We start from the raw sequence: 228056 nt of genomic DNA, 5'->3' as shown, positions 1-228056 counted from the left end.
GGCAGGAGGGCGACCGCGGCGACGGACCACGGGTTCTGGCGGACGCGGTTCATGCCCGCACCTCCTCGGGGGTCGTGTTCGGGTTGGCGCGGGACTCGTCCCCGGACGCCGCGCTGTCGGTGCCGTCGGCGCTGTCCGCCGCGGGCGACGGCGGTGCGTGGGCCTCGTCGTCGGGCGGCGGGGGCGGCACCTCGCCACCACCCAGGTGGACGGGTGCTCCCCAGCCGGCGCCCACGTCGAGCACGGGGCTGCCGTCGGGCAGCAGGTCGGTGACCGCGACGCCGGTGGAGCCGACCAGCAGGGTGACGCCGGCAGCGTGCGCCGCGGCGAACGCCTCGGCCAGGGCCTCCCGGTCGGTCCGGTCGGCGACGACGTCGGTGCGGTCGACGACGACGATCCGGGCGCCCTCGCGCACGGCGGTGGTCACGGCGTCGGCCGCGGGGTCGGTGACGGCGTCGACGACGGCGACCCGGGCCCGGACGGATCCGCCGCGTTCCGGCAGGACGTACCCGGCGACCTTCAGCGCGCCGGCGTCCGGGTGCACCCGTCCCGCCAGGGTCAGCAGCAGGGTGTTGACGGGCGCGGTGGCGTCGCCGTGCACGGCGAGGGATCCACCGTCGAGCACGCGCACCGAGAAGGGGCCGACGAGCGGCGGCTCCCCGAGGCCCGGGCCGCGCGGTCCGGCGACCTCGACCTCGTGGGCGACGACGGCGTCGGCGCGGCCGTCGGCGCGCTCACCGGGCCACGACGCGAGCCGCAGCTCCTTGGCGATGCCCTCGCCCTCGACGTCGAACGTCGGCAGGGCGCGGTCGAGCCAGCGCGGGATCCACCAGGCCCGGTCGCCGAGCAGGGCGAGCACCGCGGGCACCAGCACCATCCGCACCACGAAGGCGTCGACGGCCACGCCGACGGCGAGCCCCAGCGCGATGGGTTTGAGCGTCATGTCGCCCTCGGGCACGAACGCCACGAACACGGAGAACATGATGACGGCGGCGGCCGTGACGACCTTGGCGGCGCCCTGGAACCCGGTCAGCACCGCGCGGCGGGCGCGGCGGCCGTTGTGGACGAAGTCCTCCCGGATGCGGGAGACGAGGAAGACCTCGTAGTCCATGGCCAGGCCGAACAGCACGCCCATGAGGATGATGGGCATGAAGCTGATGACGGGGCCGAGCTTGGTCACGTGCAGCGCGTCGGCGAACAGCCCGTGCTCGAACACGAGCGTGACGGCACCGAACGCCGCCCCGACGCTCAGCAGGAACCCGACGGTGGCCTTGACGGGCACCCAGATGGAGCGGAACACCATCATGAGCAGCAGCAGCGACAGGCCGACGACGACGAACCCGAACGGGAGCAGCGCCTCGCCGAGCTTGTCGGACACGTCGATGCCGACGGCGGTGAAGCCGGTGACGGCGAGCTCGACGCCGTACTCGCTGAGCCAGTAGTCCTCCATGTCCCGGATCTCGGCCACGAGCGCCTTGGTCGCCTCGGAGTCCGGGGCGCCCTCGGGGATCACCTGAATGATGCCCGTGTCGGCGGTCTGGTTCGGGGTGGCCATGGGCACGTCCGCGACGCCGGGCAGGTCCTCGATCTCGGCGGCGAGGTCGTCCATGAGACCGAGCGGGTCGGTGGACTCGATGATGGACCCGGTGACGATCAGGGGGCCGTTGAACCCGTCGCCGAAGTACTCGCCGACCAGGTCGTACGTCTGGCGGGCCTCGTTGTCCTCCGGCAGGTAGCCGGCGTCGGGCAGCGCGAGGCGCAGGTTCGTCGCCGGGAACGCCAGGGCCCCGAGGGCGACCACGACCAGCACGATCGTCACGATCGGCTTCTTGGTGACGGCTTTGACCCACCCGGCGAAGAACCGGTTCTCGTGCCCGGTGGCGTCCGGCTCGGGCGCCTGCCCGGACCGCTTGCCGCGGCGGGCCTTCTTCGGCCGGGGCCGCAGCCGGTCCCCGGCCATGGCGAGCAGCGCGGGCAGCAGCGTCAGGGAGACGACGACGGCGAGGCCCACGGACACGGCGGCGGCGACACCCATGATCGACAGGAACGGGATGCCGGCGACGCTGAGGCCGACCAGGGCGATCATCACGGTCAGCCCGGCGAAGACGACGGCGGACCCGGCCGTCGCGGTGGCGCGGGCCACGGACTCGCGCACCTCGACACCCTCGCGCAGCAGCTCCTGGTGCCGCGAGACGATGAACAGCGCGTAGTCGATGCCGACGGCGAGGCCGAGCATCAGCCCGAGCATCGGGGTCGTGGAGTTGATGGGGCCGAACACGGTGGCGGCCAGGAGCAGCAGCATCGAGACGCCGACGCCGACCAGCGCGTTCACCAGCGGCAGCCCCGCGGCGACGAACGAACCGAGCGTGATCATCAGGACGATCAGCGCCACGACCACACCGATCGCCTCGACGATGCTCAGCGCGGGCAGCTCGGTGGAGAAGAGCTCACCGCCGAGCGAGGCCTGGCTGCCGTCGGGCAGGGCCGCGGCGAGCTCGTCGGTGATGCCGTGCAGCTCGTCCTTGGTGGCGTCGCTGATGGAGAAGGCGTCGCCGTCGAGCTGGACCTGCAGGATCGTGGCGCGGTCGTCGTCGCTGACCGAGGCGCTCAGCATCTCGTCGTAGGGGGTGGACACGACGCGCACCTCGTCGAGCGCCTCGATGTCCTCGGCGGCGTCCTCGACCGGGTCGCGCACGTCGTCGTCCTCGATGGTGCCGCCCTCGGGGGCGACCACGATGATCTGCGCGGAGGAGCCGCTGACCTCGGGGAACGTCGCCGAGAGCTGGTCGAGCGCCTGCTGGGACTCCGTCCCGGGGATGGTGATCGAGTTGTCGAAGCCCTGGTAGACGAGTGCTCCGGCACCACCGACCACCACGAGGACGCCGACCCAGGCGACGACCACGAGGCGGCGGGCGCCGGCGGCCCAGTGGCCGAGGGAGTAGAGGACGGAGGACACAGCGGGCTCCCGGTGTGCGTCGTGTGCGGAGCGGGCGGCCGGTGCCGACCCGCGACGGGCGATCCGATACGACACTGTATCCGATGCATGAATGTATCCGATACACCGGCGCATTGGCTACAGTGAAGGCACACCGGACCGACGACGAGCCACCGAGGAGGCCACCGTGACCGCTGCACTGCCGGTGCAGACCACCAGCGTGCGCTCGTCCCGGCGCGAGCGCACCCGCGAACGGCTGCTCGACGCCGCCTTCGAGGTGTTCGCCGAGCACGGCATCGCCGGCGGGTCGATCGAGGCCGTCTGCGATGCCGCAGGCTTCACCCGAGGCGCGTTCTACTCGAACTTCGCCTCCAAGGAGGAGCTCTTCCACGCGATCGTCGACCGCGAGGCCCGGCGCCACCTCGACGCGCTCGAGCGGGCCGCGGCGGAGATCGACACCTCGGCCGTCGCCACGGCCGAGGGCTTCCGCGAGGCCGTCACCGAGCTGGTCGCCGCCGTCGGACTCGACGAGGCGGGCCACCGGGCGTGGACACTGATGAACGCCGAGTTCGAGCTGCTCGCCCTGCGCGAGCCCGAGGTCGCGACCCGCTACGTGGCCGAGCAGCAGAGACTGCGCGCCGAGGTGATGCGGGCGATCGAGGCGCTGCTCGAACGGTTCGGCCTGACCTTCGCCGTCGACACGGCCACGGCCGTCGACCTGCTCATGGACTCCGCGGAGTCCAGCACCCGTGCCGCCATGCTGGGCGCCCCGGCGGAGCAGCATCCCGTCGCCCGGCTGCAGGCCGTCGTCGACCTGCTCGTCCAGCCCTGCTGACCTGCGGCAGGACGACGGGCCGCCCGTCCTACTTGATCGCCCCCATCGACAGCCCGCGGACCAGCTGCTTCTGCGCTATCCAACCCGCCAGGATCACCGGCAGGGAGGCCAGCAGCGCCGCGGCGCACAGCCGCGCCAGGAACAGGCCCTCGCTGGTCATCGTCGAGACGATGAACAGCGGGACCGTCGCCGCCCGCGACGCCGTGAGGTTCAGGGCGAAGAAGAACTCGTTCCACGCGAAGATCACGCAGATCAGCGCCGTCGCGGCGATGCCCGGCGCCACCATCGGCATGAGCACCGAACGCAGCGTCTTGAGCAGCCCCGCGCCATCCATCGCGGCCGCCTCAAGCACCTCGGCGGGGACCTCCTGGAAGAACGACCGCATCATCCACACGGCCAGCGGCAGGTTCATGGCGGTGTAGAGCACGACCAGGGTCCAGATGTTGTCCAGGGCGTGGATCTCGCCGGCGATCACGTAGATCGGCACGATCACCGCCACAACCGGCAGCATCTTGGTGGAGATGAAGAAGAACAGCACGTCGCTGACCTTCTCGACCGGACGGATCGACAGCGCATACGCCGCGGGGATACCGAGCAGCAGCACCAGGAGGGTCGACACCCCGGTGGCGATGACGGAGTTGAGCACGTAGGTGCCCGAACCGCCCTCCACGACGGCCCGGAACTGGTCCAGCGTCGGGGTGAAGAAGAACGTCGGCGGGTCGGACTGCGCCTCGGCCTCCTGCTTGAAGGCGGTCATCGCGAGCCAGGCCACCGGGAAGAAGAACCCGACGGCGAGGATCCAGGTCAGCGTGGTGAGCAGCATGCCCGTGGAGCGGCGACGCGTCGCGGGGTCGCGGCGTGGGGCGCGGGCCGCCGGCGCGCCGGCGTCACGGGGGGGTGCGGTGGCGGTCATGCTCACTCCTTGACGTCGAAGCTGCGGAAGATGAGGCGCAGCGCGGCGGAGGCGACGATGATCGTGGCGATGACGACGACCACGCCCATCGCGGCGGCCTGCCCCACGTCGAACCCGAGGAAGGCGCGCTGGTAGATGTAGAAGGGCAGGTTGGCGCTGGCCGTCCCGGGCCCGCCGGCGGTCATGAGGTAGATCTGGTCGAACGTGTTGACCACGTAGATGATCCCCAGCAGCAGGCCGAGCTCGATGTAGCGCCGCAGTTGCGGCAGCGTGATGGAGACGAAGGTCCGGCCCGGCCCGGCGCCGTCCATCTGCGCTGCCTCGAGCACGTCCTTGGGTTGCGCCTGCAGCCCGGCGAGGACCAGCAGCATCATGAACGGCGTCCATTGCCACACCAGCGCCATGACGATCGACAGCACGGGGAACGTCGACGTCCAGTCCACCGGGTCGATGCCCACCAGCCCGATCGTCCAGTTGAACAGCCCGAACGTCGGGTTGAGGATCGCCATCGACCAGAGCACCGACGACGCCACGGGCATCAGCAGGAACGGCGTGATGAGCAGCGTCCGTGCCACGCTGCGGCCGGGGAACGACCGGTCGAGCAGCAGCGCGAGCCCGATGCCGAGCGCCATCGCCACGACGACGCACCCGAGCGTGATGACCACCGAGTTCACGGCGGCCTGGCGGAACGTGGAGTCCAGGACGATGTCGCCGTAGTTCGCCAGGCCCACGAACTGGTCGCTGCCCGGGTTGAGGAGGTTCCGCGAGCGCAGCGAGTACCAGATCGTCACGAGGAACGGGATCTGGGTGACCACGATCGTGAAGATCAGGGCCGGAAGCAGGGGGCCACGACGGCGCCAGCGCTCGGCCCGGGGCAGCGTGTGTCGGTCCCTCGCGGCCCGGCTGCTCTGGGCGCGGCGCAGGCTCTGCGCGTGGCCCACGGTCGTCGTCGTCATCACGAACCTCCGTCGCGGTAGGTCTCGGCCACGGTCTCGGCGTAGCGCTGCGACTGCTCGAGCGCCTCGGCGACGCTCTGCTGCCCCGCGATGGCCGCCGACATCTGCTGACCGACGCGCGTGCCGAGGTCCTGGAACTCGGGGATGCCGACGAACTGGATCCCGGGGTACGGGACCGGCCGGACCATCGTGTTGTCCTGGGTCGCCTCCCCCATCGAGGCGAGCGTGGCCTCCGCGTAGGCCTCGGAGACCTCCGCGTACTCGGGGATCTCGTAGGTCGAGAGGCGGCTGCCCGGTGGGACGCGCTCCCAGGACAGTTCCTCGCCGACGAGGCGGATGTACTCGGGGTCCGTCATCCAGGAGACGAAGTCCCACGCCGCGTCCTTGTGCTCGCTCGTCGAGGGGATCGCGAGCGACCACGAGTACAGCCACCCCGCGGCGTCGGTCTCGGCCACCGGCGCCGGCGCGTACCCGACGTCACCGGCGACGGTGGACGAAGCAGGGTCCTCGACGCTGGAGACCATCGAGGTCGCGTCGTACCACATGGCCGCGTTGCCCTGGGAGAACCGGGTCAGGCAGTCCCCGAACCCCGAGGTCGCCGCGCCGGGCTGGCCGTACTCCCGGACGGTGTCGACGTAGGTCTCAACGGCCTGCCGGACCTCCGGGCTGTCGAGCGTCGCATTCCAGTCCTCGTCGAACCAGCTGCCGCCGTGGGTGTTGATGACCGTGTCCAACGGCGCCATGACCTCGCCCCAGCCGGCGAGGCCGCGCAGGCACACACCGGAGAAGTCGTCCGCGGGGTCGTCGAGCTGGGCGGCGAGCTCGCGCACTTCGCTCCACGTGGGCCGCTCCGGCATCTCGAGCCCCTCGGCCTCGAAGAGGTCCGCGCGGTAGGCGAGGAACGAGGACTCGCCGTAGAACGGCACCGAGTAGAGGTCCCCGTCCACCGACAGCGCCTCGCGGACCGACGGGACGAAGTCGTCGGGCGCGTAGCCGTCGGTGGCGTCCGCGTACGGCTGGAGGTTCTCGATCCAGCCGTTCTCCGCCCACATGGGCGTCTCGTAGTTGGAGATCATGACCACGTCGAACTCGCCACCGCCGGTGGCGACGGAGGCGGTGATCTTGGCGCGGGCCTCGTTCTCCGGGAGGCTGACGAACCGGACGTCGACGCCGGGGTGCTCGGCACGGAAGTGGTCCTGCAGGGCGATCGCGTCCTGCATCTGGGGGTTGGAGACGATGGCGACGACGATCTGCTCGCCGTCGCCGCCGATGGCCCCGGCCCCGGCACAGGCCCCGAGGCCCAGGGTCAGCGCGACGGTCCCGGCGGCGGCGCGGAACCGTCCACCACCGCTCCTCGGTCGCCGTCGCACGCGATGCGGCTCGAACATCGTTGTCCTTACGTCGAGAGGTATGCTCAGACGAGTGCTCTGTTGCGCTCATCTGATGCGAGAGTAGTCGGATATGCTCACCTGAGCAAGACGTCATGCTCATGCATGCGCCCGATCGCCCCCAGGGAGACGACGACCCCCGTGAACGACGCCGCGCACGCACGCCTCCTCGTCGAGGTGAGCACCGACTACTACCTGGACAACCTGTCCAAGGTCGAGATCGCCAAGAACCGCGAGATCTCCCGCTTCCAGGTAGCCCGCCTGCTCACCGAGGCCCGGGAGGCCGGCGTCGTCCGCATCGAGATCGCCGCCCCCGCGCACCTCGACGCCGGACGGGCCCGGGCGCTAGCCGAGGAGCTCGGCGTCGAGGAGGTCGTCATCGTGCCGCGCGGCACCGACCGCGACACCACCCGCGAGGGACTCGCCCGCGAGCTGGCGCGCGTCATCGCGGCCCGCGTGAGAGCCGGCTCGACCGTGGGCGTGTCGTGGTCCCGCACCATCGAGACGGCCGTCCGCTTCCTCGGCACCCTCCCCCCCTGCGACGTGGTCCAGCTCGTCGGCGCCCTGCCCGTCGACGGCAGCGGCAACTCGCTCGAGCTCATCCAGCGCTTCCGGGGCATCGACGGCGTCCGGACCTGGCCCGTGTGGTCGCCGTTGCTCGTGGGCGACCCGACCACCGCCGTCGGCATGCGCCAGCAGCCGGAGATCGCCGCCGCCCTGGACCGTGCCGACGCGCTCGACCTCGCCGTCGTCGCCGTCGGCGCCTGGAACGCGACAGGCTCGACGGTCTACCCCCAGGTCACGGCCGCCGAGCGAGAGGCCGCCGCTGCAGGCGGCACGGTGGCCGAGTGCTCGGGACGCCTCTTCGACGCCGACGGACACCCGGTGCGGACCCCGCTGGACGACCGCGTCGTGGGCGTCACGCTCGACCAGCTCGTCCGCACCCAGGACGTCGTCGCGATCGGCTACGGCGCGGAGGCAGCCGTCGGCCTCCGCGCCGCCGCGGTCGGCAGCATCGCGACCGTGCTCGTCATGGACGACAGCGCAGCGGTCGAGCTGGAACGGCTCACCGCCGCGCCGCGACCCGCCTGAGACCCGCGGCTCAGAGCACCTCTCCGGCCGCAAGGCGCTCGACGAGCCGGTGCGCGCCGGCGTCGTGCAACGCCGCCAGGGCCACGAGGTAGTGCTCGGTGAACCGCCGGTCGTCCACGAGGTCGCCGAACAGCTCGCGGTCGCGCAGGAACGCGAGGGGGTCGTCGTGCTGGGAGGCGGCGGCGGCGTGCAACCGTTCGGCCAGCCGGTCGACGATCTCGATCGCCGCGCCCTGCTCGTCCACCCCCTCGTCGTAGCGCGCCCACGCAGCAACGACGGCTGCCGCCCGGTGGACCTCGCCCCCGGCGGCCAGGTTCTGGCGCACCACCGGCAGGAGCCACTTCGGGATCCGGTCCGAGGACTCGGCGCACAGCCGGGCGAGCGTGTCGCGGACGGCGGGGTTGGCGAACCGCTCGACGAGCGTGCGGCGGTAGTCGTCGAGGTCGATGCCGGGGACCTCCTGCAGCGTCGGCGTCGCCTCGCGCTCCATGTAGTCGAGGAGGAACCGCACGAACACCTCGTCCTGGCAGACCTCGTGCGCATACCGGTACCCGCTGAGGTAGCCGAGGTAGCAGAGCGCCTGGTGACTGGCGTTGAGCAGGCGGAGCTTCATGAGCTCGTAGGGCTCGACGTCGTCGACGACCTGGACGCCGACCTGCTCGAACGGGGGCCGACCCGCGGCGAAGCGGTCCTCGAGGACCCACTGGCAGAACGGTTCGGCGACGACGGGCCAAGCGTCGTCGATCCCGAACCGTTCCGCGACCAGGGCGCGGTCCGCGTCCGTGGTGACCGGTGTGATGCGGTCGACCATGGAGTTCGGGAACGGGACGTACTCGGTGATCCAGGCGGCCAGCGCGGGGTCCTTCAGCCGAGCGAACGCGGTGAACATCCGGCGGGCGACGTCGCCGTTGCCCTGGATGTTGTCGCAGCTCATCACGGTGAGCGGACCCAAGCCCCGGTCGCGCCGGCGCCTCAGCGCCTCGGTGACCAGGCCGAACGACGTCGCAGGGACGGCGCCGTCGACGAGGTCGGCCTGCACGGCCTGGTCGGAGTCGTCGAACTCCCCGGTCACGGGGTGCACGTTGTAGCCGCCCTCGGTGACGGTCAGCGAGACGATGCGGATCTCGGGCGATGCGATCTTCTCGACGACCGCCTCCGGGTCCTCGGGGGCGAGCAGGAAGTCCACGACCGACCCGACGACGCGACCGTCGAGCGTCCCGTCCGGGTGCTTCAGGACCAGGGTGTACAACCCGTCCTGCGCCATGAGCGCGTCGCGCATCCGCGCGTCGTGCGGCAGCACGCCCACACCGCAGATCCCCCAGTCCAGGGCCTCACCCCGCGCCATGAGCGCGTCGAGGTACATCGCCTGGTGGGCGCGGTGGAACCCGCCCACCCCGAGGTGCACGATCCCCGCCCGCAACCGGCTGCGGTCATAGCCGGGGACGGTCAGCGTTTCGCCGGCGGCGCCCGGCAGGCGGCCCACGGTCTCGTCGGTGAGTGCGGTCATGGCGCGTCCTTGCTCCGTCGGGTCGGGAGCATGAGCGTAACAGATGAGCGGAGCGGCGCGCTCATCTGCACACCGCTCCGCCCGGAGCTCAGCCCAGCACGTCGGGCAGCACCCGGTCGCCCTCGCCGTCCGGCACCTCGAGGACGTGCTCGGCCAGGAACGCCAGCACCCCCGCGTACCAGACCTTGGCGTGCTGCGGGGTCAGGATCCAGTGGTTCTCGTCGGGGAAGTACAGGAACCGGTGCACCGTCGTGCCGTCGTCGGCGGCCGGCAGCCCCGAGTCGGCCAGCAGCTCGCGCCACAGCCGCAGGCCCTCGCCGATCGGCACCCGGTAGTCCTTGTCGCCGTGGATCACCAGCATCGGGGTGCGGATGTCGCCGACGAACCGGTGCGGGCTGTGCGCTTCGTTCATCTCCGGGGTCATCTCACGGCCCCAGTAGTAGGCGTGGTCCGTGGTGGGACCGAACCCGTCCAGCGCCCACAGCGACGCGTGCGTGACGATCGCGCGGAACCGGTCGGTGTGCCCGGCGACCCAGTTGGCCATGTACCCGCCGAACGAGCCGCCCATCGCGGCCGTCCGCGAGGCGTCGACGTCGTCGCGCGCCTCGGCGGCGTCCGTGATCGCCATGAGGTCGGTGAACGGCGCGTCGCCCCAGGCACCCCACCCGCGGCGGACGAACTCCTGCCCGTACCCGGTCGACAGCGCAGGGTCCGGCAGCAGCACGGCGTACCCGCGGGCCACCATCAGCCACGGGTTCCACCGCCACGACCAGGCGTTCCACGAGCCCAGCGGCCCGCCGTGGATCCACAGCAGCAGCGGCGCCGGGTCCGACGGCGAGGCACCGGCGGGCAGCGCCAGCCAGGCCCGCACACGGGCCCCGTCGGCGGCGACGGTCTCCACCTCCGTCAGGGAGCCCGGCAGCTCGGGTGCCGCGGCCGGCGACGGCAGCACGACGGCGGGTACCGGCTCGCGCTCCCCCGCAGGCCCGGACGCGACGAACGCCGCCAGGTCGACCCGCACGGGCTCGGCCGGCGCCGCGTAGGAGCTGCGCAGCGCGTACACCGCCGAGGCGTCGGGCGCCACGCAGACGTCCGTGAGCACGGCGTCGTCGGCGGTCACCCGCTCCACGGTCACCGGCCCCTCGCCGGGACCGCCGTCGAACGTGAGCAGGAAGACCGGGCCGCGACCGTCGTCGTCCGCCGTGACGAGCAGCCCGTCCGACGACGGCAGCCACGTCAGGGAGCCCGGCCAGCGGTCCCAGTCGTCGGCCAGCACCTCGGGGGCGCCCGACCCGTCGAGGGCCACGAGGCCCGCGCGCACCACGGGCGGGTCGGTCGGCGTGGTGATCGTCGAGGTGACGTAGGCGACCCACCGGCCGTCCGGGGAGACCTTCGGGGAGCCGATCTCGGCGTCCGGGTCGTCGACCAGCGTGCGGCGCTCGCCGGTGGCGGTGTCGATCGCCACGAGGATCTCGCGGCGCGCGGCACCCGGGTCCGCGACCGCCCACGTCGTGACCAGCGTGGCCCCGTCCGGGGACAGCGCCGCGCCGTGCTCCACGAGCTGCGGGCCGGGACCGGTGAGCTGGTGCAGGTCGGCCCGCTCGCCCTCGGCCACCTCGTCCGTGCCCAGCACGAACCGGCGCGGCGCGTCCGGGCCCAGGTCGTGGTCCCAGTGCCGCACCGGGTAGCCGGTGTGCCAGATGGCGTTCACCTTGCGGTCATCACGGGTCTCGCGCAGCGCGGCGTCCGCCTCCAGGCCGTCCGCGGACGGCAGCACCGACGCCGCGACCGAGACGGTGTCGGCGTCCCGGGCGGCGAGGATGCCGCCCAGTCCGCCGGGTGCCGTCGCCAGCACCCGGGCCTCCCCGCCGGCGGCCGGCAGCGACCACAGCGCCGCCTTCGGCTCGTCCTTGCCGGACGACTCCGGGTCCGGGCGTGCCGAGGTGAACAGCAGGTCTCCGCTCGCGGAGAACACGGCAGCGGCCTCGCCCTTCGCGCTGCGCGTGAGGCGACGGGCCGGGAGCTCGCCCGCCGGGTCCACCTCCCACAGCGCCGAGACGTAACCCGTCCGCTCGGCGTCGAGGGACTGCACGGTCGTCACGAGGCGGCGACCGTCACCGCTCAGCGCGAGGCCGCCGAGCCGGCCCAGCCCGATGTAGTCGTCGAGGTCGTCGAAGGGCGTGCGCGGGGTGGGCGCGGAGGAATCCTGGGTCATGGCTCGGGTCTACCACAAGGCACCCCTCCGAGGTCCGGTGCGACGCCCACGGAACGCTCCGCCGAACCCCAGGTGAACAGTGCCCGAACACCTCGTCGGTCGGCCATCTCCGCCTTGAACAGGCCTGCCGGGCTCAGGCAGATTCTGGTCGTGAACCGCGACACCGCTCTGCCGCCCCTGCCCGCCAAGGTCGATCTGGTGGTCGTGGGTGCCGGGGCGGTGGGGCTCGCGCACGCCGTCGAGGCGAACGCCCGCGGCCTGTCCGTGCTCGTCGTCGACGCCGACGCCCGGCCCGCCGGCGGCACCGCCCGCCGGGGCGGGCACATCGCCGTCACCACCCAGGACTCGACCGCCCTGGCCTGCGCGCTGGCCGCCCGCGAACGCTGGCTCAAGCTGGGCCGCGAGGCGGGGTTCGGGGTGCGCGAGTCCGGGGCCGTCGTCGTCGCGCGGCACGCCGACGAGCTCGCCGTCCTGGACGACCTGGTCGCGGCGCGCGCCGGCGACGCCGAGCTGCTCGACGCCCGCGGCGTGCGGGACCGCACCGGGACCACCGACACCGTCGGCGGGGCGCTGCTGCCGCTGGACCTGCGGCTGCACCCGGTGTCCGCGCTGGTCGGCGTCGCGGACTGGCTCGACGGCCGCCCCCAGGCGTCCGTGGCGTGGCAGGCGACCGCCCAGACCTTCGACGCCGGCAGCGGGTGCACCCTGGTGCGCACCACCCGGGGCGAGGTCGTGGCCAAGCGGGTGGTGGTCGCCGTCGGGCACCACGTCGGCCGCCTGTTCTGGGACGTCGGGTCACGGCTGGTGCCGGTGGACCGGCAGCTGCTGCGCGTCGCCGCCCCGGTGGACGACGGCGGGCACCACGGGCCCGACGGCCCGGTGCTCGTGGGACCGGGCACGCTGCTGCGCGACGACGCGTTCGCGCACTCGCGCTCCCTGGGTGACGTCCGCGAGCGCCTGCGCGGCACCCGACCGGACCTGCTCGCCGCCGACGTGCACGTGACCCTGGTGTCCCAGCCAGACGGCTCGCTGGTGCTGGGTGACGGTCGGGCGCCGGCGGACGAGCCGGGCCGGTCGGAGGCGGTGGACGGGCTCCTGCTGGAGGAGGCCGCGGGTCTGCTGGGTGCCGGCGACCTGGAGGTGCTGGGCCGCTGGACGGTCCCGGAGGTGGTGCGGACCCCGGGTCCGGGTCCGCGGGAGCCGTTCCTGGTGACGGACCCGCTGCCGGGGGTGCGGACGGTGACGGTGGCGGACGGCCTGGCCACGACGACGGCGCTCGGCCTGGCGCCGCGGGTGCTCGACGGGCTGTTCTGAGGGGTCCTCAGCCCGCCGGTGCGGGCCGGGTCGCGGCGCCGTCGAGCCACAGGGTGTCCGACGCGTCCCGGTGCGTGCCCGTGCTGCCGACGTGCTTGGCGTCGATCTGCGGGCCCTTGGTGATGACGTGCACCATCGCCATGCCGTGCCCGCGGCCGAGACCGTAGTCGGCCTGCAGCCACTCGAGGATCGGCGCCGCCCTGGTCCCCGGTCCGAAGCCGTGGGCCGTCGCCTCCTCGAGCAGCGCTCGCGGGGTCCTGCCCGTCTTCTTCTCGACGGCGTCGAGGTAGGCCTGGAACGACATCGCGTCACCTTTCCGGTCCGCGCCGCGTCCTGCCGAGCTGCTGGGCGGCGTCACCAGGTACGACGGCGGTGCCCGGCCGAACTCATCGCTGCGGGTCGCGGGGGTCCCGCCCGGGGCTCGACCCGTCGCGCTCAGCCATCTCGGCGAGCATCGCGTTGTACGCGCGCAGCTCGGCGTCGTCGTCCCGCTCGGCCTTGCGGTCGCGGCGGCGCGCCTCGCGCTCGTCGGACCGCGACCACTGCACACCGACGACGACGGCGAGCACCAGCGTGGGCAGCTCGCCGATGCCCCAGGCGATCGCGCCGCCGAGCTGCTGGTCGTCGATGGCGGACAACCCCCACGGCCGGCCCATGTTCCCGAACCAGTCCGCCACCAGCAGGGAGGTGCCCGTGGTGAGCACCACGCCGAAGAACGCGTGGAACACCATGGTCCCGAAGAGCAGCAGCAGGCGCTGCGGGTACGGGGGGCGCTGCGGGCCGGGGTCGATGCCGATGAGCGCGTTGGCGAACAGGTAGCCCGCCAGCGTGAAGTGCAGCGTCATCCACACGTGGCCGGCGTGGTTGCTCAGCGCCCACTCGAACACGGGCGTGAAGTAGAAGGCGATCATGCCGCCGGCGAAGATCACGGCGGCCACGACCGGCCGGGCCACGAACGACCCGACGCGCGAGTGCACCAGCGCGAGCACCCACTCGCGCGGTCCCCGCGACCCGTCCTTCCGGGTCGGCACGGCACGCAGGAGCATCGTCACCGGTGCCGCGAGGACCAGGAGCAGCGGGATCACCATGGCCAGGATCATGTGCTGGACCATGTGCCCCGAGAAGACCACGTGGCCGTACACGGCGGGCCCGCCGTTGGTCACCCACAGCATGACCAGCAGCCCGGCGACCCAGGAGATCGTGCGCCCCACCGGCCACCGGTCCCCCCGCCGGCGCAGCCGCAGCACCCAGGCCACGTAGACGCCGATGCCGGCCAGGCAGGCGACCGTGAACAGGGGGTCGAACGCCCACTCGGTGAAGTAGCGGTCCACGGTGTTCTCGGGCGGCAGCGGGTAGCCGGTGAGCTGGTAGGCGGGCGAGGCGTCCACCGGGACCTCGTCCGGGACGGGCGGCGCGGTCGAGCCGAGACCCACCGCGACGCCCGAGACCGCACCGATGACCAGCACCTCGACCGCGAGGAGCTGCCAGAACAGCCGCCGCACCGGCTCGGCATCGCGGGTCAGTCGGCCCACGATCCACCGGCGGTGCGCCCAGCCCAGCGCGCCGAGCACCAGCAGCAGCAGCATCTTGACCTGCAGCAGCACGCCGTACCGGGTGAACAGGTCGTCGAGGTGCGCCACCCGGACCAGCGCGCTGAGCACGCCGGAGATCCCCACCAGGGCGAAGCACCAGGCGGCCACCGGGGAGAAGCGGGCCACCGCCGTCGCCGCGACCTCCCGCCCGTCCGAGGCGGCTGCTCGCCCGCGCGCACCGCCGCTGCCCGCGCCCGTGCCGCCGTCGGACCGCGTGAGCACGACGACGAGCAGCGCTGCCAGCCCGCCGACCCACAGGGCGGCCGGGCCGATGTGCAGCAGCATCGCGCCGACGGCCAGGTCGTGGTTCACGGCACCGGCCGCGTGCCCGGTCGTGGACTGCAGGGCCAGTGCCGCGAACGGCAGCAGCGCCGTCCACAGGGCGCCCACCGGCCCGCGCACGCCCAGTGCCAACGCCGAGGTCACCGCCGCCAGGGCGATCGTCCACACGCTGATCTGCCCCAGCTCGACGTCCTGGACGAACTGCCACAGCCCCTGGCCGAAGTTGCTGGCGCTCGGCGCGATTGCGGAGACGTAGGAGTAGTTGAGGACGAGCTGGACCACCGTGGCGACCGCCCAGGCGCTCGACGCCCAGCCCGCCACGAACAGCACCCGGTCGCGCTGCCGACCCGGCGGGAGCCAGAAGGAGACCGCGAACAGCCCGCCGAACGTCACCGACAGGCTCACCTCCGCCAGCACGGTGCTGACCGGGAGCCCCCAGCGCACCAGCGCGCCCGGGTCGGAGAACGTGCCCAGCGGGGCGAACGCGTCGGAGTACATACCCGCCAGGAGCAGGGCCAGCACGGCGACGACGACGGCGCCCGGTCCGGCGGCGACCAGCCACCAGGGGCGACGTGCGGTCGCCGCGGCGCGGGAGGTCGTCGGACGGGCGGGCGCGGTCACGTCCACCAGGGTAGGCGGCGTGCGGCGCGGTCCCGTCCCGGCGGGGTGTGACACGCGCCGCCCCACTCGCCCCTGCCGCCGAGATCGACGTACCCGTACCGAGATCGACGTTCCGTACGTCGATCTCGGTACGGGTACGTCGATCTCGGCAGCGGGAGGGAAAGTAATCCGGCGGCTCAGCCCCAGACGAGCCCGTGCGCGGGGTCCTCCAGCACCTTGGCGACGTCGGCGAGGAACTGCGAGCCGAGCGCGCCGTCGACGAGACGGTGGTCGAAGCTCAGCGCGAGCTGGGTGACCCAGCGCGGCTTGATCTTGCCCCGGTGCACCCAGGGCTGCTGCCGGATCGCCCCGAACGCGAGGATGCCGGCCTCGCCCGGGTTGAGGATCGGGGTACCGGTGTCGATGCCGAACACGCCCACGTTGGTGATCGTGAACGTGCCGCCCGACATGGCGGCCGGCGTGGTCCGGCCGGCCCGCGCCGTCGCGGTGAGCTCCCCGAGGGCCTCGGCCAGGCCGAGCAGCTCGAGCCGGTGGGCGTCCTTGACGTTGGGGACGACGAGCCCGCGCGGCGTGGCGGCGGCGATCCCCAGGTTGACGTAGTGGTGGTAGACGATCTCCTGGGCGGCGTCGTCCCACGCGGCGTTGATCTCCGGGTGCCGCTTGATCGCCAGCAGCGCGGCCTTGGCGGCTATCAGCAGCGGCGTGACCCGCACGTCGGCGAAGTCCCGGTCGCCCTTGAGCCGTTCGACGAGCTTCATGGTCCGCGTGACGTCGACGGTGTGGAAGACGGTGACGTGCGGGGCGGTGAACGCGCTCGCCACCATCGCCTCGGCGGTGCGCTTGCGGACGCTCTTGACCGGTACGCGGGTGGTGCGGCCGTCGTCGGAGACGCTGCCCGACGCGAGCCACGGCTGGTCGTCGTCCGGGTAGGTGGCCAGGGCCCGTGGCTCGGCCGAGGCGGCGTGCGCGGTCACGTCCTCGCGGGTGACGATCCCGCCCGGTCCCGTGGGATGCACCGAGGCGAGGTCGACGCCGAGGTCCTTCGCGAGCTTGCGCACCGGAGGCTTGGCCAGCACCCGCACGCGGGACGACGACGGCGCGTCCTCCGGGGCGGACGCCGCGGGCACGCTGACCATCGCCCGGGCGATCCGCTCGGGCTCGGGCGCCGGAGCCGGCTGCGGCGTCGGGGCGGGTGCCGGAGGTTCGGGCGCTGCCGGGGCCTCCGGCGCCGCGGGCACCGCAGGTGCTGCAGCGCTCGGCGCCGCGGCACCGGCGTCGGCAGCTCCCCGGCGGCGTCGACGGCGACCGCTCGCCCCGGCGTCGGACGTGCCGTACCCGACCAGCACGGACCCGGACGACTCGCCGTCGGTCGCGGCCGGTTCCGACGCGGCCGCCCCCGACGCGGCGGACCCCGATCCGGTCGGCTCCGGCTCACCGGCCCCGGCGGCGCCGTCGCCGATCTCGAGGATCGGTGCGCCGACGTCGACGGTGGTGCCCTCCTCGGCGAGCAACGCCGTCACGGTGCCCGCCCACGGGGAGGGCAGCTCCACGAGGGACTTGGCCGTCTCGATCTCCACGATCACCTGGTTGACCGCGACGGTGTCGCCGACGGCGACCTTCCACTCGACGATCTCGGCCTCGGTCAGCCCCTCGCCGACGTCCGGCAGGGGGAAGCGCTGGGTGCTCATCTCAAGCCTCCGGGTCAGGACGGGTCAGTGGGCCAGGGCGCGGTCGACGGCGTCCAGGACGCGGTCGACGCTCGGCAGGTACTCGTGCTCGAGCTTCGCCACCGGGTAGGGGGCGTGGTACCCGCCGACCCGCAGCACGGGCGACTCGAGGGAGTAGAAGCAAACCTCGCTCAGGCGGGCCGCCAGCTCGGCGCCCGACCCGAGGAACGTGGGCGCCTCGTGCACGACGACGCAGCGTCCGGTGCGGCGCACCGAGTCGGCCACGGTGGGCACGTCCAGCGGGGACACCGACCGCAGGTCGACGACCTCGGCGCTGGTGCCCTCGGCGGCCAGCGCCTCGGCCGCGGACAGCACGGTGGCGACCGTCGGACCGTAGGCGACCAGGGTGACGTCCGTGCCCGGCCGCACCACCCGGGCCGTGCCGAGCGGGTCGCTGGTGCCGCCGTCGGACAGCGCCGGCACCGGGCTGTCGAGGTCGACCTCGCCCTTGGTCCAGTACCGGCCCTTGGGCTCGAGGAAGATGACCGGGTCCGGGGAGACGACGGCGGCCCGGATCATGTCGTAGGCGTCCTGCGGGGTGGCCGGGGAGACCACGCGCAGGCCGGCCGTGTGCGCGAACAGCGCCTCGGGCGACTCGGAGTGGTGCTCGACGGCGCCGATCCCGCCGCCGTATGGGATACGGATGACCACGGGCACCTGGACGCGCCCGCCGGAGCGGTAGTGCATCTTGGACAGCTGGGTGGTGATCTGGTCGTAGGCGGGGAAGACGAACCCGTCGAACTGGATCTCGCAGACGGGCCGGTAGCCGCGCATGGCCAGGCCGATCGCGGTGCCCACGATCCCCGACTCGGCCAGCGGGGTGTCGACGACGCGGTGCTCGCCGAAGTCCTTCTGCAGCCCGTCGGTGACCCGGAAGACACCGCCGAGCCGGCCGATGTCCTCGCCCATCAGCATCACCGAGTCGTCGGCGTCGAGGGCGGCGCGCAGCCCGGCGGTGATCGCCTTGGCCAGCGGCATCGTCTGCGTGCTCATCGGGCCGTCTCCTCGGTGTCGTGCTGCCCGGTCCCGGCCGTCTCGGCCTCGTAGTCGGTGAACCACCGACGTTCGGTGCCGACCTGCGCGTGCTCGGTGGCGTAGACGTTCTCGAACATCGAGGTGGTCGGCGGCGCATCGAGCGCCCGCACGCCGGCGCGCAGCGTCTCGCCGAGGGCGTCGGCCTCGGCGTCGACACCGGCGGCCCAGTCGGCGTCCCAGTGGCCCTCGGCCCGCAGCAGCGCGGCGAGCCGGTCGATCGGGTCGCGCTGGCGCCAGTACTCCTCCTCGGCGCGCTCGCGGTAGCGCGTCGGGTCGTCGGAGGTGGTGTGGGCGCCCATCCGGTAGGTGTACGCCTCGACGAACGTGGGGCCGTGCCCGGCGTGCGCGCGCTCGAGGGCCTCGGCCATCACGGCGTAGCAGGCCAGGGCGTCGTTGCCGTCCACCCGCAGGCTCGGCACCCCGAAGCCCTCCCCGCGGCGGTACAGCGGGACGCTGGACTGGCGGGTGGTGGGCTCGGAGATCGCCCACTGGTTGTTCTGGCACCAGAACACCACGGGCGCGTCGTTGACGGCGGCGAACACCAGCGCCTCGTTGACGTCGCCCTGGCTGGTGGCGCCGTCGCCGAAGCAGGCGACGACGGCGGTGTCCCGGTCGGGGTCGCCCGTGCCGACCGCGCCGTCGCGCTGGATCCCCATGGCGTATCCGGTGGCGTGCAGCACGTGGGAACCGATCACCAGCGTGTAGAGGTGCACGTTGTGCTCGGCCGGGTCCCAGCCGCCGTGGTCGACGCCGCGGTACAGCTTCAGCCGGTCCACGGGGTCGACGCCGCGCACGTGCAGGATGCCGTGCTCGCGGTAGGAGGGGAACACCATGTCCTGGGCGGCCAGCGCGTGGGCGGGACCCACCTGGGCGGCCTCCTGCCCGGCCGACTGCGCGTACAGGCCGAGCTCGCCCTGACGCTGCAGGGCGGTGGCCTCGTCGTCGAACCGCCGGGTGAGGACCATGTCGCGGTACATCGCGCGCAGGTCGTCGCCGGTCAGGTGAGCGACCCGGGCCGCGTACCGGTTGTCGGGTTCGTGGACGCGTTCCCCGGTGGGGGTGACGAGCTGGACGAGCGGGACGACGTCGGCAGGGGCGACGTCGGACCCGCCGGTGACCTGGTCGGACACGCGATCTCCTTCGCTGGCGGCCCCGGACGGGGCTGGGCTGCTCCGGCTGCGCGCTGGTCCCGAGCCGATCCCCCAGGACCGGTCGGGCAACCTACGCTGTCGTAGCCTACGCCAGCGTAGGTTGCGGACCCCGGGATCTGCCCCCCGGCGGGGCGTCCAACGTCTGAGACCACGCTTTGGAGGTTTCCTCCAAGCACTCGCTCAGCGCAGTGCGACCGACGGGGGCACAGGCAGCCCCTCGGACAGCGGGCTCGGCTCCGGCGGCCCCGTGGTCGTGGTCAGCGGGACGACGCCGGCCCACACACCGTGGTCCTCGCCGTCGTCCGGGGAGTCCCCCACGCCACCCGCTCGGACCTTGACGCTGACGGCGTCGAGCGGAACCTGGAGCACCTGGGTGGCAGCGACCTCCTTGGGTGTCATCTCGCGGACCTCGGTGCGCCGTCCGGGCATGAGGTGGTCACCCACGCACCAGAGCGCCCTGGCGCGGCGCTCGCGGGGCACCACGGAGGCACGTCCGGCGATCATCGCGGACCGGTAGTTCGCGGAGCTGTCGTTCAGCGACCGGGCGTAGACGAGTGCGTCCAGGTGGGTGATCGCGACGGACACGGGCACGCCCTCGTGCCCCGCGTCGAGGAACAGCCCGCCACCCGTGGAACCGTGCAGCAGCAGTCGGCGCCCCAGCCCGTCGCCGAGGTCACCGACGCCGTACAGGAACGGCAGCACGACCGGGTGCCCGTCGCGCACGAGGGCCACGTGGGCGAGACGCCCGTCGGCCAGGATGCGGTCGAGGACGGCGGGGTCGTCGGTCTGCCGGTCCGGCTTGCGGCGGACGGTCAGCGAAGGGCCGGGTGGAGAGGTCTCGGTCGTCACGCTCCGAGACTAGGGACCACACTGGATCAATGAATGGTCCACTGCTGCACTACTCGATCGGTCCAGTGCGACACTGACCTCGTGCCGACCAAGACCGCCCGGGTCGCCGACCTCGTGAGGAGCATGGTCCACGACGGCCGCCTCGGCGAGGGGGACCCCGTGCCCTCCACCCGGGCCCTGGCCGCGGAGCTCGGAGTGGCCCGCGGCACGGTGACCGCCGCCTACGAGCAGCTCGACGGCGAGGGATACCTGGTCCTGCGCCACGGCGCGGTGCCGCGCGTCGCCGCCACTCTCACCGGCGTCCCGGCCGCCGAGCCCACCTCCGTCCACGACGCACGACCGCACCCCACACTGCCCGCTCACCCGCACGCCGTCGTCGACCTGCAGCCCGGGGTCCCGAACGTCGCAGCGGTCTCGGACCGGGAGCGCCGCAGGGCGTGGCGGTACGCGACCGCCCTTCCCGTCGAGGCCCGCTACCCCGACCCGGTCGGCGAGCCGGAGCTCCGTCGCCAGGTCGCGAACCAGCTCGCGCTGAGCCGCGGGTTCGCGCCCGACCCACGCCGCGCCGTGGTCACCGCGGGCACCGCCGAGGCGGTCACACTGACCGTCGAGGCGCTGGCACGCAGCACCGCCCGAGCACCGCGGGTCGCCGTCGAGAACCCCGGCTACCGCGCCGGACGCCGGGCGGTGGCGGCGGCAGGCGGCGTCGTGGTGCCGGTACCGGTCACCGATCAGGGCATAGACCTCGACGCCCTGCGCGCCGCGCACGTGGACGCCCCGCTCGACGCCGTGATGGTCACGCCGAGCCACCAGTACCCCCTCGGCGGCGCGCTGCCCGTCGCGCGGCGCCTGGAGCTGCTGCGGTGGGCCGCCGCCGGCGGCGTCCTGGTGCTCGAGGACGACTACGACTCCGAGTTCCGCCATCGCGGTTCTCCGCTGCCGGCGCTGGCCGTCCTGGACGAGTGCGGCGTCGTGGTCCACGTCGGGTCGTTCTCCAAGGTTCTCGACCCGCAGCTGCGGTGCGGGTACCTGGTGCTGCCCGCGAGCGCCCCTGCCGACCGTCGCGACGGCGGCGTGCAGCACGACGGCGGGACCACGTCCGGGGAGGCGATCCTCGCCGCGCGGTCGGGGCGGGGCGCCACCGTGGCCTCGGTCGTCCAGCACGCGCTCGCGCAGCTGATGGCGTCCGGGGCGCTGCGGCGGCACGTCGCTCGGTGCCGACGAGACTACCGGGACCGGCGTCGTCTCGTGGCCGACGCGTTCACCGGCATCCCCGGCGTCCGGACCCGTGCCCTGGACGGCGGCCTGCACGCGGTCCTGGAGCTCGAACGACCGGCGGCCGGGCTCGTCGCCCGCCTCGCGGACCAGGGCGTGCTGGTCAGCGACCTGCAGGACTACGTCGTCGAGGGCTCGGGGCTGCGGTGCGACGGGATCGTGCTGGGCTACGCCCCGCCCTCGACCGCCGCCCTGCGGGTGGCCCTGGCGACGATCCGCACCGAGCTGACGCGTTGAGGCGCGTCACGGCGGGTCGAGCAGCGCTGCGATGCGGCGCCGCACCCCCGCGGCGTCCAGTCCGTGCGCGGCGGCGTGGTCGCGCGGGGTCCCGTACCGGCGCAGCTCGACGTCCCGTGGCACGCCGACGTGCTGCACACGTGCGGGCCGGTCGGCGAGCGCCGCCGCGACGGCCGCCGCGCTGGTGCCCTCCAGGTACGGCTCGACGACGGTGAGCACGGGCTGCGGCCCGGCCAGCGCCCGCAGGGTCTCGGCGTCGAGCGGGTGCGGTGTCGCGGTGTACGCGACGCGGACGGGCAGGTCGGCGCTGGCGGCGAGCACGGTGTCGAGCATCGGTCCGACGGCGAGCACCAGGGGTGCGTGCCCGGCCCCGTCGAGGCCGGAGGCGACGTCGCGCACGAGGTGGACCCGCCCGTCGGTGGGCTGCGGCTGCGCGTTGCGCTGTCGGGACAGCCGCAGGTAGACGCGCCGGTCGGTGGCGGCCTCGGCCTGCAGGAGGGCGGTGACCTCGTCGGCGTGGCCGGGCACGTGCACGGTCCAGCCGGGCAGCGCGGACACGAGGGCGACGTCGGCGGGTGCCTGGTGGGTGCGGCCCTCCGCGGACGCGTCGAACGAGCTGCCGATGCTGACGAGGACCGCGCCGACGTCCTGGTGTCCCAGGTCGAGCTTGAGCTGTTCGTAGGGCCGTTCGACGAGGAACGGGGCGTAGGTGTGCACGATCGGTCGCCGGCCCGCGAGCGCCAGTCCGCCGGCGACCCCGATCATCGCTTGTTCGCGGATGCCGACGTCGATCACGCGCCCGGGGTGCCGGGCGGTGACGGGGGCCATCTGGCCGGAGCCGATGACGGCGAGCACCACGTCCACGTCGGGGTGCGCGTCGAGCAGGGGCCCGAGATCGGCGTAGAACCGGGCCCGCATGTCGAGGACCGGCGTCGTGACGGCGCTCATGCGGTCATCTCCGCCGCGGGTCGGGCGCCGCGTCGCGTGGTGTCGACGACGACGGCAGTGGGCCGGTCGGGCTCGGTGCGGCGCAACGCCGTGGCGAGCCGGTCGTCGGAGCGGGTGTCGACGTCCGTCGTCGTCCATCCCTCCACGGCGAACCGGGCGGCGATGCCGCCGGGCCAGCCGTGGCTGTCGCTGTGGTTGTCGACGACGACGCAGGTCAGGTTGCCGAGGCCGAGGCGGGCGGCGATCTGGATCGCCTCGGCGTTGGAGCCCTCGTCGAGCTCGGCGTCGCCGACGAGCACGACGACACGTCCCGGAGATCGCCCGCGCAGGCCGAGGGCCGTGCCGACGGCGAGGGGCAGCCCGTGGCCGAGCGAGCCGCTGCCGATCTCGATCCCGGGGACGAGCACGCGGTCGGGGTGGTGGCCGAGGGGCGAGTCCCGGGCGGCGACGTCGTCCAGCCAGGCCGCGGGGAAGAACCCGTGGGCGGCGAGCACGGCGTAGGTGGACGCGGGTCCGTGCCCCTTGGACAGCAGGAACCGGTCCCGGTGCGGGTCGTCGGGGCGGTCCGGGTCGACGCGGAGCACCCGGTCGTAGAGCACGCGGACGACGTCGAGGGTGGAGTGGGCGCTCGCGTCGTGCTTCTCGTCGCCGGTGACGCGGGCGACGAGGTGCTCCAGGGTCTCGGGAGCCAGGGGTGTCGTGGTCATGGACCCAGGCTGTAAGTTGAAGTTCACTTGAGGTCAAGGGGTGGAGCACGAATGATCCTGGAGCGGTACCTGACCATCGGCGAGGTCGCGCGGCGCAGCGGGGTGGCGCCGTCGGCCCTGCGCTTCTACGAGCAGCGGGGCCTGATCGAGGCGCAGCGCACCGGCGGCAACCAGCGCCGCTACGAGCGCACGACGCTACGGCGGATCGCCTTCGTCCGGACGGCCTCCCGGCTCGGGCTGACGCTCGACCAGATCGCCGACGCCCTCGCCACCCTGCCCGACGGCCGCACCCCCACCGCCGAGGACTGGCGCCGGCTGTCCCGGAGGTGGCGGGGCCTCCTGGACGAGCGCATCGCCGTGCTCGAACGTCTCCGCGACGACCTCGACTCCTGTATCGGCTGCGGCTGCCTGTCCCTGGAGCGCTGCACGCTGCAGAACCCGGAGGACCGTGCCGCCGCCCTGGGTCCGGGACCGCGCTACCTCGAGGGGGACTCGCCGTCCGACGTCGGCGGCGGCACCTGAGTCACTCCGGGGTGTGCTGGTGGACCAGCAGCCGCCACCCGCCGACAGCCGTGACGTACGTGCTGGCCAGGGTGGCGACGTAGGTCTCCTCGCCGCGGCGGCCGGTGAACCGGTAGACGACGGTCGCCGTGTCCTCGCTGCGCACCAGCCGCGCCTCGCCGAGATCGACCTCGTCCCAGCCCGGCGAGGAGTCCATCGCGGCGATGCACCCCGCCTTGTCGAGCACGGCACCGGGGACGACGACGACGGCGTCCTCGTGCAGCACCTCGGCATAGTCCTCGCCCGTCCCGACCGCGAGGCGGTCCTCCGTCGCCATGAGCCCGTCGATGATCGCGTCCATCACCCGACCGTAGGCGCGACGGCCCGATGTCACAGCCGGACGCCGTCAGCGTTGGCAACCGCCGCCGGAGTAGGCCACGGTGGGGGGAGCATTTCCCGACGTCACGGAGGTCCGTCATGAAGGTCGTCGTCATCGGTGCGCTCGGCAGGGTCGCACAGCTCCTGGTCCCGCTCCTCGCGGACGGTGGCGCCGGCCCGGCCGTCGACGTCGTCGGCGTGGTCCGCAAGCCCGAACAGGTCGACCGGGTGGCCGACCTGGGCGGCGACCCCCTGCTCCTGGACGTCGAGTCCGCGGACACCGACCAGATCGCGACGGCGCTCGACGGCGCAGACGCCGTCGTCTGGGCCGCCGGCGCCGGGGGCGGCAACCCCGACCGCACCTACGCCGTCGACCGCGACGCCGCGATCCGCTCGATGGACGCCGCCGCGCGTGCCGGCGTCCGTCGGTACGTGATGGTCTCGTGGATCGGGTCCGTGCCCGACCACGGCATCCCGTCCGACTCCAGCTTCCACCCGTACGCCGACGCCAAGCTCGCCGCCGACGAGCACCTGCGCGGCACCGATCTCGCCTGGACGATCCTCGGCCCCGGCACGCTGACCGACGGACCGCCCACCGGCCACATCCGGGTGCTCGGCGCCGACGAACGCGTCGAGCGGGGCGGCCCCTCGGAGGTGCCCCGGGCCGACGTCGCCCAGGTCGCCGCCGCCGCGCTGCGGATCGACGAGTCGATCGGGCAGTTCGTGCGGTTCACCAGCGGGGACGAGACGATCCCGGCGGCGCTGCGCAACGTGGAGTAGACCTCGCGCGTTGATCAAGGTTCTTCAGAAACCTTGATTAAGCTACCGCGACGGCGACGCCCGTCCTGTCGTCGAGCGGTTCTCCGACGCCGCCCGCTTCGCTGCCTTCTCGGGATCCGGTCTCGTCGATGATCTGGCAGCCCAGGTCGACGCCGCCCGTGAACTTCTCCGTGGCCTCCGGCGACAAGCAGTCGCCTGGCGGGTGCTCCCCCACCTCGTCTCCCACCCGGTCGTCAACGCACGATTCCTCTCCGACCACCTGGGTATGGCAGGTCAGACCGCCCAGAACGCGTTGAACCAGCTCACCGAGGCGGGAGTGCTCACCGAGCGAACCGGCTTGCGGCGCAACCGTGTCTGGGAGCACCGGGGCATCCTGACCGTCCTCGATCAGTACGCCCAGAACCTGCTCAGACGCTGAGACCCGGGGCAGCGCCGCGTCGAGCAGCCGGGCCCGACCGACGTAGGCCGCCACGGCGTCGGAGCCGCTCACCACACCCGCGCGTCCCGCCACAGCCAGCGCAGCGCGTCGGGCAGCAGCACCCCGGCATGGTTCGGGTCGTGCCCGCCGTCGCCGAGCACCAGGCGAGCGTCGTAGCCGGCCTCGGCGAGCGCCGCGGCGGTGCGCAGGTTCTCGGCGAACCAGTTGTGCTCGGGCTCGTTCCAACCGAGGTCACGATGGCCGGCCTGGAGGAGCACGCGCAGCGGCTTGCGGGGCGTGTCGGCGATCAGCTCAGGGTACGGGTTGCCGCCGGGCATCTGCGCGAAGCTCGACAGGAACCCGGTCACCCGGCCGAACTGCTCCGGGCGGTGCCAGGCGACGGTGAAGGCGGCGTTGCCGCCGCTGCTGCCGCCGATCACCGCCCACCGGGCCGGGTCGTCGCTGAGCGCGTGCCGCCGTCGGACCTCGGGGACCACCTCGTCCAGCAGGAGGCGGGCGAGCCGGTCGTCCGCGGCGTCGTACTCGGCGTTGCGGTTCTTCCGCGCCTCCGGGTCACCCGCGTCGGGGAAGACCCCGGGATCGACGAACACCCCGATGATGGGCGGGATCTGTCCGGAGCGGACGAGGTTGTCGAGCACCACGCCGCCGCGGATCTCGCCGTCGGGGTCCAGGTACCACCATCCGTCGAGGAAGACGGCGACACCGACCTGGTGCGCCGCGTCGATGCCCGGCGGGGCGTGGATCCAGACCCGCCGGGTCGTGCCGGGAAAGACGGTGCTGGCCAGGTCGAACGACGCGGTACGGCCCGCCGGTGTGCCCGGGCGGGGTGACGAGTCCGGGCCGTGTGCGTACCGCACCGGGGCGTCGCCGAGCGGCAGGGCGCGGTACGGCACCTCGGCGACACGACCGGCGCTGTCGGCGACCACCTCGACCTTGAACCCGGCGGCGTTCTCCAGCCAGCCCGCGTAGTGGTCCGGTCCTCCGGCGTGCGGGTAGCGCTCCGCGTAGAGCGGGGCCCAGCCGTGCGCGGGGGCGGCCGCCATCAGGGCGTCCACGTCGGCGGGGGTGCCGCCGTCGAACGCCACGTGGTTCATCCCGGGACGACGGCGGTCGTGGCGGTCCGCGGTCAGGTTCGGCGGGGTGGTGAGCGTCAGGTAGGTGCCGCCGTCGGACCAGGTGCGCCCCTGCGGCCACTCCTGCGTGAGCCGGAAGCCGAGACGGGGCAACAACCAGCCCCAGGCCGCGGCGGCGGTCCCGTCCTCCGCGACCCAGATCTCGAGGTGGTGGATGCCCGGCATCCGCTCATCCCACCACACGGGCCCAGAACCTCTGTCTCGTTTTCAGGGGTGTCCGGACCGCGCGATCCACGCATGCCGAACGTGCACGAATCCTGCTGGGCGTGAATCTCACGCCCAGCAGGATTCCGGTGCGCTGCGGCGACGCCTTTCCCGGGGAGCGGGCACCCCTCGGCGAGACTTCGCCCGGCCCGGCGGCCGGCGAGACTTCGCCCGGCCCGGCGAACGCCGGCCGGCGAGCACGGGGCCCGCGCCGCGGCCGCGGCACATCCGCGCCGTGACGCGTCCCACCGCGCTCCCGCGCGCACACCGGGCCGGGCTGCGGCAGCATCGCAAGGGACCGACGTCCACACCTCAGGAGGTCCCCGTCATGGCTCGCACCGTCGCCGAACACCTGGTCGACCAGCTCGTCGCCGCCGGGGTGAGTCGCGTCTACGGCATCGTCGGGGACTCGTTGAACCCCGTCGTGGACGCCGTGCGCCGCACCGAGGGCATCGACTGGGTGCACGTGCGCCACGAGGAGGCCGCCGCGTTCGCCGCCGCCGCCGAGGCCGAGGTCACCGGGAAGCTGGCGGTGTGCGCCGGCTCCTGCGGGCCCGGCAACCTGCACCTCATCAACGGCCTGTACGACGCGAACCGCTCCGGCGTCCCGGTCCTGGCGATCGCCTCGCACATCCCGAGCGCGCAGATCGGCACCAAGTTCTTCCAGGAGACCCACCCGGACCGCCTCTTCAACGAGGCCTCGGTGTTCTCCGAGATGATCTCGACGGCCGCGCAGCTCCCCCGCGTGACCCGCTCGGCGATCCAGCACGCCCTCGCCGAGCCCGGCGTCGCCGTGCTCACCCTGCCGGGCGACGTCGCCGACCAGGAGGTGGCCGACGACGACGCCCCGATCCTCATCCCCGGCGCCTGCCCCGCCCGCGTGGTCCCGCACGACGCGGACGTCGCGGCGCTCGCCGAGGCGATCAACGCCGCCCGCAAGGTGACCCTGTTCGTCGGCGCGGGCGCCCGCGGGTCGCGGGACGAGGTGCTCGAGCTCGCCGACCTGGCCGCGGCCCCCGTCGGCCACTCGCTGCGCGGCAAGGAGATCATCCAGTACGACAACCCCCACGACGTCGGCATGTCCGGCCTGCTCGGCTACGGCTCCTGCCACGAGGCGGTGCACGACGCCGACCTGCTGATCCTGGTGGGCACCGACTTCCCGTACGACTCGTTCCTGCCCGACGACGTCCCCACCGCGCAGATCGACATCGACGCCTCCCACCTGGGCCGACGCACCCGCCTCGACCTGCCGGTGCACGGCGACGTCGGCGAGACGCTGCGGCTGCTCAACCCCCGCATCGAGCGCAAGACGGACCGCAAGTTCCTGACGTCCATGGTGGACAAGCACGCCCGCGTCATGACCAAGGTGGTGGGCGCCTACACCCGCAAGGTGGAGAAGCACACCCCGATCCACCCCGAGTACGCGGCCGTGCAGCTCGACGAGGCGGCGGCCGACGACGCCGTGTTCACCGTGGACACGGGCATGAACAACGTCTGGGCCGCCCGGTACGTCACGCCCAACGGCAAGCGACGCGTCATCGGCTCGTTCATCCACGGCTCCATGGCCAACGCGCTGCCGCACGCCATCGGGGTGTCCATGTCCCAGCCCGACCGTCAGGTCGTGGCGCTCGCCGGGGACGGCGGGCTGTCCATGCTGCTGGGCGAGCTGATCACCGTCCGGGCCTACGACCTGCCGGTGACGGTCGTCGTCTTCAACAACGCCTCGCTGGGCATGGTCAAGCTGGAGATGCTCGTCGAGGGTCTCCCCTCGCACGGCACCGACTCGCCCGAGGTGGACTACTCCGCGATCGGCACCGCCGTCGGCATCCCGTCGCAACGCGTCACCAAGCCCAAGGACCTGGCCAAGGCGTTCTCGACCGCGCTGGACAGCGACGGTCCCGCCCTGGTGGAGGTCATGACGGACCCGCGGGCGCTGTCCATCCCGCCGTCGATCACCTCCGGTCAGATCCGCGGGTTCACCACGGCGATGACGAAGGAGATCTTCGGCGGCGGCATGGGCGAGGTCATGTCGATGGCGCGCTCGAACCTGCGCAACCTGCCCCGCTGACGGCGCCGGCGGCGCCCGCAGCCGGCGGCGGCGCCCACAGCCGGCCGACGCCGTCAGCGCCAGCCGGCGGCCAGCTCCAGGAACGCGTCGTTGGCCGCGACCTCGCCGATGCTGACCCGCATGCCCTCGTCGGCGAACGGCCGCACGAGCACCCCGGCAGCGGCAGCCTGCGCGGCGAGCTCGCCGGTGCGCTCCCTCGTCGCCAGCCAGACGAAGTTGGCGTGCGTGGCAGGCACGTCCCAGCCCTGCGCGCGCAGCGCGTCGTGGACGCGGGTGCGCTCACCCACGAGCGCCTCGACGTGCTCGGCGAGCTCGGCCTGCACGGGCGCCTGCAGGGTGGCCAGGGCCGCGCGCTGGGCGAGGTGGTTGACGCCGAACGGCGTGGACGCCGACCGGATCCCCGCGGCGAGGCGCGGTGCGGCGACGGCGTACCCCACCCGCAGGCCGGCCAGCCCGGACGCCTTGGACAGCGTGCGCACGAGCACCACGTTCGCGTGCCGGCCCAGCACGTCCATGCCGTCAGGGGCCTCCGGGTCGCGCACAAACTCCAGGTAGGCCTCGTCGACGACGACGAGCACGTCGCCCGGGAGCGACGCCAGGAACTCCTCCAGCTCGCCCGCGTGCACCACCGGTCCGGTGGGGTTGTTGGGCGTGCACACCAGCACGGCGCGGGTGCGCGGGCCGACGGCGGCCGCCATCGCGGGCAGGTCGAGCCGGCCGTCCGCCGTGACCGGCACCGTGACGGGCGTCCCGCCGGCGACGGCGGTGACGATCGGGTACGCCTCGAAGGACCGCCACGGGAAGACGACCTTGTCACCCGGCTCGACGACGGCCTCGAGGACGTGCTGCAGCACCGAGACCGACCCGTTGCCGACGACGATCTGCTCCGGTGCGACGCCGACGTGCGTGGCGAGCGCCTCGACCAGCTCGGTGGCGAACATGTCCGGGTACCGGTTGACCTCGCCGGCGGCCTCCGTGATGGCGGAGACGACGGCGGCGGGCGGCGGGAAGGGGTTCTCGTTGGAGGACAGCTTCCAGGCCCGACCGCTGGGCCGGGCACCCGGCACGTAGGCGGGCAGGGCGGCGACGGCGGCGCGCAGGGGGACGGACACGTGGGGGCTCGACTGGTTCGGCACGGCCCCAGGATCTCACCCCGTCGGACGGACCGGCGCGGACCCTGTCCTGCGGGGCCGCGACGTGCCACGATGTCGGCCATGACCTTCATCCTGCGGCTCGTCGTGACCTCGTTGGCCCTGTGGATCTGCGACCTGATCTTCGACAGCTTCGAGATCTTCGGTGGTGACGACGTCCTCGGACGCCTCCTCGCCATCGTGGGTGTCGGCCTGATCTTCACGCTGGTGAGCTCGATCGTGAAGCCGATCGTCAGCTTCCTGTCGATCCCGCTGCTGATCCTCACCCTGGGACTGTTCTACCTGCTCATCAACGCGGCGATGCTGTGGCTCACCGAGTGGCTGACCAGCCAGAACTGGTTGGGCGACTGGGGCCTGACCATCGACGGCGGCTTCTGGTGGTACCTGTGGATCGCGCTGATCCTGGCGGTCCTGCAGACGGTGATCGGCTGGGTCGTGCCCGGGGACAAGGACTGACTCACCCGGCCTCGCCGCGGCGCACCCGGTAGTACCGGGTCTCGGCGCGCTCGCCGCCCAGCAGCGCGTCGAGGCGGGCGCTCACGTGCGTGACCGGCACGCTGCCGGCGTCCCGCGCGTGGCGCAGCGTGCGCAGGTGGGTGCCCACCGAGTGCGCCGCCGCGACGCTGCCGGACGCGGCCCGGTCGAGCGGGTCGCCGGAGTCGGCCAGCGCCCGCCCCACGGTCACCCGGTCGCGGGTGGCGGGGTTCTCCGTGGAGGATCGCCCGTCGAGCGGGGAGACGAGCTCCTCGTCGTTCTCGAGGTGCAGCACGGGCACGCCCGGCGGGGTGCGGAACGTCGCCGTCGGTGCCCCCGCGGTGACGACGCCCGCGACCCGCCCGCGCAGCTGCGGGGACGCCGCCAGCGAGACGGCGGCGATGCCGCCCAGCGAGTGCCCGACGAGCACCACCGGCTCGTCGGGCCCGGCACCGGCGTCGGCGAGCGCGGCGAGCACCCCGGCGGCGACGTCCGCGGACATCTCGGCCATGAGGTCGAGGTCGGTGGCGAGGTCGAAGGGGTTGCCGGTCGAGAGCAGCTCCTGCGTGCCGGGGATCAGCACCGTCCACGAGGTGCTGCCGTCGGCGCGGGTCACCTCCTGCACCGCGACGGTCCCGGGCGGCGTGCCGGGCAGCTCGCGCCCGGGGACGCCGTTGCCCGCGGGGTACAGGTCGGCGGTGGCGGCGAGCGCGTCGTCGACCCGCGCCAGGGGACGGTCGTGCCACGCCGGCAGCCCGACCCCGAAGGCCTCCGCGGGCGTCGCCAGGACGTGCACCTCGACCGTGCCGAGCACCTCCTCCACGGCCGTGGCGAGCACCCGCGCCCCGTCCGTGACGGACCGTCCCGTGTACTCGAGGGCGCCCAGCGCCACCCCGGTCGCGGCACCGCCGACCGCCTCGTCGACGAAGGGCGCCACCTCGCGCAGGAGCGCGCCGGTCACGCCCCCGTCCGACGGCGCTCCCTCCGGCGTCGCGAGCCCCTCCGGCGTCGCGGGCCCCTCCGGCGTCGTGGCGGGCACCGCGGGACGGTCCGGGTCGTCGGGGTCCGGCGCCGACTCCGCCGCCGTGCGGATCAGGAGGCTGCCCGCCGCCCGCAGGGGCGTCCCGACGACGGGGTCGGTGACGATCCGCGTCACCGCGAACCCGAGGGCGCCCGTGGCCGTGGCGACCATCCCGCCGACCAGCTGCTCGACGGCGCCCTCGGCGTGCTCGTACAGGCCCGCGGCGCGCAGCAGCCGGCCCGAGAGCACCGCGCATTGCTCGGCCCGGTCCGCGAGCGCCACGGCGGTGTCGTCGGCGAGCGCCCGGGCCCAGCGGACCCTGGCGGGCAGCGCGGGGTCGTCCCACCCGAGCCCGGCGGTCCACAGGACGCGGTCGAGAACGGCCCGGGCGAGGGCGGCGCCGGCGGTCGCGGACCGCAGGCGGTCGGTGGCCTCGGCGAGCCGCTGGGCGGCGGCGCGGACCTGTCCCACGTCGACGTGCGTGAGCGACGGGCCGCCGAGGACGAGCAGCGTGTCCTGCGGGTCGGTCACGACTCGCAGCCCGCGGTGACGAGTAGCGCCTGCGACACCGTCGCGGCGTCGGCGTCGAGCAGCCCGGTCAGCGCCGCGACCTCCGAGCGGCAGCGGTCGGCGGCCGGGGACCGCCAGTCGAGCAGCGCCGCGAGGCGCAGCCGGCCCAGGGCGTCGTCGAGCTCGGCGGCCGCGCGGCGCAGCTGCACGCCGGCCGCGGTGATGTCGGTGCTGGTCAGAGGCATGACCGGGACGCTAGACGCGACCGGTGCACCGCCGTCGGACCGCGCCCGCCGCCCTGTGGACCGCGGCGCCCTGGGGACGGCGGGCACCCGTGGGAGAATGCGGCACGTGACCTCCACCGCCCCGCAGCACCCGTCCGACCAGACCCGCGTGAACCTCGCCGACGTCACCCCGCCGATCGCGCTCGGCCCGCTCGACGGCCGCTACCGCGGTGCCGTCGCGCCCCTGGTGGACCACCTCAGCGAGGCGGCGCTGAACCGGGCCCGCATTCAGGTCGAGGTCGAGTGGCTGATCGTGCTGTGCAACGGCACCGTCGCCGGCGAGGCGGGCACCACCCCCGTCGCCGGCCCCGTGGTGCCCGGCGCACCCACCCTGTCGGACGCGGAGATCGCCTACCTGCGGCAGATCCCCGCCACGTTCGGCGCCGACGAGATCGCCGAGCTCGGCGCCATCGAGCGCGAGACCGTGCACGACGTCAAGGCCGTCGAGTACTTCATCAAGCGCCGCCTGGCCGCCGACGTCGCCGGGAAGTTCCTGGGCGAGACGTCGCTGCCCGCCGCGAGCGAGCTCGTGCACTTCGCCTGCACGTCCGAGGACGTCAACAACCTGTCCTACGCCCTCATGGTGCGCGGCGCCGTCCTCGACGTGTGGCTGCCCGCCGCCACGGCGCTCGCCGACCAGCTCGCCGACCTGGCCCGCGAGCACGCGGCCGTGCCGATGCTCAGCCGGACCCACGGCCAGCCCGCCACGCCCACCACGATGGGCAAGGAGCTCGCCGTCCTCGCCCACCGCCTGCGCCGACAGCTGCGCCGCATCGGCGCCGCGGAGTTCCTCGGCAAGATCAACGGCGCCACCGGCACCTACGGTGCCCACACCGTGGCGGTGCCGGGCGCGGACTGGCCCGCCGTGTCCCGCGCGTTCGTCGAGCACCTCGGGCTGACGTGGAACCCGCTGACCACGCAGATCGAGTCGCACGACTGGCAGGCCGAGGTCTACGCCGACGTCGCGCGCTTCAACCGCATCCTGCACAACCTCGCCACCGACGTGTGGACGTACATCTCGATGGGCTTTTTCACGCAGATCCCCGTCGCGGGCGCCACCGGGTCCTCGACCATGCCGCACAAGGTCAACCCGATCCGGTTCGAGAACGCCGAGGCCAACCTCGAGATCTCCTGCTCGCTGCTGGACACCCTCGCGGCCACGCTCGTGACGAGCCGCCTGCAGCGCGACCTCACCGACTCCACCACGCAGCGCAACATCGGCCCGGCGTTCGGCCACTCCCTGCTCGCGATCGACAACGTGCGCCGGGGGCTCACCGCGCTCGCGGTCAGCGCCGAGACCATGGCCGCCGACCTCGACGCCAACTGGGAGGTGCTCGGCGAGCCCGTCCAGTCGGCGATGCGCGCCGCGTCCGTCGCCGGCGTCGAGGGCATGGAGAACCCCTACGAGCGCCTCAAGGAGCTCACGCGCGGCCACCGCGTCGACGGACCGGCCATGCGCGAGTTCGTGGCCGGCCTCGGGCTGCCCGACGACGTCGCGGCACGGCTGGCGGCGCTCACCCCGGCGTCGTACGTGGGGCTCGCCGAACGGCTCGTGGCCGATCACCTGGACTGATCGCCCCGGTCAGCAGGACCGGGCGGTCGCGGGTTACGGTGATCGGACGTCACGTCAGCGATCCCCGAGGAGGCGCGCCATGACCGACGCACCGCAGGACCGCCCCACCCCGAACGACTTCGCCCGTCGCCTGCTGAAGGACTCCGAGCACGACGAGCAGCAGGCCGCCACCGACGAACACGAGCGTCCCGACCAGGCGGAGCACGACCACGAGCAGACCGAGGACGACGAGCGCTTCGACGCGGGCTGACCCGCCGCAGCGCCGCGCGGTCGTCCGGGCCGCACCCGGCCCGGACGACCGCACCCTCAGCGCCTCGAGCGCAGGTACACCGCCGAGACGTAGCCCGTCCGCCCGTCGTGGCGGACCTTGACCCACCCGTTGCTCACGCGCCCGAGCTGGCGCACGCGTTCGTCCCGCCGCAGCTTCAGGACCCGATCCGTCGACGCGGACCGGCCCTTGCGCATGTTGAGGGTCTTCGGGTCGACCCACGCGAAGGTCTTGCCGGTGCGGTCGGGCACGATCTGGGCGCCGTCACGGTCCAGCGCGATGTGGCGGGCCGAGACCCACCCGTTCTTGCTGCCGTACCGCACCCGCTGCCACACGCCGTTGCGGTAGCCGTCACGCAGCAGGGTCAGCCGTGCGTCGTGCGGCAGGCGCACCCGGACCTTGTTCGACGCCGAGGGCCCGGACCGCAGGTTGAGGGAGCTCGGCAGCACGTACCGCGTCCCGTGAGAGGTGTACGACGGCGACACGTAGTCGCGGTGGATCCACCCGGTGCGCCCCTTGCGCGTCACCTGGCGCCACTCCCCGCTGCCCGCGCCCGGTTCGGCGGTGAGCTTCAGGTTCGCCTGGATCGTGCGGATCTTGGAGTAGCCCGTCCCGGGGCCCGTCCGGAAGCTCACCTTGGCCGCCGTGTAGTACGTGCACGACGACGGCACGCTGCGCGGGTAGTTGCGGATCGACCGGGTCGTGAGGTCGACGCCGCGCTTGCGCAGGAACCTCAGCGGGTCCACGGCCTTGCCCGACCCGTAGCCGCCCCGCCAGATCTCGAGGTGCAGGTGAGGACTCGTGGACGTGCCCGTCGAGCCGACGTCGCCGATGTGCTGGCCCTTCTTGACCTTCTGACCCGCCTTCACCCGCCGGTCGCCGTCGATCAGGTGGGCGTACAGCGAGGAGAACTTCACGCCGTCGACGACGTGGTCGATGACGACCCACTGCCCGAAACCTCTGATCGCACCGGCGCGGGTCACCTTCCCCGCGGCGACCGCACGCACGTCGGTGCCGCTGGCAGCCCCGAAGTCCTGCCCGAGGTGGTACGTGGAGGAGCCGCGCACGGGCATGCAGCGCGGCCCGTAGTAGGAGCTGAGCACGTAGGTGTCGTTCTTCAGGGGCGCCGCGAGCCGGGTCGCGGCCTGCGCCGGCGGCGGCGCGGCCACCTGCACGAACGTCGGTGTGACGGCGACGGCCAACGCCGTCAGCAGCACCACCCACCGCCGTCCGGCACGCCTCGTCCTGCGAGCACTGTCGATGCGCTGTTCCATGCGATCCCCCCGGGTCGTCACCGCACGGACGCCGTCGCCCGTCTCCAGCACGGTAAGTCGCCTCGCGCAATCACGCGCGCTCAGGGCATCTCGACGCCCGCCTCGTCGAGGACGTCCCGGGCGTTCGCGAGCATCCGTACACTGATCTCCCGCCGGCTCTCGAAGTACTCCGGGTACTCGGCGATGTAGGCCAGCTGGACCGTGGCGTCCAGGTCCGCCAGCCGTTGGACCGTGCCCAGCGACTGCTTGCACCGCACGTCCACCTCGACGACGCGCCGCCGCTCGGCGGCGTCGCCGACCAGCAGCGGCCGCGGACGCGGCTCGTCGAGGAACGCCGTCTGCTCCGCGGTGTAGCCGAGCTCCGACGGCGGCCACTCGTCGATCTCGCGCCTCTGCTCCTGTTCCGACTCCCACCGGGCGAGCGCGGCCATGATCTCGCGCTGCTCGGCGCTGTAGGCACCCTCGAAGTCGAGCACTCCGGCGGGCACCATCGCCTGCGCCTCCATCGCCTCGAGGCCTTCTTCCGCGAGGCACTCCTCCCACTCGACGACGATCTCGCGGGCCTGGCGTGCGACGCGGCGCTCCTCCGGCTCGAGGTTCCGCAACGTCGCCTCGGACCGGAACGACGTGCCCAGGTACACGGCCAGGTCCGGGGAGCCCGACGTACCGCCCGCCCACGCGGACTCGGCGAACTCGTCCCCGGTGAGGCCGCTGATCGCCGCCTCGGCGTCCTCGTAGCACCCGTGCAACACATCATCCGGCACCGGCGTCACGCCGGAGTACGTGTGGTCGTTCAGGTGTCGCGGGTCGTCCTGGAAGTCGAACCAGAACGCCCCACGGTCGACGAGGACGTCGTAGTCGCGGTCCAGGTCCTCCGCCGTCCACAGACCCAGGCCGCGCTGGCGCTCGTCGTAGGGCGGGACCGGCCCGACGAACTCGACCTCGTCGCCCAGACCGACGTCGCTCAGGCACTCGATCTCCAGGTACTGCTGGGCAGTGTCCACCGCGGCCTGCTCCTCGGCGCTCAGGACCCAGTCGTCCTCCGGCAGCCCGATCGTCCCCCGCTCGTGATCGACGAGCGCATGCTCACCGTCGTCCGGCGACGGAGGGTACGTCGTCCACCCGTCGTCGGCGTCCGACGTCGAGTCCGGCGCGGGCACCCCCGTCGATGCCGCGGGGGCAGGCACCACGTCCGGCGCAGGTGTCGTGTCCGCCCAGGCCAAGGTCCCGACGACGAGTCCCACGCCGAGGAGACCACCGACGGCAACACCTCCGGCAGCCCGTCGTGCGCGCCGCCGGCGACCCGCCCGGAGCACCTCCTCCACGTCGACGCGGACCTGCGGCGTCCGTCCCGCCAGCACACGCATCGCGCGGATCAGCTCGTCGTCGTTCATCGGGCCCCTCCCGTCGCGATCTCGTGCACGCCGGTGCCGGCCAGCGCCGACCGCAGCTGAGCGAGTCCACGGGACGCCGCGGACTTCACGGCACCCCGGCTGATCCCGAGGTCCTCGGCGACCTCCTGCTCCCCGAGGTCGACCAGGTAGCGCAGCACGACCACCCGGCGTCGCTGCTGCGGCAGCTCGGCGAGCGCACGGACCAGCAGGTCACGGTCTGCTTGTCCCTCGTCCGCGCCCCCGTGACGACCGTGCGGCAGCTCGTCGGGTCCGACGAGGCGCTCGCGGCGGTGCTTGCGCCAGGCGTCGATGCGCGCGTTGGCCAGCACCCGGCGGGCGTACGCGAGCGGGTCCCGGCCCCGTGCCCGTGGCCAGGCGACATAGGTCTTCACGAGTGCCTGCTGGACGAGCTCCTCCGCGCGATGCCGGTCGCCGGTGAGCAGGTACGCCGTCCGTGCGAGCACGGGTTCCGCCTCCGCCATGAACGCGGCGAACTCCTGGTCCCGACCGGAACGGTCACCCGCGCCGGCGACCACCACCGGCGTCCACGCCTCTGGCACGGCCGCATCCTCTCGCACTCCCACAGCAGGTACACGGGCGGCGGCCCCCGCAGGTTGCTCGGTCCGCCGGGATGCCGGATCCGGCCCGCGCGCCTAGCGTCGTGCCATCCGGCACCGAGGAGGATGCTCCCATGATCGAGTCCTACCCGGTCCTGACGCTCGTGCCGCCGCTGCTGGCGATCACGCTGGTCATCGTCACCAAGAAGGTGCTGATCAGCCTCGGCGCGGGCGTCCTCGCGGCGGCGCTGCTCGTCGCGGACCTGAACCCCCTCGAGACGCTCCGGCTGGTGTGGGACTCGTTCGCCGTCATCTTCTGGACCGACGGCGCCGTCAACACCTGGTACGTCTACATCCTCGCGTTCACCCTCATGCTCGGTGTCATCGCGGCGTTCATCATGATGTCGGGCGGCACGCGGGCGTTCGCGGACTGGGCCGTGGAACGGATCCGCACCCGCCGGGGCGCGCAGGTCCTCCCGGCCGTCATGGGCATCGTCATCTTCATCGACGACTACTTCAACGCCCTGGCCGTGGGGCAGGTGTCCAAGCCGGTCACGGACCGGCACCGCGTCTCGCGCGCCAAGCTGGCGTACATCATCGACTCGACGTCGGCGCCGGTCGCCGTCCTGGCGCCCTTCTCGAGCTGGGGCGCCTACATCATGGGCATCCTCTCCCCCATCGTGGCGGCGTCGGCCCTCGGCATCTCCAGCGTGCAGGCGTTCCTCGGGGCCGCGGCGGCAAACTACTACGCGATCGCCGCCGCGCTCACGGTGTGGCTGGTCGTGCTGCTGCGGCTCGACGTCGGACCGATGCGTGCCGAGGAGTCCCGAGCGGTCCACGACGGGCAACCGCACGACCCGGACGCCGAGATCCCCGGCCGGCTCTCCGAGGACCTGCCGGTGCACCAGCCCGGGGCGATGCGCGCCCTCATCGTGCCGTTCGTGCTGCTCGTGGCGGGGGTCTTCGCGGGCATCGTGTGGACCGGCTACGCGGCGGCGGGGACGTGGGACGTGGTGGACATCCTGGCCGAGACCGACACCAGCGCCGCGCTGATGGTCGGCGGCGTCCTCGGGCTGGCCGCGGCCATCTTCTACTACGTGCGCTACACGGGCTCCAACCCCCGCTTCAGCGCCCGCCAGTTCGGGCAGGGCTGGGTCGAGGGGCTGCGTTCCATGTGGCCCGCGGTGAGCATCCTGGTGCTGGCGTGGATGCTGACCGGGCTCATCGACCAGCTCGGCACCGGCGCCTACCTCGGCGGGCTCGTGGAGGACGCGGACCTCAGCGCCGGGTGGCTGATCCCCGTGACGTTCGTGCTCGCCGCCGCCATGGCGTTCGCGACGGGCACGTCGTGGGGCTCGTTCGCGCTGCTGCTGCCCCTGGTGGGCGGGATCATGAACACCCTGGACGAGCCGGACCTGCTGCTGCCCGCCCTCGGCGCGGTCCTGGCCGGTGCGGTGCTCGGCGACCACAGCTCACCGATCTCGGACACCACCATCCTGTCGTCCACCGGGGCGGGGTCGAACGTCATCACCCACGTGCTCACCCAGCTCCCGTACGCCGGCATGGCGGCCGTGGCCGCCCTGGTCGGCTACGTCGTCGTGGCGCTCGGCGCCGGGACGGCCGTAGGCCTGCTGGTCACGGTCGCCGTGCTGGTCGGCGGCGTCCTGGCGGCGCGCGCGGCGAGCCGACCGGTGGAGGAGGCGGCGGCGCCGACCCGTCCGGAGTGATCCGTGCGCCGGACACCTCGGCCTGGCAAGATCGAGGTATGCACCCCCGCGCCGGCCAGGTGGCCCAGCCCGACGACCTCATCGACGTCGACCAGGTGGTCGGCGCCTACTACGACCGCACGCCCGACGTCGCCGACCCGGCCCAGCAGGTCGTGTTCGGCACGTCCGGGCACCGCGGGTCCTCGCTGGACGCCGCCTTCAACGAGGCGCACATCGCCGCGATCACCCAGGCGATCGTGGAGTACCGCGCGTCGCAGGGCACGGACGGTCCCCTCTACCTGGGGCGGGACACGCACGCCCTGTCCCTGCCGGCCTGGCAGACGGCGCTCGAGGTGCTGGCCGCCGCCGGGGTGACGGTGATGATCGACGCCCGCGACTCGTACACCCCGACGCCCGCGGTGTCGCAGTCGATCCTCGTGCACAACGGTGCCGCGTCGGACGAGGGCGTGCGCACCTCCGGTCCGGGCCTGGCCGACGGCATCGTGGTGACGCCGTCGCACAACCCGCCCCGCGACGGCGGCTTCAAGTACAACCCTCCGCACGGCGGCCCGGCCGGGTCCGAGGCGACCGGCTGGATCGCCGACCGCGCGAACCAGCTGCTGCGCGACGGCGGCCTGTCCGGCATCCGCCGTGTCTCCCTGGACAACGCCCTGGACGCGGCGACCACGCACAAGCACGACTTCCTGTCCACGTACGTCGACGACCTGGCCAACGTCCTCGACCTGGAGGCGATCCGCGGCGCGGGCGTGCGCATCGGCGCCGACCCGCTGGGCGGCGCGGCCGTGGAGTACTGGGGGGCGATCGGCGAGCGGTACGGCCTGGACCTGACGGTCGTGAACCCGCAGGTGGACCCGCGCTGGGCGTTCATGACCCTGGACTGGGACGGCAAGATCCGCATGGACTGCTCCTCGCCGCACGCGATGGCCTCCCTCGTGTCCCAGATGCGGCCCGACGGCGGGGGCGGCGCGCCGTACGACGTCGCCACCGGCAACGACGCCGACTCCGACCGCCACGGCATCGTCACGCCGGACGCGGGGCTGATGAACCCGAACCACTACCTCGCGGTCGCGATCCACTACCTGTTCGGCGGCGCCCGCCCGGGCTGGCCGGACACGGCCGCGATCGGCAAGACGCTGGTCTCCTCCGCCCTGATCGACCGGGTCGCCTCGGGTCTCGGGCGCCGGATGACGGAGGTTCCGGTGGGCTTCAAGTGGTTCGTCCCGGGCCTGCTGACCGGTGAGGTCGCGTTCGGCGGGGAGGAGTCCGCGGGGGCGTCGTTCCTGCGCACCGACGGCCGGGTGTGGTCCACCGACAAGGACGGCATCCTGCTGGCCCTGCTGGCCTCGGAGATCCTCGCGACCACGGGACGCTCGCCGTCGCAGCACCACGCCGACCTGGTCGCCGAGCACGGCGAGTCCTGGTACGCCCGCGTGGACGCCCCGGCCACCCGCGAGCAGAAGGCCACGCTGGCGGGCCTGTCGCCCGAGCAGGTGACCTCCACGTCGCTGGCCGGCCAGGACATCACCGCCAAGCTCACCGAGGCGCCCGGCAACGGGGCGAAGATCGGCGGCCTGAAGGTGACGACGTCGGACGCCTGGTTCGCGGCGCGACCCTCCGGCACGGAGGACGTCTACAAGATCTACGCCGAGTCGTTCGTCTCGGCCGAGCACCTGAGCCAGGTGCAGGACGCGGCCAAGCAGGTCGTCGGGGACGCCCTCGACGGGTCGTGACGCCGCGTCAGGCCGCGAGCAGGTCCTGGTGCTCCGGGTGCCGCTCGATGTAGGCGTGGACGAACGGGCACCGGGCCACGACCCGGTCGCCGTCGTCGCGCACCTGCTGCAGGGCGCCGGCGACGAGCCGTGACCCGATCCCCTGCCCCTCGAACTCGTCGGGCACCTCGGTGTGGGTGAAGGTCACGACGCCGTCGGCGCGGCGGTAGGCGGCGAACCCCGCCTCGGTCCCGTCGTCGAGCACGGCGACGAAGGCCTGGCGCTCGACGTCGTCGCGGACGTCGACGTTCGGTTGATCGGTCATCGACCCATCGTGGTGCCCGACGGCGGTCCCTGCCAACGCACGTCGGCGTACTCGGGGTGCTGGTCGAGCCACTCGACGACGTACCAGCAGCGCGGGTCGACCTGGACGCCCTGCTCCCGGGCGTCGTCGAGCATCCGGCGGACCAGCGCGGACGCGATCCCCTGGTGGCGGTGCGCCGGCATCACGACCGTGCTCGGCACCACCCTGACGTGCTCCTGGTCGACGTACCGCAGCACACCGGCGACCGCTGCCCCGTGGCCCGTGCGGACGTGCGCCTCGTAGCGGGACCCGGCGAGGTCCTGGACGATGTCGACGTCGGGCTGACCAGTCATCGCAGGGACCATACACCCCGACCCTGGTCGGGGTGTGATCACGCGAGCGAGGTGCCGAACGCCAGGCCGAGCAGGTAGGTGACGGCCGCGGCCCCGAAACCGATCGCGAGCTGGCGCAGCGCGCGCGTGACGGGCGAGGTGCCCGAGAGCAGGCCGGTGACCGCTCCGGTCACCGCCAGGCAGACGCCCACCGCCAGGCAGGCGACGACGACGGCGGCCAGGCCGTCCATGCCCAGCAGGTAGGGCAGCACGGGCACGATCGCGCCGGAGGCGAAGAAGCAGAAGCTCGAGGCGGCCGCGCCCCAGGCGGTGCCGTGCGACTCGTGCTCGTCCACGTCCTGCGCCGTGGGGTCGTCGTCCGCCGGACCGCGGGCGCCGAAGCCGTCGTCGGGGTCGTCGCCGAGATCTGCCGGCCGCCCGCCGGGTGGGCCGAACCGTGCGAGCACCTGGTCGGCACGGGACTGTGCCTCCTCGGGCTCGATGCCGCGGGCACGGTAGACCAGCGCCAGCTCGTTGGCGTCGACGTCCAGGTGCGGCAGGGCGCGGGTGGTCCCCGGGTCGGGGGTGGACGCCTCCAGCAGCTCGCGCTGGGACCGCACGGACACGAACTCCCCGGCCCCCATGGACAGCGCTCCGGCGAGCAGGCCGGCCAGCCCGGTGACGAGCACCGTGCCCGTGGCCACCCCGGACGCCCCGATGCCGAGCACCAGCGCCAGGTTGGAGACCAGTCCGTCGTTCGCCCCGAACACGGCGGCGCGGAAGGATCCCGACATCCGCTGCCGGCCACGGGTCGCGAGGCCCCGCACCACCTCCTCGTGGATCTGCTCGTCCGCGGCCATCCGGGCCGTGGCGTGCTCGTCGTCGGCGTAGTCGGAGCGGGACTCGGCACGCTGCACGAGCGCGAGGACGAAGACGCCGCCGAACCGCCGGGCGAGGAAGGCGAGGAACCGGGTGCGCAGGTCACCCTGGAGGGGCATGCCGACGTCGTCGCCCAGCAGGTCGAGCCAGTGCTGCTCGTGCCGCTTCTCGGCGGCGGCGAGCGCCAGGAGGATCTCTCGCTCCTGTCCGGTGCGTCGCGAGGCGAGGTCGCGGTAGACGGCCGCCTCCGCACGCTCGGCGGCGAGGTAGCGCCGCCAGCGGCGGATCTCGGCGGGCGTGCGCGCGGGTGGTGGCGTGTCCATGGCTCCCATGATGGCGTCCGACGGCGGACGGCGGGTTCCGGAGGACGACGTGCGGGGGTTGCGGTGCCCGGCACGCCGGGTTCCGGGTGACGGGAGACGAGGTTTCGCCGATCCGTAGGCAGCGGGTTCTCCCGGATGTCACCGGTAGGGGGCACAATGTCCCCGTCGCCCCCTGTGGCGAGGCGAGCATCCGCGGACTCCGAGGGACACCGGCGTGATCATTGTCAGCACCGACGGCTCCAGCCCGGCCGGCACCGGCGGGGCGATCGGCTGGGCGTGGGTCGCCCACGGCTCCGGTCGCTTCGACTCCGGTGGCGCCGCGGACGGCTCTGCCCAGGTGGCCGACCTGACGGCGTTGTGCCACGCCGTCGAGGCGCATCCGGGCGACGAGCCGTTGTTCGTCGAGTCGGGCTCGCAGTACGCGATCCGGTGCGCCGCCGAGTGGCTGCCCGACTGGAAGGCCCAGGGCTGGCGGACGGCCTCGGGGGCTGCGGTCCAGCACCTGGAGACCGTGCAGCGGCTGGACCGGGCCATCACGGCCCGCTCCGGCCCGGTGCGGTTCCGCTGGGCGCGCGGACACGTGGACAGCCCGTTCAGCGAACGGGCTCGGGAGCTCGCCGGGCTGGCGGCCGACGACTGGGCGGCCGGCCGTGGCGACCTGGACGGCGCGCTCCTGGACGAGTCGCTCCTGGACGTCGAGTCCGAGGAGGTCCGGCGCGAGCCGGAGCCGGTGGGGGCGCGTGCGGCACGCCGCGAGGAGTCCCGCACGACGCCGCCCACCTCGGGGCCCGACTGGGAACTGGGCACCCTGTTCGACTGAGGGTGCCCGGCCCCGTGAGCGTCAGTTCGAGCTGCCGTGGGTCACGGTCGTACCCGCCTCCTGCCGGTCGGTGAGTCCGGCGAGGAGCTGGTTGATGTCGATGCCGGTGAGCTCCTTGACGACGGCCTGACCCTCGCCGAGGACGTCGGAGACGTTCTTGGTGATGGCGGACGCCCCGTCGGTGGAGACCACGGTCATGCCCTGGATGGACGCGATGGGCTCGGCCGCGGCCCGGACGATCTCCGGCAGCCGTTCGATGAGCTCCTGGACCAGCGCGGCCTCGCCGTACTTCTTGAGCGCCTCGGCCTTGGCGTCCGTCGCGGCCGCCTCGGCGCGCCCCTCGGCCTCGGTCGCCGCGGCCCGGGCCTCACCCTCGGCCCGGATACCGGCGGCCATCGCGACCTGCTTGTCGCGGTCGGCCTCACCGGCGCGGCGCACGGCCTCCGCGGCCGCCTCGGCGTCCTGGATGGCGGCCTTCTTGTTGGCCTCGGCGATCGTGGTGCGCTTGAACGCCTCGGCCTCGGTCGCGGCGTTCTGCGAGTCGCGGCGGGCGGTGGCCTCCTGGACCTCGGCGTAGGCCTGGGCCTCGGCGGGCTTGCGCACCTCGATGTCGAGGCGCTCCTGCTCGACGCGCGCCTTCTCCGACAGCGCCTCACGCTCCTGCTGCGCCACGAGCCGGTCCTGCTCGGCGCGGGCGAGCTGACCCGAGGCCTCGGCCTCCGCCTGGGCCTTGTCGGTCTCGGCCTTGATCGAGGCCTTGCGCAGGTCGAGCGCCTTCTGCCGCTCGGCGATCTGCTCGGCGGCCTCGATGACCGCGAACTCCGAGGCCCGGCGCGCCTCGGCCTCGGAGACCTCCGCGACCTGGCGGGCCCGCGCCGACTCGGCACGGCCCAGGTTCTCCAGGTAGTCGGAGCCCGGCGTGGAGATGTCGGAGATGTTGAGGATGTCGACCTGCAGGCCCTGCTCGGCGAGGTCCTTCTTGGTCGACTCCACGACCCGGTCCGACAGGCCCTTGCGGTCGGAGATGATCTCCTCGATCGACATGTCGCCGACGATCGAGCGCAGCGAGCCCTCGAGGGACTCGGCGATGATGTCGGTCAGGGTCTCCTGCTGCGACATGAAGCGCTGGGCCGCCCGACGGACGCCCTCGTCGTCGCCGCGGACCTTGAAGTTGATCGACGCCTTGATGGCGATCTTGATGCGGTTCGAGTCGACGCCCTCGACCGTGATGCCGATCTGGCGCTGCTCGAGCGAGATGGGGTAGCCCTGCTGCAGGATCGGCCACACGAACGTGCGGCCCCCGATGACGACCTTCTGGCCGGCCATGTCCTTGCGGCCGGCGCCGCGGCCGACGATCACGAGGGCCTGGTTCGGCGGGACCCGTCGGATCCGCTGGGCGATGAAGACGCCGACCGCCAGGAAGGCGACGGCGAGGGCGACCACGGAGATCGTGGTCACGAGGCTGGCTGAGGAGAGCATGGTGCGCGCCGGAGCGCGACTCCTTCCGTCGGTGGGCGGTCGGGACCTGGCCGGGCCGCGCTCAGGCGTCCGGCCGGTACGGTCCCACCCGCACGCTGTTGGGCTGGTGCTCCAGCACGACGACGCGGGTCCCCACGGTGATCGGCTCGAGCGACCACGCGAGTCGCCGCTCGAGCTCGCTCACCGCGTCCAGGGACACCTCGCCGGACGACTGGGTGATGTCCGTCATCGCGGTGCCCTGCACGCCGACGAGGTCGACGCGGGCGTTGTCCTCGGTGGCGCTCAGGCGCCGGATCATCAGCTGGGCGACGACCACGGCGACCAGACCGACGAGCGCGGAGCCCGCGTAGGCGATCCAGGCGTCCATGCCGTTGACCGTGGTGATGGCGCCGACCGCTCCGAAGACGACGGCGCCGATGCCCAGCGACGTCCCGGACAGGGCGCCGTCACCGAGATCGAGGATCTCCCCGACCACGAGCGACAGCAGGAGCAGCACGAGACCGGCCGCGCCGATCAGGGCGAAGACGAGCACGGTGTCCTCCGAGTAGGGGCGAATCGTGATGAACACGTGAAGACTGCCATAAAACGCCATGACATGGCAGGGGCCGCCGGACTGCGGGACGATCGAGCCATGGAGCTGCCGGTCTCGGACTCGCCCCGACTCGTGCTGCTGCGCCACGGCGACACCGCCTGGGCGTCCGAGGGGCGCCACACGGGCCGCACCGACGTCCCCCTGACCCCGGCAGGCGAGGCGGAGGCCCGCCGGGCGGGCGACCGGCTCCACGGCCTCGATCCGGCGCTCGTGCTGTGCTCGCCGCTGCAGCGCGCCCGCCGGACGGCGGAGCTCGCCGGGTATCCCGACGCCGTCGTCGACGCCGACCTGGCCGAGTGGGACTACGGCCCCGTCGAGGGGCGCACCTCCGCCGAGGTCGGCGCGGTGCTCGGGCGGCCGTACGAGATCTTCCGCGACGGGGTCGCCGTCCCCGGGCTCTCCGTCCCCGGGCTCGCCGCCCCCGGGCTCTCCGTCCCCGGGCTCGCCGCCCCCGGGCTTTCCGCGCCGCCGTCGTCCGGCGAGAGCCTCGCCCAGGTGCGCGCCCGGGCCGAACGGGTGCTCCAGCGGGTGCGCCCCGTCCTGGCCGACGGCGGCACCGTGCTGGCCGTCGCCCACGGTCATCTGCTGCGCGTCCTCGCGACGGCCTGGCTCGAGGTCGACGCGACGTTCGGCGCTCACCTCGAGCTGGGGTGCGCCGCCGTCTGCGCGCTCGGGCGCTCGCACCACCTGCCGACCATCGAGGCCTGGAACCTCGTCGACGCCGGGTAGCGCCGGTGCCGCGGGTGCGCGCGTCGGTGCAAGGATGGGACCCATGGCCCTCCACGAGCGGAACCTGACGGGTGACGAGCACGTCGTCCTCGAGCTGCGCGAGCACCCCAAGGCCCTCGTCTGGCCGACGGTCGTGCTGGTCGGCGTCCTGGTCGCGGCGGTCGCGGTCGCCGTCCTCGTCCCGGCCGGCGCCGGCCGGTGGGTCGGCTGGGGAGTCCTCGCGCTGGTCGCCGTGGTGTGGGTCCTGGTCCCGTGGCTGCGGTGGCGCACGACGTCGTTCACCGTCACCAACCAGCGCATCGCCATGCGGACGGGCATCACGACTCGTGTCGGCCGCGACATCCCCCTCTACCGGATCAACGACGTCGGCATCGAGATCGGCCTCGTCGACCGGTTCTTCGGGTGCGGCACCCTGATCGTCTCGGACGCCACCGAGAAAGCGGGCATGCGGCTGCCGGACGTCCCCGACGTCGAGGCCGTGCACCGCGAGCTGCAGGAGCTGTTGTTCCGCGCCGACGACGGGTCCGACGACGGCGAGTGGCCGCCGGGCGAACCGCCGCGGCGTGGAGCGCGCCGACGACCCTAGGCAGCCGCCGGCCACAGGTCAGAACGGTGGCGGGCCCGTGTCCCGGGATGGCGTGGCATCCGGTGGACGGCCGGGCGCCGGACACGTCGGGTGCGCGGGGTGCGCCGGGTGCGCTGGGTGCGCCGGGTGCGGTGTGCGGACGTACCGGCCACCGCTCGGCGCGGACCACACCGTCACCCCGGAGACGGGGTCCCGTTCGACGCCCCATCCGCCGATGGTCTTGGCGCGGTGATGGGTGCGGCAGAGAGCGTGGAGGTTGTCGCCGTGCGTCTGCGGCCGGTCGGCGGCCGGGTCGAAGGGGTCGACGTGGTCCAGGTCGCCGCGGCGGGCGGGCACCTGGCACCCGGGGAAGGTGCAGGTGGCGTCACGGGCGGTGACGGCGGCGCGCAACCGCGCGGACGGGCGGTAGGCGCGCGAGGACCGGTCCGTCAGCACCCCGGTCTGCGGGTCGGTGAGCAGCCGCTGCCAGGTGGCCTCCGGGTCGGTGGCGAGGCAGCGCCCCATCTCCGCGGGGATCGGACCGTAGCCCGCGAGGATCGCCGGGAGGTCGTCCGTCCCGAGCAGCGTCGACGCGGCGACCGTGACCTGCACGGGCACGGGCACGGGCACGGGGCCGTGCCCGGGATCGGACGGCCGGGCCGCCGCCTCGCGACCGGCTGACACCTCGCCCGTCGCGGCCATCCGTCCGGTCAGCAGGGCGACGAGGGTGTCGGCGCGGCACTCGTCGAGGCGCCGCTCCTCGCCGGGAGCCCTGCGCTGCGCCAGTGCGGGCCCCTCGACGGCGGCGAAGGCACGGGCCGCGTCGTCGGCGGGGAGGTACGCGGTCAGATAGGCCATCGCGTCGTCGACCGGTTCCAGCGTCACCGAACGTTCCCGGCGAGCGCGACGCCGGCGATCCTCCGCACCGTCCGGATCCTCGGCGATCTCGGCGCGGCGCAGCCGGTCGCGGATCTGGCGCACCGTCAGCTGCTCGAGGTCGGGCCGCAGCCGCGCCACGACGTCCCGCCGCACCTCGTCCGGGAGCCTCCCCGTCGCCACGAGCGCCTCGGCCTTGCGCCGATCGACCTCGCCGGACGCCATCGCGTCGGCGACCTCCGGGAGCTGCCGCGCGCCGTGCGCCACCGTGACGTGCCGGGCGGCGGCCGGTCGGCTCAGTCCGAGGCGGGCGGCCACCTCGTCGACGACGAACTCGTGCCGGGCCGACCCCCGCGCCCGGTCCAGGAGCTCGGCGAGCATCCGCGCCGAGCCTGCCTGCGCCCACGCCGCCAGCCGCTCCCACGCCGCCAGGCACTCGACCAGGGCGAGGTCGTCGAGGTCCGCCGGGTCGAGATCGGCGAGCCCGGCGGCGACCTCGGGACCGGGTGCGTCCTCGAGCACGGGACCGAGGTCGCCCGGCCGGCTGAGCGCCACGGCCCCCGCACCGTCACGTCCCGCAGCTCCCGGGCCGGCCCGCAGGGTCCCCGGGATGCGTGGTCGTGAACCCTGCCCGGGCCACGACATGTCCAGGGAACCGGAGCGAACCGTGCGATGCCGGGCCCCGCGGTCGACGGCCGCACGACCGGCGCCGACGATCTCGGCACAGCCCGCGACGGAGCCGGCCACGAGGGCGACCAGAGCGCGTTCCAGGAGTCCGGCGTCACCGTTCGTGGTCGGGGCCGGTGCAGCCGGGGCACTGGCTGCACCGGCCCCCGAGGTCCGAGCACGACGAGGCCCGGCGGCGTCGTGCCCCGGGAGGGAAGCGTCGTTCTCGAACATGTGTTCGACCCTAGTGAGGAGCGCCGCCCCGCGCAAGAGGTGCCGTCACTCTGTGGACGAATGTGTGCACCGCGCGCACGGCCCCGTCGGGGCAGGTCTCAGCGCTGCGCGTCGAGCCCCAGCGCCCCCGCGAGCACCTGCCCGCCGGCGGTCCGCTCCGCGGCCGGCACCCCGACGACGTCGCGGAGCTGGCGGACCATCCACGGGCTGAACGCCCACCCGGTCGCCTCCACCGCGGCCCGGACCGCCGTCGCCGGCGCCCAGACGTGCTCGGCGACCTCGGCCGGGTTGGGCGCCACGTCGCCGACGACGCGGGCCACGTACACCGGGCAGATCTCGTTCTCCACGACCCCGGAGGCGTCGACGGCGCGGTAGCGGAACTCCGGCAGCACCACCTGGACGTCCGACACTTCGGCGCCGAGCTCGTGCTCGGCGTGCCGCACCAGGGAGTCCTCCGGGGACTCGGTCCAGCGCAGGTGGCCGCAGAACGAGTTGGTCCACACTCCCGGCCAGGTCCGCTTGACCAGCGCGCGCCGGGTGATCAGCAGGTTGTCCGCGGCGTCCAGGAGGTAGCAGGAGAAGGCCAGGTGCAGCGGGGTGTCGGTCGTGTGCACCTCGGCGCGCGGCACGGTGCCGAGGCGGTTGCCTGCCTCGTCACAGGTCACGACGTGGTCGGCGACGACGGGGGCGTGGAGGCTCATCGAGCCATCGTGTCATGCCCGCGCGACGGCCTTCGCCGTGCGCGACTCCATGTCCGGGCTCAGCCGGAGCTCGCCGTCGTCGGCCGCCGCCCGCAGCGCCGCGGCCATCCGCGCCGCCTCGGCGAACCCGGACGGTCCGGCGTTCCACGCCGCGAACCAGCCCGCCACGCTCACCCCGTGCCCCGGTGAGGACACCACCTCGACGGCGTCCCCCGCCCCGAGGTCACCCGGCTCGACCACCCGCAGGTAGGCGCCCGTCCGACCCGCCTCGGTGAACCGGCGCACCCAGCGCGGCGGCGAGCCCAGCCGCCGCGCGAACGTCGCGCACGGCGTGCGGGGCTGCGTCACCTCGAGCACGGCCGAGCCGATCCGCCACCGCTCCCCGACCAGCGCGCCCGACACGTCCAGACCGCCGGTCCGCAGGTTCTCCCCGAACAACCCCGGCGTGACCTCCCGGTCCAGCTCCGGCTCGAAGAACGCGGCGTCCTCGGCGGCGTAGGCGTACACCGCCTGGTCCTCGCCGCCGTGGTTCGCCCGGTCGGCCTGCACGTCGGCGTACAGGCCGTAGCGGCCGGCGCGGACCCGCCCGGCCACGGGACGCTTGTCGATCGCCGTGACGCCGACCGTGCCGGCGTCGGGCAGCAGCTGGTGGACACGGCACACCGCGAGGACCTCACCCATGACGCTCATGGTTCCACAGCGGGCCTCCGGGCCCCGGCGTCACCACCGTCACCGGGCCGTCACCCGGGTGCGGGCGCCGTGGCGCGACGCCGGAGCACCCGCGTCCGCACCGCGTAGACCGCCAGGACGAACAGCACCAGCCCGGCCGTGGCGGTGAGCTGGGCGCGGGCGGCGTCGTCGGACAGCATGAGCACCACCAGCGCCGCCAGGGCGACCAGGGTGGCCCACGTCAACCAGGGGTATCCCCACGCGCGCAGCGCCATGGGTTCGCCGCGCTCGCGGGCGGCCGCCTCCAGGCGGGGGCGCAGCACGAGCTGGGAGACGGCGACCAGCACCCAGACCACGAGCAGCGCGGAGCCGACGGCGTTGAGCAGGACGGCGAGGAGCGTCTCCGGCAGCAGCCAGTTCAGCAGCACCGCCACGACGCCGAACGCGACCGAGACGCAGACGGCGACCCAGGGCACGTCGCGACCCGAGACCTGGGCCGCGGCGGCCGGGGCGTCGCGGCGTTCGGCGAGCGAGAAGAGCATCCGCGAGGTGCCGTAGATGTTGGCGTTGAAGGCGCTGAGCAGCGCGATGACGACGACGACCTCCATGAGCCGGGCGGCGCCGTCGAAGCCGGCCATCTCCAGGACCGTGACGAACGGCGAGGTCAGGGAGCCGGCGTCGTCCCACGGGATGAGCGCCACCATGATCGCGACCGAACCGATGTAGAACGCGAGGATGCGCCACAGGATGGTGCGGGTGGCGCTGACGACGGCGGTGGCCGGGTCGCGCGCCTCGGCCGCGGCGATCGTCACGATCTCGATGCCGCCGAACGCGAAGACGACGGTGAGCAGCCCGGCGGCGATCCCCGCCCAGCCGGCGGGGGCGAACCCGCCGTGCGCGGCCCAGTCGCCGAGCACGGACCCGCTCACCGGGATCACCTCGACCACGATGAGCACGCCCACCACCAGGAACCCGACGATGGCAGCGACCTTGATCAGGGCGAACCAGAACTCGGCCTCGCCGAAGTGCCGCACGCCGACCAGGTTGACCGCGCCGAACACGGCGACCACGACGGCGGCCGCCGCCCACTGGGGCACGGCCGGCCACCAGCCGTGGACGATCTCGGCGACCCCGGTGACCTCCACGCCGAGCACCATGATCAGCATGAACCAGTACACCCAGCCGAGCAGGAAGCCCGCCCAGCGTCCGAGCGCGGTCTCGGCGTACACGGAGAACGACCCGCTGGCGGGCAGGGCCGCGGCCATCTCGGCGAGCATGCGCATGACGAGCACCACCAGCGCCCCGGCGATGGCGTAGCTGACGAGCACGGCGGGGCCGGCGGTCGCGATGCCGACGCCGGATCCCAGGAACAGGCCCGCGCCGATGGCGGACCCGAGGCCCATCATCGTCAGGTGCCGGGTGCGCAGGCCGTGCGCGAGCGGCTCGGCGGGGAGCTCGGGGGAGGTCGTCACCGCTCCACGCTAGCCCGCCGGGCGCGCGGGTCCCGGGCTCGGGGACAGCCCCCGCAGGCTGATCGTGAGCACTGTCACGAGCGCGCGGTCCGTCTCGTCGGGTTCGAGCAGATTGCCGAGGGCGAGCTGCACCACGCCGTGGACGGCGGCGAAGAGCGCGGTCGCGAGCTCGCCGGGGTCGCCGTCGACCACCCCGCCGGCGCGCTGGCCGTCGCGGACCGCATCGACGACCTGGCCGAGACCGCGCTCGGCCTCGGCCCGCAGGGCGTCCGACGCCTCGGGGTGGTGCTTGACGTCGTACATCACGGCCAGGAGGGCGGGGTTCGCGGCGGCGAAGTCGAGGTAGGTCCGCGCGATGCCGCGGAGCCGGTCCGACCAGTTGCCCGGGCACGCCGCGAGCGCCTCCTCGAGCCGCCGGAACCCGGCGAGCGCGAGGGCGTCGAGAAGCGCCTGCTTGTCGCGGAAGTGCCGGGCGGGGGCGCCGTGGCTGACGCCGAGGTCGCGGGCGAGCGCACGCAGGGACAGCCCGTCGACGCCGTCCGTGGCCAGCACCTGCTCGGCGCGGTCGAGCAGCGCGTCGCGCAGGTTGCCGTGGTGGTAGCCCATCGGACCAGCGTAGCGTCGATGTAGGCATTGACTACCTAAGTTGTCGATGCCTACATTGGAGTCCCGAGACGGAAGAGGCACACCATGACCATCACGTTCCGAGGATCCACCGCCGTCGTGACCGGGGCGAGCTCCGGCATCGGCGTTGTCGTCGCCGCACGGCTCGCCGCCCGCGGCGCCGACCTGCTCCTCGTCGCCCGTCGCGAGGACCGCCTCACCGAGCTCGCCCAGCGGCTGCGCGACGATCACGGGGTCCGCACCACCGTGGTCGCCGCCGACCTCGCCACGCCCGACGGCGTCACCGCCGTCGTCGAGGCCGCACGCGCCACCGGCAGCCCTGTCGGCACGCTGGTCAACAACGCCGGCTTCGGCACGTACGGCGACCTCGTCACCGAGGACCCGGACCGCCTCGGCACCGAGATCGACCTCAACGTCCGCGCACTGACCACGCTGACCCGCGTCCTGCTCCCCGACCTGCTCGCCCACGGCAGCGGCGCCGTCGTGAACGTCGCCTCCACGGCGGCGTTCCAGCCGGTGCCCCGCATGGCCGTCTACGGCGCCACCAAGGCCTACGTGCTCAGCCTCACCGAGGCCCTGTCGGTCGAGCTGCGCGGCAGCGGCGTGCACGCCATCACGCTGTGCCCCGGACCCACCCGCACCGAGTTCTTCGACGTCGTGGGCACCGAGGACGCCGCCGTCGGACGGTTCGAGACGCCGGACCAGGTCGCCGACACGCTGTTCCGAGCACTCGACCGGCGTCGTCCGCCGGCGACCGTCGTCTCCGGGCGCGCCAACGCCGCCGCCGCGGCCCTGGCCGGGATGCTGCCCCGCCGGATCGTGCTCGCCGTGAGCGCCCGGTTGACGTCCGGGCGCCCACGCGGCGCCGTGTCCGTCAGCCCGTGACCAGGTCGCGACGCCGGAACCCGACGAACCCCAGCACGCCGAGCACGACGGCGGCACCCCAGAGGACGGCGACGTCCCCGGCGGAGAACTCCCCGCTGAACGCGGCCGGCACCCAGTCGAACGGGGAGAGCCGGAACGCCCAGTCGGGCAGGTCGAAGAGACCGCCGAACATCCCGATGACGAACGTGTAGGCCAGCAGCGCCCAGGCGAGCCCGGTCAGGCGCGGCACCCAGCCGTAGAGCGCCACGACCAGCCCGAGGAACACCGCGAGCGCCGGCAGGTACGTCCACACGACGGTCGTGTAGTCGCCGAAGGTCTGGTCGTCCCACCCGACGGCCACGGCACCGAGCCAGGTGGCGTAGACGCTGACGGCGAGCAGCACGGCGGTGCCGAGCCCGGCGACGAGGACCTGCGCGCCGAGCCATCGGTACCGGGACACGGGGTGGGAGAACACGACCTCGGCGCGGCCGGAGGTCTCCTCGGCCTTGGGCCGCTGGGCCATGACGACGGCGTAGCCCGCGCAGCACAGGGCCGCGTACAGGATCATCAAGGCGACGAACGCGACGGACAGCTCGGTGCCGTCGGTGCCGAAGACCTGCGCGATCGCGGGGTTCTCGGCGACGAGGTCGCCGATCATCGAGCCGACCTCGGGCAGGAGGGTGCCGGAGGCGAACCACAGCAGCCCGAGTCCGAGGCAGCTCCACAGCAGGGCGCCGCGCTGCTGGAGCCAGGCGAGCGCGAACGGCGAGCGCAGCGACGCGCGCGCGTCGGCCCGGCCGGGCCGTCCGGCGACGAGCCCGCCGCCGAAGTCGCGCCGGGAGGCAAGGGCGGAGGCGACGACGACGAGCACGACGAGGGCGACGACGGAGAGCAGCGCGGGCCACCAGCGCAGGTCGACGAAGGCCCGCATCTGCTGGGCCCAGGCGATGGGCGAGAACCAGGACAGCGCTGAGCCGCCGGTCTCGCGCATGTCACCGGCGGCGCGCACGACGAACGCGGCCCCGAACACGGCGAGCGAGGCGCCGACGGCGGCCCGGCCCGCGGCGAAGACCTGGCACGCGACGAGCGCGACGGCGCCGAAGACCACCGCGCTCAACGCGGACCCGACCGTCATGGCCAACGAGTCGACGACGGCGAGGTCCCCGACGGCGACCATCGCGAACGCCGAGAGGACGGCAATGACGGCCTGGGCGACCACGAGGGTGGTCAGGGCGGCGACGGCGGGTGCGTGCCGTCCGACGACGGCGGCCCGCACGAGCTCGGAGCGTCCGGTCTCCTCCTCGGCCCGGGTGTGCCGGACCATGTGCAGGACGGAGAAGATCGCCAGGGCGAGGACGACCCAGGTGATGCCCTCGTTCGCCATGGCCACGCCGGTCGTGTAGTGGTCGAGGCCGTAGCCGGGTCCGCCCATGACGATGCCGGAGGGGGTCTCCATGATGGCGGCGCGGCCCTGCTGGGCGGCCTCGTCGGCGAAGACGGTGTCCAGCGCGAAGGTGAAGTAGGCGTAGAACGCCACCATGGATCCCGCCCACACGGCGAGGCGCACCCGGTCGCGACGGAGCACGAACCGGACCAGCGCACCCGTCCCGGTCAGCGTGGAACCTCCGCGGGGTGCGGCGCGGGTGCCCGACGGCGTGGCGACGGCGGCGCTCATCGGGCACCTGCCCCGCTGGCCTCGGCCGCGTGCCGGCCGCCGGGCCGACCGTCTCCGGCCGGCGTGCCGTCGTCGGACACGTCGTCGCCGTAGTGGCGCAGGAACAGCTCCTCGAGCGACGGCGGGGCGGCGCTGAACGAGTGCACCCCGAGCCGGGACAGCTCGGTCAGGGTGGCTCCCATCGCGGCGTTGTCGACGTCGAAGGTGAGCCGGGTGCCCTCGGGGTCGTCGGCGGTGACGAGGTCGTGGACGCCGTCGAGCCGTGCCACGGACGTCGGGTCGCCCTCGACGACGGCGGTCACGCTGGACCGCGTCAGGTGCCGCAGCTCGTCGAGAGTGCCGGACTCGACGGCGCGGCCGGACCGGATGATGGTGACGGTGTCGCAGACCTTCTCGACCTCGGACAGGATGTGGCTGCTCAGCAGCACCGAGGTCCCGTTCGCCGCGGCCTCGCGCACCCGCTCGGTGAAGACGGCCTCCATGAGGGGGTCGAGCCCGGAGGTGGGTTCGTCGAGGATCAGCAGGGGCACCTCGGTCGCGAACGCGGCGACGAGCGCGACCTTCTGCCGGTTGCCCTTGGAGTAGGTGCCGGCCTTCTTGGTGGGGTCGAGCTCGAAGGCCTCCAGCAGCTCGCGCTTGCGCCGGGCGTCGGGGGTGCCGCGCAGCCGGGTGAGGAAGTCGATGGCCTCGCCACCGGTGAGGTTGGGCCACAGGGTGACGTCGCCGGGCACGTAGGCGAGCCGGCGGTGCAGCGCGACGGCGTCGGTCCAGGGGTCGCCGCCGAGCAGGCGGGCGCTGCCGGAGGTGGGGCTCAGCAGGCCGAGCAGGACGCGGATCGCGGTGGACTTCCCGGCGCCGTTGGGGCCGAGGAAGCCGGCGACCTCGCCCTCGGCGACGGTCAGGTCGAGACCGTCCAGGGCGCGGGTGGAGCCAAAGCGCTTGTGCAGGTCGCGGGTCTCGATCGCGGGTGCGCCGGCTCCCGGCGTACCCGTCGCAGGGGTGGTGGTCATGGTTCCTCGCTCGTGGTCGCGGTGGCTGGTGCGTCGTCGGGTTCGCCGCCGGTCGGAGGGTCGGAGAGGTACAGGAGGTAGTCGTCGAGCATGCGACGACTCGTGAGGAACCCCTGGGCGAACATCTCGATCATCGGCAGGTACTGCTCGGCCAGGAAGGTCCGCAGCGTGGCGCTGAAGTTCTCGGGGTCGTCCGGAGGGTCGAGCGTCAACGACAGGGACAGGGTGCCCAGCGCCGAGAGCGTGAGGTAGCGGGCCCGCGCGTCCTCGTCCACCGACGGCTTGGCGATGCCGTCGGCGACGGCCTCGCGGACGTAGACCCGTGCGTCGTCGATCATGTGCTGCACGAACGCCCGGGCGACGTCGCCGCCGCTCTGCAGGGACCGCATCACGTAGCCGAGCAGCGGCGCGTACTCGTCGGACTCGGCGAGCACCTGCAGCAGCTGACCGCCGGTGGCCCGTCCCATGTTGTGCCGCTTGGACGCCACGATCCAGGCGAGCACGTGCTCGTCGCAGGCGCGGTGCAGGGCGTCCTTGGACCCGAAGTGGTGGATGACGAGCGCAGCGCTGACCCCGGCGTCCGCGGCGACGGCACGGACGGACGCGTCGAAGCCGGACCGCGCGAACCGCAGCACCGCGGCGTCGCGGATGCGGTCGCGGGTGCCGCCGTCCGATGGCGGCCGGGCGGCCGGCATCGTCGGCTCCGCACCCGCCTCGGCTGAACTCATGTTCAACAGACTAAACACGCGTTCAGTCGGTGCGCAAGAGGGTCGCGGGCTGGACGCTGCATCGAAGTTCTTCTATATTGAAGAAGTTCGATCTAGCGAGGAGACGACGTGTCGATCACCCCGACGGACGCCCCCGTCCGCGCCCGCCTGTCCACCCTCGACCGCTGGCTGCCGCTGTGGATCGGCCTGGCCATGGTCGGCGGGCTGCTGCTGGGCCGCTACGTCCCCGCACTCGGCCACACCCTCGAAGCCCTCGAGATCGCCGGGATCTCCCTGCCGATCGCGCTCGGCCTCCTCGTGATGATGTACCCGGTGCTCGCCGGGGTGCGCTACGACCGCATGGCCGCCGTCACCGGGGACACGAAGCTGCTCGTGAGCTCCCTGGTGCTGAACTGGCTCGTCGGTCCGGCACTGATGTTCACCCTGGCGTGGATCTTCCTGCCCGATCTGCCCGAGTACCGCACCGGCCTCATCATCGTCGGGCTCGCCCGCTGCATCGCCATGGTGGTCATCTGGAACGACCTCGCCTGCGGCGACCGGGAGGCCGCCGCCGTCCTCGTGGCGATCAACTCCGTGTTCCAGGTCGTCATGTTCTCCGTGCTCGGGTACTTCTACCTGACCGTGCTCCCCGGCTGGCTGGGACTCGACACCGCCGGACTCGACGTCTCGGTCGGGCAGATCGCCCTCAACGTCCTCGTCTTCCTCGGGATCCCGTTGGCCGCAGGGTTCGCCTCCCGCGCGATCGGCGAACGCACCCGCGGCCGCGACTGGTACGAGGACACCTTCCTGCCGCGCATCGGCCCCTGGGCGCTGTACGGGCTGCTGTTCACGATCGTGCTGCTCTTCGCCCTCCAGGGCGAGCAGGTCTCCGAGAACCCCGCCGACGTGGCGCGCATCGCCCTGCCCCTCCTGGCCTACTTCGGCCTGATGTGGGCGATCGGCATGGTCACCGGCAAGCTGCTCGGCCTCGGCTACGCCCGCACCGCGACACTGGCCTTCACCGCCGCCGGCAACAACTTCGAGCTCGCCATCGCCGTCGCCATCGCGACCTTCGGCGCCACGTCCGGCGAGGCCCTCGCCGGCGTCGTCGGGCCGCTCATCGAGGTCCCCGTCCTCGTGGGCCTCGTCTACGTCACCCTGTGGGCCGGCCGCCGGTGGTTCGGCGTCGACCCGCGCGTCACCCCGGGCCGCAACGTCGCACCCACCGGGGTCACGCCGTCGGACACGGAGGTCCGTCCATGACCACGCTCACCCCCGCCCCGGACGACGCCGCGTGCGCACCGCGGCACACCGCCGCGGACCACGCCATCGGTACCGACGCCGCCGACGCCGTCGCCACCGCGCTCAAGGCGCTCGCCGACCCGCTGCGGCTGCGCATGCTGTCCGCCGTCGTCACCTCCCCCGACGGCCAGGCCTGCGTCTGCGACCTTGCCGAGCTCACCGACGTCTCCCAGCCCACCGTCTCCCACCACCTCAAGGTGCTGCGCGACGTCGGCATCCTCACGTCGCAGCGACGCGGCACCTGGGTCTGGTACCGCGTCGCCCCCGCCTACCGGGGCGCCGTCACCACGCTGCTCGACCGGTTCGCCCCCGCGGCGCTCGCCGTCGACCCCGACGCCGGCTCACGCCCGACGCTCATGACCGGCCTCACCGACGTCGACCCCGCGCTGGACCGGCTCGCCGACTCCCTCGCCGCACGGCATCCCGACGTCCCGGCGGGCGAGGTCCGGCGCATCGTGCGCGAGTCCTACACCGGCCTGGCCCGCCGCGGAGGCATGCCGTTGCACCTGCTCGCGCTCACCGAGCACTTCGCGGGGCAGCGCCTCGCCGACGTCGAACGCGCCACCGGCGACCACGGTCCGCAGAGCGCCGCCGCGCGGCCGCCGCAGGTGCTGTTCGTGTGCGTCGGCAACGCCGGGCGCTCCCAGCTCGCCGCCGCGCTGCTGCACCGGTACGCCGGCACGCGGGTCGTGGTGCGCTCGGCCGGGTCGATGCCGGCCGCGGACGTCCACGACACCGTCCGCCCGCTGCTCGCCGAGCTCGCCGGTGCGAGCGACAGCGGCGACGACGGGACGGCGATCTTTCCCAAGCCGCTGACCGACGACGCCGTGCGCGCCGCCGACGTCGTGGTCACCATGGGGTGCGGCGACGCCTGCCCCGTGCTGCCCGGCAAGCGGTACGAGGACTGGGTGGTGGGTGACCCGGCTCTCGCCTCGGACCAGGGCGCGCGCGCCATCCGGGACGAGATCGACCGCCGCGTCCGCGCGCTGCTCGCCGACCTCCTGCCCGACCTCGACCTGCCGAACTGACCCGCCGCACCGGCCTGCCGCACCGGCCCGCCCACCGATCGGAGCACCATGCCCACCGTCCCGTCCGCCTTGTTCGTCTGCGTCCACAACGCCGGCCGCTCCCAGATGGCCGCCGGGTTCCTGCGGGCCCTCGGCGGCGACGCCGTCGAGGTGCGCTCCGCGGGTTCCGCCCCGAAGGACTCGATCAACCCCGTGGCCGTCGAGGCCATGGCCGAGCGCGGCGTCGACATCGCGTCCGAGCAGCCCAAGGTGCTCACCGACGACGCCGTCCAGGCGTCCGACGTCGTGATCACCATGGGGTGCGGCGACGCCTGCCCCGTCTACCCCGGCAAGCGGTACGAGGACTGGGAGCTCGAGGACCCCGCGGGTCAGGGCATCGAGGCCGTCCGGCCCATCCGGGACGAGATCGAGCGGCGCGTGCGCGCCCTGCTGGTCTCCCTCGACGTCGAGGCGGTGGCCTGATGACCGAGCGGCTCAAGATCGTCGTCGTCGGGTCGGTGGCCGCCGGCACCTCCGCCGCGGCCAAGGCCCGCCGCGGCTCGGAGGACGCCGAGATCGTCGTCTACGAGCGCGACACCGACATCTCCTACTCCGGCTGCGGCCTGCCGTACTACCTGGGCGGGCGGGTCGAGACCATCGACGTGCTCACCCCGCGCGACGCCGCCTGGTTCGCGAAGCGCTACGGCATCGACGTGCGCACGGGGCACGAGGTGACCGGGGTGGACACCGCGGCACGGACCGTCACCGTCCGCGACCTCGCCTCGGGCGAGACCTTCACCGACGACTACGACGAGCTCGTCCTCGCCACCGGGGTCTCCCCCGTGGTGCCCCCGCTGCCCGGTGTCGACGCCGACGGCGTGTTCACGCTGCGCAACCCCTCGGACGCGACCGCGATCCGGGAGTGGATCGAGAACCGTGGCGCCCGGCGGGCGGTCATCGTCGGCGCCGGGTACATCGGCCTGGAGACCGCCGAGCAGCTCACCGAGCGCGGCCTCGACGTCACCGTGGTGGAGATGGAGGCGCACTCCATGCCACGGATGGACGCCGACGTCGCTGACCGCGTCGACGACGAGCTGCGCAGCCGCGGCGTCGAGCTGCTCACCCGCGCCCGGGTCACGTCGATCGAGACGTCCGACGACGGCGCGGCGCGGGCCGTGCGCGTCGAGGCCGGCGCCGAGCCGGGGTCGGGGCCGGGGTCGGGATCGGGCGACGCTGAACGCACCGTGGAGACCGACCTCGTGGTCGTGGCCGTGGGGGTCCGCCCCAACCTGGACCTGGCCCGCGCGGCCGGCGTGCGCGTCGGCGAGTCCGGTGCGATCGCCGTCGACCCGGCGGGCCGCACCTCCGCCGACCACGTGTGGGCCGTCGGGGACGTCGCCGAGAGCTTCGACCTGATCACCGGCGATCCGGCCTGGGTGCCCCTCGGCTCGACCGCCAACAAGACGGGTCGCATCGCCGGGGACGCGCTGACCGGCGGGGACCTGGAGCACCGCGGGATCCTGGGCACGTCCATCGTGCGGGTCTTCGACCTGGCCGTCGCCCAGACCGGACTCACCGAGGACCGGGCCCGAGCGGCCGGGTTCGACCCCGTCGTCGTGCACAACATCAAGCCCGACCGCCCCGCCTACCTGGGCGGGCAGGAGATGCTGATCAAGGCGGTCGCCGACCGCCGCACCGGGCGCCTCCTCGGGGCGCAGGCCGTCGGACCGTCGGGCGTCGACAAGCGGATCGACGTCCTCGCCACCGCCATCACCTTCGGGGCGAAGGCCGAGGACCTGTTCCACCTCGACCTCGCCTACGCCCCCACCTACGCGACCACCAAGGACCCGGTGCACTACACGGGCATGGCGCTCGACGGCGCGATCAGCGGCCGCGCGGCGCTCGTCTCCGCCTCCGAGCTGGACCGCCGCCGCGACGGCGGGGAGCAGGTCCAGGTCGTCGACGTCCGGTCGGCGAAGGACCGCGCGAAGTCCGCCGTCGACGACTCCGTCCACATCCCCCTGGCCGAGCTGCGGGCCCGCGCCGACGAGCTCGACCCCGCCCTGCCCACGGTGACCTACTGCAACAAGGGAGTCACCGGCAACGCCGGGCAGAACGTGCTGCGGGGCCGCGGGTTCGCCGACGTCGCGAACCTCTCCGGCGGGAACAAGACCTACCAGCGTCACGTGCGGGGCCGCTCGGCGGAGGGTCGATGACGCAGCTCGCCCGCCGGCTCGGCACGCGGGACGCCGTCGCGATCGGGCTCGGCTCGATGGTGGGCGCCGGCGTCTTCGCCGCGTTCTCCCCCGCCGCCCGCGCCGTGCTGCCCACAGGGACGGGATGGGCGCTGCTCGGGGCGCTGGCGCTGGCCGCCCTGGTCGCCTACGCGAACGCGACGTCGTCGGCCCAGCTCGCCGCGCAGTACCCGGTGGCGGGCGGCACCTATGTCTACGGTCGCGAACGACTCGGGCCCTGGCGGGGGTACCTCGCCGGGTGGGGTTTCGTCATCGGCAAGACGGCGAGCTGCGCCGCGATGGCGCTGACCTTCGCCGCCTACGCCGCACCTCCCGGCTGGGAGCGCCCGGTCGCCGCCGTCGCGATCGTCGCGCTGGCCGCGGTCAACTATCGGGGCGTGACGCGGACCGCCCGGCTGACCCGGTGGATCGTGGCGCTGGTCCTGCTCGTGCTGGCGACGTGGACGGCGGTGGTGTGGTCCGGGGTGGCCGTGTCGGTCGGGGCGCCGCTGTCCGACGGCGGCGCCGCGTCCGGGTCGGGATGGGCCGCCGCGTACGGCGTGCTGCAGGCGGCCGGGCTGCTGTTCTTCGCGTTCGCCGGATACGCGCGCATCGCCACGATGGGTGAGGAGGTTCGCGACCCCCGGCGCACGATCCCCCGGGCGATCCTGCTCGCGCTGGCGGGAGCCGTCGTCGTGTACGCGGTCGTGGCCGTCACCCTGCTGGGGTCGCTCGGCCTCGAGGGCGTCGCGGGGACGACGGCGCCGCTCGCCGCGGCCGTCGAGAGCTCGCCCTGGGCCGGGGTCGTGGTACGCGTCGGGGCGGCGGCAGCGTCGCTCGGTGCGCTGCTGGCGCTGGTGGCCGGCATCGGGCGCACGTCGCTGGCGATGGCGCGCGAGGGCGACCTGCCGCGGAGGCTTGCGGCGGTGCACCCCCGGTTCGGCGTGCCGCACCGGGCCGAGGTGGCGCTGGCGGCGGTCGTCGTCGTGCTGGTGCTCACCGTCGACCTGCGAGGAGCGATCGGGTTCTCGAGCTTCGGGGTGCTCCTGTACTACGCGGTCGCCAACGCCGCGGCGTGGACGCAGACGGGGACGGACCGGCTGTACCCCCGGGCGCTGCAGGCGTTCGGGCTGGTCGCATGCCTGGTGCTGGTGGTGACGCTGCCGCTCGGGGCGGTGCTCACGGGGCTGGGGATGTTCGCCGTCGGGATCCTGGTGCGCACCGTGCGTCTGCGGCGGGACGCGTCCTGACCCGTTCTCTTGATACACGTTGCCGTGTACTGTTGAGGTCATGCCCTCCGTGCGCCTCGGCCCCCGCCCGCTCGACTCCGCGCGTCGGGCCGTGCTCGAACGCCGGGTCCGCTGGATCGTCGCGGCGACGATCGCCGACAACGTCGTCGAGGCGGCGGTCGCGCTGACCGCCGGGCACCTGGCCTCGTCGGCGGCGCTGGTCGGGTTCGGCCTCGACTCCCTCGTCGAGGTGCTGTCCGCCGCCGCGGTGGCCTGGCAGTTCGCCGCCCCCGACCCGCACCGGCGCGAACAGGTGGCGCTGCGCGTCATCGCGTTCTCGTTCTTCGGGCTCGCGACCTTCGTGACCGTCGACGCCGTGCGCACCCTGCTCGGGGCGGCCGAACCCGACCACTCGACGGTCGGGATCGTGCTCGCCGCCGTCAGTTTGGCGATCATGCCCCTGCTGTCCTGGTTCGAGCGGCGCACCGGCCGCGAGCTCGGCTCCGCCTCCGCCGTCGCCGACTCGAAGCAGACCCTGATCTGCACCTATCTCTCAGCCGTGCTCCTGGTGGGTCTCCTGCTCAACTCGGCGCTCGGCTGGACCTGGGCCGACCCTGTCGCGGCACTCGTCATCGCCGGCTTCGCGGTCCGCGAGGGACTCGAGGCGTGGCGCGGGGACGCCTGCTGCACGCCGGTCGCGGCGATGGTCTCCGGGGGCACCGGGGCCGAGAGCCCCGAGGGGCCCACGGACGGTGCCTGCGACTGCGGGGACGACTGCTGCGGTCCGGAGCGCTGAGCCCTACGACCAGAGCGAGTGGTAGGCGTTCAGCGCCGGCTGCCCGCCGAGGTGGGCGTAGAGCACCGTCGAGTCGCGCGGGATGTCGCCGCTGCCGACCAGGTCGACCAGCCCGGCCAGCGACTTCCCCTCGTAGACGGGGTCGGTGATCATCGCCTCGAGCTCGGCACCGAGCCGCATAGCGTTCTCCGTGGACTCGACCGGGATCCCGTACAGGTCGCCGGCCCAGCCGTCGAGCACCTGGATCTCGTCGTCGCGCAGGTCCCGGCCCACCTCGATGAGGTCGGCGGTGTGCCGGGCGATCCGCTCCACCTGGTCGCGGGTCCTGTCGAGGGTGGCCGAGGCGTCGATCCCGAGCACGCGGCGGCGTACGCCGGTGAGTTCCTCGAGGGCGGCGAACCCGGCGATCATGCCCGCGTGGGTGGACCCCGTGACGGTGCACACCACGATCGTGTCGAAGAAGACGCCGCGCTCCTTCTCCTGCTGAGCGACCTCGAACGCCCAGCTCGCGAACCCGAGACCGCCGAGGCGGTGCTCGGAGGCGCCCGCGGGGATCGGGTACGGCGTGCCGCCGGCCTCCTCGACCTCACGCAGCGCGGACTTCCAGGAGTCGCGGATGCCGATGTCGAACCCGGCGTCGTCCAGCCGGGAGTCCGCACCCATCATGCGGGACAGCAGGATGTTGCCGACCCTGTCGTTCGTCGGGTCGTCCCACGGGACCCACTTCTCCTGGACCAGCCGGGCCTTGAGGCCGAGATGGGCGGCGACGGCCGCGACCTGGCGCGTGTGGTTGGACTGGTACCCGCCGATGGACACCAGCGTGTCCGCCCCCGAGGCGAGCACGTCCGGGACGATGTACTCCAGCTTGCGGACCTTGTTGCCGCCGAACGCGAGACCGCTGTTGACATCCTCCCGCTTGGCCCAGACCTGGGCACCGCCGAGGTGCTGGGAGAGCCTCTTCAGATGCTGCAGGGGGCTCGGGCCGAAGGTGAGCGGGTAGCGGGGGAAGTCGTCGAGCGTCACGGGTCTCCTCAGGGACAGTCCTGCACGGAGCGCGCAATATACTGCATCTCACCTCAGCGCGGGGTGAGCGTCAGCCCCGCCGACTGCGGCCCCGGCTCCGCCGTCGTCCCGCAGCAGGCCGCGCCCTCGGCACCGTCCGCCGCGTCGACGTCCGTGGAACAGACACCCGTGGCCGGCAGGTCGAGCTGCACGGCATCCGCCGCAGCGCGATCGCCCGCCAGCGCCGCCGCGACCGAGCGCACCTGCTCGTACCCGGTCGCCAGCAGGAAGGTGGGCGCCCGACCGTAGGACTTCATGCCCACCAGGTAGAAATCCTCCTCGGGGTGCGCCAGGACGGACTCGCCGTGCGGTTCGACCGTCCCGCAGGAGTGCAGGTTCGGGTCGATGAGCGGCGCCAGCCGGGCCGGGGCCTCCACCACCGGGTCGAGGTCGAGGCGGATCTCGCGCAGGAGGTCGAGGTCCGGCCGGAAACCGGTCGCACCCACGACCTGGTGCACGGCGAGGTCGAGCGGCCCGTCCGTACCGTCCCGCCGACCCGTGCCGCGCACGACGACGGACCCGTCCGCCGGGGCGAGCTCGTCGATCGAGGCGCGCGTGACCAGCTCGAGACGGCCGGCGTCGACGGCGTCACGCAGCCGGTGGCCGAGGAGCCCGCGCGCCGGCAGCTCGTCGTCGGAACCGCCGCCGAACAGTCGGCGTGGGGACCCGCCCCGGATCGCCCAGGTGATGCGGGTGCCCGGCACCTCCTCGGCGAGGGCGGTCAGCGCGAGCAGGGTGTTCGCGGCGGAGTGCCCCATCCCCACGACCAGGGTGTGCCGGCCCGCGAACCGCGCGCGCTCCGCGCCGAGGACGTCCGGGAGCGGACCGGTGAGGTACCCGTGGGCCTCCGGTTCGCCCACGGCGGGGATGCCGTGGGCACCGACGGGGTTGGGGCGCGTCCACGTGCCCGACGCGTCGACGACCGCGCGGGCGAGCACGTCCCGCGTGCCGCCGTCGGCCCCGCGCGTGCGCACCCGGAACGGCCGGCGCTCGCGCCCGAGGGAACGGGTCCGGTCGGCACCGTCACGGACGACGGCGGTGACCCGCGTGCCGTAGCGGATGCGGTCCCGTAGCAACCCGGTGGCGGCGAGGGGCTCGAGGTACTCCCCGACCAGGTCCGCTCCGGTCGGCAGCGCCTCCGGGTCCGGGGCGGTCCAGGACCCGGTGGCGTCGAGGATCCGTCGCGACGCCGGGTCGAGGCAGTAGCGCCACGGCGAGAAGAGCCGGACGTGGCCCCACCGGGCGACGGCCGCTCCCGGACCGTCGCCGGCTTCGAGCACCAGCGGCTCCAGACCGCGCTCGAGCAGGTGCGCGGCTGCCGCGAGCCCTACCGGACCCGCGCCGATCACCACGACCGGCAGCTCCGACGTCGTGCCCATGTTGCGCCTCCATATCGAAGAATGTCGATGCGATGACGCCAACATATCCATGGATATCGATGCGTGGCAAGATGAGGGCATGACCGCGACCCCCGACGTCGACCGAGCGCTGGAGCTGGCCCCCGTGTTCAAGGCCCTCGGCGACCCGACCCGGGTCCGACTGCTGTCCGTCGTGGCCGCAGCCGACGGCGGCGAGGCCTGCGTCTGCGACCTCACCGCACCGGTCGGCCTCAGCCAGCCGACCGTCAGCCACCACCTCAAGCTGCTCGTGGAAGCCGGCCTGCTCACCCGCACCCAGCGCGGCCGGTGGGCCTACTACGCCGCCGTCCCCGGCGCCCTCGACCGCCTCGCCGAGAGCCTGCGCTCACTCTGAACCGTCGGTGACCCCGCCGCGGACACGGCGGAGCGTGGGCCCGGCACACTCCCCAGTGGCACCGGGCCCACGCAGTCTGTGATGCCCGCCGTCCGGCGCGGGCCCGGACCGTCCCCCTGCGACGTTCCGGGCCCACGCCGGACCGGCCGGAGGTCAGCCGACCCGAGCAGCCGCCGGAGCAGCGCGCAGCCGGCGTCGAGCGACGACCAGCGCCGCACCGAACGCCATCAGCAGCACGGCCAGCCCCAGCGGAGCAGACGCCGGACCCGTCGTCGGCAGCGCGGTCGCCCCCGCGCCCGACGCCGTCACCGGCGACGAACCCGTCAGGCTCCCGAAGCGCCCGAAGGTGCCGTCGGAAGCAGCACCGCCGGCCGACACCGTGCGGACGACGACGGTCCCGCCGTCGGTCGTGCTGCCGGAGCCGTCAGAACCGTCGGCCGAGCCGTCGGAGCCGTCGGTGCCGTCGGTGCCGTCGTTCCCGCCGTCGGTGCCGTCGGACCCATCGGTGCCGTCGGACCCGTCCGAGCCGTCGGACCCGTCGGTGCCGTCGGTGCCGTCGTTCCCGCCGTCGGTGCCGTCGGACCCGTCGGTGCCGTCGGACCCGTCCGAGCCGTCGGACCCGTCGGTGCCGTCGGACCCGTCGGTGCCGTCGGACCCGTCGGTGCCGTCGGACCCGTCGGTGCCGTCGTTCCCGTCAGACCCGTCGGAGCCGTCCCCGGAGCCGTTCTCGAGAACGTCGTCGACCAGGCCGTCCTCGGCGAGCACCGAGTCGACGACGCCGACAAGGTCACCCTCGAGCAGCTCCGTCACGGTCTCGTTCAGGTCGTTGCGCAGCTCGTCGAGCAGGCCGTCGGTGACGCCCTCCTCGGGCTCGTCCGGGCCGACGATGTCGTCGACCAGACCGTCCTCGCCGGCGATGCCGTCGACGGTGCCGCCGACCAGGTCACCGGTGCCGAGCAGGTCGTCGATCGTGCCCGTGGAGTCCACGACGTCGGCGACGACCGTGTCGACGCCACCGTCCTCCAGGACGTCATCCACGACACCGTCCTCGTCGAGGACCTCGCGGGCCACACCGTCGAGGTCACCCTCGAGCAGCTCGTCGAGGGTCCCGTCGACGTTGTCGAGCGTCTCCTCGACGACCTCGTCGGTCACGCCCTCCGAGGGCTCGTCGGCCCCCACGACGTCGTCGACGATCCCGTCCTCACCGAGCACGGCGTCGACCGTGCCCGACAGGCCGCCGTCGGCGCCGAGCGCACCGTCGACGTCCGTGACCACGGCGTCGACCTCGTCCAGCGCGGCATCGACCCCGCCGTCCTCGAGGACCTCGTCGACCACGCCGTCGTCGGCGACGACGTCGTCCACCACGGCATCGACGTCACCCTCCAGGGCGTCGTCCACCGTGGTCTCGACGTTGTCGAGCGTCTCCTCGACGACCTCGTCGGTCACGCCCTCCGAGGGCTCGTCGGCCCCCACGACGTCGTCGACGATCCCGTCCTCACCGAGCACGGCGTCGACCGTGCCCGACGGCTCGCCGCCGGACCCCGTGGCCTCGTCGGCCGACTCCGCGGCCTCCGTGACGGTCTCGGCGGTGTCCTCGACGGCCTCGGTGACCGTGTCGGCCGTGGTCTCGGCGGCGGAGTCGGACCCGCCGTCCTCGATCACGTCGTCGACGATCCCGTCGTCGCCGGCGACGTCCTCCACGACCGCCTCGACGTCACCCGCGGTGGCGTCCTCGACGGTCTGGCTGACGTCCTCCGCGACGTGGTCCACGACGTCGTCCGTCGTGGTCTCGGTGGGCTCGTCGGCGCCGACCACGTCGTCGACCGGGCCGTCCTCGCCGACCAGGTCGTCGACGACGTCCTCGACGGGCTCGGTGTCGACCTCGGGCAGGTCGATCGGGGTGTCGAGGGAGGCGTCGTTCGCCTCCTCGGTGACCTCGGACAAGTTCGCCTCGACCGAGGTGTTCTCGCCGATCTCGACGTCGACGACGTCGTCCTCGGCAGCGTGGGCCGACCAGGCCCCGGCGACCAGCAGGCCGCTCGTGACGAGTGCCGTCTGCAGCACTCGGCGCGCGTTCGTACGCATGGGTGTCTCTCCTGTTCCTGACGTGTGAGCGGTACGGCGGACGCCGCCCGCGGAATGCCGCGCTCAGAGGCGCGGCGCAGCCACGTCAGGCAGGAGAGACAGGGATCTCGAAGTGGGGAACCGGAAGGTGGACGAAGGTGTCCTCGGCGGGGACCAGCCAGTGCACGGCACCGGCGTCCGGCCCGCCCGCCAGCTCTGCGCCGGCGTCACCGGCGCCGGAAGCGCCTCGGGCCGACCCGGAGGACCCGCCGGAGGCGGCCACCTGGGCCGCGTCGGCGGCCGGCGCACCGCCGTCGTACGACGTCGCCGAGGACGTCGTGGACGACTCCGCGTCGGCTGCCGAGATCGACTCCGCCTCGGCCGTGTCCGCGACGGAGAGCTGCGGGCCGAGGACGACCGAGCCGTCGGTCGCGGAGGTCTCGAGCGCCGCTGCCGAGGCCGCCTGCTCGGCGGGGTCGTCGGCGAGGGGCGAGGACGGCGTCGGGTCCGTCGAGCTGCCGGACGTCGACCCGCCGGGCGCGGCGGGCTCGGCCGGGGCGTCAGCGCCGGGCTCGGCGGCTCCCCCGGGGACGCCGGGCGTGCTGCCGTCCGAGCCGCCCGTCGCGCCGGTCCCACCGCCGGGGACGGACCCGCCGTCCGCGTCGTCGCCGTCGCCGGCGTCAGGCGGACGGGCGACGTCGACCACCGGGTCGGCCGGGTCGAGCACCGGGTCCAACGGGTCGAGGACCGGGTCCAGCACGGGGTCGAGCGAACCCAGGACCGGGTCGGTCACCCCGCCGACGACGGGGCCGAGCGGCTCGAGGACCGGGCCCAGCACGCCGACCACGGGCCCGGCCGCTTCCGTGACGGGGGCGACGACAGCGCCGACGGCACCGGTCACCGGGGCGACCACCTCACCCACCGGCGCCACGACGGGCTCCAGGGGCCGGGTGACGGTGCCGACGGTCTCGCCCACGGTGTCCAGCGGCTCGGCCAGCGGGCCCATGAGCCCACCCACGAGCCCTCCGACCGTCTCCCCGACGGGCGTCGTGACCGCCCCGACGGGTGCGACGACCTGCTCGACGGCGGAACCCACCGCCGACGTCGTCGGCGCGACGGCCTCGGCGACCCCGGCGACCGGCTCGGCGGCCACGTCGGTAGGACGGTCGGCGTCGCGCTCCGGGTCCGCCTCGTCCGGGGCCTTCGCCGGCTGCTTCGCGGCCTTCTTCTCGGGCTGCTCGGCCTGCTCGACCTGCTCGACCTGCTCGACCTGCTCAGACTGCTTGGTCTGCTTGGTCTGCTCGGGCGCCGGCTTCGACGGCTTCGCGGGCCGGTCGGCCTTGTCGGCGGCCTTGGCAGGGACCTTCTCTGCCGCCTTCTCCGGGGCCGGCTTCGCTGGGGCGGGCTTCGCTGGGGCGGGCTTCTCGGGTCGAGGAGCGGGCTCGACGACCTTCTCGACGGCGTCCTGGGCCTTCTCGACGCGGTCTCGGCGCTGCTCGGCACGCGCCTCGCGGCGTTCCTGGACCCGGTCGGCGGCCTTCTCGACGGAGTCCGCGACCTGCTCGGTCACCTCGGTGACCGGCTTGGTGACGGCCTCGGTGGTCTTGCCGACGGTCTCGACCACGCCGCTGAGCAGACCGCCCGACTCCTCGCCGGAGCGGTCGTCGGCGGCGGCGGTGGACGCCAGGCAGAAGGTGGTCGTCACGGCGCCGAGCGTGACCCCGAGGGCGCGCAGGGACCAGCGCGGCAGGCGCCGTGCCTGCGTCGCGGCGCTGGTGCGCGTCATGCTTCCCCCTGCTGTCGCACATCAGTCCCGGTCAGGACCGTGACTCACGTCACTGTGCCGCAGGCAACCAGTCTCTGCAACCCGAACGCACCGGCGCGCCGGCGTGCGGCACGTTCAGCGCGTCATCACCGGGGTCCGCTCGGGGAGCCGTCGGAGCCGGTCGGAGGTGCGGACGGCACACCCCGCGAGCTCGCGGGCGATCTGCTGGCTCAGCCCCAGGTAGGCGGCCGGATCGATGAGCTCACGGAGCTCGGACTCGGTGAACGCGGCACCCACGACGGGGTCGGCCTGCAGCAGCTCCAGGAACGGCTTGCCGCTCTGCGGCGCGGCCTGGGCCACCTCGAAGACGATGTCGTGCGCCTTCTGCCGCCCGATCTCCTCCCCCAGCGCGAGCATGAGGGCCTCCGAGCCGATCATCCCCTCGGACAGGCGGATGTTGGCCCGCATCCGCGCCGGGTTGAGCTCGAGCCCCGACACGATCACCTCAAGCCGGGCGAGCATGTCGCCCGCGAGCACCGCCGCCGACGCCGAGACGTCCTCGAGCAGCGCCGTCATCGCGCCGTTCGCCTCCTGGTCGTGCAGCATCGACTCCAGCGCGGGCGCGGCCAGCGCCCGCAGCTCGGCGGACATGGTCAGCAGGTCCAGGGCGAGCTGCGGGTTGCGCTTGTGCGGCATCGTCGAGGACCCGACGGTGCCCTCCGGCACCGGCTCCGACGCCTCGCCGAACTCCGGCTGCATGAGCGCGTACACGTCCTTGCCGATCTTGCCGATCGTGCCGGCGAGCTGCGCCAGGACGAGCACGAGCTCGACGATGCCGTCGTTGACGGACCGCGACGGCACGCGCATCGGGTGCAGGCCGAGCCGGTGCGCCACCCCGGCCTCGATGACCCGGCCGGCGTCCCCGAACGACGCGAACGTCCCCGCGGCGCCGCCCATGAGCACGCAGAACAGCCGGTCGTCCAGTCGTTCGAGGCGTTCGGTGTGCGCCACGAGCTGGTCGATCCACACGGCCACCTTGAACCCGAAGGTCACGGGCACCGCGTGCTGGGAGTGGGTGCGCCCCGCCATCGGCAGGTCGGCCGAGTCGTCGGCGAGCACCGCCGCGGACCGCAGCACGCGGCCGAGCTGCTGCAGGATCGCACGGTGGGCGTCACGCAGCACCAGCACGTCCGCGGTCTGGGTGATGTTCTGCGTCGTGGCGCCCCAGTGGACCCAGCCGCCGTGCTTGGAGCCGACGGTGCGGGCGAACTCCTCGATGAGCGGCACCAGCGGGTGGCTCGCCGACGCCGTCGCCTCGAGGACTCGTTTGATGTCGAGCTTCTCGATCCGCGCCGTCAGGGCGATCGCCCGGGCCGACTCCTTCGGGATCACCCCCGCGTCGGCCTCCGCCAGGGCGAGCGCCGCCTCGACGTCGAGCCGGGCCTGCCACCGGTTCTCCCGCGTGAACAGCGCCGCGATCCCGGGGTCGGGGACCCGACCCTCGGTGAAGCGTCCGAACGGCGCGACGATCATTGGTGGCCTCCCTGGTGCCCGCGACCGGTGCCCTGTGCATTCTGCCGCAGCGATGTTGCGGGCGTGTGAGACGTCCGGGCCCCGACGGTCCGTGATGTCGGTGGCGCAGGTCACACTGGACCCGTCGAACCCCGGACGATTGGAGTCCCGATGGATGCGACCGCACCGGCCTCGGCCGGACCCGCGGGGACGGTCGACGCGCTCGTGCTCGACACCCCCGACCCGCAGGGGTCGGCGGCGTTCTGGCGCTACCTGACCGGCGGGATCGTGGAGCAGACCGACGACGACGGCTGGATCACGCTCGCGCTGCCCGGCGGCTGGTCGCTGGCCTTCCAGCCCGCCCCGGACCTCGTGGCACCGCGATGGCCCGGGCAGGAGCGTCCGCAGCAGCTCCACCTGGACCTGCTCGTGCCCGACGTCGCCGTGGCCGTGGCACGGGCGGAGGCGCTGGGGGCGACGGTGCTGCGCGAGAACGAGCGGTGGACGACGCTCGCCGACCCGTCCGGCCACCCCTTCGACCTCTGCCTCGCCGAGGACGTCGGCAGCCTCACCGTCATAGGGCTGACCTTCGACGTGCCGGACGCCTCCGCCGCGGCGGCGTTCTGGGCCCGTCTGGTCGGGGCGGAGGTGGTCCACGACGCCGACGGCATGGCGATGCTCTCGGGTCCTCGCGCGCTGCTGTTCCAGCAGGTTGCCGACTACGCGCCGCCGCGCTGGCCGGACCCGGCGGCGCCCCAGCAGGGACACCTGGACCTGTCGATCGGCCCGCTGAGCCAGGACGAGGCGCAGGAGCGCGCCCTGGCGGCGGGGGCCACCCGGCTGCCCGGCGAGGGCCGGGCGTTCCGCGTCTTCGCCGACCCCGCCGGCCATCCGTTCTGCCTGTGCCAGTTCTGAGGTCCCGCCGGAGCCGTCACTGCCGCAGCAGCGCCGGGCGGTCGGGATGGTCGAGGCGGACGACGACGTCGGCACGCCGCTCCGGAGCGGCCTCTCGCCGGTAGCGGCCGTACGCGGCGAGCTGCCAGGCGTCCGTCAGGTCGGTGCGGCGCGTCTCGGTCGCGGGGCTCAGGGCGAGGTGCACCACCAGGTCGACGTCGAGGCCCCGGCCGACGGCGAGCGATCCGTCGAGCAGGGCGACGGTGCCGGGCGGCGCGTCCCGGTAGGGCGCGCGGGTCGACCGCCCGGTGTCGGGGTCGCGCAGGCTCGGGAGCCAGCGGCCGCGGTCCACGACGGAGCGCAGCACCTCGCGGTTGAGGCCACCGACGTCGATCCAGGTGTCCAGCAGGGCGTCGGGGTCGCGTCGACCGGTCTCGAGGCGCAGCGACCGCGCCAGCAGGAAGTCGCGGACCGCGACCCGGGCGACCGGACGCCCGGCCACGCGCAGCGGGCCGGCGACCGCGTCGGCGAACCGTCCGGGTCCGGTGGAGGGGTGGCCGTCGACCAGCACCCGGACCGGGCCGGGGCCGCGGTCCAGGACGCGATCGACCACACGGGCCACCGCGGCGTCGTACGTGACCGGCTCCACCCGCATCCGCCCATGCTCACACGGCGCCATCGGATGTTCACCGAGGATTTCTTTCGGGGTACGGCGGTCTCGTAATTCGCGGACACCTGGGCGCGATGTGATTCCGGCATCGCCAGTCGCGATACCTCGTCCCGCCCTCGCGGCACCCGTTCGAAAGGACCCGCCATGCGCGCCCGCGCCCTGCCCGCCCTCGTCCTTCTCGGCCTCGGATCCCTGGTCCTGACCGCCTGCTCGGCCGACGCCGAGGCCGACGACGCCGTCGCGGCGTCGGACCCCGACGCGCCGATCACGTTCGCGACGACCCCGCTCGGGGACGACCCGGGCGCGGAGAACCCCATCGAGGCCTTCGCCGAGCTCGTCACCGCCGAGACCGGCCGCGAGGTCGAGATCGTCGACGTGCCCGACTACACCGCCGTCGTGGAGGCGCTGCGCAACCACCACGTCGACATCGGCTTCATGAGCGGCTTCCCGTCCGCGCTGGCGGTCAACACCGGCGAGGTCGACTCCCTGATCGCCTGGCCCGGCAACGACGACCCGGTCTCCACCTGCCTGGTGATGGACGACTCCGAGCTGCAGTCCCTGGAGGACGTCACCCCCGAGACGGTCGTCGCGTTCGCCGACCCGGCGTCGAGCTCCGGCTACTTCATGCCCACGGCCATGCTCCACGAGGCAGGCCTGGAGCAGGACGTCGACTACACGTCGATGTTCTCCGGCGGCCACGACATGTCGTTCATCGCGCTCGCCGAGGGCCAGGTGGACGTCGCCTGCACCTCGACGATCTTCCCGACGATGGCCGGGCAGGACAACCCGATGTTCCCGTTCGACGAGGGCGAGACCCGGTCCATCGGCGTCAGCGACTCGATGCCCGTCGCGGTCACCGTGCTCGCCGACCAGCAGCTCGCGGACGACAAGCGCGCCGACCTGCTCGAGGCGCTGCCGACCGTGTTCACCGAGGAGAACGCCGATCAGCTCGGCGCCATGCTCGAGGCGATGCAGGGCACCGAGCCGATCCTGGAGCCCGACGACGAGATCTTCCAGCCGTTCGTGGACATCGCCGCGATCGCCGACGTCGACATCTCGGACCTGGGCTGATGACCACGACGATCCACCGACCCGCGCGGACCACCGTGTCCGCGGGGCTCGCCGCTACCACCACGAGCGCGGCGTCGTCGGCCGACTCCCTCGTCACCGTCCGCGGGCTGCGCGTCGCCTACGGCGACGGACCCGTGGTGCTCGACGGCGTCGACCTCGACCTCGCCCCCGGCGAGACGGTCGCGCTGCTCGGCTCCTCGGGCTCCGGCAAGTCGACGCTCATGCGGGCGCTGACGGGCTTCGCGCCGGTCGTCGCGGGCAGCGTCGACGTCGCCGGCCACGACCTGACGCGGCTGCGCCGGGGCGAGCTGCGGCGCGTGCGTGCCGACGTCGGGCAGGTGTTCCAGCAGTTCAACCTGGTCGGGCGGCTGTCCGTGCTCACCAACGTGCTCACCGGCGCCCTGCACGACGCCGGTCCCCTGAACTGGGTGGGCGGGTTCGGCTCGGCGCACCGCCGGCGGGCGATGGCCCTGCTCGACCGCGTCGGCATCGCGCACAAGGCGAACGACCAGGCCCGCACCCTCTCCGGCGGGCAGCAGCAGCGCGTCGCGATCGCCCGCGCGCTGATGCAGCAGCCGCGGGTCGTCCTCGCCGACGAACCGGTCGCGTCCCTCGACCCCAGGATGTCGCACTCGGTACTCGAGCTGCTGCAGGAGATCGCCCGCGAGGACGGCATCCCCGTGCTGGTGAGCCTGCACGTGCTGCCGCTCGCGCTGGAGCACTCCGACCGCGTCGTCGGGCTGCGCCACGGCGAGGTCCTCGTCTCCGCCCCGACGGCGTCCCTGGACGCCGAGGCGCTCGCCGTCGTCTACGAGGGCGTCGAGGAGGAGACCGATGACCAGCACTGACACCCGCCCGCGCCCCGGTGGCGGGCACCGCGAGCACGCCGCCGAACCGTTGTCGACGGCGGAGCGGGACCGGCTGGAGCGGGCGTTCACCGTCCCCCGCGCCCGGTTCCTGCTGGGCGTGCCGGTCGCCCTGGCGATCCTGTACTGGTCCGCCGTGGGCGCCCAGTTCGACTTCGCGAAGCTCGGCGAGGGTGCAGCCAACATGGCCGAGTTCCTCACCCGCATGTTCCCGCCCACGTGGGACGAGCTCGACGTCATCGTCGACCAGCTCGTCGAGACGCTGCAGATGGCGATCGTCGGCACGGCCCTCGGCGCCGGGCTGTCGTTGTTCATGGCGTTCGGCGCCGCGTCGAACATCGCCCCGCGCTGGGTGTACTACCCGTGCCGCTGGACCATGAACGTCATCCGGTCCCTGCCGGACCTGGTGTTCGCCCTCATGTTCGTCTCCGCCGTCGGGCTCGGGCCGTTCGCCGGCATCCTCGCCATGACGATCGGCTCGGTCGGATCCATCGGCAAGGTGTTCGCCGAGGCCATGGAGGCCGTCGACACCGGCCCCGTGACCGCCATGCAGTCCGTCGGCGCCTCGAAGCGCCAGGTCGTGCAGTACGGGATCCTGCCGCAGGCCGGCCCGCTGCTCGTGTCCTACACGCTCCTGCTGTTCGAGGGCAACGTCCGCGGCGCCACCATCCTGGGGATGGTCGGCGCGGGCGGCATCGGCCTCGAGCTCACCACCGCCATGAAGATGTACGACTACGGGCACCTGTCCGCGATCGTCATCTGCATCATCGTGCTGGTCACGGTCATCGACCAGATCAGCGCCGTCATCCGGAGGAAGATCACGTGACCACGCTCGACACCACCCTGCCCGACTCCCCCACCGCCCCGCGGATCCCCCTGACCGCGCCGGTCAACCTGCGCGACCTCGGCGGAATCGCCGTCGACGGCGGCACGGTGCGCACCGGCGTCGCGCTGCGGGCCGACGACCTGTCCACCGCGGACCAGGACACCGTCGACGCGCTGGTGGCCGGCGGGCTGCGCGCCGTCGTCGACCTGCGCTCCGCCGACGAGGTCGCCGTCACCGGTCGCGGCCCGCTCGCCACGCGATCCGAGGTGACCTACCACCACGTGCCGTTCCTGGCCGACATCGGGGCCGCCTCCGGCGACCTCACCGGCACCGACGGCGCACCCGACCCGGCCGAGATGATGGACCAGTCCCGGTTCGGTGCGATGTACCTGCGGATGTTCGAGGGCGCCGCGGCGCAGATCGTGACCGCACTGGCCGTCGTCGCCCACTCCCCCGGGGCGGTCGCGTTCCACTGCGCGGCCGGGCAGGACCGCACCGGCGTCCTCGCCGCCGCCCTGCTGCTCGCCCTCGGCGCGGACGAGGCGGCGATCGTGGCGGACTACGCCCGAACGGGCGAGAGCTCCGCCGCGATCCAGGAGCGGCTCGCGCCGGTCATGGCACCGCTGCTGGCCCGGTTCGGGTTCGACCTCGACGACGCCGCCCGCGCCGCGCTGCGCACCGGGTTCTCCCGCGAGCCGATGCGCGAGCTGCTCGCCGCGCTGGCCGAGCGGCACGGCGACCCGCTCACCCCGCTGCGCGCTGCCGGGCTGACCGACGGCCTCGTGGCGCGGTTGCGCGAGCGTGCCCTGGTCGGCCCGGGGGCGGCGTGACGACCACGACCACCCGGCCTGCGCCGTCGGCCGGTGCCGTGCAGCGTCGCGGCACCGGGCGGCGGCCCGGTCGTCCCCGGTCCGCCGGGCACGACGAGAAGATCCTCGCCGCCGCCGTGGAGCTGCTGGAGCGCGGCCAGGACGTCACCGTGTCCCGCGTCGTCGAGGTCAGCGGGGTGTCGCGGGCCGCGATCTACCGGCGCTGGCCGTCGATGACGGACCTCGTCGCCGCCGCACTGGACGTGGGGCGCGAGCCGTACACCATCTCGCTCGAGGGCGACCTGCTCACGAACCTCCTGGCCGCCCTGTCCCCCGACACGAGGGCGGCCGGCCGGGACTACCCGGAACGGCGTTTCCGCCTGCGGCTGCGCCTGGCCCTGTCCGACCGGCGGCTCGCCCAGGCGTACTGGCGCTCCCACGTCGCCCGACGCCGGTCCGGGCTCGTCGCCGTGCTGCGCGAGGGCATCGCACGGGGCGAGCTGCGGGACGACCTGGACCTCGAGGCGAGCATGGACCTGATCACCGGGGTCTTCTACTACCAGTACGTGGTGCGCGGGGAGTCCCTCACCGACCCCGTGGTAGTCGACCGGTGCCGGGAAGCGGTGCGGACGGCCTGGCGAGGGATGACGCGGGGGACGACAGCACCGCGGACCTGAGGGGAGCCTCAACCCTCCCCCGACCATCTGTCGAGCAGAGACCCGGCTGCTTGCTAGATAGAAGTGTCGCCATTTGTTGGATAGAGAGGCGGCCGTCACTCCGGCGCCGGACGCATCGTGTCGCTCCAGATGCGCCCCCTGTCGTTCGCCGAACGCGCCGTCAGCACACCGACCGTCTCACTACGCGCCCTCCTGGACGGCCACCGTCCCGAGATCACCGGGGCGTCGGAGGTCGGACTGCCCCACTACGTCGACGAGATCCTCCGGTCGGGATTCCCCGGGATCCGGCACCTCCCGGAGACCGCCAGGCATGTCCAGCTCGACAGCTACCTGGCCCGGATCGTCGAGCGGGAGCTCCCGGAGAACGGCATCCGCGTCCGCCGCCCCGAGGCGCTGACCAGCTGGCTCGCCGCCTACGGTGCCGCCACGGCGACCGATGCCTCGTACAGCACGATCCTCGACGCGGCCACCACCGGCGGCGGCGACAAGCCCGCTCGGCAGACGGTCGACATCTACCGTGAGCACCTCTCGCGACTCTTCATCCTCGATCCGTTGCCCGCGTGGCTTCCGATGTTCGCACCCCTCAAGCGCCTGACCAGGACGCCCAAGCACCACCTGGTGGACCCGGCGCTCGCGGCGAGACTCGTGGGCGTCACACAGGACGGCCTGTTGCGCGGAGAAGGGGACCGTGTCACGGCTCGTGACGACACCGGCACCTGGCTCGGGGCCTTGTTCGAGTCGCTCGCCGTCCGTGTCGTGGTCACGACGGGACCGTACGCCTACCGGCGCCAGGACGGCGTCGCTGTCGTGCCGCTGGCGCTGCTCGGGCCGTAGCGCACGCGACAGGCGCTCACCGGGCGTGCTCGACGCAGCGGGTCGCCGCCGGCCGCGCCGCGAGCCGGGCCGCAGGGATCGCCCGACCGCAGACCTCGCACACGCCGTAGGTGCCGGCGACGACCCGGTCGAGTGCCGCGCGCAGCACCTCGCGCTCCGACTCGGCCTCCGCGAGCAGCGCGGCGGCCTGCTGACGCTCCCAGGCGAGCGTCGCCCCTTCGGGATCGTGCTCGTCGTCGACGTTCTCGCCCCGTACCGAGTCGACGATGCCCTCGACGAGCGCACGCTGCCGGGCGATCCGGTCCTCCACCATCGCGAGGCGCTCACGCAACGCGTCCTGCGGGTCCGGGGCTGCGCCGTCGGACACCTCAGAGCTCCCGGTGCGTCCACCGGCCGGCCACGAGCGTCCCCGCCACCGGCAGCTCCCGCAGCGCCTCGGCGAGCCCGACCGCCCCGGCCGGGGTGCCGTCGTCGGGCAGAGACAGCGGGTCGACGTCCAGCACCGCCAGGTCCGCGGACCCGCCCGGCCGCACCTGCGTGCCGTGCCCGTCGGTGGAGGCCGCGAGCGCCGTCGCGACATCGATGCGCTGCTCGGGGTGCCACGGGTCGCGGCCGTCGCGGCATCGGGTGACGGCCGAGGCGACGGCGTACCAGGGGTCGAGCGGGGCGACGGGCGCGTCGGAGCCGAGGGCGAGCGGCACCCCGGCGGCGTGCAGGTCGGCGAGCCGGAAGGCGCGGTCGGTGCGGCCGGCCCACAGCTCGTCGGAGGCGTCGCGGTCGTCCATGGCGTGCTCGGGCTGCACGCTGGCGGTGATGCCGAGCGCGGCGAACCGGGCGACGTCGTCGGGGTGCAGCAGCTGGGCGTGCTCGACGGACCCGCGGGCGCCGGAGGCGGCGAAGGCGTCCAGCGCGAGGGCGTTGGCGTGGTCGCCGATGGCGTGGATGGCGCAGCGCAGGCCGGCGTCGTGGGCGCGGGCCATGAGGGGCACGAGGTGGTCGGTGGCGACGTTGAGGATGCCGTGCGCGTCGGGGCCGTGGAACCCGACGTAGTCCTCGAAGCAGAACGCCGTGAGCGTGTTGAGGGAGCCGTCGGAGATGACCTTGAGCGGGCCCTGGGTGACGAGGTCCCGGTCGTGGCCGGTGAGGGGGTCGCCGTGCCGCAGCGCGGCGTCGACGACGGCGTCGAGGTGCTGCTCCCAGACGGCGGCCCGCACGCGCAGCCGGTCCCAGCCGTGGCCGGCGCGGCGCCGCCAGGAGGTGAGGTTGTCGGCGACCTCGAAGTCGACGACGCCGACCACGCCCCGGGCGGCCGCGGCGCGGGCGGCGTCGGCGACGAGCTCGTCGGTCTCGGCGTCGGTGGCGGTGACGATCGCGGGCGAGGCCGGCATCCACTCCTCCTCCCGCAGCAGCCCGGTGGGGTGGTGGTGGATGCCGAGGTAGCGCAGCCCGGCGGTGGACGCCCAGGCGGAGTGCAGGTCGCCGGAGAGCAGGATGACGGGGATCTCGCCGGCGACGGCGTCCAGCACGTCGGAGGTGGGTTCGTCGTCCCAGGTGGCCCAACGGAAGCCGAACCCGACGAACGGCCGCCCGGGTGCGGGGTGGCGGGCCGGGTCGGTCAGGGCGGCACCGACCAGGGCGGCGGCGTGCGCCGGGCCGGTGGCGTCCGAGACGTCGAGGCGGCGGCGCACCATCGCCCACTGCGTGAGGTGGGTGTGCGCGTCCCACAGACCCGGTACGAGGGTGCGGCCCTCGAGATCGATGCGCTCGGGGGTGCCCGACGGCGGCTCCGCGGCCGGCAGGTCCGCCCCGGCGGGGAGCACGGCGGCCACCCGGCCGGCGTCGAGCAGCACGTCGACCGGACGGTCGGGGCGCCCGGCGAGGCGGGCGTTCGCGAGGTGCAGGACGGTCACCCCGCACACGGTAATGGGTGGGGTCAGGCGCTGGTTGCCGCGAACGCCCGCAGCGCCTCGACGACGAGCGCATGGTCGTCACCCTGGGCGAGCCCCGAGACGGTGGCGACACCCACGATCCCTGCTCCGTCGACCCGGATCGGGAACGCGCCGCCGTGCGCTGCGTACTCCTGCAGGGGCAGCTGGTGGGCGTCGTTGAAGTCGCGGCCCGTCGCGGCCGCCCGCCGGCCCACCAGGTACGACGACGCCCCGAACCGGTACACGACGCGCACCTTGCGCTCCACCCAGGAGTCGTTGTCCGGCGTCGTGCCCTCGCGGGCCGCGTGGAACACCTGCTGGGTGCCCCGGCGGATGTCGATGGTGACGGGCAGGTCCCGGTCGGTCGCGAGCTCGACGAGCAGGCAGCCCAGCCGCCACGCGTCGTCGTGGGTGAACCGGGGCAGGACGAGCTCGCGCTCGACCTCCTCGATCTCGGCGACCAGGGCGGCGGCGTCCTCAGCAGTCATGGGGACAGCCTGGCACGTCGCGGGCCGCGGGCGGGTGTCGTCGCTCACACCGGGAATGCCGCGGCGCCCGCGCCCCGTTGCCGCCCGTGAGCATCGTGACCATCGATGCCATCCATCGATCCGGTCGATATGTCCGTCCGGATCGCCCACGCCTGCGGCACACACCGCCGTCGGGCACGCGCACCACACAGGAGAACCCTCATGCGACGCCCCCTGCTCGTCACCGCCACGGCCACCCTGACCGCGCTGGCGCTCGCGGCCTGCGGTTCGTCCGAAGACGGCGCGTCCGAGGGCAGCACCGCCGCCGAGGGCTCCGGTGACCTGAACCTCGTCGCGGACGGCACCCTGACCGTCGCCACCGAGGGCACCTACCGGCCGTTCACCTTCCATGACGAGACCGGTGAGCTGGTGGGCTACGACGTCGAGGTCGCCGAGGCCGTCGCCGAGGAGATGGGCCTCGAGATCGAGTTCGCCGAGACGCAGTGGGACGCGATCTTCGCCGGGCTGGACGCCGGCCGCTTCGACACCATCGCCAACCAGGTGTCCATGACCCCGGAGCGCCTCGAGGACTACAAGTTCTCCCAGCCGTATACCGTCTCCCGCGGCGCCGTCGTCGTGCCCGAGGGCGACACCTCGATCACGAGCTTCGACGACCTGGACGGCAAGACCGCCGCGCAGTCGCTGACCAGCAACTGGCGCACGCTCGCCGAGGAGTCCGGCGCGCAGATCGAGGCCGTCGAGGGCTGGGCCCAGTCCGTCGAGTTGCTCGGCACCGGCCGCGTGGACGCCACGATCAACGACACGCTGACCGTGCTCGACTACCAGGCCGAGCACCCGGACGCGCCGATCGAGATCGCCGCCGAGACCGAGGAGACCTCCGAGATGGGGTTCGTCGTCACCCCCGAGCGGGCGGCGCTGGCCGAGGCGATCGACGGCGCGCTGGACACCCTGCGTGAGGACGGCACGCTCGCCGAGCTCTCGCAGGAGTACTTCGGGGCCGACGTCACGAGCTGATGGACGTCCAGCTCTTCACCGACTCGTTCTGGCCGCTCGTCCGCGGCGGCCTGGTGGGGACGATCCCGCTCGCGCTCTCCTCGTTCGCGATCGGGCTCGTCCTCGCCCTCGGCGTCGCGATGCTGCGCCTCTCGGCCCACCCGGTGCTCGCGTGGGTGGGCCGGGCGTACGTCTCGGCCATCCGCGGCACGCCCCTGCTCGTGCAGCTCTTCGTCATCTTCTACGGGCTGCCGTCGCTCGGGCTCACCATCGACCCCTGGCCCAGCGCCGTCGTCGCGTTCTCCCTCAACGTCGGCGGGTACGCCGCCGAGGTGATCCGCGCCGCCATCCTCTCGGTGCCCACCGGCCAGTGGGAGGCCGGCTACGTCGTCGGGATGTCCCGCCGTCGGACGCTGCGCCGCATCATCCTGCCGCAGGCCGCCCGCGTGTCCGTGCCACCGCTGTCCAACACGTTCATCTCGCTGGTCAAGGACACCTCGCTCGCCTCGCTCATCCTGGTGACCGAGCTGTTCCGCGAGGCGCAGGAGATCGCCGCGTTCACCAACGACTTCCTGCTGATCTACACCGAGGCGGCGCTCGTGTACTGGATCTTCTGCACCGTGCTGTCGTTCGGCCAGACCCGCCTCGAGAGGAAGCTGGAGCAGTATGTCTGAGGCCCCGCTGCTGACCGCCACCGGCATCCACCTGTCCTTCGGCGAGAACCACGTGCTGCGCGGCGTCGACCTGTCCGTACGCCGCGGCGAGGTCGTCGCGCTCATCGGCCCGTCCGGGTCCGGCAAGACCACCCTGCTGCGCTCGCTGAACGGCCTCGCCACGCCCGACGCCGGCCGCATCGTGGTCGACGGCGGCCCCGGCGAGCACGTCGACCTCACCTTCGACGGCGGACCCCGACGTGCCTGGGGACGTGCCGGACGCCGGGCCCTCGCCGAGCGGGAGTCGCTGCGCGACCGGTCGGCGATGGTGTTCCAGCACCACCACCTGTTCCCGCACCTGACGGTGCTGCAGAACGTCGTCGAAGGACCGGTGCAGACGCGCGGCGTGCCGCGCGCCGAGGCCGAGTCCCGGGCGCTGGAGCTCCTGGACCGGGTGGGGCTCGCGGACAAGCGCGACGCCTACCCCCGCGAGCTGTCCGGCGGGCAGCAGCAGCGCGTCGGCATCGTGCGGGCGCTCGCCCTGCAGCCCGACCTGCTGCTCTTCGACGAGCCGACGTCGTCGCTGGACCCGGAGCTCGTCGGCGAGGTGCTGACCGTCATGAAGGAGCTCGCCGACGAGGGCTGGACGATGGTCGTGGTCACCCACGAGCTGGAGTTCGCCCGCGCCGTCGCCGACGAGGTGCTGTTCCTGGACGGCGGCGTGGTGGTCGAGCGGGGAGCGCCGGCGCAGATGTTCTCGGCGCCGCGCCGGGCGCGGACCCGGGAGTTCCTGCACCGGATCCTGCACCCGCTCGACTGAGGCGGAGGTGCGCGCAGGGTGGGGGCCGCAGCGGAGCAAGGCACCCGCCCGCAGCGGAACCGCAGCCTCAGACGAGGCCAGCACGACTGAGGCGTCGGGGCAGTGCGGATCCACCACCAGGATGCTGCGAATCCACCACCATCGGACTGCGAATTCACCGCGCAGATGGCGCGGATCCACCAGATCGCGCGCACCGTGGCGCTGTAAACAGCACCATCGAACGCCATGTGCGCGGACGCGCCCTCGAAGCACTGGACGACACCCGCGTCGTCGCCTGAGCCCGTCCCCCACTCGACGACCCTCTCGTCGCCCGTCGACGCCCGGATTGCCGATGTCGGCAATCCGGGCGACGGGGACTCCTCTGGCAGACTCGCGCCCATGGCGGACGTGACGGTGGTCGGGGCCGGGGTCATGGGGCTGACCTGCGCGGCCCGGCTCCTGGAGGCCGGGCACCGGGTCGAGGTGCTCGCCCGCGACCTGCCGCAGGACACCACCTCCGCGGTCTCGGCCGCCCTCTGGTACCCGTACCTCGCGTTCCCGCAGGACCGGGTCACCGCCTGGTCGGCCCGCACGTTCTCGACGTTCACGGACCTCGCCGCGACGGACCCCGGGGCCGGCGTCCGGATGCGTGCCGGCACCGAGGTCTTCACCGAGCGACCGGCCAACCCGTGGTGGCGCGACGCCGTCGGCGAGCTGACCCGCACGGCCGACGTGCCGCCGTCGTACACCGACGGCTGGACCTTCACCTCCCCCGTGATCGACATGCCCGTCTTCCTGGCGTGGCTCGCAGCACGCGTCGCGGCGCTCGGCGGCACCATCACCCAGCGCGACCTGACCGCGATGCCCGAGAGCGGCGTCGTGGTCAACACGACCGGCCTCGGCGCGCGTGACCTGATCGGCGACGAGACCGTGCACCCCGTGCGCGGGCAGGTGGTGGTGCTCGAGCAGTGGGGGCTGGACCGCTGGTGGCTCGACGCCGCCGGGCCGACCTACGTGGTGCCGCGCCTGGGTGAGGTGGTGGTCGGGGGTACCGACGACGACGGCGCGTGGGACCGCGAACCCTCGGCGGCGACGGCGGCGGACATCCTCGAGCGCGCCGCCCGGCTCGTACCCGAGGTGCGCGAGGCGCGGGTGCTGCGGCACGTCGTCGGGCTGCGTCCCGCTCGGCCGGAGGTGCGGCTCGAACGCGAGGGCCGCGTCGTGCACTGCTACGGGCACGGCGGCGCCGGGGTCACGCTCAGCTGGGGCTGCGCCGCGGAGGTCGTCGCGCTCGTCGGGGAGGCCCGGTGACCCGCCTCGTGCTGCTCCCCGGCCGGGACACCGGCGGCCTCGACCCCGAACGCCTCGAGGCCGCCTGGCTCGCCGCACTGAACACCGGGCTCGCCGAGGCCGGCTCGGCGCTGCGCCTCGCCGACGCCGACGCCGAGTTCGTGTTCTACGGCGACACGCTCGACGCCGTCGTCGGCAGGGACGAACCACCGCCGATCACCACCCACGGCCTGCCGGGGCTCAGCGAGGACGCCGCGCGGTTCGCGCTGTCGGTGGCGCGGCAGGTGCTCACCAGCGCGGGCGTCCCGACCGCCGAGCCCTCCGTCGCACCCGCGGCGCTCACCGGCGGGTCGCTGTGGGCAGCGCTGTCGGCGGCGCTCGCCGCAATCGACCGCTGGGTTCCCGACCTCAGCAGCGCGGTGCTGCTCCTGTTCGTCCGCGACGTGTACGTCTACCTGACCGACGCCGAGGCACGCGCCACGATCGACGCCGGTGTGGCCGCGGCGATCGCCGGGGACGGACCGGCCGTGATCGTCGCCCACTCGCTGGGGTCGGTCATCGCCTACGACGTGCTGCGGTCCACCACCCCGGGACTCGACGACGTGCCGTTGCTGGTCACCCTCGGCTCCCCGCTGGCCATCGCGGCGGTCCGCGACGCGGTCGAGGCGATCGCACCGTTGACGTGGCCGGCACCGGTCGAGCGCTGGGTGGCGCTGCGGGACCCCCGCGACCTGCTCACCCTGCGCGACCTCGACGCCGACGGGTTCCCGCTGCCCGGCCCGCTGACCATCGAGAACGCGGACGTGGTCAATCCGGTGCCGGGGCACCACGCCGCGGCGACGGTGCTGGACAACCGCCCTGCGGGCTACGCAGCCGTCCCCGAGGTCGGGCGACTGCTCGACGAAGCGCTGGCCCGGCCGTGAGGCCGTAGAAAACGCGCCCGGCGCGTGCGGGCCGTCGCACCGCACCTCCTCTTGTGGTGACGCGCGTCACGTGCCACGATGCTCTTGAAACGCTTCATTCTTCCTCGAGGTTCCTCGAGATCGGTTTGAAACGCTTCACAAAACGCCGATCGGTGTCAAGGAGGACACATGACCATCGACGCAATGGACCGGCAGGACGCCGGTCGCGGAACCCACCGGGACCGGAGGCGCCGACGGGCGCTGGTGCCGGTCGCCCTCACCGCGGCGCTCGTCGTCGCACCGCTCGCCGCCCAGGCAGCTCCGTGGGGCTCGTCCCCGAACGCGGCAAACGCCTCGTTCCCCGCCGAGTGCCCCTGGATGGACACCAGCCTCTCCGCGGGCGAGCGGGCCCAGGTCCTGCTCGACCACTCGAGCCTCGAGCAGAAGATGCGCTGGCTCGTGGAGCAGCCCGCCGTCGCACCGAACCAGACCGAATGGTCCGGGGGCGTCGTCTACCCCGAGCAGGTCCCCTGCACGCCGGACCTCACCTTCGCCAACGGGGCCCACGGCCTCTCGGCGACCGGGGGCACCGCCTTCCCCGTCCCGATCGCGGAGGCGGCGAGCTTCGACCCGACGCTCAGCACGGCCAAGGGCGCGATCGTCGCCGACGAGGCGCACCGTGGCGGGTACGGCGTCATCCTCGGCCCGGGCGTGGCCGGCGGGCGTACCCCGCTCTCGGGACGCACGTCCGAGTACTACGGCGAGGACCCGGTCCTCTCCGGCGTGCTGGCCGCCGCGAACATCCGCGGCCTCGAGGACACCAACCCCGAGAACAACGTCGTCGCGAACCTCAAGCACTACGTCGCCAACGAGCAGGAGCTCGACCGCGACCTCAGCTCCAGCAACATGGACGAGCGCACCATGCAGCAGATCTACGGGCTCGGGTTCGAGATCGCCACCCGCGAGGGCGACCCCGCCTCGATCATGTGCTCGTACAACCAGGTCAACGGGGTCTACGCCTGCGAGAACGAGGACCTGCTGACCGACGAGGTCGAGGACCGATGGGACTACGACGGATTCATCATGTCCGACTTCGGCTCGGTGCACTCCACCGCACCGTCGCTGGACGCCGGACTGGACATGGAGCTCAACCGGCCGATCTGGTACACGCCGGAGCGCCTGCACGCAGCCCTCGACGCCGGCGAGATCACCGAGGAGCAGATCGACACCGCGGCGTTCGAGGTCGTCCGTGCGTTCATCGAGACGGGACTGTTCGACAACGTCCCCGAGCGGGTATCCGACGACCTGATCACGGACGAGAGCCGGGCGCTGGCCCTCGAGATGGCCGAGAAGGGTTCGGTCCTGCTGAAGAACGACGCCGGCACCCTGCCGCTGGCGGACGGGGCGCTCGACGTCGCCGTGATCGGCCCGACCGCGTCCAACGAGCCCACCGACGGCATCAGCGCCGTGTCGGTCTGCTCGTCGTACCTGCCGTTCGGCGGGGGCGGCACCTCCGTCCCGTGCCCCGACCCCGTCGCACCGCTCGACGCGATCACCGAGCGGGTCGAGGCCGCGGGCGGCTCCGTCACCTTCGCGAACGGGTCCGACCTCGACGAGGTGAGCGACGCGGCCGCGGCTGCGGACGTCGCGATCGTCTTCGGCCACTACCGGATGGGCGAGTTCAGCGACATCGAGGACCTCCGCCTCGACGCCGGCGGTGACGAGCTCATCCAGACGGTCGCCGCGGCCGCCGACACCACCGTCGCGGTCACCCAGACGGGTTCCGCCGTCGAGATGCCGTGGATCGAGGACGTCGACGCCGTGCTGCACACCTGGTACGCGGGCCGCGAGATGGGTACGGCCATCAGCAACCTGCTCTGGGGTGACGTCAACCCCTCCGGCAAGCTGCCGATGACGTTCCCGGCGTCCCTCGCGGACACCCCCACCCAGACTCCCGAGCAGTACCCGGGCGTCTTCGCGGACGGCTCGACCGAACGGAACGACGAGGAGGAGATCCGCCAGGTCGAGTACTCCGAGGGCCTCCAGGTCGGCTACCGCTGGTACCAGGCTCAGGGCATCGAGCCGCTCTTCGCGTTCGGTCACGGCCTGTCGTACACGACGTTCGAGTACGACAAGGTGAAGGTCACCCCGCAGAAGGTCAAGGAGGGCCGTGACGTCCGCGTGCGGTTCCGGCTCACCAACACCGGTGACGTGGCGGGCACCGAGGTCGCTCAGGTGTACGTGACCCTGCCGGACGAGGCCGGCGAGCCGTTCCAGCGGCTCGTCGACTTCGAGCGGGTGCACCTGGAGCCGGGTGAGCACCGGAACGTGACCATCACCCTGTCGGAGGACGAGCTCGAGACCCGGCACCTGCTCGAGTACTTCGACGCCGGCTCCGACGACTGGGTGACGCCGTCCGGCACCTTCGAGGTCCGGGTGGGGGCCGCGTCCGACGACCTCTCCGAGCCGGTCGAGCTCACGGTGAAGGGCGACGACGCGGGCCCCGCGGAGTGGAAGCAGGGCAAGACGTACCGTGCCGGCGACCGCGTGACCTACGACGACCGGGTGTTCGAGGCGACCTGGTGGACGAAGCGCCAGACGCCGGGTGCCTCGCCGTGGGGCCCGTGGCAGGAGCTCGCCGAGACGTCCGAGGGGACCGCCGTGTGGACCGAGTCGCGGATCTTCACCCGCGGCGACGTCGTCGTGCACGACGGCGAGACCTACGAGGCGCAGTGGTGGAACCGCAACGCGGAGCCCGGAGCGTCACGCTGGGGGCCGTGGAAGAAGCTCGGCTGACGTCCGGGCACACCCGACGACGGCGGCCCGCCTCTCCTGCGAGGGGCGGGCCGCCGTCGTTCCACGACTGCTCCGTTCAGGGGGTGGACGCATCCTCGCGGAGCCTGTGCTCCACCACGTGGGTGCCGTGCCCGAGCTCGCGCCGCAGACCCGGCAGGTCGAGGACGGCCTCGGCTCCCGGCGGGACGACGGCGCGCACCGCCAGCACACCGTCGTCGAGCGTCCAGCCGATGCTCGCGGTGCCGTACGGCGTCTCGTGGCTCGCCGCCGCCGCCGTGATGCCCGGACCGGGACGCGGCGCGAACCGGATGCGACGGTAGGCCGGGGCGTCCGGGGCCAGCCCGGCGACGACCCGGTGCATCCAGTCGGCGACCGCACCGAGGGCGTAGTGGTTGAACGAGGTCATGTCACCCGGGTTCACCGAACCGTCGGGAAGCATGCTGTCCCACCGTTCCCACGTCGTGGTGGCGCCCATCGTGACGGCGTACAACCAGGACGGGCACTCCTTGGCGAGCAGCAGCAGGTACGCCTCGTCGAGGTGTCCCGAACCCGACAACGCGTCGGTCACGGCCGGCGTCCCCGCGAAACCGGTGTGGATCGTGCCACCCGACGCCCGCACGAGCGCTGCCAGGGAGTCCCCGATGCGGTCCCGGGTCTCCTCGTCGGGGCACAGGTCGAACGTCAGCGCGAGTGAGTACGACGTCTGCGTACGCGCTCCGGCGGGGGCGTGCTCGCCGAGGTAGGCGTCGGCGAAGGCCCGTGCCACCTCTGCCGCTAGCTCGGCGTAGCGCCGCGCGTCGTCGTCCTCGCCCAGCACCTCGGCCGTCCGGGCCAGGCGCCGCGCCGAGTGTGCGAGGTAAGCCGTCGCGACCAGCGAGGGGTCGGTCATCGCACGGGTCGGGTCCTCTGGCGGAGCCGTCGGGTCCAGCCAGTCCCCGAGCTGGAACCCGGTGTCCCACAGCAGGTCTCGACCCTCGGACCTGGCGATCCCCAACACCTGGTCGACCCACGCCCGCGCGCTCGGGTACTGCCGACGCAGCAGCTCGGCGTCGCCCGTGCGCTCGTAGAGCACCCATGGCACGAGCACCGCGGCGTCGCCCCAGACCGCTCCAGGGACGGTCGGGTCCCAGCCGGGGCCGGGGATGTACGGCACATACCACGGCACCGTGCCGTAGTGCGCCTGCTCCGCCGCCACGCTGTGCAGCCACTCGGACAGCACTCCGCCGACGTCGTACAGGAACGCCGCGCTCGGCGCGAAGACCTGGATGTCGCCCGTCCATCCGAGCCGCTCGTCCCGCTGCGGACAGTCGGTCGGCACGTCGACGAAGTTCGAGCGCATCGACCACACCACGTTCTCGTGCAACCGTTCGACGTCGGGGTCGGAGCAGGAGAAGTGGCCTCGTCGCGCCATGTCCGAGTGGTGCACACGGGACACGACCTCCGGCGGTGACCCCGCGGGCAGTCCGGAGATCTCCGCGTACCGGTACCCGTGCAGGGTGAACCGTGGCTCCCACTCCCGCTCCCCCGCACCGTCGAGCACCAGGACGTCGGTGGAGGTCGCCGCGCGCAGCGGGACGGTGCACAGCTCCCCGTCCTGGAGGATCTCGGCGTGCCGCAGCGTCACCCGCGTCCCGGCGGGCCCGTCCGCACGGATCCGCAGCCGGCCCGCGTGGTTCTGCCCGAAGTCGACCAGGTAGCGCCCCGGTTCCGGCTCGGACACCGAGAGCGGGGACAGCTCTTGGGTGCAGCGCACCGGTGGTCCGTCCGGGGCGGCCAGGAGCGACAGGTCGAGATCCGTCACCCGGACGGCCTGCCACCCGGTCGCGTCGAACCCGGGTGCGGACCAGCCCGGCTCCTCGAGCCGCGCGTCGTGGACCTCGCCCTCGTACAGCTGCGCCGAGAGCAGGGGCCCGGGAGCCGTGCGCCAGGAGCCGTCGGACCGCAGCACCACGGATCGACCCGCGGCCGTGACGACCTCGAGCTGGGCGAGCATGCCGACGTCGTCGCCGAAGATGTCCCACTCCCCGCCGTCGAACCCGAGGTGCCCCCGGTACCACCCGTCGGCCAACCAGGCTCCCAGCACGTTGGCCCCGGGGCGCAGATGATCGGTGACGTCGTAGGTGAGGTAGCGCAACCGGTGGCGGTAGCTGGTCCAGCCCGGAGCGAGCGCGTCGTCCCCGACCCGGGTCCCGTTGATCTCCGCCTCGAACAACCCGTGCGCGGTCACGTAGAGACGAGCCGCGCGAACGCCGTCGGGCACGGTGAACTCGCCCCGCAGCAGCGGGGGACGGCGGTCCGACGGCGCCACCCCGGAGTCGTCCGGTCCGACCAGCGCGGCCTCCCACTCCTGCGGACCGAGCAGTCCGACCTCCACGGAGGTCGGGTCGCTCCAGGCGCTCCAGCCACCACCGGCGGACCGGACGCGCACCTGCACCAGGACGGCCTCGCGGGAGCCGAGCGGTCGGGCCGGCCAGGGCACGAGCACCTGCGCGTCACCCTCGACCTGCTCGCCGAACTCCTCGGGAGTGCCGTCGGCCGCGGTGATCACGCCCCGCAGCTCGTATCCGGCCTGCCGGTAGCCCGCCGGAGCGTGCGGCAGCGTCCAGGACACCCGGGGCCGTGCCGCACCGATCCCCAGGGCACCGGGCTGGTGGTGCTCGAACCGGACGTTCTGGGGGGCGGGGACGGTCTCGTCGGTCACGTGATGCTCTCCTCGGGGTAGGTCAGTGTCCAGCGGCCGGGCCCCAGCTCGCCGTGCTCGGGATGCCGCAGCGCGCTGCCGGGCGGGACGTCGACGACGACGACGACCTCCGCGGCGGAGGTCTCGGCATCCACGACGAGGTCGCCCCCGGGCAACGGCACCACCGCACGTGCCCAGGTCAGGTCCCCGAGGCACGGGTCGAGCTCGAGGACGGCCCAGCCGTCCGCCAGGGGACGGACGCCCAGCACCAGCTCCGGCAGGAGGACGAGCGGGCCGGCCGACCAGCCGTGGCACAGGCTCTTGCCGAACGGGCGCCCGTACATATCCAGGGCGTCGGTGCCGTCGTCGGCGAAGTCCTCCCAGAAGGTCCGTGCCCCGGCGTCGAGCATCTCGCCCCACCAGGAGCGCAGCCGACGGACCGCCTCGTGGCGCTCGCCGGCCATCCCCAGCGCACGCAGCGCGAACGCGGTCATGAAGGGCGTCCCGGCGCGACCCGACTCACGGATCGCGACCCGCAGGCTCGTCGGGACGTTCTCGGTGAGGCCGGAGGCCACGGCGAGGAAGTCGGCGTACGGCGTCGCCGCAGGGCCCTCGGCGTCGAGGTAGTCGCGCCACGTCCCGGCCGAGTCCCGGGCCCGGTGCTCCAGCACGCTACGGAGTGCGTCCGCACGTCCTTGCCACCGCGCCGCCCCGCCGTGCCGCGCCGCCGTCAGGACCCGCGCGCCGGACGTCATGGCCCACCACCACAGGACCTGCAGGGCTGTCAGGTCGCGGTCGGGATCGATCTCGAGGCCCCAGTCCAGGAACACGTGGGTGATGAACTGGTCGGGCAGCAGCGCCGGGCGCAGGATGCCGTCCGGTCCGGCGTGCGCGGCCATGTCCTCCAGGAAGCGCTCGACCTGCCCGGCCAGGGCGTCGACGTCGTCGGTCGCGTCGAAGTGCCGCAGGTAGAAGCCGCACGCGATGACCCACCACAGGGAGTAGTCGGCGATGCCGTTGACGTAGCCGTGCCGTGGCTGGCCGAGCGCGACGAGCGTGTCGTGCGCGGCTCGCCGGTCCGCGAAGGCGAACGCGTTGGTCAGTGTGCTCAACGCCTGGTCGCCCATCCACGGCATGCGGTCTCGCTTGATCCCGTCGACGACCAGCTCCTGCAGGCACAGCCTCAGGGTGTACGCGCTCGTCGCCCAGATCTGGTTGAGACGCTCGTCGGAGCACAGGAACGCGCCGCGACGCGGTACCGGGTGCACACGGGCCTCGACCTCGACGTCGACCGGGCCTTCGGCCCGCACCGTCAGGTAGCGGAACCCGAGCAGGTGCCGCGTCGTCCACCGCCCGTCGGGCCGCAGCACGACGTCATGGCGCGCCTCGTGCTCCTCGCCGTCCGGCGTCGCGGCCTCCTCGCGCGACTCGCCCGTCGAGATCCGCGGGCGTGCGTCGCACACGATCACCGGGCGACCCAGCACAGGGGCCGGGAGCTCCAGCAGGCCGTCGGCCCACCGGCCCTGCACCGTCACGACGGGATCGCTCTCCCGGTGCGGCGGCCGGTCCGTAGCGCCGCGACGCAGCACGGCAGGCCGCCAGGAGCCGCCGGCCACGCGCACCTCGACCGCTCCCCGTGCGGGGGTGACGTCGTCGAGCAGGAGCGCCGGCGGTTCCCCGGGACGGGCCGCCACACGCTCCTGCCGGGCACCTGAGTCGTCGACCCAACGGAACTCCGCCGCGTCGACGACGTCGCCGAAGTTGTCCACGTAGTCGACGTACCGGTTGGCCTCGAACCCCCGCCGGACCAGGTCGTGCAGGCGCGCCAGCTCGAGCTGTCCCCACGGGTAGTACCAGGTGCCGGATGCGATGGCACCGCCCGGGGGCTCGTCGTCGAACGGGTCCGGGCCGGCAGCCTTGCTGTCCCGGACCGTCGCCTCGCGGACACGGTCCGCGGAGGGCAGGTCGTGGCGCACGTTCTTCTCCTGCTCTGGTGTGGAAGGGCGCACGACGCCCGGCCGGTGTCACACCGGCCGGGCGTCGCAGCCAGGTCAGGCCTCGCCCTGCTCCCAGGCGGAGTCCATGCCGGTCAGCACGTCGTCCGTGGTCATCGAGCCGTCGAAGACCCCCTGCATGCCGTCGAGCAGCGCGGTCTGCACGTCCGGGTTCGGCCAGAGCTGGTCCATGAACGGGTAGGTGCGTCCGCCGTCGAAGTACTCGCCGAGCGGGGCCAGCGCCGGGTCGAGCTCGAACTCGTCGTTCGGGATGCCCGGGAGCCCGGCGTTGATCTCGGCGAAGGCGTTCGTGCCTGCGGCGCTGGCGAGGAAGTCGAAGAACAGCAGCGCGTTCTCCTTGTTCTCCGCGTTGGCGTTCACGCCGTAGGTCCCCGAGGCGGCCGCCGCCATCTGGGTGGCCTCCGGGTCGTCAGAGGCCGGCACGGGGTGCAGGCTGAACGTCGTGCCCTCGGGCGCGACGTTGCCCAGCTCGGCCACGGCCCAGTTGCCGTTGATGATGCCGAGGGCGTCGCCCGCGGCGGCCGTCTGCAGCACGGTGTTGTAGTCCGTGCCGCCGACGCCGTCGTTGAAGCACCCGGCATCGACCATGGCCGTGTGCTGGGCCATGACGTCGGTCCATGCCGACCCGGCGAAGTGCGGGGCGGTGTACTCGGTCACGCCGCTGTCGAACTCCGGGTCCTCGGCGTAGACGAGCTCGGGAGCCATGGAGTACGGCACGAGCTGGCCGACCCACGAGTCCTGGGTGCCGTGCGCGAAGGCCACGATCCCGGCGTCCTGCGCCGTCTGGCACAGTTCGAGCACCTCGCTGAAGGTCGTCGGAGCCTCGGCACCGACCTCCTCCATCGCCTGGTCGTTGAAGATCGCGCCGATACCGCTGACCGTGACGGCCAGACCGTACAGACCGCCGTCGCGCTCCAGCACCGGACGCAGCCCCTCGGGGACGTCGCCCGCCCATTCCCGGCCGCTGAGATCCTCGAGCAGGCCGGCCGGCTGCAGCACCGAGATGGCCGCCGAGTTGCCGGCACCGGGCCAGATCTGGATGACGTCGGACGCCGTCCCGCCGGTGAGCTGCGTGCGCAACGTGGGCTGGTACTGGTCGACGTCCGCCCACGTCGTGGTGACCTCGATGTCGGGGTACTCCTCGGAGAACGCCGCGATCGAGGCCTCCAGCGCGTCCTTGTCGGAGTTCAGCGCGGAGATGGTCAGCGTGCCGCTGCCACCCGTCTCCTCGCCGGTGCCCTCCGCGCCGGACTCCGGCTCGGACTCGCCGCCGCTGCAGGCGGTGAGAACCAGGCCCAGCGCCGCAGCCGCGGCCGTCGTGGTGATGAGGTTCTTCTTCATGGGGTTCCCTTTCCGTGCGCCGCTCCGTCGCGGCATGGTGGTCCGATCGAGGTCGAGGGGGCGGCGGCGGGTCATGCCTTGAGCCCGCCGCTGAAGCCCTTGATGATGTGGCGCTGCATCGCGAAGTAGACGACGAGGACCGGGACCATGCCGATGAGCAGGCCGGCGAACACCACGTTGAAGTTCGACGAGTACTGCGCCACGAAGGTCGAGACGGCCAGCGGCATGGTCGCCGTCTCCGTCCCGGACAGGTAGAGCAGCGGGGTGAGGAAGTCGTTCCAGATGAACACGGCGTTGAGGATGATCACGGTGCCGGTGATGGCCCGCAGCAGGGGGAAGACGACCTGGCCGAACGCCCTGATCGGGCTGCACCCGTCGAGCATCGCCGCCTCCTCGTAGTCCGAGGGCAGCGCCCGCATGAACCCGGTGTAGAGGAAGATCGCGAACGGCATCTGCAGTCCCGCGTAGAACAGGACGAGCGACCAGAGGGAGCCCAGCAGGCCCAGGTCCCGGATCGTCGAGTACAGGGGGAGCATGCCGAGCTGGAACGGCAGCAGGAGACCCACCATCACGACGACGAACGTGACCTTGCTCCAGGCGCGCGTCACCCGGGCGAGGGTGTAGGCGGCGAGAGAACCGAAGACGACGACGATCGCGACGCTCAGGACCGTGACGAACGTGCTGTTCAGCAACGCTCGGCCGAGGCCCGCGTCCTCCCACGCCGTCCGGTAGTTCTCGAACGTCGGGTCCGTCGTCGGCGTCAGGATCGACTGCGTCGAGCTGCGGGAGCGCACCGACAGGTTCACCAGGATGTACAGCGGGAAGGCCACGACGAGCGTGGTCGCGAGCATGACCAGCTCGAGGCCGAAGGTCCGCGCGGTGTAGCGGCGCATCAGGAAGCCCTCCTCTCACCGCGGCGCAGGACCGCGTACTGGGCGAACGCGAAGACGGAGACGAGGATCGTCAGCACCACGGCCATCGCGATCGCGAAGGAGAACTGGCCCGAGTTGAACGCGTACCGGTAGATGAGGGTCGACAGGGTCTCGGTCGAGTTGGCCGGACCACCCCCGGTCGTGGCGTAGACCTGGTCGAAGAGCTTGATCCCGCCGATGATCGAGAGCATGAGGTTGATGGTCACGGCAGGGGCGAGCAGGGGGAGCTCGATCGAGAAGAAGCGTCGGACCGAGCGGGCCCCGTCCAGCTCGGCCGCCTCGTAGATCTCCTCCGGGATGCCCTGGAGCCCGGCGAGGAAGATGACCATCGAGTAGCCGGCGAACTGCCAGACCACGATCCCCACGATCATCCACATGGCGGTATCGGAGTCACCGAGCCAGGCACGCTGCCAGCTGTCGAGACCGACGGCGTCGAGCAAGGCGTTGACCGCACCGGTCGGGGCGAGCAGGTTGCGCCAGAGGTAGGCCACGACCAGCGGGGTCAGCACGGCCGGAGCGAAGAGGAAGACCCGCAGCAGGTTGCGCGACTTGATCCGCGTGTTGACCCCGAGCGCGAGCAGGAGCCCGATGCCGTTCTGCACGACGGTGACCGCGACGGCGATGACGACCGTGCGCACCACGGCGTCCCGGGCGATCTCCGTCTCCCAGATCCTGGCGAAGTTCTCGAACCCGACCCAGTTCCAGTCCGGCGTGAGCCCGTTCCAGTCGGTGAAGGCGAGGACGCTGCCCCGCAGGCTCGGGACGATCACGACGAAGACGTAGATCGACAGCGCGGGCAGGAGGAACCACCACGGTGCCCGCGAGCCCGTCAGGCCACGCCGGCGGCGCCGCGTGCGCTTCTGGCCCCCCGGGCCCTGAGCCGGCGGGGAGCCGGTGGCCCCACGGGTCCCGGGATCGCCTGTCACCCGGGGCGTGGAGGCCGGAAGAGGTTGCGTCATCGCTCCTGCTCCGAACGTCGTCGTCCCTACGACGGGAGCCGCACGACACGGAACTCCCGAGTTGGCCGACGGTGACGTCTACGCCCCGTCCGGCGAACTTTTTGAAGCGTTTCACAGGTAGGGTGGGGTGTCAACAAGTCGATGCCGAACCGTGATCCCCACATCGGCCGCGGACCGCGGCGCCGTACGGTGGTCTAGATTCAGGTCGACCTACGACCGACCGTCCGGAGGAGCTCACCGTGGAGGAGAGGCAGCCCAACGTGGCCGACGTCGCACGCGCGGCGGGCGTCTCGCTCGGCACGGTCTCCAACGTGCTCAACAACCCCGCGAAGGTCACGCCTCGCACACGGAGCAAGGTCGAGGCCGCGATCGCCGCGCTCGGCTTCGTACGGAACGGCACGGCGCGGTCGCTGGCGGCCGGGACGAGCCGGACGCTCGCATTCCTCGTCGAGGACCTGACGAACACGTTCTTCCTCGACCTGGCCAAGGGCGCGGAGGAGGCGGCGCAGGCCGCCAACCTCAACATCGTCCTGGCGAACGCCGACTCCCGGGAGGACAAGCAGCGGTCCTACCTCGACCTGTTCGAGGAGGAACGCGTCGCCGGCATCCTGCTCGCGCCGCGCCAGGACCTGCTCGACCAGGTCGCGCCGCTTCGATACCGCGGGGTGCGGGTCGTCGTTCTCAACGCCCACCCGCCCGGCGACGTGTGCAGCGTGGAGACGGACAACGTCCGCGGCGGGTACCTGGCGGCGCAGCACCTCATCGCGGGCGGGTGCCGCCGGCTCCTCTTCGCCGGGGCGCACCGGTTCCCGGCGGTCGTCGACCGGCTCCAGGGCACCCGCCGGGCGGTCGCCGAGACCGGCGGCGAGGTCACGCTCGAGGTGATGACCACCGACGGGGTCACCGCCGACGACGGCTACGAGGTCGCCACCGTGATCCACTCGCGCAGCGACCAGGACCGCCCCGACGGTGTGATCGCCGGCGCCGACCTCCTCGCTCTCGGACTCGTCCAGGCGACGCTCGTCCGCGGCCGACTGCGCGTCCCCGAGGACCTGTCGGTCATCGGCTACGACAACAACCGCGAAGCCTGGTCGAGCCTGGTGCCGCTGACCACCATGGACCAGGCCGGAGTCCAGATGGGACGTTCCGCGGCCGAGCTGATCATCGACGAGCTGCGCAACCCCCGTGAGCACGAGCACCGGCGGATCGTGATGGAACCGATACTGGTTCCCAAGTCCAGCACCCGGCCGCTCGTCGGGGACCCGGCTCCCCCGGCCACCCCGGCGCGTTGGCTGCCGGAGCACGCCCCTGGCCAGGCCTGACCGCCCCGAGGGCTACGCCGACCGCGAGGACCAGCCGGGCAGCAGCCGCTCGAGCGCGTCGACGAGGTCGATGGAGTCGCCGTCCTTGCCGCCCGCCCCGAGCACGAGCGGGGGCCGCTTCGGCTCGGGGTGCACGCCGCGGGCCCGGTCGAGCAGGCTCAGCGGGGCGGTGAGCACGTAGAAGTCGCCGTCGGTGGCGACGGCGGCCGTCCGGTCGGCCCGCAGGTACCACCCGTGCAGCGGCGTCCGGGCGGTCCCGCGCCCGCCGTAGCCCTTGACCTGCAGCGGCACGGTCGGCAGGTCCGCGGCGCGGGCGGCGACGACGAACCGTGCGAGCAGCTCCTCGGCCTGCCGGTGCTCGGCGTCCTGCCGGGCGGCCAGCCGGGCGGCGTGCTCGTGGGCGGCCTCGGTGCGCTGCCGGGCCCAGTCGTCGTTCATCCCGGCCAGTCTCACATGCCGCTCAAGCGACCCACCTGACCGCCCACCCTGACCGCGCGGTCGTACCTTCCGTCCCGCGGTCGTACACGGCGGGTACGACCGCGAGACGGAAGGTACGACCTCGCGGATCGAGAGGGGTGGCCCCGTCAGAGCTCGCGCTCGGCGTAGGCCACGAGCGCGTCACGCACGAACGTCGCCCCCTCGACCCCGCCGTAGTTCGCCGCGAACCGCTCGTCGGCGACGTACATCTCGGCGAGCCCGACGACGTACTCCTTCGGCGGGCGCCCGACGTCGGACCCGGGCGTCCCGGGGATCGACCCGAGCCACTCGGCGTGCCGGGCCGCGAGCGCCTGCCCCTCGTCGGACGTCGGGTCGACTCCGCGTGCGGCGGCTTCGGACCAGGCTCGGCCCAGCGCGTCGGCCCGGGCCTTCCAGGCGGACTGGCCCTCGGCGCCGAGCCCGCGCCACCAGGCATCGGACGCGGCGTAGGCGTCGGCTCCCCAGCGTTCGGTCACCTCCTCGCGGTACTGCGTGTGGTCGAATCCGTCCAGCATCTCCTCGGCCATGATCGGCCTCCTCTCGGTCAGTGCGGTGAGCGTGCGTCCCACCGAGGCGATCTGCCGGTCGATCCGGCGGCGCTCGTCGTGCAGGACGTCGAGATGGCGCCGCAGCGCGGTGGTCTCGTCGGTCTGTGCGTCCAGGACGTCGGCGATCTCGGCCAGGGGCAGCCCGAGGTCGCGCAGCAGCAGGATGCGTTGCAGGCGGCGGATCGCTCCGTCGTCGTAGTGGCGCAGCCCGCCGTGCCCGGTGCCCGACGGCGGCAGCAGGCCGATGCGGTCGTAGTGCCGCAGGGTGCGGCTCGAGACACCCGCGAGGCGGGCGACGTCCTGGATGGAACGGCTCATGGGATCGACGGTAGAGGTTGACGTTGCGTCAAGCGCAAGTCGGTCCGGCGATGCGGGGAATCATCCGCGGATGCGACGCATTGCATACCCCCATAGGGTATTACTGAGTCGAGATGACGAGAGGAAGCCATGACGTCGTCGCACGCCGAGCACGCGAACCACACCGAGCACGCGAACGAGGCCGACCAGCAGGGGCACGAGGGCCACCACGAGCACAGCGGCCACAACGACCACGAGGGCCACGGCGGCCACGCCGATCACGTCGCCCAGTTCCGGCGGCTCTTCTGGATCATGCTCGCCCTCGCCGTCCCCACGGTCGCCCTGTCGGGCACGTTCGCGATGCTGCTCGGGTACGACCTGCCCGACGCCGCGTGGGTCGGCTGGGTCTCCCCCGTGCTCGGCACCGTGATCTACCTCTGGGGCGGTCGCCCGTTCCTCACCGGCGCCTGGAGCGAGCTGCGCGGCCGGTCCCCCGGCATGATGCTGCTCATCGGGCTGGCCATCACGGTCGCCTACCTGGCCTCCCTCGGCGCGAGCCTGGGGGTGCTCGACGGCGGACTCGACTTCTGGTGGGAGCTCGCCCTCCTGGTCGTCATCATGCTGCTCGGCCACTGGGTCGAGATGCGGTCCCTGGCCCGCACCAGCTCCGCCCTGGACTCCCTGGCCGCCCTGCTGCCCGACGAGGCCGAGCGCGTCACCGACGACGGCACCGAGACCGTCTCCCCCGCCGACCTCGCCGCCGGCGACGTCGTCCTGATCCGCCCCGGCGGCAGCGTCCCCGCCGACGGCGACGTGGTCGACGGCCGCGCCGAGATGGACGAGTCCATGGTCACCGGCGAGTCGCGCACGGTGACCCGCACCGAGGGCGACCACGTCACCGCCGGCACCGTGGCCACCGACTCCGCGCTCCGCGTCGAGGTCACCGCCACCGGGGACGACACCACGCTCGCCGGCATCCAGCGACTGGTCAGCCAGGCCCAGGAGTCCAGCTCCCGCGCCCAGCGCCTCGCCGACCGCGCCGCGGCCTGGCTGTTCTGGTACGCGCTCGGCGCCGCCGGGCTCACCGCCGTCGTGTGGTCCGCGATCGGCAGCCCCGACGAGGCCGTGGTGCGCACCATCACCGTGCTCGTCATCGCCTGCCCCCACGCCCTCGGGCTCGCGATCCCGCTGGTCGTCGCGATCGCCACCGAACGCGCGGCCCGCGGCGGCGTCCTCGTCACGGACCGTCTGGCCCTGGAGAGCATGCGCACCGTCGACACCGTCCTGTTCGACAAGACCGGCACGCTGACCCGCGGCGAGCCGGCCCTCGTCGACGTCGCCGCCCGGCCCAGGACCGACGACACCGATCGAGACACCGACACCGTGCTGACGCTCGCGGCCGCCGCCGAGGCCGACAGCGAGCACCCCCTGGCCCGCGCGATCGTCGCCGCCGCCCGTGACCGCGGCCTGGACGTGCCGCGAGCCCGCGAGTTCTCCTCCGAGCCCGCCCTCGGCGTGACGGCGACGGTCGACGGCCACGAGATCCGCGTCGGCGGGCCGCGTCTCCTCGAGGAGACGGGCGCCGCCGAGGTCGACGAGGCCGCCGGATGGCGCGACGACGGCGCGACCGTGCTGCACGTGCTGCGCGACGGCGACACCGTGGGGGCCGTGCAGCTGGCCGACGAGGTGCGCCCCGAGTCGGCCGACGCCGTCGCGGCCCTGCACGAGCGCGGCGTCCAGGTCGTCATGATCACGGGCGACGCGGAGGCCGTGGCTCGTTCCGTGGCGGACGAGCTCGGCATCGACCGGTACTTCGCCGGTGTGCGCCCGGAGGACAAGGCCGACCGCGTGTCCACGCTGCAGGACGAGGGCCGACGCGTGGCGATGGTCGGCGACGGCGTCAACGACGCCCCGGCCCTCGCGCAGGCCGACGTGGGCGTCGCGATCGGCGCGGGCACGGACGTCGCGATCGCCTCGGCGGGCGTCGTCCTCGCCTCCGACGACCCTCGCTCCGTGCTGTCCGTCATCGACCTGTCCCGGGCCACGTACCGCAAGATGAAGCAGAACCTCTGGTGGGCGGCGGCCTACAACCTCGCCGCCGTGCCGCTGGCCGCCGGGGTGCTCGCGCCGGTCGGGTTCGTGCTGCCGATGTCGGTGGGCGCGCTGCTCATGTCCGCCTCGACGGTGGTCGTGGCGCTCAACGCCCAGCTGTTGCGCCGCCTCGACCTGCGGCCGGGCGGCACGGCGGACTGATCCTCCCGGTCACCGCGGCCGGTCGCGGTACGCCGTGGGCGAGAGCCCGTGCACCCGGGAGAACTGCCGGGAGAAGTACAGCGGGTCGTCGTACCCGCATCGCTGCCCGACGGCGGCCACGGGGGTCGTGGTGGCGTCCAGCAGCTCCCGGGCGCGGGCCATCCGCAGGTCGGTCTGGTAGCGCAGCGGCGACGAGCCGACCCGCCGGCGGAACGAGGCCCCGAGCTGGGACGGGCTGAGGCCGACCAGGGCGGCGAGCTCGGTGACCGAGGTGCGTCGCGGCGTCGTCGCCCGCAGGTGCTCGACGGCTCGTTCGATCGGGTCCGGGGCAGGTCCGGGCCGACGCCGTCCGACCGCGGCGACGTGCGCGAGGGCGTGCCAGGCGCACCCGGCCGCCTGGACGAGCCCGCCGGCGGTGGCGGTGTCGAGGGCGTCGATCGTCCGCGCGACGAGGCTGGCCACCGGGGCGGGGTCCTGCAGGTGGGCGACGGAGCCGCCGGCGGCGTCCCGGACCGCGGTGACCAGCGCGTCGGCGTCCGGGCCGACGGCGTGCAGCCACCACACCGTCCACGGGTCGTCCGCGGCGGCGCCGTACTCGTGCGCCACCCCGGCCGGCAGCAGGACGACGTCCCCCGGTCCGACGGCGGATCGTCCATCGGGGGGGCGGATCCAGCCCGCGCCGCCCGTGCAGACCAGGAGCACGTGCTCGCCGGCACCGGTGGGTCGGGACCTCCCGTGCCGGGCGGCGTGCGGGAAGACTCCCGCGTCGGTGACGAGCAGCCGGTCGGTGACCGGTCGCCGGCGGGCCGCGCGCACCGCCGGCGCGGGCACCACGACCATGCGTTGGCCGGTGAATCCGTCGGGCAGCGCCGACCCGCCGTCGACCGTCGTTTCGTCCATGCGCCCCAGGGAATCGCCCATCGCGCGCGGACGCAACACCGCCGTAGCGTCGAGGCATGGAGTCCCGGATCGTCCTGCCGCCCGCCCCGGCCGACCTCGCCGACCGCCCGGTCCGCGTCTGGCGCGAGCCGGTCACGATCGACACCTACGCCGTCGCCGACCCGGACCGGTTCCCCGCCTACCTCGACCAGCGCGTCTACCAGGGCTCGTCGGGGGCGGTGTACCCGATGCCGTTCGTGGAACGGGTGGCCGAGACCTCGGAGCCGCGCGCCTGGGACGCGATCCACCTGGAGAACGCCTACGTACGGCTGATGATCCTGCCGGAGCTGGGCGGGCGGATCCACGTCGGTCTGGACCGCACGCGCGGGTACGACTTCTTCTACCGCAACGACGTCATCAAGCCCGCGCTGGTGGGGCTCACGGGACCGTGGGTCTCCGGCGGGGTCGAGCTGAACTGGCCGCAGCACCACCGGCCCGCCACGGCGCTGCCCGTCGAGACGTGCATCGACCCCGCCGACGACGGCTCGGTGACCGTGTGGTGCTCCGACCACGACCCGCTGCAGCGCATGCAGGGGATGCACGGGATCCGGATCGCCCCCGACAGCGCGCTGATCGAGCTGCGCGGCCGCCTGGTGAACCGCACGGACGACGTGCAGACGTTCCTGTGGTGGGCGAACGTCGCCGCCGCGGCCGGGGACGACTACCAGGCGTTCTTCCCCACCGACGTCACCGTCGTCGCCGACCACGCCAAACGGGCGGTCACCACGTTCCCCGCGGCGTCGGGCCGCTACTACGGCGTCGACTACGCGGCACGCCGCACGGCGGACGACCCGCTCGCCGACCGGCTGGACCGGTACCGCAACATCCCGGTACCGACGTCGTACATGTGCCTCGGGTCGCGCGACGACTTCTTCGGCGGTTACGACCACGGCGCCCGCGCCGGGTTCGTGCACTGGGCGGACCATCGCATCGCTCCCGGGAAGAAGATGTGGACGTGGGGGAACGCGCCGTTCGGCTGGGCGTGGGACCGCCACCTGACGGACACGAACGGCCCGTACGTGGAGCTCATGGCGGGCGTCTTCACCGACAACCAGCCGGACTTCGCGTTCCTCGCGCCGGGCGAGACCAAGGAGTTCTCGCAGTACTGGTACCCGATCCAGGACATCGGCCCGGCCCACCAGGCCACCCGGGAGTCAGCGGTCAGCCTGGTCGTGCCGGGCACCGGGGACGACGGCGGCTCCGGGGACGACGGCGGCACCCCGGACGCCGCCGACGGTCGGGTCCGCGTCGGCGTGGCGGTGACCCGGCCGCGCCCCGGCGCCCGCGTCACCCTGCGGGCCGGGGACGAGCTGCTGCTGGACGAGACCGTCGACGTCGCCCCCGGCACGCCGCTGGTGCGGGAGCTGACCACCGCTCCGGGACTTCCGGCGACCGCCTACGAGCTGGTGGTGACGCACGACGGCGAGGACCTGGTGCGCTGGCGTCCCCGGTCGAGCACACCCCCGGCGGACCCGGAGGCGGCCGCCGCCGACGTGGTCGCCACCGCACCGCCGGCGCCCGCGGAGATCGGGTCGGTCGACGAGCTGTACGTCACCGGCCTGCACCTGGAGCAGTACCGCCACGCCACCCGCTCCCCCGAGCCGTACTGGCGCGAGGCGCTGCGCCGCGACCCCGACGACGCCCGCTGCTGCACCGCGCTGGCGGCCCGACGGTCGCGTGCGGGTCTGCTGACCGAGGCCGAGGAGCTGCTGCGCCGGGCCACCGCTCGGCTCACCCGCCGCAACCCCAACCCGCGCGACGGGGAGGCCCACTACCGGCTCGGCGTCGTGCTGACCCGGCAGGGGCGGACCGCCGAGGCCCGCGAGGCGTTCGGCACCGCGCTGTGGGACCACGCCTGGCGGGACGCCGCGACGGTGGCCACGGCGCGCCTCGACCTGGCGGCCGGCCGGGACCGGGACGCGGCCGAGGACCTCGATGCGCTGCTGACCCGCAGTCCCGGCCACACCCCGGCCCGGAACCTCGCGACCGTCGCCGCCCGTCGTCGTGGCGACGACGCCACGGCGCGCGACCTGGTGCGCGGCACCCTCGCGGTCAACCCGCTCGACGCCTGGGCCCGCGACCTGGCGGCCCGCCTGGGCGTCACCGGCACCAACGGCACCACCGGTGACGGCACCACTGGCACCACCGGCGAGGCGACGACGCCCACGGTCGACCCGACGGCCGCACTGGACGTCGCGCTCGAGCACGTCTCGGCCGGTGAGCACGACCTCGCCCGGGAGCTGCTGGACCAGATCGCCGCGGCCCCGACCCTGCCCGGGCGGCGCAACGTGGCGCCGCTGGCGCTGCTGCACCGGTCCGCCCTCGAGCTCGCCGCCGGCGCCGAGGAGTCCGCCCGCGCGACCGTGGACGCCGCTGCCGACCTCGATCGGCGGTGGTGCTTCCCGGACGCCCGCGACCTCGACGTCCTCACGCGACTGCGGCAGACCTGGCCCCGCGACCCGTTCCTCGCGGCGCTGGCCGGTCACGTCCTGTACGCCGTGGGCCGGCGGCACGAGGCGATCGCGGCGTGGCAGGTCTCCGCCGACCGGGACGGCACCGACCCCGTCGTGCTGCGCAACCTCGGGGTCGCGGCCCACAACGTGCTCGGCGACGTCGACCGGGCGGCGGCCTGCTACGCCACGGCCCGCGCGCTGGCCCCGCACGACGCCCGGCTGCTCTTCGAGTCCGACCAGCTCGCCGCCCGCCGGGGCGCCACCGCCGCCGAACGGCTCGCCGTGCTCCGCGAGCGCCCCGCCCTGGTCGCCGAGCGGGACGACCTGTCGGTCGGGCTGGCCGAGCTGCTGACCGCCGTCGGGCGGCCCGCGGAGGCGCTGGACGTGCTGACCGGCAGGTCGTTCCAGCCGTGGGAGGGCGGCGAGGGTCGGGTGCTGGCCGCGTGGGAGGACGCCCACCTGGCGCTGGGCCGCCGGGCGCTGGACGACGGCGACGCCGCGGCCGCCGTCGCGCACGCCCGGTCCGCGCTGGAGGTGCCGCAGAACCTCGGGGAGGCCCGGCACCCGCTGGCCAACACCGCCGACCTGCACCTGCTCCTCGGTGACGCGCTGGCCGCGGACGGTGCCGACGCGGACGCCCGCCGGGCGTGGACGACGGCGGCCGAGCAGCAGGGCGACTTCGAGGTGATGCAGGTGCAGGACTTCTCCGAGCGCACGGCCGCCTCGGTCCGTGCGCTGCGCCGCCTCGGACGGGTCGCCGACGCGGACGGGCTGCGGGACGGGCTGGCCGCGTACGTCGACGAGGAGGCGGGGCGGACGGCGACGGTCGACTACTTCGCGACGTCGCTGCCCACGATGCTGCTGTTCACCCAGGACGTGCAGGTGGCGCACGACGCCCGCGTGGACCGGTTGCGCGGACAGCTGGAGGAGCTGGACGCCGCACCGGGGCAACTCCCCGCGACGACGGAGGCGACCGCATGAGCGACATCTCGATCACCCCCACCTGCCTGGTCCGTGACGGCCGGCCGTGGTTCCCGGTGACCGGGGAGATCCACTTCGCGCGGATCCCGCGGGACCGCTGGGCCGAGATCCTGGAGCACGCCCGCGCCGGCGGTCTGACGTCGGTGGCGACCTACGTGTTCTGGCAGGCGCACGAACCCGAGCCGGGGGCGTTCCGGTGGGACGGGAACCGGGACCTGCGGGCGTTCGTCGAGCTCGCCGGGGCGCACGGCCTCGAGGTGGTGGTGCGGCTGGGGCCGTGGGCGCACGGCGAGGCGCGCCACGGCGGCTTCCCCGACTGGCTGACGGAGCGCTCCGACCTGGTGCCGCGCACGGACGACCCGGCCTACCTGGACCTCGTGCGGCGGCTGTACGGGCAGATCGCCGACCAGCTGGTGGGGCTGACGCTCGCCGAGGGCGGCCCGGTGATCGGCGCGCAGGTGGACAACGAGCTGGCCGACCAGCCCGAGCACCTGGCGACGCTGCGGCGGATCGCCGAGGAGTGCGGGTTGCACGTCCCCCTGTGGACGGCGACGGGTTGGGGCGGCGCGCAGGTGCCGGACACCCTGCTGGACGTGTACAGCGGCTACGCGGACGGTTTCTGGGCCGAGGCGGAGGACGGTTGGCCGGCCTGGGCGGCGCAGCACTTCCGGTACTCGAGCGTGCGGGACGACCTGGGCGTGGGCGCGGACGTGCAGGCCGCGCTGGAGGCCACGGCGTCCGACGGCGGCGCGACGGCGAGCACAGCGGCGGACGCAGCGGCGGGCACCGGGGCCACGGGCCGCACGACGCCGTTCGCGACGTGCGAGCTCGGCGGCGGCATGCACGTGGCCTACCACCGCCGTCCGCTGGTGACGCCGCGGGACGTCGCGGCGCTCGCCCTGGCCAAGCTGGGCAGCGGGTCGGTGTGGCAGGGCTACTACATGTACGCCGGGGGCACGCAGCGTGTGGGCGCGACCGGCACGGAGCAGGAGTCCCAGGCCACCGGCTACCCGAACGACGTGCCGACCCTGAGCTACGACTTCGGTGCCCCGATCGGCGAGCACGGGCAGGTCCGCGACCACCATCACCTGCTGCGCCGCCAGCACCTGTGGCTGGCGACCGACCCGGCGCTGGCCGCGATGCCGGCCACGATCCCGTCCGGCGACCCGGGCGACCCGGGCGGGCTGCGCCGGTCGGTCCGGTCGGACGGGCGGCGCGGCTACGTGTTCGCGTCCACCTACCAGCCGTCGCACTCCCCCCTGCCGGCGCAGCCCGGGGTGCAGGTCACGGTCGACCTGGACGACGGTCCGGTCACCGTCCCGTCCCGTCCCGTCGACCTCCCGTCCGGCGTCTCGGTGGTCTGGCCGGTGCGCTACCCGTTGACGGCCGGCCTGGTGCTGCGCAGCGCCACGGCCCAGCTCGTCACGCGCCTCGACCACGCCGGGCCGGACGGCGGACCCGTCGTCGTGCTGGCGGCGACCGACGGCGTCCCGGTCGAGCTGGTCCTCGACGGCGACGTCGCGGCCGACGGCCCGGTGACGGCCGCACCGCACGACGGCGGCACCCGCGTCACGCTCACCGCGCCGCCCGGGCGGGACACCGCCGTCGACCTGCCCGGGGTACTGGTGCTCGTGCTCGACGAGGGCACCGCGGACCGGCTCCACCGTCCGGTCGTCGACGGCGTGCCACGGCTCGTGCTGAGCGACGCCCCGCTGACCGTCGCCGCCGACGGGCGGACCGTCGTCGTGCGGACCGAGGCACCGGCACCGACGGTGTCGTGGTGGCGCGACGGCGGCTGGTCCCCGCGGAGCCTCGACGTCCCGCGGGCGGGACACCACCGGATCGCCGCCGACCTCGCACCCGACGCCCCGGCACCTCCCGCACCGCGACGCGGCGGACCGGCCGTCCGGCTCGCCGCACCGACCGACTTCTCCGGTGCGGCCCGTATCCACCTCGACGTCCCCGAGGAGCTGCTGGACGCCGCACCCGGCGACCGCGTCCTGCTGCGGATCGCCTGGACCGGCGACGTCGGCCGGGCCGTCCTCGCCGACGGCGCGGTGATCGGCGACCACTTCTGGCACGGCCGCGACTGGGACGTCGACTTCACGCCCTGGCGCGAGGAGGTCGCCCGCGACGGGCTCACCCTCGAGCTGCTGCCGTGGCGGCGCGCCACCGGCGTGCACGTCGACCCGTCCGTGCGGGACGTCCCCGACGGCATCCGCCTGCGCACCGCCGACGTGGTCCGCGTCGTCCGCCACCCTCTCACCCCCGACGAGCTCTGCGAGGAGACGGCATGAGAACCACGATGGTCACCGGCACCGACGCGCCCCGCACCCGGTCCGCGGCCGGCGTGCCCGGCCACCTGCCCGACCGGCTCGCGATCACCCTGTGGGACTTCTCGTGGGCCGTGCGCTCCGGACCGGGCGAACCGTTCGAGGACCTCGACGCGGCGTTCCTCGAGGCGGCCGACCGCGGCTACAACGCCGTGCGCCTCTGCGCGATGCCGTTCCTGCTGTTCCGCAGCGGCCTCGACACCACGGCCTTCCGGTTCGGTCCGATCGGCGGCGGCTACGCCTCCCGGGTGCGGTGGTACGACGTCGTCGCACCCACGACGATCGACGTCCGTGCCCGCCTGCTGGACCTCTTCCGCGCCGCCGACCGCCACGAGTTCGTCGTGATCGCCTCGTCGTGGGAGTACCAGCAGACGCCGGCGTTCGCGACCGACCGCGGCTGGTACGACGCCCTGCAGGCGGTCACGCCCGAGGACCGCGCCGTGGTGCTCGCCGAAGCGCTCGCCGACCTGGTCGACCTGCTCGTCGCCGAGGGGCTGGACCGCACGCTGGCGTTCGTCGAACCGCACAACGAGGTCCAGGCCGGTCACCTCACCGACGGCCTGGCGGGCGTCGAGGACCCGGTGGTGGAGCTGCGCGGCCGCCTGGAGGCGGCCATCGACGCGTTCGCGGCCCGCCACCCGGACGTGCTGTGCGGACCCAACTACGCGGCCGTGCCGGTCACGGCGATGCGCGGCGTCCCCCGCAACGCCCAGGTCCTCGGCGTGCACCCGTACGTCTACGGGGTCCTCGACGCGCTGGTGGAGGAGTTCGCCCTGCGGGGCGACCCGGCGGACTTCCCGCAGGACCGCGCCGACGCCGAGCTGCTGCGCCCGGGGGCGCCACGCCTCGGCGAGTGGGCACCGCCGGCCGACGAGGAGTGGAAGCGCCACGCCTCGATCGTCGGGCACGCCGAGATCTACGTGCACGACTGGTGCGACCCGGAGGCGGTGGACCGCTGGCTGTACTCGCGGTACGGCGAGCACCGGATCGCCATGGCGAACCGGCTCCGGGAGTGGATCGGCGTCGCCGCCGACGCAGCGGCGCAGCGCGGCATCCCGCTGGTCCTCGGCGAGGGCTGGGTCGGCTACACCCCGCGTGCCACCCGGTTCGAGGAGGGGCCGGTCGGGGCGCAGATCTGCCGCGACGCGGTGCGGCTCGCCGACGCCGTGGACGCCTGGGGTGCGGTGGTGTGCTCCAACGCGGCGCCCCACCACGCCATGTGGCAGGACGTGGAGATCCAGCGCGAGTGCACGGCGGTGATCCGCGGCCAGGACTCAGGAGCGCAGGTCTGAGGCGACGCCCCTCGCCACGGTGCCGGCCGGTGTGATCGCGTGCACGTAGCCGGACCGCGCCGCCACGGACAGCCGCACCTGGTCGCCGCGGCCGACACGGCCGAACAGCTCGGGCCGCACGCGGTACTCCCGGCTGGTGCCGCCGTCGTCGACCACCCGCACGAAGCACTCCGCGACCCGCCGCACCCCGCCCTCGTCGAGTGCGCCGTGCACCGACCGGCGCCGGTCGGTGACCGTGCCCACCACGGTCCGGGGCCGGACGGCGTCCAGGACGTCGCGCAGCAGCGGCGCCAGGGTGCACCACAGGAGCCCGACCGCCAGGACGCCGAGGCCGAGCGGGAGCCACCCGCCGCCACCGTCCACGGGAACGACGGGCAGGGTGGCGCCCAGCAGCCCCAGCGCGACGAAGGACAGCAGCGCACGCACGGCGGTCGGCACGGGGGCCAGCGGTCGGCGGACCGACCCTCGGCCGGGCGGAACGCTGCGACGGGAGGTCAGGGTCACCGCGGCGGCGACCCCGGCGATCAGGAGGACGAGCACGGCAAGCCGGATCGCCGTGTCGAGGGCACCGCCCGGGGTCATGCGATCAGGCGGGGACGGGCAGCGACACGGGCGTGCGCGTGGCGGCCTCGGCCAGCCACCGGTCCGGCGCCGTCCCGAACGGCTCCGCGAACCCGGAGACGTCCGTCTGCACCTCGTGCCAGGCGGCCCAGGCCAGGTCCACCCACACCGACGGGTACGACGGCGACCGCTGCAGGAAGTCCTCGCGGTCCAGGGCGTGGACGGTGCCGTCGGCGTCCCGCTCGACGTCGAGATCGAGGTCCACGAACGAGCTGACGGGGGCGGCGGCGGTCACCTGGGTGGCGACGTCGACCCGGACGCTGCCGTCGGCAGCGAACCAGGCGGCCCACGGGTCGGCGAGCGGGAGCAGCAGGACGCCGCCGTCGTGCACGGCGAACCAGTCGCCCCACTCGTCGAACCCGAGGACGTCGGCCCGCCACCGGCCGCGCACGGCACCGCAGGGCTTGCGCTTCTCGATCCGGATCGTCATGGCCCACCCCCCGAGGCGTGTCGCTGGTCCGCACGACTGTGCCGGGCGCGGGTGGCACCGCCGCCTCGGAGGGGTGACGATCACCTCACCATCAGGTGAACATCAGGTGGCCGCGCCGGGTCACACGGCCGTGTAGCCGCCGTCGACGAGCCAGTACGCTCCCGTGACGAACGAGGCGTCCTGCGACAGCAGGAAGCGCACCACGTTCGCGACCTCGGCGGGGGTGCCGAGCCGACCGAGCATGTGCTTGCCCTGCAGGGCCTCGAGCGCCTCCGTGGACAGCGACGACTCCACGAGCGGGGTCTCGATGTATCCCGGGCCGACGGCGTTGATCCGCAGGCCCTGCGCGCCGTACTCCGCGGCGGCGTTCTTGGTGATGCCGACGACGCCGTGCTTGGCGGCCGTGTAGGCGCCGTTGCCGATCGCCGCCACCGTGCCGTGGATGGACGCCATGTTGACGATCGCGCAGTCCTCGGCACCCTGGGCCAGCATCGCCGGGATCTGGGCGCGCAGCCCGTAGAGCACGCCGTTGAGGTTGATGTCGATGACCTTGTCCCAGTCGTCGAGGTCGAGCTCGCCGGCGGGCGCCTGCTTGCCCCCGATCCCCGCGTTGTTGACCGCGAGGTGCAGGCCGCCGAACGTCTCCTTCGCGAAGTCCACGACCTTCGTCGCGTCGTCCTTGCTCGCCGTGTCCTGCTGCACGGCGGCGGCGGTCCCGCCCGCGGCCGTGATCTCGTCCGCCACGCGCCCGGCGGAGTCGAGCTGGATGTCCGTGACCACCACCTGCGCGCCGGCCGCCGCCAGGTCCTTGCTGATGGCCTCGCCGATGCCCGAACCGCCGCCGGTCACCAGCGCCACCTTGCCGTCGAACGTCATCTGTCCACTCCTTCGCACGACGCCCCGGCACGGGCAGGGGCACGGGCGACCGTCGGCGACATCGGCGGCGGACGGCAGCGCGCGGGACGTGCCCGTCCGGGACGGTTGACCACCGGCCGCTCGGGCCGGTGCTGACCACTTCACCGTAACGCCGCCACGGTCCCGCAGCGGGCCGGGACGAGCATTCGTGTCCGACGCCACGTCGCGGGAGGATCGGGTCATGGCGGACGTGGAGACGGACTACCTCGTGATCGGCGCCGGCGCGTCGGGGATGGCGTTCACCGACGCGGTGCTCGACGGCGGCGACGCGCACGTGACGCTGGTCGACCGGCGTGACGACGTCGGCGGGCACTGGCGCGACGCCTACCCGTTCGTGCGCCTCCATCAGGCCTCCCCCTTCTACGGGGTGGCCTCCACCCCGTTCGACACCGGCGTGCAGACCACGGGGCCCGAGGCGGGCCTGGGCGGGCGCGCCACGGGTGCGGAGGTGCGCGGCTACTACGAGGGGGTCCTGCGCGACCGGTTCCTGCCGAGCGGCCGGGTCAGGTTCCTCGGCGGTCACGAGGCACGGCTGCCGGAGTCCGGCGGTGCGGGCACGTGCACCCTCGTCGAGGCCGCCACGGGTGCCGAGCAGGAGGTGCGGGTGCGCCGTCGGGTGGTGGACGCCCGCTACCTGTCGCCCGAGATCCCGGCCCTCACGCCCCCGCCGTTCGCCGTGGACGACGACGCGACGTGCGTCCCGGTGGGCGACCTCCCCGCGGTCGCGGACGACGCCGGGGCCTTCGTGGTCGTCGGGTCGGGCAAGACCGCCACCGACGCGATCGTGTGGATCCTGCAGCGCGGCACCGCCCCGGACGCGATCTGGTGGGTGCGCCCGCGCGACCCGTGGATGCTCGACCGGGCCGTGGTCCAGCCCGACCCCGCCGTCTTCCTCTCGATGGCGACGGCCGTCATGACCGCCGGCGCGACGGCGTCCTCGGTGGACGACCTCTTCCTGCGGCTCGAGGACGACGGCGTCATGCTGCGCCTGGACCCCGACGTCACGCCCACGATGGCCCGCGTGCCGACGCTGGGCCGGTGGGAGCTGGACCTGCTGCGCACCGTGACCCGCGTGGTGCGGCACGGGCACCTGCGGCGGGTCTCGGCGGGCCTGCTGCGCTGCGACGACGGCGACGTCGCCGTGCCCCGCGACGCCGTCGTCGTGCACTGCGCCGCCGACGGGTTGCGCGTGCGGCCGCCCGTCCCGGTGTGGTCGCCCGGACGGATCGTCGTCCAGCCGGTCCGGGCCGGCTTCCCCTGCTTCGGCGCGGCCCTCACCGGGCACGTCGAGGCCACCCGCGGCGACCGGGACGACGACGAGCTCAACGCCCTGTGCGCGCCCACGCCGCTGTTCTCCACGCCGCGGGACTGGGTCGCGGCGCAGGGCGCCGGCGCGCTCTCCTCGGCGGCGTTCATGGCGGACCCGGACCTGGCCCGCTGGGCGCACTCCACGTCGCTCAACCCGGCCCGGGTGCGGCCCGAGGACCGCGAGCGCCCCGAGGTCCGCGCGGTGCTCGGCCGGCTGCGCGACGTCTCCGCGGAGGGGGCGCGCGGCCTCCTGCGGCTCGGGGCCGCGTGAGGGGTGCGTCCGGCGGTCCGGTCCGCCACGATGGGCCCATGACCCCACGCCTGACCCGCTCCGCCGGGATGCCTGCTCTCGCCCTGGCCGCCGTGCTCGCCCTGTCGGGGTGCACGGGCGACGACGACGCGACGCCGGGAGAGGCGGTGACGTTGCCGTCGGCGTCCGAGAGCGCCGACGAGCCGACCGCCGAGGAGTCGAGCGCCGAGGACGGTGCGGCCGACGACGACGGTTCTGACGACGGCGGTGCCGACGACGACGGTGCCGACGACTCCGACGGCGGCGCGGGCGGCGCGGGCGGGGACGACTCCGCCCCCACGGACCGCACCACCACCGGCCTGTCGGCGATCGCGCTGGCCGAGGCCGAGACGGGCGGGGCCGCCTACGCGCTCGACGACGAGGACGGCGGCTGGCAGGTGGACGTCGCGGACGGTGACCGGTCGGTCGAGGTGACGACGAACGCGGCCGGCACCGAGGTGACCGGCACGGAGTCCGGGGACCTGGACGGCGAGGACCGCGACGCGCTCGACGCCACGCAGGTCAGCCTGTCCGAGGCGGTCCAGCGCGTCGTCGGGCAGTCCGGTGGTGCGCTGCAGGACGCCGAGCTCGACGTCGACGACGGCGCCGCGCACTGGTCCGTGGGCGTCACGCTGCCCGACGGCGGCGACCAGGACTTCACGGTCTCGCTCGAGACCGGGGAGGTCTCGCAGGACGACGACTGACGCGGTCGCTGCCGGGCGTCACGGCCCGGTGACGGGAAGCTCCTCGCCGAGCCGCGGGAACGACGGCTGGGCGCCGGGGGTCACCACGGAGAACGCTCCGGCCCGCACGGCGGTGCGGGCGGCGGCGACCAGGTCGTCACCGGCGGCGAGGCGCGTCGCGAGCGCGCCGGCGAACGCGTCCCCGGCGCCCGTGGTGTCGACGGCCGCGACGCGCGGGGACGGCACCACGACGGGTCCGTCGGCGCCGGCGACGACGGCACCCGCACCGCCCATGGTCAGCACGACGGAGCGCGGGCCGAGGGCCAGGAGCTCCTCGACGACGGCGAACGGCGCGTCCGCGATGGGACGGCCGGCGTCGCTGAGGAGCCGTTCGGCCTCGCCGCCGTTGACGACGAGCGGGTCGGCGAGTGCCAGCACGTCGGGTGCGACGTCGACGACGGGGGCCAGGTTGAGCAGGACGCGTCCGCGGGCGGCCCGCACGGCCGCCTCGATGCCGGGCACGGGGATCTCGCCCTGCACGACGACGACGTCGGCGCCCGCGAGCAGGTCGCGGTGCCGGTCGACGACGGCGGGGCCGACGGCGGCGTTCGCCCCGCGCACCACCACGATGGAGTTCTCGCCCTCGGCGCCGACGACGACGAGCGCGACGCCGGTCGGGCCGGGCACGACGTCGACGGCGTCGAGCGAGACGCCGTCGCGGCGCACGCCGGCGAGGGCCGCCTCGGCGAACGCGTCGGACCCGACGGCACCGACCAGGGCGACGTCGGCGCCGAGGCGGGCGGCGGCGACCGCCTGGTTGGCGCCCTTGCCGCCGGGCAGCACGGTCATGGACTCGGCGAGCACGGTCTCGCCGGGTTCGGGCAGGGCGGGCACGGGTGCGACGAGGTCGGCGTTGACCGAGCCGACGACCACGATGGAGGTCATCTCCGGGCCACCTCCACGGGTCGGGGGCAGGGCGGACGGCGCACCGTGCGGACGGTGGCACCAGGGGAACGACCGCGCACCGCGGGCCGTTCCCCCATGATCCCGCACGAATGTGTCGGCGGCGTTGCCGACGCACCGACGGCCGGTGCCGGGGTCAGCAGGCCAGCAGCTCGCGCAGCCGGGCGGCGAACGCCGCGGGGTCGTTCTCCGGGGACCACTCGGTGCGCACGAACCCGCCGTGGTCGCCGGGGAACACGACGGGCCGGGTGCCGAGCGCGTCGGCGAGGGCGGCCGCGCCGCGGGTGGCGAGGGCCCCGGGCGGCGAGGCGGCACCGAGGGCGGGCAGGATCCGGACGACGCCGTCCCGGGTCAGGGCGCGCAGGGCTTCGACGGGTGGTTCCCACAGGGGCATGGTGGCGAGGGTGCGGCCGAGCAGCAGGTCGTCGCGGCGGCCGTCGTCGGCGGTGGGCAGGCCGAACTGCGCCGGGTCGGGGTCGGGTGCGGCGAGGAACGCGGGCGTGAGGGGCTCGGTGGCGAGGACGAGCCGGAGGAACTTGGCCATCGCCGGGCCGAACCCGCGCTCGGCGTAGGTGGCGACGATGTCGGTCTGGGCGCGGACGGCGACGTCGCGGTCCTCGAGCAGCGCGGTCAGCGGCGGTTCGTGGGCGACGACGCGGCGTACGTCGTCGGGGTGGGCGGCGGCCCAGGCGAGCGCGGTGACGGCGCCGCCGGAGGAGCCCAGCACGTCGACGGGTCCGAGGGCGGCGTCGGTGACCACGGCGTGCAGGTCCGCGGCGTGGTCGCCGACCGCGGTGCCGCCGTCGTCGGCCAGCGTGGAGCGTCCGACGCCGCGCGGGTCGTAGGTCAGGACGGTGCGGTCGTCGAGCTCGGCGACGAGCTGCGCGAAGTCGTCGGCCGCCATCGGGTTGCCGAGCACGAACAGGGGGCACTGCCCGGCGTCGGTGCCGGGACGGAGGTCGTAGGCGATCCCGGCACCGGGGACGTCGAGCGTGCGGGTGGTGGGGCCGTCGGTGTCGCTGGTCATGCCCTGTGGACGACGCGGACGCCCCCGACTCATCGCACCGCTACTCGTCGTCCTCCCAGTCGTCGGGCTCCTCGATGGTGAAGGACCCGCCGAAGTGCACCGAGTCCGGGTCGACGCCGAGCCCCTCGGCGATCTGGCGGCGCATCTTCTCGGCCATCGTGACGTCCTGGGTGGCGTCGCTCATCGACCGGTACGTCTCGGCGTCCACGCCGAACTCGGCCTGCGTCCAGGCGTCGAAGGCCCGCTCGTAGGCGGGGCTCGGGTCCTCGAGCACGTACTCGACGACCTGCTCCAGCGGGAAGTGCCGGGTGCGGCGCGGCGTCTCGCCGTCGGGCGCGAGACGGACGGCCAGGACGCCGTCGATCACCTCGAACCGCTCGAGACCGGGGCGCCGGAAGTACTCGGTGGGGCGGTCGGCCAGGTGGACCACCAGGAGCTCGTCGCTCACCGGTTCGCTGGACGGGCTCGTCGGGTAGGTGCGCGGCGCGGGTCGCGAGGTCGTGTCAGACATCAGTACCGAGCATGCGCCCTTCGGCGCCCGTTGTCACGGCTGTTCTCCCGCGGCGCAACCGCCGGGGCCCGCGCACGGCCCGCCGTCGTCCACAGGGCGGGCCCGCGGCACGACGGCGGGAGCGCAGGTCGCGCCACGGTGGCCCGGCCGGGCGGCACGCCCGGCACACGGACCCGAGGAGGACCCGTGCCCGCTCCGACCGACTCGCCCGGCCGCGCCGACGCGCGCGTCAGCGACCCGCCGCGCCGTCCGGGGGAGGCGCCCCCTCTGCCCCGCCGCCGGTTCACCCATCCCGAGCTCGTCGACCTGCGCACCGCGTGGCTGGCCGAGCAGCGGCTCGCCGCCGACCGGGACCACACGTGGTGCCCCGACCGGCACGGGTGGATGCTCCGGGACGGCCTCGACGCGGTGCTCGAACCCGTGGTGCTGCCGGACACCTGGGGCGCGACGTCGTTCTACCGGTTCACCGAGCTGGACGCGCCCGTGGCCGCCGACCTGCTGGAACGCCTCCCCGAGGAGTACCTGCGCACCGAGCGGCAGAACGACGGGCCGAGCCTCGGCGCCGTGCTGCGCGCCGTCGTCGCCCACCCCGACCGGCTGCGCGCGCACGGCTACCTCGTGGGTCCGGGCCGCTGCGACGAACGGATCACCGTCGAGGGGGTGCTGGTGCGCACCGACCACGAGTTCGTGCTCGGCGACCACCACGGGCCCGGGTGCCAGTGCGACCACCTGGAACGGTTCGTCGCAGGGCTCGGCGTCGACGACGCGCTGGTCCCGCCGCACGAGGTCGGCCGGTGGTGGGGCCTGGGCACGGGGCGCGGCCCCGCCGAGCCGGAGCAGTACTGGTACCGGCTGTGGTGGGACTGACCGGCGCGTCGCGGGGCGCCGGCGCACCGTCGTCCACAGCCTGTGGACGACGCCGGCAGCGTCCCGTCCCCCGCCGCTAGCGTCCCGGTCATGGCCCACCTCGACCTCGACACCAGCGACCTCGCCGCGGCAGCACGGCAGGCCGGACGCGCCGCGGACGCCCTCGAGGCCGTCGCGCACGACCCCGTGACCGCGGGGGGCGGACCGGCCGAGGCCCGCGCCGCCGCCGGCGACCCGGTGCTCGCCGCGGCCGTGACCGACCTGCTGGACGCCTGGCGCCCCGCGCACCGCGACCTCGTCGCCACGCTCGCCGGCCTCGCCGACCGCCTGGGGGCGGCGTCGACCGCGTTCGAGCAGGCCGAGGTCGCGGCCGTCGAACGCCTCGCGCGGGCGGTGACCGGGGACGGGTCATGACGGACGTCCCGTTCACCCCGCTGGCGGGCTCTCCCCCGCAGATGGAGGGCCTCTCCGCCGCCGCGGCACGCGCAGCCGCGGCTCTGGCGACGACCCGGACCGACCTGGACCGGCTCCGGCGCGGTCTCGAGCAGCACCGCTCGGACGCCGTCGACGCCGCACGCCAGGTCACCGACGCCCTCGGGGCCGAGGCGGACGTCGTCGGCACGGTGCTGCGGCACGCCGCCACCGTCCTGACGGGCCGCGCCGCGGACCTGGCGAGCGAACGGCGGGAGGCCGCGCTGGCGCTCGAGCGCCGCGCCGTCGCGACCGCCCGGCTGCGGCACGCGGAGGCGGACGAGGCCGAGGCCTGGCAGCAGGACGCGCTGACCGCCGACCCGGCGACCACCGCCACCCGGTTGTGGGAGGCCCGGCGCCGCGCCGAGCAGGCGTGCCAGGACGTCGCGGCCGCCGAGGCCGACTGGTACCGGGCCCGCGAGGCCAAGGAGTCCGGGTCCAAGCTGGCCGCCGCGCGGCTCGGGGGCCTCGACCGCACCGGAGCCCTGCGCCTGGCCGCCGCGTCCGGGAGCTCCATGGCGCGGTACCGGGCCGGGTGGGACCGGGGGGTGCGGCTGGCCGCGATGCTGGCGACGACGTTCCCCGACGGCTCGCGCGAGGACCAGGCCGCCGCCCGCGCCGACCTGGCCGCCGCGATCCGTGCCGCCGGCGACGACCCCGTCGTGTGGACCGCGTTCTGGCAGCACGTCACCCCGGCACAGGTCGCCCGGGTGCTCGGCTCCGGGTCCGGCGCCCCCGTGCAGGAGCTGGCCGCCGGCCTCGCGGCGTGGGCCGGCACGGCGACGGCGGCGGAGCAGCGGGAGCAGGGTGCGGCGCTGGTCGCGGCCCTCGGGGACTCCACGCTCGGGATGGACGACCGGGCGCAGCTCGTCGCCGGCCTGTTCGCGGGTCTCCCGCTCCCGGTGTTCGTCGGCGCGGCGGACGCGCTCGGCGCCCGCCACGGGCACGAACCTCGCGACGACCTCTTCGTGGCAGGGTCGGGGCCCGTGGTCGTCGCGGTCGCGACCGGACTGTCCGCCGACCCCGACGCGGCGCTCGACCACCTCGCACCCGAGGACGCCGATCTCGCCGCCGTGCGGATCCGGTCCTGGTTCGGCCGGGTGCCGCCGGACGGCTGGCCCGACGGCGGGGCCGCGGTGGCAGGTCTGCTCGCCGTGGCCGTCCGGCACGGCAGCGCGTCGTCGGACTCCGCGACGCAGTCCCGGGCCGCGCTCGTGGTGGAACGCGCCACGCCGGAGCTCGTGGGCCATCGCGGGCTGCTCGGCCCCCACTCCGCGGTCCCCGACGAGGCCGCACGGCACGTCGCGCTCGCGTACGAGCCGTACATCCCGATCTTCGAGGAGATCGAGGACCCCGAGCTGGACGACGGGACGACGCCGGGCACGGCGACCTGCGTGCAGCCTCGGCTGGACGCGTTCGAGCTGCGCCGGCTCATCGGCGTGACGTCGGGCACCCCGGTTGCGGCCGACCACTGGCTGGGTGCCGCCGACCGCTACGTGGCACGGGTGGCGGACGGCATGGACGCACCGCTGGACGCCTCGGGCCGGACCGCCGCGGCGCAGGACACCGTCGGGGACACCGGGGTCGTCGCCGGTGCCACCCGCTCGCCGATCCTGCTCGAGGCCCGCGCCGACCAGGCCCGCACGGAGGCGGCGACGGGGTGGCTCAACACGGGCCTCGGCCTGTCGACGGCGACGGCACGGCCGGCCGCCTCCGTGATCACGACCGGCGCGGGTCTGCTGCTGCCGCCCCTGCTGCCCGACCAGGTGGCCGAGGCGCGCGAGACCGTCCTGCGCGACGAGTCGCTGCTGCGCGAACGGTTCGCCGCCCCGTTGCACGAGGCGGCCACGGAAGCCGACGCGGCCGCCGGCCTCGACCCGGAGGCCGCCCCTGCCCGGCTCGACCAGCTCGATCCCGACTCGCACGCGATCGGGAGCCGCTTCGACGAACGCTACGGGGTCTACTCCGACCTCCGCCGCACCCTGGGAGACTCCTCATGACCGACCTGCTCGCCGCGCACCGCCGCCGGATGCTGTTCGTCCCGACGACGATCGTCGCCGCCATGGCGCTCCTCGTGGCCACCCTGACGTCCTGGGGTCCGAGCCTGTCCGCCGTCTACCGCGAGCACCGGGACCAACGCTGGGTCCCGGCGTCGTGGGTCCTGACCGTCGACGACTTCCCGGACGGTGACGCCGAGGTGATCCCCGTGCGCGAGGAGTGGCTGGCGAGGCCCTCCCGGGACGACCCGTACGGTCCGCGGACCCCCGTCCCGCACCGGCTGCCCGGGCTGGAGCTCATCACCTCGCCCGGGTACGGCTGGGACTGGTGCGGCGACCTGTGGACCACCGGCCTGCACCGCGGCGACGTCGCCGTCTCCGGTGTCCGGACGGGGGGGCTGGAGGTCTTCACCCTGGCCGCCCACCCCGAGGCACCGAGGCCCGCCACCTACCTGCTCGGGGTCAACCTGCGGGACCCCGCGGCAGGCTCGCACGTCGACCCGCAGGTCCCGCAGACGGCGCTGCTCTGCGACGGGCCTGCACCCGCCGAGGTCGCCCCGCTCGGCGACCGCATCGTGCCCGGCCCCGGCGGCTCCCCCGTCGAGCTGCGGGGCGACCGCGGCTGGGCGGGGCTCACGGGTCCGTCGCCGTCGGGGAGCGCCGCCGGGTCCCGGCAGGCCGCCGCCGCCGTGGCCTGGTTCGACGACCGCGTGGTGCTGCTCGGGGTGACGGCACCGGCCGGGGCGACCGTGGACTGGGAGGCGGAGATCGACCGGCTCGTCGCGGCAGCCACGCCCGCAACCACCGTGTGACGCCGGCGGGCCTGGTGCCGGTCCCGGTCGCTCTGCCGACCCCGGCCTCAGGACGGGGCGAGCAGGTACAGGTCCACCACGGGCACGACGCGCAGCCAGTCCTCCTCGCCGCGCTCGGCGGCCAGGGGCACGGCCCACTCCTCGACGACCGGACGGAGGTTCTCCCAGCTCGTCGGGTGCTCACGGGCGTAGTCGCGCAGCATCGCGGCCGCGCCGTCGGGGGCGCGGACGCCCGCGAGCGTCCGCACGTCGCGCCGACGCCCGGTGGAGACCAGCACGCGTGGCTCGGCGGCGAGGTTGCGGAGCCACTGGGACCGGGGGCCGAGTCCGCTGACCACGACCAGGTGGTCGTCGGCCGGGCGGGCGGAGACCTCCAGGACCACCTGCCGGGGTTTGCCGCTCGAGCGCCCGCGATGGGTCAGCAGGAGCATCCGGTCACCGAGGAGGAATCCCAGCCCGGCGCGGTACAGGTGGATCGGCGCGCGCACGAGCCAGCGGGTGCGCAGCAGGCGCGAGGCGAGTCCCATGGCGACCAACGTAGCGGCGCGTCCCGGCCGTCGCGACGGGCGGGTGGTCGCAGGGCCCGGCAGCCGCGACGGCCCGGCGAGCCGCCCGGCACGGACCTACAGTGTCAGCGTGCCCCCGCCCGCACCCCTCGACGAGGAGGTCGGCCGGCCCACCCCCTGGGCGGCCGACGTGGCCTCCGGCGCGGCCGCGGTGCTGCTCGTCGCGCTCGTGGCGGTCTCGGCGTCCCTCGCCGTCCGCGGCGCGGCCGGGCTGCGCGACACCCTCCAGGTGCTGGCGGGCGGGCTCGCGCTGGTCACCGCGGCGGCGGCGGTCGGGGTGACGGTGCGGCGCACGCACGAGGTCGCCGGTGGTGCGACGGCGGCGCCGCGCGCGGCCGCGTCCCCTGCCGGCCACGACGACCTGGTCCACGAGCGGCTGCGCGTCGCCGGCGACCTGCACGGCGTCGTCGGCCACCTGCTGGGGCTGGTGGACCTGCACGCGGACGTCGCGGCCGAGGCGGTCGGCCGGGACGACGACGGGGCCCGGACCGCGCTGCGGCACGTGCGCGGGGCGACGGCGGCGATGCGGCACGAGCTCCGCGCCACCGCGGCGCTGCTGGGCGACCGACCCGCGACGGACCCGACGGGCCGCGGCGCGCGGGGCGTCCTTCCCGCGGCGACCGGCCCGGCGGGGCTGTCGGCCCTGGTCGAGCCGGTGCGCTCCGCGGGCGTGCAGGTCACCACCCGGGTCGACGTCCCGACGGGCTCGATCGACGCGACGGTCGACGCCGCGGCCTACCGGATCGTCCAGGAGTGCGTGGCCGACGTGCTGCGCCGCGCGACAGCACGGCACGTGCTGGTGCGCCTCGCGGTCGCCGACCGCCGCCTGCGGATCACGGTGGCCGACGACGGCGCGAGACGGTCCGTCGTCGAGCGGTCCGTCGCGGGAGAGCCGGACCCGGCGGGCTGCGGGCCGCCGCAGGCCGTAGCGCGCGCGGTGCTGCTCGGCGGCACGGTGCAGGCGGGGCGGTCGGCCGACGGGGGGTTCGCGGTGACGGCCGTCCTGCCGGCCCGGCTCGCGGAGTGAGGAGGGCGGAGTGACCCGGGCAGGACCGGGATGGAAGGCTGGGGGCATGGATCTCGCACCGACGCGCGCCGACGTCGCCTACGCCGCCGACTCCCCCAGCCAGCGACTGGACGTGTGGCTGCCCGAGGACGCCCAGGACGGGCCCGAGCTGCCCGCCGTGCTGTTCGTGCACGGCGGCGGCTGGTACTACGGGTCGCGCACGATGGCGGCACCGAAGGTGGGGCCGCTGCTGGCCGGCGGGTTCGTGGTCGCCAGCCTGGACTACCGGCTCTCGGGCGAGGCGCCGTTCCCCGCGGCGGTCGAGGACGTGATCGCCGCCGTGCGGTTCCTGCAGGGGCTCCCCGAGGTGGACGAGCACCGCGTCGTGCTCTTCGGGGAGTCGGCGGGCGCGAACATCGCCTGCGTCGTCGGGGCGCTGGCGGACCAGGTGCCGCCGTGGCCGGCTGCGGGGTCCGGGGGGTCCGAGCACGACGACGGCACCCCGGTCCCGCGGGTCGCCGCGGTGGTCGACTGGTACGGGCCGACGGACTTCACCCTGATGGACTCCCACGCCGCCGAGATCGGCTGCGCGCCGAGCACGCACTCGGCGGACGACTCGCCGGAGTCGCGGTACGTCGGCTCTCCGCTGCGCACCGCCCCGGAGGCCGCGGCGCAGGCGGGGCCCCTGCCGCACCTGGCGTCGGCGGGCGACGCACCGCTGCCGGCGTTCGCGATCGCGCACGGCACGGCGGACTGCACGGTCGCGCCGGGGCAGGCCGAGCTGCTCGTCGACGCGCTGGAGCGGCGTGGGGACCGGCCGTGGGTCACCTGGCTGGAGGGCGCCGAGCACTCCGACGCCCGGTTCGACGCCGAGCTGCTGGCACCCACGATCGGGTGGCTCCGGGAGGTCCTGGCGCGCACCTGACCCCTCGGTACACCGATGCGTGTACCGATGCTACGGTCGGCAGGTGGCCACCCTGACGCACACCGACGCCCTCGCCCGGACCGCGCACGCCCTGGGCGACCCCACCCGGGCGCGCATCCTGCTCGAGCTGCGGCAGGCGCCGGCCTACCCGTCCGACCTCGCCGAACGGCTCGCCGTGTCCCGGCAGGTGATCTCCAACCAGCTCGCCTGCCTGCGCGGGTGCGGGCTCGTCACCACCCGCCCGCAGGGCCGCCGCACCGAGTACCGGCTCGCCGACCCGCGCCTCGCGCACGCCCTCGGCGACCTGCTCGACCTGACCCTCGTCGTCGACCCCGCCTGCTGCGGGCCGGACTGCACGTGCGCCGCCGGTCCCGCGCCGTCGGGCACCGTGCCGTCGGGCACCGCCGCCTGAGGCCGCCGATGCCCCACGACCACGCGCACGCGCACGAGACCCACCGCGGACGGCTCGCGACCGCCTTCGCGATCACCTCGACGGTGGTCCTCGCCCAGGTGGTCGGCGCATGGCTCACCGGGTCCCTCGCGCTGCTCGCCGACACGGTGCACCTGCTGGTGGACGCCTCCGGGCTGGCGATCGCGCTGTTCGCCGCGCACGTCTCGCGCCGGCCGCCCACGTCCCGGCGGACCTGGGGGCTGCGCCGGGTCGAGGTGCTCGCGGCCCTCGCGCAGGCCACCGTCCTGCTCGGCGTCGGGGTGTTCGTGCTCGTCGAGGCCGTGCAGCGGCTGCGACGACCGCCCGAGGTCCCCGGCGAGGAGCTGATCTGGTTCGGCGTCGTCGGGCTGGTGGGCAACCTGGCCGCGCTCGCCGTCCTCGCCGGCCGCCGCAGCGCGAGCCTCAACCTGCGTGCGGCGTTCCTCGAGGTGCTCAACGACGCGCTGGGATCCGTGGCCGTGATCGTCGCCGCCGTCGTCCTCACCACCACCGGCTGGCCGTACGCGGACACGGTCGCCGCCCTGGCCATCGGCGCGCTGATCCTGCCCCGCGCCCTGCGGCTCATGCGCGACACCGCCGCCGTGCTCCTGGAGTCCACGCCGCCGGGCCTGGACCTCGACGACGTGCGCCGCCACCTGCTCGAGGTCGAGCACGTGCGCGAGATCCACGACGTGCACGCCACCCTCGTCGCGACCGGGCTCCCCCAGCTCTCCGCCCACGTCGTCGTGGACACGGGGTGCTTCCGCGACGGGCACGCCGGGCGGATCCTCGACGAGCTGCAGGACTGCGTGCGGGACCACTTCGGCGTCGAGCACACGACGTTCCAGGTCGAGCCCGACACCCACCCGGAGCACGAGCACCCCACGCACGCGTGATCAGGGTGCCGACGCGCGCACCACGAGCTCGGGCGGGAAGACGACGTCGCGGGGGGCGCTGCCCGGCGTGCGGATCTCGTCCAGCAGCAGCCGCGCCGCCGCCCGGCCCATCTCCGCGATCGGCTGCCGGACCGTCGTCAGCGGGACCGACGCCCGCGCGGCGAAGGGGATGTCGTCGTACCCCAGCACGGCGACGTCCTCGGGGACCCGCAGCCCGCCGGCGAGCAGCGCGCCGACCAGCCCGATGGCGTGCAGGTCGTTCCCGGCGAACACGGCGTCGGGGCGCTCGTCGGCGTCCAGCGACGCGATCCACGTCCCGGTCTCCTCACCGACGGTGAGGTCCAGGTCCTCGGAGCGCACCACCTCCAGGTGCACCCCCTCGGCGGCGGCCACGACCTCGCGGCAGCCCTCCAGGCGCCGCGCGACCTGCCGCACGCCCTCGTGACCGGCGGCGAACAGGAGCCGACGGCGGCCCGAGTCGACCAGGTGCCGCGCCCCGAGCCGGCCACCCTCGCGGTGGTCCAGGCTGACCGAGGACAGCCGCCCGTCGGGGTCCTCGTGGTCCACGAGCACCACCGGCGTGCCCCGGTCGCGGCGGCGGCGCAACGGCTCGAGCTCGTCGTCGGTCGGGGTGACCACCACGCCGTCGAAGCGGAGCTGCTCGAACAGGGTGAGGAACTTCTCCTGCTGCACGGGCGACTCGTGGGACGACCCCACCACGACCGACAGCCCCGCGTCCTCGGCGACCTGCTCGACGGCGGTGGCCAGCCCCGCGAAGAACGGGTTGGAGGCGTTGACGACGCTCAGGCCGACGATGCCGCTGTGCTGGCGGCGCAGCTGCCGGGCCGGCATGTTCGGCACGAACCCCAGCGCGTCCACGGCCGCGCCCACGCGCTCCTTCATCCGGTCCGACAGCTTGTCGGGCCAGTTGAAGAAGTTGGAGACGGTCGCGGCCGACACCCCGGCGTGGCGAGCCACGTCGTGGATGGTCGCCGTCGGCTCAGGCATCGTCGATCACGGATCCAGACGTTAGCAGGACCCGGGCAGCGTTCCCTTGCTGGCGACGCACCCGGGAGCGGTGCTTTCCTGGTGTCATGGGCACCCGTCCCGGGACCGGCACGACGCATCCCGACGAACCGCACGCGGCGGCCGGCCTGGCGCAGCGTCTCAACTGGCTGCGCGCCGGCGTGCTGGGCGCCAACGACGGCATCGTGTCGGTGGCGGCCGTCGTCGTCGGCGTCGCCGCGGCGACCACGGCGCAGGCCGCGATCCTCACGGCGGGGCTCGCCGCGCTCGTCGGCGGGGCGATCTCCATGGCGCTGGGCGAGTACGTCTCGGTGTCGTCCCAGTCCGACACCGAGAAGGCACTCATCGCCAAGGAGCGCCACGAGCTGGCCACCATGCCGGACGAGGAGCTGGACGAGCTCACCGAGGCCTACCGGGACCGGGGACTCTCCGAGGAGACCGCACGTCGGGTGGCCGTCGAGCTGACCGAGCACGACGCCCTCGGGGCCCACCTGTCCACCGAGCTGAACCTCGCCGCCGACGACGTCGTCTCACCGTGGCACGCCGCGATCGCCTCGTTCGTCGCGTTCACCATCGGCGGCCTGCTGCCGTTCGTCACCGTGCTGCTGGTGCCGGAACCCGTCAGGGTGGTGGCGACCTTCGGCGCCGTCCTCGTCGCGCTGGCCCTGACCGGTGGCACGGCCGCCGTGCTCGGCGGCGCGCGCGTGGCCCGGGCGGTCCTGCGGGTCGTGGTCGGCGGCGCCCTGGCCCTCGGGGCGACCTTCGCCGTCGGGTCCCTGCTCGGCAGCACCGGCGTCGTCTGATCCGGTCGGCACCGCGCCCTGGCCGGCGTGGCGCCGGTGACGGCTCAGCAGCCGGGCGAGCAGCAGGATCCCCGCCGCCGCACCGGCACCGAGCAGGGTGAGCGCGATCCGCTCGAGGGCGCCGGTGGCCGGCGCGTCGCCCGCCGAGGTCCCGACCACCGTGAGCGTGAGGAAGATCGTGTAGACCCAGTACGGGGCGACCAGCGTGGTCACGACGCACCCCACCACGCCGACGACCACGACGGCCGACATCAGCCAGGGCGGTGCGCCCAGCGCGACCAGCATCACCACGGCGAGGCCGCCCACGACGGTGCCGCCTGCCCGGGCGACCGCACGATCGGTGATGTCACCTGTCCGCGGGACCATGACCATGTAGAACGTCAGCAGCAGCCACCACGAGTGGGTGTCGGGAAACCAGGTCATGGCCCACCAGGTCCCGACGGCCGTGACGAGGGTCAGGGCGACCACGTAGAACACGGACTCCGGGCCGGTCAGGGGATCGCGGCGGCGGCGGACGACACCGCGCGTGAGCAGCGTGAGGACCAGCGCTGTGACGAGCCCGCCGGCGAGCACCATGACGGCGAGCGGCCAGGCGCCGGCCAGCGCACGCGGGTCGGCGCCCCCGAGGGCCGGAGGCGCGACCGTCAGGGCGGCGATGCTCGCCGCAGCAGGCGCGCCGCCGGAGGTCCACGCGCGGCGGGCCGACCATCCCAGCGCCGCCGCGACGAGCGTCATGAGCACCACGGCGGTCCAGACCCGAGCGCCCGCCAACGGGGCGACGAGCGCGAGGACGCCGGTCAGCGCGGCGAGCGCCCACGCCCGGCGCAGCGAGGCGAACGCCGCGACGACGGTGGGCAGCATGCCCAGGAAGTACGGCGTCGACAGCTCCGGGGCGATGACGATCAGCACCACGAGGGGCGCGACGGCGAGCAGACCGGCGAGGAGCAGACGGCGTCGTGACGAGTCCATGCCGCCCAGCCTGACCAGACGCGGCCGAGCGCGCACGGTCAGGGCCAGCGACCGCGACGAGGTCTCACTGGTCGAGACTCCGTCACACGACGATGACGTGACCGTGACAGAAGCCCGCTACGGTGTCCCGCATGCATCGACCTGAGGTGGCGCCCGTCACACCACGCCCGGGTGTCGCGGAGCGGCTGTCCCGCCTGATCCAGCTCCCCACGGTCTCCGCCGAGCTGGAGCAGCGCGGGCCCGAGCCGTTCGAGGCCCTCGTGGAGCTGCTCGCCGAGCAGTACCCGCTGGTCCACGCCCACCTCGAGCGCGAGCGGATCGGCGACCTCGGGCTCCTGTACCGCTGGCCGGGACGCGGCGACGCCGACGACGGACCGCTGGTGCTCATGGCCCACTTCGACGTCGTCCCCGTCGACGCCTCCGACGACTGGACCTACCCGCCCTTCGAGGGTCGGATCGCCGACGGCTGGGTCCACGGACGCGGCGCGCTCGACGACAAGGGCCCCCTCGTCGTCGTCCTCGAGGCGGTCGAGAACCTGCTGGCCGCCGGCTTCACGCCGGCGCGGGACGTCTACCTCTCCTTCGGCGGCGACGAGGAGTGCCACGGTCCCTCCGCGGAGGCGATCGCCGCGACCCTCGAGGCGCGGGGCGTCGTACCGTGGCTGGTGCTCGACGAGGGCGGCGCCGTCGTCGACTCCCCGCTGCCGATGGTCTCCGGCACCGCCGCGATGGTCGGCGTCGGCGAGAAGGGCGTCCTCACCGCACGGCTGACCACGCGCGGCGACGGCGGGCACGCCTCCATGCCGCCGACCACGACGGCCGTGCGGCGGATCGCCCGCGCCGTCGAGCGCCTGGGACCGCGCACGTTCCCCGCACGCACCCCGCGGGCCGTGACCGAGATGCTGCGCCGGTTCTCCGAGCGGGCCACCGGCCCGGGTCGTGCCGCGCTGCGCGCGCTGGCCGCCGCCCCGGCCGCGACGGCCCAGGCGTTCGTCGCCCGCGGCGGGGAGACCGCCGCCCTCGTGCGGACCACCGTGGCCGCGACCATGCTCGACGGCGGCACCGCGGCGAACGTGCTGCCCTCGCGGGCGTCGGCCACCCTCAACCTGCGCATCGCCCTGGGCGAGACCGTCGGCGGCACCGTCGCACGGATCCGCCGCCGGATCGCCGACGAGCAGGTGGAGGTCGAGGTGGTCGAGGCGAGCGAGCCCTCGCCCGAGTCCCCCACCGACGACGACCGGTTCGCGCTGATCACCTCCGCCGTCGGCGTCTCCCACCCGGACGCCGCGACCGTGCCCTACGTCGTCTTCGCCGCGACGGACTCGCGGTACTTCCACCGGTTCTCGCCCGCGGTCTACCGGTTCGCGCCGCTCAAGATGTCGGCGGCGCAGCGCGCCACCATCCACGGTGTGGACGAACGGGTCGAGATCGCCGAGCTGGAGCGCGGCGAGGTCTTCCACCGCACGCTGCTGGAGCGTCTCGGATGAGCGCCCCGGGCAGGACCCGTGCCACCGGCCCGGCGTCCATGACCGTCGTCGTCGGCTTCCTCGCGTTCGTCGAGCTCACCAGCGGCGTCATCCAGGGCTACTACACGCCGCTGCTCACCGACGTCGCCCGCCACCTCGGCGTGCACGACGCCGACGTCAACTGGCTCGAGGGCAGCCAGCTCATGCTCTCCGCGCTCGTGGTCCCGGTCCTGGCCAAGCTCGGGGACATGGTCGGGCACCGCCGCATCCTGCTGTGGTCCACCGCCCTCACGGCGGCCGCCTCCCTGGCGCTGCCGTTCACCGACTCGTTCGCGGTGTTCCTCGTGGCCTGGGCGCTGCAGGGCTTCTACGTGGTGTGGCTGCCGCTGGAGATCGCGCTCGTCTGGCTGCGCACCCGCGACCTGCCGGACCGGTCGGCCACCACCGCCAAGGCTGCCGGCGTCCTGGTGGCCGCGCTGCAGACCGGGGCGATCGCCGGCGCGCTGGCCGGCGGTGCACTCGTGGACGTGCTGCCACTGTGGATCGTGCTCCTGGTCCCGGCGCTGATGGTGTGCGCGTGCTTCGTCGTGATCCTGCTCGGCGTCGCGGAGACCCCCGACCCGGTCGGCGGGCGGCTCGACACCCGCGGGCTCGTGCTCATCTCGCTGTCGCTGCTCGCCTTCACCGGTGGGCTGAGCCTGCTGCGGCTCGAGGGCGTCGCCTCACCGGTCGCGTGGGCCGCCGTCGCGCTCGGCCTGGCGGTGCTGTGGCCGTTCGTGCGCGCCGAGCTGCGTCACCCCGACCCGCTGATCGACGTGCGGATGTTCCGCTCCCCCGCGCTGGCCCCCGTGTTCCTCACCGCCGGGCTGTTCGGCGTCTCCGTGCTCGGCGCCCAGGCACCGCTGTCCACGTTCGCCCGCACCGACCCCCAGGTGTACGGGTACGGGCTGGGCACGTCCGGGTTCCAGACGTCGCTGCTCATCGGGGTTTACCTGATCGCCATGATCGTCGGGGCGCTGTGCTTCCCGCGGGTGGCGGCGCTGGTCTCGCCGCGGCTCACGCTGTTCGTCGCCGCCCTGTCCGTCGCGGTCGGGTTCGGCCTGTTCCTGCCGCTGCACGACACCTACGTCCAGGTCGCGACCAACATGGTGATCGTCGGGCTGGGGTCGGGCACGCTCGTCGCGGCCCTGCCCGCCGCGGCCGCCGCGGCGGCCCCGCCGACGCAGACCGGCGTGGCCACGGGACTGACCAACTCGGTCAAGACGGTCGGCGGGGCGATCGCCTCCTGCGTGTTCGGCATCGCGCTGCTCGGTGCGGCCGGGGCGAACGCCGCCGAGACCGTGACCGGCACGGCCGGCACCCTCGCGGGGTACATGACCGTGTGGATCGTGTGCGGCGGCACCGCCCTGGTCGCGGCCGCGCTGCTGCTCGTCGTCCCGAAGGAGGCGTTCACCGACCGGGCCGCGCACGCGCCGGCGGTCTGATCCGGTCGTCGCGGTCCACGGGACGGCGCCCGCCCTGGGTCAGTCGTCAGTCGCCGTCGCGGCGGTTCTCCAGCGCCTCCTTGAGCATGACGGCGGGCAGCAGGAAGGTGGCCAGCATCGTCACCAGCCAGACGATGATCGGCGCGATGATCCAGCCCTGCCAGCCGGCGATGTCCAGGCCCTCGGGGGCGACGAGCGTCGCGATGAGCAGCGCGACGTAGGTGCTGATCAGCCCGACGGCGCCGACGAGCGTCGGCGCGTTGTTGCGTGCCACCTTGGCCAGGAACGGCGACAGGATCGCCTGGGCGAGGGCGAAGATCACCACGGCGAGCACGAACGCCAGCGGGTTGCCCCACACGACGTCGAACGTCTGCCAGTCGAACGCGGAGAACAGCAGGTCGGTCAGCACGATGCCGATGGCGGCTCCGAGCAGGAAGATCACGGTGCGCGCGAGGAGTCTGATCATGCAGGCAGAGTGGCACAGACCACACCGACGCGCGCGCGATGCTCAGCATCTCCTCAACGCGTGATGACCTGCGTCGTCCCCGTCCTCGACCATAGGATGACGACAGGATCGTGACCGGGGGGAGAACGATGCGTGTCCTGGTGACCGGCGGAGCCGGCTATCTGGGCTGCCACGTCGTGCTCGCGCTGCTCACGGCCGGTCACGACGTGGACGTCGTCGACGACTTCACCCGCGGCACACCGGCCTCCCTCGCGCGGGTCGAGCACCTCGCCGGTCGTCACGTCACCACGCATGCCGCCGACGTCGCCGACATCGACGCCGTCGAGCGCATCTTCGCCACCGGTCGGTTCGACGCCGTGGTGCACCTGGCCGGGCTGCGGTCCACCGACGAGTGCCACGACCGCGTCCTGGACGCCTACGAGACCAACCTCGCCACCACGTTCGCGCTCCTGCGGTGCATGGCCTGGTACGGCGTCCAGCGCTTCGTGCTCTCCTCCTCGGCCGCGGTCTACGGCGGGTCCGACGACGGCACGCCCCTGGCCGAGTCCGCGCGCATCGTGCCGAGCTCGCCCCTCGGGCGCAGCATGGCCACCAACGAGCACCTCCTGACCGACCTCGCGGCCGCGGGCGCGGTCCGGGTCGCCGTCGTGCGCTGCTTCACCACCGCGGGCGCCCACCCCTCCGGCCGCATCGGCGAGCTCGCGAAGGTGCCGGGGGCCGGCCTCGTCGCCCGGATCGGCGAGGTCGTCGCCGGGCAGCGCCCCCACCTGGCCGTGCACGGCGGGGACCATCCCACGCACGACGGCACCCCGGTGCGCGACTTCGTGCACGTCGCCGACGCGGCCGAGGGTCACGTCGCCGCCCTCGAAGGGCTGGACGACACCTCGCGGGCCGTGACCACGTGGAACCTCGGCACCGGTGTGCCCACCAGCGTCCTCGACGTGCTGCGCCGCGTCGAGCGCGTGCTCGGCCGCGAGATCCCGCACCGGATCGTGGATGCCCCGGCCCGGACCGTGGCGAGCGTCGTGGCCGACGTGACGCGCACGACGACGGAGCTCGGGTGGGCGGCCCGCCGCACGCTGGACGACGTGGTCCGCGACCACTGGCGCTGGCACCAGAGCAACCCGCACGGCTACCCGCCCACCGTCACCCCGGAGACCCCGTGGCGCGGCGGCGTCGGGCACCGCCTGCGGCTGGTGCCCCCGCCCGCGGCCGTCAACCCGAACTGACGCCGCGACCTGGTCAGGACTTGGTGGCGCGGTAGAACTCCCGCGCGCCGGGGTGCAGCTCGATGGGGGCGGTGTAGATCGCCCGGTAGAGGTCGAGCACCGATGCGGCGCCGACGGTCTCGGTGAGCTGGCTGCGCGTCCCGAAGAGCAGCTCCACCAGCCCGTGGGCGACGTCGTCCGGCATGTCCGCGCCGACGAGGAGCACGTTGGGCACGGCGAGGGTGTCGACGTCCTCCGGCAGCCCGTAGGTCCCCTCGGGCACCCTCCCCGGCCGGTACTCGTGGCCGTGCTGCACGCGCAGCTCGTCGACGACCCGCTGCAGGGGCACCAGCCGCAGCTCCATCCGGTCCGACAGGTCGACGAGGCCGGGCGTGCTGAGCCCCCCGGACCAGAAGAACGCGTCGATGCGCCCGGCCTCCAACGCCTCGATCGACTCGGTGATCCCGAGCTCGACCGGCCGCAGGTCGGCGGCGTCCATCCCGGCCGCGGCGAGGACGCGGTGCGCGATGAGCGAGGTCCCCGACTCGCGCGCCCCGATCGAGACCCGCAGCCCCCGCAGGTCCTCGAGGGTCTCCACCGGGGAGTCGGCCGGGACCACGACGTGCTCGAAGTCGTCGTAGACGCGGGCCAGGGACCGCACGTCCATGGGCGCGTCGAACTCCCCCGTCCCGTCGACGGCGTCGCCGGCGGCGTCCGCGGCGCTGAACGCGATCTGCGCCGTCCCCTCGGCGAGCAGGTGCAGGTTCTCGATCGACCCGCCCGTCGAGAGCACCTCCACCTCGACACCGTGCCGCTCCTCGAGCTGCGCCGCGAGCGCCGTGCCGTACGCGTGGTAGATCCCCGTCGTCCCGCCGGTCGCGATCGTGACCGTCTCGGGGAGCTGCTCGGTCCAGGCGTCGTCGTCCGACGGCGAGCACGCGCCCAGGACGAGAACGGCCGGCAGCAGGGCGGCCACCGCCGCGACGAGCCTCCTCACGACGCCTCCTCCTGCCACGGCCGGACCTGCAGGCGGACGCGCAACCCGCCGTCGTCGGGCAGCTCGAGGCGCAGCGCGCCGCCCCCCGCCGCGAGCAGCTCGGACGCGATGGCCAGACCCAGGCCGGATCCCGTGACGGCGCTGTGCCCGGGACTGCGCCAGAAGCGCTCGGTCAGGTGGTCGAGCTCGTCGGCGGGCACCCCCGGGCCGTGGTCGCGGACCACGATCTCCGGCCCGTCGGTCCCCTCGCGGACGGCGACGTCCAGCGGGGTGCCGGCGGGCGCGAACTTCACCGCGTTGTCCACGACGGTGTCGAACGCGGTCTCCAGCGCCGTCGGGTCGACGGTGGCCCACACCTCCTCGTCCGGGGCGGTCACCCGGATCTCCCGGCCGATGCCGGCGGCACGGCGCGCCTCGACACGCCGCCCGGCGACGTCGACCAGGTCGACCGGCTGCGCGGAGCCCAGCGTGACGCCGTCGGCGAGCAGCAGCAGGGAGTCGAGGATCTGGGCCATGCGCAGCGCCTCGGCACGGACGTGCTCGACGTCGTCGGCGTGCTCGGACGGGACGGTCAGGGCCAGTGCCTCGACCCGCAGCATCAGCGCGTTGAGCGGGTTGCGCAGCTCGTGGGAGGCGTTGGCCACGAACTCCTGCTGGCGGTGCATGAGGTGCTCGACGCGCTCGGCCATGTCGTTGAACCGTTCGATGATCTGGCGCAGCTCGGGCGGGCCGGCCGACGGCGGGATGCGCTCGTCGAGCCGGCCGCCGCCCATGTTCGTCATGGCACGGTCCACCGCGCGCACCGGCCGCAGCACCCAGCCGGCCGTCCGGTCGGCGATCACCACGGCGACCATGGCCAGCACGGCGCCCGCCGCGAGCAGCAGCCCCCAGCTGTTCCACATGCTGCGCCGCACCGCGGAGGCGTCCGACGACGTCACGAGCGCACCGACGACGTCCCCGCCGTGGAACACGGGCTCGGCCAGGACGATCCGGTCGACCTCCCAGGGCCAGAAGCTCTGGCGCGGCTCGCTGGCGCGGCCGGCGACCGCGACCTCGCGTTCGGGCACGTCGGCCACGTCCAGGTCCACCGCGGCGAACTCCTCGCCGGCCTGGTCGACGACGGCGGTACCGACCCCGTACACCTCGGCGTACCGCTCGAGATCGACCGCGACGATGTCCGGGTCGTCCGCCAGGATCGCCTGCCGCGCCGAGATGACGAGGTAGTTGGCGTCCCGCGCCCGGTCGAGGAACGCCTCCTGCTGCTGGGCACGCGTGACGGTGCCGGCGTACAGGACACCGAGCAGCAGCAGGACCAGGGCGATGGGGACGAACAGCAGGGCTGCGAGCCGCGAGCGCATCTCAGCTCTGCCCGGCGACGCGGTACCCGACCCCGCGGACCGTCTCGACGACGTCGGGCCGGTCGATCTTGCGGCGCAGCGACGCGACGTGGACCTCCAGGGTCCTGCCCAGGCCCTTCCAGCTCGACCCCCAGACCTCCCGCAGGATCCGCTCGCGCGACAGCGCCGTCCCGCGGTGCCGCACCAGCAGGGCGAGCAGGTCGTACTCCTTGCGGGTCAGGGAGACGATCGCGCCGTCGTCGCGCCGCACCTGCCGCGCGGCGAGGTCGATCTCGACGCCGCCGACGTCGACCTGCGCGACGTCGGCCCGCCCGTCCCACTCACGCGGCCGCCCGCGCCGCAGCACCGCGTCGATCCGCGCGAGGACCTCGCGGATGTCGTACGGCTTGGTGACGTAGTCGTCGGCGCCGAGCTCCAGGCCACGGATGCGCGCCTCGAGCTGCGTGCGGGCGGTGACCATGATGATCGGGGTGTCGGAGACCTTGCGGATCCGGCGGCAGACCTCGAACCCGTCCATGTCCGGCAGGGCGAGGTCGAGCAGCACGAGGTCGGTCCGCGGCCCCAGGGCCGCGAGGGCGGAGGCGCCGTCGGCGGCCCGGGTCACCTCGTACCCGTGCTTGCCGAGCACGGCGACGAGCGCCCCGGCGACGTGCTCGTTGTCCTCCACGACCAGCAGCTGCACGCCCCCGACCGTAGCGGATGGAGGGGCCCGACCGGCAGGGGTGGCGCCGGTCGGGCCGTCACCCGGGCGTGACGGCGTCCATGAACCGCAGGCTCGCCGCGGAGATCTGCTGCCGGGCGTCGTCGTGGTCGATCGTGGGCGTGCCGTCACCGGGCTGCGGACCGTAGTCGCCGAAGAACGCGTGCACGGCGCCCTCGACCACGGTGAACGTGGTGCCCGCGGGCAGGTCGGCGCGCGAGTCCTCGATCGCGGCGGGAGTGGTGAGGCCGTCCTCGGAGCCGGAGACGGACGCCACCGCGGCGGTGAGGGTGTCGCTGACGTCGCCGGCCGGGTAGGAGGCGTGCAGCAGCAGGCCCGCGACCGGGGCGACGGCGTCCTCGTCCCCGCTCGTGCCCTCGTCGGACGCGTCGTCGTCGGCCTGCGTGGCAGCGACGACGCCACCCAGGGAGTGGCCGCCCAGCACCCACCGGTCGACCTCCGGGCGGGCGTCCCGCGCGTCGTCGAACGCGCCCGTGGCGAGGAAGCCGATCCCGAGGGGCTGCTGCACCACGACGACGGTGTGCCCCGCCTCCGCGAGCGGCCGCAGCACGGCGGCGTACGCGCGGGCCTCGACCTTGGCGCCCGGCTGGTACAGCAGCGCGGTCCCGCTGGGCTCTCCGGTGGGGGCGAGCTCGATCGTGGTGGCGGACTCGGTGACGGCGACGGCGTCGTCGGGCTCCAGCGCCGAGGGCGCCGGCTCCACGGCGTCGAAGGGCCGCAGCCAGGCGATCGCCGCGATCCACGCGACCGCCCCGACCAGGCCGACGACCCGCCGTGCCAGGTGCCACCCGGACACCGCGCCCCGGGGCAGGGTGCTGCGCCACAGCAGGGCGACCGCGGCGAACGTCGTCACCGCCAGCAGCACGCCGTACGCGGGATGCCCGTGGACGATCGCGCCCGAGGCGGTCAGGCACGCCCAGGCCACGACGGCGAGCGCGGCGGCGGCCAGGGCCCGGGTCGTCCAGGCCCACCGCGTCCCGTGGCGTCCGCCCGTGTCCGGGCGGTCGTGCTCGTCCGCGCGGTCGTCCTGTGCCGACATGCTCACCCGTCGACCGTGATGCCGAGGTTGGCGGCGAGCATCGGCGCCAGCAGCAGGAGCTGGTCGGCGGTGATCGTGGTCCCCCGCAGGGCGTCGGTGCCCACGAGCTCGGTCAGGTCGGCGCCGCGCAGGTCGACGTCGGACAGGGTGGAGGCCTGCACGTCGAGCCGGCGTACGCTCGTCCGCTCGAACGCCACCCGCGTGGCGCGCACCTGGACCAGGTCGAGCTCGTCGACCTGGCAGTCGGCGAACACCACGTCCTGCAGGGTCGCTCCGCGCAGGTTCACGTAGCCGAGCTTGCAGCCCACGAACCGCACCGACTGCCACTGCGACTCGTAGAGCTCGGCGGACCCGATGCGCGCGTCGGTCAGCCCGACGTCCCGCCAGCGCCCCCGGACTCCCTGCACGGACGGGACGTCCACGCGGGACATGGCCACCTCGGTCAGCGTGAGGTTTCGCAGGTCGGCCTCGGCGGCCCGCAGACCGTCCAGCCGGGAGGAGTACACCTGCGCGCCGCGGAGCTCGAGCCGGTCGACCTCGACGTCGGTGTGCTCCCTGCCCTCGAGATCGGCGCCGGGCGCGAGCTCGCTCGCGGGGCCGGGCTCGAGGTCGGCGGGCTCGACGGGGTCGACGACGGGCGGGGCGGGAGACTTCTGCGCTGGGGGCACGGGCCCAGCGTAGACGGAACCCTCGAGATCAGGCCTCGCCGTAGGTGGCCAGCAGCTCCTCGAACCGCTCCGGGGTGAGCCCCTCCGAGAACCCCATCGTGGTCACCTTGATCACCGGGATCGCCGAGAACATCGCGGCGTGCGCCGGGTCCCCCGCGGACTCGTCGAACATCTGCGCCGCCGGGCCGATCGCCGCGACGAGCGCGTCCCACGCCTGCGGGTGGGCGCGCCACTCGGCCACGGTGGAGTAGCGGTGCAGCGGGGCGACCGGCGTCGGCGCGGCGAGGTCGACCGTCGCGACGAGCGGCAGGTCGCGGGACGAGGCGCCCACCGCGACCTCGAGGGCGCCCGGCTCGACGACCCAGCCGTGGAGCTCGGTGTCCCAGTGCGACAGGTCGCGGCGCGTGAGCGTCAGCTCGACCTGCTGCGACTCGCCGGGCTGCAGCGGCACGCTGGTGAACCCGCGCAGCTCACGCGGCGCACGGGCGACGGCGGACCGCGGCCGGCCGACGTAGAGCTGCGGCACCGCGACACCCTCGCGCGCGCCGGTGTTGGTCACGGTGAAGGTGGCGCGCACGACGCCGGCCCCCTGCGCCGTCGTCGCGGTCACCTCCTCGGTGTCGACCACCAGGTCGGTGTAGGCGAACGAGGTGTAGGTCAGCCCGTGCCCGAACGGATAGGACACCGCGGCTCCGGTGGCGTCGAGCCCGCGGTAGCCGATGAACAGCCCCTCGCCGTACCGGACGGTGCCGTGCTCGCCCGGGAAGCCGAGCTGGGCAGGCACGGCGGAGAGCGCGGCGGGGATCGACTCGGCGAGCCGGCCCGACGGTGCGGCCTCGCCGAGCAGCAGCGCGACGGCGGCCGATCCGGACGCCTGACCGCCGAGCCACGTCTCCAGGATCGCGTCGGCGGCGTCCTGCCAGCCCGAGAGGGTCACGGCCGAGCCGTTGGACAGCACGACGACGGTGCGCGCGGCGACGGCGGAGACCTCGCGGATCAGCGCGACGTGCGCGTCAGGAAGCTCCATGTGGTCGCGGTCGTAGCCCTCGGACTCGTGGGCGGCGGGCAGACCCGCGAAGACGACGGCGGTCCTGCCTGCGGCCGCGGCGACCGCCTCGGCCCGCAGCCCGGCGTCGGCGCGGTCCTGCCCGGGCTTCCCGGCGGCCTCGGCGAGCACGTAACCGGGGTGGAAGTCGACGTCGAGGTCCCGCTCGGCGAACGCGTCCAGCGCGCTGACCAGCCGGGTGGGGTTCACCTGCGAGGATCCTGCGCCCTGGTAGCGCGGGGTGCGGGCCATCTCCCCGACGACGACGAGGTCCCCCGCCGTCGCGGGGTCGAGGGGCAGCACGTCGGCGTCGTTCTTCAGCAGCACGGCGGTCCGGGTGGCCACCTCGTGGGCCAGCGCGTGGTGGGTGGCGGCGTCGAACGTGACGGCGTCGCTGTGCTGGAGGGCCCGGGCGACCATGGTCAGGACCCGGCCGGCGGCCCGGTCCACGACGGCCTCGTCGAGCTCGCCCGCGCGCACGGCGGCGACGATGCGGCCGTCGTTCAGGCCGCCCGAGGACGGCATCTCCAGGTCGAGCCCGGCGTCGACGCCGGCGACCCGGTCGTCGACGGCGCCCCAGTCGGACACGACGAGCCCTTCGAAGCCCCACTCGTCGCGCAGCACACGGGTGAGCAGCCAGGGGTCCCGCGAGGCGTAGACGCCGTTGATCTTGTTGTAGGCGCACATGACCGTCCACGGCTGGGCGCGCGTGACGACCGTCTCGAAGGCGGGCAGGTAGATCTCGCGCAGGGTGCGCTCGTCGACCTCGACCGAGACGCGCATGCGGTCGGTCTCCTGGTTGTTGGCGGCGAAGTGCTTGAGCGAGGTGCCGACGCCCTGGGACTGGATGCCGTCCACGAGGTCGGCGGCGAGCTCGCCGGCGAGGTGCGGGTCCTCGCTGAAGTACTCGAAGTTGCGGCCGCACAGCGGGCTGCGCTTCATGTTGACACCCGGGCCGAGCAGCACGGCGACGTCGTTGGCGCGGGTCTCGACGCCGAGCGCCTCGCCCACCCGCCGGACCAGGCCGCGGTCCCAGGTGGACGCGAGCCCGGCCGCGGTCGGGAAGCAGGTGGCGGGGACCGAGTCGTTGAGGCCGACGTGGTCGGCGGCGCCGGCCTGCTTGCGCAGCCCGTGCGGGCCGTCGGTGACCATCACGGCGGGGACGCCGAGCCGCTCGACCGCCTGCGTGTTCCAGAAGTCCTGGCCGGAGCACAGCGACGCCTTCTCCTCGAGCGTGAGCTCGCTGAGCAGGCGGGGGACGTCACCGAGGGTCAGCGGCGCGTGGGTGGAGGCGGTCATCGGAACTCCTTCGTCGGTGGGCCGAGGTCAGCGTACCAAGTTATTGACCGTCCGGTCGATAAATTCGCCCGATGCTCGGTAGAGTGCCCCTGTGCCGAGCCCCTCCTCCCCGCAGCGCCGCCCCGGGCGCCCTCGCGCCGGCAGCGAGGACAAGCGCGCCCGGATCCTCGCCGAAGCCTTCCGACTCTTCGCCGAGAAGGGGTTCGCCGCCACGTCCCTGGGGGACGTCGCCGCAGCCGCCGAGATCTCCAAGGCCGGGCTGCTGCACCACTTCGGGTCCAAGGAAGGCCTCTACACCGCCGTCCTCGAGCAGCGCGACGCCGACGACTTCGTCGGCATGACCGACATCGGCGACGACGTCTGGGCCTACCTCGACACGTGGGTCGACCTGGCCCGCGACAACGCCCGATCCCCCGAGATGGTGCGCCTGTACAGCGCGATGGCGGTCGACGGCGTCGAGGCCGACCACCCCGCGCACCGCTGGTTGCACCAGCACTTCGCGCGAGCGGTCGAAGCCACCGCCGACGCCTTCGAGCAGGGCAAGGCAGCCGGCACCGTGCACCCGGACGCCCCGTCCCACGAGCTGGCCCGCACCGTCGTCGCGCTCTCGGACGGCATGCAGCTGCAGTGGCTCTGCGCACGGGCCGACGCCGCCGCCGACGGCCGGGAGGTCACGGCCACCCCCGACCACACCGGCCTCCCCCTCGACCTCGCGGCCCAGATGCGTCTCGTCGTCGACCTGATCGCCGCGCGCTGGCGCCGACCCGCCTGACCGGGCGACCGCCGCGATGCCCGTCGACGTCGGCGATCATGGAGCCATGTCCCTCCCCCCGACACCCGCCCCGGCCGACGTGCGCCTCGTCGTCACCGACATGGACGGCACGCTGCTCGACGCCGACGGTCGCGTCCCCGACGACCTGTGGCCGATCCTGGCCGGGCTGCACGACGCCGGGATCGTCGTCGTGCCCGCCTCCGGACGTCAGCACGCCACCATCGCTGCCGACTTCCCCGCCGACCGGACCCCCGGGCACGACGAGCTCGTGATCATCGCCGAGAACGGCACGCTGGTCACCCGCGGCGGCAACCCGGTCTCCACCGACGCCCTCTCGCCCGACGCCGTCACCGCCGTCGTGCACGCCGTGCGGGACATCGAGCCCGTCCGCGGCGGCGCCGTCGTCGCCGGCCTGCGCGGCGCCTACGTCGAGCGCGCCGACGCCGCGTTCGTCGACCACGTGCGCACCTACTACGCCGAGCTCGAGGTCGTCGACGACCTGACGCGCGTCGACGACCAGGTCCTCAAGGTCGCCGTCCACGACGACGTCGACTCCGCCACCGGCACGTTCCCCGCGCTCGCCCACCTGCAGGACTCGCTGCAGGTGGTGGTCTCCAGCCCGCACTGGGTCGACGTGATGAACCCCGGCGTGAACAAGGGCGTCGCGCTGCGCCGGCTGCAGGAGCTGGCCGGGATCGGACCCGAGCAGACGGTGGTGTTCGGCGACTACCTGAACGACCTCGAGATGCTCGACGCCGCCCACTGGTCCTACGCCATGGCCGACGCGCACCCGGACGTCATCGCCCGCGCCCGGTACGTCGCGCCGTCGAACGCCGAGCACGGCGTCGTCCGGGTGCTCGAGGCGATGCTCGGGCGCTGACCCCCGCCCGAGCGATCAGACCGGGCCGGGGATCAGCACGGGCGGCCGTCAGCCGAGCGTCGACCGACGGCGCCACCACAGGAGCGACGCACCGGCCATCAGGCTGAAGACCGCGACCGCCAGGAGCGCGCCGACGATCTCCGGCCCGGTCACCGGCAGCTCGCCGCCGCCGGGTGTGCTCGGGCTCGGCGTGGGCGCCGGGGTGCTCGGGCTGGGCGACGGCGTGGGCCGCGGGACCGCGATGTCGAAGGTCTGCGCCTCGTCGGCCGGGTCGGCGTGCCCGACGACGAGCTCTCCGTCGAGGAAGACCGCCTGGAACGCGACCAGCGACTCCCCCGCGTACGCGGCGGCCTGCGCCGCCGTGACCTCGAAGGTCACGTCCACGGTGCCGTCCGGGCTGTCCGGGACGAACGCCGTGGCCCCGACCGGGCCGACGGAGGCCGGCCCGTCGGTGACCACCGCACCGGCGACCGTGTACTCGAGCCCCGGCGTCAGGCCGGTGTAGGTGATGGTGTCCACGACGGTGGCGCCACGCACGCCCACGGTCCCCCCGTCGGAGCCGACGACCGTCACCTGCGAGGAGAGGGTCGGGGTGACCGCCACCGTGAACGTCTGCGCCTCGTCGGTCGGGTCGGCGTGGACCGCCACGACCTCGCCGTCGAGCCACACGGCCTGCAGGGCCACGAGCTGCTGGTTGGCGTACTCGTCGATCTGCTGCTGCGTGAGCTCGAAGGTGACGTCGACCGTGCCGCTCGAGGACTCCGGGACGAACGTCACCGGACCGCCCGTGATGCCGGTCGACGTGCCGTCCGGCGTGGCCAGCAGCCCGGCCACGGTGTACTCCACCCCCGGTTCCAGACCGGTGTAGCTGATCGTGTCCACGACCGTCCCGCCGGAGTAGGTGAGGCGGCCCACCCGGGTCTGGTCGACGACGGCGACCTGCGAGGACAGCGTCGGGATGACCTCGGCGGTGTTCGTGACGGTCACGTCGACGGTCTCTGCACCGGAGTCCAGCGTCAGCTCGCTCGGGTCGATCGTCACCTGCCCCCAGGTGATCCCGTCGATCACGGGCGGGGTCGCCTCGGAGAGCTCGAGGACGTCGCCGTCCTTGAGCGTCGGGCCGTCCACGACCGTCCCGTCGGCGGGCAGGTCCAGCGTGCCGGCGGCTCCGGTCGAGGGTCCGTCGACCACCTCGTAGTGCAGGGAGAACTCGGCGTCGGCCGGGACCAGGTCGGCGCCCGCCCCCGCGAGCTCCTTGTGCGCGGTGAACGTCGCGTCGGCGATGTCGTAGGTGTTGGTGACGTCGACGGTGATGTCGAGGTTGTCCTGGACGATCACCACCTGCGACGGGGAGAAGGACACCCCGGACAGGTCCACGCTGCCGTCCGGGCAGCCGTCGACGCAGTCCAGTTCGCCGAGCTCCACGACGTCACCGATGTCGAAGGGCTCCTCGCCGGGGCCGGGGATGTCCACCGCGCTGCCGTCCGCCACGACCTCGACGGTGCCGGTCCGTCCGACGTTGTCCGGGTTCTCGGAGTCGGTCACCGTCCAGCTGAACGCGTACGTCGGCGGGTCGGCGCACTCCTCGCCGTTGCCACCCCCGTTGTTGCCGTCGTCGCCGCAGATGAGAGCGGCGCCCTCGCCGTCGAGGAACTTGGCGATGGAGAGCGAGCCGCCCTCACCGCGGGTGGTACCGGCACGGTTGGTGACGACGACCTCGGCGGTCTCGTCCGCGTCCAGGACCAGGGGGTCGGGCGTGATGGTGGGGGTGCCCCAGAGGACCCCGTCGATCTCCGGGAAGTCCGGCTCGGAGAAGGTGATCGAGTCGCCGTGCGACAGGCCACCGACCGTCCCCTCCTCGCCGACGGTCAACGTCACGTCCCCGGTCTGCCCGGCGTCCGGGCCGGCGGTGACCTCCCAGCCGACCGTGTACTCCGTGTCGGCCGGGACCAGGTCCTGCGCGTCGCCGATGAGCTCCTTGACGATGGTGAAGCCTGCCTCGGCGGCCTCGTAGGTGTTGGTCACCGTGATGACGGGTGTCATCGGGGCCGCGGGGTCGATGGTGATCGACTCCGGGTCGATCGCGACCGTCGCCGCGTCGGTGCCGTCGACGACCGGCGGGGTGGCCTCGGAGAACTCGACGACGTCACCCTCCGCCAGGTCGTCCGGCCCGGCGACCACGACGCCGTCGGCCTGCACCTCGAGGGTGCCGGACCGGGGTGCGGACGGCCCCTCGACGACCTCCCACCCGACGGTGAACGTGGTCTCGGGGTCGACCTGCGCCGCACCGCTGCCGTCGACCACCTTGGCGACGTCGAACCCGCCGGTGGCGGGGATCGGTGCCACGGAGAACGTCTGGTCCGGGTCCTCCAGGTCCTCGTGGACCGCGACCTCGGACCCGCCGAGCGTCACCACCTGGAAGATCACCAGGTCCTGCCCCGCGTAGAGCACGGCCTGCTCGGCCGTGACCTCGACGGGCACGTCGACGCTGCCGCTGGCGGCGACCGGCGTGAAGGTCGTGGTCGCGGTGATCCCGGTGTCCGTGCCGTCGACGGTCATGACGGTCGCGGTCACGGTGTACTCGGTGCCGGGCTCGAGCCCCGTGTAGGACACGGTGTCGACCACGGTGCCGCCGTCGGCCGGCAGGAGTCCGTCCTCGGAGTCGGCGACGGCCGCCTGGGAGGTGATGTCCGGCGCGGCGTCGACGCCGCACAGGAGCTGACCGCGGAAGGTGTGGTGGTGCATCTCGCCGCCGCCACCGCCGTTCTCGCCACCGGTGGTGAAGTCGTCGGTGAACCACTGCCCGTTCGTGGTGCGCGACGAGGTGTAGACCACGTCCACGCCGGGCGCCCAGACGGCCCCGTACTCCAGGCCGTCGATCGTCACCGGGCCGGTCGCCTCGGACAGGTCGAGCATGATGAAGGCCGACAGGTCCTGGTCGTTCCAGCCCTCGAAGTTCAGCGGCCCGACCGTCGTGGTGGGGTCGGAGACGCGCACGACGAGCGGGGCCTGCGCCGTCGGCAGGTAGCCGCCGGCCTGGTCGAGCTTGATGACCGCACCGGCCACGTCCTCGTAGTCGATCCAGTTCGGGATCGTCGTCGAGAATCCGGAGACGAACTTCTGGTTCGCGTCCCCCGTGACGGTGACCTCGTTGGCCAGCTCCGGGTCGCCGTACATGTCGGCCAGGCACTGGTTGGTCTGCGCCACGTGGGCGTCGAGGTCCTCGAAGTAGTCCGCGACCGCGGGCTGCGTGGTCCGGATGTCGTCCTGCCAGGTCGCCGCGTCGAACGGCAGCGCCTCGAGGTCGAAGATCCCGCCGTCGGCGTTGGTCAGCCGCGTGTACCCGGAGCCCCGCTCCGTGGCCGAGACACCGCCCAGGTCGGCGAACTTCGCGATCGCGTTCGCCTCGGGCGAGTCGGGTGCGATGGTGCCCGAGTCGTCCCGGTCGGTGACGTCGAACTCGCCCGTGCCGACGAACCGGTCGGCGAGCACCCGCACCGGGTCCCCGTCGATCGTGGGCACCGTGTAGTCCGGGTTGCCGGCGGCCTGATGGATGAAGGGGTAGTTCTGGCTCGTCGTCGACAGGCTCCCGAAGGCCGCGACGGAGCCCTCGAACTCCCCGTTGTTGAGCGCCATGTCGCCCGTCGCCACCGCGGAGAAGCCCTGGTTGACCTCGAACGGGTCGTACCGCTCGACGACGGCCTGGGCGGGGGCGACGGACACCGCGCCCACCAGCCCGAGGGCGACGGCGACGGCACCGAGGCGCGCCGCGGCCCGCCCCACGGGTCGATTCCCACGGACCTGCACGGACTCCCCCTGCCACGACGACGGTGTGCGCACCGGTGTCGCCCGACCTCTGCCGGCGGCGGGTGCGTTCACCGCACGCTATCGACAGACCCCGTGGAGCGCCGCCCCGCGGGCAGCTCCGAGACGAGACCGTGACCTGTGACGTAGGACACGTCACGCCCGACGGCGGGCGCCCGGACCGTCCGGACGCCCGCCGTCGTCGACGGGTCAGTACGAGAAGCAGGTGAGGAACTCGAAGCTCTCCCGAGCGAAGTCGGCGTTCGCCGGGGCGCCGTCGCGCTCGAGCACGTAGAGCTTCACCTTGCCCTGCGCGGCCTCCAGGATCGGGCCCCACTCCATGTCGCCGTCACCGACGTTGCCCGGGATGCCCCGGTCGTCGCCGTTGAGGTCGCCGTCCTTGATGTGCAGGAGCTCGACGCGGTCGCCGTGCTCTTCGAGCAGGTCGGCCACGTCGATACCGGCGTCGGCGGCCCAGAAGGTGTCGAGCTGGAAGGTCACGTACCGCGGGTCGGTGTTCTCGACCAGGATCTCCCAGGCGCTCTTCGTCTCCCCGGTCTCGGGGACGGTGTACTGGGTCGTGAACTCCGACTGGTGGTTGTGGCCGAAGAACTTGCCGGTCCCGTTCTTGACCGACCGCTCCCCGAGCCGGTTCATGGTGTCGGCGGTGGCGATCACGTTCTCGTAGCCGCCGCCGATGCCGGGAGCGGCGAAGCCGCCGGACCCGACGTACTTCTGGCCCAGGTCCTTGGCGTTCTCGAGCGTGCCGTCGAACGACGCCTCGTTCGTGCTGCCGTGCGAGCTCGGCGCCTTGAGGCCGTAGCCCTTGAGCACGTCGCGGAACTCGTCGGCCGAGTAGTCGCCGTACGAGCCGAAGCCGCCGGGCGACCCGAACGGCTCGACGTTCTTGAAACCGATCTCGTCGAGCTCGGAGAGCACGCCGTCGATGCCGATCTGGCTCTGCCAGCCCAGGTAGCTGAAGAGCTGGATCGAGATCTTGCTGGCGGGCACGCTGCGACCGGCGCACTGGGCGGCGCCGTTGGCCTTGTCGCTCTGCGGGGCCGCGGTGGCGGCCGAGGTGCTGCCGGCGAACAGGCCGGTCGCCATGAGGGCTGCGGCCGCCGTGCCGGCGAACAGGCGCCGGGTGGTGTTCTTGCGCATGGGGATTCCTCCAGGGATGTCCAACGTCGTCGTTCGGGTCCTGCTCCGGCACGTCGTGCCGGTGGAGCCCGGCGGGGGCACCGTGGTACCCCCGCCGGGGTCTGTCAGCCGAGCTGGTCGATCAGCGCCTCGGCGTCGCGGACGAGCACGTCCTCGTCGGTCGCGCCGATGAAGCGCTCGAGCGCGGCGGTGGCCTGCCGGTCGCGGCCGGCGTCGGCGTGCCGCTCCGCCTGGCCGAGGTAGGCGTTCAGGCGTGCCGACTCGGAGCTCGAGAGCTCCCCGGCGTCCTCGAGGCGCTCGAGGTGCGCGGCGAGGTCCTCGGCCGAGGTGGTGACGGTGAACGTCACCGTCGACTCGGTCGTGTTCCCCGCCTCGTCGGTGGCGGTCGCCACGACCTGGTGCTCGCCGAGCTCGATCGTCCACAGGTCGATCTCGCCCGCCTCCACGGTCTCGCCGTCGAGCGTCAGGCTCGACGACGCGACGCCGGAGGTGGCGTCCGTGGCCTCGACACCCAGGTCGAGGACCTGGGAGGAACCGACCTCGTCGCCGTCGGCGACCCCGGTCACCGTGATCTCGGGGGCCGTGGCGTCGATGGACACGGTCACCTCGCCGACCTCGGAGACGTTGCCGCCGGTGTCGGTGACGCGGTAGAGCACCTCGTGCACCCCGTCCTCGGAGAGGGTGAGGGGCTGGATGCCGAACCACGGGTGGCTCAGGCTCTGCCAGGTCTCCCCGCCGTCGGTGGAGACCTCGGCGTCGCCGATCTCACCGTCGTCGGTACCGGAGACCTCCACGTCCACCTCGCCGGTGTACCAGCCGTTCTCGCCGGTCGGCTCGGCCGGGTCGAGCGTGTGGCTCGCCTCGGGCGGGGTGACGTCGGTGACGCCCGGACCGTCGAACACGAGGGTGTCCAGCTCCACGCCACCGGTGGAGGTGACGAACAGCTCGCCGGTGCCCTCGGGGAACGCGGACACGTCCGCGGTCACCGTGGACCAGCCGTCGGAGTCGAGGTCCGCCGTGGCGAACGGCTCGGCGTCGGCGGCACCCCAGCGCAGCGCGATGGTGCCCGTCCCGGCACCGGTGACGTCGACGCCCTCGATCCCGGCGAAGTTCACCGGGTCCCAGGCGAGGTGGTCACCGGCGTCGAAGGACACGACCTTGGACAGGGCGCCCGCGGTGGAGTCCTCGACGACCTCCACACCCTCGAGCGTGTCGGCGTGCTCGGCCTCCTGGGTGAAGGTGTTGAGCAGCAGCGACACCTCGTCCTGGGCCGGCGGGATGTCCCCGTTGCCCTGGTCGGTGTAGGTCGCCACGACGACGCCGTACAGCTTCTCGGTCGCACCGTGCTCGGGGGCGTCGGCCGGGGTGACCCAGGCGCCGGAGCACCCGCTGCCGAGCACCTCGGGGTGGGCGTGCGTGTCGTGGCCCAGCCCGAACGTCCAGGACAGGTTCGAGCAGTCCGTCTCGTCGCCGTCCTCCGGGTCGGAGGTGGAGAACGCGTACGGCACGGCGTCGCCCCAGGCGAAGAACGAGCCGTCCGCCGGGTAGTCGGCCGTCAGGGTGGGTGCCACGTTGCCGACGGTGATGAGCTGCGACGTCAGGCCGATCCGGCCGGCCGGGTCGGTGACCCGCAGCCGGGCGGTGTACTGGCCGAGCTCGGTGTAGGTCGTGGTGACCTCGACGCCGGTCTCGTCGAACGTGCCGTCGCCGTCGGTGTCCCACTCGTAGGTGAGCTCTTCGCCCTCGGGGTCGCTCGATCCCGAGCCGTCGAGGGTCACCGTCAGCGGCGCCTCGGAGGAGGAGATCGGGTCGGCCGCGATCACCGCGGTCGGGGCCTTGTTGCCCTCGGCGTAGTCGACGCGGTACAGGCCCGCCTCCGGGTTCTGCCGGAAGAAGCCGTTGCCGTAGTCGAGGATGTAGAGCGACCCGTCCGGACCGAACTCCATGTCGATCGGACCGTCGGTGATGGCCTGGACGTTGTCGGTCAGCGCGGCGTTGGGCAGCACGTGCTCGACGTGGGTGACCTCGCCGTCACGGTCCGGGATGGTCAGGCCGGCGATGTAGTCCTGGGAGAACTCGTAGAAGAACGCCTTGCCGTCCCAGTACTCGGGCCACTGCGTGTCCGGGCCCTCCGGGTCGTGGGCGAACGTGGGTCCACCCATCGGTCCCTGACCGCCCTGGGCGTCGAACTCGACGAACTCGTCGAACGGCTGGTCGCCCGGGTTGTCGCCGTAGTAGACCTGCGGCGCGGTCGCCGGGGGCAGGACGTCGAGACCCGTGTTCCACGTCGAGTTGTTCTCGGCGCCGGCCTCGCAGTCGAACCAGGGGCCCTGGGTCTGCGTGGCGTAGTCCCACTCGTTGTAGTTCGCGTTGGGTCCGTGGCAGTACGGCCACCCGCCGTTGAGCGGCTGCGTGGTGCTCTGCCACTCCACGTAGCCCATCGGGCCGCGCTCGTCGCTCGCGACGCCGGAGTCGGGCCCGTAGTCGCCCCAGCTCACCGCGCCGGTGACGTCGTCGACGTCGATGCGGAACGGGTTGCGCAGACCCATGACGAGAATCTCGGGTCGCGTCCCCTCGGTGCCGGGCTCGAACAGGTTCCCCTCGGGGATCGTGTAGCTGCCGTCCTCCTCGACGCTGACCCGCAGGATCGCGCCGCGCAGGTCGTTCGTGCTGCCGGCGCCGCGGCGGGCGTCGAAGCCGGGATTCATGCCGGGTGCGTTGTTGATCGGGGCGAACCCGTTGGCGCCCGGGGTGCCGGCCGGCGTGTTGTCACCGGTGGACAGGTAGACGTTGCCCTCGGCGTCGAAGTCGATGTCACCGCCGACGTGGCAGCACTGCCCGCGCTGGACCTCGACCTGCAGGATGTCCTGCTCGGTGCTCATGTCGAGGGCGCCGGCGTCGGCGTCCCACTGCACGCGGGAGAGCTGGTTGTAGCCCTTCCACTGGTCCCAGTACGACTCGTCCTCGCCCTCGGGCAGCGAGTTCGGCGCGGACCCGGACGGCGTCGTCTCGGGGTAGTCGCCCTCCATCACGCGGGGTGCGTAGTACAGGTAGACCCAGCCCGACTCGGCGAAGTCCGGGGCCAGGGCGATGCCCTGCATGCCGTCCTCGGAGTTGGCGTAGACGTCGACGGTGTTGACCACCTCGGTGACGCCGGTGCTGGGGTCGGTGTGCCGGATCGCGCCGTCGCGGGCGGTGTGCAGCACCGACCCGTCGGGCATCACGGCCATGGCGATGGGCTCACCGGTGTTCTTGGTGAGCAGGATCTTCTCGTAGTTGGACCAGTCGAGCGCCGCGTCGGCGCCCTCCTCGGACCCGTGGTCGACACCGTCGTGAGCGGTGGCCGACGCCGCTGGTAGGGCCAGGGCGAAGGTCGCCGCCAGAGCGGCGACCAGCCGTGAACGCCTAGAATTCACCGTGCACTTCCCTTCGGTCGAGGTGCAGGAGTGCCCCGCCGCACGCCCCCGTCGCTGCCACGACGGATCCGGGCCCGCGGCGGGGCCTCTTCCGTGATGCATCCGCACGTCGGCTGGCCCGACGTTCCGGACGGTGCGTCGACGACGGGACGGACCCGCCCGTCGACGCGGACGCCGTGCGCTCCCGAGGGTCGGCGTCGAGGGGGTGCCGGCCCGGGCACCCCGGTGCGAGGAGCCGGGCCGTGGGCCCGCCCTCGTGATCGTGTCGCAGCACCTGCGCTGCGCGGTCCTCTTCGACCATGGGCACGACAGTAACGCACTTCTGTGATCCGTCAAGCAAAAGAAGTATGTCCATGGACGTATTTCTGTCGACGTCCGACTGAACCGTGGTTGACTGACCTCATGACAGCGACGTCGGGGCCCGAGGAGATCGCCCCCCTGCTCAGCACCCTGCGCGACGGCCGCCCACGCACCCGGGCGGAGCTCGCCAGGGAGTTCGGGCTGTCGCGCTCCACGATGACCAACCGCATCGACGACCTGCTCGCGCTCGGACTGGTCACCCCCACGGGCGATGCGGGCTCGACCGGCGGGCGGCCCGCGTCCACCTTCACGTTCGACCCGGCCGTCCGCGTCGTGGCCGGCGTCGACCTGGGCGCCACCCACGCCCGGGTCACCGTGACCGACCTCGCCGCGGAACCGCTCGCGGACCACCGCACCGAGCTCTGCATCGCCAACGGCCCGGGACCTGTGCTCGACCAGGTCGCCGAGATCCTCGAGGGTCTGCTGCGCCGTGCAGGGCGCCGCCCGGACGAGCTCGTCGGCATCGGCGTCGGCCTGCCCGGCCCCGTGGACCACGCGACCGGGCGGCCCACGAAGCCGCCGATCATGCCCGGCTGGGACGGCTACGACGTGCCCGGCCACCTCAGCGCTCGCCTTGGGAGCGTTCCCACGCTCGTGGACAACGACGTCAACCTCATGGCCCTCGCCGAGCACTCGAGCGCGCTGCCCGACGTCGGCCACCTGCTCTACGTCAAGGTCGCCACCGGCATCGGCGCCGGCATCGTCGCCGAGGGGCACATCTACCGCGGCGCGCAGGGCAGCGCCGGGGACCTGGGTCACGTGGCCGTCCCCGGCAGCGACCCGGTGCCGTGCACCTGCGGCAACACCGGCTGCCTCGAGGCGATCGCGGGCAGCGGCGCCGTCGCCCGGGCGATCGCCGCGCAGGGGCTGGAGGCCGCGACCACCGACGACGTCGTCCGCCTCGTCCGGGAAGGCTCCACCGTCGCGGCTCACGCCGTGCGCGACGCCGGACGGTCCGTCGGGTCCGTCCTCGCGAGCTGCGTGAGCCTGCTCAACCCGTCCGCGATCGTCGTCGGCGGGTCCATGTCCCGGGTGGGCGAGCACCTCGTCGCCGGGATCCGGGAGGTCGTCTACGCACGCTCCCTGCCGCTGGCCACCCAGCACCTGCGGGTCATGACCAGCCGCACCGGCCCGCACGGCGGAGCGCTGGGCGGCGCGTGGCTGGCCATCGAGCACGCCTTCGCCCGGCCCGGATGCTTCCTCACGCCCGCACCGGCTCCCCTACCAGGCTGAGCAGCAGGTCCCGCACCTCCGTCGCCTCCAGCCGCCCCCGCGCGCCGTCCGGACGGGAGCACAGCAGCACCGGCCCGTCCTCGGGCGACGCCGGCAGCCGCCCGTGCGTCCCGCCCACCGGAGCCGGGTCGAGCGGCACCACCCGCAGCGTGGAGCGGATCCCCAGCTTCTTGCGCAGCACGTGCAGGCCCGCCCGGGGCTTGACCCACCGGTCGGCCGGGTCCCAGAACAGCTCGGCCGGGTCGAACCCCGGCTTCTTGTGGATCTCCACCGACCGGGCGAAGTCCGGGGCGCGGTCGTCGTCGAGCCAGTAGTAGTACGTGAACCACGCGTCCGGCTCCGCGACCAGCACCAGGTCCCCGGCCCGGTCGTGGTCCAGCCCGTACCGGCGTCGTCCCTCGGCGTCCAGCACCTCGTCCACCCCCGGCAGGTCGGCCAGCAGCGCACTGACCTCCGCCAGGTCCTGCGGATCGTGGACGTACACGTGCGCCACCTGGTGGTCCGCCACCGCGAACGCCCGCGACGTCCACGGGTCCAGCAGCTCGCCGGTCGCGTTGGTGTGCACGTGCAGCAGCCCGGCCCGCCGCAGCGCCCGGTTGACGTCCACCGGACGCCGCGCCGCCGTGATCCCGTACTCGCTCAGCGCCACCACCGTGGTCCCGGACGCCGCGGCGTCCGCCAGCAGCGGCGCCAGCACCCCGTCCAGCTCCCGCGCCGCCGCCACCGCCTCCGGGGCGTCCGGCCCGTACCGCTGCAGGTCGTAGTCCAGGTGCGGCACGTACACCAGCGTCATGTCGTGCTCCGGCAGCAGCCGACGTGCCGCCCCCACGATCCACCGCGACGACGCGATGCCCGCCGTCGGACCCCAGTACGTGAACAGGGGGAACGGGCCGAGCTCGGCCTCCAGCTCGTCGTGCAACGACGGCGGCCACGTCCAGCAGTCCGGGTCCTTGCGGCCGTCCGCGTGGTACACGGGCCGAGGCGTGACCGTCGTGTCCGCCGTCGACCCCATCGCGTACCACCAGCACACGTTCGCCACCCGGTAGTCCGGGCGCTCGCGGCGGATCGTCTCCCACACCTTCTCCCCCGCCACCAGGCGGTGGTGCTGGCGCCACAGCAGCGGCTCGCCCAGGTCCCGGAAGAACCAGCCGTTGCCCACGATGCCGTGCTCGCGCGGCATCGTGCCCGTCAGGAACGTGGACTGCACCGAGCAGGTCACCGCAGGCAGCACCGTGCCGAGCTCGGCCTGCCACCCGCTGCGAGCCACCGCCTGCAGGTAGGGCATGTGCTCCAGCAGGCGGGGCGTCAGCCCCACCACGTCGAGGACCAGCATCCGGTTCACAGCGCCTCCATCCCTCGTGCGACGAGCCGGCGGCGGGTCCAGTCCAGCTCGGCGGCGATCCCGGCGACCAGTCCGTCGTCGTCGCGGGGCCGCAGGTGGTCGGGCAGCACCGACCACGTGTACGTCTCGGTCTCCAGGTGCTCCACGAGCGGCCGCTCCCCGCCGACCAGCCGGTCGAGGGCGTCGTCGAGCACGTCCGTGGTGCTGCGCAGCGGCGGGCGCGGCTGCGCGTGCAGCGGCACGTGCACGTGCACCCGCCAGGGGCCGTCGGTGTCCAGCGCGGGCACGTCGTCGACCCGGCCGAGCGCGTCCGGCAGGTCGTCGCGGCGTCCGACCCCGCCCGCGCGCCGCACCCGGGTCTGGTGCAGGAACCGCCCCTCGACGAACTCCTCGAGCGCCGCGAGCGCCTCCGGGTCGGCCGGGTCGGGGGCGTGCAGCGCGGCGGAGACCTGCGTCTTGACGACGTCGAGGCCGGCCTCCTGCACGGCGGCGAGCGCCGCGGCGGGCTCCTCGAACTCGGTGGCCAGGTGGCACAGGTCGAGGCAGACGCCGAGGCGTGCGGCGTCGAGGTCGGCGAGGTGCTCGACCAGGCCGGTGGCCGTCTCGCCGACGCATCCGGGCTCGGGTTCGACGGCGACGCGGATGCGGCGCCCGGTGGTCGCCTCGACGTCGGCGAGCCCGTGGGTGAGCCGGTCGAGGCGCTTGCGGGCGGCGTCGGCGCGGCCGCCGTCCCACGGGCTGCGCCAGGCGAGGGGCAGGGTGCTGATGCTGCCGGTGGTGACGTCGTCGGGCAGGAGGCCGGCGAGCACCCGGGCGGCGTCGAGCGTGTAGTCGAGGCGGGCGTCCTGGGTCCAGTCGGGCCGGTAGACGGCCTTCTTGACGACGGGGGCGTGGAAGTCGCCGTACGGGAACGCGTTGACGGTCACCACCTCGAGGCCTCCCGCGTCGAGGGCGGTCCGCAGGGCGGCGGTCTGCCGCGGGTCGGCGGCGAGCTCGTGGACGGCGCGGGCGGGCAGCCACAGCCCGAGCCCGAGCCGGTCGATGCCGAGCCGACGTCGGACCGGGCCGGCGTAGCGGCGCAGCTGGTCGTGCAGCCCGGTCACGTCCTGGGCGGGGTGGACGTTGGTGCCGTAGGAGACGTGCAGGACGGTGCCGTCGGGGTGTCGCAGCCGCACGGTCAGCCCTGCGCCGCCGGGGTGAGGGGTTCGCCGCGCTGCAGGGTGTTGCCCGCGTAGTCGGCGCCGGCGTCGACGTCGTCGAGCAGCAGCCGCCCGCTCTGGCCGTAGAACGCCACGGGGTTGCGCCACAGGACGTGGTCGACGTCGTGCTCGGTGAACCCGGCGGCGAGCATCGCCTGGCCGGTGCGCCAGGTCTTGAGGGGGTCGGAGCGGCCCCAGTCGGCCGCGGAGTTGATCATGACGCGCTCGAGACCGCGCCGCTGCAGGATCCGGACCATGCGGGCCTCGTCCATCTTGGTGTCGGGGTAGACGGAGAACCCGGCCCAGCAGCCGGCGTCGTCGACGACGTCCACGGTGACCTCGTTGAGGTGGTCCACGACGACGCGCTCGGGAGCGATCCCGACCTGCGCCACGATCTCCAGGGTGCGTCGGGTGCCGGCGGCCTTGTCGCGGTGCGGGGTGTGCACCAGGACGGGCAGGTCGTGCTCGCCGGCCAGCTCGAGCTGGCGGACGAACACGTCCTCCTCCTCGCGGGTCATGGAGTCGAACCCGACCTCGCCGACGGCGACGACGCCGTCCTTCTCCAGGTAGCGGGGCAGCAGGTCCAGGACGCCGCGGCAGCGCGGGTCGTTGGCCTCCTTGGGGTTCAGCGCGATGGTGGCGTGGTGGGCGATCCCGTGCTGGGCGGCGCGGAACCGTTCCCAGCCGAGCAGCCCGTCGAAGTAGTCGACGAACGAGCCCACCGAGGTGCGGGGCTGGCCGAGCCAGAACGCCGGTTCGACGACGGCGCGCACCCCGGCGTCGTGCATCGCCTCGTAGTCGTCGGTGGTGCGGGAGGTCATGTGGATGTGGGGGTCGAAGATGCGCACGGCACCCTCCTCGTCTCGGGCCGCGTCGTCGCGGCGTCGTCGGGTCAGGGGTTCGAGGGAGTCCGGTCCAGCAGGGCGCGGGCGTCGGGGGGGACCTCGCGGCCGGCGGCCTCCCGCTCGGCGGCGTAGGCGGCCACCATGCGGTCGAGCTCGGCGTCCCGGCGGTGCTCCAGGTCGGCGACGGCCGTCAGGGGGATGCCGACGAACAGGCACTTGAGCACGCCGTGCCGCCACGCCTCGGCCTGCAGGTGGGCTGCCGCGTAGGGGCCCATGGCGGCGGCGACGAGCCGGGCGTCGTTGGTCCGCAGCGCGTCCTCGACGAGCGGCAGCGCAGCGGCCGCGAGGTCGAGGTCGGGCAGGGCCAGGAGCACGGCGCGGCGCTCGTCGGCGTCCCCGGTGCGGTAGGCGTCCTCGACGACGGCGGAGGCACCGGCCGGACCGGTCGCCTCCGCGGCCGCGGCGACCAGCCGGGCGCGGGCGACGTCCTCGACGCGGTGCCCATCGGGGTTGGGTCCGCGACCGACGACCCGCGCCGCTCGGGCGACGGCTCGGGACAGGCGGCCCGGGTCCCGGCGGACCTCGGTGATCAGCTCCTCGAGCCGCGCCTCGGCGCCTGATGCGAGGCGGGCCCGGGTGGCGGTGGGGGCAGGGTCGGGCGTCATCGGGCGACCTCCGGGGTGGGCGCGGTCGGGACGGGAGCGGGCGCGGGCCGCACCGGGACCCCGGCGGTGGCCGCGGCGTCGCGCAGGGCGGCGAGGCTCTCGGCCGCGACGCGTGCGGCGGCGTGGGAGTGGCGCGGCAGCTCGACGGCGGCCAGACCGGCGTAGCCGACGTCGTCCAGCGCTGCCAGCACGCCGGGCAGGTCGACGGTCCCCTGCCCGAGCTCCAGGTGCTCGTGCACGCCGCGGACCATGTCGTCGACCTGGACGTGGGCGACGTGCTCACCCGTCCGCCGGATCACGTCCGGCCCGGGCTCGTCCTCCACGCAGGTCAGGTGCCCGACGTCGACGGTGAGGCGCAGCCGCGCCGGGTCGCCGAGCGCGCGCCGCAGGGCGAGCACGTCGTCCACGCGCTCGACGAGCATCCCCGGCTCGGGCTCGAAGGCCAGGTCGACGCCCGCGGCGTCGGCCACCGGGAGCAGCTCGGTCAGCCCGGCCAGCACCCGGTCGTGGCCGGTGGCCGCCGAGGTGCCGGCCGGGAGCACGCCGGACCACAGGTGCACCGCCGGGGCCCCGAGGTCCGCCGCGACGTCCACCGCGGTCCGCAGCAGGTGCAGACGACGTTCGCGTCCGACGTCGGACACCAGCGTCGGTTCGTGCTTGCGCCGCGGGTCGAGCACGTAGCGCGCGCCCGTCTCGACGACGACGCCGAACCCGTGCCGGTCGAGCAGGGCGGCCACGTCGGCCGTGCGTCGGGCCAGGCCCGGTGCCAGCGGGTCCAGGTGCATGTGGTCGAGCGTGAGCGCGATGCCGCCGTAGCCGAGGTCGGCGAGGTAGGGCACGGCGTCGGCGAGGCGGTGGTCGGCCAGCCCGTTGGTGCCGTAGGCGAGGGTGGTCACGTCGAGCTCACCACCCGGGCGCCGAGGCGGGCCAGCGGGACGGCGGCGAGCACCCCGGCCGCGGCCCGGTAGGCGCCCCGGCCGGCGAGGAGGGCGGCCTGCAGCGGGACCAGACCACGCAGTCCGACGCCGGTCGCCCGCCGGGCCGTCGCCGCGTCCGGGGTGCGCACGACGTCGAGCTGGGCCGGCAGCACCGTGCCCGCGAAGGTCGCGGCGAGCGCTGTCCCGGTGACCAGCGTCGACGGCGCGCCCCGCCCCGAGGCGGCCGCGGCCAGCCCGACCCCGGCGGTGGTGGCCACCGCCACCCGGCCGAGGTCCGACGTCGTGCCGTGCACCTCGCCGCGGCTGACCAGGGTGACCGCGAGGACGTGGGCGGCCACCGTCGTCGCCGGGGCCAGGGCCGCGCGGTGGCCCGCGCCGCCCATCAGCACGTCGAGGAACCGGGTGGACGCCATGACCACGGGGCCGAACGGCGTCGGCTTGGCGACGACGTCGTACGCCCACACGGCTCCGGCGAGCACCGCGGCGATCGCGGTCGGGCGGCGGCCGGCGACGGCGGCGGCCGCCAGCCCAGCCGTCGTGAGCGCTCCCGCGACGGCCAGGGCCTGGTCGGGACGGACCCGACCGGACGGGATCGGGCGCTCGGGGCGCTCGTCGGCGTCGAGGTCGCGGTCGGCCCAGTCGTTGAGCGCCATGCCCGCCCAGTACAGGCAGGCCGAGGCGACCGGCAGCGCGGCGGTGCGGCGGCCGCACGGCCACCCCGCGGCCGCGGCACCGGCCAGCGTGTCCCCGGGCACGGTCAGCGCCGCGGGCACCCGGACCAGCTCGGCGAGGTCCCGCCACCTCATGGGCGGTCGGGGGCGTCGGACGACGGCTCGGCGGGCGTCGCGGCGGACGGCGCGGCGGACGGCGCGGCGGACTGCGCAGCCAGGCCCGCGCACCAGCGGACCAGCGTCTGCCACTGGTCGGCCAGGGCGTGCTCGGTACCGCCGAGGGGCTCCTTGAAGAAGAACCCGAGCTCGGCCAGCGGGCCGCAGAGCCCGGCCTCGTGGGCGCGGGCGACGAGCCGGGCGAGGTCCAGGACGAGCGGGGCCGCGAGGGCGGAGTCGCAGCCCTCCCAGGTGACCTGCATCCGCATGCGCGTGCCGAGGAAGCCGTCGAAGGTGACGTGGTCCCACGCCGTCTTCCAGTCCCCCATGTCGGCCACGTGATCGATCCGGACGGGCCCCTCGACGGGGTAGCCGAGGATGGCCTGCACGGCCATCGCCTTGGTCGCGGTCTTGCTCGCGGCGGCCGCCGGGTCGGCGAGGGTGCGGCCGTCGCCACCGCCGAGGATGTTGAACGCCGACCAGGAGCGCACGGCCAGCGCCCGTGTGGCGAACATCGGGGCGAGCGTCGTCTTGAGCAGCGTCTCGCCGGTCTTGCCGTCCCGGCCGGCCCAGGGCAGGTGCTGGGACTTGGCGAGCTCCTCCAGCGCGGGCGTGCGCGGCCCCGTGGACGGCGTGAACCCGACGAACGGTGCACCCGCACGGAAGGCCGCGTAGGCGTACAGCGAGGAGGCCGGCAGGGGTGCGGTGCCGGCGTCGAGCAGCGACTCGAGCTCGGCGAGCGTGCCGACGGTGTCCGCCTCGGGAGCGGGCGGCTCGGTGCTGGAGACGTCGACGACCACGACGTCGTCGAGGTGGTGCGCGGCCCGGAAGTCGCGCAGGTCCTGCTCGAGGCGGTCGACGGTGACGCGGTCGGCGGTGCCGTCGGTGCCGGGACGCACCCGGGCGTCGACGGCGGCGAGGTCGTCGGCGACGGCGGCGACGGTGGCCGGCGGGATCACCCCGGAGGCGGCCAGCTCGTGCGCCCGGTCGACCATGCTGCCGGACACGTCGTGGCCGCCCACGACGAGCGTGTCCAGGGCGGGGAGGCCGGCGCGGGCGACCTCGGGCAGCTCGGTGACCAGGCCGGTCACCGGTGCCTCGCCACGGGCGAGGGCCAGCGCGCCGACGGTGGCGGTAGTGGCGACCGAACCGCGGGCGCCGATGAACCAGAGGCCGAGGCGTCGCTCGGGACGGTTGACGTCGTCGTCAGAAACCATGGTCCGCACGCTACGCCACTTCTGCTTCCTGTCAAGCAAATGTCGCGACGTGCAAGAACGTTAGTCGGGACCTTCTGCAGCCGTCCCCCGTACGTTGTGGGCGCAGTTCCTGGGTGTCACGGTCGGGCATACCGGGCACATCGGGCCAGATTCTGCGCCCGTAGCGCGGAGGGTTGCGTAGCGTGGACGCATGACACGACCGTCCCCCTGGCACACCGTCGCCCACGCCGCCGGAGCCGCGCTCCTGGTCAACGCCGTGCCGCACACCGTGCACGGCCTGTCGGGCGAGCCGTTCCCCAGCCCGTTCGCCGACCCGCCGGGCGTCGGGGACTCCACACCCGCCGAGAACATCGTCTGGGGCGGGCTCAACGCCGTCGCCGGCGGCGCGCTCCTGCTCGGCGTCGGACGGTTCCGGCCGGGCGCGAACCTGGGGACGGCGGTGACCGTGGCGGCCGGCCTGGCCGCCGCGTTCGGCATCAGCCGCCACTTCGCCGGGGTGCGCGGCGGCGTGGGGAGCACCCGGGCGACCGAACCCGCCGGGTCCGGGTGGGACGCGTGGTTCGACCGCGGGCGCCGGGTCGGGCCGGACTTCCTCGCTCGTCGACCAGCCTGATCGGGGCGCCGCGGCAATCAGGGTGTGGGGACGGCGGCGTCGAGCAGCCGGTCGAGCGCGGCGTGCGCGGCCGGACGGGCCGCGGGATCGTCGGTGCGTTCCGCCAACCACAGCGCCGCCTCGTTCATCGCACCGGACAGCTGGGCGGACAGCGCGTCGCGCAGCGCCGGGTCGACGCCGACGTCGGCCAGCGCCTCGGTCAGGTGCACCCCGGACGCCTCGGCGTCCTGCGCACGCCAGCGCTGCCAGCCGAGCACGGCGGGCGCCTCGACGAGCAGGACCCGCGCCGTGCCGGGTGCGGTGATCGCGTCGAGAAAGGCGTGACTGCCCGCCCGGAGCCGGGCGCGGGGGTCGGGTCCGCCGTCGTCGGCCACTGCGACGAGGTGCGCCGCCACCGCGGCCTGCAAGCCGTCCGCGACCGCGAGGAAGAGCCCCTCCTTGCTGCCGTAGTGGTGATAGACGGCGCCACGGGTCACCCGTGCGGCCCGGGCGACGTCGTCGAGGGCGACGCCCGCGTACCCCCGCTCGGCGAACAGGTCGGTGGCGACGGCGAGGACGCGACGGGCGGTCTCGGCGGCGTCCGCTGCGGAGGCTCGGGGCACAGGGTTTCCTTACGTACGCACTGTAGGTATCGTGGTTATACATACACACCGTACGTCAAGGAGCGCACCATGTCCGTCGCCCCGGCCACGCCCGCCGTCACCAGCGTCTACCCCGTGCTCATGAGCAGCGACGTCACCGCCGCCGCCGACTTCTACCGCGACGCGCTCGGCTTCACCACCACGTTCGCCACCGACTGGTATGTCAGCCTGCGCCACGGCGACCACGAGCTGGCGCTGCTCGATCCCGACCACCCCACGGTCCCGGCCGGGTTCGGGCACCCGGTGCGGGGCGTCCTGATCAACGTCGAGGTGGACGACGTCGACGCCGTGCACCGCCGGCTCGTCGAGGAGCACGGTTGCACCGAGATCGTGCCGCTGCGTGACGAGGACTTCGGCCAGCGACACGTGATCGTCGAGGCGCCGGACGGCGTGCTCGTCGACGTCATCCAGCCGATCCCGCCGAGCGCCGAGTTCGCCGCCGCCTACAGCGACTGACGACACACCAGCGCGCGGCGCTGCCGCTCGTCGCGTGCCCGTGTCACCCGTATCCTGCTCACCATCAACGTTCCAGCGGAGGTGGGTGTGTCCGAGCAGGGGTTCCTCGCGCCCGGTGAGGCCGTCGACCTCGACAACTGCGCCCGCGAGCCCATCCACATCCCCGGCCGGATCCAGCCGCGCGGGCTGCTCCTCGCGCTGCGCACCGACGACGCCGTGGTGACCCAGTGCTCGGAGAACGTCGCCGACGTGCTCGGCACCGGTCCCGACGGCGTCCTGGGGGCGCCGCTCGGCCACGTGATCGGCACCGACGCGGCACGCACCCTCCTCGACCACGTCGCCGCCGTGGACGACCCGCGACTGCGCAACCCGGTCGAGGTCACGATCCCCGTGGGCGGCACCGCCGAACGCTTCGAGGCGGTGCTGCACCACGCCCCGGGCTCCGCCACGGCGACCCGCCCGGCCGTGCTCGTCGTCGAGCTCGAACCGTTCTCCGGGCACGCGGCCCTGAGCTACACCAGCACCTACGAGCCGGTGCGCGACGCCCTGACGCAGCTCGACCGGGCCACCTCCCTGCAGGAGCTCTACGACGTCGCCGTCGAACGTGTGCGCGAGCTCACCGGGTTCGACCGCGTGATGCTCTACCGGTTCGACGCCGACTACAACGGCGAGGTCGCGGCGGAAGCCCGGAGGGAGGACCTCAACCCCTTCCTGGGGCTGCACTACCCGGCGTCCGACATCCCGCCGCAGGCCCGGGCGCTGTACGAGAAGAACTGGATCCGCCTCATCTCCGACGTGGACTACCGGCCCGTCCCCGTCGTGCCGACCGACGACCCGGTCGGCGGTGCGCCCCTGGACCTCACCTACGGCACGCTGCGCAGCGTCTCGCCGATCCACGTCGAGTACCTGCAGAACATGGGCGTCGGCGCCTCCATGTCCATCTCGCTGCTGCGCGACGGGCGGCTGTGGGGCCTGATCGCCTGCCACCACTACTCGGGCGCGCACGCGCCGTCGTACGCCGCCCGGGCCGCCGCGGAGTTCCTCGGCTCGACGCTGTCGGCCCGGCTGGTCACGCAGGCCGAGGACGACCGCGCCTCCGCGGCACGACGCTCGGCCGGCGTGCTGGCCCGGCTCGTGGCGGCGACGCGCGACGACGACGCCCCGTTGACGGACGCCCTGACCGGCACGCCGGGCCTGCTGGACCTGGTGGACGCCGACGGCGCCTTCGTGGCCGCCGAGCACCGGGTGGGCCGGCTCGGGGACGTCCCCGCCGAGGAGACGTGCCTGCGGCTGGCGCGGGCCCTCGCCGAGCTGGACGTCGAGGTGCTCGTGACCGACCGGCTGGCCGAGGAAGAGCCCGAGCTGGCACGGATCGTCCCCGACGCGGCGGGCCTACTCGCCCTCGTCGTCCCGGACGGCGCGGTCACCGTGTGGCTGCGGCGCGAGGTCGTGCAGAGCGTCGACTGGGGCGGCGACCCCCGCAACAAGGCCATTGCGCGGCGCGAGGGCGACACGGTGCGGCTGTCGCCCCGCAAGTCGTTCGCGCGCTGGCGCGAGATCGTCCGCGGCACCAGCGAGCCGTGGACCGACGACCAGGTGGACGTCGCGACGTCGCTGCGCTCCTACCTGGCCGAGGGTCTGCTGCTGCGCGGCCGCCGGGACATCCGCGCCGCGGCGACGCTGCAGCGCAGCCTGCTGCCCACCGCGCTGCCGCAGGTCGACGGCTGGGAGATCGACGCCGTCTACGAGCCGACCGGCGGGGGCCTGGCCGGCGGCGACTGGTACGACGCGCTGGTGCTCGACGACGGTCGCCTGGCCGCGGTGGTCGGGGACGTCAGCGGCCACGGCCTGTCGGCCGCCGCCACGATGGGGCAGCTCCGCAACGCCCTGCGGGCTCTCCTGCTGACCGGCAGCCCTGCCGTGCGCGCCGTCGAGCAGGTCGACCAGCTGCTGCGCTCCACGATGCCGGGGCAGGTCGCCACGCTCGTGGTCGCCGTCGTCGACCCGGCCACGGGAGCCGGTGAGTACGTGACCGCGGGCCACCCGCCGCCCGTCGTCGTCGGGCCCGACGGCGGCGTGCTCGCCGCGATGCTCGGCACGCCCCCGCTGGGCGTGGGCCGGCGCACCAACCGTTCCGGGACGCTGCAGGTCGAGCCCGGCGGCGGTCTCGTGCTGTTCAGCGACGGGCTCGTGGAGCGGCGCGAGGAGTCGATCGTCGACTCCCTCGAACGCCTGCGGCGGGCGACCGGCATCGTGACCGGCGCCGCCGCGCTCGTGGCCGCCGTGCGCGACCCGGCGTCGGACGACGACGCGACGGTCGTCGTCGTGCGCCGGGCCTGATCAGGCGGGCAGCGGCGGGGCGTCGTTCTGCACGACGAACCGGGCCCACACGTGCTTGCCCGCCCGCGTCGCGTACCAGCCCACCGCGTCGGCCAGCCGAGCGGCGAGCATCAGGCCGAACCCGCCGTCGCCCCCCGGTGTGCTGGAGATCTGCGGGCGGTGCTGCGGTGAGCGGTCGGCGACGTCGAGGAGGTACTCGCCGTCGCGCGCGAGCAGCCGGACCGTCGCCGGTCCGCCCCCGTGCTCGATCGCGTTGGTGGCCAGCTCGCTGGCGACGAGCAGGACGCACTCGGGCACGTCCTCGAGGTTGTCCCCGCCGGCGGGGAGTGCCGCTCCCAGGTCGTTCCGGAGCAGCGCGAGCTGGTCGAGCGTGAGCAGCGGCCAGGACCGCACCTCGTGGAATCCGTCCGGGGCCGGCGCTGCGGTGATCCTCAGGTCCACGTTCTCGCCTCCTTCAGTCCGCGAGGACGAACATCGTGTCCACGCCGGTCAGTCGGAGCAGGTCGCGGACCTTGGTCGGGGTCCGGACGAGCACCGGGGGCGACGCCGTGGTCTCGGCGGCGTGGTAGAGCAGCCGCAGCCCGCCGGAGTCGATGAACGTCACCTGCTCGAGGTCGACCGTCAGGGTCTCGTCAACCCGACCGCGGAGGTGGGCCGCCAGCCGGCCCGAGTCACGGGCCTGCACCGCGGCGTCGACCTCTCCCCACATGGTCCAGTGGGCACGGTCGGGGTCGATCCGGACCCCGCCGTGGTTCTTGTCATCCTTCACTGTCACCCTCGCAAGACGTTCCGTGGGTCGCGTCTTCTCCGCGACCGAAGACTCATAGTGCCCGATGCCTCCGCGCGGCGCAGCACCGCGCCGACGCGGCGTGCGGGAATCGCGGCGCCGACGTGCGACGTTGCCCCGAGATGATGCGCAGATCACGACGGGCGGCCGGCGGACGCGGGTACCGGACGACGGCGGTCGCCGCACTGCTGGCTCTCGCGCTGGGCGGGTGCACCGCGTCGGGCGGTCCGGGCGGCGGTGCGGACGGCCCCGACGGCGGCGCCGACGAGAACTCCGCGAGCGCCCTGCCCGCCTCCCCGACGGGCGGGCGTTCCGTCGTCGCCTCGGGCCTGGCCGCCCCGTGGTCGGTGACGTTCGTCGGCGAGGTCCCGCTGGTCAGCGAGCGCGACTCGGCCCGCGTCCTCGAGCTGGCCGACGACGGGACCGTGCGTGAGGTGGGCGTGGTCGAGGGGGTCGTCACCGGCGGTGAGGCCGGGCTGCTCGGGCTGGCGGCGGACGACGCCGGGCGGCTGTTCGTGTACTCGACCGGCGCGGACGGCAACCGGATCGAGCGCTACGACCTGGAGGGCTCCCCGGGCTCCTTCGCTCTCGGCGACCCGGCCACCCTGGTCGAGGGGATCCCGGCGGCGAGCAACCACGACGGTGGTCGCCTCGCGCTCGGTCCGGACGGGATGGTGTGGGCCACCACGGGGGACGCGGGCGACCCGTCGCGGTCGCAGGACCCGGAGTCCCTGGCGGGCAAGATCCTGCGGATGACGCCCGACGGCGAGGCCCCGGACGACAACCCGTTCCCGGGCTCGCTGGTGTACAGCCTGGGCCACCGCAACGTCCAGGGGCTGGCGTGGACGGACGACGGCACGCTGTTCGTGACGGAGTTCGGGCAGAACACGTGGGACGAGCTGAACGTCGTGGAGCCGGGCGCGAACTACGGCTGGCCGGAGGTCGAGGGGATCGCGGGAGCCGAGGGGTTCGTCGACCCGGTCCAGCAGTGGCGGCCCGGCGAGGCGAGCCCGTCGGGGATGGCGCACGTGGACGGCACGCTGTTCGTGGCGAACCTGGGCGGCGAGGTGCTGCGGGCGGTGCCCGTCGAGGCGCCGTCGACCTCCGCCGTCGTCGTCGAGGACGAGGGCCGGCTGCGCGACGCCGTCGTTACGCCGGACGGCGAGCTGTGGATCGTCACCAACAACACCGACGGGCGCGGGACGCCGGGGCCGGACGACGACCGGATCCTGCGCCTCGACCTGACGCGGGGCTGAGTACCGCTTCCGGTCAGGAGCCGGGGCACGGGCAGGGCGCGTCGCCCCGACCGGTCGACGCCGCGGGGGCGGAGAATCGTTCGCGCCACGCCGCGACCGCGTCCGCCGCGCGCTCGCCCCAGCTCAGCGACCGGGACCGGACCAGGAACGTGGCGGCCGCGGCGTCGTCGGACACCATGGCGTCCACCTGCTCCGGACGGCACCGGCCGTACCGGGCGCGGTAGGCGTCGTCGAGGAGCTCGTGCATCTCGGGTGCCACCTCGCTCAGGACGACGGCGTGGTCCTGCCCGTCCATCCGCATGCGCCCGCGGCCGCGTCGGTCGACGACGGCGGAACGCGGCGCGGCGGACCGTGCGTACAGCGCGCCGTCGAACCGGACGAGCCACGCGCCGACCGAGGCACCCGGCCCGACCAGACGGGCGGTGCCGGCGAGCGGGAGCCGACCGAGGTCCTTCTCCGTGGCGGTGGTGGTCATCGGAACTCCTCGGGTCGGACGGGCGGTCGGCTCGGGCGGCCGTCGAGTGCAACCGCCCCGAGCAGGAGGTATTCCCGGCGCCCCGTCCCGCGGGCTCTCGACGGGAGACGTGATCTCAGTCCATCGCGCCGACGGAACGCCGGCCAGGCACGGCTCGTCGGGGTACTGACAGGGCACCCCTCCCGGCTCCCGCGACGCGTGCCGACGTGTTCGGATAGCAGGAGCACGTCGGCCGGGCGACCCACCACACCGGCCACCGACCACGAGAGCGAGACCATGCGAGCAACTGTGATGTACGGCGCCGGCGACGTCCGGGTCGAGGAGATCCCCGACCCGACCATCGTCGAGCCCACCGACGCGATCATCCGCGTCACCCTGGCCTGCGTGTGCGGCTCCGACCTGCACCCGTACCACTCGATGCCGGCCTCCGAGGACGGCACCCCGATGGGCCACGAGGCCATCGGCGTCGTCGAGGAGATCGGCGACGACGTCACGGGCGTCGCCGTCGGCGACCACGTGATCGTCCCGTTCGCCTACGCGGACAACACGTGCGCGATCTGCCGCGACGGCTTCCAGACCGCCTGCGCGCACGGCGGCTTCTTCTCCGGTGCGCAGGCGGAAAAGCTCCGCGTCCCGCAGGCGTCCGGCACCCTGGTGTCGTTCCCGGCGGACACCGACGAGTCGCTCCTGCCGAGCCTGCTGACCCTGTCCGACGTCTACCTGACGGGCTACCACGCGGCCTCCATGGCCGGCGTGCAGCCGGGCCAGACCGTCACGGTGATCGGCGACGGCGCCGTCGGGCTCTCGGCGGTCCTCGCCGCGCAGCAGATGGGCGCGGGCACGATCATCCTCATGGGCCGCCACCAGGACCGTACCGACCTCGGTCGGCAGTGGGGCGCCACCGACGTCGTCGCGGAGCGCGGCGAGGAGGGCGTCGCCAAGGTCCTGGAGCTCACCGGCGGCGAGGGGTCCCACGTCGTGCTGGAGGCCGTGGGCCACATGCCCGCCTACGAGCAGTCCTACGGCGTCGTGCGCGCCGGCGGGGTCATCTCCCGCGTCGGCGTCCCCCAGTACGAGAAGGCCCCCGTCGGCTTCCGGTCGCTGTTCGGCAAGAACGTGACCCTGAACGGCGGACCGGCACCGGTGCGCGCCTACCTGGAAGCCGCGATCGGCCAGGTGCTGGACGGCACCATCGACCCCGGCCAGGTCTTCGACCGCGAGGTCTCCCTGGACGACGCCCCCGAGGGCTACCGCCTCATGGACTCCCGCGAGGCACTCAAGGTGCTCGTGCGTCCGTGACGCCACCCGAGGCGCCGGTGCTGCCAGGATGGCCGCCATGGCCTACTTCCGACGCACCGGCGCCTCGACCTTCGACCCCACCGAGCACACCGGCGGGGCGTGGCGCACCGACGAGCAGCACGTGGCCCCCACGTTCGGCCTGCTCACCCACCTGGTGGAGACCGACCGGGTCGCTCGCGGGCGCGACGAGCTGACCCCCGTCCGGCTCACCTTCGACGTCTGGGGCCCCTACCCACTGGCCCCGATGGACACCTCCGTGCACGTGATCCGTCCGGGTCGCGGCGTCGAGCTGGTCGAGGCCGCGGTCACCTGCGCGGGGCGGACCGTCGCCACGCTGCGGGCCTGGCTCGCGGCGGCCGGGGACACGGCGGCGCTCGCAGGCGGTGATCCGCCGTCGATCCCCGGCCCGGACGAGACGCCCGCCTGGGACCCGACGACGGACTGGCCGGGCGGGTTCGTCGCCTCGATCGACGTGCGGCGCACCCTCGCGGAACCGGGCCGGGGCACGGTCTGGGTGCGCACCGACCACCCGCTCGTCGAGGACGAGGACGTCGCGCCGCTCGCGAGCACGGCGGGCCTGCTGGACCTCGCCAACGGGATGAGCGTGCGCGCCGACCCGCGCCGGGTCGCGTTCCCCAACCTGGACCTGACGACGCACCTGTTCCGCGCGCCGGCTGGCGGGTGGCTCGGCCTGGACACCACCGTCACGTTCGGCCCCGCCGGCGCGGGCGTCACCTCGACGGTGCTGCACGACGCCGACGGCCCGTTCGGCCGCCTGGCGCAGTCGCTCGTGGTGCGACCCCTCGGCTGACACCTCTCCCGTCCAGGGGCGACCGCGCCGCGCAGGTGCCGCCGGGGGACCGCCGTCGTACGCTCCCGACAGCCCTCCTGAAGGAGACCGCATGGCCCTGAACCTCGCCCGGCGCCTGCGCACCGACTCCGGTGCCGCCGTCCTGCTGCTGTCGGTCACGCTGTTCGCGCTGCTGTGGGCCAACTCGCCCTTCTCCGAGGCGTACACCCACCTCTGGGAGATCCCGATCAACGTCGACATCGGGGACCTCGCGTTCGACATGGACCTGCACCACTGGGTCAACGACGGGCTGATGGTGGTGTTCTTCTTCGTGGTCGGCCTGGAGGTGCGCCAGGAGCTCACCATCGGCTCGCTGCGACGACGCAGCCAACGGCTCGTCCCGCTCGTCGCCGGCACCGCCGGGGTCGTGGTCCCCGCCCTGATCTACCTCGCGATCGCCGGGGGCACCGCACCCCACGGCTGGGGCGCCGTCGTCGGCACCGACACGGCGTTCCTGCTGGGCGTCCTGGCGCTGGTGGGGCCCGCGATGTCCAACCAGCTCAAGGTGTTCCTGCTGACCCTGTCCGTCGTGGACGACTTCCTGGCCGTCACCATCATCGGCGTCGTCTACTCCGAGGACGTCCGGATCACCCCGCTGCTGGTGGCCGGCGCGTGCCTGGCCGCCCTCTGGCTGCTCGGGCGCATGCGGGAGTGGCGCAGCACCCCCTACCTGCTGGTCGTGGTGGTGCTCTGGGGCGCCACGGTGCAGGCGGGCATCCACCCGTCCATCGCCGGGATGCTCGCCGGCCTCCTGGTGCCCGCCGCGCTGACGCAGCGGTCCGACGTCGTGCGCACCAAGGACCTGTACCGGGCCTACTGGCAGTCCCCCAGCGCCGGCGTCGCCCGCGAGGTGCACCTGGGGCTGTCGCGGTCCATCTCCGTCAACCAGCGCCTGCACGAGGTGCTCAACACCCCCGTCAACGTCGTCGTGGTGCCCCTGTTCGCGCTCGCCAACGCCGGGATCGACCTGCGCGGCGGGGCGCTCGGCGAGGCGCTGGGCTCCTCGATCACCTGGGGCGTGGTCGCCGGTCTCGTGCTCGGCAAGCTCGTGGGCATCAGCCTCGGCACGTGGGCGGCCGTCAGGGCCGGGCTCGGCACGCTGCCCGACGGCGTGGGGCCCGGCAGCGTGCTCGGCGGCGCCGCGCTGTGCGGCATCGGGTTCACGGTGTCGCTGCTGGTGATCGACCTTGCCTTCGACGACGAGGCACAGGTGCAGGCCGCGACCGTCGGCGTGCTGCTGTCGCTCGTCCTCGCCTCCCTGGTGGCGTGGGCCCTCTTCCGCCTGGCCCGCGTGCGCTGGGGCGAGGAGAGCGCCGACCTGCCCATGGCGCTGGACCCGCCCGTCGACACCCGGCATGACCACCTGCGCGGCGACCCGGAGGCCCCGCACACCATCGTGGAGTACCTCGACTTCGAGTGCCCCTTCTGCATGCGGGCCACCGGGATGTGGCGAGAGTTGCAGGCCGAGCTCGACGGCCGGGTGCGCTACGTCGTCCGTCACCTGCCGCTCGACGACGTGCACCCGCACGCCCGCCTCGCCGCCGTCGCCGCGGAGGCCGCCGCCCGGCAGGGCCGGTTCTGGGAGATGCACGACGTGCTGTTCGAGAACCAGACGGCGCTCGAGGCCGAGGACCTGCGGGCGTACGCCGCGTCGCTCGGTCTCGACGCCGAGCAGTTCGAGGCCGACCTCGCCGACGACGCCCTGCACGCCCGCGTCGCCGACCACGCCGAGAGCGCCCGGGCCAGCGGTGCCCAGGGCACGCCGACGTTCTTCCTCGACGGGGTCCGCCACCAGGGGCCGCACGACGCCGCCACGCTGATCGCCGCGATCGAGGCGCTGGAGGCGGCGGAGCCGGACGAGGCGCGGTAGGCGGAGCGCGGGCCGGTCAGGCGGCGGGGCTCCCGAGTGCGCCACCAGGGTGGATCCGGCCACGACTCGCGTGTTCCTCGGCGACCCGCTCGATGCGCCGCGCGATGGCGGCCGAGGGCACGACACGGCCGGTGAGATACGTCGACAGCCGGGACGGCGACGTGCCGACGGCCGCCGCGAGGTCCTGGGCCGTGAGCCCGGAACGGCGGAGGTTCTCGCGAAGCCCCCGGGCGACGGCCGCTCGGTCGCTCTCCCGGGCCTGCACGAGCACGTCCGACAGCAGAGCGGTGGCCCCGTTCGGCTCGACGACGGCGAGCGCCGTCTCGAGCTGACGGGCGACGGTGCCGTGCGGTTCCGCGCGGACCGCTCGCGCGATGCGTTGCCAGTGCGGCAGGTACCCGCGCTCCAGGGCGGTGGCCAGGCCCTCGACCCCCCAGGTCGACACCGGGTCCTCCGGGCTGGCGTCGATGTTGCGGAACCGGAGCATCGAACCTCCTTATCAGATACGATCATCGTATGCCTTCTGACGGGGACACCGCAGGCCCGCACGACGTCCCGACCCTCGAAGAGCTCGTGGAATCGGCCGCGAGACTGCAGGAGATCGTCCCCGACGCCGTCCTCGTCGGTGGCACCGCCGCGGCGCTGCACGCCCGGCACCGACTCTCCGTCGACCACGACCATGTGCTCGTCGACCTGCGCGACCGCTTCGACACCATCCTCGACGCTCTCGAACGGGAGGGTGAGTGGCTGACCAACCGGGTCCGTCCGGGAAAGATCATCCTCGGCGAGCTCGGCGGCATCGAGTCCGGACTACGCCAGCTCATCCGCACCCGGCCGCTCGAGACCGAGCAGGTCCGGCTACCTTCGGGTCGCACCCTGACCGTTCCGACCTTCGACGAGATCCTGCGCATCAAGGCCTTTCTCGTCGTCAAGCGGAACCAGGTGCGCGACTACCTCGACGTCGCGGCGCTCGCCGCGGCGGCTGGAACCGATCACGCCGCCCGCGTGCTGATCGGGATCGACGACTACTACGCCGACCTGCTGCACGACGAGTCCCCCGTCGCCACCCAGGTCGCCGCTCAGCTCGCCGCTCCGGAGCCGAAGGACGCCGCCGTCATCCCCGAGCTCCCCCGCTACAAGGGCTTGGCGAAGCGGTGGTGGAAGTGGGACGACGTGACGGCGACATGTGCCGAGCTGGCGCGCGCCATGGTGGCCTGAGGCTCTACGGTCGGGACATGCCGCGACGACGCAGAGCCCTGACCGCCGCCGCCCTGTTCGCCCTGGTCGCCACCGGGTGCGCCGCACCCGACGACGACAGCTCCGCCGCGTGCGCCGCTCCTCGGCTGACGTGGGACGCGGACACCGCCGCCGCGGGCGACGCCGTCGCCCTGCACGGCGAGGGCCTGCACACCGGCTGTGAGGACGGGTCCGGGGACACCGAGGAGCCCTTCGAGATCACCGCCGCGAGGCTGGTCGTGGACGGCGAGCCGGTCGAGCCCGGGCCGGCGATCGACGGCACGCTGACGGCGGCCGACGACGGCACCCTCGACATGCAGGTCGCCCTGCCACCCGACCTCCCCGAGGGGGCACGGGTCATCTTCGAGCTGACCGTCACCGAGGGACCGGCGGTCGTCTCCGACGAGCTGATGATCGGCGAGTAGGCGCGCGCCGTGGTGGGTGGCGCCGACGACCCTTGTCCGTCTACATACATTCCTTCATACTCGATGCATGACCTCGATGACTTCCCTCCGCGTCTCGACCGAGCTGCGCGACAAAATCCGTGACGGCGCACAGCGCCATCGGGAGACGCAGGCCGAGTACATCGCGCGCGCCCTGCGTGAGCTCGAGCAGGCCGAGTTCCTCCGGGCGGTCGCCGCCGAGCGGTACGACGACGAGGACCTCGACGAGGCGACCGACTGGCTCGACGCCGACCTCACCTCCGGACCGACCGGATGAAGGTCGCTGCCGGCGACATCCTCTGGGTCGACCTCTCGCCGACGAAGGGTCACGAGCAACGAGGGCACCGACCGGTGCTCGTCATCTCCGAGACGCCGACCAACCACACATTCGCGATCGTCGTCCCGTTGACCAGCCGGGACAAGGGCTACCCGACGTCGCACCGGCTCCGGACCGAGGACCCCGAGCAGATCAGCGTCGCGCTCTGTCAGCAGGTCCGCACCATCGACGTCCGCCAGCGGGTGACCGGTCGACTCGGGGCCGCCACCCGCGACGACCTCGACGCCGTCCGCGACATCGTGGCTCGACTGATCGGCCGGTACACGTAGACACCTGGCACCTCGGTCCGGATCGCCCCTGCGGTCAGTCGAGCGGGTCCCGCACGATCGGGCACGTCATGCAGTGCCCGCCGCCGCGGCCGCGCCCCAGCTCCGCCCCGACGATCTCGACGACCTCCACCCCGGCGTTCCGCAGCGCGGCGTTCGTCTGGGTGTTGCGGTCGTAGGTGAACACGACGCCGGGTTCGACGGCGACGGCGTTGTTGCCGGAGTCCCACTGCTGGCGCTCGGAGGCGTAGACGTCGCCCGCGGTCTCGACGACCCGCAGGCGCGGCAGCCCCATCGCGTCGGCGACCACGTCGACGAACGACTTGCCCCGCGCGTCGACCACGTCGATGCCGGGTGACCGGTCGCTCGGGTACAGCACGTAGGGATGGATGTCGTCGACGATGCGAGGGTGGACGGTCACCAGGTCGCGGTCGGCGAACGTGAACACCGTGTCCAGGTGCATCGCGGCCCGCAGGCGCGGCATGCCGGCCACGACCACCTGCCGGGCCGCACCGGCGTCGAACAGGGCCTTGGCGAGCTGGCTGATGGCCTGGCGCGAGGTGCGCTCGCTCATCCCGACCAGCACGACGCCGTCGCCCACGGGCATGACGTCGCCGCCCTCCAGGGACGCCTGGGCCCAGTCGACCTCCGGGTCGCCCCACCACACGGTCGCGTCGGCGTAGTCCGGGTGGAAGGAGTAGATCGCCTTCATCAGCAGCGTCTCCTCCTTGCGCGCCGGCCAGTACAGCGGGTTGAGCGTGAGCCCGCCGTAGACCCAGCACGTGGTGTCCCGGGTGTAGAGCGTGTTGGGCAGCGGCGCGAGCAGGTACTCGCGGGAGTCCGGCGACTCGTGCGCCAGCGACACGTAGCCGGTGCGGTAGTCGTCGGGCAGGTCGGCGGTGGAGAGCCCACCGAGGAGGTAGCGGGACAGCTCGGCCGGTGCCAGGCCGTCGAGGTAGGCCCGGGCCGGCTCCACGAGGCCGAGACCCACCCGGTTCGGGGTCACCTTGCGGTCCAGCAGCCACGAGCGGGCCCGCAGGTCCGCCATCGTCTCGGCGAGCAGGTCGTGCAGCTCGACGACCTCCACCCCCCGGTCGGTCAGCTGGTGGACGAAGTCGGCGTGGTCGCGCTGAGCGGCCTCGACCCACATCACGTCGTCGAACAGCAGGTCGTCGGAGTTGGAGGGCGTCAGCCGCTCGTGCGCCAGCCCCGGCCGGCAGACCAGGACCTTGCGCAGCCGGCCCACCTCCGAGTGCACCCCGAGGGCCGGGTTCGAGTCCGTCACGGTCGTCCCCCTCCGTCGTCGTGCCCCGGCTCGCCCGGCGCTGCGATCTGCGACGATCGTCGCAGCAACTCCCCAATACCGCCCACCGAGGAGCCCTCTTGATCGCTGCCGGACTCGTGCTGGTCACGCTGGCCGCCGCCCTGCACGTCTACATCTTCTGGCTGGAGTCGTTCGCGTGGACGACGCGCGCCCGGGCGGTCTTCGGCACGACGGCGGACGAGGCGGCGGCGACCCGCGAGCTCGCATTCAACCAGGGCTTCTACAACCTGTTCCTCGCGGTCATCGCTCTCGCCGGCGTCGTCCTGACGCTGCTGACCGGGGCGTTCGACAGCCCGCGCCCGCACCTCGCCGGCGCGTCGCTGATGCTCGCCGGCACGGGCGCGATGCTCGCCGCGGCGCTCGTGCTGCTCGCCTCGTCGCCGGGCAAGTGGCGTGCCGCCGTCGCGCAGGGCACGCTGCCGCTGCTCGCCATCGTGACGGTCACCGCGACACTCGTGCCCTGACCTGCGTGCGTGCGCGTCCGCGCAGCAGCGCGGAACGCGGACCGGCCAGCAGCACGACGGCGAACACCGCCCCCTGCACCAGGACGACCATCCCGCCCGAGGCCGCGTCGAGCCAGTACGACAGGTAGATGCCGGTGATCGAGCACAGCGCCGAGATGATCGGCGCCAGCACCAGCATCCGGCCGAAGCGCCGGGTCAGGAGCGACGCCGTCGCACCGGGGATGATGAGCATCGCCACGACGAGGATCACGCCCACCACCTGTAGCGTCACCACCGCGGTCAGCGCGAGCACCCCGAGGAGCAGCGCGGACAGCCGCCGGGTGGACAGCCCGATGGCGTGCGCATGGGTGGGGTCGAAGGCGAACAGCACCAGGTCGCGCCGCTTGACCAACAGCACGGCCGCCCCGACGACGGCGAGCACGGCCACCTGCACCAGCTCGGCGGTGGAGACGCCCAGGACGTTGCCGAAGATGATGTGGCTCAGGTCGGTCTGGCTCGGCGTCACGGACACCAGCACGAGGCCGAGGGCGAACAGCGTCGTGAATACGATGCCGATGGCGGCGTCCTCCTTGACCCGCCCGGTGTCCCGGACGGCCCCGATGAGCACGACCGCCAGCCCGCCGAACACCAGCGCGCCCAGGGCGAACGGCACGCCCAGGACGTAGGCGATGACGACCCCGGGCAGCACGGCGTGGGAGACGGCGTCGCCCATCAGCGACCAGCCGATGAGCACCAGCCAGCACGACAGCAGCGCGGCGACGACGGCGGCGAGCGTCGTGGTGAGGAACGCCCGGACCATGAAGTCGTAGGTCCACGGTTCGAGGATCAGGTCGACGAGGGTCACGCGGCCTCACCGCCGGGACCGTCCAGGGGCGCGGCCTCGACGTCGAGGCCGAACGTCCGGGCCAGGTTCGCCGGTTCCAGCGCCTCCGCGACCGTGCCGTGGAACAGCACGCGGCGCAGCAGCAGCACCGCCTCGTCGGCGAGTCGCGGCAGGGCGTGCAGGTCGTGCGAGGACACGAGGACGGTGCGACCGTCCGCGGCGAGCTCGCGCAGCAGCCGCACGATGGTGGCCTCCGAGCGCTTGTCCACGCCGGCGAACGGTTCGTCGAGGAGCAGCACGTGGGCGTCCTGCGCGATCCCGCGGGCGACGAACGCCCGCTTGCGCTGCCCGCCGGACAGCTGTCCGATCTGCCGGTCGGCCAGGTCGGTCAGCTCGACGCGGTCCAGGGCATGCTCGACGGCGGCACGGTCGGCAGGGCGGGGGCGGCGCGTGATCCCGAGGTGGCCGTACCGCCCCATGGCCACCACGTCCCGCACCGAGACGGGGAAGGCCCAGTCGACGGCCTCGGTCTGCGGCACGTAGCCCACCGACCCGCGACGCCGGGCGCGAGCCGGGGTGCCGCCGTCGACCCGCACGGTGCCGGACGTGACCGGGACCATGCCCATGACGGCCTTGAAGAGGGTGGACTTGCCGGAGCCGTTCATGCCGACCAGGCCGCAGACCGTCCCGGCGTCCAGGCGCAGGGTCGCGCCGTCCAGGGCGAGGACATCCCCGTAGCGGACGGTGACGCCGTCGACCTCGATCGCGGGGGTGCCGGTGCCGCTCACGTGCCGTCGACCTCCCTGCCGGTCAGTCCCGCGACGATCAGGTCGGCGTCGTGCCGGATCAGGTCCAGGTAGGTGGGTACCGGGCCGTCCGGCTCGGAGAGGGAGTCGACGTACAGGGTGCCGCCGAACGTCGCGTCGGTGGCGTCGACGACCTGCTGCATCGCGGCGTCGGACACGGTGGACTCGCAGAACACCGCCGGCACGTCGTTGGCCCGGACGAACTCGATGGTGTCGGCGACCTGCTGCGGGGTGGCCTGCTGCTCGGCGTTGACGGCCCACAGGTACTGCTCGGTGAGCCCGGCGTCGCGCGCCAGGTAGGAGAAGGCGCCCTCGCAGGTGACGATGGCCCGCTGCTCGGCGGGCAGCGCCTCGACCTCGGCGACCAGGTCGTCCTGCACCTGCTGCAGCTCGGCGTCGTAGGCGTCGGCGTTGGCGGCGAAGTCCTCGGCGTGCTCGGGGGCGAGGTCCGAGAACGCCTCGACCATGGTGTCCACGTACGTCTGCACGTTCAGCGGGCTCATCCAGGCGTGCGGGTTCGGGGTGCCCGCGTACGCGTCGGAGGTGATGTCGAGGACCTCGACGCCGTCGGAGACGACGACGTGAGGGGCGTCGACGTCGGCCACGAACTGGGCGAACCACGCCTCGAGGTTGAGGCCGTTGTCGAGGATCAGGTCGGCGTCGGAAGCCGTGCGGAGGTCGCCGGGGGTGGGCTCGTAGCCGTGGATCTCGGAGCCGACCTTCGTGATCGACTCGACCCGCAGGTGGTCGCCGGCGACGTTCTCCGCGATGTCGGCGAGCACGGTGAAGGTGGTCAGGACGAGCGGGCGGTCGTCCGCCTCGGCGGCCGACCCGTCCGTGCTGCAGGCGCCCAGCAGGCCCGCGGCCGAGGCCGTGAGCAGCAGGGATCCGGCGATCCGTGTCAAAGGTTTCGGCATACCGAAAACTCTAGTTCACGCCCCGCCCACCGAGCCACCCCGGGACGACGACGGGGCGCCGCCGACCGGCCGTACCGGTGACGACGCCCCGTCGGGACGGTGGCACCGCCCTGTCGGGCGAGGTCAGCGCCGCGAGGAACCCGCGACGATCGAGACGCCCACGGCGGCGAGACCGACCTGGAAGGCCAGCTCGATCCAGTCGATGCCGCCGGTGTCCGCCACCCCGACCAGGCTCGCCAGCCAGGTCCCGATCAGTGCCGCGACGATCCCGACGAGGATCGTCGCGATGATCGAGATGTTCTGCTTGCCGCGCAGCACGAGACGCCCCAGCGCCCCGATGATGGCACCTACGACGATGGCAGTGATGATCCCGGACACGGTCATGCTCGATCCACTCTCCTGAAGGTCGACGATCGGTCGGACAGCCTGCAACCTAGGACATCTCGGGCGAGAGCGCGCGTCCTGGGCCCTCGTGCAGGTCAGTCGGCCGGCAGCTCGGCCACGGCACGCCCGTAGGCGTCGACGAACCCGTCCAGGAGATCGAGGAAGGTCCCGGCGTCGTCGCCGAGGGCACCGAGCGCGTCGCCGAACGCGCCCAGGGCGGTCGTGGTCGCCGACTCGAAACGCGCGAGGCCCGCCTCGGTCGCCTCGACCAGCCGAGCGGAACGACCCTCCTCGCTGAAGCGCCGCAGCAGCCCGGCCTCGAGCGCGCCGTTGACCTGGCGGTTGACCGTGGACTGCTCGAGGCGCAGCGCCTCGGCGATCTCGCGCAGCGTGCGGGGGGTGCCGTCGGAGAGCAGCCAGAGCAGGCGCGCGTCGGCGACGCCGAGCCGGCCGTGATGCTCGACGTGGCGGCGATGGACGTCGAGGCGGGACAGCAGGGAGGCGACGTGGCGCTCCGCGCTCGAGACGTGGGCAGGGCTCGTGGACGACGGCGTCGCGCGAGTCATGGGTCCTCCGGATCGTCGCTTGACTCCAGTAGATATGTAGGTAGCATACATCAGTCCGTATGTAAGTTACACACACATGGAGGGTCGCCGTGCACGCACCAGGCACCACCCCCGACTCCACGGCGCCCCGGTCGACCGCCCGCGCGGTCGCTGTGATCGCCGTCCTCGCCTTCAGCAGCCTCTGCGCCGCACTCATGCAGTCGCTGGTCATCCCGATCCAGAGCGAGCTGCCCGAGCTGCTCGGCACCTCACCGAGCACCGCGTCCTGGGTCGTCACCGCCACCCTGCTCGGCGGCGCCGTCGCCATGCCCGTGACCGGGCGCCTCGCCGACATGTACGGCAACAAGCCCGTGCTCGTCACCTCGTCCGTCATCCTGCTCGTCGGCTCGCTCGTGTGCGCGATCAGCGACTCCGTCGGCCCCGTCCTGATCGGCCGCGTGCTGCAGGGCCTCGCCATGGGCTACATCCCCGTAGCCATCAGCATGGTCCGGCAGGCCGCACCGCCGCACCTGCGCAACACCGCCGTCGCCGGCGTCAGCGCCACCCTCGGCATCGGCGGCGCGATCGGGCTGCCCCTGGCCGCCTGGATCGCGCAGGACTTCGACTGGCACATGCTGTTCTGGGTGTCCGCAGCGCTCGCCGCCGTCATGACCCTGCTCACCCTGGTCGTCGTCCCGCACCTGCGCAACGCCCACCCCGGTCGGCTCGACGTCGTCGGAGCGCTCGGCCTGGCCGTCGGACTCGTCGGCGTCCTCGTCGGCGTGTCCAAGGGCAACGACTGGGGCTGGGCCGAGGCGAGCACGCTCGGCCTCATCGGCGGCGGCCTCGTCGTCCTGCTCCTGTGGGGCCGGTACGAGCTGCGCCACGACGACCCGCTCGTCGACCTGCGGACCTCGACCCGCCGCCCCGTGCTGCTGACCAACATCGCGGCCGTCCTCATCGGCTTCGGCATGATGGCGCAGTCGATCGTGGTCCCGCAGCTGCTGCAGATGCCGGAGGCCACCGGCTACGGGCTCGGCCAGACGATCCTGCAGGCCGGCCTGTGGATGGCGCCCGGCGGCCTCATGATGATGCTCTTCACCCCCGTGTCCTCGCGGATGCTCACCCGGCTCGGCGGCCGCATCACGCTCGCCGTCGGCGCGTCGGTCCTCGCGCTGGGCTACGTGGTCGCGACGTTCCTCATGGACGCGCCGTGGCAGCTCATGGTCGCCTCGTGCGTCGCCACCGCCGGCGTCGGGATCGGGTACGCCGCCATGCCCACCCTGATCCTCAACAACGTGCCGACCGACGAGTCCGCCGCGAGCGTCGGGCTCAACAGCCTCATGCGCTCCATGGGCACCACCGTCGCCGGTGCCGTGATGGCGATGGTCCTCACGGCGCAGACCGTCGACCTCGCCCCCGGCGTGACGATCCCCGCCGAGAGCTCGTTCACCTGGTGCTTCGTCATCGGTGCCGTCGCCGCCGCGCTCGGCGCCCTGGTCGTGCTGTTCGTGCCGAAAGATAATCCCGGTGCGCTCGACGACGACCGGCAGGAGGATCAGGTCGACGAGGCCGACGCGGACCGCACGGCGGGCTCCCCCGACGACCGTCCGGCGTCGCGCGCCACGACGAACCCGGCGACCAGCGAGACCAGCGCCGTCGGGTAGACGAGCAGACCCAGGAGGTTGGTGCCGCCGTCGGAGGCCGCCTGCACGAAGATCGAGAAGTCCCACAACCCGTGCAGCGCCATCGCCCAGACGAGCCGGCCGAGCACCCGACGCAGCACGTAGAAGGCGCTGCCCTGCATGCCGGCCATCACGACCTGCTGCAGGGTGGTGCCGACCTCCGCACCGAACAGCACGTTCACTCCGTGCATGGCACCGAACAGCACGCACGTGGTCAGCCACACCACGACCTCGCGCGCCGTCCCCCGCAGCCCCACCAGGAGCGTGCCGCGGCACGTGAGCTCCTCGGCGAACCCGACGGCGACACCGAGCGCCGCGGCGGACAGCAGGAACCCGACCTCGACCGCGCCCCAGTCGGTGACGGCCAGGTTGCCGACCACGACGAGCAGGTAGAGAGCCGGGGCGACCAGGGTCCACCGACGGCGGCTGCGCACCGTCTCGACGGTGGCCGCGCGCCACCAGCCGAACCAGACGGTCAGTCCCGCCACCACGGCGGCACCGACACCCAGCGACAGGATGCCCGCGCGCCAGATGTTCCCCGACGACGCCGCCAGGTCGTCGTAGTCGACCCCGCTGGTGCTCTGCACCAGCACGATGACCACGACGTACACGACGAACGCGCCGAGGCCCGCCACCGCCGTCGGCCGGACCCGCATCTGCTCCGTCATCACGTTCCTCCTCGGGCGACCGGTCGCAGGGTGGCCAGCAGGCCGACCGTCCGCCGGGTGCGGGAGTCGGCAGGCTCCGTCGTCGCCATGTCTACCGAACCTTCACAACTCGCGCGAGACGAGACGGTCCCACAGCGCGCCGGAACGTGCCGCGGGAACGTTGCCTACCTCGCGAGGGTTTTGCCTACCTCGAGGGGACGCTGCCGTGGTCGGGAGCGCCGGAAACACCGTGTCAGGAATGGATCGACCCCGTCGCGGTGCTGTGCGCGGTGGCACCCACGCACCCTGCGGAAGGAACACCCGATGTCCGACGCCGTCTCCACCCAGATCCAGCTCGCCGAGCGCCCGACCGGCTGGCCCACCGCGAACACGTTCCGCACCGTGCAGGTCACCTACGGCGACCTCGCGCCGGGTCAGGTGCGTGTCGTCAACGAGTTCGTCTCGGTCGACCCGTACATGCGTGGGCGCATGAACGACGTGCGGAGCTACGTGCCGCCGTTCGAGCTGGGCGAGACCATGACCGGCGCGGCGGTGGGCCGCGTCGTGGAGTCCGCGTCCGACAACGTCCCGGTCGGCGCGGCGGTCCAGCACCAGTACGGCTGGCGGGACGTCGTCCAGGAGGACGCCCGCGGGTTCCAGGTGGTCCCGGAGATCCCCGGTGCGCCGCTGTCCCTCTACCTGGGGATGTTCGGGGTGACGGGGCTGACGGCCTACGTGGGCCTGACCGAGATCGCCGGGCTCCGCGAGGGCGACACGGTGTTCGTCTCGGGCGCGGCGGGTGCCGTCGGCACGGCCGTGGGACAGATCGCCCAGCTGCTCGGTGCCGGACGGGTCGTCGGGTCCGCGGGCACGGCCGAGAAGGTCGCGCTGCTCACGGAGCGCTACGGGTACGACGCCGCCGTGAACTACAAGGACGCACCGATCCGCCGGTCGTTGCGCGAGATCACCCCCGACGGCGTGGACGTCTACTTCGACAACGTGGGCGGCGACCACCTGGAGGCGGCGCTGGACCGGATGAACGACGGCGGCCGGCTCGCGCTGTGCGGGGCCATCTCGCAGTACAACGACACCGAGCGGACGCCGGGTCCGGACAACCTCGCCAACGCGGTGACCCGCGGCCTGACGCTGAAGGGGTTCACGCTGCCGAGCTACATGCACCTGGCGGACGAGTTCCGGCAGCGCATGAGCGAGTGGTTCGCGGCCGGGAGGATCGCCTACGACGAGACCGTCGTGGACGGCATCGAGAACGCCCCGCAGGCCTTCCTGGACATGATGCGCGGCGGCAACGTCGGCAAGATGGTCGTCCGCGTGGGCGACTGAGCACGTGACGCGGCCCACGCCGTGCCGACTGGCCACGAGAATACCCCTGGGGGTATTCTCGTGGTCATGAAGATCGTCATCGTGGGTGGAGTCGGCGGCGGCATGAGTGCCGCCGCCCGGGCACGGCGCCTCGACGAGAGCGCCGAGATCGTGGTCCTGGACCGCGGCGAGCACGTGTCGTACGCGAGCTGCGGGCTGCCGTACCACGTGGGCGGCGAGATCCCGGACGCCGACGACCTCCTCGTCCAGACACCCGAGCGGCTCCGCGCCGCCCTGAACCTCGACGTGCGCACCCGCCACGACGTCGTCGGCCTCGACAACGCGGCGCGCACCCTGACCGTCCGCACGGACGACGGCGAGTCCACCGTCACCTACGACGCCCTCGTGCTCTCCCCCGGCGCCCGCGCCGTCCGCCCGCCGATCGACGGGCTGGACTCGCCCCGCGTGCGCACCCTGCGCACCGTCGCCGACGCCACCGCCCTGCGCACACGGGTCGACGACGGCGCCCGCCGAGCCGTCGTGCTCGGCGGCGGGTTCATCGGGCTCGAGGCCGCCGAGGCGCTCGCCCGTCGCGGCCTCGACGTCACCGTCGTCGAGCTCGCCGACCACGTGCTGCCGCCGCTGGAGCACGAGACGGCAGCCCTGGTCACCGACGAGCTCGTGCGGCTCGGCGTCACCGTGCGGGCGGGGGTCGCGGCCGCGGCCGTCGAACCCGGCACCGACACCGACGTGGTCGTGCTGGCCGACGGGACCCGGGCCCCCGCGGACCTCGTGGTGCTGTCGACGGGCGTGCGACCGGACACCGAGGTGTTCGCCCGCGCCGGGATCGAGACCGACCGCGGCGCGATCGTCGTCGACGACCACGGACGCACCAGTGCTGAGGGGGTGTGGGCCGTCGGCGACGCCACCGTCTCCACGGACGCCGTCACCGGCGTGCGCCGCCCCGTCGCCCTGGCCGGACCCGCCAACCGTGCCGGCCGGCTCGTCGCCGACGACGTCCTGCGTCCCGGCCGGGCCCGCCCGGTGCCGTCCACGCTCGGCACCGCCGTCGTGCGCGTCGGTGACCTCACCGCTGCCACGACCGGCGCGAACCGGGAGTCCCTGACCGCGGCCGGGATCGTCTTCCACACGCTGCACCTGCACTCCGGCCACCACGTGGGCTGGTTCCCCGGGTCCGAACCCGTGCACCTGGTCGTCCACTTCCGGGCCGACGACGGGCTGCTGCTGGGCGCCCAGGCCGTCGGACGCGCCGGGGTCGACAAGCGCATCGACGTGCTCGCCACCGCGCTGCGCGCCGGCATGGGCGCCGCCGACCTCATCGACCTCGACCTCGCCTACTCACCGCAGTACGGCGCCGCCAAGGATCCGGTGAACCTCGCCGGCATGGCGGCGAGCAACGTCCTCGACGGCACGCTGCGGATCTGGCACGCGGACGAGCTCGACGAGGTCCGCCGCGACGCCCTGGTGCTCGACGTCCGCACCCGCGACGAGTTCGCCGGCGGACACGTGCCCGGATCCCTCAACGTCCCGCACACCGAGCTGCGCGACCGTCTCGACGAGGTCCGGGACGCCGCCGACGGCCGACCCGTGCGCGTGCTGTGCGGCTCCGGCGTCCGCTCCCACATCGCCCACCGGGTCCTCGCCCAGGCCGGGTACGACTCGGCGTCGCTGTCCGGCGGGATGCTGACCCTGCGGGCCGCCCTGGGGTCGCGCGCCGCGGACGTCCTCGTCGCCGACGAGCCCGTGCCCGCCGCCTGACCCGCACCACCCCGCCCTGCACCGACCCGCGACCCAGCCCGCTCCGAGAGGACCCGCCATGGCCACCCCCGACCCCGCCGCCCAGCGCAAGATCGCCAACCGGCTCAAGCGCGCCCGCGGCCAGCTCGACGCCCTCATCACCGCCGTCGAGGAGGGCAGGCCCTGCCGCGACGTCGTCACCCAGCTGTCCGCCGTCTCCAGCGCGCTCGACAAGGCGGGGTACGCCGTCGTCGCCACCGCGATGCAGGACTGCCTCGCCGACCCCGAGCAGAAGACCGACGACGGCCTGACCGCCGACGAGCTCGAGAAGCTCTTCCTCACCCTCGCCTGAACCCCCTGAAGGAGCCCCTCATGTGCCACGCCACGACCTGCCGGACCTGCGGCAAGACCACCTGGAACGGCTGCGGCCAGCACGTCGCCGACGTCCGCCGGACCGTCCCCGCCGCGCAGTGGTGCGACGGCCACGACGACGCCCCCGCCGACAACGGCGGCGGGTTCTTCTCGCGCCTGTTCGGACGCTGAGCCGTCCGGGCCGGGCTACATCCGTTCCTTGATGCCGGCCCGGATCAGGTACCAGTTCACGGGGGCGCTGGTCAGGAAGCCGACCACCATGGCGACCTGCATCGCCGCCCAGAACACGGGCGTCGTCACGGCAGCCCGGCCCCCGAGGAGCTCCGGCAGCCACCACAGCTGGACGAGCGCCATCGTGCCGTACATGCCCACCTGCCACGCCGTGATCGACAACGCGTCCGCCTTGACCGCGGCGCGCAGCCCGGCACGGCGCCCGAGACCACGCATCGGCGCGATCGCGAAGTACTGGAAGGCGACGCCGATGGTGAAGGCGGCCACGTAGTCCAGCACCCAGACGGCGAAGATCTGGTCGTCGAAGAGCCATTCGTACCCGCCGAGCACCGTCAGGACCGGCAGGACGACGACCGTCCACTCCACCAGCAGGTCGCCGAGCATGCACCCGGCCCCGCAGTGGGAGGTGCCCTTGAAGACGGCGACCGGCATGGGCGTGGTGCCGTGGTCGTGGTGGGACCCCGCCCCGCGCCGCGGGGCGCGCCCCCAGCGCAGGTAGGCCGCGCTCCAGACCAGCGAGCCGAACAGGGCGGTCACCGGCCACACGACGTTCATCACCCGCATCGGCTGCGGGCGCCGCAAGACGTCGATCCACAGCGCGAGGGCGCACGCCAGGCCGAGCGCGACCAGCACGGTCGACAGGGTCACGGCCCAGGACGGGAAGTCCGCGGTGGTCAGCTCCGTGGGTTCCATCGGTCCACCGTCGCCACGGCGTCCACCGTCGGCAACCGGGGCCGTGAGATTGCCGACGACGGCGCACCGGGCCAGTCTCGGAGCGTGCACCTGACGCAGGCCGGGCTCGGCCGTGCCACGCTCGCCCGCCAGCTCCTGCTGGACCGGGCCGACCTGACCGTGCCCGACGCCGTCGCTCGTGCCGGTGCGCTGCAGGCCCAGGAGCCCTCCGGCCCCTACCTCGCCCTGTGGAACCGGGTGGCCGGCTTCCGCCCGGACGACCTCGACGACGCGTTCGCGACCGGCGACGTCGTGCGGGCCACGCTGATGCGCATCACGCTGCACGCCGTCCACCGCGACGACTGGGCACCGTTCCACCGCGCGATGACGCACCCGCTGCGCGCGTCGCGGCTGAACGACCGCCGGTTCCTCCCGGCCGGGCTGACCCCCGCCGAGGCGAACGGCGTCCGGGACGCGCTGCTCGCCGCCGCCGCCCAACCACGGACGCAGGCCGAGCTCCTCGCCGAGCTGACGCGGCTCCTCGACGAGGAGCGGGCACCGGCCGCTTGGTTCGCCCTGCGCACGCTCGCTCCGCTGCACCACGTGCCGACCGGTCCACCGTGGTCGTACTCGCCACGGGAGCGCGTCTACCGTGCCGGCTCGCCGAGCGCCGCGGACGAGCCGCCGCCCGGTGACGACCCCGCCGTCGTGCACCTGCTGCGCCGTTACCTCGCGGCGTTCGGTCCGGCGTCGGAGGCGGACTTCGCGCAGTTCACGATGCTGCGCCGCCCGTGGACCCGGCCCGCCGTCGAGACGTTGCGGCCGGAGCTCGTGGAGGTCGATGGACCGGACGGCGCCGCGCTGCTGGACCTGCCGGACGCACCCCGGCCGGATCCGGACCTCCCCGCTCCCCCGCGGCTGCTGGGGATGTGGGACAGCGTGCTGCTCGCGCACGCGGACCGGTCGCGCGTGCTGCCGGACGCCCTGCGCGGCCACGTGATCCGGCGCAACGGCGACACCCTGGCGTCGGTGTTGGTGGACGGCCGGGTGGTGGGCCTGTGGCGGGCGACGGCCGACGGCGTCGACGCGGCGGCGTTCGAGCCGCTGCCGACGGCAGCCTGGGACGGACTGCGCGCCGAGGCGGCGCGGCTGCAGACCCTGCTCGCCGACCGGGAGCCGGAGGTCTTCCGGCGGTATCGCCGCTGGTGGGAGCAGCTCCCGGACGTCGAGGTCCAGCGGCTGGCGGACCGGCGTGACGCCGGGGAGACTCCGTGAAGACCTCGCACCGATATCGAACATCGATCGTCACCTATTGACTTTCGATAGATGCGCTCGGGATGCTCGGTCCCATGACCCGCACCGAACGTCTCGTCGTCCCGCTGCGCGTGCTCCTCGCCGCCGTCCTGGTCACCCTCGTCGCCGTCCAGGTGGCCGGTCTGCCCACGGTGCTGAACCGCGCCGCCGAGCAGAACCCCGACCTCGCGCCCGTCGAGACCCCGCTGCTCGTCGTCGGCGTCCTCGCGCTCGCAGGCGTCGAGGCGGTCGTCGTGTGCTCGTGGCGGCTGCTGACGATGGTCCGCGACGACAGCATCTTCTCCGGTGCGGCGTTCGGCTGGGTCGACGCCATCCTCGCCGCCGTCGCGGTCGCCTGGGTGCTCGTCGCCGTCGCATGCGGCCTCGTCGTCGGCGCCGAAGGACCGTCCGGCACCGCGGCGCTGCTGCTCGTCGTGCTCCTGGTGGGTGCCGCCGTCGGGCTGCTCATGGTGGTGCTGCGCGCCCTGCTCGTCCGCGCCACCACGCTGCGCACCGACCTCGACGGGGTGATCTGATGCCCATCGTCGTCCGCATCGATGTCGAGCTCGCCCGCCGCAAGATGAGCGTCGGCGAGTTCGCCGACCGCGTCGGCCTCACTCCCGCCAACGTCGCCGTCCTGAAGAACGGCCGCGCCAAGGCCGTCCGGTTCTCCACGCTCGAGGCCATGTGCCGGGTGCTGCGGTGCCAGCCCGGGGACCTGCTCGAGTGGGTCGACGACGACGGACCGGAGGCCTGATGCTCAGGGGTCAGCTGCCCGCCACGGACGTTCTCGTCGTCGGCGCCGGGCTCGCCGGCCTGCGCACCGCCACGGCGCTGGCGCGGCGCGGTCACGACGTCGTCCTCGCCGACCGCCGCACCCGCCTCGACGCCGGCGTGCGCACCACCGGTATCTTCGTGCGGCGCACCCTCGAGGACTTCGACCTGCCCGAGCGGCACCTGGGCCCGCCGATCCGCCGCATGGTGCTCTACCCGCCCTCGCACCGCCGTCCCGTGACCCTCGACAGCCCCCGCGACGAGTACCGCGTAGGCGACATCGCCGCCCTCTACCGCACGGGGGCGCAGGAGGCGGCCGACGCCGGGGTCCGGCTCCTGCTCGGTACGCGCTACACCGGACGGAGCGACGGCCGGCACGTGCTCGACGGACCGGACGGACCTGTCGAGATCCGGGCGCGGTTCGTCATCGGGGCCGACGGCGCCCGCTCGGCCGTGGCCCGCGAGCTCGGCCTCGACCGCAACAGCGAGCTGCTCGTCGGCGCCGAGGAGGTCTACCCGTCACCGACGCGCGACGTCGTGCCCGCGTTCCACTGCGTCGTCGACCCGCGCCTCGCCCCCGGCTACCTCGCCTGGGTGCTCGACGACGGCGAGCACACGCACGTCGGCGTCGCCGGCTACCCCGCCCGCTACCCGCACGGGCTGCGGCACGCCCTGCGGGACTTCGCCGCGAACGCCCCCGGGCTCGACGGCACCCGCCGGCCGGACGCCGTCGAACGGCGCGCCGGACCCATCCCCGTCGGCGGGCTGCTGCGCCGCATCTCCTGCCCGGACGGGCTGCTCGTCGGGGACGCCTCCGGGGCCGTGTCCCCCCTCACCGCCGGCGGGCTCGACCCGTGCCTGCGCCAGGCGGAGCAAGCCGTCGACGTGCTCGACGAAGCGCTGCAGACCGGGGACCGCAGCGCGCTGACGCGGTACGACGGCGCCACCCTGCGGGCACGCTTCCGGGGCCGGCTCGCGCTGCGCCGCGGCCTGTCCCTGGTGCGCACCCCAGCGGTGGCGACCGTTGCGTTCACCGCGCTGCGGAACCCGCTCGGGCGAGCCGCGGCGCAGCGGATCCTGTTCGGGCACGGGTCCTTCCCCGACCCGAAGCCGTCGCCGGCCGGACACGCCGTCCGGACGGCGACCGGCACGGCGGCCGACACGGCGCGATGAGAGTCGTCAGCGCGTGACCACCCTGGTCCGGCCGTGCACCTCGCGAGGCACCAGAATGTTTGTTAGGGTTCCTCCAGAACATTCCTGTTCAACGTCCACCACTTCGCAGAGCGATCGATCAGGACGATCATTCGAGCCAGGAAAGGCCTTTCGCGAAAGCGTCTCGGTATGTGGTCGAGGCGTAGATTTCGGGGATGTTTCCTCGTAGGCTCGCAGCGCCCCACCCAGGGACGGGACCGGTCGAGTCGAGTTTTTTCGACATTCCGGGACCACCGTCCCGAAATGTCGGCACGCATGCGCTCCCCTTCTTGTCCCGCCCGGTCCTGCCTTTCTTCCGCCCTGCCGAAGAGAAATGGACCACCCTTGTCGAACATGCCCGCGATCAGTGTCGTCATTCCCACCTACAACCGCAGCCGCCTCCTGCACCACACCCTCGACGCGCTGCGCCGCCAGACCCTGCCGGCCGACACGTTCGAAGTCGTCGTGGTCGACGACGGCGGCAGCGACGACAGCGAGGCCGTCGTCCGGTCCTTCGCCGACGACCTCGACATCACCTACTTCTGGCAGCCCGACGCCGGCTTCCGCGCCGGCAAGGCCCGCAACATCGGCACCGCCATCGCCTCCGGCCGGTACGTCGTCTACGTGGACACCGGCGTCCTGCTGGCCACCACCACCCTGGCCACGCACCTGCGCATCCACACCGGGTCGGCCTACCCCACCGCCGTCGTCGGCTACGTCTACGGGTTCGAGGTGGACCCGTCCAAGGACGCCGTCATGGCGAGCCTCGACCCCGCCGACGTCGACGCCGCCATCGCCGACCTGCACGCCCACGGTGCGCTCGACGTCCGCGAGCGCCAGTACGCCGACCTGGGCGAGAACATCACGAGCTGGCCCGCGCCGTTCGACATCTTCTGGACGTGCCACGCCTCGGCCGAGCGGGAGGCGCTGTTCGCGGCCGGCCTGTTCGACGAGTCCTTCACGGGGTGGGGCGGCGAGGACGTGGACCTGGGGGTGCGGCTGTTCCGGCAGGACAACGTGTTCGTCATGGACCGTGCGGCCCGGTCCCTGCACTGGCCCCACGCCAAGGAGGTCGAGGACCTGCAGGAGTCGTCGGCGACGGCGGCCGAGCGCATCCACCGCAAGTACGACCTGTGGACCACGAGCTTCTACGGCAAGGACCTGCAGAACGAGAAGTACTCGTTGAACAAGGTCATCCAGCTCTCCGCGTCGCGGCGCGAGGCCGAGGGGGCCGTCTGATGCCGGTCGTCTACGAGAACCTCTATCCCACCCGGCCCGACTGGCCGTTGACGGGCGGGGTTGCGGAGGCGCTGCGGGCGCACGGCGTGGCGGTCGGCGAGGGCACCGTGTTCTGCGACGTGCCCCGGGTGGCGTTCACGCGCGCCGTCGACGCCGAGCTCGGCCCGCTGCCTCTCCGGGCGGAGGACTTCCGCGGCGCGATCCGGGTCGGGTCGGGGTGCTACGTCGAGTCGGGCGTGGCGCCCGCCTTCCACAGCCAGCCGGTCAAGCTCACGTCGGTGCAGGTCAACGACGGCGCACCCGGCCGGATCCGCATCGGGGACCGGGTCTCGCTGCAGGGCGTGGCGGTCGTGGCCTACGACCTGGTCGAGGTGGGCGACGACGTGATGTTCGGCCCGCTGGTGACGATCATGGACTCCAGCGGTCACCCGCTGCGGGGCCGCGGCGCGGCCGGGGAGGCGGCCCGCACGACGGCGGCACCCGTGCGCGTCGGGGACAGCGCCTGGATCGGGACGGGCGCGACGATCCTCAAGGGTGTGGACATCGGGGACGGTGCCGTGCTCGGGGCGCAGAGCGTCGCCTACGAGTCGGTGCCGGCCGGGGCGGTCGCCGTCGGCAACCCCGCCCGCGTCATCAAGCAGCTGTGATCACGGCGCTGCGCGGCCCGGCCGGCCGGTCCCTGCTGCGGATCGCCGTCCCGGTGACGCTGCAGACGGTGGTGTTCTCCTCCAAGAGCATCGTCGACGCCATGATGCTCGGCACGCAGACCGAGATCGACGTCGCCGCGATCGGCATCGCGTCCAAGGCGACGTTCGTCGTCTCGATCTTCCTCATCGGGTTCACGATCGGCGGCGCCCAGATCGGCGCCCAGCTGTGGGGTAGCGAGCGCCCCGACCGGGCCGTGCGGCTGCGCCAGACGGTGTGGCTGACCTGGGCGACCTCCACGGCCTGTGCGCTGGCGGCGTTCGTCACCTTCGCCGTCGTCCCGGAGGCCGTGGTCGGCCTCGGCACGGACTCGGCCGCCGTCGTCGAACGGGGCGCCGCGTTCCTGCGGATCGTCAGCCCCACGTTCCTGCTGTTCTGCTACACCTCGGCGGTGGCCGCCGGGCTGCGGGTGATGCTGCAGCCGACGGTCAGCACGGTCTACGCCGTCGTCGGGGTGGTGCTGAACGTGGCGCTCAACGCGGTGCTGATCTTCGGGCTGCTCGGTGCGCCCCGGCTGGGAGTCGTCGGTGCGGCGTACGGCACGCTGGTCAGCGCCGTCGTCGAGACCGGGCTGCTCGCCGTGCACCTGCTCGCCACCCGGCACGTGCTCGCCCGGTTCCCGCGCGCCGAGCTGGGTCTCGTCACGCGCGCGCAGACCGTGGCGCTGCTGCGCCTGTCCGTCCCGGCGGCGTGCAACAGCACGATCTGGGCCCTGGGATCCTTCGCGTTCTACGCCGTGATCGGCAGCACGGGCGTCTCGGCCGCCGCCGCCCTGGCGATCCTGTCCCCCGTGGAGTCGCTGGCGCTGGCCTTCACCATCGGGCTCGCGAACGCGGCCGCCGTGGTGGTCGGCTCCACGATCGGGTCCGGGCGTGTCGAGGACGCCTACCGGCAGGCGTGGGCGCTGGTCCGGCTCGGGCTCCTGGTCGGGGTGGCCACCTGCGTGGTCACCTGGGCCGCGCAGGACGCGGTGCTGGGGACGTTCGGGGCGATCACGCCCGAGACCCGAGCGCTCACCGAGACCCTGTTCGCCGTGCTCGTCGTCTCGTTCGTGCTCAAGAGCGTCAGCATGGTCATGGTGCTGGGCGTGCTGCGGGCCGGTGGGGAGGTGCGGTTCTGCCTGCTGCTCGACGTGGGGGCCCAGTGGGTGCTGCTGCTGCCCGGGGCGCTGCTGCTGCGCGACGTCGTCGGTGCCGGACCGGTGGTGGTGTTCGCGCTCGTGCTGGTGGAGGAGGCCGTGCGGATCGGTGTGGCCGCGTGGCGCATCCGGTCGCGGCGGTGGCTCAACGACCTGACGTGACCGGATGCTTGCCTACCTCGGCGGAAGTTTGCCTACCTCGCGAGTAGTTTGCCTACCTCGCGGGATGTTGGCCTACCTCGCGAAAAAGTCGCCTACCTCGCGGAGGGGTGGTCGATCTCGGCGAGCAGGGCGTCGCGGCGGGCGGCCGGCAGGAACGACGACCGGATCGAGTTCGCCGCGAGCCGGGCCCGCTGGTCCGCGGTCATCCCGAGCGAACGCTCCAGGGCCGCCAGGTTGTCGTCAAGATAGCCGCCGAAGTACGCCGGGTCGTCGGAGTTCACGGTGACGTTGAGCCCGCGGTCCAGCATGGCGAGCACCGGGTGGTCCTCGATCCGGTCGACGGCGCGCAGCGCGACGTTCGACAGCGGGCAGACGGTCAGCGGCACCTGCTCGGCGACCAGCCGCTCGACCACGGCGTCGTCGTCCAGGGAGCGGATGCCGTGGTCGACGCGCTGCACGCCCAGCAGGTCCAGGGCGTCCGTGACGTACGACGCCGGTCCCTCCTCCCCCGCGTGGGCGATCAGCCGCAGACCCTCGGCCCGGGCACGGGCGTACAGGCGCGTGAAGTCCGACGGCGGATGGCCCACCTCGGCGGAGTCCAGCCCGATCCCCGCGATCGGGGCACCCGCCGCGACCAGCCGGTCCAGCACCTCGAGCGCCTCGTCCTCGGGGCGGTCCCGCAGGAACGCCGCGAACAGCAGGGTCGAGACGCCGTGCTCGGCCTCGCTGGTCGCCAGCACCGGCGTGACGCCCTCCAGCACCACCTCGAGGGGCACGCCACGCACCAGGTGCGCCTGCGGGTCCACCATGAGCTCCGCGTGCCGCACCCCGCCGGCCGCGGCCCGCGTCAGGTAGGCGCGGGTCATGTCGGCGAAGTCCTCGGGAGTGCGCAGCACCGCCATGTTCGCGTAGTACAGGTCCAGGAACGACTGCAGGTCCGTGAACGAGTACGCGCGGCGCAGGGCGTCCACGTCGTCGTACGGCAGGGTCACGGCGTTGCGCTCCGCGAGCGCCATCACCAGCTCAGGTTCGAGGGTGCCCTCGACGTGCAGGTGCAGCTCGGCGAACGGCAGCGGGGTGTCGGTCGGGTTCACGGGGTCAGCCTGTCACGGCTCGGGCGGTGAGCTCCCGGGCCGCGGTCCCCGGAACCAGAAGACCGCGGCGATCACGAGTCCCGCGGCGAGGAACACGAACCACGTGACGTTCGCCCACGGCGAGTCCGTCCCGGCCAGCGTGTACAGCGCACCACCGGCCAGGTTGCCGGTGATCCCGCCGACCGCCTGCGCGAGCCCCATCGCCCCGAAGTAGGACGCCACGGCCCGCCCGTCGGCCAGCTCGGAGACCACGGCGTTCATCACCGGCTGCGAGAGCATCTGACCCAGCGTGAAGGTCAGGACGCCGGCGACGAGCCCGGCGACGGAGTCCCACAACCCCATCACCGCCACCCCGGTCCCGAGGGACACCGACCCGAGGGCGAGGATCCGCGGGGCCGGGAGGTGGCGCGACATGAAGCCGGTCAGCGGCAGCATCGTGACCACCATGAACACCGCGGCCGCGGTGTAGACGACACCGACGCCGATCGCTCCCGGCAGCACGTCCGCCGCCCGCACCGGCACCACCAGGTAGAGCTGGGTCACCAGCATCCACAGGGCCGCGACGACCACGAGGTAGCGCCGGAACGACCGGTCCCGCAGCGCCTCGCCGAACCGTGCCCGCTTGGTGTCCGTGGCCAGCAGCACCCGGGGCAGACCGATCACGGTGAGGAAGAACGCCACGAGGAACAGCCCGGCCGAGCCGAACGCCACCCACTGGAAGTCCAGCCCGGCGAGCAGGCCACCGATCATCGGGCCGAGGACGAACCCCACGTTGGAGAACAGCTCCCGCGTCGAGTAGACGCGCACCGAGTCGCGCCCGACGGCGAGCGCCGAGTACGCAGCGTACGACGCCGGGTGGAACAGTGCCCCGCCGAGCCCGGCGAGCACCGACCCGAGCACGAGCAGCGGAAGGCTCGAGACCGCACCCAGCACGGCGAAGCCGGACGCGCGGATCAGCACGCCCCCGGCGATCGCCCGCCGGTAGCCGATGCGGTCGGCGACCCAACCGGAGATCGGCATCACGCCGTTCTGCGCCGCGGACCGCACCGCCGTCAGCACCCCGACCACCGCGACCGTCAGGCCGATGTTCTGCAGGTAGTGGTAGGCGAGCAGCGGCACCAGCATGTAGAAGCCGACCGCCATCGTCAGCGTGTCGCCGTACAGCACCCACAGCGCGGTTCTCGAGGACCGTGGCTCCCCGCCCGTCACGAGCCCGCGTCCGCAGGGCCGGCCGACGGCGGCCAGGCCCGGACCGCGAGATACAGCGGCACGGAGAGTGCCACGAACGGCGCCAGGGTGGGCAGCACCACGCAGGTGGCCAGCACCGCCGCGCCGAGCAGCAGCAGCGCGAGCGTGCCCACCGGGCGCCCGGCGGCGAACGTCGCGGCGGCACGCAGCCAGTCACGGACCGTCCCGTCACGTTGCCGCGCAGCGGCCACCGGGACCAGCAGCAGGACGAGCCCGACGACGGCCGCCACCGGCACCGTGGCCCCGCCGAGGACGACGGCGAAACCGGCCGACGCCGTGCCGAGCTGGGCCAGCAGGAACAGGACGTCGACGACGAGCAGCCACACGACGATCCCCGCGAGGATCCCCGCCCGCCACGTCCGGCGCCACGTCGCCCGCAGCTCGCGCAGCAGGGAGGTCACCACCGCGTCGTCCCCGTCGTCGTGCCACTGCGAGAAGGCCCGGCCGAGAGCGACCAGCGCGGGCAGCAGCGTCACCCCGGGCAGTGCCACCAGGGACGCCACCAGGCCACCCAGCACGAGGTTGGCGGGCACCATCAGGGCGCGCAGGGTGCGGGTCTCCCAGCGCTCGCGGTGCTCCGGCCGGGCCGCCACGCTCACTCCGTCGTGCCGGCCCCGGCACCGGCCGTCGCGGCGACGTCGATGCGGGCCGCGAACCCGGGCCCGCTCGTCCCGGCGCCCGCCGGCGTGCCGAGCTCGAGATCCAGCGTCACCGTCTCGCGGACGCCGTCGTGGTCGACGTGGACCGTGACCGTGTCACCCGAGTCCTCGACGGACACCTCCGCGCGTGCCTCGTCGTGCCAGGCTCGCGGCTCCAGCACGGTCAGGAACCGGCCACGGGTGGTCGGCGCCGTCGAGCGGCGCAGGGTGTGCAGCGTCTTCTCGATCGCCAGGCTCGGGGTCGACGACGTCGGGTTGGCGTGCACCGGCGTCGGCACCGTCTCGACGTCGTCCGCGTCGTCCAGCGCCGTGACGCGCAGACGTCCCGTCCCGGCCTCGGCGACCCAGTGACCGTCGCCCTCGGCGCGGGCCGGGTGTTCGGTCTGCAGCAGGAACGTCCAGGTCCGCGACGTGGCGGCACGCAGGTCGTCCAGGACCACGAGCGCACCGCTCGGGGTCAGCACCAGGTGGCGGCGGGCACGCTCGACGCCGAGAGACGGGTCGTACATCGCCGCGGTCTCACTCACGGCGTGCACCCAGCCGTCCGCCAGCGTGGCGGTCAGGATGCTCGCCTGGTGCTCGTAGGGCAGGTTCTCGAAGACGTGGTACCGGTCCTCGTTGACGAACCCGTTGCCGTCGACGAGCACCGCGTTGTGGTGCGCGGTGCGCTTGCGCGAGGAGTACCCCTCGTCGAGCGCCAGGTAGGCGCCGTGCCCCAGCAGCGTGAAGGTGCCCGAGTCCGGGTGGTGGTGCCCGGCGTTCAGGGTGGTCCAGCCCTTCTCCGCCTTGATGCGGTGCGCCGTCTCCCACGCCTTGTGCCCGCCGCCCGGGGACGCCTTGAACGAGACCATGACGGCGTCGGCGTCCCAGGACGTGCGGCCGACGACGAGACCCAGGTCGCGGAACCACCGGCTCGTCGGCAGGTCGTACGGGTCCGCGCTGGGCGCCTCCGGGTCGAACCACAGCAGCTCCTGGTAGGCCTCGGCGCGCACCCCGGGCCGGACGCCGCTCTCGTAGGCCTCGCGCCAGAAGAAGTCGTCGGCCACCTTCTCGGCGAGCCACTGGCACTGCGGGATCCGGTACTCGGCGGCGAGCTTGTAGTACATCGCCACCGGGTGCCCGCTGCGTCGGTCGTGGCAGTCACCGTGGTCGATGATCCGCTCCAGGTCGGGCGCCGCCTGGTACAGCCGGTACCAGAACGTCTCGCGCAGGTAGTCGCTGCGCGCGAACCAGTCGATGCCCTCCTCGGCCTTGAGCAGGTCCAGGTAGGTGACGATCCACGGCACGCCGTACCGCCAGTAGACGACTCCTTCGTTGTTGGACCCGTCCTCGGGCAGCATGTCCAGGACGGTGTCGAAGTTCTCCTTGGCCCGCTCCGTCCAGAGCGCGGCCGGCTCGTGGTCGTCGCGCAGCGCGTACCCGGCGGTGGCGAGTCCCGCGTAGCAGATCCAGTTGTGGTTCTGCCAGTACGACGACGACCACCAGCCGCCCTCGGACTCCACCGCGAACTCGTACAACCGGGTGCCCTGCAGGATCAGCTTGTCGCGCAGGGCCTCGCGCTCGTCGTCCAGCAGTGCGTCTCCGGCCCAGGAGTAGGCCTGGCCGAGGCCGTGGAGGATCCAGCCGGCGTCCAGGTCGTGGTCCGGCATGTTGGCGCGGCCCCAGTGCGGGAACGACAGGGACGGCACGAGCCAGCGCCGCAGCTCGGTCAGGTAGTGCTCCTGGCCGGTCAGCCGGTACGCCAGCGCCAGGTTCGCGGCACCGGCCCCCAGGTAGGTGATGGACGCCAGGGGGTGCTCGTCGGGCAGCTCGAGGGAGGTCAGGCGCTCGCACTCGTCCACCAGGCGGCGCAGCTGCGGACGGCGCACGTCGTGCAGCTCGGCGCGCAGCGTCTCCTCACGGTCGGCGATCAGCAGCGGTCGGGTCATGGTGCTCCCTCGATGGTCTTCTCCCCGTCGGGAGTGGTCAGGTGGAAGGTGGCGCCGTCGGGCGCGAGGTCGATGCGGGCCGGCGCGGGATCCGGGCCCTGCTGGAACAAGGAGGCGAAGACCGCGCGGTCACCGGTCGCGGTCCAGTCGGCGACAGGCCGGACCGCGGCCGGGTCGTCCGACGGCCCCCGGCCGGGCACGACGGCGAGCGCGGCACCGGGAGAGGCGACGTGCGTGCCGTGCAGGCTAGCGCCGTCGTCGGCCGTCCAGGTGGTCCGGGCACCGTCCGGCACGTGCCGGACGGTCAGGTCGACGGCGGGCCGCAGCGCGAGGACGAGCTCGTGCGGCTCGTCGGCCTCCACCGTGACGACGTCCGTGAGGACACCGTCGGTCAGGCGCGTCGCCCGGCGCACCCGGACCCCGGGGTGCGGTTCGGCGCTCGTCACGACCAGCCCGACCTCGGGCGCCCAGCGCTCCACACGGCCGGTCGTCTCGTCCTGGTCCCGGCCGTCGACACGGAGGGTCGGGTGCGCGAGGGTGCGGGCGTAGTGACCACGCCGCAGCGCGCTCGCATAGGGCGGCACCCCGGGTGCGGGCTGCCACGGCGCGGTGCCGTACAGGTAGAGGGCCAGCTTGTCGTGGTGGCCGTGGGATCCCCCGTGCGGTCCGGCGTCCACGACGGCCTGCCACGTGTCGGCGTCGTCCCGCAGGACGGCGTAGCCCACCTGCGGGAAGTACACGCTGCCCCGTGTGGGCGCGGGGACCTGCACCGGCGGCCCGCAGAACCAGCCGTCGAGCAGCCGGTCGAGGCCGTCGTCCGCCCGGCCCAGCCGTGCCCTGGCCGCCGTCGCCACCGCCTCGAGCCCGGCCGGGGCCAGCAGACCACGGGCCATGGCGGCGATCTCGAGCACCTCGTGGTGCATGGGCACCCGGTCGTAGGGGCCGTCGTGGATCGCCGGGAGGGTACCGTCCGGAGCCGCCACCTCGGCGAGCACCCGTACCATCGCGGCGAGGCGTTCGACCGCAGGCCGAGGAAGGTCCGCAGGGACGGCGTCCCGGAACGTCAGCAGGTACGCGCGCAGTACGAACACGTGGTAGTAGGTGGACCCCTCCCACTCCCAGCCGTCGTCGCCGACGGCGATCTCGAGGTGGGCGAGCGCCCGGGTGTGCCACGTGGCGACCACCTCGTGCGGAGCGTCGAGGGCGCGCGAGACCAGTGCACCGGCGGCGCACAGCCACGCCGTGTAGTTGTTGCGCTCGTCCTGCCGCTCGTCGACCAGCACGCCGTAGGCCTGCTCGAAGGTGGCGAGAAGGCCTTCGAGGAGGTCGTCCACGCCCGCGACGTGCGCCTCGGGCCCGAGGACCAGCACGGCATCGGCGACCTGCACCGCCCACTGCGCCTCCGTGAGCGCCTGGGCGAACATCCTGCCGCGGAGCATCCAGGACTCGGCGGCGTCGTTCCAGCCCGGTCCGACGACGTCGCCGTAGACCTTCGCGATCTCGCCGAGCACGGCGACGGCGCGGCGCCGGTCGGCGGCGTCCCCGGTCCGGGCCAGGCGTCGCACCTCGCGGGCACAGCGCTGGTGGTCCAACGTGCGCAGTGCGGCGTCGTACTTCTCGCCGGCGACCACGCACCCCCGGGGGCACCCGTGGCCCCCGGGGGCGGAGCCGGACAGCTCGACGTGGTGCGTGGGGCAGACGTAGTCGTGCCACCAGCCGCCCGGCGCCGTGGGGACCGTCGTCATCGGAAGTTGAGCCCCCCGTTGATGTCGAGGACCTGGCCGGTCACGTAGCCGGCGGCGTCGGAGGCGAGGAACGTGGTCACCGCGGCGACGTCGTCCACGGTACCGGCACGTCCCAGCGGGATGCCCGCCACGATGTTGGCCTGCGCCTCGGGCGGCGTGAACGCGTCGTGGAACGGGGTGTCCCCGATGAACCCGGGAGCGAGCGCGTTGACGGTGACACCGTCACCGGCGAGCTCCTTGGCGAGGCCCCGGGTGAACCCGACGATGCCGGCCTTGGCCGCGGCATAGGCCACGGACCCCGGCCCGCCGCCGTTCTCCGCCGCGAGCGAGGCCATCGTGACCACGCGTCCGGCGCTGCTCGCCTTCAGGTGACCCACCGCGGCACGGGTGACGTAGAAGGTGCTGGAGACGTTGACGTTCCAGACCTTGGCCCAGTGCTCGTCGGTCATCTCCGCCACGGTGGCGCGGCCGACCAGGTGTCCGGCGTTGTTGACCAGGACGTCCAGGCCGCCGAGCTCGCCCGCGGCCGACTCGACGACGGTGCGCGCCGCTTCGGGGTCGGTCAGGTCGCCCTGGACGGCGATGCTGCGCCGCCCCATGCCGGTGATCTTGTCGACGACGTTGGCCGCGGCGTCACCGGAGTGCGCGTAGTGCACGGCGACGTCGGCGCCCGCCTCGGCGAGTCCGAGGGCGAGGGCGGCGCCGATCCCGTGGCCGCCGCCGGTGACGAGCGCCGTGCGCCCGCTGAGTACGTGCTGCATGGTTCCTCTTTCGTGGGTGGTCGGGCTCACTTGATGCCCGAGTTGGTGAATCCCTGGATGAAGTACTTCTGCGCCATGACGAACAGCAGCACCATCGGGACGGTGGCCAAGGTGGTGCCGGCCATCAGGTACTGCCAGGCGGTGGCCTCCACCTGCTGGAAGACCGCCAGGCCGACCTGGATCACCCGCAGGTCGTCCGAGGTCGTGACCAGCAGGGGCCACAGGAAGTTGTTCCAGCTCTCCTGGAAGGTCAGCAGGGCGACCGTCGCGACGGCCGGCTTCATGAGCGGGGTGTAGATCTGCGCGAAGATCCGGAACTCCCCGAGACCGTCCAGGCGCGCCGCTTCCTCGAGCTCCTTGGGCAGGGTCAGGTAGAACTGCCGGAACAGGAAGATCGACATGGCGCTCAGGCCGCCCGGGATGAGCAGGGCCCACCAGCTGTCCAGCCAGCCGCTGCCGCCCTGTCCCGTGATGTCGTTGCCGCCGAACAGGGGCATGAACTTCACGATGAGGAACTGCGGGACGATCTTCGTGTAGGTCGGGATCATGAGCATCGCGACCATGGACAGGAAGATGATCTCCCGCCCGCGGAAGCGGATCCGCGCCAGCGCGTACCCGGCCATGGAGCCGATGACCAGCGTGATGAGGGTGTGCCCGGTGGCGATGATGAGCGAGTTGCGGAAATACTTGTCGAACGGCGCGGCGTCGAGCGCCTCCGCGTAGTTGGACCAGTGCCACTCCTGGGGGAAGAAGGTCGGAGGGAACTGCGCCAGCTCGGCCGGGCTCTTCACCGAGGTGAAGAGCATCCAGACGAACGGGATCACCATCGTGACCGAACCGATGATCAGCAGCAGGTGCAGGATGAGCTTGTTGCGTCGCCGGACGGACGACTGGTTCGTCGTGCGGACGGTCCGGGTCGCCGACGGGCTCGTGGAGGTCCGGGGATTGAGGAGAGCCATCAGTGGTCCTCTCGGGTGGCACGTCGACCGACGAGCGTCATGAAGAGCAGGAAGATGAACAGGACGACCGACTGCGCTGAGGCCATCCCCATGCGGAACTCCTCGAAGGCGGACCGGTAGACCTCGTAGGTCATCATCGTGGTCGCGTTGGCGGGGCCGCCGTTGGTGAGCACGTAGATCTGGTCGAAGACCTGGAACGCGTTGATGATCGAGATGACCAGGACGAAGAACGTGGCGGGCTTCAGCATCGGGACGGTGATGGCGAAGAACTTGCGCACGGTGGACGCGCCGTCGACCGAGGCGGCCTCGTACAGGCTCCCGTCGATGTTCTGCAGCGCGGCGATGTAGATCAGCATCTTGATCCCGATGCCCTGCCACGCGCCGACGAGGATCACGGACCACAACGCCCAGTCGGGGTCGGCGAGCCAGGCCTGCCCGGGGATGCCGAAGAGGCCGAGGAAGGCGTTGAGGAGGCCCTGCTGCGGGTTGAAGATCCACAGCCACACCATGGCGATCGCGACGGTCGCGGTGACCTGGGGCAGGAAGAAGGCGGTGCGGTACCACTTCTGGAACCGCAGACCCTGGTTGAGGGCCACGGCGATGACGAGCGCGATGGCCATCGAGACCGGCACCGTCCAGAAGGTGTAGACGATGGTGTTCCAGGTGGCCTTGCGGAAGACCGGGTCCTGGACGATCTCCACGTAGTTCTGCAACCCGACCCACTGGGGCGGGGAGAACACGTTGTAGTTGGTGAACCCGAGCGCGAAGGTGGCGACCACCGGGATGGCGGTCCACAGGGCGAGGTGCAGCAGAGCCGGCGTGATCATCAGCCAACCCGTGCGTCGCAGCTTGCGCTCCGCCCGCGAGTACTTGTGGCGTCGGACCGGTGCGGGGTTGCGCGCGGCGAGTCCGGCCCCCGCTGGGGTCTCGGTGCTTGTCATGGTTCCCACTTCGATCGAGGGGCGTCGGGGCGGCGCTCGGCCGCCCCGACGCCCCGGGACGGGTCGGTCCTACTGGCGGGCCATCGCTTCGTCGACGAGCGCGGCGAGGTCGTCGAGGGCTGCCTGCGGCTCGGCCTGACCGAGCAGTGCCGACTCGATGGCCGGTGCGAAGTCACCGCGGACCTCGAGCCACGAGGGCGGGCCGCCCTCACGCTTGGCCACGTCGAGGTTCTCCATCGAGAACTGGACGAACCGGTTGGACTGCACGTAGTCGCTGTCGAGCAGCTCGGTCAGCGCGGGGACGTTGCCGCGCTGCTCGTTGGCAGCCAGCGCCGGTCCGGGGCTCGCCAGGAACTCGAGCAGCGCCTGGGCGGCCTCGGGGTGCTGGGACGTGGCCGAACGGGTGGCGAACGTGCCGCCGAAGAACATGCCCTCGCCCTCGCCCTGGATCACGAAGGGCTCGAGCTTCTCGAGCATCTCGGGGTCCGCCTCGAGACCCTGCGTCCACAGGTTGTTGTGGGCGAGGCCCATCGCGGCCCGTCCGTTCAGGAGCGGGTTGACGGCGGCGTCCGGCGAGGAGAAGCCGATGTCCTCGACCTCGTGCTCGTTGATGAGGTCGGTCATGAGCTGCAGCGCCGACACACCCTCCGGCCCGTTGAACGTCGGCTCGGTCACGTCCTCGTTGAAGAGGTCGCCACCGGCGGAGAAGAGGAACGTCTCGAAGACCTGTCGCGGGTCGTTCGAGAGCAGGTCGAACCCGGCGCGCTCCAGCGTGCCGTCGTCGGCGCGGACCGTCAGGGCCTCGGAGATCTCGACGAGCTCGTCCCAGGACGACGGCGGTGCGTCGTAGCCGGCCTCCTCCAGCAGCTCCATGTTGGCGACCCCGTAGCGGGTGTCGAGCATGATCGGCATGCCGTAGACGCCGCCGTCCCACGTCCCGGCGTCGACGATCGCCGGCGTGTAGGTCTCCAGGAGCTTCTCCTCGGTGTTGCCGAGCTCGCTCTGGTCGGCCAGCAGACCCCGGTCGGCGAAGCCCTCGATCCAGCCGACGCCCATCATCATGACGTCGGGCACCGCCCCGGACACCGCGGCGGTGGTGAGCTTCTCGTTGAGGTTGCCGTAGGTCGTGTAGTCCACGGACACGGTGACGTCCGGATAGTCCTCGTAGAACTGCGGGAGCAGCTCGTCCTCGAGGAGCTGCTGGCCGTCGGTGCCCTCGAAGATCGGGGTGAGCAGCGTGATGTCGCCGGAGACGTCACCGCTGCCGCCCTCGGCGTCGGTGCCCGAGCTCGTGCCCGAGCTGCAGGCGGTGATCCCCAGTGCGACGGCGGCCAGGGCGGCGGCGCCCGTGAACCGTCGACGGGACTGACTCTTGATGATCATCGTTGATCCTTCACGTTGTGCGGTCGGCTGGTGCGTGTCGACCTCGCCGGTGGCGACGATGCCGGTGTAACGATGCACTAAACTAGGCACAGGACCGCGGGCACGTCAACTCCCTGCTAGATCAAGAAATGATCACGATGCGACACCCTCGGGATGCCGGTCCATACCCTCAGTCTGGGCTAGGATGGTTGTAACGATGCACATGACGTGCACCACCGATGACGTTGGAGGAAGCGTGACACGCGTGACGATCCAGCAGGTCGCAGCAGCCGCTGGGGTCTCGCCCAGCACCGTCTCCAACCTGCTGAACGGCCGCACCAACCGCATGGTGCCGGCCACCAAGGAGCGCATCGAGCGCGCCATCGCCGAGCTCGGCTACCGACCCAACCGTGCGGCTCGCCAGCTCCGCACGGGACGCACGCAGACGGTGGGGCTCATCGTGCCGTCCGTCGGCAACCCGTTCTGGGGAGCGTTCGCCCGGGAGCTCGAGGTCGCGGCCCTGGCCGTCGGGTGCAACGTGCTGCTGTGCAACAGCGAACGCGACCCCGACCGCGAGCGCCGGTACGTCGAGGAGCTGTGGGAGGACGGGGTGCGCGGCATCGTCCTGTGCTCCTCCCTGCCGACGCTCGACCACCTCGCCGACATCGTCCGGCGGGGGCTGCGGCTCGTGACGTTCGACCGACCGGCGCAGGCCGGTGACCCGGAGGAGGTCGTCAGCGTCAGCATCAACAACCACGTGGGCGGCTTCCTCGCGACCTCCCACCTGACCGAGCTCGGCCACGAACGGTTGACCTTCGTCTCCGGGTCGCTCGCGGCGGTCAACCGCACCGGCCGCTTCCGCGGGTTCTGCACGGCGCTCGAGGGGGCCGACCTGGACCCGGCGGCGATGCCGACGTGGACCGCGGGTGGCGGCGCCCCGTTCGGGGACGTCGAGGCCGCCCAGGTGGGCCGGCAGGCCGCGCACGACCTGTTCTCCGGGACCGTCGAGCCGCCCACGGGCATCGTGGCGATCAACGACATGACCGCGCTCGGCTTCTGCCGCGGCCTGCGTGACCAGGGCCTGCACGTCGGCAAGGACGTGTCCGTGGTCGGCTTCGACGACATCATCCTCGCGGAGCTGTACGACCCGCCGCTGACGTCGGTGCGCCAGCCCATCTCACGGATGGCGTCGTTGAGCCTCGAGGAGGCACTGAAGGAGGACGACCGCGAGCCCGGCCGGTCGGTGCTGCTGCGCCCCGAGCTGGTGGTGCGGGACTCGACCGCGTCGCCGACGGGGGCCACGGCACCGGTCGTGGCCGACGAGGACGGGGTGCTGCAGTGAGGCTCGCACGCCTCGGGCCGGTCGGCGCCGAACGGCCGGCCGTCGTCGTCGGTCCCGACGCCTACGTCGACGTCGGCGACCTGGTGCCCGACATCGACGCCACGACGCTCCCCGACGGGTTCGGATGGCTGGCGGAACGCGTCGAGTCCCGGGTGACGGCAGGGCTCGTCGAGGCGCTCGGCGCACGACGGGTCGGACCGCCCGTGGCGCGTCCGCACCAGATCCTGTGCGCCGGCCTCAACTATCGCGACCATGCCGCCGAGATCGGCGCGGACGTACCAGCCCTTCCGCTCGTGTTCTCGAAGTCCCCGAACACGCTCGTCGGGCCGTACGACGACGTCCGGGCGCCGCGAGGCTTCTCCCGCCTGGACTGGGAGGTGGAGCTGGGCCTCGTCGTCGGCCGCCGGACGAGCTACCTGGACAGCCCCGACCAGGCTCGTGACCACGTCGCGGGGTTCGTCGTCTGCAACGACGTGAGCGAGCGCGCGTTCCAGGACGAGCACGGGGGCCAGATCCTCAAGGGCAAGTCCGCCGAGACGTTCAACCCGTGCGGTCCCTGGCTGGTCACTCCCGACGAGGTCGGCGACGTCTCGGCCCTGGGCATGTGGCTCGACGTCTCCGGTGCGCGCCGCCAGTCGGGCAGCACGGGCACGATGGTGTTCGACCCGTACGAGCTCCTGTGGCACCTGAGCCAGTACATGGTGCTCGAACCGGGCGACCTGGTGAACACGGGCACCCCGCCCGGCGTGGCCAACGGCATGGCCGAACCGGCGTGGCTGCAGCCCGGCGACGTGATGGAGCTCGGCATCGACGGGCTGGGTTCGCAGCGCCAGCGCGTGGTCGCGCCGCGATGACGGCCCCCGGTCCCGTCCTCACCGTCGGTGAGACCATGGTGCTGGTGGGCAGCACCCGTCCGGAGCCGCTGCAGCACAGCACGCTGATGTCGCTCGGGATGGGCGGTGCCGAGAGCAACGTGGCGATCGGGCTGCGCCGCCTCGGTGCGCCGGCGGCCTGGATCGGCCGCGTCGGCGCGGACTCCGCCGGCGACCTGGTCGAACGGCTGCTGCGCGGGGAGGACGTGGCGACGACGTGCCTGCGCGACGACGGGGCACCCACGGGCCTGATGCTCAAGGAGCGGCGCTCCACCATGGAGACGCGCATCTGGTACTACCGCGCCGGGAGCGCCGGTTCGAGGCTCGGGCCCGAGGACGTCCCCGACGACGCGGTGCGGTCGGCGAGCATGCTCCACCTGACCGGGATCACTCCTGCGCTGTCGCCGTCGGCCCGCGCCCTCACCCTGGACCTCGTCGACCGTGCTGTCGCGTTCGGCGTCCCGGTCTCGTTCGACCTCAACTATCGGTCGTCCCTGTGGTCCGCGGACGACGCACGACGCCTCTACGCGCGAGTCGTCCCCCGGTGCGAGATCGTCTTCGCCGGCCTGGACGAGGCTGCGCTGCTCGGGTGCGACGAGCACGACGCCCCGACGGCCGCGCGGCAGCTGCGGGACCTGGGCGCGCGGACCGCCGTCGTCAAGCGGGGGGCGCAGGGGGCTGTCGCGGCGAGCGAGGGCGGCGAGTTCTCCGCACCAGGGGTGCCGGTCGACGTGCGGGACACCGTGGGAGCCGGCGACGCGTTCGTCGCCGGGTTCCTCGCCGACGCGCTGGCGGGTCGGGACGTGTCGACGGCGCTGGCGACCGCGACCGCCGTCGGCGCCTACGCCTGCACCGGTGACGGCGACTGGGAGGTCCTCCCCCGGCGCTCCGAGCTCGCCAGGCTCTCCTCCAGCGAGCCCGTCACCCGCTGATCGGGTGGCGCAGGCGGGTCCCTTCGAGACACGTCTGGTGCATCGATGCAGCAATTGCCGTGCCAGGTCTTGCTTCGGCGGCGGCATGGTGCCACAGTTTGGCCATGATCCAATGGCGAATCGTTGCACCAAAGGTGGCGGCCACGTCCGCCGCCGCCCTCCTCCTCGGTCTCCTCGGCGGTCCGGCCGCCGCGCAGACCCTCCCGTCAGCACCGACGCACCCCGTCCGGGCCGACGTCGTCGACCCGCCCGCGCACTGGACCGTCGACTCGGCACGCGCGCTGAGCAGCGACGGCAACCTGCCCGAGTTCGCGATCGACGACGACCCCACGACCCGCTGGTCGTCCCTCACCTCGTCCCCGGACGAGCCCCAGTGGCTCCAGCTCGACCTCGGTGAGGAGCGTTCCGTCGGATACCTCGGCGTGGCGTGGCACAAGGGCGACGAGCGACAGTCGCTCTTCGGCGTCGAGCTCTCCACCGACGGGACCACCTGGCGCTCCGCCGCGACCGACCAGGCCAGCTCGGGAACGTCGTCGAACCTCGAACCCGTCACGCTCGAGGACGACGCCACCACCGGCTCGCAGGCCCGGTACGTGCGCTACCTCGGCTACGGCAACAGCGTCTCGGGCTGGAACAGCGTCACGGAGGTCCGCGTCTACCCGCCCAACCCGCAGGGGGCCGTGGTCGACGACCTCTCCGACCTCCTGCCCGCACCGGACCCGGACGCGGAGCCCTGGACCGACCCCGGGCTCGTCGAGCCCGACGGTACGCGGTACCGCCCGGCCGAGCCCGGTGCCGTGACCGGCCGCACCGTGGACGTGCGCGACCACGGCGCGGACCCGGCTGCAGGCACCGGCGACGACGCCGCCGCGATCCGCGCCGCCCTGGACGCCGCCCAGCCGGGGGACGAGGTCTACCTCCCGGCCGGTACCTACGACCTGCTCACCACCGAACCGGCCGACCCCACCACCAACGTGGCCCTGCGTTCCGGCATCGACCTGCGCGGGGACGGAGCCGGCTCCGTGCTCGAGTCCGCGCTGACCCCCGAGACGCAGTCCGGCAAGGTGCTGCGCGGCTACGGCGTCCAGGACGTCGCCGTCAGCGACCTCACCGTGAGCTCGACCTACGACGGCCCCCTGTCGACCGACCACCAGGACTCCACCGCCGCCGGCGGCCCGGCGTACGGCGTCGTCGTGGCCAACCTCGGATCCCGCGCGAGCCGACAGGTGCTGGTCGAGGACGTCGTCGTCGAGCGGTTCCAGAAGATGGGCGTGCGGATCGAGAAGAGCCGTGACGTCACGGTGCGCGGCAGCACGTTCCGCGACGCCACCAGCGTGGGGGGCGGCGGCAACGGCTACGGCATCTCCATCCAGGGCACGGCCGGCAAGGACCGCTTTGCGTACACCGACGACTCGCGGCACAACGCGGTGGTCGGCAACGTGTTCGAGGGGACGCACCTGCGCCACGCGATCCTGCTGCAGTACTACACCCACAACAACCTCGTCGCCGGGAACACCATCCGTGGCGGCGTGCTCGACGCCATCGACCTGCACGGCGAGGACGAGTACCTCAACGAGATCCGGCACAACACCGTCAAGGATGTCCGCGCCGCCGCGATCGCGCTGGGCAACACCGGTGGCACGGCCACCCAGCACGACGCGGCCGGTCCGGGGAACTGGATCCACGGCAACGTCCTGAAGAACAACCGAGAGGGCATCCTGCTCATCCTGGGCACCCCCGACACCGTCGTGGAGCGCAACGAGGTGACCGGCGGCCGGGGCGACCACGTGCGGTCGGGCATCGAGGTGCGCAACGCACCGGGGACCGTGGTGCGGCACAACACCGTGCTGGCCAACCGCGCGGAGGACTTCTGGGGCATCCACCTGGCCGAGGACCCCGGCGACGACGGTCACGCGAGCGGCGTGCCGACCGACGTGCTCGTGAAGCGGAACCTGGTGGTCGCCAACGCCGGAGGGGTCCGGGTCGACGCGGGCGAGGACGTCCGGCTGGTCGCCAACACCGTCCGGGGCAACCGGGAGAACACCCGGATCGCCGAGGGAGCCGGGGTCACCGTCGAGTAGCGCCGGTCACCACGTGTCGACGACGTGGTGCATGGCGGCGAGGCAGCGTCCGATCTCCTCGGACGAGGCCCCGGACCGCATGACGACGTGCAGACCGAGCAGGTGGGTCGTCAGCAGGTCGGTGCGGAGCCGCAGCACCACGTCGTCGTCCGGCGCGCCCGGAAGAGTGCGCCGGACGAGAGTGCCCAGCACCTCGTGCATCTGCCGTCGGTAGTCGGCTCCGAAGTCGTAGTCGCCCAGCGTGCCGCGCAGCTCGTTGGACGACATCACCATCAGGCACCCGTCCCGTCCGCGCTCGGAGGCGGCGTCGACGCCGACGAGGTCCAGGAACCGGTGCACGCCGTCGACGCCCGGACCGGCCTCGGCGATCAGCCGCGTGAACATCTCCATGCGTTCCCGCAGGTAGCGGCGCAGCACCGTGGTGAACAGCTCGTCCTTGCCCCCGAAGGCGCGGTACAGGCTCGGCTTGTGGACGCCGCTGGCCGCCACGATGTCGGACATCGAGGTCTGTCCGTAGCCCTGCCGCCAGAAGAGCGCCGTCAGCTCCGCGAGGACCGACTCCTCGTCGAACGACCGCGGGCGCCCGGCGGGAGTCCTCTCCTGCACGCCCATCACCCCATCCTACGAGCGCCGGCCCGCCGACCGTCGGGAGCAGCGCTTGCATCATTTGGTACCGATCGGTACACAATAGAGGGTACGCAGCACACGGCGACGACAAGGAGAAACCCATGGTCGACTTCACGCTGCACGACGAGAGCACGGCCCCGGCCGAGAGCCAGGGCCTGCTGGCCACCTCGAAGCAGAACTTCGGGCGGATCCCCGGGCTGCACGCGGTGATGGCGGAAGCCCCCGGTCTGCTCGAGGGCTACCAGAAGCTCCACGGCCTCTTCCAGAGCTCGACCAGCTTCGACGCCGACGAGATCACGGTCGTCTGGCAGTCGATCAACGTCGAGCACTCCTGCCACTACTGCGTGCCCGCGCACACGGCGATCGCCAAGGGCATGGGGGTCGACGACGAGGTCATCGACGCGCTGCGCGACGGCACCCCGCTGCACGACCCGCACCTCGAGGCGTTGCGGACGTTCACGCTGGCCATGGTCCGTCAGCGCGGCGAGGTCGACGACGCGACCGTGCAGACGTTCCTGGACGCCGGCTTCACCCAGCGTCAGGTGCTGGAGATCGTCCTGGGCATCGCCCAGAAGGTGATGTCCAACTACACGAACCACCTGGCCCAGACCCCGGTCGACGAGCCCAACCGCAAGTACGAGTGGAAGGGCACCGTCGTCCCGAGCTGACGCCGCACCTCTGTCCCGGGAGCCCGGGCCACCGTCGTCGACGGCGGAGGCCCGGGCTCCTTGTCGCGGATGCGATGCATCGGTTTACCGTTCAGCCGTCCGCCTGACGGGACGCAAGATGCGCCCCGAACGCTCCGATATCTGGCTCCTGACCTGCAGATTAGCGGCCTCTCGACTCTTGTTCTGTTTCTCCTGTTGACAGTCGACCAGGGCACGATTAGGTTCTCGAACGAGATCTACGGTGCAGCGATGCACCAAATGTGGCCACGACAACGGAGCCGCCCCCTCGACGACGAAGGGAGCACCCAGCTCGCCGGCTCCGGCAGTGCAGAGGTCGTCATCGGTGGGACAGCCCTCCCACCACGTCAACGGCGACGCAGCGGGAGAGCGCCGACGGGCCCACCCCGCGACCGCCGCCGGCGGACGACCTCGAACCAGGGCGAACATCCGAGAGGAAACGCACCACCATGAGACTCCACCGCAAGCACGGCATCGCCGCCGCCATGCTGGCCACGACCCTCGTCATGGCCGGCCAGCTCGCCGGTGTCGGCAGCGCAACCGCCGCCGCACCCTGCGACTACCCGGCCCAGCAGCTCGACCTGACCGACTGGAAGGTCACCCTGCCCACGGGCTCGGGCAACTCGCCCACCGAGATCCTGCAGCCCGACCTCGCCGACTTCTCGGTCGCGCCGTGGTTCCAGGTGAACAGCAAGTGCACCGGCATCCAGTTCCGTGCCGCCGTCAACGGCGTCACCACCTCCGGATCCGGCTACCCCCGCTCCGAGCTGCGCGAGATGACCGACGACGGTCAGGAGCGTGCTTCGTGGTCCTCCACCTCGGGGACCCACACCATGACGTTCCGCACCGCCGTCAACCACCTGCCCGAGGACAAGCCGCACGTGGTCGTCGGTCAGATCCACGACGGGGACGACGACGTCACCGTCTTCCGCGTCGAAGGGAACAACCTCTACATCACGAAGGGCAACGACACGCACCACAAGCTGGTGACCAGCAACTACCGGCTGCACCAGGTGTTCGAGGGCAAGTTCGTGGTCAGCGGCGGCAAGATCAAGGTCTACTACAACGGCACGCTCCAGACCACGATCGACCACGCGAAGTCCGGCAACTACTTCAAGGCCGGCGCCTACACCCAGGCCAACTGCGGCAACTCCTCGCCGTGCAGCACCTCGAACTACGGTCAGGCCACGCTCTACAAGCTCGACGTCACACACTCCTGACGTAAGCAGGGCATGAAGGGCTCGGAGTCCGCAGGGGACTCCGAGCCCTTCATGCGTCTCGATCCATCAGTGCATCGATGCCTCGAGGTCGTCCCCGCTTCGTGAAGCACCGCGCACCAAATCCGACAGAGCGGACATCGATTTCTACGCTCCTCCGAGACAAAAACGCAGGTCAGCACACTATTTTTACTCCTTGACAGTTCGTCGGGGCACGGATACTTTTCCGGCGAGATCTGGTGCAACCATGCACCGGATCTCGACACCACGGAGCCTTCTTCACCTCGTCAGGCAGCACCACCGCATCACCGGCTCCGGAAGTGCAGTGATCGTCCCTGCTGCAGACAGGCCCTCGCCCTGCGCGGCAGACGGTGCTCGCCCCCGGCGGACGCCGTGCTGACACCGAGCTCGGCGGACGGGCAGCAGCGGACGATCACGAGGCCCGCGTGACCACCGAAAGGATCCGCACGACGATGAGACTTCACCGCAAGCACGGCCTCGTGGCCGCCCTGGTAGCCGGGACGGTGTTCGCCGCGAGCTCCGCCGTGGCGATCGCCGCCACCGCGGACGGCGAGCAGTGCGAGTACCCGGCCCAGCAGATCGACCTGACCGACTGGAAGGTCACCCTGCCCACCGGCTCGGACAACTCCCCCACCGAGATCCTGCAGCCCGACCTCGCCGACTTCTCCGCAGCACCCTGGTTCCAGGTCAACGACAAGTGCACCGGCATCCAGTTCCGCGCACCCGTCGACGGCGTCACCACCTCCGGATCCGGCTACCCCCGCTCCGAGCTGCGCGAGATGACCGACGACGGCACCGAGAAGGCCTCCTGGTCCACCACCTCCGGCACCCACACCATGACCTTCCGCACAGACTTCAACCACCTGCCCGAGGACAAGCCCCACCTCGTCGGCGCCCAGATCCACGGCGGCGGCGACGACGTCACCGTCTTCCGCCTCGAAGGCACCGAGCTCTACATCACCGACGGCGACGACTCCCACCACCACCTCGTCACCGACGACTACCAGCTCAACACCGTCTTCGAAGGAAAGTTCGTCGCGGCCAACGGCCAGATCGACGTCTACTACAACGACGAGCTCCAGACCACCATCGACAGCGACGAGGACGAGAACTACTTCAAGGCCGGCGCCTACACCCAGGCCAACTGCAGCAACTCCTCACCCTGCAACGACACCAACTACGGCCAAGCCACCCTCTACAAGCTCGACATCACCCACTCGTGAGCTGAGCCGAGCAGCCACCGGGGCGCATCGCGGAGAGATCCGGGTGCGCCCCGGTGGTTTTCCCGGGGATCTCAGAGCGCCTCGACCGGCCAGTGCCGCCCGCCCCAGGCACCACCGGGGCGGCAGAGCCGGCCGACGGCGGTGCGCAGCGCCTCGGCCTGCTGCGGCGTCGCCCGCCGGGCGACCTCCTCGAGGAAGTCGTCGCCAAAGGTCGGCCAGTCGCCGTACTGCCCGACGACGGCGCCGACGGTGCGCAGCAGATCCTCGCGGGCGTGGTAGGTCCGCAGGTGACCGGCCGCGACGCCGAGGCGCAGCACCCAGGCCGCCCAGGCGACCGCGTAGGCGCGCTGCGCCGCCGTCGTCGCTGCGGTCACCTGCTGCTGCGCGGCCTCCCGACGGGCACGCCAGGCGTCGCGCTCGCGCAGTCCGGCGCCCACCACGGCGGCCTCGACGCGCCGCCGGGAGGCGTGGTCGGCGGCGGCCGGGGCCAGCGACCAGGCGCTGTGGTCGAGGTCCGCCTGCTCCACGAACGGGGCGGGCAGCGCGAGCAACCAGTGCTCCACCGGGCTCGCGGGTCGTTCCGGTGGCGGGTCCGCGTCGAGGGCGCGGGGCGGCAGGAGCCCGTCGACACCGCGCGGGACCCAGCCCCGGCCGCCCCGGTCGGGGTGGGGTCGCCGCCCCGTGCGCCGCAGCACGAGCCAGGCGGCGCCGACGAGGGCGCCGAGTGCGAGCCCGGCCGCGACGGTCGTTGGGACGGGGTCCGCGCCGCCGCCGACAGCACCGCTGGTACCAGCAACTATCGCTTCGAGCAACTGGTACATCCTGCTCCTGCCCCGTCGTACGAAGGTGTTGCCGCGACCCTAGCTGCACCGGCCGGCCGGTGCAGCGTGAACGGCGTCAGGCCGACGGAGCCATCGCCGACTCGCGGACCACCAGGCTCGTGGCGAGCTCCGTGCGCAGCGTGTGGCCGGTACCGCTGCGCGCCCGGTGCACCAGGTCGACGGCGGTGGCCCCCATCTCGGCCAGCGGCTGTCGCACGGTGGTCAGCGGCGGGTCGATCCAGGGCGCCACCGGCAGGTCGTCGAACCCGACGAGCGACACGTCGTGGGGTACCGACAGGCCCCGCTCCCGCAGCGCGTGCAGGGCCCCGAGCGCGGTGTCGTCGCTGCTGGCGAAGATCGCCGTGGGCGGGTCGGCGAGCTCGAGGAGCCGCTGCACGCCGTCGTACCCGGCGGTCACGCCGTACGGGCCGTCGACGACGAGGTCGTCGTCCACCTCGACGCGAGCCTGGAGCAGCGCGGCCCGGTAGCCGGCCAGGCGGGCGATGGCGTTGTCCTGCTCCAGGGCGCCGGTGATGGTGGCGATCCGGCAGTGCCCGAGCGCGAGCAGGTGCGCGGTCGCCTCGAGGCCGCCCTGGAAGTTGGTGGCGCTGACCGACAGCATGCCCTCGGGCGGCCGCTGCCGGGGGTCGACGACGACGAGCGGCGTCTCGGAGTCGGCGAGCGCCCGCCGCGCCTCGGCGTCGGGCACCGCCACGACGCTGACCAGGCCGTCGGTGCCGCGTTCGAGGGCGTGGCGCACCCAGGCGCTGCAGTCGTCGGGGTCGGGCTCGACGGCGAGGACGACGTCGAGCCCGAGGCGCCGGGCGCCGGTGACCGCACCGCGCACCACCGCCTCGGACCAGGTGCCCTCGAGGTCGACGATGCGCACGTCGATCATCCCGGTGGCACGCCGTCGGCGCGGCCGCAGCGTGAAGCCGTGCCGGTGCAGCACGGCGGCGACCCGTTCGCGCGTCGCCCCGGCGACGTCGGTGCGGGAGTTGAGCACCTTCGACACGGTCGGCACCGAGACACCCGCCTCGGCGGCCACGACCGCGAGCGGCACGTCTGGTTTCTCGGCCGCCACGACCCCTCCTTTGCTGATCGTTTCCGAAACACGGATGCTACCCCATCGCCTATACCCGTTGACATGGCTCACGGAGCGCTCTATCGTCTCGGGGCGATTTCGAGCGCTGCTTTCGAAATTTCGACGGATCTACAAGGGAGTGACCGTGATCATCACCTCGCGCCGCGCCGCCGCGGCGACAGCATCGACGCTCGTCCTGACCGTGGCCCTGACGGCCTGCGGGCGCGACGACGGCGACGCCGGCTCGGGCGGCACCGACGACGCCGGGACCCAGGTGTCCGAGGGCCCCGCCACCGGCACCGTCGAGGTCTGGGCCATGGGGACCGAGGGCGAGCTGCTGCCCGAGCTGGCCGAGCAGTTCGAGGCCGACAACCCCGACGTGACCGTCGAGGTGACGCCCGTGCCCTGGGAGTCCGCCGTCCAGAAGATCAACACCGCGATGGCCACGGGCGAGGTCCCGGACGTCCTGCAGGCCGGCACCACCCTCATGAGCGGGTTCGTCGAGCTCGGCGGGCTGGCCGAGACGCCCGACAGCATCGACTCCGAGGCCTTCTTCCCCGGCGCCTGGGACACCACCGTCGTCGACGGCACGTCCTACGGCGTCCCCTGGTACGTCGAGACGCGGGTGCTGTACTACCGGACCGACCTCGCCGAGCAGGCCGGCGTCGACGAGCCGCAGACCTGGGACGAGCTCAAGGAGTTCGCCGCCGGCATGCAGGACGCCGGCGCCGAGCACGGCATCGCCCTGCAGACCAACGGCGACGGCACCGCGCTGATGTACTTCCCGTTCTACTGGCAGGCCGGCGGCGAGATCGTCGACGACGCCGGCGAGTTCACGCTCGCCGACGACGCCCAGGTCGAGGCGCTCGACTTCTACTCCTCCTTCATGGCCGACGGACTGGCCCCGCAGACCCTCGTCGAGGACGAGAAGGTCCAGGACTTCATCGACGGGGAGCTCGGTGCGTTCGTCTCCGGTCCGTGGGAGCGGTCGAACCTGCTCACGACCGCCGGCGACGACTTCGCCGACAAGTTCGCCGTCACCGCGCTGCCCCCGGACGAGCAGGCTGCCTCGTTCATCGGTGGCTCCAACCTCGCCGTGACCGCCGAGGCCGCCAACCCCGACGCCGCGTGGAAGTTCGTCGAGTTCGCCACCGACCCCGAGGTCCAGGTGGACTGGTTCGAGATCTCGAACGACCTGCCCGCCGTCCAGGCCTCCTGGGACGACGAGGCCCTGGCCGGGGACGAGTCGCTCGCGGTCTACGGCGAGGCGCTCGAGACCGCCCGTTCCACGCCCGCGCTGCCCACCTGGTCCGAGATCGAGCACGAGCTGAACCTCGTGATCGAGCAGGTGGTCAACGGCCAGCTCGAGCCCGAGGAGGCCGCCCAGCAGATGCAGGACGCCGCCACCTCCATCGGCGACGGGCTGGGCTGAGCCGTGGCCCTGCGCACCGACGCGCCGCCGGCCCCCGGCGGCCCCGCGACGCGGGGCTGCCGCCCGGAGAGCGCCCGACGACGCCGCCGCGGGTACGCGGCCTGGGGCTTCGCCCTGCCGTTCACCGTCCTGTTCGCCGTGTTCATGATCCTCCCGGTGGGCGCCTCGCTGTACATGGCGTTCACCGACATGCGCGGCGCCGACCTGCGGTCCCCGCTGGCGGTGAACTTCATCGGACTCGACAACTTCGTCGCGGCCGTCACCGACCCGCAGTTCCAGCAGGCCGCCGGCAACACCGTGTACTTCGTCGGCGTGGCGATGCCCCTCACCCTCGGCATCGCGCTGCTGCTCGCCGCACTGCTGAACTCCGGGCTCACCTGGTTCCGCTCGGTGTTCCGCGTCGGGTTCTACGCCCCGGTGGTGACCTCGATCGTCGCGGTCGCCGTCGTCTGGCGCTTCCTGCTGCAGCCCGACTTCGGGCTCATCAACTCCGCGCTCGGGCTGGTCGGCATCGACGGCCCGGACTGGCTCACCGACCCGACCTGGGCGATGCCGTCGCTGATCATGCTCGCCGTCTGGCGCAACGTCGGCTTCTCGATGGTCATCCTGCTCGCCGGCCTGCAGGGCATCCCCAAGGACCTGTACGAGGCGGCGTCGCTCGACGGCGCCGGTGCGGTGCGCACCTTCCGCTCCGTGACCGTGCCGCTGCTGCGCCCCACGCTGCTGTTCTGCGCCGTCATGACCGGCATCGCCTACCTGCAGTTCTTCGAGGAGCCGTTCGTCATGACCCAGGGCGGCCCGCTCGGCGCCACGAACTCGGTGGCCTACGAGATCTACAACCAGTTCGGGTTCGGCGACTACGGCCTGTCCGCAGCGATGAGCTACCTGCTGTTCGTGGCCATCGCGATCCTGTCCTTCCTCCAGTTCCGCCTGCTGCGGCCCAAGAACTGACCGGGCAGCGAGAGGAGCACCCGTGACCACCACACCCCTGCCCCCGGCGACGACCAGCGCCGCACCGGGCACCGACACCGCGACCGAGTCCGGGCAGCGCACCCGCGGCGACCGCCGTCGTCTGTTCACCCCCCGCGCGCTCCTGCTCAACGGCGCCCTGCTCGTCGGGCTCGTCGCCTCGCTCGGCCCGCTCGTCTGGATGGTCCTGTCCTCGGTGAAACCCGAGAGCGAGATCCGCCAGTTCCCGCCCACCCTGATCCCCCAGGACGTCACGCTGGAGAACTACACCCAGCTGTTCGACCGCCTGAACTTCCCGCAGTTCTTCTTCAACTCCGTGGTCGTGGCGCTGGCCGTCACCGTCGGGGCGGTGCTGTTCAGCGCGATGGTCGGCTACGCCCTGGCCAAGATCGACTTCCCCGGCCGCAGGGCGCTGTTCCTGCTGATCATGGCCACGCTGATGGTGCCCGGCACCATCACGTTCGTGCCGCTGTTCGTGCTGGTCGCGAACCTCGACCTGGTCAACACCTACGCCGCACTCATCCTGCCGTTCCTCGCCGCACCGTTCGGCGTGTTCCTCATGCGGCAGTTCATGCTCGACATCCCCGACGAGCTGCTGGACGCCGCGCGGGTCGACGGCGCCGGGGAGTTCCGCACGTTCTTCCGCATCGTGCTGCCCCAGACCGGCCCCGCGCTGGCCACGCTCGGGATCCTGACCTTCCTCGGCTCCTGGAACAACTTCCTGTGGCCGCTCGTGGCCGTGCAGTCGGCCGACATGTACACCCTGCCCGTCGCCCTCGCCCTGTACTCCACCGGCCAGAACACCGTGCAGTACGGCCTGCTGCTCGCCGGCGCGACCGTCATCGTAACGCCGATCCTCGTCGTCTTCCTCGTGCTGCAGCGCCGCATCATCCAGGGCATCGCCACCACCGGCATCAAGTAAGGAGCACCCCGTGACCGACACGATCACGCTGCCCGCCGCACCCGACTTCCTGTGGGGCGCCTCGACGGCGGCGCACCAGATCGAGGGCGGCAACGTCAACAGCGACTGGTGGGCCAAGGAGCACCAGCCCGGCACCCTGTGCGCCGAAAGCTCCGGCGACGCCGTCGACAGCTACCACCGCTACGGCGAGGACGTCCGCCTGCTGGCCGACGCCGGGCTCAACGCCTACCGCTTCTCCGTGGAGTGGGCGCGCATCGAGCCCGCCGAGGGCGAGTTCTCCCGCGCCCAGCTCGACCACTACCGCCGCATGATCGACACCTGCCTCGCCGCCGGCGTCACCCCGATCGTCACGCTGCTGCACTTCACGCTGCCGCGCTGGTTCGCCGAGCGGGGCGGTTGGCTCGCCCCCGACGCCGTCGACACCTACACCCGCTACGTCGAGACCGTCGCGACGATCCTCGACGACGTCCACCAGGTCGTCACCATCAACGAACCCAACATCACCTCGATGATGCTGGGCGCGAGCCGCCGCACCAACCTCGACGCCGCCGGCCTGGCCGCACCCGACCAGGAGGCCTCCGAGGTGCAGGCCAAGGCGCACCGCCGCGCCGTGGAGATCATGCGGTCGCTCGGGCACGTGCGCGCCGGCTGGTCGATCGCCAACCAGGTCTTCCAGGCCGCGCCCGGCGCCGACGAGGCCCGCGACGCCTACGCCTGGCCCCGCGAGGACTTCTTCCTCGAGGTGGCGCGCGACGACGACTTCGTCGGCGTGCAGAGCTACCTGCGCACCATCATCGGGACCGACGGCGAACCCGTCCCCTTCGGCGACGACGTCGAGAAGACCCTGACCGGCTGGGAGTACTACCCCCAGGCGCTCGGCGAGGCCCTCGAGTACTCCCACCGCATCACCGGCGGCGTGCCCATGCTCGTCACCGAGAACGGCATGGCCACCGCCGACGACGCGCGCCGCATCGACTACACCCGCGACGCCCTGGCCGGGATGGCCCGCGCCATGGACGCCGGCTGCCGTGTCGAGGGATACCTGCACTGGTCGCTGCTCGACAACTACGAGTGGATGTCCGGCTTCCGCCCGACCTTCGGGCTGATCGCCGTCGACCGGAGCACGTTCGTGCGCACCCCCAAGCCGAGCCTCGCCTGGCTCGGACGGGTAGCACGGACCGGAAGCCTCCCGGCCTCCTGACCGGAGACCGGGAGAGGGTGCCGCCACCGACCGTGGCGGCACCCGGACGTTTCGCACGACGACGGAGTTGAGGAGACGACCCATGACCAGACGACGGACCACCGTGGCCGCGCTCGCGGCCGCCGGCATGGCGCTCGCCGCGAGCGCCACGATCCCGGCGAGCGCGACGAGCACCGCCGGACCGGCCGCCGCCGAACGGGCCGCGCACGACCGCGGCGACGACGACCGCGGCAAGGACCGGGGCAAGCGCCAGCGGCTGCTGGAGCGGTGGACGCAGGACACGTGGACCTCGTTCGAGGCCCTCGTGGTCGACGAGACCGGCCTGCCCGACGACAACATCGGCGGCGACCTGAGCCCCGAGAGCCGCGGCGGGTACACCTCGCCGACGAACATCGGCGCCTACCTGTGGAGCACCGTCGTCGCCCGGGACACCGGGCTGATCGACGACGCCGAGGCCCGCGACCGCATGGCCACCACGCTGGAGTCGGTGGCCGGGCTCGAGAAGCACGAGCCGAGCGGCATGTTCTACAACTGGTACGACCCGGCCACGGGCGCCAAGCTCGACGCGCTGGGCGAGGACGACCCGGTCGAGCCGTTCCTGTCCAGCGTGGACAACGGCTGGCTGGCCACCGGTCTGCTGCTGGCCGCGAACGCCGAGCCGTCGCTGGCCGACGAGGCGGACGCCGTGCGCGAGCAGATGGACTTCGGCTGCTTCTACGACCCGGAGGTCAACCAGATCCGCGGCGGCTTCTGGGACACCGACCAGGACGACCCGAACCTGCCCGCCGACGACTACTGCAGCATGGGCAGCGACGTCTGGTACACCGGCCACCACTACGGCGCGTTCAACACCGAGCCGCGCATCGCGTCCTACCTGGGGATCGCCGAGGGGCAGATCCCGGCCGAGCACTACTTCGGTCCGGTGCGCACGTTCGAGCCGACCTGCGACTGGTCGTGGACGGAGACGGACGCCTCCGGGGAGTGGAGGAGCTACCTCGGTGTCGACGTCTTCGAGGGGACGCTCCCCTACCGCGGCATGGACATCGTGCCGACCTGGGGCGGCAGCATGTTCGAGGCGCTGATGGTGCCGCTGTTCGTCCCCGAGGAGGAGTGGGGCCCCGACTCCTGGGCCGTCAACCACCCGCTGTACGTCCAGGGCCAGATCGAGCACGGTCTGAAGGAGGCCGACTACGGGTACTGGGGCTTCTCGCCGTCGAACGACCCGGCGGGCGGCTACCGCGAGTACGGCGTCGACCAGCTCGGCATGGACGGTCCGGGATACACCTCCGACCAGGAGCGCACCTCGGTGGACCAGCCGTACGAGGGCTGCCGCGAGGGCTCCGAGGCGCCCACGGAGTACGGCGACGGCGTCGTCACCCCGCACGCCTCCTTCCTCGCGCTGCGGTACGCGCCGCAGGAGGCGGTCAAGAACCTGCGCAGGATCGCCCGCGACTTCGACGCCTACGGCCCCGGCGGCTTCTACGACGCCGTCGCAGTGCGCAGCGGTCAGGTCTCCGAGCGCTACCTCGCCCTCGACCAGGGCATGATCATGGCCGCGCTCGGCAACGCGCTCGACCACGACTCCGTGCGCGGCTACGTCTCCGACGGCGCCGTCGAGGACTCGCTGCGGCCGCTCATGGAGATGGAGGAGTTCGGCTCCTCCGGCCGGGGTCCGTCGCTCGGGAAGTGATCGCGTGACGGCCAGGGGCCCTGGTCGACCGACCAGGGCCCCTGGCTGTCTCGCCGCGGTCACTCAGCCCTTGAGCTCGAACTCGACCGTGGTGGCGTTCCCCGCGACGTCGTAGACGACCAGGGTGTTGTCACCTGCCACCGCGCCGAACGACCCACGCCGCACGAAGTTCAGGTCGGACCAGACGTTGTCCGTCAGATCCTTCTCCACCCCGTTCAGCGTCAGCCGGTCCACCTTGCCCGCGTCGTACAGCTTGAACGACACCTTCGCGTACGACCCGTGCGACCCGGACGTGTACCTCCCGCCGGACTTCACGGTGACCTTCGGCGCCACTCCGTCCAGGAAGAACTCCACCGTGGTGGCGTTCCCCGCCACGTCGTAGACGACCAGCGTGTTCTCACCTGCCATCGCGCCGAAGGCACCCGGCCGCACGAAGTTCAGGTCGGACCAGACGTTGTCCGTCAGATCCTTCTCCACCCCGTTCAGCGTCAGCCGGTCCACCTTGCCCGCGTCGTACAGCTTGAACGACACCTGCCCGTAGGCGCCCTCGACGCCGGTGGTGAACTTCGCGCCCTCCTTGACGGTCACCGTCGGTGCCGTCGTGTCGAGCGGCGTGCTCGTCACCGTGAGATCACGCAGCCGACCGGTGTTGTCGAAGGAGCCGAAGCCGACGCGACCCTCACCGAACGTGGAGTCGTTCGCGGTCAGGAGCGGGGTGTCGAGGCCGTCGACGTACACGGCGATGTCACCGCTGTCGGCGCACCGCACGACACGGACGTCGTGCCACTCCTCGTCCGTGACAGCCGGCGGCGCGCCGACGGTTCCGTCCCACTGATCGTCGATCCGCTCCCGGTCGGCATCGTTCACCTTGAAGATGCCGTTGTGGGCGTAGATCGTGTTGTCCTGCGACAGGTGGGCGTAGTAGTACTCGGTGTCCGACTGCCAGCCGAAGACGACGATGACGTCGCGGTTGTTGACCGACGCCGGGGCGTCGAGCCGGACCTCGGCCTGCAGGTCGAACGAGCCGAGCTCCGGCCCCTCTGTCAGGACGGCGTACTCGAACGGGCGGCGGATTCCGTCGTTCGGGTTCGTCCCCGGCTCCGCGAGCACGACCTGGTCACCGGGGAACTCCCACTTCGCGGGGGTCCGCGGCGCCCAGTCCTCGGCGGACATGACGTCGGTGGTCTGCTGTCCCGACGGGGCGCAGGGCAGCGGCGCCGGTGGCTCCGGGTCGGAGGCACCGAACAGCGCGTACTGCGCAGCAACCTGCTCCGCCGTCGGGGCGACGTCGAGGAACATGAGATCGTCCATCCGGCCGTTGAACGGGTTGGCCTCCCGGGTGTTCTGCGGGTAGCTGCCGCCGATCTTGATCCCGGCCGGCGCGGCATCGGACGTGGGACCGGAACCCCAGGGGTTCAGGGAGGTGTAGAAGCCGTCGAGCTCCTCGCCGTTCATGAACAGCTTCATCTCGCGGTCGGCGAAGTCGAACGTCGCGGCCAGATGCACCCACCTGCCCTTCTGGAGGATGTCCTGCCAGGGAAGGTCGGCCGCGTAGACCCAGGAGGCAGCACCGTCGACCCGGCGGCCGAGCGCCACGACCTTGAGCTCGCCACCCACGGTGATCACCTCGAGCAGGGCGCGCACCGCGTGCCCTTCCGATGTGCCGGTGAGCACGCCGGCCAGCCCGATCGCGTTGTAGCGGTCGTCGGGGTTCGTGGTGTTGCTGTTGAGGCCCGGGTGCTCACCCGTGGGCTTGAACCAGCCCATGACGGCGGCCTCGTCGGTCCCCCCGAAGGCGCGCAGCGTGTCGACACCGTCCGCATCGTACACACCCGCCTTCCAGTCGTCGTTCGACGACGACGTCGGACTCATCTGCTGCGTCTGCAGCGCCTCGCCCGCACCGGGATAGGCCCGGTCCGCGACCCGCATCTCGACGCCGCCGTTGACGAGGTCGATGTCCGTGCCGGACCAGCCCTGGTCCGACTCCCGGGTCGGTGAGCCCTGGACCGGGTGGTCGAAGTCGTAGTGCGCCACGAGGTTCGGCGCGAGCTCCGGCAGCGCGAACGGTGACGACGCGTCGGCGTACCGGGCGCCCGTCACCTTCCAGATCTTCCCGTTCGCCTTGGCGACGAGGTACAGCTCACCGTCGGCGGACCCGAAGCGCAGGTCGACCCGGCGGTCGCCCACGAGGTCGGCGAACGTCGTCTCCTGCCCGTCGGAGAACACGCGCAGGTGCTCGATCGTGGCCAGGTCTTCGACGTCGCCGTCGTTGCGCACCATCTCGTCCGCCTCGGTGGCGAGCACCCATCCACGGACCAGGTCGGTGAAGAGGTAGCGGCCCTGCAGTTCCGGGATGTCGCCGCGGTACACGAAGCCGCCGTTCAGCGCGACGCCGGCGTCCCCGGTCTGGCCGGGATCACGGTTGTGGTCGTAGGCGGCTACGGGATAGGTGTACCCGTACTGCGCGTCGTCGGCGGGCAGGGGGTAGATCTGTCGGTTCTCGGCACGGAACGGCCCCTCGCGCTCCGACCAGCCGAAGTTGTCGCCGGGCTCGACGGCGTAGACCGACTCGACCTGCCACTCACCGATGTGCCCGAGGTACATCGTGTGGTCGCCTGCCGGGTCCCAGCTGATCCGGTGGGGGTCGCGCATCCCGACGGCATAGATCTCCGGCAGCGCGGAGGCGTCGTCGAGGAACGGGTTGTCCGTGGGGATCCCGTACTCCCCGTTGGCGCTGTCGCTCCCCAGCGGGTCGATCCGCAGGATCTTGCCCTGCGGCGTCGACACGTCCTGCGGGTTGCCGTTGCCGACGCCGTTGCCGCCGTCGCCCACGAGGACGTAGAGGTTGCCGTAGTCGGCGTCCCCTTCGGCCACCGTCGGGTTGAAGGCGATCTGCTGCACCGTGTGCACCCGACCGGCGAACGGTACGCGCATCAGCTCGCGGCTCGTGCCCTCGAAGGTCTCGGCGGCCGGGTCCGTCGCGGTCCACTCGGTGATCACGCTGTGGTAGTTCGTCGATCCGAACGCCGGGAAGTCGGGAGCGTCCTCGCTCAGCGCACTCCCGGACTCGGTGTGCACCGTGTAGAAGAGGCCGTTCTCGGCGAACTCGGGGTGGAACTCGACGAACCCGAGGCCCGTGCCGAGACCGGCGTGGTTGTGGAAGTTGTCGACGAACTGGTCTCGCACGTTCAGGTAGTCGACGTACTCGCCGGTGTCCTCGTCGACGAGGTACAGGATCTCGTTCATGTCGGGCACGGCGAGCCGGCCGGATCCGTCAGGGACCTCGTCGAGGTGCGTGATGCGGTTGTGCCGCACCAGCCGCTGGTCGCCCGTGGCCGGCGTCGTCTGCGACTCCGGGAGCTGGGCGAGCTCGGTCACCTCGATACCGAGGTTGGACCGGGAGGGGTCGGGCAACGGGTTGAGGAGCGGCGCGTCGGGTTGGGTCCCACCCGCCGCACAGTCTCCGGTGTTGCCGGTGGCGATGTCGAGGTTCTGGCTGTCGGCGTCGATCGCGACGTCGTCGAGCAGGAGCCGACCGTTGCTGCTCGAACCGTTGATCCAGAAAAACCGGTCGAGGTCGCCGTCGACGGACTCACGGAAGTCGAACTGCTGCTCGGCGCCCTCCGGCAACCGGGTGATCTCCTCGTACGGGCCGCCCTGGCTGTAGACCGTCACCTCGTCCGCGGCGTTGTCGGCGACGACCCAGACACACTGCCACGTCTCCCGCGCCCAGACGCCTACGGGTCGGAACGCCCCGCCGTCGCGGACGAGCATGACGTCGGAGTTCTGGTTGTTGACGTAGGCACGGCTGTTCGGGTAGTCCGCCGGCTCGTCGACGTCGGTGACGCCGAACGACGTGTCGACGCTTCCGTCCCGGTAGAAGCGGAAGAACAAGGTGCCTGTGTCGCCGTCCGCGATGGCCGGGATCTCACGGTAGGAGCTGTGGCTTCCGCCGGTCTGCTCGAGGACCTGGTTGTTGGCGTTGAGCGGGTCCGCTACCACCTGCGCCGACGAGGACGTCCATCCGTCCTGACCGTCGAGCGAGGTGCGCTCGTACTGCTCGAAGTCGAGCAGCTCGGTGAACGACTCTGCCTCGGCCGCGGCGGCCGGCAGGCTCGTCAGGAGCGTCCCGACGAGGGTGGTGGCCGCGATCGCGGCCACGGTACGTGCGGGGCCCGAGTTCCTGGCGCCGCTGACGGTGTGCCGTCGGCTCGTGGCCGGCGGTCGTGGATTGTGCACGTGCATCCGAGTACCTCTCAACGTCGTTGTCGATCAGGTCTGTGCCGGAAATGCGGTCCTGCCGACCGTCGGACGCGGCACGACGTGCCGACGGAAGCTCTGCGGACGTGCTCGACCGGGCCTGCCGGCGCGCTGGGCGCCGGCAGGCTCGCGGCTCGGTGGGGAGATGTGCCGACCGGGTGTGTCCGGTGGCCGGACGTCGGTCAGCTGGTGGCGGCTCCCGAGGGTCGGCCACCGAGATACAGCTCGGAGAGCTGTGGGTCGGCGAGCAGTTCGGGCGCGGGCCCCGTGATGTGGACGCGGCCGAGATCGAGGACGCATCCGATGTCGGCCGTCTCGAGCGCACGGCGCGCGTTCTGCTCCACCAGCAGGACCGCCACGCCGGCGTCCCGCATGCGAACCACCTGCTCGAAGACCGTCGCCGTCGTCTTGGGGTCGAGGCCCATCGACGGCTCGTCCAGCAGGACGACTCGCGGGCTGACCATGAGCGAGCGAGCGAACTCCACCTGCTTCTGCTGCCCGCCGGACAGCAGCCCCGCAAGCTGCTTCCAGCGTTCGCCGACGATCGGGAAGAGCTCCTGGACGAACGCGACCCGTTTCGCGATCTTCTCCTTGTCACGCAGCGTGTACGCGCCGAGCAGGACGTTCTCCGCCACGGTCATCTCACGAAAGACGCTGTGGCCCTGCAGCACGTGGGCGAGCCCGGAGGACAACATCTCCTGGGGCCCTTGACCGGTCACGTCGTGCCCGCCGACGAGGACGCGTCCGGACCGAGGCTTGAGCAGACCGCTCGCGACCTTGAGGACCGTGGACTTGCCGGCACCGTTCGGCCCGACGAGACAGACCACGGTCGAGGGTGGGACCTTGATCGTCAGTCCACGCAGCACCATGGCCGCGCGTCCGTAGCCGGCCTGGATGTCGTCCAGCTCGAGGAGGTACTCCGTACCGGTGGCGGGGGGCTGGTCAGACACCAAGGTAGGCCTCCAGGACTCGGGGGTCGGACTGGACGACGTCGGGCGTCCCCTCGGCGATGGGGCGTCCGCGGTCGAACACGATGACGTGGTGGGACAGGCTCATCACCATGTCCATGTTGTGCTCGACTACGAGGAAGGTGCGCCCTTCGGCGTTGAGCTCCTGCACGAGAGTGCCGATGCGGCCGATGAGCGCGGGGTTCACGCCACCGGCGGGTTCGTCGAGCATGATCGTGTCCGGATCACCCATGAGAACTCCCGCGAGCTCGAGCAGCTTCTGCTGGCCGTAGGACAGGTTCCGCGCCTCGGTGTTCTCCAGGTGATCGATACCGACCCGGACGAGCAACGCTCGGGCCTTGTCGATCTCCTCGGGGTTGTGCGCCCCCTTGAGCAGCTCACGGAACCGGGACCTGCTGACGGCCACCAGCATGTTCTCCAGGACGGTCATGCGCGGGAAGACTCGACAGAGCTGGAAGCTGCGGCCGATGCCCGCCCTCGCGATCCTGTGCGGTGGTCGGCGCGTGATGTCCTCACCGTGGAAGGTCACCGATCCTGCGTCCGGCTTGATCATGCCGGTCACGCAGTTGAAGAAGGTCGTCTTGCCGGAACCGTTGGGACCGATGAGGGCGTTGATCTTGCCCGGCTGGAACGTCACCGTCGCGTCTCGGACGGCATGCACCCCGCCGAAGGACTTGGTGAGTCCGACGGTCTCGAGGCTGCGGGCGGCAGGGGGCGCGGTGGTGGTCATCGCGGGTCCTCCTCGTCGTTCGGGTCGGGGGGTGCCGCCTCGGATGTGGTGCGCGAACCGTCCGACCCCGCCGTCGCACCGGGCTGCGGAACCGGCGAGGTCCCGCCGTTGCGCTCGAGGAGCTCGGCTGCCGTGACCTCACGGATGGACGACTCCTGAGGTCCGAAGCGCCGGACCAGGCCGGTGACTGCCGGGATGATGCCGTCGGGCATGAACAGCACCACGGCGCCGAGCAGGAGAGCCGCGGCCACGAGGTGGAACTGGGTGTCGCCGAACTCGAGCTTGAAGTACTCCAGACCGGTACCGACGATGAACGCACCGAGCAGTGGTCCGAAGAGGTGTCGGACGCCGCCGAGCAGTGCCATGAGCACCATGTAGGCACCGAGCATGATCGAGAACTGGAAGATGGGGTCGAGGTCGCCGAACCACAGCGCGTACATTCCCCCGGCGAGGCCGGTGAACGTGGCCGAGACGACGTAGGCGACGAGCTTGTAGTTGCGGGTCGGCACGCCGAGCGCCTGTGCCTTGTCCTCGTCCTCGCGCACCGCCTTGAGTCCGGTGCCGAAGCGCGACCGGTCGATCAGCCACCACACGACGAGCATCACCGTGAGCAGCGCGGCGAACAGATAGAAGAACGTCTCGTGGTGCTGAGGTCGGAGCATGTCCGGGAACGGACGCGGCACGACGAGCCCGTCCGACCCTCCGGTGAAGGAGCCCCATCCCTGGAAGACCAGGAGAAGGATGAGGACGAAGGAGATGGACACGATGACGAACGAGGCGCCGCGTACCCGCAGTGCCGCGATCCCCACGGGAATGGTGATCAGGAGCACGAGAGCTCCGGCGAGCAGCCATGCGGCGAAGCTCGGCAGGCCGACGTCACGGATCAGCAGTCCGGTGCCGTAGGCCCCGAGCCCGAAGAAGGCCGCGTGGCCGAGCGAGACGTAACCGGTGAAACCTCCCATGAAGTTCCAGGCCGTGGCGGTACAGGCGTAGCTGAGGACGACGATGCCCGCCGACAGGATGTAGGGGTTGGGCGCGATCGTCGGGAAGGACAGGACCAGTGCAACCCCGACGACCAGTGCCATCAGCCGCGCGATCCTGCCCCACGGGCGCGGTGATACCGCGGCGGCGCGGGGTCCACGGGAAGGCGTACCGACCTCGTCGTGCGGTGTGGCTGCGGGCCGGGTGTCAGAAGCGTTGGGCAAGGCGACCTCCGAAGAATCCCTGGGGGCGCAGCATCAGCGTCGCGAACAAAGCGACGTAGAAGATGGTCTGTGCCCAGGTGGTGCCGAGGGGGACCTGGAGCAGGCTCTGTCCGATCCCGAGCACCATGGCGGCGAGTGCAGCACCGGGGATCGAACCGAGGCCACCGACGACGATGATCGCCATGAGCGGCCCGATCCAGTGCCAGTGCAGCGACGGGTAGATCGTCGCGTCGAGGGAGAGGGCCGTACCGCCGATCGCCGCGGTGGCCAGGCCGATCCCGAAGCCGTAGCCGGCCACACGGTCGGTCCGGATCCCGACGAGCTGCGCGGCCTCGCGGTGCTGGATCGTCGCACGGAGCGCCTGTCCGAAGCGGCTGTGCTTGAGCAGCAGGTACAGCAGTCCGAGCGACAGCGCCGCCAGTCCGAAGGCGACCAGCTTGACCACGGCGATCTGCGCGCCGAAGAACTCGATGCTGTCCCCCGAGTACGGCAGCTGGATCCGTCGCTGCGTACCGCTCCAGACGAAGCCGATCATGCCTTCGATGAAGAGGGCGACGGCGAACGTCAGGAGCACTGACATCATCGTCAACGTCACGGGGCGCAGCCGGGTGATGAGCAGGCGCTGCATCCCGACGCCCACGGCGAAGAACAGCGGCACGGTCACGACGAGCGACAGGAGCGGGTCGATACCGGTCTGCTCGTGGAAGTACCAGGCCAGGTAGGCCGCGAGGATGAGGAACGCGGAGTGCGCGATCATCACGACCCGCATCACGCCGAAGTACAGGGTGAGGCCCGCTGCCAGGAGGGCGTAGAGCCCTCCCAGCAGCACGCCCAGCACGAGACTCTGGAAGAGGAGGGTGCCGGTCACGAACTCACCACGCCGGCTTCGGGAAGACGAGCTCGGCCTCCATGGCGTCCTCGGGCAGGACGATCTGGATCTCCCCGTCGACATACTGCTGGATGAGGTGGGCGCCCTGAGGCTTGCCGGTCTCGTCCCAGCTCAACGGCCCGACGACGGTGTCGACCTCGTTGGAGTGCAGCCAGTCGACGAGCTGCTGCTGGCACTCGCCCTGTTCGGCGCACCCGACCGCTTCGACGGCGGCGGCTACGACCTGACCGGTGGTGTAGGCGTTGGCCTCGTCCTCCCCCGGGGGGTTGCCGTGCAGCTCGGTGTACCGCTCGACGAACTCCACGTTCGACGGATAGCTCGCGGTCTCCGTGTAGCCCGTGGGCGAGAGGATCCCCTCGGTCTTGTCGCCGATCGCCGATGCGAACTCCGGGTTGGTCGGTGCGGTCGAGAAGGCAGCCATCTCCGGCTGGTAGTCGAGCTGCTGGAGCGAGACGATGAGGTTGACGGCGTCCTGGTACTGCGTGCCGCCGATCACCATGTCAGCGTCCGAGTCGTCGATCTTCGCGGCGATCGGGGCGAAGTCGGTCGTGTTCGGGGGGTAGACCTCGTCGACCACGATCTCCAGGCCGCCGTCCGCCAGCTTGTCGCGCAGGCCGTAGGCCGTGCCCTGGGCGAACGGGTCGTCCATCGAGGCGACGGCGACGGTCTCGGGTCGTTCCCCGTCGGGCATCGCGAGGATGTAGTCGGCGAGGTAGTTGTAGTGGTCGTCCGCGACGGCGGGGGCCGCGTAGAAGAGGTTCTCGAATCCTTGCTCGAACACCTCTGCCGCCGCGCCGGCGGGCTCGACGAAGAGCATGCCGTACTCTTCGGCGACCCGGGCGCTGGGGACGACGAGGCGCGTGGAGAATGGTCCGAAGACGAGGTCGACCTGGTCCTGTGCGATCAGTGCCTCGTAGTCCTGGACCACTCGGTCGGCGTTGGACTGGTCGTCGAGGATCTTGAGCTCGACCTGGCGCCCGAGCAGCCCTCCGTCCTCGTTGAGGAACTGGGCCCACGCCTCGTATCCGCGCTGCACTCCCTTGCCAGGTTCGGAGAAGTCCCCGGTGAGCGGCAGCGAGATGCCGATGACGATCGGGTCGTCCTCCCCTGCCCCTTCGTCGCTCCCGGCGCCGTCGTCGGAGCATGCGGTCAGGACGAGTGCGGCTGCGGCCAGACTGGCACCGGCGGCGAGCCCTCTGCGCCTGCGGTTTCGGGGTGCGGTCGCCAAGGACATGTGGTGACTCCCTACATCGTCGTAGTGAGGTTCGGCGGGAGAGCCGAACGTAAGCGCTTCCGGTAAGCGCTTTCAGCAGCGTACAGTACTCTCGCTTGACGTGGCAAGGGTCACACTCCGACGATGTCGTCGACTGTTCGCGCATCACTGGGCGGGAGGTACGGGTGGGCTCGAAGAGCCGTTCTGGAAAAGCGCAGCCTCGCCTCGTCGACGTCGCGGAACAAGCCGGGGTCTCCCTCGCCACAGCGTCTCGGGCGCTCGCCGGCCGGAACGGCGTCTCCGCAGAGGTCGCCGCGCACGTGCGGGACATCGCCGCGACGATCGGCTACGTCGCGAACCCGCACGCGCGCTCGTTGGCAGGTGGTGCAGCATCGGTCGCAGGTCTTCTCGTCTTCGAGATCGGCGACCCCTACTTCTCGGAGATCGCGAGCGGAGTCATCGGAACCGCCGCCGAGCACGGCTGGAGTGTGCAGATCAGCCATACGGAACGCCGCCCGGCCTCCGAAGCCGCACAGCTCCGCCTCATGCGCGCCTCCCGGGTGGGGGCGATCATCGTCGCCGGGTCGGGGTATGTCGACCCGGCGATGGAGGCCGCGATCGCCCGCGAGCTCGACGCGTTCCAGGAGTCCGGCGGTCGCGCAGTGGTCATCGGGCAGCATCAGGTGCGGGCCGACGCCGTGCTCCCGGACAACTGCGCGGCGGCGGTCGAGGTCGCCGCGCACCTCATCCGCCTCGGTCACCGGCACCTCGCCGTCGTGGCCGGCCCCGAGCACCTCCGTACGGTGGCCGACCGTCTGAAGGGAATCCGGACCGCGCTGTCCCGCCACGGCCTGGATCCGGACTCGCTCCCCGTGCTCCATGCGTCGTTCACCAGAGAAGGGGGAGAGCGAGCCACCCTCGAAATGCTCGACGCGCGGCCCGAGACGACGGCGATCCTCGCATTGAACGACGCCATGGCGACCGGCGTCCTGTCAGCGCTGCGTCGGCGGGGCCAGGCCGTCCCCCGCGACATCTCCGTCACGGGGTTCGACGACATCCAGGTCGCCCAGGACCTCGCACCCGCTCTCACGACAGCGCGGCTGCCGATGTCAGCGATGGGGTCGACCGCCTTCGAGCTCGCGTTGCTGCCGCGAGCGCAACGCCCGCGCCGGCGTCGGACCGACCACGAGCTGGTCGTCCGCGACTCGACCGCGCCGCCACGCTAGCTGCCTGGGCCGCAGCACCGCGGACGCGCCGGCGTACGGGCGATGCCGCGCACCGTGGGTCACCGGTGACGTGGCCTACCGTGGACGCCGCACCCCGGTCCGCACACGTCGCGGGCCACCCCGACGAAGGAGCAGCGCCGTGGCGACCACCCCTGCGACGACCGACCTGGCGGACCGCCTCGACCGCACGGTGCTCTACCAGATCTACCCGCAGAGCTTCGCGGACGCCGACGGCGACGGCATCGGCGACCTGCGCGGCATCGCCGACCGCCTGGACTACCTGGCCTGGCTCGGCGTGGACGCGATCTGGCTGAGTCCCTGCTTCGTCTCCCCGTTCGCCGACGCCGGCTACGACGTGGCCGACTTCCTGCGCATCGCACCGCGGTACGGCAGCAACGCCGACCTGGAGCACCTCACCGCCGAGGCGGCTCGCCGCGGCATCGCGGTCCTGCTCGACCTCGTCGCCGGCCACACCTCGAACCAGCACCCCTGGTTCCGCGCCGCGATCGACGACCCGGACGACGACCGGTACGTGTGGAGCGACGCCCCCGTCGACGGTTTCGAACCCGGTCCGGGCCGGCGCGGCGGGTACTACCGGCCGAACTTCTTCCCCGTGCAGCCCGCGCTCAACTACGGGTACGCCCGCCTCGACCCGGCCGAGCCCTGGCGACAGCCGGTGGACGCACCCGGCCCGCGGGCCAACCGGGCCGCGCTGCGCGAGATCATGGCGTTCTGGTTCGACCGCGGCGTCGCCGGGTTCCGTGTCGACATGGCCGCCTCCCTCGTCAAGGACGACCCCGGGCTCGTCGAGACCCGGCGGCTGTGGCAGGAGATGCGCTCCTGGCTGAACAGCACCTACCCCGGCCGGGTCCTGATCAGCGAGTGGGGCGACCCGAAGGTCGCCGTGCCGGCCGGCTTCCACGCCGACTTCCTGCTGCAGTTCGGCGGGGACGACGACGGCCTGCCGCTGCGCTCGCTGTGGAACAACGGAACCGGCACCACCCAGCCCACCTGGGGTGACGTGCCCGCGTGGGCCGACGCCGAGGCGCGCGGCGACGCGGCCACGTTCGTCCGGGAGTGGTCGGCAGCGACCGCCGCGATCGACGCCGCCGGGCGGGGCGGCGTCGTGGGGCTGCCGACGTCGAACCACGACTTCACGCGGCTCGTCGCCGGCCCGCGCGACGCCGAGCAGGCGCGGGCAGCCCACGTGCTGGTGATGACCTGGCCCGCCCTGCCGTCGGTGTACTACGGCGACGAGATCGGGATGCGGTACGTGCCGGACGCCCCGACCACGGAGGGCTCGCGGCTCGGGCCCACCTACGACCGCGCCGGGTCACGCACCCCGATGCAGTGGGGCGACCTGCCCGCCGCCGGCTTCGGGCCGGGGACACCCGCGACGTCGTCGTACCTGCCCCTGGACCCCGACCCGGGCCGTCCCACCGTGGCCGACCAGGTCGACGACCCCGGCTCCCTGCTCCACCTCGTCCGCACGCTGATCGCGCTGCGCCACCGGGACCGGCGGCTCGACGTCGGCTCGCCCGTCGAGGTGCTGGTCACCGGCTACCCGATGGCCTACCTGCGCGGCGGCACCCTCGCCGTCGTCCTCAATCCCGGACGGGCCCCGGTCGAGACGGTGCTGCCCGGCGCCGCCGGTGCCCGGCCGGTGCTGACCCGCGGGCTGCGGGTCGACGGGGAGGCGGTCCACCTCGACGGCTTCGGCTACGCCGTGCTCGACCTGGACCCGCGGTAGCTCACGCCGGCGCGACCTCGCGCGCCGGGACTCCCCCGAACGCCGCGGCGACCGCTGCCATCCGTGTGGTCACACCGAGGCGCTCGAACGCGTGCTCCAGGTGGGTACGCACGGTCGTGGGCGAGATCGTCAGCGCCGCGCCGATCTCCGCGTTGGACATGCCCAGCT

At 73.2% G+C, this 228056-nt stretch carries 207 protein-coding genes and 2 pseudogenes (2 of these 209 only partly in view); 96 read left to right on the top strand and 113 right to left on the bottom strand.

The window, feature by feature from the left end; all coding sequences use genetic code 11:
* A protein-coding gene (locus tag HDG68_RS08360) for a YhgE/Pip domain-containing protein (RefSeq protein ID WP_172151033.1) crosses the window boundary here: on the bottom strand, window positions 1-53 show its beginning. Its footprint begins 2431 nt before the window's first position; only the first 53 of its 2484 coding nucleotides appear in the window; its start codon is at window positions 51-53; the stop codon falls past the left edge of the window.
* The gene (locus tag HDG68_RS08355) at window positions 50-2956 is read right to left on the bottom strand and encodes an efflux RND transporter permease subunit (protein ID WP_172151031.1); all 2907 of its coding nucleotides are present in this window, start codon (window positions 2954-2956) and stop codon (window positions 50-52) included. Before HDG68_RS08355 ends, HDG68_RS08360 begins: the two co-directional genes overlap by 4 nt.
* Window positions 2957-3122: 166 nt before the next feature.
* Here HDG68_RS08355 and HDG68_RS08350 point away from each other — a divergent pair, with 166 nt between their 5' ends.
* On the top strand, window positions 3123-3770 hold the full coding sequence (locus HDG68_RS08350) for a TetR/AcrR family transcriptional regulator (RefSeq protein WP_343037494.1): 648 nt from the start codon (window positions 3123-3125) through the stop codon (window positions 3768-3770).
* Window positions 3771-3798: 28 nt separating this feature from the next.
* On the opposite strand, the gene HDG68_RS08345 is transcribed toward HDG68_RS08350, so the two are convergent.
* The 3 genes from HDG68_RS08345 to HDG68_RS08335 are packed head-to-tail and all read right to left on the bottom strand — an operon-like array spanning window position 3799 to window position 7027.
* A complete protein-coding gene (locus HDG68_RS08345; protein WP_172151029.1) occupies window positions 3799-4683 on the bottom strand; it encodes a carbohydrate ABC transporter permease in 885 nt (294 codons plus the stop codon).
* 2 nt (window positions 4684-4685) lie between these two features.
* The gene (locus HDG68_RS08340; RefSeq protein ID WP_172151027.1) at window positions 4686-5639 is read right to left on the bottom strand and encodes a carbohydrate ABC transporter permease; all 954 of its coding nucleotides are present in this window, start codon (window positions 5637-5639) and stop codon (window positions 4686-4688) included.
* A complete protein-coding gene (locus HDG68_RS08335; protein WP_172151025.1) occupies window positions 5639-7027 on the bottom strand; it encodes an ABC transporter substrate-binding protein in 1389 nt (462 codons plus the stop codon). Before HDG68_RS08335 ends, HDG68_RS08340 begins: the two co-directional genes overlap by 1 nt.
* A gap of 141 nt (window positions 7028-7168) precedes the next feature.
* Between HDG68_RS08335 and HDG68_RS08330 the strand changes: the two genes are divergently transcribed.
* A complete protein-coding gene (locus HDG68_RS08330; RefSeq protein ID WP_343037493.1) occupies window positions 7169-8119 on the top strand; it encodes a sugar-binding transcriptional regulator in 951 nt (316 codons plus the stop codon).
* 10 nt (window positions 8120-8129) lie between these two features.
* Here the strand turns inward: HDG68_RS08330 and HDG68_RS08325 are convergent, their stop codons facing one another.
* Together HDG68_RS08325 and HDG68_RS08320 are read right to left on the bottom strand one after the other, a co-directional pair.
* The gene (locus HDG68_RS08325) at window positions 8130-9626 is read right to left on the bottom strand and encodes a mannitol dehydrogenase family protein (protein WP_172151021.1); all 1497 of its coding nucleotides are present in this window, start codon (window positions 9624-9626) and stop codon (window positions 8130-8132) included.
* Window positions 9627-9714: 88 nt separating this feature from the next.
* Window positions 9715-11841, bottom strand: coding sequence for a S9 family peptidase (locus HDG68_RS08320; protein WP_172151019.1), 2127 nt, complete (start codon window positions 11839-11841; stop codon window positions 9715-9717).
* Between the two features lie 150 nt (window positions 11842-11991).
* Between HDG68_RS08320 and HDG68_RS08315 the strand changes: the two genes are divergently transcribed.
* The gene (locus HDG68_RS08315) at window positions 11992-13155 is read left to right on the top strand and encodes an FAD-dependent oxidoreductase (RefSeq protein ID WP_172151017.1); all 1164 of its coding nucleotides are present in this window, start codon (window positions 11992-11994) and stop codon (window positions 13153-13155) included.
* A 7-nt stretch (window positions 13156-13162) separates the two neighbouring features.
* Here HDG68_RS08315 and HDG68_RS08310 read toward each other — a convergent pair whose 3' ends face one another.
* The 6 genes from HDG68_RS08310 to HDG68_RS08285 all read right to left on the bottom strand — a co-directional run bounded on the left by HDG68_RS08310 (window position 13163) and on the right by HDG68_RS08285 (window position 20412).
* Window positions 13163-13459 carry a DUF4287 domain-containing protein gene (locus HDG68_RS08310; protein ID WP_172151015.1) on the bottom strand — a complete coding sequence of 99 codons (297 nt, stop codon included), beginning with the start codon at window positions 13457-13459 and terminating at the stop codon, window positions 13163-13165.
* 82 nt (window positions 13460-13541) lie between these two features.
* Window positions 13542-15650 (bottom strand): bifunctional copper resistance protein CopD/cytochrome c oxidase assembly protein, encoded by a 2109-nt coding sequence (locus HDG68_RS08305; RefSeq protein ID WP_343037492.1) that lies wholly within the window; start codon window positions 15648-15650, stop codon window positions 13542-13544.
* A 176-nt stretch (window positions 15651-15826) separates the two neighbouring features.
* Window positions 15827-17338, bottom strand: coding sequence for a dihydrolipoamide acetyltransferase family protein (locus HDG68_RS08300; protein ID WP_172151013.1), 1512 nt, complete (start codon window positions 17336-17338; stop codon window positions 15827-15829).
* Between the two features lie 24 nt (window positions 17339-17362).
* A complete protein-coding gene (locus HDG68_RS08295) occupies window positions 17363-18370 on the bottom strand; it encodes an alpha-ketoacid dehydrogenase subunit beta (protein WP_172151011.1) in 1008 nt (335 codons plus the stop codon).
* Window positions 18367-19542, bottom strand: a complete 1176-nt coding sequence (gene pdhA, locus HDG68_RS08290) for a pyruvate dehydrogenase (acetyl-transferring) E1 component subunit alpha (RefSeq protein WP_172151009.1) — start codon at window positions 19540-19542, stop codon at window positions 18367-18369. Before pdhA ends, HDG68_RS08295 begins: the two co-directional genes overlap by 4 nt.
* A 201-nt stretch (window positions 19543-19743) precedes the next feature.
* Window positions 19744-20412 (bottom strand): pyridoxamine 5'-phosphate oxidase family protein, encoded by a 669-nt coding sequence (locus tag HDG68_RS08285; protein WP_172151007.1) that lies wholly within the window; start codon window positions 20410-20412, stop codon window positions 19744-19746.
* 81 nt (window positions 20413-20493) lie between these two features.
* Between HDG68_RS08285 and pdxR the strand changes: the two genes are divergently transcribed.
* On the top strand, window positions 20494-21924 hold the full coding sequence (pdxR, locus tag HDG68_RS08280) for a MocR-like pyridoxine biosynthesis transcription factor PdxR (protein WP_172151005.1): 1431 nt from the start codon (window positions 20494-20496) through the stop codon (window positions 21922-21924).
* A 6-nt stretch (window positions 21925-21930) separates the two neighbouring features.
* Here pdxR and HDG68_RS08275 read toward each other — a convergent pair whose 3' ends face one another.
* Window positions 21931-22872 (bottom strand): transketolase family protein, encoded by a 942-nt coding sequence (locus HDG68_RS08275; RefSeq protein ID WP_216648154.1) that lies wholly within the window; start codon window positions 22870-22872, stop codon window positions 21931-21933.
* Complete coding sequence (locus HDG68_RS08270; protein WP_172151003.1) at window positions 22869-23579, bottom strand: thiamine pyrophosphate-dependent enzyme; 711 nt, start codon at window positions 23577-23579, stop codon at window positions 22869-22871. Before HDG68_RS08270 ends, HDG68_RS08275 begins: the two co-directional genes overlap by 4 nt.
* 51 nt (window positions 23580-23630) lie before the next feature.
* On the opposite strand from HDG68_RS08270, the gene soxR reads away from it, so the two are divergent.
* Complete coding sequence (gene soxR, locus HDG68_RS08265) at window positions 23631-24101, top strand: redox-sensitive transcriptional activator SoxR (RefSeq protein WP_172151001.1); 471 nt, start codon at window positions 23631-23633, stop codon at window positions 24099-24101.
* Between the two features lies 1 nt (window position 24102).
* Here soxR and HDG68_RS08260 read toward each other — a convergent pair whose 3' ends face one another.
* The gene (locus HDG68_RS08260; protein WP_172150999.1) at window positions 24103-24441 is read right to left on the bottom strand and encodes a nuclear transport factor 2 family protein; all 339 of its coding nucleotides are present in this window, start codon (window positions 24439-24441) and stop codon (window positions 24103-24105) included.
* A gap of 116 nt (window positions 24442-24557) precedes the next feature.
* Between HDG68_RS08260 and HDG68_RS08255 the strand changes: the two genes are divergently transcribed.
* Entirely contained in the window at window positions 24558-25238 is a 681-nt protein-coding gene (locus HDG68_RS08255; protein ID WP_172150997.1) for an SDR family oxidoreductase, read from the top strand.
* 37 nt (window positions 25239-25275) lie between these two features.
* On the opposite strand, the gene HDG68_RS08250 is transcribed toward HDG68_RS08255, so the two are convergent.
* The 3 genes and pseudogenes from HDG68_RS08250 to HDG68_RS17050 form a co-directional block, all read right to left on the bottom strand.
* Window positions 25276-25728, bottom strand: coding sequence for a hypothetical protein (locus HDG68_RS08250; RefSeq protein ID WP_172150994.1), 453 nt, complete (start codon window positions 25726-25728; stop codon window positions 25276-25278).
* A complete protein-coding gene (locus HDG68_RS08245) occupies window positions 25725-26534 on the bottom strand; it encodes an alpha/beta hydrolase (RefSeq protein ID WP_425483758.1) in 810 nt (269 codons plus the stop codon). Before HDG68_RS08245 ends, HDG68_RS08250 begins: the two co-directional genes overlap by 4 nt.
* Before the next feature lie 54 nt (window positions 26535-26588).
* A pseudogene (locus HDG68_RS17050) lies at window positions 26589-26975 on the bottom strand (VOC family protein); the annotation flags it as partial.
* A gap of 367 nt (window positions 26976-27342) precedes the next feature.
* On the opposite strand from HDG68_RS17050, the gene HDG68_RS08235 reads away from it, so the two are divergent.
* Complete coding sequence (locus HDG68_RS08235) at window positions 27343-29082, top strand: pyruvate dehydrogenase (RefSeq protein ID WP_172150992.1); 1740 nt, start codon at window positions 27343-27345, stop codon at window positions 29080-29082.
* A 53-nt stretch (window positions 29083-29135) separates the two neighbouring features.
* Here the strand turns inward: HDG68_RS08235 and hisC are convergent, their stop codons facing one another.
* Complete coding sequence (gene hisC, locus HDG68_RS08230; RefSeq protein ID WP_172150990.1) at window positions 29136-30218, bottom strand: histidinol-phosphate transaminase; 1083 nt, start codon at window positions 30216-30218, stop codon at window positions 29136-29138.
* A 78-nt stretch (window positions 30219-30296) separates the two neighbouring features.
* On the opposite strand from hisC, the gene HDG68_RS08225 reads away from it, so the two are divergent.
* Complete coding sequence (locus HDG68_RS08225; RefSeq protein ID WP_172150988.1) at window positions 30297-30689, top strand: phage holin family protein; 393 nt, start codon at window positions 30297-30299, stop codon at window positions 30687-30689.
* Between the two features lies 1 nt (window position 30690).
* Here the strand turns inward: HDG68_RS08225 and HDG68_RS08220 are convergent, their stop codons facing one another.
* Together HDG68_RS08220 and HDG68_RS08215 are read right to left on the bottom strand one after the other, a co-directional pair.
* Window positions 30691-32259: a hypothetical protein gene (locus HDG68_RS08220; protein WP_172150986.1), complete on the bottom strand. Its 1569-nt coding sequence runs from the start codon at window positions 32257-32259 to the stop codon at window positions 30691-30693.
* Window positions 32256-32483: a hypothetical protein gene (locus HDG68_RS08215; RefSeq protein WP_172150985.1), complete on the bottom strand. Its 228-nt coding sequence runs from the start codon at window positions 32481-32483 to the stop codon at window positions 32256-32258. Before HDG68_RS08215 ends, HDG68_RS08220 begins: the two co-directional genes overlap by 4 nt.
* Before the next feature lie 106 nt (window positions 32484-32589).
* On the opposite strand from HDG68_RS08215, the gene purB reads away from it, so the two are divergent.
* Window positions 32590-34095 (top strand): adenylosuccinate lyase, encoded by a 1506-nt coding sequence (purB, locus tag HDG68_RS08210; protein ID WP_343037491.1) that lies wholly within the window; start codon window positions 32590-32592, stop codon window positions 34093-34095.
* A gap of 79 nt (window positions 34096-34174) precedes the next feature.
* Window positions 34175-34345: a hypothetical protein gene (locus HDG68_RS08205; RefSeq protein WP_172150983.1), complete on the top strand. Its 171-nt coding sequence runs from the start codon at window positions 34175-34177 to the stop codon at window positions 34343-34345.
* 56 nt (window positions 34346-34401) lie between these two features.
* On the opposite strand, the gene HDG68_RS17365 is transcribed toward HDG68_RS08205, so the two are convergent.
* The 3 genes from HDG68_RS17365 to HDG68_RS08190 all read right to left on the bottom strand — a co-directional run bounded on the left by HDG68_RS17365 (window position 34402) and on the right by HDG68_RS08190 (window position 37591).
* Entirely contained in the window at window positions 34402-35637 is a 1236-nt protein-coding gene (locus tag HDG68_RS17365; protein WP_172150982.1) for a peptidoglycan DD-metalloendopeptidase family protein, read from the bottom strand.
* A gap of 80 nt (window positions 35638-35717) precedes the next feature.
* The gene (locus tag HDG68_RS08195; protein ID WP_172150981.1) at window positions 35718-37031 is read right to left on the bottom strand and encodes a hypothetical protein; all 1314 of its coding nucleotides are present in this window, start codon (window positions 37029-37031) and stop codon (window positions 35718-35720) included.
* Window positions 37028-37591, bottom strand: coding sequence for a SigE family RNA polymerase sigma factor (locus HDG68_RS08190; protein WP_343037490.1), 564 nt, complete (start codon window positions 37589-37591; stop codon window positions 37028-37030). The genes HDG68_RS08195 and HDG68_RS08190 overlap by 4 nt, the downstream gene beginning before the upstream one ends.
* Before the next feature lie 131 nt (window positions 37592-37722).
* Between HDG68_RS08190 and HDG68_RS08185 the strand changes: the two genes are divergently transcribed.
* Together HDG68_RS08185 and pgm are read left to right on the top strand one after the other, a co-directional pair.
* A complete protein-coding gene (locus HDG68_RS08185) occupies window positions 37723-39315 on the top strand; it encodes a Na+/H+ antiporter NhaC family protein (RefSeq protein WP_172150980.1) in 1593 nt (530 codons plus the stop codon).
* A gap of 38 nt (window positions 39316-39353) precedes the next feature.
* Entirely contained in the window at window positions 39354-41045 is a 1692-nt protein-coding gene (gene pgm / locus HDG68_RS08180; RefSeq protein WP_172150979.1) for a phosphoglucomutase (alpha-D-glucose-1,6-bisphosphate-dependent), read from the top strand.
* Between the two features lie 7 nt (window positions 41046-41052).
* On the opposite strand, the gene HDG68_RS08175 is transcribed toward pgm, so the two are convergent.
* The 3 genes from HDG68_RS08175 to HDG68_RS08165 are packed head-to-tail and all read right to left on the bottom strand — an operon-like array spanning window position 41053 to window position 42862.
* Complete coding sequence (locus HDG68_RS08175) at window positions 41053-41349, bottom strand: GNAT family N-acetyltransferase (RefSeq protein ID WP_172150978.1); 297 nt, start codon at window positions 41347-41349, stop codon at window positions 41053-41055.
* Window positions 41346-41681, bottom strand: a complete 336-nt coding sequence (locus tag HDG68_RS08170) for a GNAT family N-acetyltransferase (protein WP_172150976.1) — start codon at window positions 41679-41681, stop codon at window positions 41346-41348. Before HDG68_RS08170 ends, HDG68_RS08175 begins: the two co-directional genes overlap by 4 nt.
* 38 nt (window positions 41682-41719) lie before the next feature.
* Window positions 41720-42862, bottom strand: a complete 1143-nt coding sequence (locus HDG68_RS08165) for a VIT1/CCC1 transporter family protein (RefSeq protein ID WP_172150974.1) — start codon at window positions 42860-42862, stop codon at window positions 41720-41722.
* Between the two features lie 214 nt (window positions 42863-43076).
* Here HDG68_RS08165 and HDG68_RS08160 point away from each other — a divergent pair, with 214 nt between their 5' ends.
* Entirely contained in the window at window positions 43077-43682 is a 606-nt protein-coding gene (locus HDG68_RS08160; RefSeq protein WP_172150972.1) for an RNase H family protein, read from the top strand.
* 21 nt (window positions 43683-43703) lie between these two features.
* Here HDG68_RS08160 and HDG68_RS08155 read toward each other — a convergent pair whose 3' ends face one another.
* Together HDG68_RS08155 and HDG68_RS08150 are read right to left on the bottom strand one after the other, a co-directional pair.
* On the bottom strand, window positions 43704-45161 hold the full coding sequence (locus HDG68_RS08155; protein ID WP_172150970.1) for a flotillin family protein: 1458 nt from the start codon (window positions 45159-45161) through the stop codon (window positions 43704-43706).
* 61 nt (window positions 45162-45222) lie between these two features.
* The gene (locus HDG68_RS08150) at window positions 45223-45729 is read right to left on the bottom strand and encodes a hypothetical protein (RefSeq protein ID WP_343037489.1); all 507 of its coding nucleotides are present in this window, start codon (window positions 45727-45729) and stop codon (window positions 45223-45225) included.
* Window positions 45730-45792: 63 nt separating this feature from the next.
* Here HDG68_RS08150 and HDG68_RS08145 point away from each other — a divergent pair, with 63 nt between their 5' ends.
* Entirely contained in the window at window positions 45793-46482 is a 690-nt protein-coding gene (locus HDG68_RS08145; RefSeq protein ID WP_172150968.1) for a histidine phosphatase family protein, read from the top strand.
* A gap of 43 nt (window positions 46483-46525) precedes the next feature.
* The gene (locus HDG68_RS08140; protein ID WP_172150966.1) at window positions 46526-47068 is read left to right on the top strand and encodes a PH domain-containing protein; all 543 of its coding nucleotides are present in this window, start codon (window positions 46526-46528) and stop codon (window positions 47066-47068) included.
* Between the two features lie 18 nt (window positions 47069-47086).
* Here HDG68_RS08140 and HDG68_RS08135 read toward each other — a convergent pair whose 3' ends face one another.
* From HDG68_RS08135 to HDG68_RS17360, 5 genes are all read right to left on the bottom strand, one after another.
* Window positions 47087-48478, bottom strand: coding sequence for an HNH endonuclease signature motif containing protein (locus HDG68_RS08135; protein WP_343037488.1), 1392 nt, complete (start codon window positions 48476-48478; stop codon window positions 47087-47089).
* Window positions 48479-48921: 443 nt separating this feature from the next.
* The gene (gene idi / locus HDG68_RS08130; protein ID WP_172150962.1) at window positions 48922-49524 is read right to left on the bottom strand and encodes an isopentenyl-diphosphate Delta-isomerase; all 603 of its coding nucleotides are present in this window, start codon (window positions 49522-49524) and stop codon (window positions 48922-48924) included.
* 12 nt (window positions 49525-49536) lie between these two features.
* Window positions 49537-50205, bottom strand: coding sequence for an MOSC domain-containing protein (locus HDG68_RS08125; RefSeq protein WP_172150960.1), 669 nt, complete (start codon window positions 50203-50205; stop codon window positions 49537-49539).
* Between the two features lie 59 nt (window positions 50206-50264).
* Complete coding sequence (locus HDG68_RS08120; protein ID WP_343037486.1) at window positions 50265-51665, bottom strand: amino acid permease; 1401 nt, start codon at window positions 51663-51665, stop codon at window positions 50265-50267.
* A 9-nt stretch (window positions 51666-51674) separates the two neighbouring features.
* The gene (locus tag HDG68_RS17360) at window positions 51675-52271 is read right to left on the bottom strand and encodes a TetR/AcrR family transcriptional regulator (protein ID WP_172150958.1); all 597 of its coding nucleotides are present in this window, start codon (window positions 52269-52271) and stop codon (window positions 51675-51677) included.
* Between the two features lie 84 nt (window positions 52272-52355).
* Here HDG68_RS17360 and HDG68_RS08110 point away from each other — a divergent pair, with 84 nt between their 5' ends.
* Complete coding sequence (locus tag HDG68_RS08110) at window positions 52356-53174, top strand: SDR family NAD(P)-dependent oxidoreductase (protein ID WP_172150956.1); 819 nt, start codon at window positions 52356-52358, stop codon at window positions 53172-53174.
* On the opposite strand, the gene HDG68_RS08105 is transcribed toward HDG68_RS08110, so the two are convergent.
* The 3 genes from HDG68_RS08105 to HDG68_RS08095 are packed head-to-tail and all read right to left on the bottom strand — an operon-like array spanning window position 53164 to window position 56566.
* Window positions 53164-54828, bottom strand: coding sequence for an ABC transporter permease (locus tag HDG68_RS08105; RefSeq protein WP_172150954.1), 1665 nt, complete (start codon window positions 54826-54828; stop codon window positions 53164-53166). The genes HDG68_RS08110 and HDG68_RS08105 overlap by 11 nt on opposite strands.
* A complete protein-coding gene (locus tag HDG68_RS08100) occupies window positions 54825-55838 on the bottom strand; it encodes an ABC transporter ATP-binding protein (protein ID WP_172150952.1) in 1014 nt (337 codons plus the stop codon). Before HDG68_RS08100 ends, HDG68_RS08105 begins: the two co-directional genes overlap by 4 nt.
* Window positions 55835-56566, bottom strand: a complete 732-nt coding sequence (locus HDG68_RS08095; RefSeq protein ID WP_246253701.1) for a TetR/AcrR family transcriptional regulator — start codon at window positions 56564-56566, stop codon at window positions 55835-55837. Before HDG68_RS08095 ends, HDG68_RS08100 begins: the two co-directional genes overlap by 4 nt.
* Window positions 56567-56674: 108 nt before the next feature.
* On the opposite strand from HDG68_RS08095, the gene arsB reads away from it, so the two are divergent.
* From arsB to HDG68_RS08065, 6 genes are read left to right on the top strand one after another with little or no spacing between them, the layout of a single operon-like run.
* Window positions 56675-57808 carry an ACR3 family arsenite efflux transporter gene (gene arsB, locus HDG68_RS08090; protein ID WP_343037485.1) on the top strand — a complete coding sequence of 378 codons (1134 nt, stop codon included), beginning with the start codon at window positions 56675-56677 and terminating at the stop codon, window positions 57806-57808.
* A complete protein-coding gene (locus HDG68_RS08085) occupies window positions 57805-58875 on the top strand; it encodes a metalloregulator ArsR/SmtB family transcription factor (RefSeq protein ID WP_172150950.1) in 1071 nt (356 codons plus the stop codon). The genes arsB and HDG68_RS08085 overlap by 4 nt, the downstream gene beginning before the upstream one ends.
* Before the next feature lie 48 nt (window positions 58876-58923).
* Window positions 58924-59337, top strand: a complete 414-nt coding sequence (locus HDG68_RS08080) for an arsenate reductase ArsC (RefSeq protein ID WP_172150948.1) — start codon at window positions 58924-58926, stop codon at window positions 59335-59337.
* A complete protein-coding gene (locus HDG68_RS08075) occupies window positions 59337-61070 on the top strand; it encodes an FAD-dependent oxidoreductase (RefSeq protein ID WP_172150946.1) in 1734 nt (577 codons plus the stop codon). The genes HDG68_RS08080 and HDG68_RS08075 overlap by 1 nt, the downstream gene beginning before the upstream one ends.
* Window positions 61067-62338: an APC family permease gene (locus HDG68_RS08070; protein ID WP_172150944.1), complete on the top strand. Its 1272-nt coding sequence runs from the start codon at window positions 61067-61069 to the stop codon at window positions 62336-62338. The genes HDG68_RS08075 and HDG68_RS08070 overlap by 4 nt, the downstream gene beginning before the upstream one ends.
* 40 nt (window positions 62339-62378) lie before the next feature.
* Complete coding sequence (locus HDG68_RS08065) at window positions 62379-63113, top strand: cation diffusion facilitator family transporter (protein WP_172150942.1); 735 nt, start codon at window positions 62379-62381, stop codon at window positions 63111-63113.
* A gap of 3 nt (window positions 63114-63116) precedes the next feature.
* Here HDG68_RS08065 and HDG68_RS08060 read toward each other — a convergent pair whose 3' ends face one another.
* Window positions 63117-64136, bottom strand: coding sequence for a 1-aminocyclopropane-1-carboxylate deaminase (locus HDG68_RS08060; protein WP_172150940.1), 1020 nt, complete (start codon window positions 64134-64136; stop codon window positions 63117-63119).
* Window positions 64137-64189: 53 nt separating this feature from the next.
* Window positions 64190-65554 carry an FAD-dependent oxidoreductase gene (locus HDG68_RS08055; RefSeq protein WP_172150938.1) on the bottom strand — a complete coding sequence of 455 codons (1365 nt, stop codon included), beginning with the start codon at window positions 65552-65554 and terminating at the stop codon, window positions 64190-64192.
* 79 nt (window positions 65555-65633) lie between these two features.
* Between HDG68_RS08055 and HDG68_RS08050 the strand changes: the two genes are divergently transcribed.
* A complete protein-coding gene (locus HDG68_RS08050; protein ID WP_246253700.1) occupies window positions 65634-65927 on the top strand; it encodes an ArsR/SmtB family transcription factor in 294 nt (97 codons plus the stop codon).
* A gap of 153 nt (window positions 65928-66080) precedes the next feature.
* Here the strand turns inward: HDG68_RS08050 and HDG68_RS16705 are convergent, their stop codons facing one another.
* The 3 genes from HDG68_RS16705 to HDG68_RS08035 form a co-directional block, all read right to left on the bottom strand.
* Complete coding sequence (locus HDG68_RS16705; RefSeq protein ID WP_216648152.1) at window positions 66081-68012, bottom strand: hypothetical protein; 1932 nt, start codon at window positions 68010-68012, stop codon at window positions 66081-66083.
* 85 nt (window positions 68013-68097) lie between these two features.
* On the bottom strand, window positions 68098-69777 hold the full coding sequence (locus HDG68_RS17355; protein ID WP_172150934.1) for a hypothetical protein: 1680 nt from the start codon (window positions 69775-69777) through the stop codon (window positions 68098-68100).
* Window positions 69778-69891: 114 nt separating this feature from the next.
* Window positions 69892-71289, bottom strand: coding sequence for a class-II fumarase/aspartase family protein (locus HDG68_RS08035; RefSeq protein WP_172150932.1), 1398 nt, complete (start codon window positions 71287-71289; stop codon window positions 69892-69894).
* 150 nt (window positions 71290-71439) lie between these two features.
* Between HDG68_RS08035 and HDG68_RS08030 the strand changes: the two genes are divergently transcribed.
* Window positions 71440-72183, top strand: a complete 744-nt coding sequence (locus HDG68_RS08030) for a VOC family protein (RefSeq protein WP_172150930.1) — start codon at window positions 71440-71442, stop codon at window positions 72181-72183.
* Between the two features lie 16 nt (window positions 72184-72199).
* Here the strand turns inward: HDG68_RS08030 and HDG68_RS08025 are convergent, their stop codons facing one another.
* A complete protein-coding gene (locus tag HDG68_RS08025) occupies window positions 72200-72817 on the bottom strand; it encodes a nucleoside/nucleotide kinase family protein (RefSeq protein WP_172150928.1) in 618 nt (205 codons plus the stop codon).
* A 159-nt stretch (window positions 72818-72976) separates the two neighbouring features.
* Between HDG68_RS08025 and phnD the strand changes: the two genes are divergently transcribed.
* From phnD to HDG68_RS07995, 6 genes are all read left to right on the top strand, one after another.
* Window positions 72977-73903, top strand: coding sequence for a phosphate/phosphite/phosphonate ABC transporter substrate-binding protein (phnD, locus tag HDG68_RS08020; RefSeq protein WP_172150927.1), 927 nt, complete (start codon window positions 72977-72979; stop codon window positions 73901-73903).
* Window positions 73903-74751, top strand: coding sequence for a phosphonate ABC transporter ATP-binding protein (locus tag HDG68_RS08015; protein WP_172150926.1), 849 nt, complete (start codon window positions 73903-73905; stop codon window positions 74749-74751). The genes phnD and HDG68_RS08015 overlap by 1 nt, the downstream gene beginning before the upstream one ends.
* Window positions 74738-75595 carry a phosphonate ABC transporter, permease protein PhnE gene (gene phnE / locus HDG68_RS08010; RefSeq protein ID WP_172150925.1) on the top strand — a complete coding sequence of 286 codons (858 nt, stop codon included), beginning with the start codon at window positions 74738-74740 and terminating at the stop codon, window positions 75593-75595. The genes HDG68_RS08015 and phnE overlap by 14 nt, the downstream gene beginning before the upstream one ends.
* A complete protein-coding gene (locus HDG68_RS08005) occupies window positions 75592-76425 on the top strand; it encodes a tyrosine-protein phosphatase (protein ID WP_343037484.1) in 834 nt (277 codons plus the stop codon). Before phnE ends, HDG68_RS08005 begins: the two co-directional genes overlap by 4 nt.
* Entirely contained in the window at window positions 76422-77081 is a 660-nt protein-coding gene (locus HDG68_RS08000; protein WP_343037483.1) for a TetR/AcrR family transcriptional regulator, read from the top strand. The genes HDG68_RS08005 and HDG68_RS08000 overlap by 4 nt, the downstream gene beginning before the upstream one ends.
* Window positions 77082-77198: 117 nt before the next feature.
* Window positions 77199-77915, top strand: a complete 717-nt coding sequence (locus tag HDG68_RS07995; protein ID WP_343037482.1) for a DUF4143 domain-containing protein — start codon at window positions 77199-77201, stop codon at window positions 77913-77915.
* A gap of 16 nt (window positions 77916-77931) precedes the next feature.
* Here HDG68_RS07995 and HDG68_RS07990 read toward each other — a convergent pair whose 3' ends face one another.
* From HDG68_RS07990 to HDG68_RS07980, 3 genes are read right to left on the bottom strand one after another with little or no spacing between them, the layout of a single operon-like run.
* Window positions 77932-78282, bottom strand: coding sequence for a TraR/DksA C4-type zinc finger protein (locus HDG68_RS07990; protein WP_343037481.1), 351 nt, complete (start codon window positions 78280-78282; stop codon window positions 77932-77934).
* Window position 78283: 1 nt separating this feature from the next.
* The gene (locus HDG68_RS07985; RefSeq protein WP_172150924.1) at window positions 78284-79825 is read right to left on the bottom strand and encodes an amidohydrolase family protein; all 1542 of its coding nucleotides are present in this window, start codon (window positions 79823-79825) and stop codon (window positions 78284-78286) included.
* Window positions 79826-79848: 23 nt separating this feature from the next.
* On the bottom strand, window positions 79849-80331 hold the full coding sequence (locus HDG68_RS07980) for a heme-degrading domain-containing protein (RefSeq protein ID WP_172150923.1): 483 nt from the start codon (window positions 80329-80331) through the stop codon (window positions 79849-79851).
* Window positions 80332-80532: 201 nt separating this feature from the next.
* On the opposite strand from HDG68_RS07980, the gene HDG68_RS07975 reads away from it, so the two are divergent.
* The 6 genes from HDG68_RS07975 (at window position 80533) to HDG68_RS07950 (ending at window position 87764) form a co-directional block, all read left to right on the top strand.
* A complete protein-coding gene (locus HDG68_RS07975; RefSeq protein ID WP_172150922.1) occupies window positions 80533-81345 on the top strand; it encodes an amino acid ABC transporter substrate-binding protein in 813 nt (270 codons plus the stop codon).
* Entirely contained in the window at window positions 81345-81998 is a 654-nt protein-coding gene (locus HDG68_RS07970) for an amino acid ABC transporter permease (RefSeq protein WP_172150921.1), read from the top strand. Before HDG68_RS07975 ends, HDG68_RS07970 begins: the two co-directional genes overlap by 1 nt.
* Entirely contained in the window at window positions 81991-82797 is an 807-nt protein-coding gene (locus HDG68_RS07965; RefSeq protein ID WP_172150920.1) for an amino acid ABC transporter ATP-binding protein, read from the top strand. Before HDG68_RS07970 ends, HDG68_RS07965 begins: the two co-directional genes overlap by 8 nt.
* Before the next feature lie 378 nt (window positions 82798-83175).
* Window positions 83176-84087 carry an FAD-dependent oxidoreductase gene (locus HDG68_RS07960; protein ID WP_172150919.1) on the top strand — a complete coding sequence of 304 codons (912 nt, stop codon included), beginning with the start codon at window positions 83176-83178 and terminating at the stop codon, window positions 84085-84087.
* Window positions 84084-84989 (top strand): hypothetical protein, encoded by a 906-nt coding sequence (locus HDG68_RS07955; protein ID WP_172150918.1) that lies wholly within the window; start codon window positions 84084-84086, stop codon window positions 84987-84989. Before HDG68_RS07960 ends, HDG68_RS07955 begins: the two co-directional genes overlap by 4 nt.
* Window positions 84990-85157: 168 nt before the next feature.
* On the top strand, window positions 85158-87764 hold the full coding sequence (locus HDG68_RS07950; protein WP_216648150.1) for a glycoside hydrolase family 3 C-terminal domain-containing protein: 2607 nt from the start codon (window positions 85158-85160) through the stop codon (window positions 87762-87764).
* Window positions 87765-87840: 76 nt separating this feature from the next.
* On the opposite strand, the gene HDG68_RS07945 is transcribed toward HDG68_RS07950, so the two are convergent.
* From HDG68_RS07945 to HDG68_RS07925, 5 genes are all read right to left on the bottom strand, one after another.
* Entirely contained in the window at window positions 87841-90465 is a 2625-nt protein-coding gene (locus tag HDG68_RS07945) for a family 78 glycoside hydrolase catalytic domain (protein WP_172150916.1), read from the bottom strand.
* Window positions 90462-92420: an alpha-L-rhamnosidase-related protein gene (locus HDG68_RS17545; protein ID WP_172150914.1), complete on the bottom strand. Its 1959-nt coding sequence runs from the start codon at window positions 92418-92420 to the stop codon at window positions 90462-90464. The genes HDG68_RS07945 and HDG68_RS17545 overlap by 4 nt, the downstream gene beginning before the upstream one ends.
* 75 nt (window positions 92421-92495) lie before the next feature.
* Entirely contained in the window at window positions 92496-93800 is a 1305-nt protein-coding gene (locus HDG68_RS07935) for an ABC transporter substrate-binding protein (protein ID WP_172150912.1), read from the bottom strand.
* Window positions 93801-93871: 71 nt separating this feature from the next.
* Window positions 93872-94693, bottom strand: a complete 822-nt coding sequence (locus HDG68_RS07930; RefSeq protein WP_172150911.1) for a carbohydrate ABC transporter permease — start codon at window positions 94691-94693, stop codon at window positions 93872-93874.
* The gene (locus tag HDG68_RS07925; RefSeq protein ID WP_172150910.1) at window positions 94693-95691 is read right to left on the bottom strand and encodes a carbohydrate ABC transporter permease; all 999 of its coding nucleotides are present in this window, start codon (window positions 95689-95691) and stop codon (window positions 94693-94695) included. Before HDG68_RS07925 ends, HDG68_RS07930 begins: the two co-directional genes overlap by 1 nt.
* Before the next feature lie 239 nt (window positions 95692-95930).
* Here HDG68_RS07925 and HDG68_RS07920 point away from each other — a divergent pair, with 239 nt between their 5' ends.
* Window positions 95931-97013 (top strand): substrate-binding domain-containing protein, encoded by a 1083-nt coding sequence (locus tag HDG68_RS07920; RefSeq protein WP_172150909.1) that lies wholly within the window; start codon window positions 95931-95933, stop codon window positions 97011-97013.
* A 12-nt stretch (window positions 97014-97025) separates the two neighbouring features.
* Here the strand turns inward: HDG68_RS07920 and HDG68_RS07915 are convergent, their stop codons facing one another.
* Window positions 97026-97451, bottom strand: coding sequence for a hypothetical protein (locus tag HDG68_RS07915; RefSeq protein ID WP_172150908.1), 426 nt, complete (start codon window positions 97449-97451; stop codon window positions 97026-97028).
* A gap of 146 nt (window positions 97452-97597) precedes the next feature.
* A complete protein-coding gene (locus HDG68_RS07910) occupies window positions 97598-98356 on the bottom strand; it encodes a MerR family transcriptional regulator (RefSeq protein ID WP_172150907.1) in 759 nt (252 codons plus the stop codon).
* A gap of 129 nt (window positions 98357-98485) precedes the next feature.
* Between HDG68_RS07910 and HDG68_RS07905 the strand changes: the two genes are divergently transcribed.
* Window positions 98486-100588, top strand: a complete 2103-nt coding sequence (locus tag HDG68_RS07905) for a heavy metal translocating P-type ATPase (RefSeq protein WP_172150906.1) — start codon at window positions 98486-98488, stop codon at window positions 100586-100588.
* A gap of 9 nt (window positions 100589-100597) precedes the next feature.
* On the opposite strand, the gene HDG68_RS07900 is transcribed toward HDG68_RS07905, so the two are convergent.
* Entirely contained in the window at window positions 100598-101488 is an 891-nt protein-coding gene (locus tag HDG68_RS07900; protein ID WP_172150905.1) for an AraC family transcriptional regulator, read from the bottom strand.
* A 56-nt stretch (window positions 101489-101544) separates the two neighbouring features.
* Here HDG68_RS07900 and HDG68_RS07895 point away from each other — a divergent pair, with 56 nt between their 5' ends.
* From HDG68_RS07895 to HDG68_RS07885, 3 genes are read left to right on the top strand one after another with little or no spacing between them, the layout of a single operon-like run.
* Complete coding sequence (locus HDG68_RS07895) at window positions 101545-104961, top strand: DUF5107 domain-containing protein (protein ID WP_172150904.1); 3417 nt, start codon at window positions 101545-101547, stop codon at window positions 104959-104961.
* Window positions 104958-107258, top strand: a complete 2301-nt coding sequence (locus HDG68_RS07890) for a beta-galactosidase (protein WP_172150903.1) — start codon at window positions 104958-104960, stop codon at window positions 107256-107258. The genes HDG68_RS07895 and HDG68_RS07890 overlap by 4 nt, the downstream gene beginning before the upstream one ends.
* The gene (locus tag HDG68_RS07885) at window positions 107255-108586 is read left to right on the top strand and encodes a cellulase-like family protein (protein WP_216648149.1); all 1332 of its coding nucleotides are present in this window, start codon (window positions 107255-107257) and stop codon (window positions 108584-108586) included. Before HDG68_RS07890 ends, HDG68_RS07885 begins: the two co-directional genes overlap by 4 nt.
* Here HDG68_RS07885 and HDG68_RS07880 read toward each other — a convergent pair.
* The 3 genes from HDG68_RS07880 to HDG68_RS07870 form a co-directional block, all read right to left on the bottom strand.
* Complete coding sequence (locus HDG68_RS07880; protein WP_172150902.1) at window positions 108569-109168, bottom strand: hypothetical protein; 600 nt, start codon at window positions 109166-109168, stop codon at window positions 108569-108571. The two genes, HDG68_RS07885 and HDG68_RS07880, sit on opposite strands and share 18 nt — an antisense overlap.
* A gap of 4 nt (window positions 109169-109172) precedes the next feature.
* On the bottom strand, window positions 109173-109637 hold the full coding sequence (locus HDG68_RS07875; protein WP_172150900.1) for a ribonuclease FAU-1 family protein: 465 nt from the start codon (window positions 109635-109637) through the stop codon (window positions 109173-109175).
* Between the two features lie 120 nt (window positions 109638-109757).
* Complete coding sequence (locus tag HDG68_RS07870; RefSeq protein ID WP_172150898.1) at window positions 109758-110513, bottom strand: SDR family NAD(P)-dependent oxidoreductase; 756 nt, start codon at window positions 110511-110513, stop codon at window positions 109758-109760.
* A gap of 220 nt (window positions 110514-110733) precedes the next feature.
* Between HDG68_RS07870 and HDG68_RS07865 the strand changes: the two genes are divergently transcribed.
* Both HDG68_RS07865 and HDG68_RS07860 read left to right on the top strand, forming a co-directional pair.
* The gene (locus HDG68_RS07865; RefSeq protein ID WP_172150896.1) at window positions 110734-112131 is read left to right on the top strand and encodes an NAD(P)-binding protein; all 1398 of its coding nucleotides are present in this window, start codon (window positions 110734-110736) and stop codon (window positions 112129-112131) included.
* A 38-nt stretch (window positions 112132-112169) separates the two neighbouring features.
* Window positions 112170-112853, top strand: coding sequence for a PepSY domain-containing protein (locus HDG68_RS07860; protein WP_172150895.1), 684 nt, complete (start codon window positions 112170-112172; stop codon window positions 112851-112853).
* A gap of 18 nt (window positions 112854-112871) precedes the next feature.
* Here HDG68_RS07860 and HDG68_RS07855 read toward each other — a convergent pair whose 3' ends face one another.
* The 3 genes from HDG68_RS07855 to HDG68_RS07845 form a co-directional block, all read right to left on the bottom strand.
* Complete coding sequence (locus HDG68_RS07855; protein ID WP_172150893.1) at window positions 112872-113777, bottom strand: ribokinase; 906 nt, start codon at window positions 113775-113777, stop codon at window positions 112872-112874.
* Between the two features lie 154 nt (window positions 113778-113931).
* The gene (locus tag HDG68_RS17340; RefSeq protein WP_172150891.1) at window positions 113932-114822 is read right to left on the bottom strand and encodes an alpha/beta fold hydrolase; all 891 of its coding nucleotides are present in this window, start codon (window positions 114820-114822) and stop codon (window positions 113932-113934) included.
* 40 nt (window positions 114823-114862) lie between these two features.
* Window positions 114863-115333 carry a hypothetical protein gene (locus HDG68_RS07845; protein ID WP_172150889.1) on the bottom strand — a complete coding sequence of 157 codons (471 nt, stop codon included), beginning with the start codon at window positions 115331-115333 and terminating at the stop codon, window positions 114863-114865.
* 186 nt (window positions 115334-115519) lie between these two features.
* On the opposite strand from HDG68_RS07845, the gene HDG68_RS07840 reads away from it, so the two are divergent.
* The 4 genes from HDG68_RS07840 (at window position 115520) to HDG68_RS07825 (ending at window position 119480) form a co-directional block, all read left to right on the top strand.
* The gene (locus HDG68_RS07840) at window positions 115520-116200 is read left to right on the top strand and encodes a hypothetical protein (RefSeq protein ID WP_172150888.1); all 681 of its coding nucleotides are present in this window, start codon (window positions 115520-115522) and stop codon (window positions 116198-116200) included.
* A gap of 90 nt (window positions 116201-116290) precedes the next feature.
* Window positions 116291-116614: a hypothetical protein gene (locus tag HDG68_RS07835; RefSeq protein ID WP_172150887.1), complete on the top strand. Its 324-nt coding sequence runs from the start codon at window positions 116291-116293 to the stop codon at window positions 116612-116614.
* Complete coding sequence (locus tag HDG68_RS07830) at window positions 116611-118671, top strand: hypothetical protein (RefSeq protein WP_172150886.1); 2061 nt, start codon at window positions 116611-116613, stop codon at window positions 118669-118671. Before HDG68_RS07835 ends, HDG68_RS07830 begins: the two co-directional genes overlap by 4 nt.
* Window positions 118668-119480, top strand: a complete 813-nt coding sequence (locus HDG68_RS07825) for a hypothetical protein (protein ID WP_172150885.1) — start codon at window positions 118668-118670, stop codon at window positions 119478-119480. Before HDG68_RS07830 ends, HDG68_RS07825 begins: the two co-directional genes overlap by 4 nt.
* Before the next feature lie 47 nt (window positions 119481-119527).
* Here the strand turns inward: HDG68_RS07825 and HDG68_RS07820 are convergent, their stop codons facing one another.
* The gene (locus HDG68_RS07820) at window positions 119528-120007 is read right to left on the bottom strand and encodes a nitroreductase family deazaflavin-dependent oxidoreductase (RefSeq protein WP_172150884.1); all 480 of its coding nucleotides are present in this window, start codon (window positions 120005-120007) and stop codon (window positions 119528-119530) included.
* Window positions 120008-120116: 109 nt separating this feature from the next.
* Here HDG68_RS07820 and HDG68_RS07815 point away from each other — a divergent pair, with 109 nt between their 5' ends.
* Genes HDG68_RS07815 through HDG68_RS07800 form a run of 4 tightly spaced genes read left to right on the top strand, consistent with a single transcriptional unit; the run spans window position 120117 to window position 123303 of the window.
* Window positions 120117-121073, top strand: coding sequence for a histidine kinase (locus HDG68_RS07815; protein WP_172150874.1), 957 nt, complete (start codon window positions 120117-120119; stop codon window positions 121071-121073).
* A 46-nt stretch (window positions 121074-121119) separates the two neighbouring features.
* On the top strand, window positions 121120-121977 hold the full coding sequence (locus HDG68_RS07810; RefSeq protein WP_172150872.1) for an alpha/beta hydrolase: 858 nt from the start codon (window positions 121120-121122) through the stop codon (window positions 121975-121977).
* Window positions 121978-122020: 43 nt separating this feature from the next.
* The gene (locus HDG68_RS07805; RefSeq protein ID WP_172150870.1) at window positions 122021-122389 is read left to right on the top strand and encodes a metalloregulator ArsR/SmtB family transcription factor; all 369 of its coding nucleotides are present in this window, start codon (window positions 122021-122023) and stop codon (window positions 122387-122389) included.
* An 8-nt stretch (window positions 122390-122397) separates the two neighbouring features.
* Entirely contained in the window at window positions 122398-123303 is a 906-nt protein-coding gene (locus HDG68_RS07800) for a cation diffusion facilitator family transporter (RefSeq protein WP_172150856.1), read from the top strand.
* Here HDG68_RS07800 and HDG68_RS07795 read toward each other — a convergent pair whose 3' ends face one another.
* Window positions 123304-124281, bottom strand: coding sequence for a LacI family DNA-binding transcriptional regulator (locus HDG68_RS07795; protein WP_343037480.1), 978 nt, complete (start codon window positions 124279-124281; stop codon window positions 123304-123306).
* 116 nt (window positions 124282-124397) lie between these two features.
* Between HDG68_RS07795 and HDG68_RS07790 the strand changes: the two genes are divergently transcribed.
* The gene (locus tag HDG68_RS07790; RefSeq protein WP_172150852.1) at window positions 124398-125132 is read left to right on the top strand and encodes a VIT1/CCC1 transporter family protein; all 735 of its coding nucleotides are present in this window, start codon (window positions 124398-124400) and stop codon (window positions 125130-125132) included.
* Between the two features lie 87 nt (window positions 125133-125219).
* Here the strand turns inward: HDG68_RS07790 and HDG68_RS17005 are convergent.
* Window positions 125220-125555: pseudogene (locus tag HDG68_RS17005) on the bottom strand (FUSC family protein); the annotation flags it as partial.
* A 677-nt stretch (window positions 125556-126232) separates the two neighbouring features.
* Here HDG68_RS17005 and HDG68_RS07785 point away from each other — a divergent pair.
* A complete protein-coding gene (locus tag HDG68_RS07785; RefSeq protein WP_172150850.1) occupies window positions 126233-127588 on the top strand; it encodes a M20/M25/M40 family metallo-hydrolase in 1356 nt (451 codons plus the stop codon).
* Window positions 127585-129051: an MFS transporter gene (locus tag HDG68_RS07780; protein ID WP_246253698.1), complete on the top strand. Its 1467-nt coding sequence runs from the start codon at window positions 127585-127587 to the stop codon at window positions 129049-129051. Before HDG68_RS07785 ends, HDG68_RS07780 begins: the two co-directional genes overlap by 4 nt.
* Before the next feature lie 46 nt (window positions 129052-129097).
* On the opposite strand, the gene HDG68_RS07775 is transcribed toward HDG68_RS07780, so the two are convergent.
* Entirely contained in the window at window positions 129098-129517 is a 420-nt protein-coding gene (locus tag HDG68_RS07775; protein WP_172150848.1) for a hypothetical protein, read from the bottom strand.
* A gap of 128 nt (window positions 129518-129645) precedes the next feature.
* Between HDG68_RS07775 and galE the strand changes: the two genes are divergently transcribed.
* Complete coding sequence (gene galE, locus HDG68_RS07770; protein ID WP_172150846.1) at window positions 129646-130746, top strand: UDP-glucose 4-epimerase GalE; 1101 nt, start codon at window positions 129646-129648, stop codon at window positions 130744-130746.
* Between the two features lie 13 nt (window positions 130747-130759).
* Here the strand turns inward: galE and HDG68_RS07765 are convergent, their stop codons facing one another.
* From HDG68_RS07765 to HDG68_RS07740, 6 genes are read right to left on the bottom strand one after another with little or no spacing between them, the layout of a single operon-like run.
* The gene (locus HDG68_RS07765; RefSeq protein WP_172150844.1) at window positions 130760-131722 is read right to left on the bottom strand and encodes a TAXI family TRAP transporter solute-binding subunit; all 963 of its coding nucleotides are present in this window, start codon (window positions 131720-131722) and stop codon (window positions 130760-130762) included.
* Window positions 131719-133080, bottom strand: coding sequence for a sensor histidine kinase (locus HDG68_RS07760; protein WP_172150842.1), 1362 nt, complete (start codon window positions 133078-133080; stop codon window positions 131719-131721). The genes HDG68_RS07765 and HDG68_RS07760 overlap by 4 nt, the downstream gene beginning before the upstream one ends.
* 1 nt (window position 133081) lies before the next feature.
* Window positions 133082-133762, bottom strand: a complete 681-nt coding sequence (locus HDG68_RS07755) for a response regulator (protein ID WP_172150840.1) — start codon at window positions 133760-133762, stop codon at window positions 133082-133084.
* 58 nt (window positions 133763-133820) lie between these two features.
* Window positions 133821-134840, bottom strand: a complete 1020-nt coding sequence (locus HDG68_RS07750; protein WP_246253747.1) for an alpha/beta hydrolase — start codon at window positions 134838-134840, stop codon at window positions 133821-133823.
* A gap of 2 nt (window positions 134841-134842) precedes the next feature.
* The gene (locus HDG68_RS17540) at window positions 134843-135508 is read right to left on the bottom strand and encodes a pentapeptide repeat-containing protein (RefSeq protein WP_172150836.1); all 666 of its coding nucleotides are present in this window, start codon (window positions 135506-135508) and stop codon (window positions 134843-134845) included.
* Between the two features lie 28 nt (window positions 135509-135536).
* Window positions 135537-137852 carry a glycoside hydrolase family 3 C-terminal domain-containing protein gene (locus tag HDG68_RS07740; RefSeq protein WP_172150834.1) on the bottom strand — a complete coding sequence of 772 codons (2316 nt, stop codon included), beginning with the start codon at window positions 137850-137852 and terminating at the stop codon, window positions 135537-135539.
* A 91-nt stretch (window positions 137853-137943) separates the two neighbouring features.
* On the opposite strand from HDG68_RS07740, the gene HDG68_RS07735 reads away from it, so the two are divergent.
* Together HDG68_RS07735 and HDG68_RS07730 are read left to right on the top strand one after the other, a co-directional pair.
* Window positions 137944-138624 (top strand): TetR family transcriptional regulator, encoded by a 681-nt coding sequence (locus HDG68_RS07735; RefSeq protein WP_172150832.1) that lies wholly within the window; start codon window positions 137944-137946, stop codon window positions 138622-138624.
* A 46-nt stretch (window positions 138625-138670) separates the two neighbouring features.
* Entirely contained in the window at window positions 138671-139504 is an 834-nt protein-coding gene (locus HDG68_RS07730; protein WP_172150830.1) for a Cof-type HAD-IIB family hydrolase, read from the top strand.
* 48 nt (window positions 139505-139552) lie between these two features.
* On the opposite strand, the gene HDG68_RS07725 is transcribed toward HDG68_RS07730, so the two are convergent.
* The 3 genes from HDG68_RS07725 to HDG68_RS07715 all read right to left on the bottom strand — a co-directional run bounded on the left by HDG68_RS07725 (window position 139553) and on the right by HDG68_RS07715 (window position 147885).
* Window positions 139553-143344: a VaFE repeat-containing surface-anchored protein gene (locus tag HDG68_RS07725; RefSeq protein WP_172150828.1), complete on the bottom strand. Its 3792-nt coding sequence runs from the start codon at window positions 143342-143344 to the stop codon at window positions 139553-139555.
* A gap of 174 nt (window positions 143345-143518) precedes the next feature.
* On the bottom strand, window positions 143519-144469 hold the full coding sequence (locus tag HDG68_RS07720; RefSeq protein WP_172150826.1) for a sugar phosphate isomerase/epimerase family protein: 951 nt from the start codon (window positions 144467-144469) through the stop codon (window positions 143519-143521).
* A gap of 104 nt (window positions 144470-144573) precedes the next feature.
* Window positions 144574-147885 (bottom strand): PQQ-dependent sugar dehydrogenase, encoded by a 3312-nt coding sequence (locus HDG68_RS07715; RefSeq protein WP_343037479.1) that lies wholly within the window; start codon window positions 147883-147885, stop codon window positions 144574-144576.
* 402 nt (window positions 147886-148287) lie between these two features.
* On the opposite strand from HDG68_RS07715, the gene HDG68_RS07710 reads away from it, so the two are divergent.
* Window positions 148288-149478 carry an ROK family transcriptional regulator gene (locus tag HDG68_RS07710; RefSeq protein WP_172150822.1) on the top strand — a complete coding sequence of 397 codons (1191 nt, stop codon included), beginning with the start codon at window positions 148288-148290 and terminating at the stop codon, window positions 149476-149478.
* Here the strand turns inward: HDG68_RS07710 and HDG68_RS07705 are convergent.
* Genes HDG68_RS07705 through HDG68_RS07675 form a run of 7 tightly spaced genes read right to left on the bottom strand, consistent with a single transcriptional unit; the run spans window position 149447 to window position 156511 of the window.
* Window positions 149447-150811, bottom strand: a complete 1365-nt coding sequence (locus HDG68_RS07705; protein WP_172151382.1) for an alkaline phosphatase family protein — start codon at window positions 150809-150811, stop codon at window positions 149447-149449. The two genes, HDG68_RS07710 and HDG68_RS07705, sit on opposite strands and share 32 nt — an antisense overlap.
* A 5-nt stretch (window positions 150812-150816) precedes the next feature.
* The gene (eboE, locus tag HDG68_RS07700) at window positions 150817-151995 is read right to left on the bottom strand and encodes a metabolite traffic protein EboE (protein WP_172150820.1); all 1179 of its coding nucleotides are present in this window, start codon (window positions 151993-151995) and stop codon (window positions 150817-150819) included.
* Between the two features lie 2 nt (window positions 151996-151997).
* Entirely contained in the window at window positions 151998-152867 is an 870-nt protein-coding gene (locus HDG68_RS07695) for a TatD family hydrolase (RefSeq protein WP_172150818.1), read from the bottom strand.
* Between the two features lie 44 nt (window positions 152868-152911).
* Complete coding sequence (locus HDG68_RS07690) at window positions 152912-153529, bottom strand: EboA domain-containing protein (protein WP_172150817.1); 618 nt, start codon at window positions 153527-153529, stop codon at window positions 152912-152914.
* Entirely contained in the window at window positions 153526-154425 is a 900-nt protein-coding gene (locus tag HDG68_RS07685; RefSeq protein ID WP_172150815.1) for a TIM barrel protein, read from the bottom strand. Before HDG68_RS07685 ends, HDG68_RS07690 begins: the two co-directional genes overlap by 4 nt.
* Complete coding sequence (locus tag HDG68_RS07680; protein ID WP_172150813.1) at window positions 154422-155273, bottom strand: SCO3242 family prenyltransferase; 852 nt, start codon at window positions 155271-155273, stop codon at window positions 154422-154424. Before HDG68_RS07680 ends, HDG68_RS07685 begins: the two co-directional genes overlap by 4 nt.
* Window positions 155270-156511, bottom strand: coding sequence for an inositol-3-phosphate synthase (locus tag HDG68_RS07675; protein WP_172150811.1), 1242 nt, complete (start codon window positions 156509-156511; stop codon window positions 155270-155272). The genes HDG68_RS07680 and HDG68_RS07675 overlap by 4 nt, the downstream gene beginning before the upstream one ends.
* A 190-nt stretch (window positions 156512-156701) precedes the next feature.
* Here HDG68_RS07675 and HDG68_RS16700 point away from each other — a divergent pair, with 190 nt between their 5' ends.
* On the top strand, window positions 156702-157124 hold the full coding sequence (locus tag HDG68_RS16700) for an AbrB/MazE/SpoVT family DNA-binding domain-containing protein (protein ID WP_216648148.1): 423 nt from the start codon (window positions 156702-156704) through the stop codon (window positions 157122-157124).
* A 17-nt stretch (window positions 157125-157141) separates the two neighbouring features.
* Here the strand turns inward: HDG68_RS16700 and HDG68_RS07665 are convergent, their stop codons facing one another.
* Window positions 157142-157726: a TetR family transcriptional regulator gene (locus tag HDG68_RS07665; RefSeq protein ID WP_172150810.1), complete on the bottom strand. Its 585-nt coding sequence runs from the start codon at window positions 157724-157726 to the stop codon at window positions 157142-157144.
* 69 nt (window positions 157727-157795) lie between these two features.
* Here HDG68_RS07665 and HDG68_RS07660 point away from each other — a divergent pair, with 69 nt between their 5' ends.
* Together HDG68_RS07660 and HDG68_RS07655 are read left to right on the top strand one after the other, a co-directional pair.
* On the top strand, window positions 157796-158221 hold the full coding sequence (locus tag HDG68_RS07660) for a VOC family protein (protein ID WP_172150809.1): 426 nt from the start codon (window positions 157796-157798) through the stop codon (window positions 158219-158221).
* Window positions 158222-158308: 87 nt separating this feature from the next.
* Window positions 158309-160561 carry a SpoIIE family protein phosphatase gene (locus HDG68_RS07655; protein WP_172150808.1) on the top strand — a complete coding sequence of 751 codons (2253 nt, stop codon included), beginning with the start codon at window positions 158309-158311 and terminating at the stop codon, window positions 160559-160561.
* Here HDG68_RS07655 and HDG68_RS07650 read toward each other — a convergent pair whose 3' ends face one another.
* Window positions 160562-161002 carry an ATP-binding protein gene (locus tag HDG68_RS07650; protein ID WP_216648147.1) on the bottom strand — a complete coding sequence of 147 codons (441 nt, stop codon included), beginning with the start codon at window positions 161000-161002 and terminating at the stop codon, window positions 160562-160564.
* A 13-nt stretch (window positions 161003-161015) separates the two neighbouring features.
* Window positions 161016-161336 (bottom strand): STAS domain-containing protein, encoded by a 321-nt coding sequence (locus tag HDG68_RS07645; RefSeq protein WP_343037478.1) that lies wholly within the window; start codon window positions 161334-161336, stop codon window positions 161016-161018.
* 137 nt (window positions 161337-161473) lie between these two features.
* On the opposite strand from HDG68_RS07645, the gene HDG68_RS07640 reads away from it, so the two are divergent.
* Window positions 161474-162604 carry a PQQ-dependent sugar dehydrogenase gene (locus HDG68_RS07640; protein WP_172151376.1) on the top strand — a complete coding sequence of 377 codons (1131 nt, stop codon included), beginning with the start codon at window positions 161474-161476 and terminating at the stop codon, window positions 162602-162604.
* 13 nt (window positions 162605-162617) lie between these two features.
* On the opposite strand, the gene HDG68_RS07635 is transcribed toward HDG68_RS07640, so the two are convergent.
* Window positions 162618-163079 (bottom strand): DUF2255 family protein, encoded by a 462-nt coding sequence (locus HDG68_RS07635; protein ID WP_172150807.1) that lies wholly within the window; start codon window positions 163077-163079, stop codon window positions 162618-162620.
* A 276-nt stretch (window positions 163080-163355) separates the two neighbouring features.
* On the opposite strand from HDG68_RS07635, the gene HDG68_RS07630 reads away from it, so the two are divergent.
* From HDG68_RS07630 to nhaA, 3 genes are all read left to right on the top strand, one after another.
* A complete protein-coding gene (locus HDG68_RS07630; RefSeq protein WP_172150806.1) occupies window positions 163356-164378 on the top strand; it encodes a zinc-binding dehydrogenase in 1023 nt (340 codons plus the stop codon).
* Window positions 164379-164415: 37 nt separating this feature from the next.
* Window positions 164416-165189, top strand: a complete 774-nt coding sequence (locus HDG68_RS07625; RefSeq protein WP_172150805.1) for a thioesterase family protein — start codon at window positions 164416-164418, stop codon at window positions 165187-165189.
* Window positions 165190-165280: 91 nt separating this feature from the next.
* Window positions 165281-167098, top strand: coding sequence for a Na+/H+ antiporter NhaA (nhaA, locus tag HDG68_RS07620; protein ID WP_172150804.1), 1818 nt, complete (start codon window positions 165281-165283; stop codon window positions 167096-167098).
* A 16-nt stretch (window positions 167099-167114) separates the two neighbouring features.
* Here nhaA and HDG68_RS07615 read toward each other — a convergent pair whose 3' ends face one another.
* Entirely contained in the window at window positions 167115-167585 is a 471-nt protein-coding gene (locus HDG68_RS07615; RefSeq protein WP_172150803.1) for a helix-turn-helix transcriptional regulator, read from the bottom strand.
* Window positions 167586-167614: 29 nt separating this feature from the next.
* Here HDG68_RS07615 and HDG68_RS07610 point away from each other — a divergent pair, with 29 nt between their 5' ends.
* The 4 genes from HDG68_RS07610 (at window position 167615) to HDG68_RS07595 (ending at window position 169383) form a co-directional block, all read left to right on the top strand.
* Window positions 167615-168316, top strand: a complete 702-nt coding sequence (locus HDG68_RS07610) for a hypothetical protein (protein WP_172150802.1) — start codon at window positions 167615-167617, stop codon at window positions 168314-168316.
* Between the two features lie 17 nt (window positions 168317-168333).
* On the top strand, window positions 168334-168759 hold the full coding sequence (locus HDG68_RS07605; RefSeq protein ID WP_172150800.1) for a hypothetical protein: 426 nt from the start codon (window positions 168334-168336) through the stop codon (window positions 168757-168759).
* A gap of 67 nt (window positions 168760-168826) precedes the next feature.
* On the top strand, window positions 168827-169054 hold the full coding sequence (locus tag HDG68_RS07600; protein ID WP_172150798.1) for a hypothetical protein: 228 nt from the start codon (window positions 168827-168829) through the stop codon (window positions 169052-169054).
* Complete coding sequence (locus tag HDG68_RS07595) at window positions 169051-169383, top strand: type II toxin-antitoxin system PemK/MazF family toxin (protein WP_172150796.1); 333 nt, start codon at window positions 169051-169053, stop codon at window positions 169381-169383. The genes HDG68_RS07600 and HDG68_RS07595 overlap by 4 nt, the downstream gene beginning before the upstream one ends.
* Before the next feature lie 34 nt (window positions 169384-169417).
* Here HDG68_RS07595 and HDG68_RS07590 read toward each other — a convergent pair whose 3' ends face one another.
* Window positions 169418-170665, bottom strand: coding sequence for an arginine deiminase (locus tag HDG68_RS07590; protein WP_172150794.1), 1248 nt, complete (start codon window positions 170663-170665; stop codon window positions 169418-169420).
* A 98-nt stretch (window positions 170666-170763) separates the two neighbouring features.
* On the opposite strand from HDG68_RS07590, the gene HDG68_RS07585 reads away from it, so the two are divergent.
* Window positions 170764-171168 carry a DUF1304 domain-containing protein gene (locus HDG68_RS07585; RefSeq protein WP_172150792.1) on the top strand — a complete coding sequence of 135 codons (405 nt, stop codon included), beginning with the start codon at window positions 170764-170766 and terminating at the stop codon, window positions 171166-171168.
* Here the strand turns inward: HDG68_RS07585 and HDG68_RS07580 are convergent.
* The 5 genes from HDG68_RS07580 to HDG68_RS07560 all read right to left on the bottom strand — a co-directional run bounded on the left by HDG68_RS07580 (window position 171146) and on the right by HDG68_RS07560 (window position 174664).
* The gene (locus HDG68_RS07580) at window positions 171146-171967 is read right to left on the bottom strand and encodes a metal ABC transporter permease (RefSeq protein ID WP_216648198.1); all 822 of its coding nucleotides are present in this window, start codon (window positions 171965-171967) and stop codon (window positions 171146-171148) included. The genes HDG68_RS07585 and HDG68_RS07580 overlap by 23 nt on opposite strands.
* Window positions 171968-172008: 41 nt before the next feature.
* Complete coding sequence (locus HDG68_RS07575; RefSeq protein ID WP_172150788.1) at window positions 172009-172779, bottom strand: ATP-binding cassette domain-containing protein; 771 nt, start codon at window positions 172777-172779, stop codon at window positions 172009-172011.
* Window positions 172776-173714, bottom strand: a complete 939-nt coding sequence (locus HDG68_RS07570; RefSeq protein WP_172150786.1) for a metal ABC transporter substrate-binding protein — start codon at window positions 173712-173714, stop codon at window positions 172776-172778. Before HDG68_RS07570 ends, HDG68_RS07575 begins: the two co-directional genes overlap by 4 nt.
* A gap of 123 nt (window positions 173715-173837) precedes the next feature.
* Entirely contained in the window at window positions 173838-174098 is a 261-nt protein-coding gene (locus HDG68_RS07565; RefSeq protein ID WP_172150784.1) for a GlsB/YeaQ/YmgE family stress response membrane protein, read from the bottom strand.
* Window positions 174099-174193: 95 nt separating this feature from the next.
* Window positions 174194-174664, bottom strand: a complete 471-nt coding sequence (locus HDG68_RS07560; RefSeq protein ID WP_172150782.1) for a MarR family winged helix-turn-helix transcriptional regulator — start codon at window positions 174662-174664, stop codon at window positions 174194-174196.
* Between the two features lie 89 nt (window positions 174665-174753).
* On the opposite strand from HDG68_RS07560, the gene HDG68_RS07555 reads away from it, so the two are divergent.
* Window positions 174754-176310 carry an MFS transporter gene (locus HDG68_RS07555; RefSeq protein ID WP_172150780.1) on the top strand — a complete coding sequence of 519 codons (1557 nt, stop codon included), beginning with the start codon at window positions 174754-174756 and terminating at the stop codon, window positions 176308-176310.
* On the opposite strand, the gene HDG68_RS07550 is transcribed toward HDG68_RS07555, so the two are convergent.
* Window positions 176202-176996, bottom strand: a complete 795-nt coding sequence (locus HDG68_RS07550; protein WP_172150778.1) for a CPBP family intramembrane glutamic endopeptidase — start codon at window positions 176994-176996, stop codon at window positions 176202-176204. The two genes, HDG68_RS07555 and HDG68_RS07550, sit on opposite strands and share 109 nt — an antisense overlap.
* Window positions 176997-177299: 303 nt before the next feature.
* On the opposite strand from HDG68_RS07550, the gene HDG68_RS07545 reads away from it, so the two are divergent.
* The 4 genes from HDG68_RS07545 (at window position 177300) to HDG68_RS07530 (ending at window position 180596) form a co-directional block, all read left to right on the top strand.
* The gene (locus HDG68_RS07545) at window positions 177300-178316 is read left to right on the top strand and encodes an NADP-dependent oxidoreductase (protein WP_172150776.1); all 1017 of its coding nucleotides are present in this window, start codon (window positions 177300-177302) and stop codon (window positions 178314-178316) included.
* A 66-nt stretch (window positions 178317-178382) separates the two neighbouring features.
* Window positions 178383-180074 (top strand): FAD-dependent oxidoreductase, encoded by a 1692-nt coding sequence (locus HDG68_RS07540; protein WP_172150774.1) that lies wholly within the window; start codon window positions 178383-178385, stop codon window positions 180072-180074.
* A 58-nt stretch (window positions 180075-180132) separates the two neighbouring features.
* Window positions 180133-180405 (top strand): metal-sensitive transcriptional regulator, encoded by a 273-nt coding sequence (locus HDG68_RS07535; RefSeq protein ID WP_172150772.1) that lies wholly within the window; start codon window positions 180133-180135, stop codon window positions 180403-180405.
* A 20-nt stretch (window positions 180406-180425) separates the two neighbouring features.
* A complete protein-coding gene (locus HDG68_RS07530; RefSeq protein ID WP_172150770.1) occupies window positions 180426-180596 on the top strand; it encodes a hypothetical protein in 171 nt (56 codons plus the stop codon).
* Window positions 180597-180611: 15 nt separating this feature from the next.
* Here the strand turns inward: HDG68_RS07530 and HDG68_RS07525 are convergent, their stop codons facing one another.
* A complete protein-coding gene (locus HDG68_RS07525) occupies window positions 180612-181349 on the bottom strand; it encodes a DUF4396 domain-containing protein (RefSeq protein WP_172150768.1) in 738 nt (245 codons plus the stop codon).
* Window positions 181350-181433: 84 nt separating this feature from the next.
* Here HDG68_RS07525 and HDG68_RS07520 point away from each other — a divergent pair, with 84 nt between their 5' ends.
* From HDG68_RS07520 to HDG68_RS07490, 7 genes are all read left to right on the top strand, one after another.
* Window positions 181434-182603, top strand: a complete 1170-nt coding sequence (locus HDG68_RS07520) for a DNA glycosylase AlkZ-like family protein (protein WP_172150766.1) — start codon at window positions 181434-181436, stop codon at window positions 182601-182603.
* Window positions 182604-182677: 74 nt separating this feature from the next.
* Entirely contained in the window at window positions 182678-183157 is a 480-nt protein-coding gene (locus HDG68_RS07515) for a DUF2975 domain-containing protein (protein ID WP_172150764.1), read from the top strand.
* On the top strand, window positions 183157-183378 hold the full coding sequence (locus tag HDG68_RS07510) for a helix-turn-helix domain-containing protein (RefSeq protein ID WP_172150762.1): 222 nt from the start codon (window positions 183157-183159) through the stop codon (window positions 183376-183378). The genes HDG68_RS07515 and HDG68_RS07510 overlap by 1 nt, the downstream gene beginning before the upstream one ends.
* On the top strand, window positions 183378-184568 hold the full coding sequence (locus HDG68_RS07505; RefSeq protein WP_172150760.1) for an NAD(P)/FAD-dependent oxidoreductase: 1191 nt from the start codon (window positions 183378-183380) through the stop codon (window positions 184566-184568). The genes HDG68_RS07510 and HDG68_RS07505 overlap by 1 nt, the downstream gene beginning before the upstream one ends.
* Before the next feature lie 372 nt (window positions 184569-184940).
* Entirely contained in the window at window positions 184941-185825 is an 885-nt protein-coding gene (locus HDG68_RS07500) for a glycosyltransferase (RefSeq protein WP_172150758.1), read from the top strand.
* Window positions 185825-186472 (top strand): acyltransferase, encoded by a 648-nt coding sequence (locus tag HDG68_RS17335; RefSeq protein WP_281359025.1) that lies wholly within the window; start codon window positions 185825-185827, stop codon window positions 186470-186472. Before HDG68_RS07500 ends, HDG68_RS17335 begins: the two co-directional genes overlap by 1 nt.
* Window positions 186469-187830, top strand: a complete 1362-nt coding sequence (locus HDG68_RS07490) for an MATE family efflux transporter (protein ID WP_172150756.1) — start codon at window positions 186469-186471, stop codon at window positions 187828-187830. Before HDG68_RS17335 ends, HDG68_RS07490 begins: the two co-directional genes overlap by 4 nt.
* A 92-nt stretch (window positions 187831-187922) precedes the next feature.
* Here the strand turns inward: HDG68_RS07490 and HDG68_RS07485 are convergent, their stop codons facing one another.
* From HDG68_RS07485 to HDG68_RS07445, 9 genes are all read right to left on the bottom strand, one after another.
* Window positions 187923-188924: an adenosine deaminase gene (locus HDG68_RS07485; RefSeq protein ID WP_172150754.1), complete on the bottom strand. Its 1002-nt coding sequence runs from the start codon at window positions 188922-188924 to the stop codon at window positions 187923-187925.
* Window positions 188925-188936: 12 nt separating this feature from the next.
* Complete coding sequence (locus HDG68_RS07480; RefSeq protein WP_172150752.1) at window positions 188937-190133, bottom strand: MFS transporter; 1197 nt, start codon at window positions 190131-190133, stop codon at window positions 188937-188939.
* Window positions 190130-190765, bottom strand: coding sequence for a hypothetical protein (locus tag HDG68_RS07475; protein WP_172150750.1), 636 nt, complete (start codon window positions 190763-190765; stop codon window positions 190130-190132). The genes HDG68_RS07480 and HDG68_RS07475 overlap by 4 nt, the downstream gene beginning before the upstream one ends.
* 2 nt (window positions 190766-190767) lie before the next feature.
* Window positions 190768-192759 carry a DUF4962 domain-containing protein gene (locus HDG68_RS07470; RefSeq protein WP_172150748.1) on the bottom strand — a complete coding sequence of 664 codons (1992 nt, stop codon included), beginning with the start codon at window positions 192757-192759 and terminating at the stop codon, window positions 190768-190770.
* On the bottom strand, window positions 192756-194504 hold the full coding sequence (locus tag HDG68_RS07465; protein ID WP_172150746.1) for a heparinase II/III domain-containing protein: 1749 nt from the start codon (window positions 194502-194504) through the stop codon (window positions 192756-192758). Before HDG68_RS07465 ends, HDG68_RS07470 begins: the two co-directional genes overlap by 4 nt.
* Window positions 194501-195265 carry an SDR family NAD(P)-dependent oxidoreductase gene (locus tag HDG68_RS07460; RefSeq protein ID WP_172150744.1) on the bottom strand — a complete coding sequence of 255 codons (765 nt, stop codon included), beginning with the start codon at window positions 195263-195265 and terminating at the stop codon, window positions 194501-194503. Before HDG68_RS07460 ends, HDG68_RS07465 begins: the two co-directional genes overlap by 4 nt.
* Window positions 195266-195291: 26 nt before the next feature.
* Complete coding sequence (locus HDG68_RS07455) at window positions 195292-196224, bottom strand: carbohydrate ABC transporter permease (protein WP_172150742.1); 933 nt, start codon at window positions 196222-196224, stop codon at window positions 195292-195294.
* Window positions 196224-197165 (bottom strand): carbohydrate ABC transporter permease, encoded by a 942-nt coding sequence (locus tag HDG68_RS07450; RefSeq protein ID WP_172150740.1) that lies wholly within the window; start codon window positions 197163-197165, stop codon window positions 196224-196226. The genes HDG68_RS07455 and HDG68_RS07450 overlap by 1 nt, the downstream gene beginning before the upstream one ends.
* Window positions 197166-197234: 69 nt before the next feature.
* On the bottom strand, window positions 197235-198548 hold the full coding sequence (locus HDG68_RS07445; protein WP_172150738.1) for an ABC transporter substrate-binding protein: 1314 nt from the start codon (window positions 198546-198548) through the stop codon (window positions 197235-197237).
* A gap of 244 nt (window positions 198549-198792) precedes the next feature.
* On the opposite strand from HDG68_RS07445, the gene HDG68_RS07440 reads away from it, so the two are divergent.
* The 4 genes from HDG68_RS07440 to HDG68_RS07425 all read left to right on the top strand — a co-directional run bounded on the left by HDG68_RS07440 (window position 198793) and on the right by HDG68_RS07425 (window position 203754).
* Entirely contained in the window at window positions 198793-199869 is a 1077-nt protein-coding gene (locus HDG68_RS07440) for a LacI family DNA-binding transcriptional regulator (RefSeq protein ID WP_343037477.1), read from the top strand.
* On the top strand, window positions 199866-200723 hold the full coding sequence (locus HDG68_RS07435) for a fumarylacetoacetate hydrolase family protein (protein WP_172150734.1): 858 nt from the start codon (window positions 199866-199868) through the stop codon (window positions 200721-200723). Before HDG68_RS07440 ends, HDG68_RS07435 begins: the two co-directional genes overlap by 4 nt.
* Window positions 200720-201673, top strand: coding sequence for a sugar kinase (locus tag HDG68_RS07430; protein ID WP_172150732.1), 954 nt, complete (start codon window positions 200720-200722; stop codon window positions 201671-201673). The genes HDG68_RS07435 and HDG68_RS07430 overlap by 4 nt, the downstream gene beginning before the upstream one ends.
* Before the next feature lie 104 nt (window positions 201674-201777).
* On the top strand, window positions 201778-203754 hold the full coding sequence (locus HDG68_RS07425; protein WP_172150730.1) for a NosD domain-containing protein: 1977 nt from the start codon (window positions 201778-201780) through the stop codon (window positions 203752-203754).
* Window positions 203755-203760: 6 nt separating this feature from the next.
* Here HDG68_RS07425 and HDG68_RS07420 read toward each other — a convergent pair whose 3' ends face one another.
* Window positions 203761-204366 (bottom strand): TetR/AcrR family transcriptional regulator, encoded by a 606-nt coding sequence (locus HDG68_RS07420; protein ID WP_172150728.1) that lies wholly within the window; start codon window positions 204364-204366, stop codon window positions 203761-203763.
* Between the two features lie 116 nt (window positions 204367-204482).
* On the opposite strand from HDG68_RS07420, the gene HDG68_RS07415 reads away from it, so the two are divergent.
* The 3 genes from HDG68_RS07415 (at window position 204483) to HDG68_RS07405 (ending at window position 207528) form a co-directional block, all read left to right on the top strand.
* The gene (locus HDG68_RS07415) at window positions 204483-205049 is read left to right on the top strand and encodes a carboxymuconolactone decarboxylase family protein (protein ID WP_172150726.1); all 567 of its coding nucleotides are present in this window, start codon (window positions 204483-204485) and stop codon (window positions 205047-205049) included.
* Between the two features lie 467 nt (window positions 205050-205516).
* Entirely contained in the window at window positions 205517-206287 is a 771-nt protein-coding gene (locus tag HDG68_RS07410; protein ID WP_172150724.1) for a polysaccharide lyase family 7 protein, read from the top strand.
* Between the two features lie 443 nt (window positions 206288-206730).
* Window positions 206731-207528 carry a polysaccharide lyase family 7 protein gene (locus HDG68_RS07405; protein ID WP_216648145.1) on the top strand — a complete coding sequence of 266 codons (798 nt, stop codon included), beginning with the start codon at window positions 206731-206733 and terminating at the stop codon, window positions 207526-207528.
* Window positions 207529-207599: 71 nt separating this feature from the next.
* Here the strand turns inward: HDG68_RS07405 and HDG68_RS07400 are convergent, their stop codons facing one another.
* A complete protein-coding gene (locus HDG68_RS07400) occupies window positions 207600-208349 on the bottom strand; it encodes a hypothetical protein (RefSeq protein WP_172150722.1) in 750 nt (249 codons plus the stop codon).
* A 76-nt stretch (window positions 208350-208425) separates the two neighbouring features.
* Window positions 208426-209433, bottom strand: coding sequence for a substrate-binding domain-containing protein (locus HDG68_RS07395; RefSeq protein WP_172150720.1), 1008 nt, complete (start codon window positions 209431-209433; stop codon window positions 208426-208428).
* Between the two features lie 145 nt (window positions 209434-209578).
* Here HDG68_RS07395 and HDG68_RS07390 point away from each other — a divergent pair, with 145 nt between their 5' ends.
* The 5 genes from HDG68_RS07390 to HDG68_RS07370 all read left to right on the top strand — a co-directional run bounded on the left by HDG68_RS07390 (window position 209579) and on the right by HDG68_RS07370 (window position 215647).
* Window positions 209579-210865 carry a sugar ABC transporter substrate-binding protein gene (locus tag HDG68_RS07390; RefSeq protein ID WP_343037476.1) on the top strand — a complete coding sequence of 429 codons (1287 nt, stop codon included), beginning with the start codon at window positions 209579-209581 and terminating at the stop codon, window positions 210863-210865.
* Between the two features lie 9 nt (window positions 210866-210874).
* Complete coding sequence (locus HDG68_RS07385; RefSeq protein WP_216648194.1) at window positions 210875-211816, top strand: carbohydrate ABC transporter permease; 942 nt, start codon at window positions 210875-210877, stop codon at window positions 211814-211816.
* Window positions 211817-211838: 22 nt separating this feature from the next.
* Window positions 211839-212756 carry a carbohydrate ABC transporter permease gene (locus HDG68_RS07380; RefSeq protein WP_425483753.1) on the top strand — a complete coding sequence of 306 codons (918 nt, stop codon included), beginning with the start codon at window positions 211839-211841 and terminating at the stop codon, window positions 212754-212756.
* A gap of 10 nt (window positions 212757-212766) precedes the next feature.
* A complete protein-coding gene (locus tag HDG68_RS07375) occupies window positions 212767-213957 on the top strand; it encodes a family 1 glycosylhydrolase (RefSeq protein ID WP_172150716.1) in 1191 nt (396 codons plus the stop codon).
* Window positions 213958-214039: 82 nt separating this feature from the next.
* Window positions 214040-215647, top strand: a complete 1608-nt coding sequence (locus HDG68_RS07370) for a glucoamylase family protein (RefSeq protein WP_172150715.1) — start codon at window positions 214040-214042, stop codon at window positions 215645-215647.
* Window positions 215648-215710: 63 nt separating this feature from the next.
* On the opposite strand, the gene HDG68_RS07365 is transcribed toward HDG68_RS07370, so the two are convergent.
* The 6 genes from HDG68_RS07365 to HDG68_RS07340 all read right to left on the bottom strand — a co-directional run bounded on the left by HDG68_RS07365 (window position 215711) and on the right by HDG68_RS07340 (window position 224933).
* The gene (locus HDG68_RS07365) at window positions 215711-219808 is read right to left on the bottom strand and encodes a PQQ-dependent sugar dehydrogenase (RefSeq protein ID WP_343037475.1); all 4098 of its coding nucleotides are present in this window, start codon (window positions 219806-219808) and stop codon (window positions 215711-215713) included.
* Between the two features lie 281 nt (window positions 219809-220089).
* Complete coding sequence (locus HDG68_RS07360; RefSeq protein WP_343037474.1) at window positions 220090-220857, bottom strand: ABC transporter ATP-binding protein; 768 nt, start codon at window positions 220855-220857, stop codon at window positions 220090-220092.
* A complete protein-coding gene (locus HDG68_RS07355; protein WP_172150713.1) occupies window positions 220850-221605 on the bottom strand; it encodes an ABC transporter ATP-binding protein in 756 nt (251 codons plus the stop codon). Before HDG68_RS07355 ends, HDG68_RS07360 begins: the two co-directional genes overlap by 8 nt.
* Window positions 221602-222690 (bottom strand): branched-chain amino acid ABC transporter permease, encoded by a 1089-nt coding sequence (locus HDG68_RS07350; protein WP_172150712.1) that lies wholly within the window; start codon window positions 222688-222690, stop codon window positions 221602-221604. The genes HDG68_RS07355 and HDG68_RS07350 overlap by 4 nt, the downstream gene beginning before the upstream one ends.
* A 103-nt stretch (window positions 222691-222793) precedes the next feature.
* The gene (locus HDG68_RS07345; RefSeq protein WP_172150711.1) at window positions 222794-223678 is read right to left on the bottom strand and encodes an ABC transporter permease subunit; all 885 of its coding nucleotides are present in this window, start codon (window positions 223676-223678) and stop codon (window positions 222794-222796) included.
* Between the two features lie 4 nt (window positions 223679-223682).
* Window positions 223683-224933, bottom strand: coding sequence for an amino acid ABC transporter substrate-binding protein (locus HDG68_RS07340; RefSeq protein ID WP_172150710.1), 1251 nt, complete (start codon window positions 224931-224933; stop codon window positions 223683-223685).
* Between the two features lie 164 nt (window positions 224934-225097).
* On the opposite strand from HDG68_RS07340, the gene HDG68_RS07335 reads away from it, so the two are divergent.
* Together HDG68_RS07335 and HDG68_RS07330 are read left to right on the top strand one after the other, a co-directional pair.
* Window positions 225098-226138, top strand: coding sequence for a substrate-binding domain-containing protein (locus HDG68_RS07335; protein ID WP_172150709.1), 1041 nt, complete (start codon window positions 225098-225100; stop codon window positions 226136-226138).
* A gap of 139 nt (window positions 226139-226277) precedes the next feature.
* Window positions 226278-227888 carry an alpha-amylase family glycosyl hydrolase gene (locus tag HDG68_RS07330; protein WP_172150707.1) on the top strand — a complete coding sequence of 537 codons (1611 nt, stop codon included), beginning with the start codon at window positions 226278-226280 and terminating at the stop codon, window positions 227886-227888.
* Window position 227889: 1 nt separating this feature from the next.
* Here the strand turns inward: HDG68_RS07330 and HDG68_RS07325 are convergent, their stop codons facing one another.
* Window positions 227890-228056 carry the 3' portion of a helix-turn-helix transcriptional regulator gene (locus tag HDG68_RS07325; RefSeq protein ID WP_172150705.1) on the bottom strand. Its footprint extends 628 nt past the window's final position, so 167 of the gene's 795 nt are visible here — the last part of the coding sequence; its start codon lies beyond the right edge, outside the window — the gene reads right to left on this strand; its stop codon occupies window positions 227890-227892.

This window comes from Isoptericola chiayiensis, assembly GCF_013149805.1.
Lineage (GTDB): Bacteria > Actinomycetota > Actinomycetes > Actinomycetales > Cellulomonadaceae > Isoptericola > Isoptericola chiayiensis.
This window is presented reverse-complemented; position numbering and strand designations above follow the sequence as displayed.

Excerpts from the sequence above, each read along its gene's own strand:
- HDG68_RS08340 (WP_172151027.1), bottom strand. The coding sequence starts at position 5,639 with ATGACGACGACGACCGTGGGCCACGCGCAGAGCCTGCGCCGCGCCCAG.
- HDG68_RS08095 (WP_246253701.1), bottom strand. The coding sequence starts at position 56,566 with ATGAGTTCAGCCGAGGCGGGTGCGGAGCCGACGATGCCGGCCGCCCGG.
- HDG68_RS07935 (WP_172150912.1), bottom strand. The coding sequence starts at position 93,800 with ATGAAGAAGAACCTCATCACCACGACGGCCGCGGCTGCGGCGCTGGGC.
- HDG68_RS07790 (WP_172150852.1), top strand. The coding sequence starts at position 124,398 with ATGGGCACCCGTCCCGGGACCGGCACGACGCATCCCGACGAACCGCAC.
- HDG68_RS07410 (WP_172150724.1), top strand. The coding sequence starts at position 205,517 with ATGAGACTCCACCGCAAGCACGGCATCGCCGCCGCCATGCTGGCCACG.
- HDG68_RS07910 (WP_172150907.1), bottom strand. The coding sequence starts at position 98,356 with ATGAGCCGTTCCATCCAGGACGTCGCCCGCCTCGCGGGTGTCTCGAGC.
- HDG68_RS08320 (WP_172151019.1), bottom strand. The coding sequence starts at position 11,841 with ATGACCCAGGATTCCTCCGCGCCCACCCCGCGCACGCCCTTCGACGAC.
- HDG68_RS08225 (WP_172150988.1), top strand. The coding sequence starts at position 30,297 with ATGACCTTCATCCTGCGGCTCGTCGTGACCTCGTTGGCCCTGTGGATC.
- HDG68_RS08100 (WP_172150952.1), bottom strand. The coding sequence starts at position 55,838 with ATGACCACCACCCCTGCGACGGGTACGCCGGGAGCCGGCGCACCCGCG.
- HDG68_RS07450 (WP_172150740.1), bottom strand. The coding sequence starts at position 197,165 with ATGACAAGCACCGAGACCCCAGCGGGGGCCGGACTCGCCGCGCGCAAC.
- HDG68_RS07775 (WP_172150848.1), bottom strand. The coding sequence starts at position 129,517 with ATGATCAGACTCCTCGCGCGCACCGTGATCTTCCTGCTCGGAGCCGCC.
- HDG68_RS07610 (WP_172150802.1), top strand. The coding sequence starts at position 167,615 with ATGCCTTCTGACGGGGACACCGCAGGCCCGCACGACGTCCCGACCCTC.
- HDG68_RS07400 (WP_172150722.1), bottom strand. The coding sequence starts at position 208,349 with ATGTACCAGTTGCTCGAAGCGATAGTTGCTGGTACCAGCGGTGCTGTC.
- HDG68_RS07615 (WP_172150803.1), bottom strand. The coding sequence starts at position 167,585 with ATGCTCCGGTTCCGCAACATCGACGCCAGCCCGGAGGACCCGGTGTCG.
- HDG68_RS07430 (WP_172150732.1), top strand. The coding sequence starts at position 200,720 with ATGACGGCCCCCGGTCCCGTCCTCACCGTCGGTGAGACCATGGTGCTG.
- HDG68_RS08140 (WP_172150966.1), top strand. The coding sequence starts at position 46,526 with ATGGCCCTCCACGAGCGGAACCTGACGGGTGACGAGCACGTCGTCCTC.
- HDG68_RS07625 (WP_172150805.1), top strand. The coding sequence starts at position 164,416 with ATGGCCTACTTCCGACGCACCGGCGCCTCGACCTTCGACCCCACCGAG.
- HDG68_RS08080 (WP_172150948.1), top strand. The coding sequence starts at position 58,924 with ATGCCCACCGTCCCGTCCGCCTTGTTCGTCTGCGTCCACAACGCCGGC.
- HDG68_RS08155 (WP_172150970.1), bottom strand. The coding sequence starts at position 45,161 with ATGCTCTCCTCAGCCAGCCTCGTGACCACGATCTCCGTGGTCGCCCTC.
- HDG68_RS08110 (WP_172150956.1), top strand. The coding sequence starts at position 52,356 with ATGACCATCACGTTCCGAGGATCCACCGCCGTCGTGACCGGGGCGAGC.
- HDG68_RS07560 (WP_172150782.1), bottom strand. The coding sequence starts at position 174,664 with ATGACTCGCGCGACGCCGTCGTCCACGAGCCCTGCCCACGTCTCGAGC.
- pgm (WP_172150979.1), top strand. The coding sequence starts at position 39,354 with ATGCACCCCCGCGCCGGCCAGGTGGCCCAGCCCGACGACCTCATCGAC.
- HDG68_RS17335 (WP_281359025.1), top strand. The coding sequence starts at position 185,825 with ATGCCGGTCGTCTACGAGAACCTCTATCCCACCCGGCCCGACTGGCCG.
- HDG68_RS07960 (WP_172150919.1), top strand. The coding sequence starts at position 83,176 with ATGGCGGACGTGACGGTGGTCGGGGCCGGGGTCATGGGGCTGACCTGC.
- HDG68_RS07740 (WP_172150834.1), bottom strand. The coding sequence starts at position 137,852 with ATGACCGCCTCCACCCACGCGCCGCTGACCCTCGGTGACGTCCCCCGC.
- HDG68_RS07880 (WP_172150902.1), bottom strand. The coding sequence starts at position 109,168 with ATGACCCCGGGCGGTGCCCTCGACACGGCGATCCGGCTTGCCGTGCTC.
- HDG68_RS07905 (WP_172150906.1), top strand. The coding sequence starts at position 98,486 with ATGACGTCGTCGCACGCCGAGCACGCGAACCACACCGAGCACGCGAAC.
- galE (WP_172150846.1), top strand. The coding sequence starts at position 129,646 with ATGCGTGTCCTGGTGACCGGCGGAGCCGGCTATCTGGGCTGCCACGTC.
- HDG68_RS07420 (WP_172150728.1), bottom strand. The coding sequence starts at position 204,366 with ATGGGCGTGCAGGAGAGGACTCCCGCCGGGCGCCCGCGGTCGTTCGAC.
- HDG68_RS07710 (WP_172150822.1), top strand. The coding sequence starts at position 148,288 with ATGACAGCGACGTCGGGGCCCGAGGAGATCGCCCCCCTGCTCAGCACC.
- HDG68_RS07470 (WP_172150748.1), bottom strand. The coding sequence starts at position 192,759 with ATGACCCGACCGCTGCTGATCGCCGACCGTGAGGAGACGCTGCGCGCC.
- HDG68_RS07530 (WP_172150770.1), top strand. The coding sequence starts at position 180,426 with ATGTGCCACGCCACGACCTGCCGGACCTGCGGCAAGACCACCTGGAAC.
- HDG68_RS07900 (WP_172150905.1), bottom strand. The coding sequence starts at position 101,488 with ATGGACGAAACGACGGTCGACGGCGGGTCGGCGCTGCCCGACGGATTC.
- HDG68_RS08055 (WP_172150938.1), bottom strand. The coding sequence starts at position 65,554 with ATGGGCACGACGTCGGAGCTGCCGGTCGTGGTGATCGGCGCGGGTCCG.
- HDG68_RS07505 (WP_172150760.1), top strand. The coding sequence starts at position 183,378 with ATGCTCAGGGGTCAGCTGCCCGCCACGGACGTTCTCGTCGTCGGCGCC.
- HDG68_RS07445 (WP_172150738.1), bottom strand. The coding sequence starts at position 198,548 with ATGATCATCAAGAGTCAGTCCCGTCGACGGTTCACGGGCGCCGCCGCC.
- HDG68_RS07640 (WP_172151376.1), top strand. The coding sequence starts at position 161,474 with ATGCGCAGATCACGACGGGCGGCCGGCGGACGCGGGTACCGGACGACG.
- HDG68_RS07660 (WP_172150809.1), top strand. The coding sequence starts at position 157,796 with ATGTCCGTCGCCCCGGCCACGCCCGCCGTCACCAGCGTCTACCCCGTG.
- HDG68_RS08205 (WP_172150983.1), top strand. The coding sequence starts at position 34,175 with ATGACCGACGCACCGCAGGACCGCCCCACCCCGAACGACTTCGCCCGT.
- HDG68_RS07550 (WP_172150778.1), bottom strand. The coding sequence starts at position 176,996 with ATGACGGAGCAGATGCGGGTCCGGCCGACGGCGGTGGCGGGCCTCGGC.
- HDG68_RS07730 (WP_172150830.1), top strand. The coding sequence starts at position 138,671 with ATGTCCCTCCCCCCGACACCCGCCCCGGCCGACGTGCGCCTCGTCGTC.
- HDG68_RS07355 (WP_172150713.1), bottom strand. The coding sequence starts at position 221,605 with ATGACCACCACCGCGCCCCCTGCCGCCCGCAGCCTCGAGACCGTCGGA.
- HDG68_RS07785 (WP_172150850.1), top strand. The coding sequence starts at position 126,233 with ATGCATCGACCTGAGGTGGCGCCCGTCACACCACGCCCGGGTGTCGCG.
- HDG68_RS08300 (WP_172151013.1), bottom strand. The coding sequence starts at position 17,338 with ATGAGCACCCAGCGCTTCCCCCTGCCGGACGTCGGCGAGGGGCTGACC.
- HDG68_RS07570 (WP_172150786.1), bottom strand. The coding sequence starts at position 173,714 with ATGCCGAAACCTTTGACACGGATCGCCGGATCCCTGCTGCTCACGGCC.
- HDG68_RS07970 (WP_172150921.1), top strand. The coding sequence starts at position 81,345 with ATGGACGTCCAGCTCTTCACCGACTCGTTCTGGCCGCTCGTCCGCGGC.
- HDG68_RS07895 (WP_172150904.1), top strand. The coding sequence starts at position 101,545 with ATGGAGTCCCGGATCGTCCTGCCGCCCGCCCCGGCCGACCTCGCCGAC.
- HDG68_RS07925 (WP_172150910.1), bottom strand. The coding sequence starts at position 95,691 with ATGACGCAACCTCTTCCGGCCTCCACGCCCCGGGTGACAGGCGATCCC.
- HDG68_RS07465 (WP_172150746.1), bottom strand. The coding sequence starts at position 194,504 with ATGACGACGGTCCCCACGGCGCCGGGCGGCTGGTGGCACGACTACGTC.
- HDG68_RS07875 (WP_172150900.1), bottom strand. The coding sequence starts at position 109,637 with ATGACGATCCGGATCGAGAAGCGCAAGCCCTGCGGTGCCGTGCGCGGC.
- HDG68_RS08085 (WP_172150950.1), top strand. The coding sequence starts at position 57,805 with ATGACCACGCTCACCCCCGCCCCGGACGACGCCGCGTGCGCACCGCGG.
- HDG68_RS17365 (WP_172150982.1), bottom strand. The coding sequence starts at position 35,637 with ATGGAACAGCGCATCGACAGTGCTCGCAGGACGAGGCGTGCCGGACGG.
- HDG68_RS07965 (WP_172150920.1), top strand. The coding sequence starts at position 81,991 with ATGTCTGAGGCCCCGCTGCTGACCGCCACCGGCATCCACCTGTCCTTC.
- HDG68_RS07545 (WP_172150776.1), top strand. The coding sequence starts at position 177,300 with ATGTCCGACGCCGTCTCCACCCAGATCCAGCTCGCCGAGCGCCCGACC.
- HDG68_RS07350 (WP_172150712.1), bottom strand. The coding sequence starts at position 222,690 with ATGGCACTGGTCGTCGGGGTTGCACTGGTCCTGTCCTTCCCGACGATC.
- HDG68_RS08015 (WP_172150926.1), top strand. The coding sequence starts at position 73,903 with ATGACCACGACGATCCACCGACCCGCGCGGACCACCGTGTCCGCGGGG.
- HDG68_RS08195 (WP_172150981.1), bottom strand. The coding sequence starts at position 37,031 with ATGAACGACGACGAGCTGATCCGCGCGATGCGTGTGCTGGCGGGACGG.
- HDG68_RS07845 (WP_172150889.1), bottom strand. The coding sequence starts at position 115,333 with ATGTCTGACACGACCTCGCGACCCGCGCCGCGCACCTACCCGACGAGC.
- HDG68_RS07340 (WP_172150710.1), bottom strand. The coding sequence starts at position 224,933 with ATGTCCTTGGCGACCGCACCCCGAAACCGCAGGCGCAGAGGGCTCGCC.
- HDG68_RS17340 (WP_172150891.1), bottom strand. The coding sequence starts at position 114,822 with ATGACCAGCGACACCGACGGCCCCACCACCCGCACGCTCGACGTCCCC.
- HDG68_RS07595 (WP_172150796.1), top strand. The coding sequence starts at position 169,051 with ATGAAGGTCGCTGCCGGCGACATCCTCTGGGTCGACCTCTCGCCGACG.
- HDG68_RS07915 (WP_172150908.1), bottom strand. The coding sequence starts at position 97,451 with ATGAACGACGACTGGGCCCGGCAGCGCACCGAGGCCGCCCACGAGCAC.
- HDG68_RS07680 (WP_172150813.1), bottom strand. The coding sequence starts at position 155,273 with ATGAGGTGGCGGGACCTCGCCGAGCTGGTCCGGGTGCCCGCGGCGCTG.
- HDG68_RS07950 (WP_216648150.1), top strand. The coding sequence starts at position 85,158 with ATGACCATCGACGCAATGGACCGGCAGGACGCCGGTCGCGGAACCCAC.
- nhaA (WP_172150804.1), top strand. The coding sequence starts at position 165,281 with ATGGCCCTGAACCTCGCCCGGCGCCTGCGCACCGACTCCGGTGCCGCC.
- HDG68_RS07675 (WP_172150811.1), bottom strand. The coding sequence starts at position 156,511 with ATGGTTTCTGACGACGACGTCAACCGTCCCGAGCGACGCCTCGGCCTC.
- HDG68_RS08275 (WP_216648154.1), bottom strand. The coding sequence starts at position 22,872 with ATGAGCGCCGTCACGACGCCGGTCCTCGACATGCGGGCCCGGTTCTAC.
- HDG68_RS08185 (WP_172150980.1), top strand. The coding sequence starts at position 37,723 with ATGATCGAGTCCTACCCGGTCCTGACGCTCGTGCCGCCGCTGCTGGCG.
- HDG68_RS07605 (WP_172150800.1), top strand. The coding sequence starts at position 168,334 with ATGCCGCGACGACGCAGAGCCCTGACCGCCGCCGCCCTGTTCGCCCTG.
- HDG68_RS08345 (WP_172151029.1), bottom strand. The coding sequence starts at position 4,683 with ATGACCGCCACCGCACCCCCCCGTGACGCCGGCGCGCCGGCGGCCCGC.
- HDG68_RS07515 (WP_172150764.1), top strand. The coding sequence starts at position 182,678 with ATGACCCGCACCGAACGTCTCGTCGTCCCGCTGCGCGTGCTCCTCGCC.
- HDG68_RS08235 (WP_172150992.1), top strand. The coding sequence starts at position 27,343 with ATGGCTCGCACCGTCGCCGAACACCTGGTCGACCAGCTCGTCGCCGCC.
- HDG68_RS16700 (WP_216648148.1), top strand. The coding sequence starts at position 156,702 with ATGACACGACCGTCCCCCTGGCACACCGTCGCCCACGCCGCCGGAGCC.
- HDG68_RS07820 (WP_172150884.1), bottom strand. The coding sequence starts at position 120,007 with ATGGGACTCGCCTCGCGCCTGCTGCGCACCCGCTGGCTCGTGCGCGCG.
- HDG68_RS07635 (WP_172150807.1), bottom strand. The coding sequence starts at position 163,079 with ATGACCACCACCGCCACGGAGAAGGACCTCGGTCGGCTCCCGCTCGCC.
- HDG68_RS08050 (WP_246253700.1), top strand. The coding sequence starts at position 65,634 with ATGACCGCGACCCCCGACGTCGACCGAGCGCTGGAGCTGGCCCCCGTG.
- HDG68_RS07760 (WP_172150842.1), bottom strand. The coding sequence starts at position 133,080 with ATGCGCTCGCGGCTCGCAGCCCTGCTGTTCGTCCCCATCGCCCTGGTC.
- HDG68_RS17360 (WP_172150958.1), bottom strand. The coding sequence starts at position 52,271 with ATGGGCTACCACCACGGCAACCTGCGCGACGCGCTGCTCGACCGCGCC.
- HDG68_RS16705 (WP_216648152.1), bottom strand. The coding sequence starts at position 68,012 with ATGCGTACGAACGCGCGCCGAGTGCTGCAGACGGCACTCGTCACGAGC.
- HDG68_RS07890 (WP_172150903.1), top strand. The coding sequence starts at position 104,958 with ATGAGCGACATCTCGATCACCCCCACCTGCCTGGTCCGTGACGGCCGG.
- HDG68_RS07860 (WP_172150895.1), top strand. The coding sequence starts at position 112,170 with ATGACCCCACGCCTGACCCGCTCCGCCGGGATGCCTGCTCTCGCCCTG.
- HDG68_RS07870 (WP_172150898.1), bottom strand. The coding sequence starts at position 110,513 with ATGACGTTCGACGGCAAGGTGGCGCTGGTGACCGGCGGCGGTTCGGGC.
- HDG68_RS08335 (WP_172151025.1), bottom strand. The coding sequence starts at position 7,027 with ATGTTCGAGCCGCATCGCGTGCGACGGCGACCGAGGAGCGGTGGTGGA.
- HDG68_RS07855 (WP_172150893.1), bottom strand. The coding sequence starts at position 113,777 with ATGACCTCCATCGTGGTCGTCGGCTCGGTCAACGCCGACCTCGTCGCA.
- HDG68_RS07690 (WP_172150817.1), bottom strand. The coding sequence starts at position 153,529 with ATGACGCCCGACCCTGCCCCCACCGCCACCCGGGCCCGCCTCGCATCA.
- HDG68_RS08075 (WP_172150946.1), top strand. The coding sequence starts at position 59,337 with ATGACCGAGCGGCTCAAGATCGTCGTCGTCGGGTCGGTGGCCGCCGGC.
- HDG68_RS07980 (WP_172150923.1), bottom strand. The coding sequence starts at position 80,331 with ATGACTGCTGAGGACGCCGCCGCCCTGGTCGCCGAGATCGAGGAGGTC.
- HDG68_RS08145 (WP_172150968.1), top strand. The coding sequence starts at position 45,793 with ATGGAGCTGCCGGTCTCGGACTCGCCCCGACTCGTGCTGCTGCGCCAC.
- HDG68_RS08270 (WP_172151003.1), bottom strand. The coding sequence starts at position 23,579 with ATGACCACGACACCCCTGGCTCCCGAGACCCTGGAGCACCTCGTCGCC.
- HDG68_RS08125 (WP_172150960.1), bottom strand. The coding sequence starts at position 50,205 with ATGGGTGAGGTCCTCGCGGTGTGCCGTGTCCACCAGCTGCTGCCCGAC.
- HDG68_RS08065 (WP_172150942.1), top strand. The coding sequence starts at position 62,379 with ATGCCCTCCGTGCGCCTCGGCCCCCGCCCGCTCGACTCCGCGCGTCGG.
- HDG68_RS07865 (WP_172150896.1), top strand. The coding sequence starts at position 110,734 with ATGGCGGACGTGGAGACGGACTACCTCGTGATCGGCGCCGGCGCGTCG.
- HDG68_RS08310 (WP_172151015.1), bottom strand. The coding sequence starts at position 13,459 with ATGTCGTTCCAGGCCTACCTCGACGCCGTCGAGAAGAAGACGGGCAGG.
- HDG68_RS07930 (WP_172150911.1), bottom strand. The coding sequence starts at position 94,693 with ATGCGCCGCTACACCGCGCGGACCTTCGGCCTCGAGCTGGTCATGCTC.
- HDG68_RS17355 (WP_172150934.1), bottom strand. The coding sequence starts at position 69,777 with ATGACGCGCACCAGCGCCGCGACGCAGGCACGGCGCCTGCCGCGCTGG.
- HDG68_RS08255 (WP_172150997.1), top strand. The coding sequence starts at position 24,558 with ATGAAGGTCGTCGTCATCGGTGCGCTCGGCAGGGTCGCACAGCTCCTG.
- HDG68_RS08295 (WP_172151011.1), bottom strand. The coding sequence starts at position 18,370 with ATGAGCACGCAGACGATGCCGCTGGCCAAGGCGATCACCGCCGGGCTG.
- HDG68_RS08175 (WP_172150978.1), bottom strand. The coding sequence starts at position 41,349 with ATGACCGATCAACCGAACGTCGACGTCCGCGACGACGTCGAGCGCCAG.
- phnE (WP_172150925.1), top strand. The coding sequence starts at position 74,738 with ATGACCAGCACTGACACCCGCCCGCGCCCCGGTGGCGGGCACCGCGAG.
- HDG68_RS07525 (WP_172150768.1), bottom strand. The coding sequence starts at position 181,349 with ATGGAACCCACGGAGCTGACCACCGCGGACTTCCCGTCCTGGGCCGTG.
- HDG68_RS07885 (WP_216648149.1), top strand. The coding sequence starts at position 107,255 with ATGAGAACCACGATGGTCACCGGCACCGACGCGCCCCGCACCCGGTCC.
- soxR (WP_172151001.1), top strand. The coding sequence starts at position 23,631 with ATGATCCTGGAGCGGTACCTGACCATCGGCGAGGTCGCGCGGCGCAGC.
- phnD (WP_172150927.1), top strand. The coding sequence starts at position 72,977 with ATGCGCGCCCGCGCCCTGCCCGCCCTCGTCCTTCTCGGCCTCGGATCC.
- HDG68_RS08025 (WP_172150928.1), bottom strand. The coding sequence starts at position 72,817 with ATGCGGGTGGAGCCGGTCACGTACGACGCCGCGGTGGCCCGTGTGGTC.
- HDG68_RS08105 (WP_172150954.1), bottom strand. The coding sequence starts at position 54,828 with ATGAGCGCCGCCGTCGCCACGCCGTCGGGCACCCGCGCCGCACCCCGC.
- HDG68_RS07600 (WP_172150798.1), top strand. The coding sequence starts at position 168,827 with ATGACCTCGATGACTTCCCTCCGCGTCTCGACCGAGCTGCGCGACAAA.
- HDG68_RS08070 (WP_172150944.1), top strand. The coding sequence starts at position 61,067 with ATGACGCAGCTCGCCCGCCGGCTCGGCACGCGGGACGCCGTCGCGATC.
- HDG68_RS08170 (WP_172150976.1), bottom strand. The coding sequence starts at position 41,681 with ATGACTGGTCAGCCCGACGTCGACATCGTCCAGGACCTCGCCGGGTCC.
- HDG68_RS07800 (WP_172150856.1), top strand. The coding sequence starts at position 122,398 with ATGCCCCACGACCACGCGCACGCGCACGAGACCCACCGCGGACGGCTC.
- HDG68_RS07705 (WP_172151382.1), bottom strand. The coding sequence starts at position 150,811 with ATGCTGGTCCTCGACGTGGTGGGGCTGACGCCCCGCCTGCTGGAGCAC.
- HDG68_RS07720 (WP_172150826.1), bottom strand. The coding sequence starts at position 144,469 with ATGCGCAAGAACACCACCCGGCGCCTGTTCGCCGGCACGGCGGCCGCA.
- HDG68_RS08035 (WP_172150932.1), bottom strand. The coding sequence starts at position 71,289 with ATGATCGTCGCGCCGTTCGGACGCTTCACCGAGGGTCGGGTCCCCGAC.
- HDG68_RS07565 (WP_172150784.1), bottom strand. The coding sequence starts at position 174,098 with ATGACCGTGTCCGGGATCATCACTGCCATCGTCGTAGGTGCCATCATC.
- HDG68_RS07830 (WP_172150886.1), top strand. The coding sequence starts at position 116,611 with ATGACGGACGTCCCGTTCACCCCGCTGGCGGGCTCTCCCCCGCAGATG.
- HDG68_RS08030 (WP_172150930.1), top strand. The coding sequence starts at position 71,440 with ATGGATGCGACCGCACCGGCCTCGGCCGGACCCGCGGGGACGGTCGAC.
- HDG68_RS07510 (WP_172150762.1), top strand. The coding sequence starts at position 183,157 with ATGCCCATCGTCGTCCGCATCGATGTCGAGCTCGCCCGCCGCAAGATG.
- HDG68_RS07425 (WP_172150730.1), top strand. The coding sequence starts at position 201,778 with ATGATCCAATGGCGAATCGTTGCACCAAAGGTGGCGGCCACGTCCGCC.
- HDG68_RS07825 (WP_172150885.1), top strand. The coding sequence starts at position 118,668 with ATGACCGACCTGCTCGCCGCGCACCGCCGCCGGATGCTGTTCGTCCCG.
- HDG68_RS08260 (WP_172150999.1), bottom strand. The coding sequence starts at position 24,441 with ATGGACGCGATCATCGACGGGCTCATGGCGACGGAGGACCGCCTCGCG.
- HDG68_RS07540 (WP_172150774.1), top strand. The coding sequence starts at position 178,383 with ATGAAGATCGTCATCGTGGGTGGAGTCGGCGGCGGCATGAGTGCCGCC.
- HDG68_RS07370 (WP_172150715.1), top strand. The coding sequence starts at position 214,040 with ATGACCAGACGACGGACCACCGTGGCCGCGCTCGCGGCCGCCGGCATG.
- HDG68_RS07460 (WP_172150744.1), bottom strand. The coding sequence starts at position 195,265 with ATGCAGCACGTACTCAGCGGGCGCACGGCGCTCGTCACCGGCGGCGGC.
- HDG68_RS07500 (WP_172150758.1), top strand. The coding sequence starts at position 184,941 with ATGCCCGCGATCAGTGTCGTCATTCCCACCTACAACCGCAGCCGCCTC.
- HDG68_RS07535 (WP_172150772.1), top strand. The coding sequence starts at position 180,133 with ATGGCCACCCCCGACCCCGCCGCCCAGCGCAAGATCGCCAACCGGCTC.
- HDG68_RS07580 (WP_216648198.1), bottom strand. The coding sequence starts at position 171,967 with ATGGTCCGGGCGTTCCTCACCACGACGCTCGCCGCCGTCGTCGCCGCG.
- HDG68_RS07455 (WP_172150742.1), bottom strand. The coding sequence starts at position 196,224 with ATGGCTCTCCTCAATCCCCGGACCTCCACGAGCCCGTCGGCGACCCGG.
- idi (WP_172150962.1), bottom strand. The coding sequence starts at position 49,524 with ATGAGCCTCCACGCCCCCGTCGTCGCCGACCACGTCGTGACCTGTGAC.
- HDG68_RS07630 (WP_172150806.1), top strand. The coding sequence starts at position 163,356 with ATGCGAGCAACTGTGATGTACGGCGCCGGCGACGTCCGGGTCGAGGAG.
- HDG68_RS08165 (WP_172150974.1), bottom strand. The coding sequence starts at position 42,862 with ATGGACACGCCACCACCCGCGCGCACGCCCGCCGAGATCCGCCGCTGG.
- HDG68_RS08325 (WP_172151021.1), bottom strand. The coding sequence starts at position 9,626 with ATGACCGCACTCACCGACGAGACCGTGGGCCGCCTGCCGGGCGCCGCC.
- HDG68_RS07810 (WP_172150872.1), top strand. The coding sequence starts at position 121,120 with ATGGATCTCGCACCGACGCGCGCCGACGTCGCCTACGCCGCCGACTCC.
- HDG68_RS07750 (WP_246253747.1), bottom strand. The coding sequence starts at position 134,840 with ATGTCGGCACAGGACGACCGCGCGGACGAGCACGACCGCCCGGACACG.
- HDG68_RS07415 (WP_172150726.1), top strand. The coding sequence starts at position 204,483 with ATGGTCGACTTCACGCTGCACGACGAGAGCACGGCCCCGGCCGAGAGC.
- HDG68_RS07780 (WP_246253698.1), top strand. The coding sequence starts at position 127,585 with ATGAGCGCCCCGGGCAGGACCCGTGCCACCGGCCCGGCGTCCATGACC.
- HDG68_RS08215 (WP_172150985.1), bottom strand. The coding sequence starts at position 32,483 with ATGCCTCTGACCAGCACCGACATCACCGCGGCCGGCGTGCAGCTGCGC.
- HDG68_RS07975 (WP_172150922.1), top strand. The coding sequence starts at position 80,533 with ATGCGACGCCCCCTGCTCGTCACCGCCACGGCCACCCTGACCGCGCTG.
- HDG68_RS07835 (WP_172150887.1), top strand. The coding sequence starts at position 116,291 with ATGGCCCACCTCGACCTCGACACCAGCGACCTCGCCGCGGCAGCACGG.